This window comes from Pseudonocardia sp. ICBG1293, assembly GCF_020131355.1.
Lineage (GTDB): Bacteria > Actinomycetota > Actinomycetes > Mycobacteriales > Pseudonocardiaceae > Pseudonocardia.
Map to the genome: position 1 here is coordinate 1 of NZ_JAHLEL010000008.1, position 227,322 is coordinate 227,322.

Below are 227,322 nucleotides of genomic sequence, written 5' to 3' on the forward strand. Positions count from 1 at the left end.
ACCTGCCGCACCTGTTCGCCGCGGTGCTCGCCTCGGTCGGCGCCGGGGAGCAGGGCGACGACCTGGCCCTCACCCTGTCGGCGAGCTCGTTCGCCGACGGCACCCGGGTCGCGGGCACCCGGCCCGAGCTGGTGCTCGCGATGTGCGAGGGGAACCGCGGCGCGCTGCTCGCCGCCGTCGACGACGCCCTGGGCCGGCTCGGCGCGATGCGCGGGGCGCTCGCCTCGACCGGGGGGCTGGCCGCGACCGTGCGCTCCGGGCACGAGGCACGGATGCGCTGGGCCTCCACCCGCGAGCCGCTGGAGGTACCGGTCGATCTCGGCGCCCCGGACGTCTTCGCCGAGCTGCGCGAGCTGGGCCGCCGCGGCGACGTCGTCGAGCCGGTGAAGCGCTAGAGCGTCACCCGGGAGGCGATGCCCGGGTAGCCGAGGACGAAGCCGTCGTCGTCGACGGTGATCTCGGCGGTGAACGACCCGGCGGCGAAGCCGACCACGGCGGGCGTCCCGGGGGCACCCGCCGACACCGTCCGGTAGGTCTGCTCGGTGTTCTCGACGGTCAGCGTCGGCAGGTCGACGAACACCATCGGCAGCACGTGCTCGGCGGGCTCGCGGTGCAGCGCGAGGCGGCGGACCGGCAGCGCGTTGAAGACCGGGCTGAAGGCCAGGTCGACGTCGCGGGCGCCGCCGAAGTGGCCGCGGCTGCCGCCGGAGCCGTCGTCGACGAGCCAGACGCCGTCGGTGCTGCGCGACAGCGTGAGCTGCTGCTCCCCCTCGGCGGTGGCGACGTCCACGGCGAGCCGCGACAGCGTCCCGTCACCGGCGACGACGAGCCGGTAGGACGCCGTCAGCACCCCGCCCGCGCCACCGCGGATGATCCGGCCGACGGCGCGGAAGCCACCGCCGTGGGACGTGACGCGCGCCGACTCCATGCCCGCGGCGCCGTCGGTCTCGGGGTCGGACCGCCAGGTCAGCATGACCGCCACGCGCGTCACCTCCGGGTCGTCGATGTCGCGCACACCGAACCACACCGTCACCGGTGCCACCCGAACGGGTGATGATGGCGGGTGGTCAGCCCGGTTCGCGACGCACGTCGTCGGCGTCGACGTCGTCGCGGATGCCGCGGAACACCGGCTGCCGCAGCCGGCCCGCCGCCGTCCACCCGAGGTGGGCGACCTCGACGACGACCGCCGGGGAGCACCAGTGCGCACCCGTGGCGTCCACCCGGGGCAGGACCTGCGCGAACGGGGATCCCGGTGCCGCGGTCAGCCGGGCGGTGAGCAGCTCCTGCACCGCCGTCCCGGCCAGCCCGGACCCGACCCGCCCGGCGAACTCCAGCCCGTCCGGACCGGGGACGCCGAGCAGCAGCGCGCCGATCCGCCCCGCGCCCCCCGGTCCCCCGCCGCGCTCGGGCTTCCACCCGCCGACCACGCAGGACTGGGAGTGCCGGTGGGCGATCTTCACCCAGTCCGGGCTGCGTCGTCCGGGCCGGTACCGCGAGGCCTCCCGCTTGGCGACGACGCCCTCCAGCCCGCGCGACGCCGTCACCTCCAGCAGCGCGGCCCCGTCGGGGTAGCGCGGCGAGGTCTCGACGTGCGCGGTGGTGGCGAGGTCGAGCCGCTCCAGGGTCGCCCGGCGCTCGGAGAGCGGGCGGTCCAGCAGCGGCACCCCGTAGAGCCGCAGCACGTCGAACACCATGAACGTGACCGGGCGGCCGCCCGCGGGCCCGTGGATCCGGTGGGCGAGCGCGGCGAAACTGGGGACGCCGCCGTCGAGCAGCACCACCTCGCCGTCGAGCAGCACGTCCGGGGCCAGGTCCACCAGATCGGACAGTTCCGGGAAGTTCGCGGTGACTTCACGGCCGGAGCGGGTACGCAGTCGCAGTGCCGGCCCGCCGGCGCCCTCGGTGACGTCGGCCAGCACGCGCATGCCGTCCCACTTGACCTCGTAGGACCAGCCGGCACCGGTCGGGAGCGGTCCGGGGGTGGCGAGCATGGGCTGCACACCGTCATGCTGTCACCGCGACTCGCGCGAGGGGGGACCACATGCGGGCGATCTGGAGCGGTGCCGTCTCGTTCGGGCTGGTCAGTGTGCCGATCAAGGTCTACTCGGCCACGTCGAACCACGACGTGCGGTTCCATCAGGTGCACGGCGAGGACGGCGGGCGCATCCGCTACAAGCGGACCTGCGAGGTGTGCGGCGAGGAGGTCACCTACGCCGACATCGTGAAGGGCTTCGAGACCCCCGACGGCGAGCTGATCACCCTCGACGACGGCGACCTCGCGTCGCTGCCGGTGCGGACCGGGCACGAGATCGACGTGATCGAGTTCGTGCCGAACGACCAGATCGACCCGATGCTGTTCGACAAGAGCTACTACCTCGAGCCGGAGACCAAGGCCGCCAAGCCCTACGCCCTGCTGCGCGAGGCGCTGGAGGAGACCGACCGCACCGCGGTGGTGAAGGTGGCGCTGCGTCAGCGTGAGACGCTCGCGCTGCTGCGGGTGCGCGGCAAGGCGATCGTGCTGCAGACCCTCATCTGGCAGGACGAGATCCGCGAACCGGACTTCGACATCCTGGACAACGACGTCGACCTCAAGCCGCAGGAACTGAAGATGGCCTCGTCGCTGGTCGAGAGCATGGGCGCGGACTTCGACCCGTCGGAGTTCCACGACGAGTACCGCGACGCCATGGCCGACCTGATCGAGGCCAAGAAGTCCGACGGCGACGCCCGCCCGGCACCCGCCGCGGAGGCCGCCGACGACGGCGGGGACTCGATGAGCGACCTGCTCTCGGCGCTGCAGGCCAGCGTGGACGCGGCCCGGTCGACGACGTCGGGCTCGGGGGGCGCGTCCGGGTCGTCGCGTTCCCGGTCCTCCCGCTCGTCGTCCGCGAAGTCCGGCTCCGGCTCCGGCTCCGGCTCCGGCTCCGGCTCCGGCTCCGGCGAGAAGAAGACCCCGGCCCGGCGGTCGTCCACCCGCTCGACGACGGCGGAGAAGGACGACGCCGCCACCGGCACCGACGACGCGAAGCCCGCCAAGCCGGCCACCCGTCGCCGGTCGACGAGGAAGAGCGCCTGAGCGGCGCCCCGCTCAGGGTCCGAAACTGGACTCCGGCGGGGCCTGGTCGTTCTGCAGGGCACCGAACAGCGCCTGGGCCCGCGACCGGTCCCAGCGCAGGTTCGACCCGCCCGCGCTGCCACCGATCGGGACGGTCGTCTGCACCCCCTCACCGCCGGAGACGCCCCTCATGCCCCAGGCCAGGCCGGCCAGGTTCCAGATGTGGTCGGAGTCGTCGACGCTGATCGTGCCGGTCACCGCGGACGCCAGCGGGACCATCCGGAACGGGTTGACCAGGGTGAGCGGGCTCGTCGCCTTCCCGAGCAGCGCGGACAGGAACTCGCGCTGCCGCTGGACCCGGTCGAAGTCCGATCCGGGCGTCGCGCGGGTGCGGACGTAGCCGAGCGCGGTCGTCCCGTCGAGCTCCTGGCAGCCGGCCTGGATGTCCAGCCCGGCCTTCGGGTCGTCGATCGCGCGGGGGACGCACATGTCCACCCCGCCGACGGCGTCGACCGCGCCGACGAACCCTCCGAAGCCGACCTCGACGTAGTGGTCGATCCGCAGGCCGGTGGCGCCCTCCACGGTCTGCACGAGCAGCTCCGGACCACCGAACGCGAACGCCGCGTTGACCTTGTTGCTGCCCCGTCCGGGAATCGGGAGGTACGAGTCGCGCGGGATGGAGACCAGCACGCTGCCGGAGCTGCCGGTGTGCAGCAGCATGATCGTGTCGGTGCGCTGGCCCGCCGCGTCGCCGGTGGCGAGGCGCTCCTCGTCCTCCGCGGAGAGCCCGTCGCGGCTGTCCGAGCCCACGATCAGGTAGTTCGTCCCCGACGACGACGCCGAGGAGTCCGCGGGCAGCGCCTGCACCCGGGTCATGTTCTGGTCCAGGTAGACGCCGAACCCGACGAACGCGACCAGCAGCAGAATCAGCACCGCCTTCCAGCGCCCACGGCCTGCCCGGCGGACCCGGCGCCAGTCCGGCATCGACGGGCCGCGGGTGACCCGGCCGTCACGGGGCGCCTGCGACGCGGGATGCACACCGGCCCCGGCCGCACCGGCGCCCGCTCCGGCGGGACGCGGCAGGGCGGACCCGCGCGGCGGCACCGGGGCGACCCGGGTCCGTGGCGGCGGCGCGGCCGCACGGCCGGGCGGCGGCCTGCGCAGCGGTCCGCGCCCGCCGCGCCCCGGCGGGGTGCCCGCCAGCTGCTGCGGCGGTGACGGCGGCGGGAGCGGACGGCCCCCGTGGCCGGGCAGCGGGTCGCGGGGCTGGCGGGTCCAGCCGGGACTGCCGGGCCGCGCGGGCCGGCCGCCGCGCGGCGGCTCGCCCTGCGGCGGACGCCCGCCCGCGGGGGGCGGGCCGCGGAAGTCTCCGGCCATGCCTGTCCCACCCTCCGATCGGCCCGGGGTCAGGGCACCGGTGGCCGACGATACTGGGCGGGGGTGCACCGAGCGGGCCGGACGCCGTGCCGGTCCCCCGCACCGCTGCTCCCGGGGGGCTCCGGAGCGCTCCGCACCTCGACGGTGACCCCGGGAGCAGCCGGAGGGCATGATCGTCGTCGATGGACCTTCCGCTGTACGAGGACGACCTGGACGCCGACGGGGTGATCCGGGCGTCGGCGATCACCCCGCACCGCCCGGACATGCCGACCGCGGCGGTGCTGTGCTGGTTCCCCGAGGTCGTCGAGGACCTCGGGACGCGCTCCACGGCGGTGACCGTGCTGCGCAGCGAGCTCGGCCGCAGCCCGGTGTGGCGCACGACCGGCCCCGGCGGGACACCGGTGGCGGTGCTGCACCCGGGCGTCGGCGCGCCGCTGGCGGCGATGTTCCTGGAGCACCTCGCGGCACTGGGGGTCCGCACCGTGGTCGGCGTCGGCGGCGCCGGGGCGCTGCGGCACGAGCTGACGCTGGGGCACGCGGTCGTCCTGGGCAGCGCGCTGCGCGACGAGGGCACCTCCTTCCACTACCAGCCGCCGTCGCGGACGATCGACGCCGACCCGGACGGGGTCGACGCGCTCGTCCGGGTGCTCGACGACGCCGGGGTGCCGCACGTCGTGGGGCGGTGCTGGACCACCGACGCGGTGTTCCGGGAGACCCCGGCCCGGGTCGCACGGCGCCGCGACGAGGGCTGCGCGGTCGTCGACATGGAGGCCTCCGCGCTCGTCGCGGCGGCCCGGCGGACCGGGGTCGGCTACGGCCAGGTGTTCCTCGCCGCGGACTCCCTCGCCGGGCCGGAGTGGGAGCACCGCGGCTGGACCGACGCCCGCGAGGCCCGGGCGGGCCTGTTCGGCCTGGCCCTGGCCGCCGCCGAGGTCTGGGACGCGGACCGCACGGCCGGGCACGGGCCGACGGGCCGGGCGGGCGGGGGACCCGCCGCGCACCCGGCGGGCGGGGCCGGGACGCCCTAGCGTCTGCGGGCATGCGCGTCCTCGTCACCGGCGGTGCCGGCTTCATCGGGTCCCACGTCGCCGACCGGTTCGTCGCGGACGGCCACGAGGTCGTCCTGCTCGACGCGCTGCTCCCGCAGGCCCACGGCGGCGAGGCCCCGGAGCTCGGCCACGAGCTGATCCGCGGCGACGTCCGCGACGGCGAGACCCTCTCCCGGCTCCTGCCCGGGGTCGACGCCGTCTGCCACCAGGCCGCGATGGTCGGGCACGGCGTCTCCCCCGCCGACGCGCCCGACTACGCCTCCCACAACGACCTCGGCACCGCGGTGCTGCTGGCGCAGATGCACGCGGCGAAGGTCGACCGGCTGGTGCTGGCCGGGTCGATGGTCGTCTACGGGGAGGGCCGCTACGACTGCGCCGACCACGGCGTCGTCCGGCCCGGGCCGCGTGCGCACGACGACATCGACGCGGGCCGCTACGAGCCCCGCTGCCCGGAGTGCGGCAAGGACCTCGAGTCCGGTCTGGTCCCGGAGTCCGCGCCGGTCGACCCGCGCAGCACCTACGCCGCGACCAAGCTCGCCCAGGAGCACCTCGCGAGCGCCTGGGCCCGCCAGACCGGCGGCACCGTGTGGTCGCTGCGCTACCACAACGTCTACGGCCCGCGGATGCCCCGCGACACCCCCTACGCGGGCGTCGCGTCGATCTTCCGGTCCGCGCTGGAACGTGGCGAGGCACCGCGGGTCATGGAGGACGGCCGGCAGCGGCGGGACTTCGTGCACGTCACCGACGTCGCCGCGGCCAACGCCGCCGCGCTCGTCGCCGACCCGGAGCCGACCGGGTTCGGCGCCGCGAACGTCTGCTCGGGCGAGCCGCACACCATCGGCGACCTGGCGGCCGAGCTGGCCCGCGCGATGGACGGCCCCGAGCCGGAGATCGTCGGCGGCGCCCGCCCCGGCGACGTGCGCCACGTCGTCGCCGACCCGGCCTTCGCCGCGGCCCGGCTGGGCTTCCGCGCCCGGACGAGCTTCACCGACGGGGTGACCGCGTTCGCGACCGACCCCCTCCATTCGCCGATCACCACGAACCGCTGAAGGACGCGATCCGAACCCCTGGCGGGACCCTCCCGCATTCGGCGGGCGGAGACCCGGCCGAGAGGTGAAGATCGCGACGTGCACCCGGAGATCGTGCTGCCGTGCCTCGACGAGGCGGAGGCGCTTCCGTATGTCCTGAAGCGGATGCCCGACGACTGGCCGGTGATCGTCGTCGACAACGGGTCGACCGACGACACCGCGGCCGTCGCGCGCGGGCACGGGGCACGGGTCGTCGTCGAGCCGCGGCGCGGCTACGGCGCGGCCGTGCACGCCGGGCTGGAGGCGGCTACCGGGGAGCTCGTGGCGTTCCTGGACGGCGACGGGTCGCTGGACCCCGACGTGCTGCCCGGCATGGCCGAGACCGTCACGTCCGGCCGGGCCGACATCGCCGTCGGACGACGGGTGCCGGACACCGTCGGGGTGTGGCCGTGGCACGCCCGCGCGGCGAACGCGGTGATCGCCGGGATGCTGCGCGGCCGCGGTGTCCCCGTGCACGACATCGCCCCGATCCGGGTCGCGCGCCGGCAGGCGCTGCTGGACCTCGGCGTCGAGGACCGGGCGTTCGGCTACCCGCTGGAGCTGCTGCTGCGGGCGGGCCGCGCGGGCTGGCGGTTCGACGAGATCCCGGTCGCCTACTCCCGGCGTGCCGGCGGGCGGTCCAAGGTCTCCGGCTCGGTGAAGGGCACCGTCCGCGCCGGGCGCGACATGGTCCGGCTGCTGCGATGACCGCCCCCGTCACCACCGTCGTCCTGGCCAAGGCCCCCGTGCCGGGGCGGGTCAAGACCCGGCTGTGCCCGCCCGCGACACCGGAGCTCGCCGCGGCGATCGCCTCGGCGGCGCTGCTCGACACCCTCGACGCGGCCGCCGGGGTGCCCGGCGACACCGTGGTCGCGATGACCGGGGACCGGGCCGCCGCCAGCGGCGCGGCCGAGCTGGACGCCGCGCTGGACGGGCTCGCCGTCGTCGCGCAGTGGGGGGACGGGCTGGCCGCGCGGATCGCCGCCGCGCACGCCGACGCCGCCGCGCTGCATCCCGGCCGGCCGACCCTCCAGGTCGGTATGGACACCCCCCAGGCCTCGGCGGAGCTGCTGTCCCGCTGCGCGGACCGGCTCGCCGAGCCGGGTGTGGACGCCGTCCTCGGTCCCGCCACCGACGGCGGCTGGTGGGTACTCGGTCTGCGCGACCCGCTCGCCGCCGTCGCGCTGCGCGAGGTGCCGATGTCGACCGCCGAGACCGGCGAGCGGACCCTGGACGCCCTGTGGGCCGCCGGGCTGCGGGTGGTCCTCGTCGAACCGCTGACCGACGTGGACACCGCCGCCGAGGCGGTCGCCGTCGCCGCCGGGCTGGCCGGGAGCCGCTTCGCGGGCGCCGACGCCGAGCTGACGCTCCGATGTCCGGAGGTGTCGGTGTGACCGTGACCGCCGCGGGGTTCGACATGCCGCTCTCCGGGGCCCCCTCCCGGCTGCTGTGCGACGACGGCACCGAGATCGCGCTGGACGTCGACCGCTGGGCCGACCCGGCGGGGGGCTGCGACGACTGGCTGCTGCGGCACTGCGCCGGCCCCACCGTCGACCTCGGGTGCGGGCCCGGCCGGCTGCTCGTCGCGCTCGCCGCGCGCGGGATCGCGGCGCTGGGCGTCGACGGCTCCCCGGTCTCGCGGCTGCTCTGCGCCCGCCGCCACGTCGCCATGGTGCAGGCGGACCTGTTCGGCCCGTTGCCCGGTGAGGGCAGCTGGTCCCACGTGCTGCTCGCCGACGGCAACCTCGGCATCGGCGGCGACCCGGCGGCGCTGCTCGCCAGGGCGGCCCGGCTGCTCGCCCGGGGCGGGACGATGCTGGTGGAGGCCGATCCGCGGCCCGAGCACGCCTGGCGCGGCACCGCGCGCGTGCTGTCCGCCGGCGGCGCGGGCGAACCCATCCCGTGGGCCGCGCAGGGTGCGGTCCCCCTCGCGGTCACCGCCGGGTGCGCCGGTCTGCGGGTGACCGACGTGCACCTCGGCGCCCGGGTGTTCCTGGAGCTGACCGGGCCGTGAGACGCGTGGTGCGGTGGCGCAGCCCGATCCGTGGCCCCTGGCTGACCGCGATGTTCGCGCTGCCGCTGCTGGTGAGGCTGCCGGTCGTCGCGTTCACCGGGCTGCTCGACCGGCTCGCCTACGGCCGGGAGCAGGCCATCCCGGCCGCCGACGCCGTCGGCGGGCTCCAGCTGCCGTGGTGGGACTGGCCCGCGTCGCCGGCGTGGCTGTTCCGGCTCACCGAGGGCCTGCACGTCGGTCTCGGCATGGTGCTGGTACCGCTGGTCCTGGCGAAGCTGTGGTCGGTCATCCCGAAGCTGTTCACCGCGCCCGAGCGCAACCCGGTGAAGCTCCTGGAACGGCTCTCGCTGGTGCTGCTGGTCGGCTCGATCCTGTTCCTGATCGTCACCGGCCTGCTGAACGTGCAGTACGACTACGTGTTCGGCTTCTCCTTCTACGACGGCCACTACGCCGCGTCCTGGGTGTTCCTGGCCTCGTTCGCGCTGCACGTGGTCACCAAGCTCCCGACGATGGTCCGCGCGCTGCGCAGCCGGTCGCTGCGCACCGAGGTCACGACGCCGCTCGCCGCCACCCGTCCGGAGCCGGCGCACCCGCTGGTCGCACCGGACCCCGACCCGCCGACGATGTCGCGGCGCGGCGCGATCGCGCTGGTCGGCGGCGGGATGGTGTTCGTCGCGGCGCTGACCGTCGGGCAGTTCACCGACCGGTTCCGGGCGACGGCGCTGCTGCTGCCCCGGGGCCGGACGACGGCGCCCGACAGCACCGAGCGGGGCGGGCCGAACGACTTCCCGGTCAACCGCACGTTCGTCGCGTCCGGGATCGCCGCGGCCGCCGTCGGCGAGGCCTGGACGCTGACCGTGAGCGGGGGCGCGGCTCCGGTGGTGCTGGACCGGGCGGCGCTGGCCGCGCTCCCGCAGCACACCGCGGAGCTGCCGATCGCCTGCGTCGAGGGCTGGTCGACCTCCCAGGTGTGGACGGGTGTACGGCTCACCGACCTGGCCCGCGCCGCGGGGGTGACCGACCCGGAGACCGCCGAGGTGCGGTCGGTCGAGGTGGGGAGCCCGTTCGCCCGGTCGCTGCTGAACCGGGCCCAGACGCTGTCCCCGGACTCGCTGCTCGCGCTGCGGGTCAACGGCGCGGAGCTCTCCCCCGACCACGGGTACCCGGCGCGGCTGATCGTCCCGGCGCTGCCCGGGGTGCACAACACCAAGTGGGTCGCGACGATCGGGTTCTCCCGTGCTGCTCCTCGGTAGCCGTCTGCTCGCCGCCCTCGGCTGCTTCGCGCTCGCCGGGTGGGCGGTGTACGCGATCGTCGGCGGATCCCCCGACCTGGTCACGATGGCCTGGTGGTTCGTCGGGGCGGTCCTGCTGCACGACCTGGTGCTGTTCCCGCTCTACGCCACCGGGGACCGGCTGCTGCTGATCGTGCTGCCCCGCACCCGGGTACCGCTGGTCAACCACGTGCGGATCCCGGCGCTCGGCTCCGGCCTGACCCTGCTGATGTTCCTGCCCGGGATCATCCGGCAGGGCGCGGGGAGCACGCTGAACGCGACCGGGCTCGACCAGGAGCCGTACCGGATGCGGTGGGTGTGGCTGACCGTCGTGCTGTTCGCGGTCTCCGCGGTCGTCTGGACGGTGCGGACGCTGCTCGCCCGCCGGGCAGTATCGGGCCATGGGCGAACCCGTCTTCGACAAGCGTGACCAGCTCGACACGGTGGCCGCGGGCCTGCTGGAGGGCGAGCGGATCATCGCCGTGTACGACGCGATCGGCGTCGGCACCGGGTTCCTCGGCCTCACCGACCTGCGGGTGGTGCTGCAGGACAACTCCTTCGCCGGCAAGCGCACGGCGATCACCTCGATCCCCTACGGCCGGATCTCCTCGGTCTCCTTCGTCGCCGACCGGAACGTGCTGGGCCGGTTCGCGAGCTCCGGCCGGATCGCGGTCACCGTCGGGACGGCCGTGCACGAGGTCGCCTTCCGCGGTGACGACAAGGCCCGCCACGCCCACGACGTCATCCTCCGGTACCTGACCCGGCCGTGACCGGGGGCACGCTCGGCGGCGGCCGCCCGGCCGGGTTGCGACACTGGGGCCATGAGCACCGGCACCGTCCCGCCCGCCAGCACTCCGGAGCCCACCGACGTGCTCGTCGTCGGGGCGGGGCCCGCGGGGTCGGCGGCGGCGGCGTGGGCGGCGCGGCAGGGACTCGACGTCGTGCTCGCCGACTCCGCGACCTTCCCGCGGGACAAGGCCTGCGGCGACGGCCTGACCCCCCGGGCGATCGCCGAGCTGGGTCACCTCGGCCTGGGTGAGTGGGTGGCGGGCCACGGCACCAACCGGGGTCTGCGCGCGCACGGGTTCGGCCAGGTGCTGGAGCTGCCGTGGCCGGGTGGGTCGCTGCCGGCGCACGGCTCGGCGATCCCGCGCACCGAGCTGGACGCGGGCATCCGCCGGGTCGCCCTCGAGGCGGGCGCGGTCCCGATGGAGGGCGCCAAGGCCGTCGACGTGACGTTCTCCGGTGGCCGGGTCGACTCCGTGCTGTTCGACGACGGCCGCACCGTCCGGTGCCGCAGGCTGGTCGTCGCCGACGGGGCCCGCTCCACGCTCGGACGGGTGCTGGGCCGCGAATGGCACCAGGACACGGCCTACGGCGTCGCCGCCCGCGGCTACATCACCTCCGACCGGCACGACGACCCGTGGATCAGCTCGCACCTGGAGCTGCGCGGCGAGGCCGACGAGGTCCTGGCCGGGTACGGCTGGCTGTTCCCGCTGAACGACGGCCGGGTCAACATCGGCGTCGGCACCCTGGCCACCGACCGTCGGCCGGCCAACATCAGGCTGCGCGGCCTGATCGACCACTACGCGAACGCCCGTCGCGGCGAGTGGGGGCTCGGCCGGCGGGTGGAGCTCGTGCGATCGGCACTGCTGCCGATGGGCGGGGCCGTCTCCGGTGTCGCCGGGCCGAACTGGGCGCTGGTCGGCGACGCCGCGGGCTGCGTGAACCCGCTCAACGGGGAGGGCATCGACTACGGCCTGGAGACCGGCCGGCTGGTCGCGGAGCTGCTCGCCTCCGGTGCCGACCTGGACCGGGCCTGGCCCGCGACCCTGCGTTCGCACTACGGCCTGGCGTTCTCGATCGCGCGGCGGCTCGCCGGGCTGATCACGATCCCCCGGCTGCTGCCGCTGGCCGGGCCGATCGGGATGCGCTCGCAGGCGCTGATGACGGTCGCGCTGCGGGTGATGGGCAACCTCGTCACCGACGCCGACCGCGACCTCACCGCCCGCGCCTGGCGGGCCGCCGGGAAGCTGTCGGTCCGCCTGGACGACCGGCCCCCGTTCCCCGCCGCCGACCTGCGCACACCGGCCCCCGTGCGCTGACCCCTCCGGTCGCAGGATCACCGGGTGGTGGCAGCGCGCCGCCCACCGGGGTGACCGGTGCCGGACGGTACGGTCCCCGCCAGGAGTTCCGCCACGGCGGCGGACGGCCGGTGCGCGCGCCCGCGGCCCGGCGGCACCAGCAGACCGGGAGGGCCCGTGACCCGCGGCGACGATCCGGAGCGCACCCGCAGGGACGCGTCCGACCCGTGGCGGACGGGGAACCGCCGGCAGCGGCCGCCCGGCGGCCCCGCGCCCGACCCGACCCGCCGCGTCGGCGGGGCCCGGCCCGCGCCCCGGCGCGCCGACGACGACCCGGCGACCCGCAGCAACGCCCCGGACGCCACCCGCCGCGTCGGCCCGCCCCCCGGTCCCGGACGTCCGGCGCCCGGCGGTCCCGGCCGCCCCGGTCCCGCGGACGGCACCCGCCGCCTCGGACCCGGCGAGGGCCCGACCCACCACCTGGGAGCCCCGCCGACCGCGGCGTACGGCGCGCCCCGACCGCCGCGGCCGGACGCGACCCGGATGATGCCGGCGCCGATCACCGAGCCCGAGCTCCTGGGCGGCCGGTACCGGCTGGAGGGGCTCCTCGGCCAGGGCGGGATGTCCGACGTCCACCGGGCCACCGACACCCGTCTCAACCGGCCGGTCGCGGTGAAGATCTTCGGTGCGGCCGACGACCCGACCGCCGACCAGCGTTTCGAGCAGGAGGCGCAGGTCATGGCGAACCTGCGTCACCCCGGGCTGGTCGCGGTGCACGACTTCGCCGTCGAGGCCGACCGCGCCTACCTGGTGATGGAGCTCGTCGACGGGCCGACGCTCAAGGACGTCATCGCGGCCGAGGACCTGCCGCCCGAGGACATCCGCCGGATCGGCGCCGAGGTCGCCCAGACCCTGGCCTACGTCCACTCCCAGGGCGTCACGCACCGCGACGTCAAACCGTCCAACATCCTGGTCGACTCCGACGGCCGGGCCCGCCTCGCCGACTTCGGCATCGCCGCCCTGCTCGGCGCCGACGGCCACACCGCGGCCGGCGAGATCATCGGGACACCGGCCTACCTGTCGCCGGAGCAGATCCGGGGACACCAGGTCGGGCCGCCGACCGACGTCTACGCACTCGGTCTGGTCCTGCTGGAGGCCTGGACCGGGCGGCAGGAGTACCAGGGCCAGGGGCTCCACGGCGCCGCCGAGCGCGTGAACCGGGCCCCGGTGGTGCCGGCGGACGTGCCGGAGCCGCTGCGGACCGCGATCGCGCAGGCCACCTCCACCGACCCCGCGCGACGCCCGGACGCCCGCCGCGTCGCCGAGATCCTGGCCGAGCCGACCGCGGTCGCGACGCCGGTCGAGCCGGAGCCGGAACCCGGGCCGCGCGATCTCGGTTCGTCGGGGATCGGGAAGTGGATCGCGCTCGGTGCACTGCTCGTCGCGCTGCTGGTGCTGCTGCTCGGGTTCCTGCTGTTCGGCAACGACGACTCCGACACCCAGGCCCCGCCGGCCACCACGTCCGCCGCACCGACCACGACCGAGCAGCCGACGACCGTGCAGCCGACGAGCGAGACCACGACGGGCAGCGACGACGGCGGGTTCAACCTCCCCACGAACATTCCGATCCCGACGAACATCCCCATCCCGACCGAACTACCCACGAACCTGCCGATCCCGACGAACCTGCCCGACCCCGACCAGCTCGGTCAGCAGGCGGAGGGCTTCTGGCAGTCGATCCAGCGCTGGTGGTCGGGCATCACCGGGAACTGACGTGACCCGTCCGACCCGGTGCGGCGCGCGCCGGGCCGGACGGGGACCATCGGGGGTGACACGGGCGCGGTGGGCGCCCGGCGACCACCTGCGGAGGGGTTGTTCTCGGTGAGCGCGAGCACGGAGCAGGCGACGACCGACGCGGCCGGCGGTGCGCAGCCCGCGCCACCTGTGCCCGCTCGGCGCGACCGCCGGGGCCCGCTCACCGCGTCCACGGTGGCCCTGGTACTGCTGTGCGCGGGCGCCGCCGTCGCCCTCTCCGTCGGTGACGACGGCTTCTGGCGGCTGAGCGGGCTCCCGGTGCCCGAGCCGGGGCTCAAGGCCGCGACGGTCGTCGCGAAGGTCCTGGCCGTCGCCGCGACCGCGCTCGCCGCCGGGTCGCTGCTGGTCGGCGGCCTGGTCGCGGCCCCGCAGGGGTCCGGGACGGTCGACGTCCACGGCTACCGCGCGCTGCGCCGCGGCACCCTCGCGGCCACCGTCGCCGGGATGTCGGCGATCGCCGCGGGCTGGCTGTCGGTGGCGGACATGACCGGCAACTCCGCCGGCGTCCTGGCCTCGGCAGGCCCGTTCGGGTGGCTGGGCGCCGCCGCCACGATCGAGGAGCCGCTGGGCTGGGCGCTCGCCGGGGCACTGCTGCTGCTCGTCGCCCTGGGGTCGGCGTTCTCGCTGAGCTGGAAGGCCGCCGCCGCGCTCGGCCTGCTCGCGGCCGTGACGATGGCGCTGCCCGCGGCGGTCCACCCGGCCGCGACCGGTGCCGGACACGACTGGAGCGGCGACGCGAACGTGCTGCGTGCCGTCGCCGGGACGGCGTGGCTGGGCCTGGTCGCCGCGCTGGTCGCCTTCCGGGTGCACGGTGGCGGGCTCGCGGGACGCACCGCGGGCCGGGTCCGCGGGCTGCTCGCCGTCGGCGGGGTCGTCTACCTCGTCGGTGAGATCGTCTTCCAGGCGGTGGTGACCGACGCCGGGCCGCTCGGCGGGTCGGCCTACGTGCGGGTCGCCGTCGTGGTCGCGGTGCTGCTCGCCGCCCTCGTCCCGCTGACCGCGCTGCTGGCCCGCGGGCTCGCCGCACCCGCCGGGCCGCTGCCGGGCCGGCTGCTGCCGGTCGTCGCGGTGCTGGGCGCGGCGGTGGGGACACTCGGCGTCGCGAGCATCCGGCTGGTCCCGCCGCGGTTCGTCGTCGCCGACGACTCGGCCCTGCAGACCCTGATCGGCTGGGACGTCGTCCGGCCGTTCTCCGCGCTCGCGGTGCTGACCGACTGGCGCTGGAACCTGCTGTTCGGCACCGGCGCGCTGGTGCTGGCCGGGCTGTACCTGATGGCGGTACGGCGGCTCGCGTCCCGCGGGGTGGTGTGGCCGGTCGGGCGCACCGTCGCCTGGCTGCTGGGCTGCACGACCCTGCTGCTGGCGACGTCGTCGGGGCTGGGCTTCTACTCCCCGTCCATGTTCAGCGTCCACATGATCAGCCACATGACGCTGAACATGCTCGCGCCGATCCTGCTGAGCCTCGGCGGCGCGGTCACGCTCGCGCTGCGGGTGCTGCGCCCCGCGGGCCGTGGCAACCCGCCCGGCCCGCGCGAGTGGCTGCTCGCGGCGGTGCACTCGCGCGTCGCGAAGGTCATGACCCACCCGGCGTTCGCGGCGGTGCTGTTCGTCGGCTCGTTCTACGTCCTGTACTTCACTCCGCTCTTCGACGGGGCCCTCCGGTTCCACTGGACCCACCAGCTGATGAACCTGCACTTCGTGCTGGTCGGCTACCTGTTCTTCTGGCCGCTGATCGGTGTCGACGCCGCGCCGCACCGGCTGCCGCACCTGGGCAGGCTCGCGGTGATGCTCGCGACGATGCCGTTCCACGCGTTCTTCGGGGTCGCGGTGATGAGCTCCTCGACGGTGCTCGGGGAGAACTTCTACCGGCAGGTCGGGCTGCCGTGGCTGGACCTGCTCGACGACCAGCGCACCGGCGGCGGCATCGCCTGGGCGACCGGCGAGATCCCGATGCTGCTGGTGATGGTCACGCTCGTGGTGCAGTGGTCGCGCGACGACTCCCGGGAGGCGACCCGCAAGGACCGGCAGGCCGACCGGGACGACGACGCCGAGCTGAAGGCGTACAACGCCATGCTGGAACAGATGCGCCGGGGCGGTTGACCCCTCAGCCGGGCAGCGCCGTGCCGTCCGGCTCGGCCGCCCGCACGGTCACACCCTGCTCGCGCAGCCGCGCGGCCGCGCCGGCGGGCAGCCCGGAGTCGGTGACCACCGCGTCGAAGTCCGCGAGCCCGGCCACCCGGAAGGTGCTCACCGCGCCGAACTTGTCGGAGCCGGACACCAGGTAGGAGCGCTCCGCGGACGCCATCGCTGCCTGCTTGACCGGCACCTTCGCCTCGACCGGTGTGGTGCTGCCGCGCACGTCGTCCCACGAGCTCGAGGAGATCAGCGCGACGTCGATGTTCAGCTCGCGCACGGCCCGGGCGGTCCGCTCGCCGACGGTGGACCGGTTGCCGCGGTCGACCCGGCCCCCCAGGTGGTACAGCTCCAGCCCCGGGTGGTCGCTGAGCAGGACGGCCGTCGTCAGGTCGTTGGTCACGACCGTCAGTCTGGTGTGGCCCCACAGCAGGGTCGCGACCTGCCCGATCGTGGTGCCCGCGTCGAGGTAGACGACCTGGTCGTCGCCGATGAGGCGGACCGCCTCGCGGGCGATGGCGCGCTTCTCCTGCGGCCGGACCGACACCTTGGCGCGGTAGGTCGGCTCGCTGTGCAGCCTCTCCACCGACCGGACCCCGCCGGGGACCGACGACACCCGGCCTTCCGCCTCCAGCGTGGCGATGTCCCGGCGCACCGTCATGTGCGACACGCCCAGCAGCTCGACGAGCTCGCGGACGGACAGCACACCCGCTCCGCGCAGCTCGGTCAGCAGCCGTTCGCGACGCTGGTCGGGGATCACCGAGCCGCCTCCGGACACCCTGTGTCGTACTCACCGATGGACCCGCGAACGATAGCGCATGTGCCAGTTCGTGAACATTATTGACTCTGGTGTGAACAGCCGTGCTAGCGTCCGCCGCGCCGGGCGGTCGTCGACAACAACGCCGTGCTGTCGCCACCGGCGTTCGAGGAGGTCGCATGCCCCCGTCCGGAGCACCACCGGTGCGCTACGCGCTCACCGGCGCACGGGGCGGCTTCGGCCGGACCCTGCTCGCCCAGACCCGGCACACCCCGCGGGTCGCCCCGGACGCGCTGTGCGACCTCGACGTCGACGGCACCGTCGCGATGTGCCGCGAGCTCGGCTTCCGCGCCGACGACCTGGCCGTGTGCCGCACCGCCGACGAGGTCGCCGCCCGTCCGGCGGGCACCGTCGCCGTCGTCCCCGACCTGGCCCTGCTGACCGGGGCCGGGCACGACGTGCTGGTCGAGGCCACCGGCAGCCCCGCCGCGGGGTACCGGGCCGCCGTCGACGCGCTGGAGCACGACCGGCACGTGGTGATGGTGTCCAAGGAGGTCGAGACGGTCGTCGGCACCGACCTCGCCCGGCGCGCCGCCGACCGCGGTCTGGGCTACGTCCCCGGTGCCGGGGACCAGCCGGCCAACCTCGTCGGCTGGTACGCCCGCACCCGCGAGCTCGGCCTGGAGGTCGTCGCGGCGGGCAAGTCGGGCGAGTACGACCTGGTGCTCGACCCGGCGACCGGCCGGCTGACCCACCTCGACCAGCAGATCGACGTCGCCGACCCGGAGCGTCTGCTCGCCCCGCCGGAGCCCGGCGGGGTCCGGCGCACGCTGGACGCGCGCGCCGACGCCGTCGCCACGATCCGGCGCAGCGCGGCCGCGGACCTGTGCGAGATGGCCGTCGTCGCCGACGCCACCGGGCTGGTCCCCGACGTCGAGACCCTGCACTACCCGGTGGCCCGCGTCGCCGAGCTCGCCGACGTCTACGCCCGGGCGCAGGACGGCGGGGTGACCGGCCGGACGGGCGTGGTCGACGTGTTCACCGTGCTGCGCCGGCCCGACGAGGCCAGCTTCGCAGGCGGGGTGTTCGTGGTGGTGCGCACGCACGACCCGGTGACCTGGGAGACGCTGTCGGGCAAGGGGCACGTCGTGAGCCGCGACGGGCGCTACGCCTGCCTCTACCTGCCCTACCACCTGATGGGCGTCGAGACCCCGCTGTCGGTGCTCGCGGTCGCCGAGCGCGGTGCCGCGGCGGCGCCCCCGGGCCGCGGACGCCACGTCGTGCTCGCCGGTCGGGCCCGGACCGGTCTCCCGGCGGGCCGCACCCTCGCCATGGGCGGGCACCACCACGACGTCGACGGGGTCGCCCCCGTCCTGTTCGCCGCGGCGCAGGCACCCGACGACGTGGCCCCGCTCTACCTGGCCGCGCACGCCAGGCTGGCCCGGGACGTGCCGGCCGGCGCGCCGGTGCGGATCGGTGACCTCGCCGACCCCGACCCCCACCTGCTCGCGGCCTGGCGCACCGGCGCGACCTGCTGACCCCGCCCCCTTCCCGGATCGGATACATCGTCGTGTCGGACATCTACGTCCTCAGCGCGTTCCTGCTCGCGCTCGTCGTGCTCGTCCTGTTCATCGCCCGCTTCAAGGTCCATCCGGTCGCGACGCTGTTCGTCGTGGTCGTCGCGCTGGGCCTGGCGCTGGGCATGGGCGGGACGGGGACGATCGACCTGGTCACCGAGGGGTTCGGCAGCACCCTCGCCAGCGTCGGCCTGCTGGTGATCTTCGGCTGTGTGCTGGGGAAGATGCTCGAGCTCTCCGGCGTCGCCGAGGCCATCACCGAACGGTGCCTGCGGCTGTTCTCCGAGCGGAAGGTCCCCTGGGCCGTCGCGCTCGCCTCGTCGGTGGTGGGCATCCCACTGATCGCCGACTCCGTGGTCGTCATGCTCATCCCGATCGTCTCGGCGCTGGCCGCCCGCACCGGGATCTCGATGATGAAGCTGGGCCCGATCCTCTACATCGGCGCCTACGTCATGACCTCGGTCGTGCCGCCCGGGCCGGGCCCGCTGGCCTCCGCCGCGCTGCTCGGGGTGCCGACCGGCCAGGCGATCCTGCTCGGCCTCGCCGTCGGCGTGCCGGGCATCCTCGCCGCGACCCTCTACCTCACGACGATCCGCACCCACGTCGACCCGAAGCCCGAGTTCGTCGAGCACCTCGCCACCGGTGGGAGCGGACCCTCCGGCGACACCGCCGTCACCGAGCGGACCGCCGTCCGCGGGCCGTCGCTGATCGCCTGCCTGACCCCGATCGTCGCGCCGATCGTGCTGATCAGCGGCGCCTCCCTGCTCGGGCCGCTGATGACCGAGGGCAACCCGGTGCGCGGGGTCCTGGAGTTCGTCGGCGAGCCGACGATGGCACTCTTCCTGGCCTGCGTGCTGTCCCTGCCGCTGTTCCGCGGGCGCTGGCGGGACAAGGAGACCCTGACCGACCTGTTCGAGAGCGGCCTGCGGATCGCCGCGATGCCGCTCGCGCTGACCGGTGTCGGCGGGGCGCTGGCGGCCACCATCCGGGAGACCGGGGTGGCCGAGAGCGTGGCCGAGGGCGTGCAGCAGATCGGCATCTCGCCGATCGTCATCCCGTTCCTCGTCGCGGCCGCCGTGTGCACCATCACCGGGTCGAACATCCTCGGTGTCATGACCGCCGCCGCGATCATGCAGCCGCTGGTGGACGTGCTCGGCCTCGCCCCGATCGCGATCTACCTGGCCTGCGCCACCGGCGCCCAGATCATGAAGCACGCCAACTCGTCGGGCTGGTGGGTCACCACCACGCTGTCCAACATGACCGTCGGCCAGGGGATCCGCTCGATCGGCGTCGCCTCGGTGATCTCCGGGGTGACCGGCTTCGCCGTGCTCAACGTCCTGATCGCCGTCGGTGCCGTCTGACGCCCCCCGCCCCCACCCCAGGAGGACGACCGTGACCACCATCGGCGCCATCGCCGACGACCTGACCGGCGCGACCGACCTCGCGATCGTGCTGACCACCGCGGGGTTCCGGACCGTGGTCGTCCCCGGCGAGGCGGTGTCCGGCGGGCTGCCGTCCGCCGCGGACGGCACCGACGCGGTGGTCGTCGCGCTGAAGAGCCGGACCGCCCCGCCCGCCGAGGCCGTCGCCGCCTCGCTGGCCGCACTGGCGGCACTGCGGGAGCACGGCTGCGACCGCGTCCTGTTCAAGTACTGCTCGACGTTCGACTCCACCCCCGACGGCAACATCGGACCGGTCGCCGACGCCCTGCTCGACGCGCTCGGCGCACCGTGGACGGTGGTCGCCCCCGCGTTCCCCGCGAACGGCCGGACGGTCTACCGCGGCCATCTGTTCGTCGGGGACGACCCGCTGGACGAGTCCCCGATGCGCGACCACCCGCTGACCCCGATGCGCGACTCCAGCCTGCCCCGGCTGCTCGCCCCACAGGTCCGCGGCGGCGCCGGGGCGGTGGGCCTGGTCGGGCTGCCCGCGGTGACGGCCGGACCGGCCGCCCTGCGCGCCGCGCTGGACGAGCGGGCCGCCGCCGGGGCCCGCCACCTCGTCGTCGACGCCGTCCGCGACGCCGACCTGGTCACCCTGGTGGAGGCCACCGCCGACCTGCCGCTGCTGACCGGGGGCAGCGCGGTCGCCCAGGGACTCACCGGGCCGCACGCGGCCGCGGAGGCCGCCGTCCCCGCCGCCGGTGACGGTCCCCGGGTGGTCCTGTCGGGCAGCGCGTCGCAGGCCACCCGGGCCCAGGTCCGGGCGGGTGCCGCCGCCGGGGCCGGGATCCGGCTCGACCCGGTCGCGCTGCGGCGGGACCCGTCGGGCACCCACCGCGCCGTCGCCGGGCAGGTCCTCGCCCACCCACCCGCGGACGGTCCGGTCGTGGTCTACGCGACCGGCGACGACGGCGACCTGTCCGGCCCCGAGGACGCCCCCCTGTTCGAGGAGGCGCTCGGCGCCGTCGCCCGGCTGCTGGTGGAGCACGGCGTGCGGCGCCTCGTCGTCGCCGGGGGTGAGACCTCCGGAGCCGTCGTCGCGGCGCTCGGGGTCCGCGGGCTGGTCGTCGGTCCGCGGCTCGACCCGGGCGTCGCGTGGGCCAGGGCGGAGCGCGGCGACGGTGAGGAGCCGCTCGGGCTGGTCCTCAAGTCGGGCAACTTCGGTGGTCCGGACCTGTTCGTCCGGGCCTGGGACGCGGCGCCGGACGGAGCGGCGTGAGCGCCGCGCCGCTCCCCCCGCACCTGCTCGCGGCCGCCGAACGGGTCTGTGCGGCCGGTCGGCAGGTCGTCGCGGCCGGGCTGAGTCCCGGCGCGTCGGGGAACCTGTCGGAACGGGTCGGGGACCTGGTCGTCGTCACCCCGACCGGGCTCGGACTCGGGGAGCTGGAGCCCGACCTGCTCGCCGTCGTCGACACCGCCGGGGTGCCGGTGGCCGGGTCGGGGCCGTCCAAGGAGGTCCCGCTGCACCTGGCGCTCTACCGGCGCGAGCCCGAGGTCGCCGCGGTGGTCCACCTGCACTCGCCGTGCGCCGTCGCGGCGTCCTGCCTGCCGCCCTGGTCCCCGGCCTCGGCGCTGCCGCCGGTCACGCCGTACTTCGTCATGCGGGTCGGCCGTACCCCCCTGGCGCCCTACGCCCCGCCGGGCTCGGCGGAGCTCGCCGCGAGCCTCGACGGTCTGCCGGGGCGGTTCACCGCCGCCCTGCTCGGCAACCACGGGTCACTGACGGGTGGGCGTGACCTGGACCGCGCGGTCGACGCCGCCGTGGAGCTGGAGGAGGCCGCGCGGGTGACCGTGCTGCTGGGCGGCCGCGAGGCCCGGTGGCTCGACGACGGGCAGGCCGCCGAGCTGGCCGGGCGGTACGGCACGCACTGGGTGCACGGGGCCTGATCCGGACGCCCGGTCTGTTCCGCCGGACGATCCGATGGGCCGACGAGCGTTCCGTAGCGAAACCTGGGGGCATGACCGACACCCTCGTACCGACGACCCGCCCGGAACGCACCGCGTGGGGCGCGGTCGCCGTGATGGCGATGACGAGCTTCGTGCTCGTGCTCGCCGAGTTCCTGCCGCCCGGCCTGCTCACCCCGATGGCCACGGCGCTGGGGATCTCCGAGGGGCAAGCCGGTCAGGCCGTGTCGGCCACGGCGTTCGTCGGGCTCCTCGTCGCCCCCACGATCGGGGTGCTGCTGCCCCGGCTCGACCGCCGGACCCTGCTGACGGCGCTCGCCGCGGCCGCCGCGGTGTCGAACCTGGCCGTCGCGGTGGCGCCGAACTTCGTCGTGCTGCTGCTGGCACGGCTGCTCCTCGGGGCCGCGATCGGCGGGTTCTGGGCGATGTCGCTGGCCGTCGCGGCGCACCTGTCCACGCCCGGGCGGCTCGGCCGCGCAGTGATGCTGGTGAACACCGGGACGACCGTGGCGACGGTCGCGGGGGTCCCACTGGCCGTGTTGCTCGGCTCGGTCGCGGGCTGGCGGGCGGTGTTCGTGGGCGTCGCCGCGCTGTCCGCGGTCACCGCGGTGGCGATCCGCTCGGCGCTCCCGGCGGTGGCCCCGGACGCCTCCGACGGCGTGCGCCCGCTGCTGGACACCCTGCGGGCGCCGGGCATCGCGCGGGGGCTGACCGGTCACGTGCTCACCGTCCTGGGGCACTTCGCCGCGTTCACCTACGTCCGACCGGCGCTGGGGACCGTCCCGGGACTCGACGCCGGCGGGGTGGCCGTGCTGCTGGCGGTGTTCGGCGCGGGCGGTGTCGTGGGCAACGTCGTCGTCGGGCTGGTGGTCGACCGCCACCTGCGGGTCGTCCGCTACGCGGTCCCGTCGACGCTCGCGCTCGGGGTCGCCGCGGTGGCCGTGTTCCCGACGGTGCTCCCGGTGGTCGTCGCCGGCGTGGCCGTCTGGGGGCTGTCGTTCGGAGCGTGGCTCACCGTCGTGACGACCTGGATCGCCCGGGTCGTCCCGAGCCGCATGGAGGCCGGGGGCGGCCTGCTCGTCGCGGGGTTCCAGCTCGCCATCACGGTCGGGGCCGCTGCCGGCGGGCTGCTCGTGGACGTCCTCGGTGTGACGACCACGCTGGCCGGTGCGGCCGTCGCCGCCGCGGTCGGCGGGCTCGTCTTCGGCTCCGCCCCGCAGGACCCGCCCTACGGCGCCGATGCGGGCGCGGACCGGACCGACGACCGCCAGCAGGAGGGCGACATCCCGGACTCCCGGCGGAACGCCCTGGCGAACCCGAGCTCGGAGCGGTAACCCACCCGGTGGGCGACCTCGGCGACCGTGGCGCTGCCGTCCGCCAGCAGTGCCCGGCCGGCGTCGACCCGGGTGGCGACCAGGTAGCCCGCCGGGGTCCGCCCGACGACCTCGGCGAACCGGGCCGCGAAGACCGCCCGCGACATCGTCGCCTCCCGGGCCATCCCGGCGACCGTCCAGGGTCGGGCCGGGTCGGCGTGGATCGCCCGCAGGGCCCTGGCGATCCGGGGGTCGAGCGCCGAGGCGAGCCAGCGGTCGGTGCCGGTCGGCTGCTGCTCGACCCACATCCGCACCGCGGTCACGGCGATCGTCGTGGTGATCCGGCTGCAGATCACGGTGTCACCGCTGCGGACCCGCCCGCCGACGGTGCTCCACCCGCACTCCATCCCGCGGACGAGCGTCGCCATGCCGGGCTCGGCGGGCCCGAACGCGCGGGCGACGAGCACCGACGGCAGCGCCGGGTCACCGTGGGCGCGCGACGGCGGGGCGGCGAGCACGGCGGCGGTGAGGTCCGCCCCGTCCTCGCCGCGGACCGTCAGGTCGGCCCGGTGCGGGACCAGCACGAGGTCGCCCGCCGCGACCGGGAGCCAGCAGCCCGTCGCCGTCCGGACCGCGGCGCGCCCCTCGTGCAGGAACACGAACCCGGCGGTGTCGTCGAGCACCGTGGCGCTTGCGCCGTCGGTGACCCGGGAGCGGCGGGACCGTTGCAGTGCCCACTCCATGCCGGCCAGCATCCTGTCGAGGCGGGTGTCGATCGCATCGGGCACACCCCGATCAGCCCCACCCCCGACCGCGGTATTCCGCCACCGGCGCCCCGTCCACACCCGCCGGCGGCGGTCCACACCCGCTGCAACGGGTGCGGGGACCGGTCAGGGGGTGTGGACCGTGGGCTCGACGTAGTCGGTGGTCTCCTCCCCGACCGGGGACCGGGTCCCGCCGAGGGTGCCGTCGGCCCAGCTCGCCGCCTTCCGCAGCCGCAGGCTGTTGGTGACCACCAGGAACGACGACAGGGCCATCGCTGCTCCGGCCAGCAGCGGGTTGAGCAGTCCGGCCACGGCGATCGGGATCGCGGCGGTGTTGTAGCCGAACGCCCACCACAGGTTCCCGCGGATGGTGCCCATGGTGGCGCGGGCCAGCTCGACCGTCGCCGGGAGCACCCGCAGGTCGTCGCGCACCAGCACGACGTCGGCGGCCTCCAGGGCGACGTCGGTGCCCGAGCCGACCGCGATGCCGAGGTCGGCCGCGGCGAGCGCGGCGGCGTCGTTCACGCCGTCGCCGACCATCGCGACGGTGCGGCCCTGCGCCTGCAGGGCGCGGACGTGGTCGACCTTGCCGTCGGGCAGCGCCCCGGCGACGACCTCGGTGATCCCGCAGGCCCGGGCGACGGCGTGCGCGGCGGCGGGCCGGTCACCGGTGAGCAGCACCGGGTGCAGCCCCATCGCGACCAGCTCGGCCACCGCGACCGGGGCGGACTCCTTCACCGGGTCGGCCAGCGCGACCAGGCCGGCGAGGGCGTCGTCGACGTGCACGGCGACGACGGTGTGCCCCGCCGCCTCCCACCCGGCGAGCCGCCCGGCGAGCGCGCCGGTGTCCTCGGGGGGCCGCCCGACGGTGACGACGCGGCCGTCCACGGTGCCGTGCGCGCCGAGACCGGGCAGCGCGACGAAGTCGTCCACCGCGGGGACGTCCGGCCGGGCGTGGCTGCGGATCGCGGTGGCGATCGCGTGCTCGGAACCGCTCTCGACGGCCGCGGCCCGCGCGAGCAGCTCGTCCCGGTCGCCGTCGCCCGCCACCGCGACGTCGACGACGGTCATCCGCCCGGTGGTCAGCGTCCCGGTCTTGTCGAGCACGACGGTGTCGGCGGCCCGGGTGGTCTCCAGCGCCCGGTGGCCCTTGACGAAGATCCCCAGCTCGGCGCCGCGGCCGGTGGCGACCATCAGCGCGGTCGGCGTCGCCAGCCCCAGCGCGCACGGACAGGCGATGATCACCACGGCGATGGCGGGTGCCAGCGCACCGGCCCAGCCCGCACCGGCCAGCAGCCAGCCCCCCAGGGTGAGCAGCGCGACCACCAGCACCACCGGGACGAACACCGAGGAGACGCGGTCCACCAGTCGCTGCGTCGCCGACTTCTCGGTCTGCGCCCGCTCGACGGCCGCGATCATCCGCGCGAGGCGGGTGTCCGCGCCGACCTGCTCGGCGACGACGACCAGCCGTCCGCCCGAGGCGATCGTGCCGCCGGTCACGGCGTCACCCGGCCCGACCTCGACCGGCACCGGTTCGCCGGTCATCGCGCTGGTGTCGACCGTGGCCCGCCCGGTCTCGACGACGCCGTCGGCGGCGACCCGCTCGCCCGGCCGCACCAGGAAGCGGTCACCCACCCGCAGCCGTCGCACCGGGACCCGGGACTCCGAGGTGCCGGACAGGACCGTGACCTCGTCGGTCTCCAGGGCGGCCAGCGACCGCATGACACGTCCGGCCGAGCGACGGGCGCGGGCCTCGAAGTACCGCCCGGCCAGCACGAAGGTGGTGACACCGGCCGCGACCTCGAGGTAGAGCGGCCCGGACGGGTGCAGCACCGCGTCCCACCCGGTCAGGGTGGTGCGGGTGTCGAGCAGGGCCATCTCCCCCAGCGACCAGGCCGACGCCGAGACCACGCCGAGGGAGACGAGGGTGTCCATCGACGTCGTCCCGTGGCGCAGGTTGAGCACCGCGGTGCGGTGGAACGGCCATGCCGCCCACCCGACGACGGGCAGCGCCAGCGCGACGACCACCCACTGCCAGTAGGGGAACCGCAGCGACGGGACCAGCGACATCGCCAGCGAGAGGTCGGCCAGCGGGATGAACAGGATCAGCGCCACGGCCATCCGGGTCCGCAGCCTGCGCAGCGCGGTGTCGTCGGAGGTGGCCTCGTCGCCGGTGTCGGTCGGGCGGATCTCGGTGGCGCCGTAGCCGGCCTTGCGGACCGTCTCGACCAGGGTCGTCACCGGGGTCGCCGACGGGTACCGGACCAGCGCGCGCTCGGTGGCCAGGTTGACGGTCGCGTCGACGCCGTCGAGCTTGCCCAGCTTGCGCTCGACCCGTCCGACGCAGGCCGCACAGGTCATCCCGTCGATCTTGAGCTCGACAGTACGGACGTCCGTCTCCCCCGCGGTCCGGTCCACGGCGCTGTCGGTACTCACGACCCCATGGTTCTACACGCGATCGAAGATGCGCCACCCGGGCTCCTGACCTGCGACGGACCGGTGCCCCACCGAACCGTTGCACGGCGACAGGGCGTACAACTGGTCGTCGGGAGAGGGGTCACGCAGACGTCCGAGGAGGAACCCTGATGGCCACCGGGAAGCGGAAGGCGGCGGCGAACCCGCTCACCGCGAGGAAGGGACCGTCGCAGTTCACGGTGATCGCGCTGGTCGTCGTGGTCGCCTTCGCCGCGCTCGTCGGCGCCGGCGTCTACTGGAAGAGTTCCGGTGGTGGCGTCGCCGTCCCGGCGAACGCGACCGCGCAGGGCGTGACCGTCGGCAACGAGGCGGCCCCGAAGACGCTCGACGTCTATCTCGACTTCCAGTGCCCGATCTGCAAGCAGTTCGAGGCGCAGGCCGGACAGACCCTCGACCAGCTCGTGTCCTCCGGCCAGGCGAAGATCGTCTACCACCCGATCGCGATCCTGGACCGGGCCTCGTCGACCCGGTACTCGACCCGTGCGGGGGCCGCGGCCGGGTGCGCGGCCGAGGCCGGGGTGTTCCCGCAGTTCGAGAAGGAGCTCTACGACAACCAGCCCGCCGAGGGCGGCGCCGGGCTGCCGGACGAGCAGCTGGTCGCGCTCGGACAGAAGGCCGGCGCGGGCGGCGACTTCGCCCGGTGCGTCGACGACCAGCGCTACGCGCCGTGGGTCGCCCAGATCACCCAGCAGGCGCTGCGCGACGGGGTGTCCGGTACCCCGACGGTCAAGGTCGACGGCACCCAGGTCGACGCGACCCCGCAGGCCGTCGCGCAGGCGGTCGCCGCGGGCTGAGGCCCCGGTCGGCGGCGCGGTCAGCCGGTCGCGCCGCCGGACCGCCACGCGGCCACGGCCGCGGTCACCTCGTGCCCGCGGGAGTGCGTGAGGTCGCGGTCCCGGTACGTCGAGCGGACCCGGTGGGCGACGACCGCGGCCAGGCCGTCCAGGTAGCCGCGCCCGCCCTCGTCGAGGGCGCGCCGCTCGTCGTCGTCGAGCTCCAGGAGCACCGAGTACCCGACCGGGCCGTGCGAGCAGTTCACGTCCAGGTAGGTCCCGGCGCCGTCGCGCAGCAGGAACCAGGCGCGCGGCTCGTGGTCGACGACCTGCATCACGACACCCTCCTCCGGTCCGGACTCCCGTCGCCGGGCGGTCCACCCGGCCGGGGCGACCCGGCCCGTCCCGCTCCGACGTCCACCTGCGCCGACGACCGGTGGCCTGCCGTCGGGTTCCGCCGACCGGTCAGCCGGGACGCCGGAGCGGGCAGTCCGGCCGGGACAGCTCGTGAGGACCGGTCGGCGCTCCTCCCGGCGGTGCCGGCGTTCACGGGCGACCCGCTTCCACTGGCGTCGCTGGTTCTCGGTGTCCAGCGACATCCCGATGAGCACGGCGAACCAGAGGAGGGCGAGGACTCCGCCGAGGAGGACCAGCGAGGTGGTCATGGTGTGCCACCCCCGCTCCGGTGCGGCGGGGTGGGGATCTCGGAGCCGTGCGTGGTGCCGTCATGGTCGTGCATGGCGCACCCCCTCCAGCGGTGGTGACCGCTGTCCAGGACCTGGGAACCGAGTATGCGGCGCGAACGGCCATGTGCACCAGATGGAAATGCAAGACTTCGTCTGCAATTGCAGAACGACTACGGTGGTCCGGAGCCAGGCTCGACACGCTCGTGATCATGAGGAGGTCGGGGATGACCGTGACACACGGCCCCGTCGTCATCCGCCGCCGTCTGGGCTGGGCCCTCAAACAACTACGGGTGCGACGGAAGAAGCAGCTGGGCGACATCGCGAAGCTCCTGGAGATGTCGGCATCGAAGCTCTCGCGCATCGAGACGGGCCAGGTGGAGCCCAAGTACCGCGATGTCCGGGACCTGCTGGAGATCTACGACGCCTCACCGGAATCCCGGGAACAGCTCCTGGCCTGGGCGACCGACGCGAAATCACCCGGATGGTGGCAACCGTTCAACTCGACCGTCGCCGTCGCCGACCTCGACATGTTCATCTCGCTCGAGTCCGAGTCGGCCACCGAGCTGATGTTCAGTACGCCGATCACGGGCCTGCTCCAGACCGAGGCCTACGCGCGGGACATCCTGTCCGACGCGTTCCCCGCGGCATCGGCGGCCGAGCTCGACAGGCTGGTCGAGATCCGGATCGGCCGGCAGGCAGTGGTGGACCCCGCCCGCCGGGACGCACCACCCCTCACCCTGCACGCCGTCATGGACGAGAGTGCGCTGCACCGAGGGCGCGATCGTGCTGTCCTCCGCGAGCAGGTACGACACGTCCTGGAGCGGTCCGAGCAACCGAACATCGAGGTCCAGATCGTGCCGTTCACCGCCGGGTACACGCGAGCGGTGAGCACTTTCGCGATCTTCGAGCCTCGCGAGACCACATCGGACTGGACCGTGGTCAACGTGGAGAGCACCGGCCACGACGCCTACTTCGACACGCCGGTCGAGGTGGACACGTACCGATCGATCTGGTCGGACGTACTGCGGGGAGCGCTGTCCCCCCGGGCGAGCCGCGACCACCTCGCAGCCATCGCGGGCTGAAACCTCAGGGATGCAGGACCTGCGAGTCGAACTCCCCCGCCTTGACGCCGGCCACGAAGGCATCCCACTCCGCCGGCGTGAAGGCGATCGGCGTGGCGGCGGTGTCCAGCGTGGAGGCGACCTCGACGCGCCCGTCGGCACTCCGCGCCACGGCGACACAGCCGCCGTCGAGGCAGAACGAGCTGGTTCGGAAGCGACTGGGCAGCGACACGACACTCTCGATTCGTCCGGTCCCACGACCCGCCGGGCATCCACACGGGTCGGATTCGCGCCGAGGCTAGTGGGTGGTGCATCGCACGTTCCACGCACCCCGGAGACCCGATCGGGCGGATCCCACGTCCGGTGACGCGACGACGTCGCACCACCCGCTGCGGAGCCCGGACCGATCGCTGCTCCGCCGCGGTCCCGGCAGGTCCCGACACGTGCGGGACCCGCGGACGGCGCTGGCCCGTCAGCGCCGTCCCGTCAGCGCCGTCCCGTCAGCCCTGGGCGGCGATCTCACCCGGCGTCGTCACGACCCGGTTCTCCGCCCGCCGGATCAGCACGATGCCCCCGAGGATCAGCACCCCACCGGCGACCTGGACCAGGGTCGGCACCTGGGCGATCAGCACCCAGGCCGCGAGCACCCCGAACATCACCTCGGACAGCCCCACGAACGACGCGATGCGGGTATCGAGACGCCGGATCGCGATGATCCCCGTGAGGTACGGAAGGGCCGTCGCGAGCACGACGAGCATCCCGAGCAGCACCGGCCAGGGCACGTCGACGCCCGCCAGCCGGCCGCTGGACTCCCCCACCCGCCAGGGCGTGATGCCGAGCAGCCCGGTCACGGTGAGCGTCACGGCGCCGACCAGCATCGCACCGGAGATCATCAGCAACGGCGGGACGCCGCCCTCGTCACCGCCGCCGGGCAGCAGGAAGTAGACGCAGACACAGACCCCCGCACCCAGGCCCCACAGGATTCCCGTCAGGTCGACGGCCCGGCTCCCGAACGGGTCGACGACCAGCACGAGTCCGGCCAGCGAGACCAGGCAGCCGGCGAGCGTCACCGCGGCCGGGGTGCGCCGGGTACGCACCCAGGTCCAGCCGACGAGCAGGACGGGGGCGAGGAACTCCAGCAGCAGGGCGACGCCCACCGACAGGTGCTGCAGCGCCTGGAAGAAGCACAGCTGCACACCGGCGACGGCGGCCAGGCCGTAGAGCAGGACCTTGCGGGCGTTCGGCGCGCTGAGCGGGTACCGGCGGAGCATCACGACCGTCACCGGGAGCAGCAGGACGGCGGCGCCCGCGATCCGCAGCAGGGTCGTCAGCCCGGGTGACCAGCCCGCCTCCAGGAACGCCGCACCGAGCGGTCCGGAGAAGCCGTAGGCGGCGGCCGAGACCAGCGCCCACACCAGCCCGCGGACCATGTGATCCCGTGTCACGACCGAAGCACCCATAGACTGCTGACAGTAGGAACCGACCATGTCAGGGGTCAACATGGAATTCGCCCATGACACCCAGGTGCTGCTCGCGGCGGCCGCGGCGCTGGTGAACACCCGCCGGGCCGAGCCGGACCCGCTCGACGACGTGCCCGGCTTCGCCGGGTGGCTGGCCGGGCAGCCGTACTCCGGGCGCCGGTCCGGCTCCGACGACGAGCGCCGGGCGGTCCGCGCGCTGCGGGAACGGCTGGCCGGGCTCTGGCCCGCCCCCGACGGCGACGGTCCGGACCGCGACGGCACCGTCGCGCTCGTCAACACCCTCCTCGCCGAGACCGACGCCCGTCCGCACCTGGCGCGCCACGACGGCTGGGACTGGCACCTGCACGTCACCCCGCAGGACGCGCCGCTGGCGGACCGGATGGGCGCGGAGATCGCGATGTCGGTCGTCGACCTGGTGCGCGGCGACGACCTGTCCCGGCTGCGCCGCTGCGCTGCCGACGACTGCGACGCCGTGCTCGTCGACCTGTCCCGCAACCGGTCCAAGCGGTTCTGCGACACCGGCAACTGCGCGAACCGGGCGCACGTCGCCGCCTACCGCGCCCGCCGCGCCACCCGCACGTCGTAACGCCCCCGCCCTCGCACGAGCGGGCCGTTCGTACGAAAGGTTCGTACGAACAGCCCGCTCGTGCGACCGGGAGGGGCGAGGGCGAGGGGGGCGAGGAGGGGTGAGGGGGCGGGCGAGTCAGGTCAGGGGCGCCAGGTGCTCGGCGAGCAGGGCGTTCACCTCGTCGGGACGCTCGTAGTTCAGCAGGTGCGCCGAGTCGGGGACCTCGGCGTAGCGGGCACCGGGGATCGCGTCGGCGATCTCGTGCAGCGACGACGGCGGCGTCGCCGGGTCGTCCGCCCCCGCCACGACGAGGGCCGGCACCGACACCGTGCCCAGCTCGGCGCGGATGTCGAAGGCGCCGATGGCGGTGCAGCAGGCCGCGTAGCTCTCGTCGTCGGTGGCGCGCAGCATGTCCAGCAGCCGCTGCTCACCGGCCGGGTCGCGCTGCGCCCAGGTCTCGACGTACCAGGTCCCGGGCCGGGAGCCGACCATCGCGGCCGTGCCGTCGGCCCGCACGGTCGCCGCGCGCTGCGGCCACGAGTCCGGGTTCGGGAAGCGCGCCGCCGTCGCCAGGACCGCGATGCTGCGCACCCGCTCCCCACCGTGCACGCCGAGCCACTGGCCGATCGCCCCGCCGATCGAGACGCCGGCGTAGTGGAAGTCCCCGATCCCGGCGGCGTCGGCGGCGGCGAGCGCGCCTCGGCCGAGCTCGGAGATCGTGAGGTCACCGGTGGCCGGCGCCGAGTCGCCGTGGCCGGGCAGGTCGAACCGGACGCAGCGGAAGCGGTCGGACAGGGCCGCCACCTGGGCGTCGAACAGGTGCAGGTCGGTCCCCAGCGACGGGCCGAACAGCACGGCCGGTGCGTCGGCCGGACCGTCCACGACGTGGTGCAGATCGAGTGCCATGCGCCCATCCTGCACCGGCTGCGGATCGGGGCCGGGATTCGTAGGGTCACCGGGTGGGACGTGCGTCACCGGAGCCGCAGCAGAGAGGACCGTCCATGGCCGAGCTCGAGACCTTCAGGATGCTGATCGGCGGGGAGCCGGTGGACGCGGCGTCCGGCCGGACCTTCGAGACGCAGAACCCGTTCACCGGCCGGGCCTGGGCGACGGTGCCGGACTGCGGCCCCGACGACGTCGACGCCGCCGTCGCCGCCGCCCGCACCGCGCTCGACGGCGAGTGGGGCGCGATGACCCCGTTCGCCCGCGCCGCCTGCCTGCGCCGGCTGGGCGACCTGATCACCGAGAACGCCGAGGCCCTGGCCCGGACCGAGGTCGACGACTCCGGGAAGCTGTACCGGGAGATGATCGGCCAGCTCAACGGGCTCGGCGGCTGGTACCACTACTACGCCGGGATCGCCCCGACCATCGAGGGCCGCCAGATCCCGGCACCGAACCCGAACTACCTGGTCTACACGCGCAAGGAGCCGGTCGGCGTCGTCGCGGCGATCACGCCGTGGAACTCGCCGCTGCTGCTGATGACCTGGAAGGTCGCGCCCGCGCTGGCCGCGGGCTGCACGATCGTCGTGAAGCCGTCGGAGCACTCGCCCGCCTCGACGCTGAAGTGGGCCGAGCTGATCGAGCAGGCCGGGATCCCGGCCGGGGTGGTCAACGTCGTCAGCACGAACGACCGGGACACCGCCGCGCACCTGGCCGGGCACCCGGGCGTCGACAAGGTCGCGTTCACCGGCTCCACCGCGACCGGTCGGTCGATCGCGAAGGCGGCCGCTGCGAACCTGAACAAGGTCACCCTGGAGCTGGGCGGCAAGTCCCCGCAGGTCGTCTTCCCCGACGCCGACCTGGAATCGGCCGCGAACGGGATCATCGCCGGCGTGTTCGCCGCGACCGGCCAGACCTGCATGGCGGGGTCGCGGCTGATCGTGCACGCCGACGTCCACGACGAGCTCGTCCGGCTCATCGCCGAGCGCGCGGCGACGATCACGCTCGGCGACCCGAACGCCGAGGACACCGAGATGGGCCCCGTCGCGAACGGGCCGCAGTACGAGAAGGTCCTCGGCTACCTGGAGACGGCGAAGGCCGAGGGCAACACCGTCGCCCACGGCGGGGCCGCGGAGTCCGGCCTCGGCGGCTACTTCGTGCAGCCCACGGTGATCACCGGGGTGACCCCGGAGTCCACCGTGTACCGGGAGGAGGTGTTCGGCCCGGTGCTCGCGGCGCTGACCTTCACCGACGAGGACGAGGCCGTGACGCTCGCCAACGACACCCCGTACGGCCTGGCCGGTGCGGTGTGGACCAAGGACGTGCACCGCGCACACCGCGTCGCCGGGCGGATCAGGGCGGGCACGGTGTGGATCAACGCCTACCGGGTCGTCGCGCCGAGCGTCCCGTTCGGTGGGTTCGGGCAGTCCGGGCTCGGCCGGGAGAACGGCGTCGCGGCCGTCGAGGAGTACCTGGAGAACAAGTCGGTGTGGGTGGAGCTGTCCGGCGGCACCCGCGACCCGTTCACCCTCGGCTGAGGCGGTCGGGGTCCGGGGTCTCCTCCCAGCCGAGCCGATCGGTCCAGCTCTCGCCCCGCTCCGCGCGCCGTGGGGCGGGGACGCGGGCGGCCGGGGTGTCGGTACGGGTCTCGGACGTGTCCACGGGGGCCTTCCGTCGGCGGTGTGCACCACCGTGCCCGGGGTCGAGGTCCCGGGCACGGCGGTCCTCCGGCACCGCGGCCAGGACGCGCGGGTCCGGCGACGGGGAGCGTCGCCGGATCCGGCGGCATGTCGCGCGGCGCGGAAGTCGGGGGAGCGACCACGGAACCGGTGCGGACCGCACGTTACGGACCGGTGGGCGCCGCTTCTCCCGAGCTGAGACCCCGACCGGTGGACGGACCGGCGAACGCGACGGGCGGGAATGCGTTCGGCCGTCCGGGCCAGCCGGGCCCCTCGTTCGCCCGCGGGGCTCTCAGCGGGCGGCCCGCTCTCCCGGGCGAACGTGCGGGCAGAGCTCCCGACCCCCGGCGAGCACGACACGGTGCGGGTCCGCGGGACCGGCCCCGGTCCCGCGGGGTGCCGGTCAGGCCGGCACGATCCGCCCACCCTCGACCCGCACCGGGCGCGAGGTGAGCGGGGCCGTCGCGGGGCCGTCGAGCGGGGCCCCGTCGGAGACGGCGAACAGGCTGCCGTGGCAGGGACAGGAGATCCCGGCCCGGGAGACCTGGTCGACGAGACAGCCCTGGTGCGGGCAGGTCGCGTCGAACGCCAGGACGGTGTCCGCGTCCGGGCGGGTCACGACGATCCTCTGTTCGGCGAAGACCCGGCCGCCGCCGACCGGGACGTCGTCGACGGCGGCGATGCCGGCCGGCGCCGCGGCGGCGCTGCTGCCCGGGGCGGCCGCCGACGGGGCGGGGGTCGTCGGCGCGGGCGCGGCGGGTGCCGTGTCGCGCGGGGTTCCGTAGGTGGCGCAGCCCGCGGCGCAGCAGGCCACGGCAGCACCGGCGCCGGCGAGGAGCCGGCGGCGCGGGATCGGGGACACGGGGGACCTCCGGGGACGGTGGGGCGGTCGGGGATCAGAACGACAGGCCGTGGCCGGCGAAGAACCACAGCGCCGAGGTCAGCCAGACCCCGGCGAGGACGGCGAGCAGTAGACCGCCCGCGACCGCGAGCAGCCATCCCGGAACGCCGGGGCGGCGCAGGAGCAGCATCTTCGTGACGAACGCGCCGTAGAACAGGCAGCCGAGCGCGGAGTGGAGCAGCGCCGACGTCGTCGCGCCGGACCAGCCGAACGCGTAGAGGCACTGCACGGCGACCGGCACGGTCACCAGCACCGCGGCCCGGCCCGACCAGCGGTGCGCGACCGCGGTGACCGGGTCGGCGTAGCCGCGCACCATCATCCGGCCGGTGACGCCCTGGACGACCGCGAGGACCAGGGCGGCCGAGCCGAGCCACGCCTTGGCCGCGGCGCCGCTGGAGAAGCCGGCGAGGTTGACCGCGACGCCGGTGCCGACGTGCTGGCGGGCCCAGACGCCGAGCGCGACCGCGACCAGCGACCCGACGACGACCGGGATCGCGACGACCCGCCACGACAGGCCCTCCGCCGGGACGGCGGCCTCGGAGCCCCGGTCGGTGTCCGGGCGGCGACGGGCGCGCGCCGGGTGGGGTGCCGTCGCACGGGACCGGCGACGGCCGGGGCCGCGCCGCTCGGGCCTGCGGCCCGGGGCGTCGTCCCCGTCGGCCCGGTCGCGGACGGCGGGGCGTGCGGGGCGCTCCCGGTACGCGGCGGCCGGGTCCTCGGCCGGGGTGCCGGTGCCGACGTCGGCACCGGCGTCGGCGGGGTCGCCCGTCCGGTCGTAGCGGCCGGGTTCGGCGTAGCCGGCCAGCGGTTCGTAGGAGTCGGGGTGACCGGCCGAGCCTGCCGGTCGGCCGTGACGGTCGGCGTCGTCGGACCGGTGCAGCCGGTCCGCACCGGCGCGCCGGGGGCCGCCGGGGGTGCTCCCGGCCCAGGCGGTGTCGTCGGCGCCGGCGGACCATCCGGACGGCGGGACGTCACCGGCGGCCCGGCGCGGGCGGCCGGGACGCGCGGCCCCGGCGTCCCGCGCCGGGCGGCGCGGCGTGGTGACCCCGTGGGCGCCCGAACCGCCGCCCGGGGGCGGGGTGAGCGGGCCGGTCGGGGTGAACAGATCCCTCGCCACGGCGGCACGGCGACGGTCGGCGGTGCCCGCCCACCGGTCCGCGCCGCCGTCGGGGTCGTGGTCGGGTGCCCACGACGGCTCCGGGACGGCGACCCAGCCGCCGCTGTGCTCGGGGCCGCGGGGGGCCGGATGTCCGCGGAGACCGGGGCGAACCCGACCGGGTCGGTGAGGTCGCGGTCCGCGTGCCGCGCGCGGGGGGACATCAGTACCCACCGCCGTAGCCGCTGCCGCCGGTGGACGGAGCCGGCGCCTCGGCGGGTGCGGGGGCCGGTGTCGCGGCCGGGGCCGGGTCGGACGCGTCGGTCCGGGCCGCGGTGAAGTCCCAGACCCTCCCGTCGGCGCGGGCGGTGCCGGTGGCGACGCCGTCGGCGACGGCGTACTCGACCTCCGCGCCGTCCTTCCCGGTCAGGCGGGTGGTGCCGCCGGGGGTTGGCAGGGCCCTTCGTCCAGGACTCGATGCCGCGGTTGTCGCAGACGTAGGCCGTCACGGCGCCGTCGGTGACCCGGATGTCGACGGTGACCTTCCCGTTCGTCGACCGGCCCTTGTAGACGACCGTGCCGGTCGCGGCCGGTGCCGGGGAGGCGGTCGGAGCGGGCGCCGCCGGGAGGGCGAGCGAGCCCGCGGCCTTTTCGACGGCGGCGGGGGCCGCCGCGGGCAGCGGTTGCGGTTCCGCGGTGAGCACGACGTTGGCCGTCGCGGCCCCGGCGGCGACCGCGCCGACGGCGACCATGGTCAGGAGGGGTCCGGAGAGTCGCACGTCAGCCCACCTCGATCCGGACCGAGTCGAACGCGGGCGTCTGGTCGGCCCGCTGCATCATCGGGGTGCGGTGCGACCCGTCGCCCGCCCACGACGAGCACTGCAGCTCCCCGGTCTGCTCGACCCCCGGCACGTCGATGGTGACGCTGTCCGGCCGCGCACCGCCGCCGCCGTCCTCGGTGGCCTCGAAGAACAGCGGGTCGGGCGCGGAGTCCGGGGCCTCGCCCGGATCGGGCAGGATCCGGCAGGCGGTGTGGAAGTGGCCGCGCTGGAGCCCCTCGCCGTCCAGCAGGGAGGCCTCCGCGTAGTAGCCGCCCTCGGCGGCCGGGAGGAACCGGTCGCGGACCAGGTTCCGCGTGCTGACGGTCAGGCGGAACGCCTCACCGGGCCGGACCGACGTCGGGGCCTGGGTGATCAGCAGCGACGGGCTGCGGTCGGCGTCGGCGACCTCGCCGAACGCGGTGGACACGCAACGGGGTGCCTTCTGGAAGCCGTCGTGGGCGGTGAGCCGGCTGCCGGAACAGTCGACGGCCAGGATGTCGAGCGCCGACGGCGCGCCGCCGGAACCCTGCCCGCCGGAACCCTGCCCGCCGGCCCCCTGCCCGCCGGAACCCTTGCCCCCGGAGCCCTGTCCGTCGGAGTCCGTCCCGCCGGGATCCTCCGCCGGAGAGTCGTCGCCGGACCCGGAGCCGCCGGACCCCGAGCCCGACCCCGATCCGGAGCCCGGGTCCGAGCCCGACCCGGAGCCCGAGCCGCCGGATCCCGTGTGCCCGGAGTGGTCGTGTCCCCCGCCCCCGGACGAGAAGGACCCCCCGCTCCCGGAGGACGAGCCGCCCGGGGCGGACTCCCCGGCGGACGCGACGTTCGACGGCCGGCCGCCCCGGTCGGCCGAGGCGGCCCCGGCGGCGTAGGCGGCGGGCCCGGCGACGAGCAGGCCCAGGGCGAGCGCGGTGACCGCGATCGTCCTGCTGCGGCTGGTGGTGGATCTCATCGGTATCGGCTCCTCGGGGCGGTGCGGTGCGCTCCGGTGGTGCGGGAGGGCGGCGCTCCGGTGTCGGTGTCCTGATCGAGGTCGTGGGGTGTGGCGTCGACGGGGTCGGGCTCGGGATCGGGCCGCGGCCGGACGGGTGGCACGTGGGCCAGCTCCTCCCAGGGGTCGGGCGGGCCGACCGGCAGGGCCCGCCGGGCGCCGTCGCCGGGACGACGCGGGGCGGGGACGAGCGCGGCCGCCGGACCGGGGGCGGGGCGGCCGCGCCGGTGCAGCGTCATGAGCAGCCCGCCCGCCGCGAGCAGGGCGACCCCGACCACCAGCGCCGGGACGACGACGTCGGACGCAGTGCGGGTCCCGGCCGGCACCGGGTCGGGCGGGGCGGGCAGCGCCGCGTAGTCGACGAGGCCGGTCGACTCGAGGTAGCCGATGTGCCGGGTGACGTACACCGATGCCTCGTTCGCGAACTGCCGCATGAGCTCGTTGCGGGTGCCGACCTTGACGTCGGTGATCACCGGCAGGACCGAGCCGTGCGCGGCCCGCAGGATCTGCACGAACTGGCGGTCGTAGTCGGTCCCGGTACGGGCGGTCAGGTCGTTCATCCAGCCGATCTGCTGGTCGTTGGGCCTGCTGGGCAGCAGCACACCGAGCTGCTCGGCGGTGGAGCGGACCAGCTCGTCGAGGTCGTGGTGCTCGACGCCGAGCTTGCGGGCGACCTCGCGGACGGCGGGCGCGGTGGCCTGCTGCTCGCCCTGCTGCCCGGTCGGGGCCTCCCACAGTCCGGCGAGGCGCACCTTCTGCAGCAGGTCGCGGTCGGCGGGGCCGAGCGGGCCCCACCGGGTCTGCGTCCACCCCTCCTGCTGGTCGGTGGCGGCCGAGGTGGCCACCCAGTACTGCGCGAGCACGACGGCGACGACGGCGGCCAGCGCGGCGAGCACCGACCAGCGGAGCGGGCCGGGGATCCGGCGGGACATGGGTTCTCCTCCCCTTCTCAGACCTGGGCGAACTGCTCGGTGTGCACCCGGTCGTCCGGGACACCGAGCGCGGTGAGGGTGGCGAGGACGTCGCCGACGAGCTGCGGCCGGCCGCAGACGAAGTAGTCGAGCCGGCGGGCCGGGTCGTCGAGGTCGGTCAGTACGGCGGCGAGCAGTGCGGTGTCGATCGGCCCGGTCGCCCCGGACCAGTCCGCCGACGGACGGCGCAGCACCTCCGTCACCTGCAGGTCGACCAGCGTGCGCAGGTGCGCGAGCTCGGCCCGGAACAGCAGGTCGGCGCGGTCGCGGGCGTGCACCACCAGCCGGTACGGCCGCCGGTCGCCGCGGTCGGCGGCGGTGCGCAGCATGCTCATCATCGGGGTGATGCCGACCCCGCCGGCGATCAGCACGAGACCGGTCGAGGGCACCGAGTCCGGGGTGAACGAGCCGTACGGGCCGTCCACCCAGACCGGGTCGCCGCGGCGCAGCTCGCGCAGCCGTCCGGCGAAGTCGCCGGTGTGCCGGACGGTGAACTCGACCCGGCCGCGGTCGGACGCCGACGAGGCGATCGTGAACGGGTGTTCCTCCACCGACATCCGCTCCAGCCGCAGCCAGGCGAACTGGCCGGGCCGGAACCACGGTCCGGCGTGCCGCCCCGGCCGGGCCAGGACGAGCGTCGACACGGTGGGGCTCTCCGGACGCACGACGTGCACCCGGAACTCGCCGGTCGCGGCGCGGGCGCCCCAGCGGAGCACCAGCACCGCGACCAGGGCCAGACCGAGCCCACCCAGCACCGGCCCCATGACGGCGTCGGTCACCAGGTTGTTCAGCCACAGCACGTGCAGCGACGACGCGCCGACCACGACCGCGGCCAGGCTCAGGTGCAGCCAGCGCCACACCTCGTGCGAGCCGGACCGCACGCCGCGCAGGGCGAGCACCAGCAGCACGACGACCGCGAGGGTCGCGAGGGTCGCCGCCTGCCCACGGGCCGGTGCCGCGAGCGGCACGAGCAGCCCGACGCGTTCCGGGTGGTCGGCCACGACGCAGGCCAGGTGCAGGGCGACGAGCACCCCGGCGAGCACCCCGAGCCTGCGGTGCAGGCCGAGCAGGGTCTCCAGGCCGAGTGCGCCGGAGAGCCCGCGCACCCGGGACGGCAGCACCGCGACGATGACCATCGCCGACAGCGCGAGCAGTCCGGTGAGCACCGAGAGCTGGTGCAGCAGTGGCTGCGGTCCGGAACGGAGCATCCAGATCAGCGACGGGCCGACGAGGACCGCGACCAGCACGGATCCCCACACCGTGCGGGCGCGGCGATGCGCCAGCCAGGCGTCGGCGGGCGGCGGGGAGTCCCGCCGCAGGGGTGCGGTGACCGGATGCGGAACCGGGCGGGTCACCGGTCCCCGGGCACACGCCCGGCCGGTGCAGGTGCCCGCGGTGCACGCGGGTGGGGGGTGTGGGGGCCGCGGACCGCCGCGGACCGGCCTCGGGCCGGTCGCGGGTGCGACGCTACGGTCGGGCGGACGCCGGGGGCGCGTCCGCGCAGGACGGGGCGGGTCATCGGATCACTCCGGTTCGTGGAGCCGGCCGGGCGGGGAGCCCCGGCCACCGCCGCAGCGTCCGAGGGGGAGCGGGCCGCGGTGCGGTGACACGAACATAGGAATCCCACCGGGGCGGGGTTGCGTTCCTGAGAGCGCCCACCGCCGTCCGGTCGTCGCCGTCCGGCGGGCGGGGTCCGGTCGCTCCGGTCGGAGTACGGGCGTGCGACCAACCGGCCCGGCGACTCTCAGGAACACCGCGTGCACCGTGGGCGACCACCGCTGGTCCCGCCCGGTCGTCCTCCGGCGGCGCGGGCGCGCACGCCCGGCGGCCCGGAACCGGTTCCCCCGGGCGCTGTGGACGCCGGCGGTCCCGCTCCGGAGTCCGGGGCGGATCGGCCGGTGGTCGGCCGGGAGCTGCGACCCGGCGGCCGCGGGCCTGCTCGGAGAACCACGACGGCCGCGCCCGCCCACCACGGGACGGACGCGGCCGGTGGAGGAACCGTCAGGCGGAGACGCGCTCCGCCGCCCGGACGCCCTCGGCGAGCTCGCGGGCGAGCGTCTCGACCGCGGACGGCCCGCCGGACTCCAGGGCCTGCACGAACGCGGTCCCGACGATGACGCCGTCGGCGTAGGAGGCGACGTCGGCCGCCTGCTCTGCGGTCCGCACCCCCAGCCCGACGCACACCGGGAGGGTCGCGACCTCCCGGGCACGGGTGACCAGGTCACGGGCCTCGACCCCGACCGAGCGGACGCCGGTGACGCCCATCAGCGACGCGGCGTAGAGGAAGCCGCGGCTCGCGCCGACGGTCATTCGCATCCGCTCGGGGGTGGTGGTCTGGGCGACCAGGAAGACCCGGTCCAGGTCGTGCTTCTCCGACGCGGCGAGCCACTCGTCGCAGTCGTCGGGGAGCAGATCGGGCGTGATCAGACCGGAGCCGCCCGCCGCGGCGAGGTCGGCGGCGAACCGCTCGATGCCGTAGCGGTCGATGAGGTTCCAGTAGGTCATGACCAGCGCCGGGGCACCGGCCTCGACGACCCCGCGGACGGCGGTGAACGCGTCCCGGGAGCGCGCGCCGTTGTCCAGCGCCTGCTGGGTGGCACGCTGGATGACCGGGCCGTCCATCAGCGGGTCGGAGTAGGGCAGTCCCACCTCGACGACGTCGACGCCACCCGCCACCATCGCCCGCATCGCCTCGACCGAGCCCTCGACGGTCGGGTAGCCGACCGGCAGGTACCCGACCAGTGCGGCCCGGCCCTCGGCCCGGACCGCCTCGATCCGCTGCGCCACGCTGGCCATCAGACCGCTCCGTCCGTCACGGCGTTGCCCTCGTCGTCGATCAGCTGGAAGTACTTCGCCGCGGTGTCCACGTCCTTGTCGCCACGACCGGACAGGTTCACCAGCACGACCTTGCCCTCGCCCAGGCGCTTCGCCTCGCGCAGCGCACCGGCCAGCGCGTGCGCGCTCTCGATGGCCGGGATGATGCCCTCGGTGCGGCACAGGAGGCGGAAGGCCTCCATCGCCTCGGCGTCGGTGACCGACTCGTAGCGGGCGCGCCGGAGGTCGTGCAGCCAGGAGTGCTCCGGGCCGACACCCGGGTAGTCCAGACCGGCCGAGATGGAGTGCGAGTCGCGGGTCTGGCCGTCCTCGTCCTGGAGGATGAAGCTGCGCGACCCGTGCAGGACGCCGACGTCGCCGCCGCCGATCGACGACGCGTGCCGCGGGGCGTCGACGCCGTCGCCCCCTGCCTCGAAGCCGACGAGCTCGACGGAGGTGTCGTCCAGGAACGCGTGGAAGATGCCCATCGCGTTCGAGCCCCCGCCGACGCAGGCGCAGACCAGGTCGGGCAGGGCGCCGGTGAGGTCCTGGACCTGCTGCCGGGCCTCGACGCCGATGATCCGCTGGAAGTCGCGCACCATCGCCGGGAACGGGTGCGGACCGGCGACCGAGCCGATGAGGTAGTGCGTGTCGGCCACGTTGGTGACCCAGTCGCGCATGGCCTCGTTCATCGCGTCCTTGAGAGTCCGCGTGCCCGAGGTGACCGGGCGGACCTCGGCGCCGAGCATGCGCATCCGGGCGACGTTGAGCGCCTGGCGCTCGGTGTCGACCTCGCCCATGTAGACGACGCACTCCAGCCCCATCAGGGCCGCGGCCGTGGCCGAGGCGACGCCGTGCTGCCCGGCTCCGGTCTCCGCGATGACCCGGGTCTTGCCCATGCGCTTGGTGAGCAGCGCCTGACCCAGCACATTGTTGATCTTGTGCGAGCCGGTGTGGTTCAGGTCCTCGCGCTTGAGCAGGATGCGCGCGCCGCCGGCGTGCGCGGCGAACCGCGGCGCCTCGGTGACCAGGCTCGGGCGGCCCGAGTAGGTGCGGTGCAGCTCGGCGAGCTCGGCCTGGAAGGCCTCGTCGGTCATCGCTGAGTGGTAGGCCTGCTCGAGCTCGTCCAGCGCGGCGACCAGCGCCTCCGGGACGTAGCGGCCGCCGAAGCGGCCGAAGTACGGGCCGGTCTGGTCGACCAGCCGCGCCGTGTCCCCGGCCGGGGGAAGGGCGGTGTCGGTCACGAGTACTCCCTGACGGATCGAGGACCCCGATCTCGGGCCGCCGCCGGGCGGGGATGCGCCGGGAGATCGGGCGGTCACGACGGTACACCGGGCCCACGGCACCGGACCCGGCACCGGGGGCTCTCATATATCAGCGCCCCGGTGCCGGGGGCGGGCCTCAGACGAAGCGCGGGCGCCCCGCGACCCAGCCCAGCACCATCTCGACGACGATCACCCCGCCGAGCAGCACCAGCGACGGCGTCCAGGAACCGGTGACACCGTGCAGGATCCCGAACAGGAACGGCCCGGCCGCACCGATCAGGTAGCCGAAGCCCTGCGCCATCGCCGACAGGTCGGTGGTCTCGGCGGCCTCCCGGGTGCGCAGCGCGATGACGCCGAGGCCGAGCGGGAACACCGCCATCCCGGTGCCCAGCAGGACCGTCCACAGCCACGGTGCGGCGGCCGGGGCGATCGCGAGCCCGGTGACGGCGACCAGCGAGCAGCAGGCGAGCCCCACGATCCAGCCCGACTGCGAGGGCCGGTTCAGCGCGATCGGCGGGATGACGAAGGCCAGCGGGATCCCGATCAGGTTGATCAGGGCGAGCATCAGGCCGGCGTCGGTGCGGGTGACCCCGACCGACACGAACAGCTCCGAGAGCCAGCCCATCGCGACGTAGGCGACGCAGGCCTGCAGCCCGAAGAACGCGGTCACCGCCCAGGCCAGCGGGCGGCGCACCATCGGACGGCGCTCCCCCGCGTCCGCGGCGCGGACCACCGGCTCCGGCTCACCGTGCCGGGCGCCCGCGACCCACACGACCAGGGCGGCCAGGGAGAGCAGCGCCCACGCCCCGACCGCGCCCCGCCAGCCGCCGAGCAGCGGCTCCAGCGGCGGGGTGAACGCGGCGCCGATCCCGCCGCCCGCGGCCAGCGCGGCGGTGTAGACGCCGGTGACCCGGCCGACGGCGTGCGGGAAGGACTGCTTCACCACGACCGGGATGAGCACGTTGCCGATCGCGATGCCCGCCGTGGCCACGAAGGTGCCGCCGAGCACGACCCAGGGGCCGTCGACGACGCGCAGCACGAGTCCGGCGGTGAGCACCGCCATCGCGAGGCCGATCGCGCGGGCCATGCCCAGACGGCGGGCCAGCAGCGGGGCGGCGATCGCGGCGAGACCGAAGCAGATGGTGGGGGCCGCGGTGAGCACGCTGGCCCAGACCGCCGAGGCGCCGAGACCGTCGCGGACCTCGCCGAGCACCGACGACATCGAGGTCACGGCCGGGCGCAGGTTCGACGCGGCGAGGGCGACACCGACCACGAGCAGTGGCGTCCCGACGAGGGCGCCCCGGCGCGACGGCCCCGTCCCCTCGGCCCGTCCGGTGGCGATGATCTCCTCCGCGCGTGTCTCCTGCTCAGCAATGCTCACGAAACGGTATTGTTACAGACGTAGGATGTTCGGATGGAAGGATGATCCGGTGCCTCTCGTCACAGCGCGCCGCGGTGGCCTGGTCGACCAGGTCATCGACCAGCTCCGTTCCGCCATCACCGGCGGGGAGTGGCCGGTCGGTGGACGGATCCCCCCCGAGTCGGAGCTGGCCGCCTCGCTCGAGGTCGGCCGCAACACCGTCCGCGAGGCCGTCCGCGCCCTCGCCCACGGCGGCCTGCTGGAGGTGCGCCAGGGCGACGGCACCTACGTGCGGGCCACCACCGAGCTGTCCGGTGCACTGCGCACGCTGTGCGGCCCGGAGCTGCGCGAGGTGCTGGAGGTCCGGCGCACCCTGGAGGTCGAGGCGGCCCGGATGGCGGCCGCCCGCCGGACCGACGCCGACGTCGCAGGCCTGCGGGCCGCACTGGCCGAGCGCGACCGGGCGGTCGCCGCCGTCGCCGAGCGCGGCCGGCGCGGGGAGCGGCCCGACGCCGCCGACCTGGAGCGCGCGGCCCGCGCGGACACCGACTTCCACGTCGCCGTCGTCCGGTGTGCGGGCAACAGCCTGCTGGTCGAGCTCTACCGGGGCGTGGTGGAGGCGGTCGCGGACAGCGTGAAGACCACGATGCCCGGCACCGCGGGCACCGAGGACGACATCTCGCACACCGGGATCGTCGAGGCCATCGCCGACGGCGACGTGGACCGCGCCGCCCGTGAGGCCGGGGACTTCCTGGACCGGCTCATCGCCGGTCGCCCGGCCGGGCCCGACCGGGCGACCGGGCCGGGGACCGGGCCCCGTCCCACCGACTGACCCGGCGGCCCCGGCCGTCCGGCCCGGGCCGCCCGTCGTCGGGCGGGGTCCGTCCGGCGAGCCGTGTCCGGCCGTCCGGCCGTCCGCCCGGCGCGACGGTCCCGAGCCGGTTAGCCTCCTGCGCCGGACCCGTCCCCGCCCCCGATCCGACCTCGAGGAGTGCTCCGGCGTGCTGAAGGGCTTCAAGGAATTCCTGCTGCGTGGCAACGTGATCGACCTGGCGGTCGCCGTCGTGATCGGTGCGGCGTTCACCGCCGTGGTCACCGCGTTCACGAAGGCGTTCCTGGAGCCGCTGCTGCGGCTGTTCTCCGGCGGCGAGAACGCCGTGCCCCCGGGCACGATCCCGCTGACCGACGAGGTGCAGCTCGACTACGCGAGCTTCCTCAACGCCGTCATCACCTTCCTGATCACCGCCGCGGTCATCTACTTCCTGGTCGTCTTCCCGATGAAGTGGCTGCAGGAGCGCCGCAAGCGTGACGCCGGGGACCCGGCCCTGGAGACCGACCTCGACCTCCTCAAGGAGATCCGCGACCTGCTCCGCGACCAGGCCGAGCGGGACCGCGAGCGGGCCGCCGCCCCGGCGCCCCGCCGGGCCGCCGACGGCGTACGCGCCGCCGATGCCGCCCGGCCCGCCGCCGGGCCGGCCGACGCCCCCGCCGCAGCCGCCGCCCGGCCCCGTCGAGGACGGCCACCCCGAGCCCTACCCGGACACCCCGCGGCGCTCCCGGCACCGCGGCTGAACGCTCACTCCGGGTCGTTGCGCGGCGGCCCACCGACCCGGTACGGCGTGGTCACCCCCTCGTACATGAGGTGCGCCACGAGCCCCTCGGACGGGTGCGTCAGGTTGTGGCAGTGGTCCATCCAGACCCCGGGGTTGTCGGCGACGAACGCGATCTCGTAGCTGTCGCCGTCGGCGACGTCGAGCGAGTCGACCCACCACGGGCTGCCCGTCGCCGGCACCCCGTTGCGGGACAGCACGACGGCGTGGTGCCCGTGCAGGTGCATCGGGTGGACCTCGCCGCCGGCGTTGGCGATGCGCATCCGGACCACGTCACCGGTGGCCACCATGAACATCGGCACGTCGGGCCACATGTGCCCGTTCACCGTCCACCACAGACCGGGCACGCCGTCGACGAAGCCGGGGCGACGGCCGATGTCGTAGTCGAAGCGGCGGTCCACGGCCACCGGGTCGAACCCGAGCGGCGCGGGCGTGCCGTAGCCGAGCGGGTCGAGCGTCCGGTCCGGGCGCGGTGCCGACGCCGGACCGGGACCGGCACCGAGGACGACCGCCGCGTTCCCGCCGATCTCCACCCGTGCGCCGCCGGGCGGCACCGCCACCTCCAGGTCCAGCCGCTCGCCCGCGGTGAGCAGCACCGACTCGCCCGTCACCGGCGACGGGTCGTGCACCTCGGTCCCGTCGATCGCGACCAGGCGGTACGGCGCCCCGGTCACCCACGCCGAGGTCGGCCCGTTGTCGGTGTTGACCATCCGCACCCGGACCCGGGTACCGGCCGCGACGGGGACCGCCAGCACGGCGCGACGGCCGTCGAGCAGCCGGACCCCGCCGTACAGGTGGGCCGCGGCGATCACGTCGGGACCCGCCGGGGCGGCCCGCGGCTCGACGACCAGCACCCCGTACAGACCGCGCTGCACCTGCTCGTTCGCGACCTGGTGGGAGTGGTACCAGTAGGTCCCGGCGTCGCGGGCGGTGAAGCGGTAGACGAACGCGCCACCCGGCCCGACGGCGTCCTGGGTGACGCCCGCGGTGCCGTCGTCGCCGTTCGGGACGTCGACACCGTGCCAGTGCAGCGTGACGCCGTCCGGTACGTCGGCGTTCACCAGCCGCACCTGCAGCACGTCCCCCTGGCGGATCCGGATCACCGGGCCGGGCGAGGTCCCGTTGAGGGTGTAGCCGTCGAGCGTGCGGCCCGAGGGCAGCCCGATCGCCTGCCTGCGGGCGGTGAGCGTCAGCGACACGGCGGGGGCGGCCGTCGAGGTCTCGCGCAGGGTGTCGACGCCCGCCCCGTGGTGGTCGTGCCTCTCCGGGGCCGGGGCGCCGCCACCGGTGTCGACGTGGCCCATGTCGGTCACCGCGTACGGGGTCGGCAGCAGGCTCCCCCACCACAGCCCGCCGATCGGGGCCAGCAGGGCGAGCGTCGCGAGCACCGCCACCAGCACCCGACGCCGACCGGACCGCGGCGGGGCGGGCGGGCCCGGCGGCGCGGGCGGCCCGTCGGACGGCCCGGGCGGCAGCTCCGCCTGCGGACCGAGCGGCCCACCGGGCTCCGGCGGTGCCGTGGGGGCGGGGCCGGGCGCCGTGGGAGCGGGGTCGGCGGAGATGGCGGCGGTCCCGGGCTCAGGCGACCGGCTCGCCGGCCGTCGCGGCGGCCCGGGACCGCGCACCGGCCCGCTGCCCGGCGACCACCGCGCAGGCGAACAGCGCGAGCGCGCAGAGCCCGTGCACCGCCCCGAGCCCGGTCACCGAGTGCCCGAGCACACCCAGCAGGACCTGGAGCACGACCAGCCCGACGACGGACCCCGCCCACCTCACCCCACCCGGCACGCGGGCGAAGAACGCGACCACCAGCAGCGCCAGCGCGAGCACCGGGACGACGATCTGCCCGTTGACGCCGTGCAGCGCGAGGCCGCCGACCCCGGCGAAGTCGGTCGTCTCGCTCTCCATCCCGGCCTTGTCGAGGACTCCGCCGCCCTCGATCCAGGTGGACAGGCCGAACACGGCGTAGGCGATCGCGGCGGCCTGGACCAGGACCTCCAGGGCGACGAGGAACGCGATCACTCGGTAGGCGGTAGGCACGGCGACCTCCGGCTCGTCCGGCGGACGGATGGACGACGCACAGTGAACGCCGGGTGAGCCCCGTCACACATGCTCAATCGAGATGAAACAGTCCACGCTTTCGACTCGACACGGCACGAACCCCCCAGCAGGCTGAGCCGGTCGCGGGCGGTACGGGCCACCGCGGAGGGGAGCGCACCACGATGGCGGACGCCACGACGTCGACGGCCGAGGACGGGCCCGCGCTGAAGCGGGTCATGGGGCCGAAGCTGCTGCTGCTGTTCATCATCGGCGACATCCTGGGGACGGGCATCTACGCCCTGGTCGGCCAGGTCGCCGAGGAGGTCGGCGGGGCGGCGTGGGTGCCGTTCCTGGTCGCCTTCGCCGTCGCCATGATCACTGCGTTCTCCTACCTGGAGCTGGTCACCAAGTACCCGCAGGCGGCCGGCGCGGCGCTCTACACGCACAAGGCCTTCGGCATCCACTTCCTCACGTTCATGGTCACCTTCGTGGTGATGAGCTCGGGGATCACCTCGGCCTCGACGGCGTCCCGGGCGTTCGCCGCGAACCTGAACGAGGGCTTCGGGCTGGACCTGGGCAACGGTGGGATCGTCCTGATCGCGCTCGGCTTCATGCTGCTGGTCGCGCTGGTCAACTTCCGTGGCGTCGGCGAGAGCGTGAAGCTCAACGTGGTGCTCACCCTGGTCGAGCTGTCCGGGCTCCTGCTGGTGATCCTGATCGGGATCTACGCCATCGCCGGCGGCGACGCCGACTGGTCGCGCGTGGTCGCCTTCGACACCCCCGAGGACAAGGGGGTGTTCCTCGCGGTCACCTCGGCGACCTCGCTGGCCTTCTTCGCGATGGTCGGCTTCGAGGACTCGGTGAACATGGCCGAGGAGTGCCACGAGCCGCGCCGCATCTTCCCCAAGATCATGATCACCGGACTGACCGTCACCGGGATCATCTACGTGCTCGTCGCCATCTGCTCGGTGGCACTGGTCCCGGTCGGCCCGCTGGCGGCGAGCGAGACACCGCTGGTCGAGGTCGTGCGCGCGGGCGCTCCCGGCATCCCGGCGGACCTCGTGCTGCCGTTCATCTCGATGTTCGCCGTCGCCAACTCGGCACTGATCAACATGCTGATGGCCTCGCGGCTGCTCTACGGGATGGCCAACCAGGCCGTGCTGCCCAAGCCGCTGGCCCGGGTGCACCCGTTCCGCCGCACCCCGTGGGTGTCGATCATCTTCACGACGCTGATCTCGTTCGCGCTGATCTCCTACGTGTCGCTGGACTCCGACTCCGACGTCGTCTCCGCGCTCGGCGGCACGACCTCGCTGCTGCTGCTCGCGGTGTTCACGATCGTCAACGTCGCGGTGCTGGTGCTGCGCCGCGACCGGATCCCCGAGGACCACTTCCGGTCGCCGCCGGGGTTGCCGGTCGTCGGCGCCGTCGCCAGCCTGTACCTGGTCCTGCCGTTCTCCGGGCGGGACGCGATCCAGTACGAGCTGGCCGGGCTGCTGCTCGTGCTCGGGCTGGTGCTCTACGCGATCACGCTGCTGCTCAACCGCAGGCTCGGGGTGAAGAGGGCGACGCTGGACCCCTCGAAGCTGGACGGCTGAGCCGCCCGCTCACGGCCGCAGGACGATCTTCCCGACCTGGGAGCCGGACTCCAGGTGCTCGTGCGCGGCGACGACCTGGTCGAGCCCGTCGAAGACCCGGTCCACCTGCGGTGCGAAGTCCCCGCCCCGCATCCCCGCGACGACGAAGGCGGCCGCCCGGCGCAGGCGCTCGGCGTCGCGGGTCATCGCGAACAGGGTGAACGAGCGGACCACGAGGTCGGGCAGCGTCGCCGTCGGGAAGACCGTCGGCTCGCCGGAGAGCCTGCCGTGGATGACGATCGTGCCGTCCGGGCGGACCGCGTCGGCCATGGTCTCGACGGCAGGTCCGGCGACGGCGTCGAACACGACGTCCAGGCCCCGTCCGCCGGTGATCTCCCGGCAGCGGTCGACGAGGTCCTCCTCCCCCGTCGCGACGACGTGCGCGGCGCCGGCGTCGAGCAGTGCCTGCGCCTTGGCACGGCTGCGGCTGGTCGCGATCGGGACGGCGCCGATCCGGTTCGCGGTCGCGATCGCGGCCAGCCCCACGCTCGACGACGCCGCCGTGACCAGGACGTGGTCGCCCGGCTGCAGCACGGCCGGGCGCCGCGCACCCGGCTCGAGCAGCCCCGCGTAGGCGACCAGGAACGGCATCCAGGTCGCCGCCCCGGTGACCGCGTCCACCGGCCGCGGGACGAGTGCGCGCGCCGGGACGAGCGCGTGGTCGCCGTAGACGGTGTGGTCGTTCATCGAGAACGCCGGGACGACGCTCACCGGGTCCCCCACCGACCAGCGGCCGGCACCGGGGCCGACGGCGGCCACGGTGCCCGCGGCCTCGTAGCCCAGACCGGCCGGGAGCCGGGTCGGCTCGATGTACTCGACGCGCCGGAACATCGACTCGGCCCGGTTCAACCCGATCGCCTCGACCGCGACGACGACCTCCCCCGGCCCCGGCTGCGGCACCGGCTCCTCGACGACCGTCAGCACCTCGGGACCGCCGAGCTCGGTGAAGCGAACGACCCTGTTCATGGCCGCCACCCTGCCGCCCGCCGGACACGCGCCGCCCCCTCCGACCGGAGGGGTTGCACTTCCCTACTTTCACTAGTTAACTAGTGAAAGTAGGAATCAGGCGACACCGAGGGGGAGACACGACATGCACGCACGACGCACGATCATCGGGATCCTGGCCGCCGCGATCGCGATGGGCGGCGCCACCGGCACCGCGCTCGCCGACCCGGTCACCATCGACCCGACACCCCTGACGGTCACGTCGGGCCACGGACCGGTGGACGTGACGGTCCTGGGCCCCCACGGGAGCGGGTACTCCTTCACGCTTCCCGCCGGAGGCCGGAGCGACATCCCGACCGAGGGCGGCGGCTACGAGCGGATCGTGGTCAGCGAGAACGGGGTGACCATCGGCGAGCGGACACTGCTCAACCCGGATCTGCGCACCTACTGCGACGTCCGGCCCGCCACCGAGGAGACGCGCCTGAGCTGCGGGATCATCGCCTGAGCCACGGCCTGCGCTCCCCGGGCGGAGGGGATCCGGGGAGCGCAGGCCGTCCGCCGGGCCGGGTGCCGGTGGGGGATCGGCACCCGGCCCGCATGATGTGGCACCACCGTCCGGAGAGGAGGCACCGGTGATCGAGTACCGGATCGACCGGCGCTCCGGGGTGGCTGCGTACGCACAGATCGTCCGGCAGACGCGGGAGGCGCTGCTGCTGGGCACGCTGCGGGCCGGGGACCGGCTGCCGACGGCCCGTGAGGTCGTCGAGGCCACCGCGATCAACCCGAACACCGTGCTCAAGGCCTACCGGGAGCTGGAGCGGGACGGGCTGGTCGAGGCGAAGCGCGGTGTCGGGACCTTCGTCCGCCCCGACGCCACGGCCTCGGGGCCCGCCACGAACTCGCCGCTACGGGCCGAGCTCGAGGACTGGGCGGCCCGCGCCGTCACGACCGGGCTGTCCCGGGAGGAGGCCGACGCGCTGGTGCGTGCAGCCCTCGACCGGCACTACGACCGAGGAGACGCATGACCACCGCCACGACCGATGCGGTGCGCACCTCCGGGCTCGGCCGCCGCTTCGGCGGGACCCCGGCGCTGCGCGACTGCTCGCTCACCGTCGAGCCCGGCTCCGTCGTCGCCCTGACGGGCGCGCCCGGCGCCGGGAAGTCCACGCTGCTCGGCCTGCTGGCCGGGCTCGACCTCCCGACGGAGGGCACCGCCGAGGTGCTCGGTGCACCGGTGCCCACCGGCGGGCCGCACCCGGCGGTCGGCCACCTGGCTCCGTCGAAGCCGCTGCCCGACGACTTCACCGGCGCCGAGACGCTGCGGCTGGGGGCGGCGCTCAACCCCGGCCGCTGGGACGACCGCCGGGTCGCCGACCTCACCGGGCAGCTCCCGGCGGAGCGCCGGACGGCGGCGCTCTCGAGCGGGCAACGGGCGGTGCTCGCGCTCGCCCTCGTCCTGGGCCCCGGGCCGGACCTGCTGCTGCTCGACGAACCACTGGCCGGACTCGACCCGCTGACCCGCCGCCGGGTGCTGGCCGCGGTCACCGCGCACGTCGCCGGCACCGGGACGACCGCGGTGCTCGCCTCGCACGAGGTCGAGGACCTGCAGGACAGCTGCGACCGGCTGCTGTTCCTCGACCGCGGGCGGGTCCTGATCGACGCCGACATCGACGACCTGCTGGCCGAGCACCGGATCCTCGACGGTCCGGCCGGGGACACCGGCTGGCCGGACGACCACACCGTCGTCGAGCAGCGGGTGCACGGTCGTGGGCAGACCGTCCTCGTCCGCGGCCGCAGCCGGCCGGAGCCGCCCGCCGGGTGGCGGGCGCACGCCCCGGGGTTGCTGGAGGTGGTCGTCGGTCACCTCCGCGCGGCCGCCGGGCGGGAGGGGTCCCGATGACGTGGGGCGTCTGGCGCACCCACCGCGGCGCGCTGCTCGTCACCGCCGGGCTGGGGGTCGCACTGTGCCTGGCGCTCGTCGTGCTGGCCGCGGTGGACGCACTCGACACCGTCGCCCGCGACCCGTTCGGGGTGATCGAGAACCGGGTGTCGGACGTCACCGGGTACCTGGTGCTCGCGGCACCGGCCCTGGTGGGGGCGTTCCTCGGGGCTCCCCTGCTGGCCGGTGACCTGGAGCGTGGCACGCACGTGCTGCTGCTGACCCAGTCCGTGTCCCGGCGTCGCTGGGCGGGCTCGGCCCTGCTGGTCGGCGGGGGCGTCGCCGTCACGACCGTGGTCACCGCGGCCGCGGTGTACGCGGGTCTCGCCGCGACCGAGCCCTGGCACGACGCGCGCACCGTCGCCGCGACCGGGCTCGTCCCGCTCGCCCGCACCCTGTCCGCGCTCACGATCGGTGTGCTGACGGGGCTGCTGCTGCGCCGGGTCCTGGCCGCGTCCGTGCTGACGCTCGCGACCGTCGTCGTGACCGAGGTGGCGATCACGGCCCTGCGTGGCCACCTGGTCGCGCCCCGGCTGCGGACCGGCCCGCTCCCGCTGGGGGGTTCCTCGGGCGCCGGGGAACAGCGTCTCGACTCCGGCTACACCCTGACCGGTGGTGGCCTGCGCAGCGGTGCGTCCGGCACCGGCTGCACCCAGGACGACGTCGCCTGCCTGCGGGCCGCGGGCATCGACGGCAACTACGTGCTCGTGCACCCTGCGACCGACCGCTGGCCGCTGCACTGGGCGGAGGTCGCGCTGCACCTGGTCCTGGCGGCCGGCGCCGCCGCATGGCTGTTCGCACGACTGCGCCGGCCACTGGGCCGGTGAGCCGCCTGCGGGTCAGAGCGCGCGCAGCCGGCCCGCCAGCTCACCCTCGAAGAACGCGAAGAACTCCTCGACGTCCGGTCCGGCGCTGATCAGCGCCAGCCGGTCGTAGCCGGCGTCGGCGAAGCCCCGCACCGTCTCGACGTGGGTCTCGACGTCCGGGCCCGCCCCGAACGCCTCGGCCATGTCCTCCGTGCGCACGAAGGCCGTGGCCGCCTCGAAGTTGCGTACGTTCGGCAGCTCGGACTGGATCTTCCAGCCGGTGGGGCCGAACCGGAACAGCCGGTGCGCGGACTCCAGCGCCGCGTCGACGGTGCCGGCGTAGGCCAGCGGGACCTCGGCGTAGCGGGCGCCGGTGCCACCGGCGGCGGTGTAGGCCTCGATCAGGTCGGTGCGCGGCTCGGTGACGAACAGGGCGTCCCCCAGCTCGCCGGCGATCCGCGCCGCCTTCGGCCCGCCCGCGGCGACGGCGATCTCCGGCAGCGTCTCGGGCAGGTCGAACACCCGCGCGTCCTCGATCGACAGGTGCGTGCCGCGGTAGGTCCGGTAGCCGCCGGACCAGAGCAGCCGGATGATCTCCAGCGCCTCGCGGAACATCTCGTGCCGCACGCCGACGACCGGCCACGGGTGCCCGGTGACGTGCTCGGACAGCTGCTCGCCCGAGCCGACGCCGAGGGTGAACCGGCCCTCGGACAGCAGCGCGGTCGTCGCGGCCGCCTGGGCGATGATCGCCGGGTGGTAGCGGATCGTCGGGCAGGTCACGCCGGTGGCCAGGCCGATCCGCTCGGTCCGCATCGCGATCGCGGCGAGGATCGACCAGGCGAAGCCGGAGTGCCCGTGGCTCTCCAGCCACGGGTGGTAGTGGTCGGAGATCTCGACGAAGTCGAAACCGGCCTCCTCGGCCCGGACGGCCTGGCGGACCATCTCCTGCGGCGAGTAGGCCTCGGCGAAGAGCTTGAAGCCGATCTGCACGACGGGTGTCCTCTCCTCGGGTGTGCCCGGTGGGTTCCCCCGGGGTCCCCGATCACTCCTGCGGCAGCAGGACGATCTTCCCGGCGGTGTGCCGCCGCTCCAGCTCGGTGTAGGCGTCACGGACCCCGTCGAGCGGGAACCGGTCGGCGATCGTGACCTCCAGGGCGCCGTCGGCGACGAGCGCGCCGAGCGCGGCGAGGTCGTCGCGCCCCGAGGCGTCGGCGGTGCCCCGGGTGGCCGCACCGTGGGTCCGCGCCCCCTCGACGTCGATGATGGTGTTGATCCGCTCCGGGGCGATGCCGAGCTCGCGGGCGAGCGCGACGTAGCCGCCGCCGTACAGGTCGACGAAGGCGTGCACCCGGTCCGGCACCGCGGCGCGCAGGTTCGCCAGCGTCCGTTCCGGGGTGTCCCCGTAGGCCACCGGCGTCACGGCCATCTCGCGCAGCCGCGCGTGGTTGCGCTCCGAGGCGATCCCGACGACCTCCACGTCGCGCAGTGTCAGCAGCTGCACGGCGATCTGCCCCACCCCACCCGCGGCGCCGGAGACGAGCACCGTCTCGCCCGGCTGCGGGTCCACCGACGCGACCGACGCGACCGCAGCCGTCCCGGCGACGTAGAGCGCGCCTGCCGTCACGGCGTCGAGCCCGGCCGGGCGGCGCAGGACCTGCTCGGCGGGCACGTCGACGTGGGTGGCCTGGGAGGCGCGGTCGTCGGTCCAGCCGAAGACGTCGTCACCCGGCTCGACGTCGGTGACGCCCTCGCCGACCGCGGCGACGACCCCGGCCCAGTCGCTGCCCTGCCCGCTGGGGAACGTGCTGGGCCAGGTGTCGGCGAAGACGCCCTCGCGCACCGCGGTCTCACCCGGGTTGATCCCGGCCGCGTGCACCTCGACCAGGACGCGACCCGGGCGGGGATCGTCGAACCCGACGCCGGTCACGTACAGCTCGTCGACACCGCCGTACCGGTCGAACCGCACGGCCCTGCCCTCGCGTGTGCTCATGTCGGGCAGCGTTCCCGCTGTGCCACCGGCTGCACCGATGAGCCGGGTCACACCGTCGGGTGCAGCTGCGCGGAGCCGCCGGTGACCGTGCGCACGCCGCCCTTGAGCACCCAGCGGACCGGTGCGAGGGACGCGACCGCCGTGCCCGGGTCCGGCGCGTCCAGGCAGACCAGGTCGGCCGGGGCGCCGGCGACGACCCCGGTGGTCCGGGCCGGTGCGCCGAGCACCCGGGCCGCCCGGGGCCCCACCAGGTCCAGGCAGGCCGCCAGCTGCTCGGGCGACGCCTGGTGGGTCAGGTTGGCGTAGAGGTTGGCCATCCGGACCAGCGAACCGGCGCCGTAGGGGGTGAAGGCGTTGCGGACGTTGTTCGTGGCCACCGCAGCCGCCGCGTCGCGTTCGACGAGCCGGTCCAGGACGACGACCCCGCGCGGGGCACCGGCACCGGTCCGCCGCCCGGTGAGGAACAGGTCGGTCGAGGGCAGTGCGACGACGCCGACACCGGTCCCGGCGCAGCGGTCCAGCACCGCGGCCCGCCGGTCCGGCTCCAGGAACGACCAGGCCGTCCCGTGGCCCGCGGTGACCCGTCCGCCGAGCCCCGCGCGTTCGGTCAGCGCGCACAGCGTGCCGATCAGCGCGCCCTCGGCGGTCCCGTCGAACAGGTCCAGGTGCAGGTCGACGTCGGCGTCGTGGTCGGCGGCCAGCCCGAACACGCGGTCCAGCTGACCCGCGGGGTCGTCGTCGGCGTAGGGGGCACCGCCCACGACGGTGCGCCGACCCGCCGCGCGCGCCTCGCCCAGTGCCTCGTCGAGCAGCCGGGCGGTATCCGGTGAGCCGGTCAGGCCGTCCTGGGCGAACACGCAGATCTCGACGTCGACCGCCCAGGCCCAGTCGGCGGCGGCCCGCAGCACCCCCTCCAGCCCACGCCGCCCGACCGTCGGGTCCAGCTCGACGTGGGTCCGGATTCGGGTGGTGCCGTGCGCGACGCAGGACGCCAGGACGGCCCCGGCACGGGTGGCGACGTCGTCGACGGTGAAGTCCGCCTTCATCGCCGCGGTCTCGGCCATCGCGTCCTCGACCGTGCCGCCGGACCAGGAGCAGCGGTCCGCGGTCAGTGCCTTGTCCAGGTGCAGGTGCGCGTCGACGAGGCCGCCCACGACCAGCCGGTCCCCCGCGTCGATCCCGGGCAGCCCGTCCGGCACCACCCCGCCCACCGACCGGATCCGGCCGCCGGCCAGCACGATGTCGACGGCCCCGTCACGGCCGGGGACGCGGGCACGCCGGACGACGGTGACGGCCGGGTCGGGGGTCGCCGGTGCGGCGCAGGTGCTCACCCGGTGAACACTGTCTCCCCCGCCGGGATCCCGCAGGTCGACCGGTGGACAACCGGCCGACGCCCGGTACGGTGATCCCATCATCGACGCGGCCGCACCGTCCCGGGCTCGCGGCCCCGCCCCATCCGGCAGGCGGGGTCGTCGACCCGTCGCGCCCGCGGTCGGCGGGTCGTCGTGACCACGGCCGAGCCCGGGCGCCGGCGTCCGGCGCACGCCGGGAGCTGGCCGGAGCCGCTCTCACGGGTCAGCCTGCGCGAGCACAGCCCGGTGCCCGGGGTCACCGTCCTCGAGGTGATCGGTGACGTCGACCTCGCCGAGGCCGACGCGATCCGGGTCCGGATGTCGGAGATGCTGCACCAGACCCGGCCCGCGAGGGCGTTGCTGGACCTGTCCGGGGTCGGTTTCCTCGGGTCGCACGGCCTGACCGCCGTGGTCCGCTCCTCCCGGGCGGCGGGCGAGGCCGGGGTCCGCCTCGACGGGGTGACCGGGCCGGGCAACCGGGCGGTGATCCGGCCGGTGCGCATGACCGGGCTCGACCAGGTCATCACCTGGTACCCGGACCTCGACACCGCCCTGGGGGCCTGAGCCGGTCGTGCACGGGCGGCACCGATGACCCGGCCGGTCGCCGTCGTGTTCGCCGACGCCTGGACGAGGCCGTCGGCGCAGGACCACACCGACGACACCGAGGCCGTCGCCGACCTGCTGCGCCGCAGCGGACACGGGTTCGACGTCCGGACCGCCGGTCCGGCGGGCGACCGCCCGTTGCGGGAGGCACTGTCCGATCCGGACACGGTGCTGTTCGCCCACCCCGGCGCCTCCGGCGACGACGAGGCGGCGTTCCGCAGGCTGCGAGCCGACAAGGGGGCGATCCGCCGGTTCGTCCGCGGTGGCGGGTGCTACCTCGGGGTGTGCATGGGCGCGTTCCTCGTCGAGCGCGGTTTCCTCAACCTGGTGGACGTCGCGGTCGACGAGTACTGGTCCCGTCCGGGGGCCGATCCGGCCACCCCGGACCCGGCCCTGGTGACGGTGCGGTGGCGCGGGGCGGAACGGCGGATGTACTTCCAGGACGGTGGGGTGATCCGGCCGACACGCAGGGTGCTCGCCGACACCGAGATCCTCGCCACCTACGCCGACGGCACCGTTGCAGCGTGTGTCACCCGTTCCGGCGACGGAGCGGTCGGCATCGTCGGTCCGCACCCGGAGGCCCCGGCGTCGTGGTTCCACGACCACGGGGTCGAACTGCCGGCGGATCACGATCACGACCTGGGCGACGACCTCGTCGACACCCTGGTGAGAGCGGTACGACGGCCGTCGTCACGGTCCTGACGACGAGCTCGTCACCGGTGGCTACGCAGTCCGACCGTTCGGGGTTCACCGGTTTGCGAGTGATGATTGCCACGCTCTACCTGCACTTTTTCCACCCCGACGAGGGGGTAGGCCGGAGACATGTCCGACGTGTCCAACCGATCGGCCCTCACCGGTGGGGCCGGTGGCGGCGACGACCGCGCCACGCAGCCGGGGCAGCCCCAGGTGATCCGCCGGGACCTGCCGTACCGCCCCTCCCCGACCCGACGGCCGGTGCCGAGTCCCCGTCGTCGGGACAGCCGTCCGCTCGACGACCGCGTGCTCGTCCCCGGCGCCTCCCTGGAGGCCTCCCGGGCGCGGCCCGGCGAGCAGCTCGCCGAGGTCTTCGAGGAGGCCGTCGACCACCACCCGGGCTCCGTCGCGGTCGACACCGGCGACGCCGTGCTGACCTTCGCCGAGCTCGACGCCCGCGCCAACCGGCTCGCCCGGCACCTGCACGCGCGTGGCACCGGCCCCGGTGACGTCGTCGGGCTGCTGCTCGACGACCCGGTGGAGAGCTACACCGCGATGCTCGCGGTGCTCAAGGCCGGCGCCACGTTCGTCCCGATGGCCGCGGGATTCCCGGCCGACCGGGTCGCGTTCATCCTCGCCGACTCCGAGGCCGGGCTGCTGCTGGTGACCGACAGCGCGCTGGCGAAGGTCGGCGGGCCCGTGCGGGGCGACGTCGAGATCCTCTCCGTGACCGGAGCCGCGGCCGCCGCCGTCGCCGTCCGCTCCGGCGAGCGCCTGGGCCCGGACACCCGGCGCGCGCCGGAGGGCGACCACCCGGCCTACCTGATCTACACCTCCGGCTCCACCGGCCGCCCCAAGGGCGTCGTGATCGGGCACCCGGCGATCTGCAACTTCGTCCGGGTGGCGGCCGCCGAGTACGGCGTGCGCGCAGACGACCGCATGTACCAGGGGCTGACCCTGGCCTTCGACTTCTCGGTCGAGGAGATCTGGACGTCGTTCCTGACCGGTGCCACGCTCGTCCCGAAACCGGCCGGCGTGTCGCTGGTCGGCGAGGACCTGCACGACTTCCTCGTCGAGCGGCGCGTCACCGCGATGTGCGTGGTGCCGACGCTGCTCGCCACGGTCGAGGCCGACCTCGACGCGATCCGGTTCCTGCTCGTCTCCGGTGAGGCCTGCCCGCAGGACCTGATCCGGCGCTGGTGGACCCCGCAGCGCCGCTTCCTCAACGTCTACGGGCCCACCGAGGCCACCGTCACCGCGACCATGGCGGTGGTGCACCCGGACCGCCCGGTCACGATCGGGACGCCGCTGCCGACCTACGCGGCCCTCGTCCTCGACGCCGCCGACCCCACCCGGGTGCTGCCGTTCGGCGAGACCGGGGAGCTGGCCGTGGCCGGGGTGGGCCTGGCCGACGGCTACCTCAACCGCGACGAGAAGACCGCCGAGGTGTTCGTGCCTGCGCCGGTCGACCTGCCGAACAACCCGTCCGGACTGATCTACCGCACCGGCGACCTCGCACGGATCAACCCCGGCCGCGAGATCGAGTATCGGGGCCGCATCGACCTGCAGGTGAAGGTGCGCGGCTACCGCATCGAGCTGTCCGAGATCGAGGCCGTGCTGCAGGACCACCCGTCGGTCGCGATGGCCGTCGTGGACACGTTCGAGCCGACGTCCGGCACGAAGGAGCTGGTCGGCTACTACAGCCTGGTCCGCGGCGCCGAGCCGCCGACCGATCTGCGGGCCCGTCTGCAGGACCGGCTGCCGTCCTACATAGTGCCCGCCTACCTCGAGCACCTCGCGGTCATCCCGATGACCACCAGCGACAAGGCCGACCGCAAGAACCTGCCCGCCCCGACCGGCAGCCGGGTCGCCGCCACCGGACCGGTGGTGGGCCCGGCGACCGACGTCGAGCGCGGCCTGGTCGCCGAGCTCGCCTCCGCGCTGAGGGTGGAGGCCGCCGAGATCTCGGTCGAGGCCGACTTCTTCGACGAGCTCGGCGCCACCTCCCTGCTGCTGGCCGGATTCGCCGCCGCCGTGCGCCGCCGCGACGACCTGCCGTCGGTGTCCGCCCGCGACGTCTACCGCCACCCCACCGTGCGCCGGCTCTCCGCCGCGCTCGGCGACGTCGCCCCGACGGCGGCGGCGGAGCCGGTCGAGCCGGTGCGCGCCCGTCCGGTGGCGCACGCGCTGACCGGGGTCGCGCAGCTGCTGTCGCTGCTGGCATCGGGGTTCGCCGCCGCCGCGGTGCTCGTCCTCGGCTACCGCTGGGTCTCCGCCGCGCCCGACGCGTGGGCGCTGACCGGACGGGCGGCGATCTGGTCCGGCGGGGTGCTCCTCGGTCTGGTGCTGCTGCCCGTGGTCGCCAAATGGACGCTGGTCGGGCGCTTCCGCGAACGCCGCATCCCGTTGTGGGGTGCCGCCTACCTGCGGTTCTGGGTGGTCTCGACGCTGATCCGCACCAACCCGATGGCGCTCGCCGCCGGTACCCCGCTGTACACCGCGTGGCTGCGGCTGCTCGGAGCGCGCATCGGGCGCGGCAGCGCGCTGTTCGGTGCCGTCCCGGTCGCGACCGACCTGGTGCGCGTCGGGGCCCGCACGATCGTGCACCCCGAGGCGTCGCTGCAGGGCTACCGGGCGGTACCCGGCGCGCTGGAGTTCGGCCCGGTCGGCATCGGCGACGACTGCGTCGTCGGCGAGGCCGCCGTCCTCGACATCCGGACCTGGATGCAGGACGGGTCGCAGCTGGGCCACGCCTCGGCACTGCGTCCCGGCAGCACCGTGCCCGCCGGCCGGGTGTGGCACGGCTCGCCCGCGGTCCGTCCGACTCGGACTACCGCGGGCCCGCGGCCGTCGGGGCGGGACGGCTGCGCCGGGTCGTCTACTCGGCGGTGTTCGCCGGACTCGCCTGGGCCCTCGCCACGGCGGTGTCGGCACTCGTCGTCGCCGCGTTCGCCCGCTTCGCCCCGCGGGTGGCCGGGCTGATCGGGCTGACCGGTACCGAGATGGGCGCGCACTGGTGGTTCTTCCTGGTCGGCGCCGTCGCGGTGGTGGCGCTGGTCGTCCTCGCGCTGCTGGTGGGCGTGCTCGCGGTACTGACGCTGCCGCGGCTGGCCGCGCTGTTCGTGCCGGTCGACCGGACCTTCCCGCTCTACGGCGTGCGTCACGTCGCCCAGCAGATCGTGACCGGCGTGTCCAACGCGCGCTTCCTGGTGCTGCTGCTCGGCGACAGCTCGTTCATCACCGGCTACCTGAAGGGCCTGGGCTACGACCTGGACGACCTGCGCCAGACCGGGTCGAACTTCGGCACCCAGCTCCGTCAGGAGTCGCCGCGGCACGCCCGCGTCGGCACCGGGACGATCGTCTCCGACGGCCTGCGGATGATGAACACCGAGCTGTCGCACGACTCGTTCCGGATCCGCCCGGTGCGGCTGGGCCGGGACAACTTCGTCGGCAACGACGTGCACCTCCCGCCGGACGCCCGGATCGGCGACGACGTGCTGCTCGCGACCAAGGTCATGGTCCCGGTCGACGGTCCGGTGCGGACCGGGGTGGGACTGCTCGGCTCCCCGCCGATGGAGATCCCGCGCACCGGCACGGGACCGCACCCGAACCACCCGGCGACCGACGAGGAGCTGGCCCACCGGCTGCGGTCGAAGAACCGCTACAACGCCTCCACGGTGGTCGTCACGGTGCTGCTGCGCGCGCTCGGCGTCGCGGTCGCGCTGGTCCCGCTCGGTGTCTCGGTGGCGCTGTGGCCGGTGTGGGGCCTGTGGGCCCTCGGCCCGGCCGTGTTCCTCGGACCGCTGCTGCTCATGGTGTGGTCCGCACTGCTAGAGCGCGCCACGCTCGGCTTCCGCGGCCTGCAGCCGCGGACGGCGTCGATCTACGACCGCTACTTCTGGTTCCACGAGCGGCTCTGGAAGCTCTACGTCCGTCCGGTGCTGGCCGGGACCCCGATGCTCGTGTGGCGCAACCGGCTCGCCGGGCTGACCGCCGGCAGGCGGGTGTTCGACGACGGCGCTGCCCTCCCGGAGAAGAGCCTGGTCTGTCTGGGCGACGACGTGGTGCTCAACGCGGGGTCGGTCCTGCAGTGCCACTCGCTGGAGGACGGCCGCTTCGAGTCCGGCCGGATCCGGGTCGGCGACGGCGTGTCCGTCGGCGTGCGGGCGTTCGTGCACTACTCCACCGACCTCGGCGACGGCGCGACGCTGGCCGCCGACTCGTTCCTGATGAAGGGTGAGCAGGTGGGCCCGGGCGAGCGCTGGGGTGGCAACCCGGCCGAGCCGGAGGCCGACGACGCGCCGGTGCCCGACCACCGGTCGGCGGCGGCCGCGGAGCTCCCGGTCCCGGTCTCGGTCGTGCCCGTGCTGACCCAGCCGTTCACCGAGGAGGTGTTCCTGTCGCGGGTGCAGCAGTACCTGGAGCTGCACGACGTCGCCTGGGCCACCAACGCCTCGGTCGCGGTCCTCGACACGCTGGCCCGCAGCCTCGGGTCCGACGCCCGCGACGATCTCGCCCGGCACCTGCCGTCCGGGCTGCGGGCCCAGGTCCCGTCGCTGACCGGGTACGGCTCGCGACCCGGCCAGCACGCCGTCGACGACTGACCCGACGACCCCGGAAACCGGTTGTGCACTATTGACGACACCCCCTCCGCAAGGGACCGTGAACCGGTCCCGACAACGGAGTTGGAGTGACGTCATGCCCGAGCAGACCCTGTACGACCGCCTCGGCGGCATCTACGCGATCGCCGGGGCGGTCGACATCCTGGTCGACCGGCTCTTCGCGAACGCCTCGGTCAACGCGAACGAGGGGGTGCACGCCCACCACGGCGTGCCCGCCAACGCACCCGGCTACAAGTTCCTGGTGACCGCCTGGTCGGTCCAGGCCGCGGGCGGGCCGCCCTGCTACCCCGGCCTGGACATGGTGACGGCGCACGAGAACCTGGCCATCACCGACGAGCAGTTCGACGCCGTGGCCCTGGAGATCTCCTCCACGCTGAACTTCTGCGGGGTGCCCACGGCCGAGCACACCGAGTTCATGGAGATCATCGAGCGCTACCGGCCCGAGGTGGTGCGACAGCAGCCCTCGGCCGCCTGACCGGCCGGTCCCGGGGCGTGCCCGCCGCACCCCCGGGACCGGTCAGCGGCGGGCCGCGAGACGCACCAGGACCAGCGCGGGCCCGGACGGCGCGCGGCCCCGCCGCCACGCGGCGCGCAGGCGTCGCTGCAGGTCGGCGCCGCGCACCGGGACCGTGCGCAGGGTCCCGGCCGCGACCTCGGCCGCGACGGCCAGGCCGCTGATCACCGCGGGCCCGGCACCGCCCGCGACCGCGTTCTTGATCGCCGTCGTCGACCCGAGCTCCAGCACCGGCGGGGCGAGCGCCCCGAGCGCGCGCTCCAGGAACTCCCGGGTCCCCGATCCCGGCTCGCGCGCCACCAGCGGGGTCGTGGCGAGCTGCGCGGCCTCGACCGCGCGCCGGCGGGCCCAGGGGTGGTCCGGCGCGACGACGAGCGCCAGCCGGTCCCGGCCGACGACCTGCCCGTCGAGGTCCGCGGGCAGGTCGGGGCCCTCGACGAACCCCAGGTCGGCGTCGCCGGAGCGGACGTCGTCGACCACCTCGGCGGTGTTGTGCGAGGTCAGCGTGACCGCGGTGCCGGGCAGCTCGGCGCGCAGCGCCACCAGCCAGCGGGGCAGCAGGTACTCCGCGACCGTGAAGCTGGCGGCCACCCGCAGCCGGGCCGCCCGGTCCGTGCGCAGCGCGGCGACGCCCTCGTCGAGGGCGTGCGCGGCGTCCAGCACCGCCCGTGCCCGCTCGACCACGAGCGCGCCGTCCGGGGTGAGCCGGGTGCCGCGCGGCGACCGCTCCAGCAGGGTCAGCCCGAGCGCGGCCTCCAGCGTCCTGACCCGGGCGCTGACCGCGGCCTGGGAGATGCCGTGGGCCGCGGCGGCCCTGCCCATGCTCCCCAGGGTGGCGACCGAGACCAGCAGGTCGTAGGGCACCAGGTCGGCGACGCGCGGGGACAGGGTCACAACCTCCGATTGTGACTCCGCAACCCGGCGCCGGGTACCGGCGGGCCCCCGACCGGCCGACCGTGGAGGCATGACGACCCACCTCCGGCCCCCGGCCGCGGCCGCCCCGCAGGCGCCGCACGCGTTCGCCCGCCTCGGGCTGCTGCGCGAGCTCGACACCCCCGGCGACGCGGTCCGCTCGTTCGGGCCGAACTGGTTCGCCGCGGTGATGGGCACCGGGATCGTCGGCGGGGCGGCCGCGACGCTGCCGGTCCAGTCCCCGCTGCTGACCGCGTGGGCGACCGGGGTGTGGTGCCTGGCCTCGACGCTGCTGGTAGTGCTCGTGGCCGCGACGGTGGCGCACCGGGTGCGGTTCCCCGAGCGGGCCCGCGCGCACGCCGCGGACCCGGTGGCCGTGCAGTCCTACGGCGCGGTCGCCATGGCGCTCATGACGGTCGGCGCCGGCGCGGTCCAGTTCGGCCCGGCCGTGCTCGGCGCCCCGGCCGCCCTCCTGACCAGTGGAGCGCTGTGGCTGACCGGGACGGTGTTCGGGCTGGTCACCGCGGTCGGCGTGCCGTATCTCATGATCACCGGACACCGCATCGGACCGGACGCGGTGTCCCCCGCCTGGCTGCTGCCGGTGGTGCCCCCGATGGTGTCGGCCGCGGACGGTGCGCTGCTCGTCGTCCACCTGGCACCGGGCCCCGGCTGCACCACGCTGCTGCTCGCCTGCGTCGCGCTGTTCGGGATGAGCCTGTTCGCGACACTGGCCCTGCTCCCGCAGATCTGGCACCGGCTCGTCGTGCACGGCCCCGGCCCGGCGGCGGCCGTCCCCACCCTGTGGATCGTGCTCGGCCCGCTGGGCCAGTCGGTCACCGCGGCCGGCCTGCTGGCGGACGCCGCTCCGGGCAGCCTGCCGGAGCCCTACGCGTCCGCGGCCCCGGTGGTCGCGGTGGTCTACGGCGTCCCGGTCTGGGGGTTCGCGATGCTGTGGCTGGCGCTGGCGGCCGCGGTGACGCTGCGGGCCGCCCGTCGGGGCCTGCCGTTCACCCTGGGCTGGTGGAGCTTCACCTTCCCGGTGGGGACCTGTGTGACCGGCACCAACCTGCTGGTGGCACGGCTGGGGACGCCGGCGCTCGCCGTCGTCGCGGTGGGGCTGTACGCGCTGCTGGTGGTCGCCTGGCTCGTCGTCGCGACCCGCACCGTGCACGGCGCGCTCGTCCGCGGGAACCTGCTGGACCCCGCGTGAGGCGTCTCAGCGACGGGGGTCGCTCCGGTCGGGGGACCCGAGCAGGTCGAGCTGGTAGCCGTCGCGGGTGGCGAAGTCGGCCCGCAGCACGAAGCGGTCACCGCGCACCAGCGTGCGTCGCCACTCCACGGCGCGGCCCTTCGCGCTGCCCAGCCGCGACACCGAGAACGCGGCGGTCGACGGGCTCCCGCCCAGCAGCCGGTGCTCGGCCGGGGTGGGCAGGAGCGGCTGGATCGTCTCCTCGCCGCCGGTCGGGACGACGCCGCACAGCTCGGCGTAGCGCTGGTAGAGGGCGACGCCGGTGAAGTCGGCGTGCAGCAGGGGGGCGGCCAGGTCGTGGGGGAGCCACACCCGGTCCAGTGCGAGCGGCTCGCCCCCGGCCAGGCGCAGCCGTTCCAGGTGCACCAGGGGTGTCGACTCCTCCAGCCCGAGCCGCGCCGCGACGACGCCGTCGGCGCGCACGTCCAGGGCCCGCACGACGCTGCGTTGCTCCAGTCCCATCGCCCGCACGGACTCGTGGATGCTGTAGAGCGCACCCAGGCGCTGGGCGGTCTCCACCGGCGCCGCCTGGCGCGAGGGCCGGCCCCGCGTCCCGACCACGCGGCCCTCGTCGCGCAGCACCTTCACCGCCTGGCGGACGGTGTGCCTGCTGACGCCGTACTCCCGGCCCAGGGCGAGCTCTCCGGGGAAGCCGCGGGTGAAGGCGTCGGAGTCCAGCCGGCGACGCAGGTCCTCGAGCAGCTGTTCCCACAACAGCCGCCCCGGTTCGCGGCGGAGCACGGCCGGTCCCGGCCCCGGACCGCGCTCGGCGGCGCCCACCCCGTGACTGTACGGACCGGGCCGTCACCGGGCGGCGGGCGACCGGACCGGGGTCAGGCGACCGACCAGGTGCACGCACCCGTGAAGACGACCGACTCGCCGTCGAGGATCCGAGCGGCGGCCGGACCGTGCAGGACCCCGCGTGACACCTCGGTGCCGTCCGCTCCACTGCGGGTGTAGCCGCACTCCCGGCCCGGGCCGGGCCCGTCGGTGCTCCAGGTGCCCGGGACGAGGTCGAGTCCGGCCCGGTACACGCCCTCGACCGCCACCCGCACCGGGACGGGTGCGGGCCGGTGGACGGCGGTCGCCTCGGCCCGGTCGTCGCCGTGCACGAACGCCGCGGCCGGCACCGCGGGCACGACCAGTGCCAGCAGCACCCACGGCCAGAGCACGGTGCGCCGGCCCGCTGCGGCCCGCTCCGCGTAGTACCGCCCGTACGGTCCCGTGCCGTCCATCCACCCGCCTCACGTCCGACGTCGCTCTGGTGATCGAAGCGGATACCCGGGAGTGTTACGACCCGTCCCGGATCGTGGACGGTCCCACCGTCACCCGCCCGTGCTGGAATGGCCCGATGAGCACCGGCCGGACCTACGCGGGCGCGTCCGCGTACGACCGGGCCGAGGACCGTCGCCGACGGCTCCTCGACGCCGGGCTGCAGGTCCTCGGCACCGACGGCTACCGGGCGGCCACCGTGCGCCGGATCTGCCGGGAGGCACGCGTCGCCGACCGGTACTTCTACGAGTGCTTCGACGGCACCGAGGCGCTGCTGCTCGCCGTCTACGCCGGGTGCACCGCCCGGCTGCGCGACGCGGTGCCCCCCGCACTGGCCGCGGCGCCCGGCACCGACCCGCTCACGCTGGCCCGGGCCGGTCTCGACGCGTTCCTGCGGGTGGTGGAGGACGACCCGCGGCTCGCTCGGGTGGTCTGGTTCGAGGTGCTCGGAGTGAGCCCGGAGGTCGAGCGGATCTCGCTGGAGACCATGTCCGGCTTCGGACGGCTGCTCCTGGCGCTCACCGCGGACCACGGCGCCCCCTCCCCCACCGACGCCACCGACGCCACCGACGCCACCGCCACCCGGCTGCGCGCCGACGCCGTCATCGGCGGGATCAGCCACGTCGTCATGACCTGGACGACGAACGGCTTCGACCCGCCCCGGGAGCGGGTCACCGACGCGCTCGCCCTCTTCCCGGTGGGCGGCACCGGACTCGGATGACGCCCGTCACCCCGCCATGTGGAATCACGTGTCATCGGATTAGGGTCGCCGACCACACCCCGCTCGTGAGGAGCCGACGATGAAGTCCTTCACCGGTCGTACCGCCGCGATCACCGGAGCCGGCTCCGGCATCGGGCGCGCACTGGCCCTGCGCCTGGCGGGCGACGGATGCCACCTCGCCCTGGCCGACCGGGACGCGGCGGGCCTCGCCGGGACCGCCGCGCTGACCGGGCCGCAGGTGCGGGTCACCACCACCGAGCTCGACGTGGCCGACGAGAAGGCCGTGTACGGCTGGGCCGACGCGGTCGTCGCCGACCACGGCGCGGTGCACATGATCGTCAACAACGCCGGCGTCGCGCTGTCGGGCACCACCGGGGCGCTGTCCCTGGAGGACTACCGCTGGATCATGGACATCAACTTCTGGGGCGTGGTGTACGGGACCAAGGCGTTCCTGCCGCACATGGAGGCCGCGGGCACCGGCCACGTGGTCAACCTGTCGAGCATCTTCGGCGTCGCCGCGCAGCCCCTCATGAGCGGCTACAACGCGAGCAAGTACGCGGTGCGCGGGTTCACCGAGTCGTTGCGCCAGGACCTCGAGCTCACCGGGTCGCCGGTGTCCGCGACCTGCGTGCACCCCGGCGGCATCCGCACCAACATCGCGAAGGCCGCCCGGGTCGACGACAGCGTCGCCGCCGCCACCGGCCGCCCGGCCGCCGACGCCACGGCCGAGTTCGAGCGGATGCTCACCACCACCCCGGACCGGGCGGCGAAGACCATCCTGGACGGCGTGCGGCGCAACCAGCGCCGTGTCCTCATCGGACCGGACGCCTGGGCCATCGATTCCATGGTGCGGCTGCTCCCGACCACCTACCAGCGGATCGTCACCGGGGTCGTCCGCTCGCGCCGCGGGAGGGGCTGAGCCGGGGCGGCCGCCCCGATAGGGTCGTGGCGTCGGGTGATCCCCGGCACACGACCCGAGGAGCCCACCCATGAGCCCCGAGCAACCACCCGTCACCGCGTTCGGCCCGGACTTCCCCTTCCCCTACGACGACTGGCTCGCCCACCCGGCCGGTCTCGGCCGGGTCCCGCCGGAACTGCTGGGGAGCGAGGTCGTCGTCGTCGGGGCCGGGATCGCCGGGCTCGTCGCCGCGTACGAGCTGATGCGCATCGGGCTGCGACCGGTCGTGTACGAGTCCTCCCACCTGGGCGGACGGCTGCGCTCGCAACCCTTCGAGGGCGCCGACGGCATCGTGGCCGAGCTGGGCGGGATGCGGTTCCCGCGCTCGTCGACAGCGTTCCACCACTACGTCGACCTGCTCGGGCTGACGACCGCGCCCTTCCCGAACCCGCTGACCGAGGCCGCCGGCAGCACGGTGATCGACCTGCACGGGCGGACGTACTACGGCCGCACCCTGGCCGACCTGCCGCCGTTCTTCACCGAGATCGCCGACGCCTGGGCGAGCGCGCTGGAGGAGGGTGCGGGCTTCACCGACCTGCAGCAGGCGATCCGCGAGCGCGACACCGCGCGGGTCCGGGCGCTGTGGGCCGAGCTGGTCCCGGTGTGGGACGACCGCACGTTCTACGACTTCGTGTCCACCTCCAAGGCGTTCGCTGACCTGTCCTTCGCCCACCGCGAGGCGTTCGGACAGGTCGGCTTCGGGACCGGCGGCTGGGACTCCGACTTCCCGAACTCGATGCTGGAGATCCTGCGGGTGGTGCTAACCGGCTGCGACGACGACCAGCTGCTGGTCGTCGGCGGGGTCGAGCAGGTCCCGCAGGGGCTGTGGACGCGCACCCCCGAGGACCTCGTGCACTGGCCCGCCGGGACCAGCCTGTCGTCGCTGCACGGCGGGGGGACCCGGCCGGGCGTCGCGCGGCTGCACCGGCTCGACCCGGACACGATCCGCGTCACCGACGTCTACGGCGGCACCCGCGACGTGTCCGCCGTGCTCACCACCTGCCAGAGCTGGCTGCTCTCCACCCAGATCGACACCGACGAGTCGCTGTTCGGCCAGGAACTGTGGATGGCCCTGGACCGCACCCGCTACATGCAGTCGACCAAGACGTTCGTGATGGTCGACCGGCCGTTCTGGCGCGACGTCGACCCGGCGACCGGGCGCGAGGTCATGTCCACGACGCTGACCGACCGGCTCACCCGCAGCACCTACCTGTTCGACAACGGTCCGGACCGGCCCGGGGTGATCTGCCTGTCGTACTCGTGGATGAGCGACTCGCTGAAGATGCTGCCGTACCCGGTCGAGAAGCGGGTCGAGCTGGCGCTGGGCGCGCTGCGGAGGATCTATCCCACCGTCGACATCGGAGCACACGTGATCGGCGACCCGATCACGGTGACCTGGGAGTCCGACCCGCACAGTCTCGGCGCGTTCAAGGGCGCCCTGCCCGGTCACTACCGCTACAACCGGCGGATGTACTGCCACTTCGTGCAGGACGACCTGCCCGCCGCCGAACGCGGCATCTTCATGGCGGGCGACGACGTGTCGTGGACCCCGGCCTGGGCGGAGGGGGCGGTGCAGACCGCGCTGAACGCGGTCTGGGGGATCGTCGCGCACCTCGGCGGGTCCACCCCGCCGGAGAATCCCGGCCCCGGGGACCGGTTCGCCGAGCTCGCCCCGCCCGCGCTGCCCGACTGATGCGCGTCGCGCTGCTGCAGACCGCGTCCCGGCCGCGGGACGTGGCCGGGAACCTCGACCGGCTCGCCGAGGCGTGCGCCGGCGTGGACGCCGACCTGCTCGTCACCCCGGAGATGTTCCTGACCGGGTACGACATCGGCGCCGACGCGGTGGCCGAACTCGCCGAACCGGCGGACGGGCCGTCGGCGGCCGCGGTCGCCGAGATCGCCCGGTCCTCGGGGACCGCGGTGCTCTACGGCCACCCACGACGCGACGGCACCCGGGTCAGCAACGCCGTCGCGCTCGTCGGGCCGGACGGTACCCGGCTCGCCGGGTACCGCAAGACCCATCTGTTCGGGGAGCTGGACCGGGCCGGCTTCACCGCCTCGGACACCCCGCCCGCCGTCGTCACCTGGAACGGCTGGGGCCTGGGCCTGCTGATCTGCTACGACGTGGAGTTCCCCGAGACCGTCCGCGCGCTGGCCCTGGCCGGTGCCGACGCCGTGCTGGTGCCGACCGCGAACATGGCCGCCTACGACCACGTCCCCGAGGTGCTCGTACCGGCCCGGGCCCGGGAGAGCCAGGTGTACGTGGCCTACGCGAACTGGTGCGGCTCCGAGGGGTCGCTGACCTACGGCGGGCTGTCCTGCGTCGCCGGACCGGACGGTGCGGTGGTGCGGGCGGGTCGGGCCCCGGAGCTGCTGGTGGCCGAGCTGGACCGGGGGGCGCTCGCGGTGTCCCGGCGGGCGAACCCGTACCTGGCCGACCGACGTCCCGACCTCTACGGCTGAGACGACCCCGGCCGGGGGCCCGCCAGCAGGATCCACTCCAGCCGCCCGCCGGGCCCCGGCGCGAGCACCTCGACCCGGTGGGTGTGCCCGCGCGCCACGTGCACGGCCTCGTCCGCGGCGAGGTCCACCGTGGGCCCGCCGGATGCGACTCCCACCCGGGCCCGACCGGCGAGCACGACGAGCAGCCGGTCGCACGCCCCGGCCGGCGCGTGCCACGGCCCGGCGCCGCCGGCGAGCGCGAAACGTTCCAGCGCCAGGTCACCGTAGCCGTCGTCGCGGTCGACGAGCAGGCGGCGCGACACCGGGTCCGGTTCGGGAGGACGCCCGGGTCCCGGGTGCGTGCCGATCGCCGCGGCCATGCGAGTGCCTCCACTCATCTGAGCGGTCCGAACATCACCGAGTAGACGATCCAACGGCCACGACGTCAACATCAGCGACGGATACACCCGCTACGGTGCTCAGATGAGCGCTGACGACGGATTCGCCTGGGGTCCGGCCCGACGCGTGCTCGCGGCCGAGGTGGCCGAGCAGGTACTGGTGCACGGACGGTCGCGGATCGCGGTCGGCACCGAGCTGGGACTGAGCCGGTTCCAGGTCGCCCGGCTGCTCGACGCGGCCCGCGAGCACGGGCTGGTCCACGTCGCCGTCGACCCGGGACCCGACCTCGACGCCGCCCGGTCGGCCGCCGTCCGCACCGGATACGGGCTGCGGCGGGCCCTGGTCGCCCGCGGCGACGGTAACGACGGCGGGGTGCCCGCACTCGCCGCCGCACTGCTCGCCGAGACCGTCGGCACCGGTGACGTCCTGGGGCTGGCCTGGTCCCGGACGGTCAACGACGTCGTCGGGCTCCTCCCCCGGCTCGCGCGCTGCACCGTCGTGCAGCTGTGCGGGGCGTACTCGTTGCCCTGGCGGCGCGACGGTTCGGCCACCGCGGTGTTCCGGGCCGCCGCACTGTGCGGCGGCGACGCCTACCCGATGTACGCCCCCCTGCTCCTGCCCGACGCCGACACCGCCCGCGCGGTCCGGGCGCAGCCGGGCGTGGCCGACGCGCTGGCCCGCTGCGCCGCGCTGGACACGGCCGTGGTCGCGATCGGCGCGTGGCGGGCCGGGCACTCCACCGTGCACGACGTGCTGACCGCGCCCGAGCGACGACGGCTGGCCGAGGACGGAGCCGTCGGCGAGGTCGTCGGGCTGCTGGTCGACCGGGACGGCCGGGTCCTCGACAACGGTCCGGCGCACCAGCTCGTCGCCGCCGGGGAGGCGGACCTGCGCGCCGCGGACGACATGATCGCGCTGGTCAGGGACCCGGAGCGGGCCGCGGCCGCGGCCGCCGTGCTGCGCTCGGGTCTGGTCGACACCCTGGTGTGCGACGCGGCGACGGCCGACGCCCTGCTCGACGGGGGCACACCGTGATGCCCGTCCGGCGCCGACCGCTCACCAGGCGCCGGGCTCGACCTGCGCGGTCATGTCCCGCCACGCCACCGGCTCACCGCAGTGTGCGCAGCGCAGCCGTGGCTCGGCGGGGTGCCCGCAGCCGCGGTGCACCAGCCGGACCGGCGGGACGTCGACGGCGTACCGGTCGCCCCAGTTCATCAGCGCCACCAGCACCGGGTAGAGGTCGGCACCCTTGGCCGTGAGCCGGTACTCGTGCCGGACCGGACGCTCCTGGTAGGGCACGCGGTCGAGCACGCCCTGTTCCACCAGCACACGCAACCGGTCGTTGAGCACGTTGCTGCCGAGACCGAGCTTGTCGCGGAAGTGGTCGTAGCGGCGCTCGCCGCGGAAGCACTCGCGCAGGATCATCATCGTCCACCGCTCGCCGAGGACCGCCCAGGTGCGGGCCACCGAGCAGTACGCGGCACCGAGCTCGTCGTGCTTCACAGCGCCCGATACTAAGAGGTCATTTCAGAACGAGGTCGACGTGTCTGTTGTAGACGACAAGCGGCTATCTGACCTGCCGTTTGATCTGTCGTCGAGGGGTCAATGGAAACTCGACAAGTCGTTCTGAAACGACCTCTAAGAGCGGGCGGCGATTGATGGTTATCGGAGTCGACGGGTCGTGGGTCGGGTTGTCCAGCGGTAGCGGCTGCGGGCACGGTTGATCAGCCGGCGGATCACGGTGAGCGCGGCGGCGAGGTTGAGGTAGAACTCGACGATGATCTTCCGGCGATCGGTGAACCGGCGCAGCTTGCCGTAGCCGTTCATCCAGGAATGGGTGCGCTCGACCGGCCACCGCATACCGACCTGGATCGGGGCGGGCCGGCCCTTGGTGGCGATCTGTGCGTCGAACCCGAGTCGTTCGAGCAGATCGCGGGTCTTGCCTGAGTCATAGCCCCGGTCCAGGTGCAGGCACGGTCGCTCGGGCAGCGGCCCGATCATGTCGTAGATCCCGATCAGGGTCGGTTTCAGCAACGGCGAGTCGTGGTCATTGGCGCGGGCGCTGATCAGGTGCAGCGGGATCCCCGCACCGTCGCAGACCACGGAGCGTTTGGTGCCCTGTTTGCCCCGGTCGACCGGGTTACAGCCGGCGACCTCGCCACCGCAGGGAGCCTTGGTGATCGCTCCGTCGGCAGACAGATCGTCGAGGTCGAGACCGATCATCTAGTCATAGCCGGCCAGCGCGGCCCGAAGGACCTGCTCCCCGACGCCAGCGGCGGCCCACTGGGCGAGACGGCGGCGGATCGTGCGGTCCGAGCAGCCGGGGGTGGCAATGCGTTCGTAGCCGCTGCCGTGCACCAACGCCGCGAGCACGTGCTCGAACACCAGGCGGTCGGGGATACGGCGGCGGTGACATCCCCACGGATGGGCCGGGTCGAACTCCGGGCGCCGCTCTGCCTCGATCAGGGCAGCGAACTCGACCCAGAGGGGGTCGATCAGCGATTCTGGCAATAGAGGCACGGACTCTCCAGGCGACCATCAGGACATCAGCAATCCCATGATCACTTGCAGGTCCGTGTCTCTACCAACACCGACACACGGCCACCTCTACTGCCGGACGCTCTAAGAGGTCGCGCGGATTGGTTGGTGATCATGGACGTCGTGCAGGTCGGGCGTTCCAGCGGTGTGTGGTCCAGGCCTGCCGAATCAAGCTACGGAGTGTGACGATCGTGTCGGCGAGGTCGAAGAACGCGTCGACGACGATTTCTCGTCGTTCGTAGCAGCGCTGCAGCCGGTTGAAGCTGTTGTGCCAAGCGTTGGTCCGCTCGACGTGCCAGCGGCGGGTGGCCTGGATCGGCGCTTTCTCACCCTTGTGCGCGATCTCGCCGTGCAGGCCTCGTTCGGCCAGCGTGTCGCGGGTCTTGCCGGAGTCATAGCCGGCGTCGAGGTGCACGGTGATGTCGTCGGGCAGCGGGCCGAGAGCATCGAGGCGGTCGAGGGTGGGGCCCAGTAGCGGGGAGTCGTGCCGGTTGGCTCCGGCCAGGACTCGGCCCAGCGGGATGCCGTATCCCTCGACGAGCACCGAACGTTTCATACCCTGTTTGCGCCGGTCCACCGGCGACGGACCGGCGACCTCGCCGCCGCCGGGGGCCTTGGTGATGGCGCCATCGACGGCGATGTCGTGCAGCAGCAGACCGACGATGCGGTCGTAGGCGTCCAGGACGATCCGACGCAGCTGGGCGAAGACCCCGAGCCTGATCCACTCGTCACGACGATCGCGGATGGTGGTCGCCGAGCAGGTGCTGTCAGCGATGCCCTCATACGAGCAGCCGAACCGCAGTACCTGCAGGAGCTTGTCGAACACGATCCGATCCGCGATCCGGCGGCGATGGCAGCCCAGCGGATGGGTGGGATCGAACTCGTCTCGATGAGGCAGCAGCGCGGTGAACTGGTCCCACAACGGCTCGGTCAGCCATGATGGCAGGGTGGGCACGCGGCCTCCAGACGATCACGAAGCGTAGATAACTTCATGATCGGCAGGCCCGTACCCGCCCTCGCCCCCAGACACTCGACCGCGGCCAAGCTGTGACCAATCCGCGCGACCTCTAAGACACTTTTCGAGTCCAACGAGGTTGCAGGGGGCACGAGCGCCCCGTTATCGTCGAACTCGATTCGGGTCCCACCACGGAGGTCGACGATGCCCTACTACCGTTTCACCGTGCCGACCGGGAACGCGACGCTGGCCCGCCGCGCCGAGGTCGCCGCGGCGGTGACGAGGGTCCACAGCGAGGTCACCGGTGCCCCCGCCCGCTACGTGCACTGCACCTTCACCGAGGTCCCGCCCGGCAGCGTCTTCGTGGCCGGGGAGCCGGTGGAGGGCCCGCGGATGGTCGGCCTGATCCGCGAGGGCCGCTCGGCGGAGGTCCGCGCGCAGCTCCTGCACGGCATCGCCGACGCCTGGTGCGCGATCACCGGGGACGCGAAGGGCGACGTCGCGATCTTCCTGCACGAGGTTCCGGGCGCGAACGTCCTGGAGGACGGCGAGATCCTCCCCGAGGCGGCCGACGACCCGGTCGCCGCGCACGCCTGAGCACGCGTACCGGGCCGGTCCCCGCGGCACGGGGACCGGCCCGGCGCGGTCAGGCGCCGGTCGCGAGCCGGTTCTCCGCCGATGCCAGCGGGTCGTAGCTCGGCTCCATCAACATCTCGTGCAGGTGCCGCCGGCGCACGCCCATGTTGCCGCCGTCGTAGACGGGGAAGCACAGGACGTCCTGCATGATCCCGGCGATCGGGGTCTCGGTGGTGTAGGCGTCCACCCCGACCAGGCGCATCGCGTCGTAGACGACGTCGACCGACCGCTCCGAGGCGTAGATCTTCGTGATGTTGGCGAGCTCGCGGTCCTTGCCCCCGGTGCGGTCGAAGTGGTCGGCCGCCTTCCACGACAGGTAGCGGGTCGCCTCGATACGGATCTTGATGTCGGCGAGCATGTAGCCGGCGTTCTGGTACTCGATGACCGGGTGCGGGCCGGAGCGGCTGTCGGTCCTCGCGAACTCGTAGGCGTAGTCGAAGGCCGCCCGCATCCGCCCGACGCAGGCCGCGCCGATCGGCGCGCAGGTCCAGGTGAACGCGGTCTTCACCATCTCCATGCCGTCGCCAGGGCCACCGATCATGTTCGCCAGCGGGACCCGGACGTCGTGGAACTCGACCCGCGGCGAGTTGGTCGCGCGGTGACCGATGGTGTCGAGCATGCCGGTGATCTCCACCCCGGGCGTGCCCCGCTCCACCACGACGATCGCGAGCGACTCCTGCGGCGGCAGTGCGGGGTCGGTACGACAGACCACCGAGATGAGGTCGGCGCCGCGGCCGTCGAAGCCGGAGCCGTTGGTGGTGTAGTGCTTGGCGCCGTTGAGGACGATCTCGTCGCCCTCGATCCGGGCGAAGGTCTGGATACCGACCTTCGGGTCGGGCGAGTCGTAGTTCGCCCCACCGGTGACCTCGGTGTACGCGATCGCGGCGAGCTTGGGCTCGGACCCGCAGAACGCGGGCAGCCACCGCTGCTTCTGCTCCTCGGTACCGAAATGGACGATCGGGTGCAGCCCCAGGCCGGTGCCGAGGATCGCGGAGGCGACGTTGACGTCGACCCGGGCGATCTCCTCGACGGCGAGCACGAACTGCAGCGAGGTGAACTTGCCGCCGCCGTACTCGGCCGGGATGAGCGCCTTCACGAACCCGGCCTCGGCCATCTGCCGGTAGAACGGCTCGATGGCGTAGAACCGGTCCGCGGGCTGCGAATGCGGCGCGATCGCCGGCTCGACGCCGGTCAGGACGGTGTCGGCGAACTGCCGGGCCTGCTCGCGCAGGGCCAGCTGCTCGGCGTCGAGGGAGAAGTCCAGTGTCATCGTCGAATACCTTCCGGTCGGGCCCCGACCCGACCGGGGGTCAGGGACGCGACGCGATGGTGGCCGCCACGGGGCGCCCCGGGATCGAACCGGTGCGCAGGGCGGCCGGTACCGGCGTGCACGGTCCGTCCGGTGCGCGGTCACCGAACTCCGACGGCAGGCAGCCGTGGTGGGCGCGGAAGACCCGGTTGAGGTGGGACAGGTCGGCGAAGCCCCAGCGGGCGGCGAGCGCGGTGAGGGTCCCGCTCCGCGACGGGGCGGTGAGCTCGCGGGTGCACCCCTCGACGCGCAGGGCCATGACGGTGCGGGAGAAGCTGCGGTCGGTGCCCTCGTAGAGCTGGTGCAGCTTGCGGACCGAGATGCCGAAGCGGGCGGCGACCGCGCGGGCGGAGGTGTCGCCGGTCCGCAGGTGCGTCGCGAGATGGCGGTTGACCGCGGCCCGCAGACCCGCGTCGAGGTCCGCGCGTCCGGTGTCGCGCAGCGCCTCGGAGCCGCCGGCCGCGGCGGCGAGCAGCGTGGTGAACGCGGTGTCGGCGGCGTCCGCGCCGGCCGGGTCGAGCGCGTCGAGGCCGTTCCAGGTGGACAGCATGGTGGAGGCGACGATCCGGGCCATGCCGGGCGCGGTGCCGTCGCGGGTCGTCGCGGTGGCGCCGTCGAGGTCGGCCACCAGCGGCAGCAGCCGGGCGCGGGGCACCCGGAACGACACGCAGCGCCACTCCTGGGACCGGTCGTCGGCGACGAACTCCAGCCCGTACTCGCGGGTGGTGTCGAACAGGGCGAAGCCGCCCGGCCCGACGACGCAGCGACGCCCGGCCTGGGTGCCGATGCAGTGGCCGCTGATCTGCAGGTTCACGAACACGTGGTCGGTGGCGGTGCGCCGCACCTCGGCCGGGCCGTGGGTGATGAGCTGGGTCGCCGACGACACCTCGGCACAGTTGGTCGCGGTGAGCCTGCTGGACCGCACCCAGCTGCGGATCTCGTGCGCGTGCGCACGGCCCGTCCGCCGGGCCCCGGGCAGCTCCGCGGCGAGCGGGGTGAACGCCTCGCAGATCACCTCGCGCCAGTAGCTGAACTGCTCGCCGGCCGGGCGGTCCTGCGTCGTTCAGTAGCGCACTCGGGGCCTCCTCGACAGCTCGCATCGGCTCCGTGGGCGTCGTCGCCGTGAGCCGGGACACTATCGCGGTGGCGCCTCGGAACCCAGGTCCCGGCGGGGGTGCGCGGGAGTGACCGAAGCATGACCGCTCCCGGGCACATCGGTGTTTCCGCCGGTGAACTCCGGGTCACGACCCGGCTCGCGGCTCAGCAGGGCCGCGGGCCGGCCGGCCCGACCGGGCCGGTGACCGGGCGCAGATAGGCATCACCGCCGGCCCGCGCGAGCGCCGCGCAGGCGTCGCCACGGTCGGCGAACGGCCCCAGGTAGGAGACGTAGATCGGGTTGCCCGCGTCGGTCCGGGACCGGAAGGGGACGCAGCTGCCGTCGGCGAGCAGGTAGTTCGCGCCGGGGTGGGCGCGCAGGTGCTCGGACACGTCCTCGCGGTGGCGCGCGGGGTCGACCGCCGCGCCGACGACGACCAGGTCCGCGGGCGAGCTGCAGGTGACCGGCGCGATCGGGCGGGCGAGGCGCAGGTCGCCGTCGGGCAGGGCGGTCGTGACCTCCGCCGGCTGCACGGTCCCGGCCGTCTCCGTGCCGGTCGTCCCCGTCCCGCCCCGTCCGGACGGGGCGTCCGCGGCGGCGGTCAGCAGCGCCCACGTCGTCCCGAGCGCGACCGCCGCCCCGGCCAGGCAACCGGCGATCAGGACCGGTAGCCGTCGCCCGCGGCCACGGGGTGCGGCACCGGTCCCGGGGAGGACGGGCGCGGTCGCCCGGAGGGTCGGGTCCGGCACGGGACGGTCCCCGGCGAGGGCGTCGACCGCGGCCGCTAGTGCGCCGGCGGTCGGGAACCGGCCGGCGGGGTCCTTCGCCATCCCGCGGGCGACGACGTCGTCCCAGCCGGGGGCGAGGCCGGGCCGACGCCCGGTCACCCGGGGCGGCGGGGCCATCAGGTGCGCGGTGAGCACGGCGGCCGGGTCCGCCTCCGGGAACGGCGTGCGCCCGGTCAGCATCTCGACGAGCACGCAGGTCAGGGAGTAGACGTCGGCGCGTCCGTCGACCGGCGCGCGCCCCGCGAGCCGCTCCGGGGCGAGGTAGGCGAGCGTGCCGACGGTGGCGCCGGTCTCGGTGAGCGCGGTGTCCGGGTCCGGGCCGACCGCGCGGGCGATGCCGAAGTCGGTGAGCGAGGTGAAGTCGTCCCGGTCCTCGACGACGAGCAGGTTCGCCGGTTTCACGTCCCGGTGCACCAGGCCCGCGGCGTGCGCGGCGTCGAGGGCGTGCGCGGCCTGGCGGACGATCCGGGCGGCCCGGTGCGGCTCCAGTGGCGCGCGCCGGGCGAGGACACGGGCCAGGTCCTCGCCGTCGACCAGGCGCATCGACAGGTAGAGCCGGCCGTCGACCTCACCGAACCCGTGGACCGGCACGACGTGCGGGTCGCGCAGCTCGAACGCCGCGCGGGCCTCCCGCCGGAACCGCTCGACGACGACCGGGTCCCCGGCGAGACGGGCGGGCAGCACCTTCAGTGCGACCTCACCGCCGTGGCGGCGGTCGTGGGCCCGCAGCACGATCCCCATCCCCCCGGCCCCGAGCCGTCCCCAGATCTCGAAGTCACCCAGCACCGCACCGACGGCCAGGTCCTCGTCCATGAGCGCACCCCCTCCCGCGTCGTGGTGACCGTTCTACCGGCCTGCGGGGTCCCGTCGATCCGCAGCGCTACGCAGATCCGGCCTCGGGGCGCACCGTGACCAGCAGCGCGGGGTGGTCGGTGGTCCCGCCGAGGTCGATCACCCGGGTGCGCGCCGCGGCCGCCGCGGGGATGACGACGACGTGCTGGACCCCGTCGTCGGCGGCCGGCGCCGACCCCGGGGGCAGACAGGACCGCAGGTCGGGGTCGTCGGCGGCCCCCAGGTTGAGGTCGGCCCCCACGACGACCGGGCCGGCGTCGGCGCGGGACCGCAATCCCGCGACGACGGTGTCGAACAGGTACCCGCACTGGGCACGGGTGACGGCGCGGTCGGTGTAGGCCAGGTGCGAGGTGCAGACCCCCAGCGGGCCGCCCCCGGTCGTCGTGTCCAGGCAGAGCCAGGCACGCTCCTCGGGGTCCCGCGGGTCCTGCGCCGGGTGGATCCCGGCGCTCGCCACGGTCGACGGGGCACGCGAGACCACGCCGATGCCGTACTCGTCACCGTTCGCGCAGCGGTACGGCGCGCCGGTGTCGCGCTCGCGCGCCGGCTGGAAGGCCGAGGACGTCGACGACCCCGGCGCGGCCCCGGCGAGCGCCCGCTCGATCCGCTCGACCCCCGCGCGGCACACCTCGTTGAGGGTGACCGCGTCCGGCATCTCGGTCCGTACGAGCTCGGCCGCGGCGTCCACGGCCCGCCCGGTGTAGCAACCGGCGATCCCGCTGTCGCACAGGTTCATCTGGACGACCGTCACCTCCGGTGTGTCCGGCGGGCCGGGCGACGCGGGAGCCGCGGCCCCGGGCGCGCAGGCGACCAGGAGCGGGAGCGCCCCGGCGACGACGGCCACCCGGCGACGACGGGCCCGCGCGGAGGGGTGACGGCGACCGGGCACACCCCCATGATCCGCCCGAACCGGACGAACCGCATCCGGGCCCGCCGTTTCCCGCGCCCGCAGCGTGGTACCCGGTCCCACGCCGTGCGCGACACCCCCCCGCGGTGGCGCAGGACAGCGGTGACGAACGAGTCGAGGAGGCACTCATGGGAGCGGACGACAAGGTCGACAACAAGACCGAGGAGCTCGCCGGCAAGGCCAAGGAGACCGTCGGCAAGGTCACCGACGACAAGGAGCTCGAGGCCCAGGGCCAGGGCGACCAGGCGAAGAGCAACCTGAAGCAGGCCGGGGAGAAGGTCAAGGACGCCTTCACGAAGGACTGACCCGGCTCCCGCCGGCGCGACGCCTCGGCCCCGGTCACGACGTGACCGGGGCCGAGGCGCGCTTGCGAGGGGTCGAGTCCGTGCCCGGCCTGCCCGGCCTGCCGGGCCGCGGGCCGCCGACGGTGACCGGTCATCGACGGGCGGTCGAGGTGATCCCGCCGTCGACGGCGATCTCCGCGCCGTGCAGATGACCGGCGGCGTCGGAGAGCACCCAGGTGATCGCCGCCGCGATCTCGTCCGGGGTGCCGGGGCGACCGGCCGGGGTACCGGCGGTCATCGCGGTGAGGACCTCGTCGTCGGCGGCATTGATCGGCGTGCGGGTGGCGCCCGGGGAGACCGTGTTCACCCGGACCCCGCGCGGTCCGAACTCCGCGGACCAGCTGCGGGCGAGCTGGATCTCGGCGGCCTTGGTGGCGGAGTAGAGGCCGACGAACGCATGTCCGATGTGGGCCATCCACGAGCCGACGACCACGATCTCACCACCGCCCCGCTCCGCCATGGCGGGCGCGAGGGCCGCGGTCAGCACGTGCGGGGCGCGGATGTTGACCGCGAGCGTGGCCTCCAGGTCGGCGTCGGACAGCGACGGGGTGTCGACCGGCGGGCAGAGCGCGGCGTTGTGGACGAGTACGTCGACGTGCCCGTCGAGGGCGTCGGTGGCGGCAGCGGCGAAGGCACGCAGCTCCCCGGGGGAGCCGGTGAGGTCGGAGGGCAGGAAGCGCGTCCCCAGCTCGGCAGCCAGGACGTCCCCGCGCTCGCGGTCGCGGCCGGTGACGAGGACGCGCACGCCGGCGACGGCGCGGAAGCCGGCAGGGTGGTGGAGGGCCAGCCGATCCGGGCCCGGGCACGAGAACGGCCCCGACCGTTGGTGCTGGTCGGGGCCGCGTCCGGAGGTGTGCGCCCGAAGGGATTCGAACCCCTAACCTTCTGATCCGTAGTCAGATGCTCTATCCGTTGAGCTACGGGCGCGTTGCTGTCTCCAGCGTAACAATGTTCAGTTGTCGGCCGGCGACCGGTGTCCCCACCGCCGTGCCGGTGCGGAGGCTCCGGGATTTGAACCCGGGATGGGGGGTTACCCCAAACCGCATTAGCAGTGCGGCGCCATAGACCAGACTAGGCGAAGCCTCCCCGGTGCCTGACGGCCACCAGCGAGGACAACATTACACGGGCGTTCCGCCCCTCTCGAACCGGGGTCCCCCGGGCAGCGGGACCCCGGTCCGGCACAGCTCAGGTCCCCGCGAGGGCCACGAACGGGGTCAGCGCGTCCGGGTTCTGGAGGGCACCGGCCGACACCGCCTTCTCCGGTGCGGTCCCGGAGAGGATCTTCTTCACCGGCACCTCGCACTTCTTGCCGTTCAGGGTGCGCGGCACCGCGTCGACGACCACGAACCGGTCCGGCACGTGCCGCGGCGAGAGCTCCTTGCGCAACAGCGAACGCAGGGTCGGCTCGACGTCGTCGAGCACGACGCCGTCGTCGAGCACGAGGAAGCAGAGCAGTGCACCCTCCTCCCGCTCGCCCAGCGCGGTCGTGTCGATCACCAGGGAGTCGGCGACACCGTCGACGTTCTCGACGACGGCGTAGAAGTCCGCGGTCCCCATCCGGACCCCACCGCGGTTGAGCGTGGAGTCCGAGCGGCCGTAGATGACGTAGGAGCCGCGCGGGGTACGACGGACCCAGTCGCCGTGGCGCCAGTTGCCGGGGAAGTCCTCGTAGTAGGACTCGCGCAGCCGGGTGCCGTCCGGGTCGTTCCAGAACCTGACCGGCATCGACGGCGTGGGCGTGGTGATGACGAGCTCGCCGACGTCGTCGAGCAGGTCGGTGCCGTCCTCGGCCCAGGAGCGGACGTCGGCACCGAGCGCCGCGCAGGACAGCTCCCCCAGCCACACCGGCACGGTCGGGGCGCTGGTGAGGAAGGCGGCGCACACGTCGGTGCCGCCGGAGACCGAGCAGATCTGGATGTGCGACCCGGCGGCCTCGCCGATCCAGCGGAAGCCGTCGACCGACAGCGGGGCACCGGTGGAGCCGAGCGCGCGCATCGCGGAGAGGTCGTGGCCGTCGCCGGGGCGCAGACCGGCCTTCATGCAGGACTGCACGTACGGGGCGGAGACGCCGAACAGCGACACCCGGTGCCGCGCCGCGAGCGCCCACAGCGCGCCGAGGTCCGGGTGGCCGGGGCTGCCGTCGAACATCACGACCGTCGCCCCCACCAGCAGGCCGCCGATCAGGAAGTTCCACATCATCCAGCCGGTGGTGGTGAACCAGAAGAACCGCTCCCCGGGGCCGAGCCCGTGCTGCAGGCGCATCGCCTTGAGGTGCTCGACGACGATCCCGCCGTGGCCGTGCACGATGCCCTTGGGCAGGCCGGTGGTGCCGGAGGAGTAGAGCACCCACAGCGGGTGGTCGAACCCGACCGGGGTGAACTCGAGCGGGCCCGCCTCGGCGGTGAACTCGGCCCAGGTCGTCGTCCCGTCGAGGGTGGCGTCGCGATCGAGGTAGGGCACGAGCACGGTCGCCCGCAGCGTCGGCAGCCGGCGCTGCAGGTCGGCGACCTTGTCCCGGACGTCGAAGCCCTTGCCGTTGTAGCGGTAGCCGTCGACGGCGACGAGCACCGCGGGCTCGATCTGGGCGAAGCGGTCGTGCACCGCGCGGGCGCCGAAGTCCGGCGAGCAGGACGACCAGATCGCGCCGAGGCTGGCCGCGGCCAGGAACGCCACCAGGGTCTCGACGGAGTTCGGGGCGAGCGCGACGACCCGGTCGCCGTGGCCCACCCCGGCCCGGACGAGCCCGGCGCGGGCCCGGGCGACCTGGTCGCGCAGCTCGGCGTGGGTGACGGTGCGCTCCAGGCCGTCCTCGCGGGCGAACTCGACGGCGACGTCGTCGTCGGCGCGGCCCGGGCCCGGGGTCAGGGCGTGCTCGGCGTAGTTGAGGGTGGCGCCCGGGAACCACTGCGCACCGGGCATCCCCCAGGAGCCGAGCGTCGCCGTCGGCTCGTCGTGGAACAGCACCCCGGAGTACTCGGCGACAGCCGACCAGAAGCCCTCCAGATCGGTCACCGACCAGGTGTGCAGCTGTGCGTAGTCGGCGACGTCGGACAGCGGGGCGCCCCGCTCGTCGCGCGCCCAGGTCGCGAACCGGACGATCTCGGTGTCCGGCACCTGCTCCGGGTCCGGGCTCCACAGGAGCTCGGGGGTCTCCGGGTCGGTGACGGTCTGCGGCGACGGCACAGGCGACATGACCCGAGCATCCCCGACCGCCCCGCCCCCGCACCAGTGGCCGGACCCCACTGCGGGCCGGCCGGGGAGGGGCCCGGGCACAGGACCGGTCAGGCGGGCAGGCCCGCGAGCGGGGGTGCGAGCCGGGCGAAGCCCTCCTGGCGTTCGTAGGGGAAGTGCGGGTACGGCGCGGGGCGCCGGGACACCGCGTCCAGACGCGCGAGCTGGTCGTCGTCGAGCCGCCATCCGACGGCGCCCAGGTTCTGCTCGAGCTGCTCCAGGTCCCGGGCGCCGAGGATCACCGAGCTGACAGTCGGCCGGGTGGTGAGCCAGTTCAGCGCGATCTGGGGCACCGTCGCACCGGTCTCGGCGGAGATCGCGTCGAGCACGTCGACGACGTCGTGGAGCAGGTCGTCGGGCACCGGCGGACCCGCCTCGGCGGTGGCGTGCAGGCGGCTGCCCGCGGGCAGCGGGGCGCCCCGGCGGATCCGGCCGGTCAGCCGTCCCCAGCCCAGCGGGCTCCAGACCAGCGCTCCGACGCCCTCCTCCTGCCCCAGCGGCATCAGGTCCCACTCGTAGTCGCGTCCGACCAGCGAGTAGTGGACCTGGTGCGCGACGGGCCGCACCCAGCCGTGCCGGTCGGCGAGGTCCAGGGCCCGCACGAGCCGCCGCCCGGGGAAGTTGGAGACGCCGGTGTAGCGCACCTTCCCCGCGCGGACCAGCTCGTCGAGGGTGGAGAACGCCTCCTCGGGCGGGGTGCCTGCGTCGTAGGCGTGCAGCTGGAACAGGTCGATGCGGTCGGTCCGGAGCCGGCGCAGCGCGTCCTCGACGGCCCGGATCAGGCGCGGCCGCGAGGTGCCGGCGTCGTTCGGGCCGGGGCCGGTGGGCAGGCCCGCCTCGGTCGAGATCAGCACGTCGTCGCGGCGGTGCGCCACGGCCGCACCGAGCACCTCCTCCGAGGCTCCCGCGGAGTAGACGTCGGCGGTGTCGAACAGGGTCACCCCGGCGTCGAGGCAGCGGTCGACCATCCGGCGCGCGCCGGCGACGTCGACCGACCCCCACGCCCCGAACAGCTCGCCCCGCCCGCCGAAGGTGCCCGCGCCGAGGCTCAGCACCGGTACCCGCAGCCCGCTGCGCCCCAGCCGTCGGTACTCCATGACCGTCTCCCCTCTAAGAGGTCGCGCGGATTGGTTGGTGATCATGGACGTCGTGCAGGTCGGGCGTTCCAGCGGTGTGTGGTCCAGGCCTGCCGAATCAAGCTACGGAGTGTGACGATCGTGTCGGCGAGGTCGAAGAACGCGTCGACGACGATTTCTCGTCGTTCGTAGCAGCGCTGCAGCCGGTTGAAGCTGTTGTGCCAAGCGTTGGTCCGCTCGACGTGCCAGCGGCGGGTGGCCTGGATCGGCGCTTTCTCACCCTTGTGCGCGATCTCGCCGTGCAGGCCTCGTTCGGCCAGCGTGTCGCGGGTCTTGCCGGAGTCATAGCCGGCGTCGAGGTGCACGGTGATGTCGTCGGGCAGCGGGCCGAGAGCATCGAGGCGGTCGAGGGTGGGGCCCAGTAGCGGGGAGTCGTGCCGGTTGGCTCCGGCCAGGACTCGGCCCAGCGGGATGCCGTATCCCTCGACGAGCACCGAACGTTTCATACCCTGTTTGCGCCGGTCCACCGGCGACGGACCGGCGACCTCGCCGCCGCCGGGGGCCTTGGTGATGGCGCCATCGACGGCGATGTCGTGCAGCAGCAGACCGACGATGCGGTCGTAGGCGTCCAGGACGATCCGACGCAGCTGGGCGAAGACCCCGAGCCTGATCCACTCGTCACGACGATCGCGGATGGTGGTCGCCGAGCAGGTGCTGTCAGCGATGCCCTCATACGAGCAGCCGAACCGCAGTACCTGCAGGAGCTTGTCGAACACGATCCGATCCGCGATCCGGCGGCGATGGCAGCCCAGCGGATGGGTGGGATCGAACTCGTCTCGATGAGGCAGCAGCGCGGTGAACTGGTCCCACAACGGCTCGGTCAGCCATGATGGCAGGGTGGGCACGCGGCCTCCAGACGATCACGAAGCGTAGATAACTTCATGATCGGCAGGCCCGTACCCGCCCTCGCCCCCAGACACTCGACCGCGGCCAAGCTGTGACCAATCCGCGCGACCTCTAAGCGTCCGGCAGTAGAGGTGGCCGTGTGTCGGTGTTGGTAGAGACACGGACCTGCAAGTGATCATGGGATTGCTGATGTCCTGATGGTCGCCTGGAGAGTCCGTGCCTCTACCTGCAACGACACCCCCACGACCTCATTTGCCGGGCGCTCTAAGAGGTCGTTTCAGAACGACTTGTCGAGTTTCCATTGACCCCTCGACGACAGATCAAACGGCAGGTCAGATAGCCGCTTGTCGTCTACAACAGACACGTCGACCTCGTTCTGAAATGACCTATAAGAGCGGGCGGCGATTGATGGTTATCGGAGTCGACGGGTCGTGGGTCGGGTTGTCCAGCGGTAGCGGCTGCGGGCACGGTTGATCAGCCGGCGGATCACGGTGAGCGCGGCGGCGAGGTCGAGGTAGAACTCGACGATGATCTTCCGGCGATCGGTGAACCGGCGCAGCTTGCCGTAGCCGTTCATCCAGGAATGGGTGCGCTCGACCGGCCACCGCTTACCGACCTGGATCGGGGCGGGCCGGCCCTTGGTGGCGATCTGTGCGTCGAACCCGAGTCGTTCGAGCAGATCGCGGGTCTTGCCTGAGTCATAGCCCCGGTCCAGGTGCAGGCACGGTCGCTCGGGCAGCGGCCCGATCATGTCGTAGATCCCGATCAGGGTCGGTTTCAGCAACGGCGAGTCGTGGTCATTGGCGCGGGCGCTGATCAGGTGCAGCGGGATCCCCGCACCGTCGCAGACCACGGAGCGTTTGGTGCCCTGTTTGCCCCGGTCGACCGGGTTACAGCCGGCGACCTCGCCACCGCAGGGAGCCTTGGTGATCGCTCCGTCGGCAGACAGATCGTCGAGGTCGAGACCGATCATCTAGTCATAGCCGGCCAGCGCGGCCCGAAGGACCTGCTCCCCGACGCCAGCGGCGGCCCACTGGGCGAGACGGCGGCGGATCGTGCGGTCCGAGCAGCCGGGGGTGGCAATGCGTTCGTAGCCGCTGCCGTGCACCAACGCCGCGAGCACGTGCTCGAACACCAGGCGGTCGGGGATACGGCGGCGGTGACATCCCCACGGATGGGCCGGGTCGAACTCCGGGCGCCGCTCTGCCTCGATCAGGGCAGCGAACTCGACCCAGAGGGGGTCGATCAGCGATTCTGGCAATAGAGGCACGGACCCTCCAGGCGACCATCAGGACATCAGCAATCCCATGATCACTTGCAGGTCCGTGTCTCTACCAACACCGACACACGGCCACCTCTACTGCCGGACGCTCTAAGAGGTCGTTTCAGAACGACTTGTCGAGTTTCCATTGACCCCTCGACGACAGATCAAACGGCAGGTCAGATAGCCGCTTGTCGTCTACAACAGACACGTCGACCTCGTTCTGAAATGACCTCTAAGAGGTCGCGCGGATTGGTCACAGCTTGGCCGCGGTCGAGTGTCTGGGGGCGAGGGCGGGTACGGGCCTGCCGATCATGAAGTTATCTACGCTTCGTGATCGTCTGGAGGCCGCGTGCCCACCCTGCCATCATGGCTGACCGAGCCGTTGTGGGACCAGTTCACCGCGCTGCTGCCTCATCGAGACGAGTTCGATCCCACCCATCCGCTGGGCTGCCATCGCCGCCGGATCGCGGATCGGATCGTGTTCGACAAGCTCCTGCAGGTACTGCGGTTCGGCTGCTCGTATGAGGGCATCGCTGACAGCACCTGCTCGGCGACCACCATCCGCGATCGTCGTGACGAGTGGATCAGGCTCGGGGTCTTCGCCCAGCTGCGTCGGATCGTCCTGGACGCCTACGACCGCATCGTCGGTCTGCTGCTGCACGACATCGCCGTCGATGGCGCCATCACCAAGGCCCCCGGCGGCGGCGAGGTCGCCGGTCCGTCGCCGGTGGACCGGCGCAAACAGGGTATGAAACGTTCGGTGCTCGTCGAGGGATACGGCATCCCGCTGGGCCGAGTCCTGGCCGGAGCCAACCGGCACGACTCCCCGCTACTGGGCCCCACCCTCGACCGCCTCGATGCTCTCGGCCCGCTGCCCGACGACATCACCGTGCACCTCGACGCCGGCTATGACTCCGGCAAGACCCGCGACACGCTGGCCGAACGAGGCCTGCACGGCGAGATCGCGCACAAGGGTGAGAAAGCGCCGATCCAGGCCACCCGCCGCTGGCACGTCGAGCGGACCAACGCTTGGCACAACAGCTTCAACCGGCTGCAGCGCTGCTACGAACGACGAGAAATCGTCGTCGACGCGTTCTTCGACCTCGCCGACACGATCGTCACACTCCGTAGCTTGATTCGGCAGGCCTGGACCACACACCGCTGGAACGCCCGACCTGCACGACGTCCATGATCACCAACCAATCCGCGCGACCTCTAAGGAACTCTGGTTCCGTTAGAAGCTAGCACGCCAAACGGGACCCCGGTCCCGTCTGTGGCTAGAGTGGGCCCCGTGGCGCCGGAGATGAGCAGGCCGGGGTGCAGGACCGCGCGGGTCCGGTCGGCCGTGCTGGCAGCGGCCGGCGACGCCCTGATCGAGCTCGGCCCGACCGGCCTGGACCTGTCCGAGCTGGCGCGCCGGGCCGGGGTCGGCAAGACCACGGTCTACCGGCGCTGGGGCAGCGTCGCCGCGGTGCTCGAGGACATGGTGTCGGACATGGTCGAGACCTCCGCGCCGCGCGCGGACACCGGCTCGCTCGACGGTGACCTGCTCGCCAACGCCGAGCTCGTCCGCGCCACGCTCGCCGACCCGCGCCAGGGCAGGCTGTTGACCGCGCTGATCTGTGCCGCCGTCGGCGACGCCGGGACCGCGCGGGCGCTGCGCCGCTTCTACGACGCCCGCACCGCCGCCTGGGAGCCGTGCGTCACCGACGCGACGGACCGCGGTGAGCTCCCGGAGGGCACCGACCCGGCGGCGGTGGTGCGGGCGGTCTCCGCCCCGCTCTACCACCTGCTCCTGACCCGCGGCGCACTCCCCGACGCCGACGACGCGCGGCGGGCCGCCGCCGTCGCCGCGGCGGCCGCCCGGTCCGGGGCGTTCGTCAGCGCAGGTGCGCGTCGAACCAGTTGAGGACCCGCTGCCACGCCTCGGCGGCGGAGCCCGGGTCGTCGTCGAAGCGATAGCCGGTGCTCGGGTAGACGACGACGTCGGTCGCCTTCCCCGACGACGCGGCGGCGTCGCGCAGCCGCCCGACGGCGTCGGTGTCCGACGCCTCGGAGTAGATGCCCAGCCAGGGACAGGTCAGCTCCGGCGCGGTCTCCACCAGTGTGGGCAGGCTGGACCACGGCGAGGACTCGATCCCGCTGCCGGCCACGGTGATCGCCGCACCCAGGGTGCGGTTCGCCGCCACGTGCAGCGCGACCGTGCCGCCGAGGTCGAAGCCGAGCACGCCCATCCGGTCGGCCTCGAAGCCCTGGTCGCCGAGCCAGCCGAACGCGGTGTCGCAGTCGTCCATGACCTGGCGCGGGTCCAGGCTCCCGACGTGCTCGGCCACCGCGGCCTCGGAGCCGTCGGCGAGGTCGCCACCGGCGTCCGCGTCGCGGTAGAGGTGCGGCGCGACGGCCAGCCAGCCGTCCGCGGCGAGCCCGGTCACCAGCAGCCGGATCGAGTCGGTGACCCCGCGCGCCTCCTGCAGCACCACGATCCCGCCCCGGACGGCACCGTCGGGTTCGGCCACGGTCAGGCGCAGCTCGCCCCCGTCGGTCAGCGGCACGCCCTCGGTCCGGACAGCGGTGGTCGTCATGGCGTCACTCAACCAGAGCACCGGCCCGCGTTTCGACCCCCGACGGATACCGTTGCCGTCATGACGCTGATCCGCCCCGATCTGGACACCCTGCCCGCGTACGTGCCGGGCCGCACCGTCCCCGGGGCGATCAAGCTCGCGAGCAACGAGGTCGCCGCGCCGCCCGCCCCGGCCGTGCTGGAGGCCATCGCGCGTGCCGCCGCAGGTGGCAACCGGTATCCGGATCTCGGCGTCGTCGAGCTGACCGGTCGCCTCGCCGACCTGTACGCCCTCGACCCCGAACGGGTCGCGGTCGGCTGCGGCTCGGTGACGCTGTGCCAGCAGCTCGTACAGGTCACCTGCCTCGGCCCCGGCGACGAGGTCCTGTTCGCCTGGCGTTCGTTCGAGGCGTACCCGATCGTGACCCGGATCGGGGGGGCCGAGGTGCGCACCGTCGGGCTCGACGCGGACCACCGGCACGACCTGGACGCCATGGCCGCCGCCGTCACCGAGCGGACCCGGCTCGTGTTCGTGTGCAGCCCCAACAACCCGACCGGGCCCGCCGTGCACCGCGACGAGTTCGTCCGTTTCCTCGCGGCCGTGCCGTCGGACGTGCTGGTCGTGCTCGACGAGGCCTACGCCGAGTACGTCACCGACCCGGACGCCGTCAGCGGCCGCGCGCTGCTCGACGAGCACCCCAACCTGGTCGTGCTGCGCACCTTCTCGAAGGCCTACCGGATGGCCGGGCTGCGCGTCGGCTACGCGCTCGCCTCCGTCGAGGTCGCGACCGCGCTGCGCAAGGTCGCGCCGCCGTTCGGGGTCAGCTCGGTCGCCCAGGCCGGCGCGATCGCGGCGCTGGAGCACCGCGAGGAGATCCTGGCCGACTGCGCCGCCGTCGTCTCCGAGCGCGACCGGGTGGCCGCCGGGCTGCGCGGGTCCGGCTTCACCGTGCCGCAGACCCAGGCGAACTTCGTGTGGCTGCCGCTCGGGGACCGCGCCGCCGCGTTCGCGGCACACTGCGGCGAGCGGAAGGTGATCGTGCGCCCGTTCGCCACCGACGGGGTGCGGGTCACCGTGTCCACACCGGAGGAGAACGACCTCCTGCTCGACGTGGCGTCGTCCTTCCGTTCCTGAGAGCCTCGGCCCCCGGCTCAGCCGTCGAGCTGGTAACCCGTCCCTCGGATGGTCCGGATCCGTTCGGGGCCGATCTTGCGCCGTAGGTAGGACACCTAGACCTGGACGAGGTTGGCCGACACCGGTTCGGTCCAGGCCCGGCGGCCCAGGTCGTCGAGCGTGACCGGTGCACCCGCCTGCTCGGCCAGCGCGAGCAGCAGCGCGTACTCGGTCGGCGACAGCGCGACCCGGCGGCCGTCGACGAACACCTGACCGGCGTCGACGTCGACCGACAGGCCGCCGTGCCCCAGCACGGTCGGCGCGGGCAGCCCTGCGGCGGCGCGCAGCCGGAGCCGGATCCGGGAGGCGAGCTCGTCCGGGACGAAGGGCCGGATCAGGAAGTCGTCGCGGTCACCGCGCAGCATGCCGATCACCCCGGCCCGCCGCTCGCGCGGCACGACCGTGATCACCGGGGTCGGCGGCGTCTCGGACTGCACGGCACCGAGCAGCACCGACGGCTCGGGGCCCGGCAGCTCCATGTCGAGCACGAGCAGGTCGGCGCCACGGGAGCGCAGGGTGTCCAGCAGCTCGATCCCGTCGGCCACGACGACGAGGTCCACGCCCTCGGCGGCGAGGTCCTGACGGAGTCCGCGGCCGAGCGAGGCGGTGCCCGCCGACGGCGGCAGCGCGAGCAGCACGCTGAGCGCGCGCATCTCGGTGCGCGGGGCGGGGATCGGGAGGGACGGCGAGACGGGGGGAGCGTGATCGTTCACAGGTCCTGCGGAGGTCGGGGAGCGGGGAGCTCGGAAGATCGTGCGGGGAGCACCGGGGAGGCACCGCCACTGTTCCTCGACCGGCAGCCCGTCACAATCGGCTAACGGTGCGATGTGCCGGGACCGTCTCCCCCATGTGGGTGATTATGAGAGTCCCACTGCTCTGTCCGGCCCAGCGTTAGTACCGAAATGGCGGGATCCTGCTCTTCGGCGCTCTCCGTCGACCTGTCGGCGCGGAGACGCAACCACCCTTCTCAGCGAGGGTGTTCACACTCGGTCACTGTACCTAGAGTCCCTCCTCATGCGACGGAAGAGTTCCGCTGCGGCTGATCAGGTCGACCCCCGCGACCTGATCGCGCGACTCGCCGCCGAGCACAGCTCCCCCTCTGTGCCGTCTCCCCGGGGCAGGCATGCCGTGTCCTCCGCCCCGGCGGAGGACACGGCCCGATCCGCCGTACCCACGGCAACCCTGCTCGAGGACCGGGTGAGCGCCTCCGGGCGGCACCGCGTCCTCGACTCCGAGCACGACGACACCGGTGCCGCCGTCACGGCGCACTCCCCCACCGGTGCCGCGCACGGCCGCACCACGGCCTCCACCGGCGCCGCGACGGCCGACGCCGAGCGGATCTCCTGGGCCGACACCGCCGAACCCGGCGCGTGGGCGCCGGGCAGCCGCACGACCGGCACCGGGGCCCACGCCGTCACCGGGACCGGGGCGCACGCCGTCACCACCTCGGGGGCGCACACCGTCGCGGAGACCGCCACGACCGCCGGGGACACGGCGACCACCGGGACGGGCGCGCACGCCGCGCCCACCGAGCGGACGCCGGGCCGCCGCGCGCGGCGGTCCGCGTCGTCGTCGGCAGCGGGGCTGTCCGGGGCGGAGCTGTTCGGCGGGGCGCCCTCGGCCGGGACGACCCCGCGGTCCGAGGTGCCCGCGCCGCGCGCGGAGATCACCGGCGGGGCCATCGCCGGTCTGCACGAGCCCGACGGCCCGGGACCGGGGACGGGCTCGGTCGTCGCGATCGACCGCTCGCGCCCCGCCCGCTCCCGCGTCCGACGGTTCGCCCCGCTGGGCGTCGGCGCCGCCGCGGTGCTCGCCGCGACGATGGTGCTGACGCTGCTGCAGCCCGGCACCGGGGACCCGTCGCTGTCCGCGGCGCTGGTGAACGACCCGTCGCGCCGGTCGGCGTCGGACACCACGCTGTCGGCCGGGCCGGTACTGGCCAACGGGGGCGGTTCCGCACTCGGCGACGCCGCCCAGGGCGCGTCCGGCCAGATCGGTCAGGCCGTCGCCGCGCAGGAGGCCGCCGAGCGTCGTGCCGAGCAACGCCGCCGCGAGGCCGCCGAGCGGGCCCGCGCCGCCGCGAACTCCGGCGGCGCCGGGGGCTCCGGCGAGTCCGGCGGGTCCCCCGCCGCCGGCCCGATCGGCGGCGCCGTCCAGGTCGCCGGCGACGGCATCCAGGCCGCCCTCAAGATGGGCTGGCAGGCGATCGGCGGCGACGAGTTCCTCGGGTCCACCCTCGGCAGCGACTGGTCCCCCTACAACGGCGAGGGGCACGACGGCCAGGGGCGTCGCACCTCCGACGCGATCTCGGTGGAGAACGGCAACCTGGTCATCCGCGGCGACTCGCAGGGCAACACCGGCGGCATGGCCTGGGGCGCCCCGCAGAAGTACGGCAAGTGGGAGATGCGCGCCCAGTTCCCGAAGGGCGACAAGCAGTACCACCCCGTGCTCCTGCTGTGGCCGAGCGAGGTGTCCTGGCCGGAGGGCGGTGAGATCGACTTCGCCGAGACCACCAGCGCCAGCGACGACGTGTCCTTCTTCCTGCACTACGGCAGCTCGAACTCGCAGAAGGACGCCAAGAAGCAGATCGACATCACCCAGTGGCACAACTACGCCGTGGAGTGGACCCCGAACGCGATCGTGGGCTACATCGACGGCGTCGAGTGGTTCCGGTCCGAGGACCCGAACACGTTCCCCCCGGGGCCGATGCACGCCACGATCCAGCTCGACTACTTCCCCGACGGTGGTTCGCCCGAGCCGTCGGAGATGCGGGTCGCGTGGATGCGCCAGTACCAGTAACCCCCACCGGGTGATCACCACGACCGCCCGCCGCCCGGCGCTCCCCACCGGACGGCGGGCGGTCGTGTGTTCCGCGTCAGCCGGTCAGGCCGCGCCGGGCCAGCAGCGGGGCGATCTCCGGGTCGCGCCCGCGGAACGCGCGGTAGGCCTCCATCGCGTCGACGGCGCCCCCGCGGGAGAGCACCTCGCGACGGAACCGGTCGCCGTTCTCCCGGCGCAGGCCGCCGTGCTCGCCGAACCAGGCGACGGTGTCGGCGTCGAGCACCTCGGCCCAGATGTAGGAGTAGTACGCCGCCGCGTACCCGCTGCCGCCGAACACGTGGTTGAAGTAGGTGCTGCGGTAGCGCGGCGGGACCAGCGGGTGCGCGGCACCGACCGCCTCCAGCGCCTGCTGCTCGAACGCGAGCACGTCGGTGATGCCGGCGGCCTCGGCCGGGGACAGGCGGTGCCACGCCTGGTCCAGCAGCGACGCGGCCAGGTACTCCGTCGTCGCGAAGCCCTCGCCGTACCCGCGTGCGGCCTGCGACGCGGCCAGCAGCTCGGCCGGCAGCGGCTCGCCGGTCACGTGGTGACGGGCGAACGACGTCAGGACCTGAGGATCCTCCAGCCACATCTCGTTGACCTGGCTGGGGAACTCGACGAAGTCGCGCGGCACCGAGGTGCCGGCGAACGTCGGGTACTCCACCTCGGAGAACAACCCGTGCAGGGCGTGCCCGAACTCGTGGAACAGGGTGCGGACCTCGTCGAGGGTGAGCAGGGCCGGCTCCCCCGCCGGGGGCTTGTTCAGGTTCAGCGTGTTCAGCACGACCGGCCGCGTCCCGAGCAGCGACGACTGGTCGACCAGTGAGTTCATCCACGCCCCACCGCGCTTGGACGGCCGCGCCCACAGGTCGGCGCCGAACAGCCCGAGCGGTTCGCCGTCCGCGTCGCGGACCTCCCACCAGCGCACGTCCGGGTGGTAGGCGGGCAGGTCGGTGCGCTCGGTGAAGGTGATCCCGTACAGCCCGGACGCCGCGCGGAACACCCCGTCGGTGACGACCCGGTCGAGCTCCAGGTACGGACGCAGCGCGGCGTCGTCCACCGAGTAGCGCTCCCGGCGGACCCGCTCCGCCTCGAAGGCCCAGTCCCACGGCTCCAGGTCCCCCTCGACCCCGCGCGCCAGCTCGGCGGCCTCGGCGTCGGCGTTCGCCACCGCCGCCGGGACCAGCGACTCCAGCATCGCCGCGGCGGCCGCGGCGGTACCCGCGGTGGAGTCGTCGATGACGTAGGAGGCGTGGTCCGGGTAGCCGAGCAACGCGGACCGCTCCGCGCGCAGCCGCACGATCGCCAGCACGATGTCGCGGGTGTCGTGCTCCCCGGCCTGCCCGCGGGTGGTCGAGGCGTGGAACAGCTCCTCGCGCAGCGACCGGTCGGTGAGCACCGCGAGCGCGGGCTGCGCGGTCGGCAGGATCAGGGTGATCATCCAGCCGTCGGTGTGGCCACGCTCGCGGGCGGCGGAGGCGGCGGCCGAGATCGCGTCCTCGGACAGGCCGTCGAGCCGGGACCGGTCGGTGACGTGCACGGCGGCGGCGTTCGCCCCGGCCATCAGCGCCGCACCGAACCGGGTCGTGAGACCGGACAGCTCGGAGTTGAGCCTCCGCAGCCGCTCCTGCTCCACGGCGCCGAGGCGGGCCCCGGCCCGCACCATGTCCCGGTGGCGGCGCTCCAGCAGCCGCAGCGACTCGGCGTCCAGCCCCAGCTCGTGGCGCCGGGAGTGCAGGGAGTCGATCCGGGCGAACAGGCCCGGGTCCAGCGCGATCGCGTCGGCGTGCGCCGCCAGCATGGGGGCGACCTGCGCCTCGATCTCGCGCACGGCGGGCGAGGAGTCCGCCGACACGCGCGTGAAGAACAGCCGCGCCACCCGGTCCAGGGTGGCACCGGAACGTTCCAGGGCGACGACGGTGTCGTCGAACGTCGGCCCGCCGGTCCCCGCGACGATCGCGGCCACCTCCGCGCGCTGCTCGGCCGTCCCGGCCTCGAACGCGGGCAGGTAGTGCTCGTCGGTGATCCGGGAGGTGTCGGGGAGACCCCACGGCAGCGCGCTCGGGGCGAGGAACGGGTTGCTCATGTGCCGACCCTACGGCCGGGGCCCGTCAGGAACCGGCCAGCTCGCGGCGCATCGCGAGCCGGGGCCACACGTCGAGTCCGCGGGCGGCCTCGTGCTCCCGGATCGCACGCAGCCCCGGGCCCGGCGCGATCAGCTCCCGGAAGCCGAGCCGCACCCAGTGCGGGCCGTTCCAGGGCACGTCCCGGTAGGTGGTCAGGGTGAGCGCGGGCAGGCCGCGGTCGCGGGCCCAGCCGGCGAGGTGCTCGACCAGTCCCTCCCCGATCCGCCGCCCACGCTGTGACGGCAGCACCGACACCTGCTCGACGTGCGCGCAGCCGTCGACGAGATCGGCGAGGAGGTACCCGACCGGCGCGGCGCTCCTCCCGGTGCCCGGGCTCGTTCCGCCTGCGCTCCTCTCGGTGCCCAGGCTCGTTCCGCCTGCGCTCCTCTCGGCCACCCACGCCCGCCCCGCCACGACGTAGGCGGCCAGCACCGCGGCCGGCGGCGGCTCCTCGTCGGCGATCACGTCGAGCCCGATCGCCCGGAACGGCTCGCCCGCCGCGCGCTCGATCTCCCGCAGGGCGGGGATGTCGGCGGCGCGGGCGGGACGGATCACACCGCGGGATCCTCCACCACCGCGCGGATGCGTTCCAGGGTCTTCCGCATCCCCTCGCGGTTGGTGCGCCCACGGGCCCGTCCCAGCAGTGCCCAGTAGACCCGGGTGCCGGTCGAGGGCTCCAGCCGGAAGGACTCGGTCACGTCCGTGCCGTCGCCCGCCGGGACGAAGCGGTAGTGCCAGTGGTTGATCGGGCGGCCGCCCAGCAGCACGACGAAGCCGAACTCCGAGCCGGGCTCGCAGGCGGTGATCCGGCACTCCGACCAGTAGGTCGGGCCACGGCCGTTGCGGACGACCTTGCCGCGGAACCGCACCCCGACGGCCGGGCCGGTCGCACCACCCAGCCACTGCGCGTCGACGGTCTCGGGCGAGAACCGGCCGGTGTTGCGGACGTCGGAGACCAGCTCCCAGATCTCCCGGGCCGGTGCCCGCATGTGCAGGGTGACCTCGTCATGCATCGGGTGTCGCCTCCTCGGTGCCGCACACCAGGTCGGCGGCGCGCTCCCCGATCATGATCGCGGTCGCGGCCGGACCGCGCCGCGGCACGCGGGGCAGCACGGAGGTGTCCGCCACCCGGAGCCCGGTCAGGCCGTGCACCCGCAGGTCCGCACCGACGACGGCGTCCGGCCCGGTGCCCATCGCGGTGCTGCCGGACAGGTGCACCGAGGTCGTCAGACGGTCGCGGATCCAGCCGTCGAGCCGGGTGTCGTTGCCGAGCTCCCACCCGGCGGGGCCGCCGTCGTCCGGGCCGGCGCGGTCCCACCCCGCGGCGCGCAGGATCTCCGCGGCGATCCGCACCGCGGCCCGCATCCGGTGCCGGTCGGACGTGGTGCGCAGGTAGCGGAAGTCCAGCCGGGGCGGATCGTCGTGGTCCGGGGAGGTGATCGCGAGCATGCCGAGGCTGTCCGGGCGCTGGACCGCGCACATCAGGTGCGCGGGCCCCCCGGGCGCGAACGGGTGCGCGAACAGCAGGATCTCCAGGTCGCCGGCCGGGTCGGTGCCGGAGTCGAGATTCAGCGCGGCCTGCGGGGCCACGGCGTCGGCAGGCGGGTCGGGCAGCCCGCTGCGCAGCGGGAGGAACACCGCGGGGTGGTCCGACCAGCCCCGGCCGACCCCGGGCAGCTCGTGCGCGACGGCGACGCCTGCGGTCCGCAGGGTGTCCTCCGGCCCGATCCCGGAGCGCTGCAGCAGCGCCGGGGTGCCGACCGCGCCCGCGGTCACGACGGTCTCGGCCGCGTGCAGGGTCCGCCCGCCGACGCGCACCCCGGTGACCCGGTCGCCGTCGAGCACCAGGGTCTCGACCGGGGTCCCGCCGAACACGGTCAGCGCGTCCTTCCACTCGGCGTCCCCCCACGGCGGCGGCAGGTAGGCGGTGGCGGCGCTGACCCGGCGACCGTCGACGGCGTTGGTCGGGACCGGGCCCGCACCGGGCGGACCGCCGGCGTTCTTGTCCGGCTCCTCGGGGTGCCCGAGGGCGAGGCAGGCCGCCAGGAACGGATCGGTCGTCGCGGCCCGCAGCCGCCCCGACGGCCGGGAGATCCGCAGTGGACCGGAGTCACCGTGCCGGTCGGAGGTGCAGAAGTCGACGTCGCGCTCCAGCCGCCGGTAGTACGGCAGGACGTCGTCGTAGGACCAGCCGGGGACGCCCCAGTCGGCGAAGTCGGCCGGGACGGCCCGCACGAAGTAGCCGCCGTTGATCGCGCCGGACCCGCCCAGCACCCGTCCGCGCGGCACGGTGCTCTCCCGGCCCTGACACAGCGTCGCCCGGTAGGCCCAGTTCAGGACATGGCCGGGGGCCGTCGCGGCGAGCGAGGCGATCGGGGTCGAGTCCGGGGGGACGACGACGTCACCCGCCTCGACCAGGGCCGTGCGCACCCCGCGCTCGGCCAGCCGGCCCGCGAGGGTGCACCCCGCGGACCCCGCGCCCACCACCACCACGTCGAACCCGTCGGTCATTGCTGTCAGGATGCCTCACGTGACCGACGCTGCACGTGACCTCGCCTCGTTCCTCACCGCGAGCCCGTCGCCGTACCACGCGGTGGCCGAGGCCGTCCGGCGGCTGGCCGCGGCGGGGTTCACCGAACAGCGCGAGGACGAGCCGTGGTCCGACGGCCCCGGCGGCCGCTACCTGGTCCGCGACGGCACGATCCTGGCCTGGTGGCAGCCCGCGTCCGGGGCGGGTTCCCCCCTGCGGATCTTCGCCGCGCACACCGACTCGCCTGGGTTCAAGGTCAAGCCCAACCCCGACGTGGGCACCGCCGGGTGGCGTCAGATCGGGGTGGAGGTCTACGGCGGCGCGCTGTGGAACTCCTGGCTCGACCGCGACCTCGGCCTGGCCGGTCGCCTCGCGTTCTACGACGGCCGGGTCGTCCCGGTCCGGGTCGACCGGCCGCTGCTGCGGATCCCGCAGCTGGCGATCCACCTCGACCGCGGCGTCAACCAGGGCCTGACCCTGGACCCGCAGCGACACCTGCTGCCGATCTGGGGGCTCGGCGACCCGGACGGCGGCGACCTCGTCGAGTTCCTCGCCGTGCAGGCCGACGAGGACCCCGAGGACGTCGCGGCGCACGACCTGTTCACCTACGACCTGACCCCGCCGGCCACCCTCGGCCGCGACGACGAGCTGCTCGCCGCCCCGCGGCTGGACAACCTGGCCTCGGTGCACGCCGGGATCAGCGCGCTGCTCACCGCGGTCGAGCGGGGCCCGGGCACCGTCCCGGTGTTCGTCGGGTTCGACCATGAGGAGATCGGCTCGGCCAGCGCGACCGGCGCCGCCGGGCCGTTGCTGGAGACGGTGCTGACCCGGCTCGCCGGGGGGTTCGACGCGCGGCACGCGGTGTTCTCGCGGTCGCGCTGCCTGTCGGTGGACGTCACGCACGCCGCGCACCCCAACCACCTGGACAAGCACGACCCGGACCACCTGTCGGTGCCGAACCGGGGACCGTCGCTGAAGGTCAACGCGGTGCAGCGCTACGCCACCGATGCGCCGGGTGCGGCCGCGTGGAAGCGCGCCTGCCGCACCGCGGACGTATCGAACCAGGTGTTCGTCTCGAAGAACACGGTGCCGTGCGGGTCCACCGTCGGGCCGATCATGGCGACCCGGCTCGGCATCCGGACGGTCGACGTCGGCATCCCGGTGCTGTCGATGCACTCCGCCCGCGAGCTGTGCGGGACACACGACCCGGGCCTGCTGGCGCGGGCGGGCATGGAGTTCCTGACCGACGCGACCTGACGCCCCGGTCAGCGCAGCACGGGCTGCCCCGGCAGATAGGCGTCGCTGTCCACGATCCGCGATCCCAGCGGCAGCAGCGACACCGGGATGAGCTTCAGGTTCGCCCAGGCCAGCGGCAGCCCGATGATGGTGACGGCGAGCGCGAGCGCGGTGACGACGTGGCCGAGCACCAGCCACCAGCCGAACAGCAGGATCCACAGCACGTTGCCGATGGTCGACGCCGCCCCGGCCCGCGGGTCACGCACGACGTCACGTCCGAACGGCCACAACGCGTAGAGCCCGATCCGGAACGACGCGATCCCGAACGGGATGGTCACGACCAGCACGCAGGCGACGACTCCCGCGGCCAGGTAGGCGAGGAACAGCCAGAAGCCGGACAGGACCAGCCAGATCACGTTCAGGACGAGGCGGAGCATGGGATCCAGCATGCCCGAGGTGTCCGTTTCCGCCCTCCGGGATGTTCCGGAGGCCGACCCCGGGTTCGGTGATCGACGTGCGCTCGCGGCCCGCGCGGGGTGTCCTGGACCACATGGTGGATCACGGTCTGTTCGGCCCCCGCTCGGTGACCTGGCGGGTGCATCTCGAACCCGTGATGTGGGTCGCCGGGATGCGTGCGCTGCTGCTCCAGTCACTGGACCCGCGGGTGATGCGCGGGACGTACCAGAACTCCGCGCTGTTCGACCCGAAGAAGTCCTACGCGCGGTTCCGGCGGACCGTCGAGTTCGTCGGGGTCCGCACGTTCGGCCCACTCGCCGACGTCGACCGGGCCGGCGCCCGCGTCCGGCGGCTGCACGCCGGGCTGCGCGGACACGACCCGGACAGCGGGGAGAGCTACCGGATCGACGCCCCGGAGGGCCTGCTCTGGGTGCACGCCGCGGAGATCGAGTCCTACCTCGACGTCGCCCGCCGCGCGGGCCTGCTCGACGACGACACCGCGGACACCTATCTCGCCGAGAGCGTCCGCGCCGCCGAGGTGGTCGGCATCGACCCGGCCACCGTGCCGTCGTCGGTGGCGGAGATGGCCGACTACATGGCCTCGGTGCGTCCCCGGCTGCGGATGACCGACGAGGCCCGGCGCGCGGCCGGGAACCTGTTCGCCCCGCAGGGCGCGGCACCACTGCCGGTGCGGCTCGGCATCGCGGGCCTGTCCACGCTCGCACTGGCCACCCTGCCGCGGTGGGCACGCCGGCTGTACGGGCTGCCCGGTCTGCCGACGACCGACTGGTCCACCACGCTCACGCTGCGCGGGCTGCGGACCGCGAGCGGGGCGCTGCCGGACGTCCCCGGGCCGCCGGAGATCGAGGAGGCACGACGGCTGGTGCGCAGCGCTCGCGCGAGCGCGGCAGCCGGGTGACCGCGAGGGGGACGGCGCCGCGGCCCCGGCCGCGGCTCGTCGTGCCGCATCGTGGTGACGCCGGACGGGCGACGCGCGGCCGGGACGGCTGCGCGTTCCGCGGAACGCGTCCGACCCGGCACGACGACCCCCCGTCCGCCCCCTGCGGCAGCTCCCCCGGCGTCACGTCCGGCCCGTGATCTCCTCGACGACGCTCTCCCCGGTGCCCGGGCGGGACTCCCAGGCCCAGGTCTCGTGGGAACGCAGCCGGCCGTCGTCGAGGACCTCGAGGCGGGCCTCGCAGCGACCCGAGCTCGACCCGCCGTCGGTGGAGACGTGCACGTAGCGGAAGCGCAGGACATCGCCGTCGCGGGTGCCGGCCAGACGGCCCAGCCGGACGGCGCCACCGGCGTACTCGGCCCAGACGAGACCGTCGGCCTCGTGATAGTCGAAGACGGTGCGCTGCCCGACCTCGCCGTCGCCGGAGTTGTGCACGCCGGCGAACCGGCGGCCGTCCACGCTGGGTGCGCTGCTCACCCGGACACCCTGTCACGGAGGATGACGACCGTGGAGTTCCCCGAGACGCGTCGTACGCCGCTGGTCCGGACGTGCACCGACACCGGCGAGGGCCCGTGGAACGAGCTGCTCGGGACCCTGCGGGCGACGGGCACGTCGTTCGACGTCGTCATGGAGGACATGTTCGACGGCTGGTCGGTGGAGCGGGTGGTGACGTTCGCGCTGGAGGACGGCCTGCCCGCGCGGCACCCGCTGTTGCTCGTCGTGGACGAGCGGGCGCTGGCCGACCACGACTGCCCGGTCGTCCTCGCCGACCTACGGGGTGAGCCGGGCCGGACGTTCCGGATCGCCGCCGCGGTGCTCTCGGGCTTCCCCTCGCCCCGCGCCGGGTTCGCCGACCACGCCGACCACGCCGAGCTACAGCCCGACCGGACGTTCCGCGGGTTCTGCTGAGGGCGCGTCCCGCGGGAGGCGGCCGGGCCGGCTCAGACGCCGGTGCTCCCGTCGATCCGCTCCCGGACCAGGTCGGCGTGCCCCACGTGGCGGGCGTACTCGGCGATGACGTGGGTGAGGATCCAGGCCACCGACACCGCGTTCCCGCCGAGGGATCCGGTGCCGTGCGGGCCGGCCGCCCCGACCACCTCGCGGGCCCGGTCGACCTCCTCCTCCCAGGCGGCACGGGCCTCGGCGATGCCCGCGCTGCCGAGCTCGAACCCGCCGTCGTGGCCGGTCCCGGGCTCGCGCGGGTACAGCGGCGGCACGTCCTCCCCACCCAGGACCTGCCGGAACCAGTTCCGCTCCACGGCCGCCAGGTGCTGCACCAGCCCCAGCAACGTCAGCGACGACGGCGGCACCGACGCCGTCCGCAGCTGCTCGTCGGTCAGGTCCGCGCACTTGCCGACCAGGGTGGCCCGGTAGAAGTCGAGCCAGGCGGTGAGCGTGGTGTGGGTGTCGGCCTGCATCGGCGGATGCGTGCGGTCGGTCATGCCCGCGATCGTGGCAGCAGGGCCCGACACTTCCGCTCCCGGACGGACGGTGGTCCACTGCCGTCGTGACCGACACCCCGCCCACCGTGGTCCGCAGCAGCCGGGAGATCGCCGCCGACCCCGCGACCATCTTCGAGCTCATCGCCGACCCCGCCCGTCAGCCCGGGTGGGACGGCAACGACAACCTCGCCGAGGCCGCCGCCGGCCAGCGCGTCCGCGCCGTCGGCGATGTCTTCTCCATGCTCCTGACCCAGGGGAGCACGCGGGAGAACCGGGTCGTCGAGTTCGCGGAGGAGCGGCTGGTGGCCTGGCTGCCCTCCGAGCCCGGCAGCCCACCACCGGGGCACCTGTGGCGGTGGGAGCTGGAGCCGGTCGACGCCGGCAGGACCCGCGTGACCTGCACCTACGACTGGTCCGGCCTCGACCCGGACGACGCGTTCCGCCAGAAGCGGGCCCGGGCCACCACGGCGGACCGGCTCCGGGCCTCGCTCGACCGCCTCGCCGTCGCCGCCGAAAAGATGTGACGTACGACACTTCACCCGGACGAGCGATCATGGAAAGGTGCCCACCTGGCGGCATGGATGCCGAGCAGGTGATCACCGTACTGGCCGAGTTCCCCGACACCCGCATCGTCGAGGGCAACGGGGACGCGTTCGCGATTCACGACCCGGACCACGACTACGCGCAGCGGCCCCGACAGGGCTGGGCGACCGTGGTGCGGTCCGATGTGAACGACACCGCGTCCGATCTCGACCGTCCCGGGGCGTTCCGGCTCAACATCGGGCTGCCCACCGCGCGCTACCGGGAGCTGTTCCCGACCGACCCGGGCATCGACCCGACGAGCCGCGACGTGGTGTTCCCGCACCCCGTCTACGCGGCCTACCACTGGGTGGCGGTGGTGGAGCCGGACACCACCTGGCCGCGGGTGCGGGAACTGCTCGACGTGGCGCACGACTTCGCGGTCCGCAAGCACGGGAACGCGGTGCGGCGGCGGGGGTGACCGGCGCGCCGTGACGGCTCCGTCGACATTCACGGAGCGACGTCCACCGGAAGGCGTCACCACTCGACCTGCCGCACCATGTGGAACAATTTCCGGAGGAGGGCGCCCGTGACCTGGAGTATTCGCGAACTCGCCGCCGCAGCCGGAGTCACCCCACGCGCCGTGCGGCACTACAACGACATCGGACTGTTGAATCAGCCAGGACGGTTACCGAACGGGCACAAGCGCTACGGAACGACCCACCTCGCTCGACTCCGTCAGATCAAACATCTGACCGACCTCGGCTTCGATCTGGCTCGGATCGCGGCCATGAGTCATGCGGACCCCGCGGCACTCGCGAAGACGCTCGATGGCGAGCTGGCAGCCACGATCCGGAGGCTCCAGGAGGCCCGGACCGAACTGGACCGCATGCTGCACGCGGGCCCGACGGTCGACTTCGTCGCGCCGGCCAGCGCGCAGACCCTGACCCGGGCCGATCGGTCCTTCGTCGTCGTCCTGTCCCGGGTACTCGGCCCTCGGCAATGGCGTGCCTACACCGACATGATCTCGAGCCTGCCGCCCGACCCCGCCGGCCGCGAGTTCGAGCGGTTGGCGGCGGACGCCGACGAGCGGACCCGGCGGGATCTCGCCGGGCGGATGGTCGGCTACGTCCGAGAGATCCACCGCCGACACCCCGACCTCATCCATCTGTATGCCGACGCGCCCCGGGGAGGCCGGATCGCACGGCGCGCCGTGGCCGTCGCGGCGAGCGAGCTGTACAACCCTGCACAGCAGGAGGTGATGGCACACCTCAGGGCCGCTTCCACGGACATGTCACCGTGATCTCTCGTGCTCATCGGCGTCCGTCCGGGACGACGGACCACACTGCCGCCGGAACGGCCCGGCCGGTGAGCGCCGCACGGGGACCAGCGCGTCCACGGTGAGCTCAGGGCGGCAGCTGCCTCAGGGCGCCATCCCGGCCACCAGCAGGGCAGCACCTTGTGCGAACACGTTGTTGACCACGTGCACCACGAATCCGGGCCAGACAGATCCGCTTCGTCTGCGCAGCTCTCCGGCGACCACCCCGACGATGAGTCCGGTGACGAGTACGGCGTTGACGCCGTGCACGACAGCGAAGACGACAGCACTACCGACAACCCCGATCAGGGCTCCGTAACGCAGGAGAACAGTGGTGACGACCCCACGAAAGACGAGTTCCTCGCCGAGCGGGGTGAGGACGGCGATGAACAGAAAGGACAGGACGACCGACAGGAGACCCGCACCACCGGCATCCGCGTAGGCCTGTTGGACGTTCTCCGGCTGGATTCCCACAGCATAGAGAACAACTGCCAGCAATCTACTGAGGACGAAGGTGAGTACACCACCGGCGACACCCAGCAGGATCCACCGCATCGAGACGCCGACAACACCGAAATACGCCACCGCGCGCACGCGAAGTGCCACTGCCACCATGAACCCGGCGATGCCGGCCAGTCCGGACAGTGCACTGAGGAGTAGCCCGCGGGCCAGCGGCGGCAGACCGAGTGGCTGGATCGCATAGCCCACGCCGTAGGCGACCAGGGCGAAGACGGCGACCGCAAGGACGAGCTCACGCCATCCGGGGCCGGGTCGGCGGCTGGTCGAAATGACCGTCGGATTCTCCGACATCATGGTTTCCTTCTGTTGTCAGCTGCATCGACGACCGCACGATCGCGATGTCGGGTGCCCTGTGGGTCTGCGCCCGTTCTCCCGGGGACCGCCATGCGGTGGGCAGACCTGGGCTCGGCCCGGGTGGGTCGAGGCGTCGGCCCGCGGTATCTCTTCACTGCGCCGCCGGCGACCTCGCGGTGCACGGCGACATCGACCTGGCGCATGGGCCCTGCGGGGTGACGCCGAGGACGACCCCGAAGCGCCCGGCGCCGAGTCAGCTCCGGCGGACGGCGGCGCCCATGTCGACCGGGATGACGGAACCGGTGGTCCACCGGGCATCGTCGCCCGCCAGGTACACCACGGCCCGGGCGATGTCCTCCGGCTCCAGCCACTGCTCGTTCATCGGTGACACGGCCCGGAAGACCTCGAGGCAGTCATCGACGGTGGGCTCGGCCAGATCCGGGCGGAAGAGTCGGAGCTGACCCGAGTTCTGGGTGACCATCGGCGTGTTGACGATCGACGGGGCGATCACATTCACCCGGATCCGATCGGCCGCCACCTCGTTCGCCACAGAGGCGGCCAGCGCGATGACCGCCCCCTTCGTCGCGACGTAGTCGCTGAGGCCGGGCGCGTTCTTCAACGCCGCCGCCGAGCTGGTGATGATCACCGAACCGCCGCGGCCACCGGCCCGGATGTGTGGGAGTGCCGCCGCGAGGGTGTTGAACGTCCCCGTCAGATTGACGCCCACGACGTCGTCCCACCTGTCGGTCGGAATCTCCCAGACGTTCGCGGCGGGAGGCGAGACACCTGCGTTGGCGACCACCACGTCCAGGCGGCCCAACTCGGCCACCGCGTCCGCGAGCAATGCCTGGAGACCCGGACGGGCCCGGACGTCGAGAGCGGCGAGGATCGCCCGGCGACCCTGTGCCTCGATCTCACCTCGGACCTTGTCCAGGTCCTCCGTCGTCGACATGGGGTAGTCCATCGTCGAGACGGGCGCAGCCCGGTCGACGCCGATGATGTCGACACCTTCCTGCGCGAGAGCCAACGCATGGGCCCTGCCCTGGGCACGTGCGATGCCGGTCACGAAGGCGACCGATCCCCTGAGCGGCATGTGCACTCCTGTTCCGTGGCGTCGGTGAGGGTGCTCGTCCGTCGGACGAGGCGTTCCGTGGCCGTGCCACCGATGACGCAGCGGTGATCGAAGTACTTGACGCAACGGCACAGTCAAGGCCGCAGTGGTCGATGTCGCCCGGAGCACAGCGCGCTCGGCGGACGAGCCGCGACGTGGTGTTCCCGCACCCCGTCTACGCGGCCCACCACTGGGTGGCGGTGGTGGAGCCGGAGGCGACCTGGCCGCTGGCCCGGGAGCTGCTCGACGTGGCGCACGACTTCGCGGTCCGCAAGCACGGGAACGCGGTCCGTCGGCGGACGTGACCGGCGCCCCGACCGGGCCCGATCCGCCCGACCGACGGGGCGCCCCGCGTTCCGGACCGTCCCCACGGGGCCGGCCGCCGCCGGACGGGGTCGTCATCGGCGGCGCCGTAGGGTGGGAGCGGTCGGGGCGCCACACCCCGCGGACACCAGGAGGCGAGGCATGGCCGCGGACGTCGAGGGCATCTCGACACCTCTCGCCCGGTCGGCCTACGTCGCGATCCGCGAGGGGATCATCCACGGCGTCCACCCCCCGGGCAGCCGCCTGCGGGAGCGCACTCTCTCCGAGGACCTGAACGTGTCCCGGGTCCCGATCCGTGAGGCCCTGCGGCAACTCGAGCTCGAGGGATACGTGACGACCTCGCCCCACCGCGGGGCACTGGTCCGGCAGCTGACGCTCCGGGACGTCGCCGAGCTGTTCGACGTCCGCCTGTCGTTGGAGGTCCTCGCCGCCCGCCAGGCCGCCCTGGCGGTCGCCGAGGGCCGAGCCGACGACACCCTGCGCGGCGTGCTCGCCGAGGCGGACCGGGCCACCCGGGCCGGCGACGAGGACGCGATCCGGCAGGCCAACACGAGCTTCCACGCCGAGACCATCGCCATGACCGGCAACTCGCTGCTGATCGCGACCATGACACCCCTCCTGGGTCGGATCCGCTGGCTGTTCGCCCTCACCGCCGACCGCGATCCGCACGTCGAGTACGGCGAGCACGTCGCGCTCTGCGACGCCATCTACAGCGGCAACGCCGACCTCGCGGGCGCCCTCGCCTTCGCCCACATCGAGCACGGACGGGCGCCGTCGCTGCGCGGTCTCGCCGCGGTCCTGCCCGCGGACTGACGCCGCGGTTCGTATACCAAATCTGCCTGCATCGGCGCGAAGTCACGCCTTTGACACGGCGCGACACGTGCTGGAAACTCTTTTCGTATACCAATGAGGTCGTTCGTCGCTCGGCCCCCGCCCTCCTCGATCAGTCGGGAGGACCTGTCCATGCGGAGCTCAGACCCATGAACCCTCTCCAGACCCCTGCACCGTCCTCGTCCGGCACGGTGGCCGCGACGCTCGACCGGGCGGGCTTCACCCGCGCCCAGTTCTGGGTGCTCATGATCATTCTCGCCGGCATGTTCTTCGACACGCTCGAGCAGAACTCCGTCGGCGCGATGGGGACCAGCCTCAAGCTCGCGCTCGGCATCTCCGACGCCCAGCTGACGCTCATCAACACCGCGACCGTGCTGGGTGGCCTGGTCGGCCGGCTGCTCGGCGGATGGCTCGCCGACCGCTACGGCCGCCGCCTGTCCCTGTCGTTCAACCTGCTCGTCTACAGCCTCGGCGGCCTCGTGAGCGCGGTCGCCCTGAACTACGAAATGCTGCTGGCCAGCCGGTTCATCGTCGGCATCGGACTCGGCGGTGAGTTCACGATCGGGATTGCGATGCTCTCGGAGATGGTCGCGACCCGGCGACGGGGCGCCCTCGTCGCGGTGCTGAACATCGGCTCCGGCGGCGTCGGGAACTTCCTGTCCTACGGCCTGTTCTTCCTGCTCCTCGGCCCGCTGGCCCCCGCCCTCGGTGGCGACGGACTCGCCTGGCGCTGGACGTTCGTCCTGCTCGCCGCTCCTGCGCTGCTGGTCGTGGTCTACCGCCGCCGGCTGCCGGAGACCCCGCGGTTCCTGCTCTCCAAGGGCCGCGTCGACGAGGCGAACAGGTCACTGGCGATCCTGACCTCGTCGTCACTGAGCCCGCCGACGACCACCCCGACCGGGCCCCTCACCACCGACGACATCCCCGTGCGCCAGCTGCGGTCGTCCCCGGCCGCCGTGTTCGCCCGCAGTGTCCGGGCCCGCACCGCGGCGATCGGGACGGCGTCCTGGATGGCCTTCGGCGCACAGGTCACCCTCAACTTCCTGATGCCGACCCTGCTCGTGCAGCGCGGCTACTCCATCTCCGAGAGCCTGCTGTTCACCATGATCATGAACAGCGGCTCGCTGCTCGGGGCGTGTGACGCCGCGCTGCTCGCCGGCCGGGTCGGTCGTCGCGTCGCCGTGGGGGGCGCCGGGGTCCTGGGATGCCTCACCGCCGTCGCGTTCGCCGTGTTCGCCGACAGCACTCCGCTCATCCTCGTCCTGGGGGCGCTGTTCCAGTTCTTCACGATGATCACCAACACCACGCTCGCCGGGTGGTCGCCCGAGCTCTATCCGACGGCGATCCGCGGCAGCGGGACCTCCATCGTCAACGGCATCGGCAACATCGCGGGCGCGGTCATGCCGTTCCTCGCCGTCGTGCTGTTCGCCCGGTACGACATGGCCGGGGTCTTCGGCATGGTCGCGGTGATGTACGCCCTGCTCGTCGCGGCCTCCCGGTTCGCACCCGAGACCCGGGGCAGCTCGCTGGAGGAGATCAACGAGAACGTCGCGCCCGCCGCCGACACCGGCACCCCGTCCCGTCGCTGACGACGACGCACGACCAGAAGGAGCACCGATGGACACCCTGACCATCTCCGCGACGGCCAACGGCCTCAACTACCTGCCGGAGTACCTCGCCGACACCACCGGCGTGTTCGCCGATGCGGGGCTGGAGGTCACCGCGGTCGCCTGCGACCCCTGGACCGGGGTGCTGGACGACCTCGAGTCGGGCGCCGCCGACATCGCGCTGGGCGGCTTGTGGGTGCCGGGCATGTACGCGGGCACCCCCCGCGACCTGACCGTCGTCTGCCAGCTCAACCACCAGGCCCCGAAGGCGATCGTGCACCGCGGCGCACCCCGCTCGTTCACCTTCGACGACCTGCGCGGCGAGGTCGTGCTCGCGCCGGGCATCGGCGGGAGCGCACCGTACGCCGTCACCGCCGGGCTGGCCCGCGAGTCCGGAGTGGACCCGTCCGGGATCACGTTCCTGCGCGACCTGTCCACGCCGATGTTCGTCGAGCTCTTCCACGCGGGGCTCGGGGACGCCATCGTCCTCGACCTCGTCACGGCGCTGGAGGTCGAGGCGACCGGCGTCGGGCCCATCGTGTTCCGCAACCTCGACGGCGGCGGGGTCATGCCGAACAGCGTCTACTACGCCCGCACCGACCGCGTCGACGAGCTCCGCGACCGGCTCACCCGGTTCACCGCCTGCATCGACGCCGCGATGACCGCGCTGCCCGGCACGCCCGCCGACGTCGTCGAGTCGATCCTCACGACCCGCTGGCCCAGCCGCGACCTCGCGATCCTGCGCGACGCCGTCGCCGCCATGACCGCGAGTGAGCTGTGGTCCACGGTCGCGATCGACCCCGCGGGCAGCGACCGGTGGATGCGGATGATCGCCGAGGCGTCGATGGTCTCCCGGGCACCGCGCTACGACGAGCTGACCGACGACTCGTTCATGAAGGCCTTCCGGTGACCCTGATCCCCGTGGAAGCGCCCCCGGAGGGCGCGGTCGACCTGGGCGAGCTGATCGACGCCGTCCGGGCCCTGCACGTGGACCTGACACTCGGCGACGCCGAGCAGCCCGTCCCCGCGGTCGTGGAGACCGGCCCGTCGACGGTGCTCCTGCCGATGGTGGCGACGTCGCGTCGTCTCAGCCTCACCGTCGTCAAGGTCCTCACCGACGCGCAGGCCGACGGGCCGCTCCAGCAGTCCACGGTGCTGCTCCTCGACGCCGCGACCGGGACCAGGCTGGCTGTGCTCGCCGGCGGACCGGGCACCAGGATGCGGACGGCGGCGGCCAGCGCCGTCGCCACCGACGCGCTGGCCCGTGCCGACAGCAGCGTCCTCGGGCTGGTCGGCGCCGGGCCCCTGGCCGTCGAGCACGTCGCGGCGATCCGCCGGGTCCGGCCGATCGACCACGTCGTCGTGTGGTCGAGGACCGCACGACGCATCGAGGAGTTCCGGCGCGCCCTGCGGGCCCGGGAGCGGGCCGACGGCAGCCCCCCGGTCGGGGTCACGGTGTCCGCGGACGTCCGTGGCGTCGTCTCCGCGGTCGACGTGCTGTGCACACTGTCCCCCGCCCGGGAGCCGCACGTGCACGGCGCCTGGTTCGGCCCCGGTCTGCACGTCAACGCCGTGGGGGCGCCACCGCGACCCGACCACCGCGAGATCGACGGCGCGGCCCTGGCCCGGGCGCGGGTGGTGGTCGACTCGCGGGAGGTGCAGCTGCGCAAGTCCGGCGAGGTGCTCCTGGCCCTCGACGAGGCCGCCGTCACCCTCGAGGACGTGGGGCTGGAGCTGGGCGAGGTGCTCACCGGCGCGCACGGTCGGCGCCGTCCCGACGAGATCACCCTGTTCGAGTCGGTCGGTCTCGCCCTCCAGGATCTCGCCTACGCCGCGTTGGCCACGGGACGCCCGGTCGTCGCCCGCTGACCCGGGACGGCGGCCGTCCGCTCCCCCCACGTCCGCCACGGTCGTGGTCGGGACCTCGGGAGCCGCGTCATCGCGCGGTCACGTTCCCCACCTGGGTGCCGCCGACGACGATGACGTGCGGGGTACCGCGCGACGCCGACTCGCCCACCCTGTCGTGGACGGTGCCCACCGCGGTGCGCACGTCGGTGAGGTCCACCGTCGCTCCCGCCGGCAGCCGGAGGTCGACGTTCCCGACGACGAGGTCCACGTCGACGACGACCTCCCCGGTGACGAAGCGCGCGCGGCGCATGTCGAGGCGGGCATTGCCGAACCAGGACCGCACGACGACGCGCGGCGGGACCAGCCATTCACCGGTACGACGAAGGTCGCCGGCGGTGTTCGTCAGTTCGAGCACGTCACGTGTGGGCACGGCGTCCAGCGCGCCCGGGAGATCCAGCACCACGCTGTTCAGGTCCGCCCGGGTGACCGCGGCCGACACGGCCGCCAGCCGCTCGGCGAGCTCCGTCCCGTCGAGCCGGCCTTCGAGATGGTGCCGGTTGAGCAGGGCCGAGATGTGGTCCCGCTCGGCGTGGGAGACGCGGAGGTCCTGGGCGGGGACGGGAGCGTCGGGGCTCTCGTGTGCGGTCATGCGATCGACCGTATTGCTCGTCGCCGGCGAGCGGCTCGGGGTTCCTCCGGAGCGCGGGTCAGGGGCTGCCCGGGAACGACCGTCCAGAACTCGCAGGCACCGCCCCGGTCGCCTCGCTACCGTGCGGGCCGTGCAGGTGACGATCGTGCCCTACGCCGTCGACCACCGCCCGGCGGTGCTCGAGCTGTCGATCAGGGCGTGGGAGCCCGTCTTCCCCGGGATCGAACAGGCCGTGCCGCCGTTCGTCTACCGGTCCTTCTACCCCGACGGCTGGCAGGCGCGGCAGCTCGCCGACCTGTCGGCGGTGCTCGACGACGAGCCGGACTCCGTCGACATCGCCGTCGTCGGCGAGCAGGTCGCGGGATGGGTCTGCACCCGGCTGCATCCGGAGGACGACATGGGCGAGATCTACGTCCTGGCCGTCGACCCGCTCCAGCAGCGACGGGGAGTCGGCACCGCTCTCACCGAGCAGGCGTTCGCCCGTGTCCGCGCCGCGGGGCTCCGCATGGTCATGGTCGAGACCGGCGGCGACCCCGGCCACGCGCCGGCACGCGCCGCCTACGAGTCCCTCGGGTTCGTCCAGTGGCCCGTCGCCCGATACTTCCGAGATCTGCGCGGGTGAGGCCGTCCACCGGCTCACTACTCCGAGGGTGGCAGCGTCCGGCCCCTGCTCGACGTGACCGAACGGCGGTCATCGGTGTGACGGGCTGGTCGGACACCGCGATGGCTGCGCGGCCTCAGCACCTCACCCCGGCGGTGCGGAGGGACGTCGTATCACCGGAACTGCAACCGCCGCGGGCAGGGATGGCGGAAGCGGGGGGATTCGAACCCCCGGTCCTTTCGGACGCCCGCTTTCAAGGCGGGTGCATTCGGCCGCTCTGCCACGCTTCCGCAGGGAGGGTAACGGGGCCCGCTCAGCGCTCCGCGCGGTAGTAGGTGACCGGCCCCATCCTCGTGGACCCGGGACCGACCACCGCCGCGTCGATGAACCCCGCAGCGGCGAGCAGCTCCGGAACCGGCGGCGCGTCGTGCCCGTGGCCGTGGCCGTGGCCGTGGCCCCCGTGGTCGCCGTGACCGCCGCGCCGGGAACGGCGGTGGGCGGGATCGAGGCGGGCCAGCAGCGACAGCACCCTGGTGACGCCGTGCATCCGCCCGCCGGTGCGCGGGTCGTGGTCGAGGTCGACCAGGTGCAGGCTCCCGCCCGGTGCCAGGACGCGGTGAGCCTCCCGCAGCGCCGCGGCCCGGGCGTCGGCGGCGACGTGGTGCAGCATCAGCGAGGACGGGACCCGGTCGACGCTGCCGTCGTCGAGGGGCAGGTCCTCGGCCACACCGACGTGCAGCTCCAGCTCGACGCCGGCCTCGGCGGCCTTGCGACGGGCCGTGGAGATCGCCTCCGGGTCGGGGTCGACGCCGCGCACGGTGGCCGTCGGAACGGCCTCCTTCGCGCGCAGCAGGACGTTCCCGGTGCCGCAGCCGATCTCCAGCACGCGGTCCCGCGGACCGATGCCGGCCTGGGCCAGCAGTCGCCAGTACATCGGGACGGCGCCACCGAGCCGGGCCACCGTGTCGTAGCCGGGCAGCAGCCACGAGCTGACGAGCGCGGGCGTGTGGGCGTGCGTGGTCATCGGTTCCCCTCGGACGAACTTCGTGTTCATCATCCACTCTTGCTGGCGTTCCAGCTGCCCACCAGGCACGATCCATGGGCGTGATGGGACGAACTTCGGATGTCCCGCTCGTCGGCTTCGCCCACTCGCCGGTGCCGATCTCGGTACAGCACGTCGACGGGTCGGGAGTGACCCTGCCGCGGGTGCGTGGCGCGCACGCACACGACTTCCTGATGCTCGTCCACATCGTGCGCGGTGCGTGCGAGTACCGGGTCGACGGACGCACCTGGGACCTCCGCGAGGGCGACGCGTTCGTGATCGCGCCCGGTGCGGTGGTCGACCACGCCGCGGAGAGCACGGGGCCGCCCGGGGAGCTGTGGTCGGTCCTGTTCCCCGCGGAGGCGGTCGCGCCCGCGTCCTGGCGGGACCATCCGCTGCTCGCCCCGTTCGTCGGACGCCACCGCGGCGGCGGGCAGCGGATCGCCGTCCCGTCGGCCGACCGGGCGACCTGGCGGAGCCGTTTCGCCGATCTCGACGACGAGCTGTCCCGTCGCCGCGACGGCCACGCCGAGGCCGCCCGCGCCCACCTCACCCTGCTGCTGGTCGCGCTCGGCCGGCTCGTCGACGACGTGCCCGCCGAGTCCGGTGACCCACTGCTGGCGGCGGTGTTCGCCCTCGTCGAGGAGCGGTTCGCCGGGCCGCTGTCGCTGCGCGACGTCGCCGCGGTCGTCGGACTCACCCCCGGGCACCTGACGACCGTCGTGCGGCGCGGGACCGGACGGACCGTGCAGCAGTGGATCACCGAGCGGCGGCTGCGGGAGGCGCGCCGGCTGTTGACGTCCACCGACCTGCCGGTCGCCGACATCGGGGTCCGCGTCGGCTACCCCGATCCCGGCTACTTCGCCCGACGCTTCCGTGCCGCCCACGGCAGCGCCCCCGCGACCTGGCGCGCGGGACCCGCCACCCCCTGACGGGTGGCGGGTGACGTCCGCGCCGGTGCGGTCCGGCGCGATGTGGTGGGATTCCCCCGGTCTCATCTCGGGAGGACGACGTGCGGTTCGACGAGAACGCCCGGCTCGACACGTCCGGCGTGGACGACCTGCGCGGGTCCGGCGGCGGCCGGGGCGGCGGGGTCGGCGGCCGGGTGGCCGGTGCGGGCGGCGGTCTGGGCCTCGTCGGCGTCATCCTCTACCTGCTCCTGTCGAACTTCGCGGGCGTCGACATGTCCGGGATGGGGGCGGGCGGCGGCTACCCCGGACTCGACCAGGTCGGCTCCGGCCAGACCGCGGACAACTCCTCGCTGCAGCAGAACTGCGCCACCGGCGAGTCGGCGAACACCTCGACCGACTGCCGCGTCGTCGCCGTCGTCAACTCCCTCGACGACTTCTGGGCCACCCAGTTCACCTCCGGCTTCACCCCGCCGCGGACGAACTTCTTCTCCGGCGGGGTCAGCACCGACGGCTGCGGCTCGGCGACGTCGGACAGCGGGCCGTTCTACTGCCCCGCCGACTCCGAGATCTACATCGACCTCACCTTCTTCCAGGAGCTGCAGACCCGCTTCGGCGCGCAGGGCGGGCCGTTCTCCCAGGCCTACGTGATGGCCCACGAGTACGGCCACCACATCCAGAACCTGACCGGCACCAACCGCCGGGCGGGCAACGACACCGGCCCCACCTCGGGCTCGGTGCGCCTCGAGCTGCAGGCCGACTGCTACGCGGGCGTGTGGGCGAACCACGCGACGACCACGCCCGGCCCGTCGGGCAGGCCGCTGATCAGCGAGCTGAACCGGTCCGACATCGACGCCGCCCTGGACACCGCGTCCCGGATCGGCGACGACTACATCCAGTCCAACCTGGGCGGCGGCCGCGTCGACGAGTCCCAGTTCTCGCACGGCAGCTCCGCGCAGCGGGAGAAGTGGTTCACCACGGGGCTGCAGAGCGGCAACCCGGACGCCTGCGACACCTTCGCCGCGCGCAGCCTCGACTGAGACCCCGCCCGGGAGCCCGCTAGGGGCGCAGCCGACCCAGCTGGTGGTCCAGCACGGCGAGGGCACCGGCACCGTCGGTACCGCCCAGCAGCACCGACTCCGCGAGACCGCCGGCCAGCGCGAGCAGCACGACGGCCTCGCGGTCCGGGTCGAGCGCGGCGAGCTCGCCGCGGTCACGGGCCGCGGCGAGCCGGTCGGCGACGGCGTCGTGCAGGAGCCGGTCGCCGGCCCGGTAGGTCTCGCGCAGCCGCTCGTCGCCGAGGGACCGGATGAGGAAGGCGGAGCCGACACGGGCGTCGGCGCGGGCCTCGTCGTCGAGCGGGAGCAGCGCGCCCAGCAGGACGCGGACCTCCTCCAGCGGCGAGGACGGCGCCGCCGTCGCCATCCGCGCGCGCACCCGCTCGTCGACCCGCAGCCGCAGCTGCTGTGCCGCGAAGTCCAGCAGCTCGTCGCGGGAGGCGAAGTAGTGCTGCACCCGCCCCTTGGACACCCCGGCCTCCTGCGCGACCCGCGCCAGGCTGACCGCCTCCAGACCCTCCGCGGCCGCGATCCGCCACAGCGCCCGCGCGATCTCGTCGCGCCGCAGGCCGTGGTCGACCACCCTCGGCATCGCCCACCCCGTTCCGATCCGATCGGCTTGCGAAAAACGCCGCCCGCTTTTACAGTCCGATCGTATCGTAAAACAGGGGGACCGATGCGCACCGGACACTTCACCAGCACCGCGGCCCGCGACCGCTTCCGCACGCTGCACCGCACCGTCGTCGCAGGGCTGGGACCGACGACCGGCAGGTACATCGACACGAGCCACGGCTCCGTCCGGGTCCTGACCTGCGAGGGACCGGCCGGGACGCCGCTCGTCCTGCTCCCGGGCGCGGGCTCACCGGGGGTGAGCTGGGAACCGAACGTGCCCGCGTTGCGCCGGCTCGCGACCGTCCACCTCGTGGACCCGCTCGGCGGCCCGGGGGCGAGCGCCCAGGACGTGCCGATCCGGAACCTCGCCGACCAGGTCCGCTGGCTGCGCGACGTGCTGGACGCGCTGGGACCGTGCCACCTCGTCGGGACCTCGCTCGGCGGCCGCCTCGCGTTCGAGGTCGCCCTCCGCGCGCCGGCCGGGATCCGGACGCTGACCCTGCTCGACCCGGCCGTCACGTTCGCCCGCATCCCACCGGGGACCGTGGCCGCCTCGCTCGGAGCGCTCCCCGGCGCGCCGGCGTGGCTGCGCAGGCGGTTCGTCGCCCGCCTGGGCGACGGTGCCGACGTCGGCGACGACCCGGTCGCCCGGTTGATCGAGGCCGGCCTGTCCGGCTACGCCTCGGCGGTGCCGCACCCGTCGCTGCCCTCGGCGCGCGACGTGGCCGCGGTCGATGTCCGCACCCTGGTGCTGCTGGGCGGGCGCAGCACGATGCTCGACCCCGTCCGCGCCCGGGAGCGGGCCGCGTTGCTGCCCCGCGGCACCGTCGAGGTGTGGCCGGACGCAGGCCACGCGCTGCCCGGCGAGTTCCCGGAGCGGGTCGCCGAGCGCCTCTCGTCACTGGTGGCGGCGTGAGCCGCCGGGAGCTCGTGACGACGGTGCTCGCCGACCTCGTCGCGCCGCTGGTGGTGTTCTACGGCCTGCGCGCCGCCGGCGCCGACGCGGTGACCGCGCTGCTCGCCGGGGCCGCGGTCCCGGCGGCGCGGGCGCTGTGGGTGCTGGCGCGTGACCGGCGCGCCGAGTGGTTCGCCCTGCTGGTGCTCGCGCTGTGCCTGGCGAGCGCGGCGACGGCGCTGGTCGGCGGGGACGAACGGGTCCTGCTCGCCCGCGACGCCCTGGTCACCGCCGCCCTCGGCGCGGTCCTGCTGGCGAGCGTCCCGACGGCCCGTCCGGTGCTGTTCACCGTCGGGCGGCTCACCCTCACCGACGCCGGCCACAGTCCCGACGAGTGAGACCGCCGCTGGGCGTCGCCGGCGCGGTTCCGTGGGATCTGGCGGTGGCTGACGGCGGGCTGGGCGGCCGGGCTGTTCGCCGACGCGGCGCTGCGGGTGCTGGCCGCGTACACGTTGCCGGTCGACGTGGTGCCCGCCGTGCACGCCGTGCAGTGGTTCGCCGTGCTGGCCGTGCTGCTCGTCGCCGGGCAGGTGTGGCTGCGGCTGCCCCGGCACCGCGCGCTGGTCTTCAGCTGACCGGGGGCTCCGCGGCGAGGAACCCCGCCAGGTCCGCGGTGTAGCCCTCGACGACCGGCTCCCACCCGGGCCGCACGAACGCATCCCGGTCGAGGCGTACCCGGTACTCGGTGACGCGCTCGTCGTCGTGCACGATCGTGGCGGTGCCGTCGTCGCGGTAGCCGAGCCGGGCCGACACCGCCGCGGACCGCGCGTTGCCCGTCAGGTACTCCGAGCGCGCCACCAGTGCCCCGAGGTGGTCGAAGGCGAACGCCAGCACCGCGGCCCGCATCTCGGTCCCGTACCCGCGGCCCTGCGCGTGGCGCACCAGGTACGAGCCGGTCGAGACCTCGCGGCGCACGCCGAACCGGTCCCCCACCACGTCCTGCAGGCCGACCACCCGGTCCTGTGCCCGTACGACGAACGTCAGCGTCCACCACTCCGGTGACGCCCTCGCCCGGTTCCCCCAGAAGTACTGCACCATGCCGCGCCCCAGGTGGCGCGGGTCAGCCCGGGTCCACGGAATGCGGAACGGCATCTCCGACGACGGGTGGATCCCGCTCGCGTGGACGGCCGCGACCAGCTCGCGCAGCGACACGTCGTCCTCGGTCCGCAGCTCCAGGTGCGGGGTCCGCAGCACCAGCCCGGCCATCGGCCACGGGTCGGGCACCGGGTCGATCGGCGCGGGCAGCACGTCCATCGGGCGATGATCCTCCGATCGCCGACGACGGCGCCACGGAATACCGTCGCGGGCATGTGGGCGATCACCCTGAGCGAGTACGGCGGACCGGAGAACATGACGTGGGCGCAGGTGCCCGACCCCGAGCCCGCACCGGGCGAGGTCGTGCTCGACGTCGTGTCCTCGGCCGTCAACCGGGCCGACCTGCTGCAGGTCCAGGGCAACTACCCGGTCCCGCCGGGCGCCTCGGAGATCCTCGGTCTGGAGTGCGCGGGCCGGATCGCCGCGCTCGGCGAGGGGGTCACCGGCTGGTCGGTCGGTGACGAGGTCTGCGCCCTGCTCGCCGGTGGCGGCTACGCGACGAAGGTCGCCGTCCCGGCCCCGCAGCTGCTGCCCGTCCCCGAGGGCGTCTCCTTGGAGGAAGCCGGCGGCCTGCCGGAGGTCGCGTGCACGGTCTGGTCGAACGTGTTCCTGGAGGGGCGTCTCGCCGAGGGTGAGACCTTCCTGGTCCAGGGCGGCTCGTCGGGCATCGGGACGCACGCGATCCAGGTCGCCAAGGCGTTCGGCGCCCGGGTCGCCGCGACCGCGGGGCACGCCGACCGGCTGCAGTTCTGCCGCGACCTGGGCGCGGACATCGTCATCGACTACCACGACGACATCGCCGAGGCGCTGAAGAAGGCCACCGACGGCCACGGCGCCGACGTCATCCTCGACAACATGGGCGCCAAGGGCCTGACGAACAACCTGTCCGCGCTCGCCCGCGACGGCCGCCTCATGATCATCGGCATGCAGGGCGGGGTGAAGGCGGAGCTGAACATCGGCGCGCTGCTCGCCAAGCGCGGGCACATCTCGGCGATGGGCCTGCGCGGACGACCGGTCGAGGGGCCGCACTCCAAGGCCGAGGTCGGCGCGGGGGTCGCCGGGAACGTGTGGCGGCTGTTCGCCGACGGCCGCGTGCGGCCGGTGGTCTTCGAGCGGTTCGCGATGTCCGACGCGGCCGAGGCGCACCGCAGGCTCGACGCCGGTGGAGTGACCGGCAAGCTCCTCCTCGTGAACTCCTGAGCGGGCGGGTCCAGAATGGCGGGCATGAGCGACGAGCAGGAGACACCCGGGGACCGGGTCGTGGTGGTCGGCGCCGACGGGCGTCCGGTGGGCATGGCGTCGGTCCCGCAGGACGACGAGGCCCAGAGCCCCGCATCGATGGTCGAGCAGCCCGCGAAGGTCATGCGGATCGGCACCATGATCAAGCAGCTGCTCGAGGAGGTGAAGGCCGCGCCGCTGGACGAGGCGTCCCGCGAGCGGCTCAAGGAGATCCACGAGAACTCCGTCAAGGAGCTCGAGGAGGGCCTGGCGCCGGAGCTGCGCGAGGAGCTGCAGCGGCTCAGCCTCCCGTTCACGGCGGACAAGACGCCGTCGGAGGGCGAGCTGCGGATCGCCCAGGCCCAGCTGGTGGGCTGGCTGGAGGGGCTGTTCCACGGCATCCAGACCGCGCTGTTCGCCCAGCAGATGGCCGCCCGCGCGCAGCTGGAGCAGATGCGTCGCGGACTGCCCCCCGGTGTGGGTGGCGCACCCGAGCAGGGCATCCCGGAGGGCATGGGCCGGGGTACGGGGCAGTACCTCTGAGGTCGGTCGCCGCGCGCCGTCGACCTGCGGTTTCGGTCGCGCTCGGCAGGGGGCTCCCCTGCCGGGCCGCGCCGGGGGCCGTGAGTACCCTCGTCGGGTGGCCGTGACCGTGACCGACGAGCCGGGCGACGTCGTCGACCCGTCCGAGGTGTCGAGCCCGCGCAGCTGGAAGCGGGCCTTCGCGGACCTCGCCCAGGGCTGGCGGCAACGGCCGCTGTGGGGCTACCTGGGCTGGCAGGACATCAAGCAGCGCTACCGGCGCTCGGTCCTGGGACCGCTGTGGATCTCGATCAGCATGGGCGTCATCGCGCTCGGCCTGGGGATCCTCTACTCGGCGCTGTTCCAGATCTCTCTGGCGACCTTCCTCCCGCACGTCGCCGTCGGGCTGCTGATCTGGAACTTCGTGTCCGGCTGCATCCTCGAGGGCAGCGAGGTCTTCATCGCCAACGAGGGCCTGATCAAGTTCCTCCCGGCACCGCTGAGCCTGCACATCTACCGGCTCGTGTGGCGGCAGACGCTGTTCTTCCTGCACAACCTGGTCGTCTGGGTCGTGCTGATGATCGTGTTCCCGCACCCGCTGGGGCTGTCGTCCCTGCTGGCGGTCCCGGCGTTCGTGCTGCTGGCGGTGAACGGGGCGTGGGTCGCGATCCTCGCCGGGATCCTCGCGACCCGGTTCCGGGACATCCCGCCGATCATCGCCAGCGTCACCCAGCTGGTCTTCTACCTGACCCCGATCGTCTGGTCGGTGGACATCCTCAGCGACAACCCGGCCGCCCGCGAGCGTGCCCAGCTGGTCGAGCTGAACCCGGTCTTCCACTTCGTCGAGATCGTGCGCCAGCCGCTGCTCGGCCAGGAGATCGTCGGCCGGTACTGGCTGGTGACCGGCGTGATCACGCTGGTCGGTTGGACCGCCGCGCTGATCTGCCTGCGCAACTACCGCTCCCGCGTCGCGTACTGGGTGTGAACCTCTGTGACTGAACCCCGCATCCGGATCGACGCCGCAGGCGTGGACTTCCCGATCTTCGACGCCAAGACGCGCTCGCTGAAGAAGGCCGTCCTCGGCAAGGCGGGCGGCCGGATCGGCACCGACGCCAAGGTGCCGATCATCGAGGCGCTGCGCGACATCACCGTCAGCCTGGACAAGGGCGCGCGCGTCGCGCTGGTCGGGCACAACGGCGCCGGCAAGTCCACGCTGCTGCGGCTGATGGCCGGCATCTACGAGCCCACCCGCGGCCGGTCGCTGGTCCGCGGCAAGGTCGCGCCCGTCTTCGACCTCGCCGTCGGGATGGATCCGGAGATCTCGGGCTACGAGAACATCCTGATCCGCGGCCTGTTCCTGGGCATGACGCGCAAGCAGATGGAGGCGCGGATCGACGACATCGCCGCCTTCACCGAGCTCGGCGACTACCTGGAGATGCCGCTGCGGGCGTACTCCACGGGCATGCGGGTGCGGCTCGCGCTCGGCGTCGTCACCTCGATCGACCCCGAGATCCTGCTGCTCGACGAGGGCATCGGCGCCGTCGACTCGGAGTTCCTGAACAAGGCCCGCGACCGGCTGCACGAGCTCGTCGACCGCTCCGGGATCCTCGTGTTCGCCTCGCACTCCGACGAGTTCCTCGCCGACCTGTGCGACACCGCGCTGTGGATGGAACACGGGACGATCAAGGAGTACGGCCCGCTGCACGAGGTCCTCGACCACTACAAGGGGCGGACCCCGTCGTGACCGGACCGCTGCCGCCCGGCTCGGTCGTCGGCGTCATCGTGACGCGCCACCGCGCCGACCTCCTCGTCGACTCGCTCGCGGCGATGGCGAAGCAGACCCACCCGCTGGCCCACCTGATCGTCGTCGACAACGGGCCGGACCTCCCCGCGCGCGACGCCGTCGAGGCCGTACCGCTGCCGACGACCTGGCTGCCGTCGTGGTCCAACCTCGGCGGCGCCGGCGGCTTCGCCCTCGGGATGCTGCACGCCCTCGCGATGGGCGCCGAGTGGATCTTCCTGGCCGACGACGACGGCCACGCCGCCGACGAGTCCACCCTGGCGACCCTGCTCGACGTCGCGGAGCGGCACGGGCTGGCCGCGGTGTCGCCGGTGGTGGCCGACAAGGCCTCGCCGGACCGGCTCGCGTTCCCGCTGCGCCGCGGCGTCACCTGGCACCGGTCCCGCTCGGCGCTGGGCACCGACGACCTGCTCCCCGGCATCGCCTCGTTCTTCAACGGCGCCCTGTTCCGGGCCTCCACCCTCGAAGTGATCGGGGTGCCGGATCTGCGGCTGTTCGTCCGCGGCGACGAGGTGGAGATGCACCGCCGGATGGTCCGGTCCGGGCTGCCCTTCGGCACCGCGCTGCAGGCCACCTACCTGCACCCCTACGGCTCCGACGAGTTCAAGCCGATGCTCGGTGGGCGGCTGCACGCCCAGGACCCGGGCGACGCGGTGAAGCGTTTCTACACCTATCGCAACCGCGGCTACCTGATGTCCCAGCCCGGGATGCGGAGGATCGGCCTCCTGGAGCTGCCGAGGTTCGCCTGGTACTTCCTGGTCACGAAACGCGACCCACGCGCCTTCCGGGACTGGCTCTCCCTCCTGAGACAAGGCCGCAGGGAACAGTTCCACCGCGCCCCCTGAGCATCCACACCCCGTGACCGTCATCCACACCTGTTGCAGCAGGTGTGGATGACCGAGAACGGGTGTGGACGTGCTGTCCACACCCGGTGGAGTTGTCCACAGGCCGGTGATCCGGGGGCGGTGCTCGCCGGGGTCGGCCAGGGTCGTCGGTATGACGCGCGAGGTGCTCCCGACCGACGCCCACGGGCTGGTGCGGCGGGGCGTGCTGCGTGACCAGGGTTTCTCCGACGACGAGATCGACCGGCTGCGACGCACGGGTGTCCTGACCGGTGTGCGGCGTGGGGTCTACCGGCTCGCCGGTGGGGAGGGGCCGGACTCCGCCGTCGTCGACCACGTCCTGCGGGCCCGTGCCGCCGCGCCGGGGCTGTCGTCGGAGGCGGTGTTCGGCCACGTCACCGCGGGAGCACTGCTCGGCCTGCCGATCTGGGCCATCCCGCTCGACCGGCTGCACGTCGTCCGGTCCCGGCCGACCGGGGCCCGGACCCGCGGGGACCTGGTCGTGCGGAGCGGGACACTCCTCCCCGACGAGATCGTCGACGTCGACGGTCTGCGCGTCACCGGTCCCGCCCGCACGCTCGTCGACCTGGCCCGGTCGGTGCCCGCCGAGGAGGCGCTGGTCGTCGCGGACGGGGCGCTGCAGGCCGGGGTCGTCGCCGGACGCACGGGACGCCGTCACCCCGGCGCGACGACACCCGCGGAGATCACGACGGCGCTGAGCAGGGCCGGGAGGTCGAACGGGGTGGGAGCGGCACGCCGGGGCCCTCGCCCTCGCCGACCCGGCGAGCGAGAGCCCCGGGGAGACCCGCAGCCGGCTCCGCATGCATCTGGCCGGCCTGCCGGTTCCGGTGACGCAGTGGCGCATCCCCGGGACGCGCTATCGCGCCGACTTCGCCTGGCCGGATCGCGGGGTCGTCGGCGAGTTCGACGGCCGGACGAAGTACGGACGCACCCTGCATCCCGGTGGAGACGCCGCCGAGGCGCTCTGGGAGGAGAAGCGCCGGGAGGACCGCATCCGGCGCACCGGGCTCACCGTCGTCCGCTGGACCTGGCAGGAGATCAGCGGCCCCGGCCCGCACGGCATGGTCGCTGCCCTCCACCGGGCGCTCCGGGCCTGACGGACGCACACCCCCTGTCCGGTCCGCACACCCCTTGCAACGGGTGTGGATACGAGGGTCAGTTCTTGAAGATGACCCAGCGGAGCATGACGAAGTTGATCGCGGTGGCGGTGCCCTGTGCGACCAGCCAGGCGAGGCTGGTGTCGTAGGTCAGCGGCGGCAGCAGGTGCAGGACGAGGGAGTTCATCCCGACGTTCACCGCGAAGGTCGTGCCGTACAGGGCCACGAAGCCGGCGAACCTGGCGCGACCCCCGGTGTTCGCGCCGGTGAAGGTGAAGCGCTTGTTGAGCAGGTACGCCGTCGTCGTACCGAGGATGAAGCTGATGCCCTTCGCGAACGGCACCCACAGGCCCGCGTTCAGCAGCAGGTGGTAGACGCCGAAGTCGACGATCGCGGAGAGCACGCCGATCGCGACGAAGCTGCCCAACTGCCGGACGAGGCCGAGGCGCGGAGCCGGGGTGTCGGCCGGGCCGGTGGCCGGGGGCTCGGCCCGGGTGGGCTCGGTGGCGGTCACCCGTCGAGGGTAGCGGCGCGTGCCGCAACGACCGCGTCGACCCACCGGAGCGCAGGTCGTGCCCCGTCCGCCTGCAGATGTGCTGCCGGCCGTGGACAGGGAGACCAGCTTTGCAGTACAAAGTTACTGACAGAGTAAACCAGTTGGCACCGGAGGGCACCGTGCAGGACCGTGCGAGAACCGACGTCGACGACCAGCCGCCGCGCTCACCGGCCGACGCGCTCGCGATCATCGAACGCGAGCAGGCCCGGCAGATCCTCTTCTATCTGATCTGGGGCGCCGCCTGGGCGGTCATCGGGCTGTCCTGGTTCGCGAGCGGGACCGGCGCGGTCACCGCGACCACCGCGGGCGTCCTCACGGGGCTGGCCATCGTCGGTGGGTCGGTGGGCAGCGGCGTGGTCGGCGCCCGGATGGGCCGCGGCGTCACCGGGCCGAGCCGGGTGCACGGCGCCCTCTACGGCTGGGTCTGGCCGGTGGCGATGGTCGGCGTCGTCGCGCTGGTGATCGGCCTCGGCCGGCTCGGGGCGCCGGTCGGCTACGCCATGCCCGCGCTGTTCGTGTTCGTGACCGGTGGGCTGTTCGCGGTCGGGGCGGCGGTCTGGCGCAACGTCCCCGACTACGCCCTCGGACTCGGCCTGCTGGTGCTCGGGGCGGCGCTGCCGTTCGTGCCCGCGCCGTGGCACGCGCTGGTGCTGGCCGTCGTCGGTGGGGGCGCCCTGGTCGCCACCGGGCTGTGGACGCGGGCGCGGGCGGCCCGGTGACCGAGCTCGACCCCGTCATCCACGCCCAGGCACGGCTGCGGGTCACCGCCACCCTCGCCGCCCTCGACGACGGCGACCGCATGACCTTCCCGCGCCTGCAGGAGCTGCTCGGCATGACCGCGGGCAACCTGTCCACCCACCTGCGCAAGCTGGAGGACGCGGGCTACGTCGCGATCACCAAGACCCACCAGCGGCGCACCCCGGTGACCTTCGTCGAGCTGACGAGAACCGGTCGGCGGGCGTTCGAGGACTACACGGCCGCGCTGCGGGCGCTCCTCGACCCGGCCACCGACCCGTCGGAGGTGCCCTCGTGACCGCACCGGTGGAGCTGCGCGGAGTGACCCGCCGCTACGGCGACACCGTCGCCCTCGACGACGTCGACCTCGTCCTGGAGCCCGGCAGCCTCACCGGCCTGCTCGGCCCGAACGGCGCGGGCAAGTCGACACTGGTCAACCTCGTGTCCGGGCTGCGTCGACCGGACACCGGCACGGTGCGGCTGTTCGGCGGGGACCCGCGCGACGCGGCGAACCGGGTCGCGCTGGGCACCACCCCGCAGCAGATCGGGCTGCCGGACACACTGCGCGTCGGGGAGATCGTCCGCTTCGTCGGCGCCCACTTCCCCGACCCGGTCGGGGCCGGGGAGCTGCTGGAGCGCTTCGGCCTCGACGGGCTGGAACGACGCCAGGCGGGCGGGCTGTCCGGTGGGCAGAAGCGCCGCCTCGCGCTGGCACTCGCGTTCATCGGCCGGGCTCGGCTGGTGCTGCTCGACGAGCCGACGACCGGCCTGGACGTCGAGGGCCGACGCGCCTTGTGGGACACCGTGCGCGCGTTCCACGCCGGCGGCGGGACGGTCCTGCTGACCACCCACTACCTGGACGAGATCGAGTCGCTGGCGGAGCGGGTCGTCGTGCTGGCCGGCGGACGGATCCGCGCCGACGGTGACGTCGACACGGTCCGCAGCGCCGTCCGGGGCGGCCGCGTCGCGTTCCGGATCGCGGCGAGGCCCGGCTCGTCGGCGGGGTGCGCCCCGGGCACCGCCGCGGTGCCGGACGACCTGCCCGGCGTGGACCGCGCCGAGGTCGACGGCGACCGCGTCGTGCTGCACACCGCCGACGCCGACGAGCTCGTCCGCGCCCTGGTCCGCCACGACGTCCCGTTCACAGACCTCGCCGTGTCCCGGGCCTCGCTGGAGGACGCGTTCTTGACCCTGACCGGGGGCCCGTCGTGAGCATCGCCGCAGCGCACGCCCGCTACCTGATCCTGGAGCAGCTGCGGATCCCCGTCGCGGTGCTGTCCACCGCGCTGTTCCCGGCCCTGACCCTGTGCTTCTTCGTGTTGCCGTTCGACTGGGGCGACGACCCGGCCACAGCGACCCGCGCCATCGCCCAGCTCGCACTGTTCGGCGTGCTCAGCGGGTTCCTGTTCACCTTCGGCGTGGGCGTGGCCGACGACCGCGAGAAGCCGTGGGACCCGTACCTGCGGACGCTGCCGGCGCCGCCGTCGGCCCGGGTCCTCGGGCGACTCGCGGTCGGGGCGCTGTTCGCGCTGCTCGGGATGCTGCCGGTGGTCGTGCTGGGGGCACTGCTCACGCCGGCGTACGTGGAACCGGCGCGGCTGCCGTTCGCGTTCGTGACGCTCCTGGTGGCCGGGCTGCCGTTCCTGCTCGGCGGGCTCGCGATCGGCTACTCGCTGCCGACCAAGGCCGCGCTGCCGGTGACCCAGCTGGCGTTCTTCCCGATGGCCTTCGGCGGCGGGCTGCTGCTGCCGCCGGAGCTGTTCCCCGGCTGGCTGGCCCGCGCGACCGAGGTGCTGCCCACCCGCGGGGCCCGGGACCTGCTGCTCTGGTCGCTCGGCGGGCCGGTCCCGAGCAGCCTGGCGCTGGGCGCGTTCGCGGTGTGGACGGTCGGGCTGGCGCTGCTGGTGGGCTGGGCGTACCGCCGCGACGAGGGGCGCCGCTTCCGATGAGCCCGGCGCTCAGAAGTGGCGGCCGGCGAAGGTGTAGCGGGTCCGCACCGACACCGACCCCGCTGCCGTGCGGCCGTACACCCGGAAGTGCGGACGGCCGTGGACCGCGCGGCTGGGCAGCTTCGAGCGGACCGAGCCGTACTGGGAGACGAGGCCGTCGACGTCGGCGGTGGCGTTCTCCGGGACGAGCAGCCGGGCCGAGCCGGCGCCGAGCTCCAGCTCGATCTCGACGACGGGCAGGGGCAGCCGCGCGTCGCAGAAGTCCAGCAGCACCGCACCGAGGGAGGTCTGCACCCGCAGCCGGGCCGGGACCACCCAGTCGCCACGGCGCTTGACCCCGCCGACGCCACCGCGCAGCACCGTCGGCGGACCGACGGGGGTGGCGAGGACGTCCGCGGACAGGTTCAGCGGGTCACCGGGCAGGTCGGACAGCACCGGCACGAGGTCGGAGCCGAACCGGGCTCCGTAGACGACCGACAGCCGCTCCTGCAGCTCGTCGACCGAGATGCGGCCCTCGGCCATCGCGCGGTTGAGCCGCTCCGCGACGCGTTCGCGGTCGGCGTCGGAGATCCTGATCTCGTGGCTCCCCGGACCGGTCACCCGTCCAGCCTAGATCGGTCAGCCGACCGGGGCCGTGCCGGGCAATCGGAACAGCCAGACCCCGCCGTCGAACCGGCCGGGGTCGCCGGTGACGCGCCGGGTCCAGGCCAGCGCACGGGCCTCGTCGCCGCCGGCGTACCCGGGGACGACGGCGACCGCGGTGATCCTCAGCTCGCGCAGCTCGCGGTGGGCGGCGGCGGTGTAGTCGTCGCTGGGGTCGTTCTTGCCGTCGGCGACCCACTGCGCGCCGATCTGGTAGCGGTTCCACCGGGACTGGATCGCGACGTCGTCCTCGGGGTCGGAGGCGATGAAGTAGCCGCCCCGGATCCGGAAAGCCGGGCCGGAGGCGGTCTGCCAGCGCAGGCCCTGCGCGCCGTCGTCCCAGGCGGCGGTGATCCGCGGGTAGATCTCGACCACGTCGGACGGTCCCAGCGGCGCCGCGCCGGCGGCGAAGAACTCCGGCACCGGGGCCGGCCGGACCTCCTGGGCGTCGGCCGGCAGCCAGGACACGACCGCCAGCCCGGTCAGCGCGACGGCGCCGACGGCGGACGCCGGGGTGCCGAGCGGCATCCGGTCCACCCAGAGCGCGACCACGACGGCGACGCAGAGCGCCGTCACCACCTGGATGCGGACCGGCTCGACCTCCGACAGCAGCGGGACCTCGGCGAACCCGAGCCAGGGCAGCAGGATCTCCGTGTACTCGCCCAGCAGCACCACGCTCGTGCCGAGCGAGGCGACCCAGGACAGGAGCCCCACCGCGGCGACGACCCGCAGCGTGGTCGACCGGACGACCAGCACGGCGACGACGACCAGCGCCAGCACGGCGAGCCCGACGTAACCACCCTGCTCGCCGATGTGGCCGCCGAGCTCGGTGTCGACGCCGTCGGGCGTCGCCCGGACGGCGGTCAGCCGGGTCGGGACCAGCAGGTTCGCCAGATCCGCCCCGGTGGCGTGCACGTTGCGGATCGCGCCGCGCGGCCGGCTCGGCCCGGCCAGCACCAGGTACAGCGGGTAGGCGCCCAGCACCACGAACACCCCGACGCAGGCGAGACCGGCCCGGACCAGCCCGGGCAGGTGCGCGCGGACCCGGCGCGGGAAGCGCAGCGCGAGCAGCACCGCGGTGACGACCAGGAAGATCACACCGATCGCGAGGGTCTGGGTGTAGAGGACGAGCTGCCCGACCAGCGCGAGCCCGGTCAGCGCCCCCACCCGCCACGGCCGGCGCAGCGGCCCGCGCGCGAACAGATGGTGCGCGAGGAGCAGGAGCAGCGGCGGCAGCACCGACCACGTGAGGTTCAGGTGCCCGGCGATCGCGTGCGCGAGGTGGAACGGGGAGAACGCGTACAGCGCACCGGCGATCCCGCGGGCGGCCCAGCCGCGGCCGGTCCGGCCCACGTACGGGCCGAGCGCGGCGACCAGGACCAGGCCGGAGACGACCGGACCGAGGACCAGGCCGACGTTGAACGCCGTCACCGATCCCGCGACCAGGGTCACCGGGGCGAGCGCGAGCGCCAGCAGCGGCACCGCGGTGTTCCACAGCGCGTTCAGCCCGTACGGCCAGTGCATCCAGTCGGTGACCAGCGGGTTCTCCCCGTGCGCCACGGCGTGCGGGAACCAGTGGATCCACCACGCGAACATGTCGGCGTCGGCGGTGACGTGCCCGATCAGCAGACCGCCCGGGTCGGCGAGCACCCGGCGCTGCAGCCACAGCGAGACCAGCAGGTAGCCGAGCGCGAGCAGCACGTACGGCACCGCCGTCGCACCCCGGCGCCGCGCCGGTGGCAGCGGGAGGCGGGCCTGCCGCTCGTCGAGCACCCGCCCAGGGTCGCACCCGTCGCCGTCGGTGCCCCTCGCTACCCTGGCGACGATGACGGACACGACCGTTCCCAGCAGCACCAGGACCGACGCCCCGGCGCGGCGGACCGCGTCCCTGCACGGCTGGGGACGGACCGCACCGACGACCGCCCAGCTCGTCACCCCGCGCGACGCCGAGGACGTGGCCGAGGCCGTCCGCACGGCGGGCGAGCGCGGCGTGATCGCCCGCGGGCTCGGCCGGTCCTACGGCGACCCGGCGCAGAACGCGGGCGGTGTCGTCCTCGACATGCCTGGTCTGAGCCGGATCCACGCCATCGACCCGGACTCCGGCGTCGCGGACGTGGACGCGGGCGTCAGCCTGGACCAGCTCATGCGCGCCGCGCTGCCGCTCGGGCTGTGGGTCCCGGTGCTGCCGGGCACCCGCCAGGTCACCATCGGCGGCGCGATCGGCGCCGACGTGCACGGCAAGAACCACCACACCAAGGGCAGCTTCGGCAACCACGTCGAGTGGCTGCAGCTGGTGACCGCGGACGGCTCGGTCCGCGAGCTGACCCCGTCCGGACCGGACTCCGCGCTGTTCTGGGCGACCGTCGGCGGGATGGGCCTGACCGGCGTCATCGTGCGGGCGAAGGTCCGCCTGCACCGGACCGAGTCGGCGTACTTCGTGGTCGACACCGACCGCACCGACGACCTCGACGGTCTGCTGGAGCTGCTCACCGACGGCTCCGACGACACCTACGGCTACTCCGCCGCCTGGTTCGACACCACCGCGACCGGGGCCCGGATGGGCCGCTCGGTGCTGACCCGTGGCTCGCTCGCGACCGTCGACCAGCTCCCCGCGAAGCTGCGGTCCGAGCCGCTGAAGTTCGCCGCGCCGCAGCTGCTGACCTTCCCCGACGTCTTCCCGAACGGGCTGGCCAACAAGCTGTCGCTGACCGCGTTCTCCGAGCTGTGGTTCCGTAAGGCCCCGAAGCGCCAGCGCGGCTCGGTGCAGAACATCACCGCCTTCTACCAGGTGCTCGACGTGTTCGGGGACTGGAACCGGGTCTACGGCTCGAAGGGCTTCCTGCAGTACCAGTTCGTCGTCCCGATGGGGGCGGAGACCGAGCTGCGCCGCATCCTCGAGAAGATCGCGGCGTCGCCGCACAAGTCCGGGCTGAACGTGTTCAAGCGCTTCGGCGCGGGCAACGACGCACCGCTGTCGTTCCCGACCAAGGGCTGGACGATCACCGTCGACTTCCCGATCGCGAACGGGCTGTCCCGGTTCTGCACGGAGCTCGACGAGATGGTGCTGGCCGCAGGCGGGCGGCTGTACCTGGCGAAGGAGTCGCGCACGTCGCCGGAGGCCTTCGCCGCCGGCTACCCGCGGTTCGCCGAGTGGAAGGCGATCCGCGACGGTGTCGACCCGGCCGGCGTCTTCGCCTCCGACATGTCCCGCCGCCTCGCACTGACCCTCTGACGTCCGGAGCCAGCACCATCATGATCGACGCAGTCGGCAACCCGCAGAGCATCCTGCTCCTCGGCGGCACCTCCGAGATCGGCCTGGCCACCGTGCGCGCGTTCGCCGCGGACCGCCCGTTGCGGGTCGTGCTCGCGGCCCGCCCCGGCCCCCGGCTCGACGCCGCCCGCGCCGAGCTCGAGGCACTCGGGTGCGGCGTGGAGACCGTCGAGTTCGACGCCACGCGCATCGAGACCCACCCCGAGGTCGTGAAGAAGGCCTTCGCCGGCGGGGACATCGACGTCGCCGTCGTGGCGTTCGGGCTGCTCGGCGACAACGAGAAGGCCTGGACCGACGTCGGCCACGCCGTCGAGCTCGCGCAGGTCAACTACACTGCGACCGTCTCCACCGGGGTCGCGCTGGCCGAGCGCTTCCGCGAGCAGGGCCACGGCGCGCTCGTCGCGATCTCCTCGGTCGCCGGGGAGCGGGCCCGCCGCTCGAACTTCGTCTACGGCTCCACCAAGGCCGGGATGGACGCGTTCTACACCGGGCTCACCGAGGCGCTGCGCGAGTTCGGCGTGACGGTCACGATCGTCCGGCCCGGCTTCGTGCACTCGAAGATGACCGAGGGGCTCGACGCCGCACCGCTCGCCACGACACCGCAGGCCGTCGCCGACGTGATCGTCGACGCGGTGCGGACGGGCAAGGAGCTGGTCTGGGCACCGGCGCCGATGCGCTTCGTGATGAGCGCCCTGCGCCACGTGCCCCGGCCGCTGTTCCGCAGGCTCCCGATCTGATCCGCGAGGCGGCCTACCAGCCGTCGACGTGTAGGACGGTGTCGAGCGGCTGGCGCTTCGCGGGCCTGAACGTGTCACCGGTGTAGTACGCGACCGGCAGCAGGACGCCCTGCAGCACGTCGTCCGGGATGCCCAGGAGCCCGGCGATCTCCTTCTCGTACTGCAGGTGCAGGGTCGTCCAGGCGCTGCCCAGGCCGCGGGCGCGCAGGGCGAGCTGCAGGCTCCACGCCGCCGGCAGCAGCGAGCCCCACATCCCGGCCTGGTTCGCGGCCGGCAGCTCGGCCTTCGCGTTCATCGCGGCGATGATCAGCACCGGGACCTCGCCCATCCGGTCCGCGAGGTACTGCGCGCTGTCGGCCACCCGGAGCTGGGTGGCGTCGCGGTCGGCGTCACCGCTGGAGCGGGTGGTCGGGTACTGCGAGGAGTTCCGGTAGGCGGTGAACGCCGTGCGGTAGTACTCGCCGACCGCCCTGCGCTTCTCGGGGTCGGTGAGCACCAGCCAGTGCCAGCCCTGCTGGTTGGAGCCGCTGGGGGCCTGCAGCGCGACCTCCAGGCTGTCCCGGACCACCTCCAGCGGGACGGGGCGCTCCAGGTCCAGGCGCCTGCGGACCGATCGGGTGGTGGTGAGCAGCTCGTCGGGCCCGAGGGGCAGCACATCGCTCATGCCCCGCACGCTACGGTGCCGGCGGCCTCCTCGCGATGATCACCGCGCGCTCCCCCGATCCGGCCTCGCAGGTGAGCCGCCCCGCGGACCGTTGCGCGCGGGTCGCGGCCAGCCGCGGGTCGGCCCAGGTGGGGATGCCGCCGTAGGGGCCGCGGGTCAGCCCGTCGGAGCCCTCGCGGACGATCTCGAACCCGGCGGCGACGAGGATCTCCCGGATCCGCAGGTGCCCGCGCGGGACCCGGGGCGGCACCCAGCGGGCGCCGGCGAGCTCGCGGCCCCGGCCCTCGGCGTCCGCGGCGACGACGAGCGCGTACCCGCCCGGTTCGAGCGCCCGGAACCAGCCGTCCGGGCCGAGGTCGCCGGCCGGCCTGACGCCCGGGAGCCGGTCGAGCACCTCCACCGCGGTCAGGGACGCGACCGGGCCCGGCAGGGCGTCGATGCTCAGGTGCACCGGGCACCCCGGCGCGCCCAGGCGCATCGCCTCGGCCTCGGCCTCGGCCTCGGAGCCGGCCAGCCCCGAGACGGGGCCGAGCCGGGCCAGGCCGGCGAGCAGGGCCCCACCGGCGCCCGCGACGTCCAGGTAGGGGCCGCCCCCCAGGTGGTGGCGGGCCAGGCGCAGGTACCACTGCAGCGCGGCCCGCTCCGGCGGGACGGCACCGGCGGGCTCGGGAAGGTCGGCGAGGGGCGGGGTCGTGGGGATCATCGGTCCATCACGTCGGTGGGCGGGGCCCGTCCTGGGTCGCGACGGGCGGTCCCCCCATTGTCACCGACGCGGTGCCCGCCCCCCGCGGGCACCGGCGTCGCGGCCGGCCGCGACGCGGTCCGTCGGTCTCCGCGCCCTCCCCCGCGGCGGCAACCCGCCGATGACGGCGGCCGGCGGGGACGACCGTGCCCCCGGACCACGGTCGTGGTCCGGGGGCACGCCCGGTTCCCCGCTCCCCAGCGGTGTCTCAGGCCCCGTGCGCCGGCTTGTTCCGGCGACGACGGGCGGCGGCCGCACCCGAGGCGGCGACGATCGGTGTGGCGGCGCTGGCGTGGGCGTCGTCGCGCCGCCGCCCGGCCCGGCCGCAGTTCTCGGCGCCGGACCGGGTGCCGGGCAGGGCCGACGCGGAGCGGATCGCCCGCGGCGCGGGGACGACACCGCGGTCGTCGGCGAGGTCGCGGGCCGCGAGGTGCAGCGACCGCAGCCGCTCCATCCGGTCGACGCCGGACGTGGCACCGGTCCCCTCCAGGACCGGGGTGAACAGGTCACCGCCGGCACCGTCGCTGCGCGTCCGGGAGACGGCGACGAGGTCGGCCGCCACGTCGCTGCGTCCCGCACCGTCGAAGTCGGCGGCGCGGGCCGCGGCCAGACGCTCCAGCACCCACCGGGCCGAACCGGCCGGGGCCGGGACCGCGGTCTCGGCCGCCGCGGGGATGTCGGCGGGGTCCGCCTCGGGGCGGCGCGGCGACCGGGTGGGTGCCGCGGGCGCCGGCACGACGACCGGGTCGGCCGGGGCGGGCTCGGACGCCGGCGCGGTCGGCTCGGGCTCCGCGACCGGCGCGACCGGGGCCGCGATCGGCACGGCCGGTGCGGGCGGGGCCGCGATCGGTGCGGGCGGGGCCGCGACGGGCCGGACGACCGGCATGGCGGCGGTCCGGGCGTCGTCGGCCGGGGTCTGCTCCGATGCCGTGGTGGGCGTCCAGCCCGAGGTCGTGGCGACGGCGGGGCCCGCAGGCCGCCGGGGCACCACCGGCAGTGACTCGGTCACCGGCAGCACGTCACCGGCAGGCTCGGCGCCGGCCACCGGCCGGGGAGCGGGCCGCGGAGCCGTCCGCCGGGCCGGCACCGCCGGGGCGGGAGCGGCGGCCGGGGCGGGAGCGGCGGCCGGGGCGGCGGACACGACCGGGAGCACCGAGGTCACCGGCTCGTCGGCGACCACCGGCAGGACGGAGGTCTCCGGGTCACGGCGCGCCTCGTCGTTGTCCACGAACCGCCGGGGCGCCGGGACCGGGTCGGGGGTGACGACCGCCTCGACCGCCTCGGGGGCGGGCCGGGTCCGGCCCCGCATCCACCGGCGCGCGGGACGTTCGACGAGCGAGTACAGCAGGTGTGCCACGGGCAGAGTCCCCACGAAGACGGTGAGCGCGATCAGGTGCCCGGTCTCCCCGCCGCGGGGGAGGACACCGGAGTCGCTCAGGAACCAGAAGATCTCGAACATCGGGATGTGGACCAGGTAGAGGGCGTAGGAGATCCGCCCTCCGTGCACCACCGGGCCACGGGTCAGCAGGTGGTGCACCGGTCCGCGGTCGGCGAGCGCGAGGGCCCCGACCAGGACCGGGAAGGTGACGACGGCCAGGCCGTGCAGCCCGCCGCCGGCCACGGACCCCGCCAGCAGCACGAACGGCACCGTGGCGACGGTGAACGTCGCCGTCGCCGAGGCCGCGGAGCGGGTCCGTTCGGTGTCGCGCAGCCGCCGCACGGCCAGCATCGCCAGGACACCGGCGGAGAACCCGCCGAGGATCCGGACCAGCCAGCTGTACGGGTAGTAGGGCGACCCGACCACGAGGAACGCGGCCGCCATCGGCGCGGTGCACAGCAGCGACCCCGCCGCCAGCACCGCGAACGGGAGGTTGCGGAGCCGGAAGAAGCCGAGCGCCAGCAGCGGGAACAGCAGGTAGGCCAGCCACTCGGCGCTGATCGACCATGTCGGCCCGACCCAGGACGCGCCGTCGAGGTACTGCTCGTCCCACATCTGGACGAGCAGCAGCTGCTCCAGCCACGCGCCGACGCCGAACGACGGCTGCACCGCCTGGTAGGCGACGTCGGTCGTCGACCCGAACACCAGCCGCGCCACGAGCCACGCACCGAAGAGGTGGAACACCACCGCGTAGGCGGGCCACATCCGCGCCGCGCGGGCCCGGACGAACCCGCCCGCCTCGCGCAGACGCAGCCGCGGACCGAGCTGATCCAGATAGGTCCAGGCGATGACGAAGCCGCTCAGGACGAAGAACAGGTCGACCCCGAGGGCACCCTGCGTGATCAGTGGCCCGAGCCAGCCGTTCACCGTCTCCACCCCCGCCATCGGGGTGAAGTGGAAGTGGAAGGCCACCACCCAGAGCGCGGCGACGATCCGCAGCCCGGTCAGCGCGAGCACCTCACCGCCGCCGGCGGATCCACATCGGACGGACGCGCCCACCTGTTCGGGGGCGGTGCCGCCGTCGGCGGACGCGACGGCGGCCGGGTCGTCGGCCGTCGTTCGCGAATCGGTGCAGATGCTCACACCGGGGCCAACGAGACGAGATCACCACCGTCACCGGTGACACCCGAACAGTGCCCGAATGTCGCAGCTGGTAACACGCAGTGATCAAAACGCGGAGTGACCGACCTGAAGACCCCGGGCGGGTGCACTACGCCGGACGGGTGGACGGTCCGGGGTCACGGGGGGATCACAGTTGATCACCGGGTGGCGTCTAGCCTCGGTCGTGTGCTGACCGCCGACACGGAGGCCGATCCCCGTCCGGGACCCGGCCCCACCGACCGCCGGTCGCGTCCGACCGACCGCCTCCTCGCCGCCGTGCTGGGCCTGTTGTCGGCGGTGCTGGCGCTGTCGATCCCGTTCCTGCCGGTCGTGCAGAACACCGCGACCGTCACCTGGCCGAACGCCACGACCGGGACCGCGCCGCTGAACGCCCCGCTGGTCGCCTACCGGCCGGAGAGCCTGACCGCGGTGGTCGGCTGCGACGCGATCCGCAGTCTCGACGACCGGTCCCCCGGCCGCGCGACCGTGCTGTCGACGACACCCGCCGGTGCCCCGGACGGCGACACGGTCGGGCTGCGCGTCGCCGTCGCCGACGGGGTGGTCACCCTCGACAACCGTGGCCAGCGGATCGCCACCGCGCCCCTCCCTCCCCCGGGCGCGCCGTGCACGCTCACCTTCACCTCGGACTTCGGTTCCACGACCGCGACGCTGGGCGGGACCACGCTCTACGAGTTCGCCGGCGACGGCCGTCCGCAGCTCACCGGGATCCACTCCGACCTCGACGCGGCACTCGACCCGATGGGCGGCACGAGCGTCCGGTTCGACACCGACAACCGCTACGACACCGACGCCTCGACGCTCAAGCTCGTCGCGGGCGCCGTCGCGATCGTCGCGCTGTTCGGGTCGCTGTTCTTCCTGCGCCGGACCGACGACGCCGACGCCCGGCGCGTCGTGCACGGCCGCCGGCTGGCGCGACGACTGCGCGGGCAGGACGACCTGCGCGACGCCGTGGTCGTCGGCGTGCTGGTCGTCTGGGCCCTGATCGGGTCGATGACCAGCGACGACGGCTACATCCTCGACATCTCCCGGGGCAACGACACCGCCGGCTACATCGGCAACTACCACCGTTGGTTCGACGTGCCCGAGGCGCCGTTCGGCTGGTTCTACCAGCTGTACTCGCTGTGGAGCGGGGTCTCGGAGTCGGTGCTGTGGCTACGGCTGCCGGCGCTGGCGATGGGCGTCGCGTCCTGGTTCCTGATCAGCCGGGCACTGCTGCCGCGCCTGGGCACCCGGGTCCGGCGCAGCCGCTCCGCGGGCTGGGCGGCGGCCGGGGTCTTCCTCTGCTTCTGGCTGCCGTTCAACAACGGGCTGCGCCCGGAGACCGTGGTCGTGATCGCGGCGCTGGTGTCGTTCGTGATGCTGGAGCGCGCGCTGGCCACCCGGCGACTGCTCCCGGTCGCCGGCGCGCTCGCCGCGGGGGCGGTCGCGGCGACGCCCACCGGCCTCATCGCGCTGGCCCCGTTCCTCGCCGCGGCCCGACCGCTGCTGCGGCTGTTCACCGAGCGGGTCCGCAGCACCGGCTGGGCGGCGACCTTCGGACCGCTGCTCGCGGCCGGGCTGATCGTGCTCACCGCCGTCTTCGGGGACCAGACCCTCGCCGCCGTCACCGAGGCCACCCGGGTCCGCCAGGACATCGGCCCGAACCTGCCCTGGTACCAGGAGCTGGCCCGCTACGACCTGCTGTTCAGCGACAGCCGCGACGGCTCGCTGCAGCGTCGCTTCCCGGTCCTGCTGCTGTGGCTGTGCATGATCGTGTCGACGATCGTGCTGCTGCGACGGGGCCGGATCCCGGGCGCCGCCCTCGGGTTCGCCCGGCGGCTGCTCACCAGTACCGCGCTGTCGTTCGCGGTGCTGGCCCTCACCCCGACGAAGTGGACGCACCACTTCGGCGCGTTCGCCGCACTCGCCTCGGGCGTCGCCGCGCTGGCCGCGCTCGCGACGAGCACCGGGGTGCTGCGCTCGCGGCGCAACCAGGCGCTGTTCCTCGCCGCGGTGCTCGCGGTGACCGGACTGGCCTTCCGCGGACCGAACACCTGGTGGTACGTCTCCAACTGGGGCGTCCCCTGGTTCGACAAGCCGGTGTCGGTCGGGGGGATCCAGGCGACCACCGTGCTGCTGGTCCTGGCGTTCGTGTCGCTCGTCGTCGCCGGGGTGGAGCACCTGCGCTCGACCTCCGGGGTGCCGCGCCCGGTGCGACGGACCCTCGGCCGACGGCACGGCCGCATCGGCACCGCCCGGCCGTCCGGCTCGGGTCGGCGCCGATCGCGGTGATCTGCGCGCTCATGGTCGTGTTCCAGGTCGCGTCGCTGGCCAAGGGCATGGAGAAGCAGGCGGGCTCCTACTCCCTGGGCGCCGACGTGCTCACCGACCCCACCGGGTCGCGCTGCGGGCTCGCCGGGCGCATCCAGGTCGAGACCGACCCGGCCGCGAACGTGCTCCCGGCCGCTCCGGAACCGGCCGGCGTCACCGATCCCGGCCCGCTGACCGAGGGATTCACCCCCGACGGCCTGCCCCCGACCGGGCCGGGCTCGCTGCGTGACAACACCGGCGACGGCGACGACCGGCCCGGCGTCACCGGCACCGGCCCGCTGGGCGGGCCGGTCGTGGGCAGCTGGTCGCCGGACCCGGAGAACGTCGGCGACTACCGCTCGGTGTGGCACGCGCTCCCCGCCGCGGCCCGGGACGGCGCCGCCCCGCTGGTGCTCGGCGTCGCCGGGACGATCGGCGGCGGCAACACCGTGACCCTGCAGTTCGCCCGCGACGGCGCGCTCGTCGACGAGATCGAGCCCGGTGGGGCCGTCAGCAGCACCTCGGACTACTCCGGCGGCGCCTCGGGTGGTCAGGCGTGGCGGGACCTGCGCGTCGACCTGGCGGGCCGGCCCGCCGCCGACGCCGACCGGGTGCGGGTGGTCGTGTCCGACCGCAGCATCGGCCCCGGGTCCTGGGTCGCCGTCGCACAGCCGCGGGTGCCGCAGCTGACCCCGCTGACCGCGATCGCCGCGGGCGGCACCGCCTACCTGGACTGGGCCACCTCGTTCGTGCACCCGTGCGTGACCCGCTTCGGCGTGCACCGGGGCATCGCCGACGTGCCGGTGTTCCGGATGCTCGCCGACCCGCAGCAGCGCACCGTCGCTGACGAGTGGGGCCGCAGCCGCTTCGGCGGACCGCAGGGCTGGCTGGTCCGGACCGCCGCCCAGCGCTACGCCCCGACCTACCTGCCCGGCGCGTGGGACTTCGACTGGGGCCAGGTCCGGCTCGTCGAGCCCTACGACCCGCGGGCCGTCCCGGCCCCGGTGCAGGAGGGCGACCGGACCCTGTGGGGATGGCAGCAGGTCGGGCAGGCCGGGGCCCCGGCCCCGGACCCGGCGCCGCTGCCGGGCTGAGCCCCCGGCAGACTCGTCGTGTCCGATCCGAGAAGTGAGGCGAAACGAGAGCCATGCTGGACACCGCCCGGCCCCTCCGCGGGGGCGAGCCCGCGCCCGCCGACGACCCTGCGGGCGGGACCCGCCCCGGACGGCTGGTCGTGCAGCGTGGCCCCTTCACCGGGCCGACGCACCTGGTGCCCGAGGACCTCTACGCCGAGGTCCTGCGTGGCGCCGCCCGCCGCGAACGGGACCTGATCGAGCTGGTCCCGGCCACCCACGTCACCACCAACACCTACTGGGGGCGGCTGCACGCCACCTACTGGCAGCGCTGGACCGCGGTCCCCGAGGTGCGGGTGACCCTGCGGGCCGCGGGCCGTGGGCGGGTGTGGCTGATGGCCTCGGACACGAACAAGGTCGCCCGCGCCGTCGCCACCACCGGCGTCGACGGCAGCGGTGTCCTCGAGCTGACCGGGGCGATCGACCGCTTCGTCGACGGCGGCGGGCTGTGGCTGGAGTTCGCGACCGACACCGGCACGCTGACCGTGTCCGACGTCGAGTGGACGGTCGCGGTGCCCCGCCCGCCGCGCCCCACCTCGATCACGATCTGCACCTACAACCGCGTCGAGGACTGCCTGAACACGCTGCAGGCGCTGCTCGACGACCCGGCCGCGCTGGCCCGCGTCGGATGCGTCCGGGTGGTCGACCAGGGCAGTGACCCGTTGGAGTCGCGCGACCGGTTCGCACCGCTGGCGGCCGCCTTCGGGGACCGGCTCGCCTACCAGCGCCAGCCCAACCTGGGCGGCGCCGGCGGGTTCACCCGCGGCCTGTACGAGGCGACCGCGGGCGATCCGGCCGACGACCACGACGTCCTGCTCATGGACGACGACGTGCTGCTCGACCCGGAGATCGTCGTGCGGCTGACCGGGTTCGCCGCCTGCACCACCGCACCGACGATCGTCGGCGGGCAGATGCTGAACCTGCTGCACCCGGGCCACGTCCACATCACCGCCGAGTACGCCGAGCCCGAGAAGCTGCGGGTCGGCAAGCCGGTGCCGGGCGCCCTGGAGGAGGGCTTCCTCCTCGGCCGCGACGAGCGGCTGCTGCCGATCGTGCAGGAGCAGCGGGTCGACACCGAGTACAACGGCTGGTGGTCCTGCCTGATCCCCGCGCCGGTGGTGCGGGCGATCGGCTACCCGCTGCCGCTGTTCTTCCAGTGGGACGACGTCGAGTTCGGCTACCGCGCCCGCGAGCGCGGCTTCGCCACCGTCTCGCTGCCCGGGGCCGGCGTGTGGCACGCCGACTTCGGCTGGAAGGACTGGGACGAGTGGCACCGCTACTTCAACCAGCGCAACGGCCTGATCACCGCGGCCCTGCGGACCGGCTTCGACCGCCGCACCGTGTCCTCGACCGTCGTCGAGCTGCTGGCCCAGTACCTGGTCGCGATGCAGTACGGGCTGGCGGCGACGCTGCTGACGGCGGTCGAGGACTTCCTGCGCGGCCCGTCGGTCCTCGACGACGGCTCCGCCTCCGCGGCGGCGGAGATCCGCCGGATCCGGGCGGCCTATCCCGAGACCACCGCCGTGCCGCTGGCCCAGGCCGGGCTGGACGTGCGCGAGTCGGTCGTGCACCTCGCCGGGGGCAAGCCGTCGAAGATCGTGCGGACCTGGGTGAAGCGTGCCCTGCTGCAGGCCACGGGCCGGGTGCCGTTCCGCTCCGGGATGGTCCCGGCCGGTGAGGCGCACTGGTGGCACGTGTCGTTGTTCGAGCGCGCGATCGTCACCGACATGGCCGAGAACGGCGTCCGGATCCGGACCCGCGACCACCAGCGGCTGCGCGAGCTCACCACCCGCGGGGTGCAGACGGTGCGCCGGCTCTGGAACGAGGGGCCGCAGGTCGCCCGGGACTGGAACGCCGCGGAGCAGCGGCTCACCTCGCGGGAGACGTGGGCCCGGCTCTACGACGCGGGCTGACCGGCCGCGGGAGCCACACCCCTCCGCGGTCGTCCACACCCGTTGCAACCGGTGTGGACGACCGGGAACGGGTGTGGACGCGCCTCAGCCGAGGAAGTCCCGTCCCGTGTAGTCCTTGTCGGCCAGGGTGGGCAGGCGTTCCCAGCCCCAGCGCCGCTGGCTGCCGACGGTGAGGTCGTAGCCGTCGGTCGGGTGCTCGTAGCGCACCCGCTCGACGTGCGCGGGCGCGAACATCGCGCGCCCGCCGGGCGGGTCGAGCCGCGCGGGCAGCTCGTCGAAGGTCGCGGTCCGGTCGATCCCGGCGAGCGTGCCGCCGTTCGCCGGGAAGAACGCGGTGGTCTCGGTCGCGCCCTCCAGGTCGTCCCCGGTGCGCAGCCGCCAGACCGGGGTCTGCGCGATGCCGTGGCGCACCACGATCTGGTCCTGGCAGGGCCACAGCACCGCCGAGGCCTGGTCGGCGAACACCGGGGCGTCGCCGAGCACCGCGCGGGCGGGCAGGTCGCGGGCGGGCCGCGGCGCACCGACGGCGAGCCAGGTGTCGGGGCCCTCGGTCCGGTCGTCGACGACGAGCCGGACCCGGTCCGCGGGCCCGGGCAGGGCGACGGCGACGTCCCGCCACCGCGCGACCTTCTCCCCCGGCAGCTCCACCTCGGCCGTACCCGCTCCGGTGACGACCTGCACCGTCGCACCGCCGCTCAGATCACCGGTCAGCGGCAGGAGCAGCCGTGTCGTCCCGGCCGGGACGGTGAACCAGCCGGCGTCGAGGGTGCCGGTGCCCGCGTCCTCGGTGTGCCAGACGGGGCCCGGGATCGTCGGGCGGTCCGGGGGCGGGCCCTCCCGCATCGCGCCGGTGAGCCGCGGTGGGTCGCTCGGGGGCACCGGCGGTGCCCCGTCGCCGACGGTGACCGACAGCGCGTCGGCCAGCCCGCAGCCGTCGCCGGTCAGCATGGCCAGGTTCATCGAGGCCACCGACGCACCGGGGGCCTGCTGCACCGGGGCGAGGGCGAACACGGCCAGCATCAGCGCCACCCCGCCCACGGCGGCGGTGCGCAGTACCGCCCGGTCCGGCCGGGGGGTACCGCTCCGCCGCCGGGCCCACCAGAGCGCGGCGGCGACCACGACCAGCCACACCAGCGGGCTGCGCAGGTACAGCGGCCCCAGGTGCGGAGCGAGGACCTGCTGGTGCACGGGGGCGTCGAGGACCGAGTGGTTGCCGAAGGGCTGGCCCCAGTCGGAGAACGGACGCCACAGGTTGGGGCCCGCGTAGACCACGGCGGCGACGACGGCGAGCAGCGCCGTCCCCACCGCGACGAGCCGGGCCGGGGCGCGGCGCGGCAGCGGTCCCCGGGCGAGCGCGATGCCGAGCAGCAGCGTCGCGGGGGCGGCGACGGCACCGAAGTGGTTGACCCACTTGGTCGGGCTGACCGCGACGGCGACCAGCCCCAGAGCGGTCGCCGCGAGTGCGAACCCCAGCGCCGAACCGAGCGGGCCGCCGGTGCCGCGCCGGGTCGCGAGGCGCACCGCGCCCAGCGCGACGACGGCGACGGTCAGCAGGACCGGCAGGCGGCGCCCCCAGGTGCCCTGGTCGTCGGGGCCCAGCAGGTTCGCGTAGTGGACGAACTCCGCGTACCACTGGTACTGGAAGTAGTACCAGCGGTGCACCGCGAACGACTCGCGCACGTCGGCGAGGGTCTGGTCGGCCAGCCCGAGCGGCACGATCACGCTCGCCGCGGCGAGCGCGACGGCGACCGTCGCGAGCCGGGTGGCCCACCGGGCGTGCACGAGGTGCCACCACACCGGTGGCAGCGCGAGCAGCAGCGGCATCGCGGCGACCAGCGCGGTGGGCGCGGTCGTCACGCCCACCACTGCGACGACCACGGCCGGTGCGAGCAGCCCGACCGCCCCGGTACGCCGGGCGGCGGCGACGAGCAGCAGCACCCCCGCGGCGGCCGCGGTCCCGGCGGGCTCCGGGCGCAGCGCGATGCCGTAGGGCAGGAACCAGGCCAGGTGGGCGACGGCGAGCGCGGCGACCACCCCGGGCCGGACGCCGACCCGACCCGCGAGCGCGGCGAGGGTGTACCGCAGCAGCACCCAGGTCAGCAGGCCCAGCACGACCGGCACCACGCGCAGCGGCCCGAGGCCCCAGCCGACCAGCGACCCCCACCACTGCAGCAGGTACTGGCTGGTCGTGAACGGTGCCTCGGTGACGTCGAACTGGTAGATCGCGTTGCCGATCGTCCCGGTCTGCGCACCCTGGCGGGCCATCAGCGCGTACCAGGAGTCGTCGATGTTGAGCGGCCCGAGCACCGCCCAGGCGCAGCTCACGACGAGCACGACGAGGTCGGCGACCCCCGGGCGGACCGGCGCGTCGAACACCCGGCGGGTGCCGGTCCAGGTCCGTACCGCGACGGCGAGGGTGGCGGCCAGGGCGAGCAGGTGCGCGACCAGCAGCGACACCTTCAGCGGCGACGGCGACGACGCGTAGCGCGCATCGGTGTGCAGGGTGACCGCGAGCCCGGCCGCGGCGGGCCCGGTGACGTCGGTGGCGAGCTCGGCGACCTGCGGCGGGGCTACGTCGAGGCGGTCGGCGAGGACCGCCCCGTCGCGGGCGAGGACGGTGCCGCCGTCCGCGGAGGTCACCTCGAAAACACAGCCCGACGCGGCGGGTGCGGTGGCGAGCACCCGGTCGCCGGTGCGCAGCGTGAGCGTCCCGCCGGACACGCTCGCGACGAAGCCCGGCGCGGTCACCGGGTTCTCCTGCGCGGCGGGCATCGTCCGCAGCACATCGCCCTCGCCGAGTGCGGCCGCCGCGGCGCACGGGACGGTCGCGGAGAACTCCAGCGGCCGGTACGGCGCGAGCGGCAGCACCGTGCTCGCCGGTGCCTGGCCGGCCCGGGGCCAGGTGACGACCGGGTCCTCGGCGTCGACCGGGGCGAGCGCGGCGGCGAGGCCGAGCAGGCAGGTGACGACGCCGAGCAGGAGCAGCAGCGGCCCCCGGCGGGCGGGGCTCACTCGAAGATCTGCTTCCAACCGTCCTTGCCGGTCAGCACGGGCGCCGCCGCCCGGTAACGGGCGCCCAGGCCCTCCCAGTCCGCGGCGACGGCGCGGTGCAGCCGGAACGACTCCGCGACCATCTCCTTGAACATCGCCGGGTCACGACGGCGGAAGGTGACCCCGCGGCCGTCCGGTGTGGACACCGTCGCGGAGTCCAGGCCGGCCAGCACGAACCACTGGGCGTTGCGCCACGGCACGTTGCGCTGCGGGCGCTCGCGCAGCGCCGGGTCCGGGGTGCGCAGGTTGCGCAGGACCCCGCGGGCGAGACCGACCGCGGCCTTCGCCCGGCCCACCGGGGGCTTCGGGAACAGCTGCGCGCCGAGCGCGTCGAGGTCGGCGAGCGGCACCTCGGTGGCGGACTCGAGCGGGCGGCCGTCGTCGTACTGCGCCCGCAGGGTCCGGATCTCGTCGAGCACCACGGGCAGCTTCGGGAACAGCGCCTCGGGCCCCGCCAGGAAGTCGGTGAAGCCCTTGATCTGCAGCGCGACCGCCGAGTACTCCATGAGCATCAGGTGACGCAGGGTGCGCTTGAAGGTCTCCTTCAGCATCGCGCGCGGGTCGTCGGGGCCGTGCAGGGCCGCAGCGACGAGCCGGTTGCGGTAGTGGAAGTAGGCCTGCCAGTCCGAGGAGTCGTCCTTCTCGATGAAGGACATGTGCCAGATCGCGACGCCCGGGACGGTCGCGGTGCGGAACCCGGCGGCGCGGGCGCGCAGGCCGTACTCGGCGTCGTCCCACTTGATGAACAGCGGCAACGGCAGGCCCAGCTGCTCCGCGGCGCGGCGCGGGATCAGGCACATCCACCAGGCGTTGTAGTCGACGTCGACGCGCCGGTGCAGCCAGCGGGTCTGGCGCAGGGTGCGGGCGGCGAGGTCGTGGTGGGCCTCGGTCTCCGGGGCGGGGCGCCACAGGAACTGGTTGCGGTCGACGACCTCGCCCATCGTGGACAGCTGCGAGCGCGCCTGCAGCGACAGCATCTGCCCGCCGACGAGCATCGGCTCGCGGGCGAACCGGCTGAACGCGACCGCGCGCAGCACCGACTCGGGCTCCAGCAGGATGTCGTCGTCCATGTAGAGGATCTGCTCGCAGTCGATCCCGCCCGCGTGCGGGCCGGTGCCGTGCAGGACCTCGTACATGATCCGGGCGTAGCCGCCGGAGCCGCCCAGGTTCGGCTGGTCGATGATCCGCAGCCGGTCACCGAGCGCGGCCGCGGCCTGCTCGTAGCCGGCCTCGTCGCGGACCTTGCGGGTGCCCTGGTCGGGCAGGATCACCGCGGTGATCGCGTCGCGGACCTGCGGGTCCTCGCCGAGCGCGGTGAGCGTGGCGACGCAGTCGGCCGGCCGGTTGAACGTCGGCATCCCGACGACGACCGCGGCCCGGCCGGGCGCGTCGTGCGGGGCGTGCCAGCCGCCGCCGTGCAGGGTGAGGTCGGCGTCGTCGGTGGACAGGTCGAACCAGTACCAGCCGCCGTCCTCGAAGGGGCGCAGGTCCAGCTCGAGGGTGACCCGGCGACGGCCCTCGACGACCTCGCCCGCGACGACGATCTGCGACCCGTCGGCCTTGGTCCGGTACACGTCGACGCGGCCCGAGCCCTCCAGGTCCAGCCGCAGCTCGATGCTGGTGAGCGTCGACCAGGCCCGCCAGTAGCCCGCGGCGAAGGCGTTGAAGTAGGCGCCGAAGGAGACCTCGGTGGCCGCGGGGACGGTGACGCCGGTGCGGTCGAGGATGCGGGTGCGACGGCCGCCGATGGTCGACACGGTCAGCGAGAGCGGACGCGCCCGCTCGTCGGCGAGCGGCTCGACCGGGGTGAGCGTGGTGCCGGGGCGCTCGTCGAGGTAGAGCGCGCGGACGGCGGTGGGGTCGGCGGGCCGGGGCAGGACCACCCGCTGCAGCAGCGTCTCGCCGCTGGTCGTGGCCGGGGTGGTGGGGAGGGACACCTGACCTCGCTGGTCCGTCGTGGTCATCGCAGGAGCTGCCTCTGTCGTCGCGGGGGGCGCTGAGGTCCCGGGCGGCGGCGCTGCCGGTCCGCCCGGGTCCGGGTGGAGTCGTGCGCGAGCGTAGCCGCGCACGGTGCGGGAGCCGGGAGGCGGGCGGGCGCGGCGGGTGAGCGGTGTGGAACGCCCGGTTCTCCGACCGTGCCGGACCGGCGACATGGACGAACCGGCCCTGCGCGCGGAGGCCGCAGCCGTGCTGCGCTCCCGCGGTGCGCGGTTCGGGTTCGTCCACGGCAGCCGGGCGGTGGGCGGCCGGGCGCGGGTGGCCCGGCTGCTCCGGTCGGTGGCGGCACGGCTCTGAGTCACCAGGCCGGGGCGAGGATCTCCCGCACGTCGTCCTCGGTCGGAGTCCGGGGCGCATTGGCCGTCACCGGGTCCACGACGGCGGCGGCCGCCAGCACCGGCAGCAGCTCCCGGTCCACGCCGAGATCGTGCAGCGGGCGCCGGACACCGATGCCCTCGACGAGCGCGGCCATCCCGGCCACGGCGTCGCCGGTCCCCAGCGCGGCTCCGGCCCGGGTGTACGCCTGCGCCGCGGCGTCGGCGCTCCAGCGCATGACCTGCTCGTTCACCGACGCGAGCGCGACCCCGTGCGGGGTGCCGGTGTGCGCGGTGACCGCGTGCGCGATGCCGTGGACGAGGCCGAGCCCGGACACGGTCAGCGCCTGGCCCGCCAGGTGCGCGCCGAGCAGCAGCCTGCCCCGTGCCTCCAGGTCGGCGCCGTCGTCGACGGCGACCGGCAGCCACCGGCCGACCAGCGCGACCGCCTGCGTGGCGGCGGCCTCGGAGACCGGGTTCGCGCCGCGGGAGGCCAGCGACTCGACGCCGTGGACGAGCGCGTCGAAGCCGGTCGCGGCGGTCGCGGCGGGCGGCAGGCCGACGGTGAGCTCCGGGTCCAGGACGGCGACGCGCGGCCGCACCGAGGCGTGTCCGAGGTAGATCTTGCGCCGGGCGCAGGTGTCCTCGACGACGCCGAACCCGTTGGTCTCCGCGCCCGTCCCGGCCGTGGTGGGGACCGCGACCAGCGGCAGCCCGGGGGTCGGGGAGGACCAGAGGTCGTCGGTGGCGCGGGCGCCGTGGTGGGTCGCGAGCAGCGCGATGCCCTTGGCCGCGTCGAGCACCGACCCACCACCGATCGCGACGACCACGCAGGAGCCGAACGCGCGCAGCGCCGTCGCGCCGTGCTCGACGGTCGTGGTCGACGGGTTGGGGCCGACGCCGTCGAACACCTCGGTCCACAGCCCGGCCGCGGTGAGGTCGGCGACGACCCGGTCGACGACACCGGTGGCGCGCAGACCGGCGTCGGTGACGACGAACACCGCCGCCCCGCCGAGCCCGTCGACCAGCGCGGGGACCCGCGCGACCGCCCCGGGACCGAACTCCAGGGCGCAGGTCGGCTCGACCGTGAACCCGCTCACCGGACCCGCCATCGTGCGATCGCCTCCTCGTCGAGGGTGCACCCGAGGCCGGGGGCGCCCGGGACCGCCAGCAGACCGTCGTCGCCGACGGTCAGGGGCTCCGCCAGCGGGAAGTCGCGACGCTGCGGCGTCCAGTCCGGCGGGTCGTAGGGGAACTCGAAGTACGGTCCGCCACCGACACCGGCGCTGACGTGCAGGTTCGCGAGCACGCCGATGCCGTTGGTCCAGCTGTGCGGGGTGAAGGCGCGGTGGCGCAGCAGGGCGAGCTCGGCGAGGGTGCGGACCCGGCTCATCCCGGCCGCGAGGACGACGTCGGGCTGGTGGACGTCGAGGACGTCGTCGTCGAGCAGGCGCAGCAGCTCGGGGAAGGAGCGCTGCATCTCCCCCGCCGCGATCCGCAGGCCGGGGTTGTCGGCGCGCAGGGTGCGCATCCCGTCGGCGTCGGCGTAGGGAAGCGGCTCCTCGACCCAGAACACGCCCAGGTCGGCGAGACGGCGCACGAGGCGCCGGGTCGCGGCGAGATCGGTCGCGGGGGCGACGTCGCCGGCCATCCGCCAGGCCTGGTTGAGGTCCACCATGATCGCGAAGTCGTCGCCGAGCGCCTCCCGCACGGCGGCGACCGCGCCGACCCCCTCCTCGACCCGGTCCCGGTCGATCCGGATCTTGACCGCGCGGAAGCCCTCCTCGGCCACCCGGTGCGCCACCTCGGCACGCTCGGCCGGCGGGCGCAGCACGCAGAACGACGCGTAGGCGGGCACCGCGTCGTACGTGCCGCCGAACAGGGTCGCGACGGGCAGGCCGGCGACCTTGCCCGCGAGGTCCCACAGCGCCGCCTCCAGCGGCCAGTAGTGGCCGCCGTGCAGCGCACAGGTCTCGATGACGCGGACGTGGCGGGCGATCGCCAGCGGGTCGGTCCCGACGAACAGGTGCCGGTAGGCGTCGAAGCCGTCCATCGTGTCGCCGGAGCCGATGCCGACGACACCGTCGTCGGTGTGGACGCGGACGATCGTCGCGTCGAACACGGTGCGGGGCTCGGGGTCCCAGGCGGCGCGCAGCGGCGGGTCCAGCGGGAGCCGCACCCGGTCCAGCGTGACGTCGGTGATCTTCATCGGGTCCGGGATCGTATCGGGAGCGTGGGTCCGGCCCGGGGCGCGATCGGGGGCGGTACGCCCCGAGCCGGTTGACCGAGGAATCTAGGAAGTCCCGCCGGCCGCGGCCAGGGGCCGCCGGGAATCGAGATCATGGTTGCGCTCAGGGCAACCGCGGCTAGCGTCACGGTGTGCACAACGGCTACGGGCTCGGCCGCGACGTCGGTCTGCTGGAGGTGCTGGCCTCCGACGGGGCCGTGCGCACCGGCGGGCTGGGGGTCGCCGCCGTCGCCCGGCTGACCGGGCGGGAGAAGAGCCAGGTCTCGCGCGCGCTGCGGGCACTCGCCGACGCCGGGCTGGTCGAGCGGGACGCGGACACGCTCGTCTACCGGCTGGGGTGGCGGCTGTTCGCGCTGGCCGCGCGGGGTACCGACAGCCGGCTGACCGCCGTCGCGGAGCCGGTGCTGCACCGGCTGGCCGCCGAGACCGAGGAGACCGTGCACCTGTGCGTGCTGCGCGACGACGCGCTGCTGACCGCGCGGACGGTGTCCGGGCACTCGTTCCGGACGACCGGCTGGGAGGGCAGGCGCGCGCCGCTGGCGTGCACCTCGGCCGGCCGGGTGCTGCTGTCCGACGCGACGCCCGACGAGCTGTTCGTACGTTTCGGCGCCGTCGAGGACCTGGTCCCGGACTACCCGCACTCGCGGGTGCGGACGGTCCCGCAGCTGTGGCGCGCCGTCCGGGAGGCCGCCGAGCGCGGATGGGCGGAGTCGCACGAGGAGTTCGAGCCGGGGGTGTCGGGGGTGTCGGCCGCCGTGCGCGACTTCCGCGGGCGGGTCGTCGCGTCGCTCAACGTCTCCGCACCCACCGCCCGGCTGGACGGCCGGTTCGACGCGACGGGCCGGGCGACGGCGGCCGCCGCGGCGGCGGTGTCGGCGGAGCTGGGGTGGACGCCGGGGCGTCCCTCGCCGTGATCACCGGTCGTGGAGCGGGCGGCCCGCCTCGCGGAGCTGCGCTCCACGACCGGCGATCACGGACGTGGGGTGATCAGTCCTCGGCCTCGGTGCCCGACAGCGGGCGCCCCTCGGTGAGGTGCGGGACGAGCCGGTTCTCGTACATCGTCAGCGCCGACCCGATGGCCATGTGCATGTCGAGGTACTTGTAGGTCCCGAGCCGCCCGCCGAACAGGACGTTGCGGTTGGCGGTCTCCTTGCGGGCCAGCTCGCGGTAGCGCTCCAGCTTCGCGCGGTCGTCGGGGGTGTTGATCGGGTAGTACGGCTCGTCCCCGGACTCGGCGAAGCGCGAGTACTCGCGCACGATCACCGTCCGGTCCTTCGGGTAGTCCCGCTCGGGGTGCATGTGCCGGAACTCGAGGATCCGGGTGAAGGGGACGTCGGCGTCGTTGTAGTTGATCACCGAGGTGCCCTGGAAGTCGCCGGTCGGCTCGACCGACATCTCGAAGTCCAGGGTGCGCCAGCCGAGCTCGCCCTCGGCGTGGTCGAAGTAGCGGTCCAGCGGGCCGGTGTAGACGACCGGGACCTCGGGCGGCAGCTGGTCGCGGACCGCGAAGAAGTCCGTGTCCAGCACGACGTCGATGTTGTCGTGCGCCGCCATCCGCTCCAGCCACGCGGTGTAGCCGTCGGTCGGCAGCCCCTCGTGGGTGTCGTTGAAGTAGCGGTTGTCGTAGGTGTAGCGGACCGGGAGCCGGGTGATGATCGAGGCGTCCAGCTCGGTGGGGTCGGTCTGCCACTGCTTGGCGGTGTAGCCCTTGACGAAGGCCTCGTAGAGCGGGCGTCCGACCAGCGAGATCGCCTTCTCCTCGAGGTTCGCGGCCTGCCCGGTCTCGACCTCCGCGGACTGCTCCGCGATCAGGGAGCGCGCCTCGTCGGGGGTGTGCGCCTTCCCGAAGAACTGGTTGATCAGCGCGAGGTTCATCGGGAACGCGTAGACCTGCTCGCCCACCCGGGCGAAGACGCGGTGCTGGTAGTTCGTGAAGCTCGTGAACCGGTTGACGTAGGCCCACACCCGCTCGTTCGAGGTGTGGAACAGGTGCGCGCCGTACCGGTGGATCTCGATGCCGGTCTCCGGCTCGGCCTCGGAGTAGGCGTTGCCGCCGATGTGGTCCCGGCGCTCCAGGACCAGGACGCGCTTGCCGAGGCCGTCGGCGACGCGCTCGGCCACGGTGAGTCCGAAGAACCCGGACCCGACGACGATCAGGTCGTAGCTGCTCAGGTCGTAACCGTTCAGGTCGGCACTGTCGACGCTCACGGCCATCGAGGGTAGGGCAGGCGTGATCCGGGGCACCCGGCGGCTTCGGTACCCTCGCAGGCAGGTCGGAGAAGCGGACGTATCCGGCACCGTCGTGGTCCGAGGAGAAGATGGCGTGAGCTGGCTGTCCGCCGTCCCCCTCGTGCTGCTGGCCGCTGCCTGGGTCACGCTGCCGGGGCTCGTCGTGGGCCTCGCCGCCGGGCTGCGCGGCATCGCCGCCTGGGGCGCCGCCCCGATGCTGTCGGTCGGCGTGATCGCCGGGTCCGCGGTCGGCGCGAGCATGCTGGGGGTGCCCTGGAGCGGGGCCGCCCCGGCCACCGCGGCGGTGGCGTTCGCGCTGCTGGTGGTCGGTGTACGACGGCTGGTGCTCCGCCGCCCGCTGCTGCCGCGGCCCGCCGCGGTGCGGGCCACGGCCGGGCGGTCGGCCCGGGCGCTGCTCCACGGCGGGCCCGACCGGCGCTGGACCGGGCTCGCGGCGCTGACCGGGCTGGTGACCGCCGGGGCGCTGGGGTTCAGCGCGGCCGTCCGCGGGATGGACCGGCCCGACGCCCTGTCCCAGACCTTCGACGCGAACTTCCACTACAACGCCGTCGCCCGGATCCTCGCCACCCACGACGCCTCGTCGCTCACTGTCGGCGGCCTGGTGAACTCCCCCGGCTTCTACCCCGCCGCCTGGCACGCCGTCGTCTCGCTGGTGGCGCCGCTGGCCCCCGGGCCGGGCGGGATCGTCGTCGCGTCGAACGCGGTCGCGCTGGTCGCCACGCTGCTGGTGTGGCCGCTGTCGGTGCTGTTCCTGGTCCGCACCCTCGTCGGGCGCTCGGCCGGTGCGGCGCTGGCCGCGCCGGTGCTCGCGCTGGGGTTCGTCGCGTTCCCGTGGACCCTGGTCACCTACGGCGCCCTGTGGCCGAACCTGCTGGGGGTCTCGCTGGTGCCGGCCGCGCTGGCGGCGACCGCACTCGCCGCGCGCCCGGGGCTCGGGCCGGACCCGGTGTCACCCGCCCGGCCCGGCCCGTACCCGCCGGGCCGGGTGGCGCGCTGGTTCCCGGCCGTCGCCGCCGTGGTCGCGCTCGGGTTCGCGCACCCGAACGCGTTGTTCGGGGCCGTGGTCGTCGCGGTGCCGCCGATCCTGTGGGGGCTCGCCGGCGCGGTCCGCCGCGGGCTGCGCGGCGGCGCGTGGCCGACCGCACGGGTGGCCGTCGCGGTGCCGGTCGTGCTCGCCGCGCTCGGGGGCGTCGGCTGGTTCATGTTCGTCTCCCCCGTCCTCGACGGGATCCGCGGCTACTACTGGGAGCCCGAGGTCTCGGTCGCCGACGCCGTGTGGAACGCGGTCCTGCACGACCCGGACGGCGACGCCCCGGCCTGGTCGGTCGCGGTGCTCGTCGTCGCCGGTGCCGTGTGGGCGCTACGACGCACACGCACGTCCTGGCTGGTCCCGGCGCACCTGCTGGTCTGCGCGCTGTACGTCGTCGGCGCGAGCACGTGGTCCTCGGTGTGGACCGGGGTCTGGTACAACGACGCGCCGCGGATCGCCGCGCTCGTCCCGGTGACCGCGGCCCCGCTGGCCGCGCTCGGCCTGGTCGCCCTGTGCTCGCTGGCCCGCACCGTCACCTGCCTGGTCCGTGACCGCCTCACCCGGGCCGCGCCGGCCGTCGCGGGACTCCCCCGGCCGCGGGCCGCGGTGCTCGTCGCGATCGGGGTGATCGCCGTCGTCGTCACCTCGGGTGGTCTCTACCAGCGCTCGCACATCGACTCGCTCGCCGCGATCTACCAGACGCCGGAGGAGGTGCTGGTCGGCCCGGAGCAGGCACGGTTCCTACGCGAGGCGGGTGACCTGCTGCCCTCGGACGCGGTGGTGGCGCAGAACCCCTGGGCCGGCACCGCGATGCTGTGGCCGCTCACCGAACGTCAGGTGCTGTTCCCGCACCTGACCGGGGTGTGGTCACCGGACCAGCGGATCATCGCCGAGCGGCTGCGCGACGCGTCGAACGACCCGGCGGTGTGTGCGGCCGTCGCCGAGACGGGTACCGGGTACGTGGTCACGGCGCCGCCGACGTTCTGGCAGCCGGACCCGCTGGCCCTGCAGTGGCCCGGCCTCGACGACCTCGCCGACGCCGACGGGTTCGAGCTCCTCGCCCGCGACGGCGACAACGCCCTGTGGCGGATCACCGCCTGTGACGCGGGCCGCGTCGTCGGATCCTGATCACCCGGTCGGGCACGGGACCGGCGGGGCCGTCCGACCGCCGGTAGTCTCCGAGTCCGGCCAGCGCCGGGGGATCGGGTCCGGTGGGTCGTCGACGGCTCCGGGTCCGACCCGGTGCCGGGAGAGGAGCCGCGACCTCGATGGCCGGACCCACCTGGCTGTCCGCGCTGCCCACCGCGCTCGTCGCGGTGTTCTGGGTGGTCGGGCCCGGTCTGCTCGTGCTGCGGGCGTCCGGGGTCCGCGGGGTCACCGCGTGGGGTCTGTCCCCGCTGGTGTCGACCGCGGTCGTCTCGTCCTCGGCCGTGCTCGCGCCGCTCGTCGGGGTGCGCTGGGGGCCGTGGGTGCCGCTGGCCGCGGTGGTCGTGCTCGCGCTGCTCGGCGGGCTGTTCCGGGCCTTCGTCGCCCGCCGCCCGGCCGGCAGCGCGCTGCACCGGGGCTGGCGGACGGCGCTGCGGTCGTGGGCCCCGGGACGGCGGCTGCGGGCCTCGCTGGCCCGCCTCCGCGCCCCGAAGGGACAGTTCGCCAAGCGCCCCGAGCCGATGACGACGGCGATGCCCCAGGTGTGGCGGACCTCCGCCCAGCGGGCGGGCACCGACGGGCGCCGGGCCGGGGCGGCGGCCGCGGCGGGCGTCGTGGTCGCGGCCGGGCTGGCGTGGTGGACGGTGGTGCTGGGATTCGGCCCGGTGGACGGCCTGTCCTCCACCTACGACGGCGTCTTCCACTACAACGCCGTCGCGCACATCCTGCAGTCCGGCGACGCGTCGTCGCTGACGCTGGGGTCGCTGACGAACCCGTCCTCGGCGGTCGCGCTGTACCCGGCGGGCTGGCACGACCTCGTGTCGCTGGTCGCGATGCTGTCCGGCAGCGGGGTGCCGGTCGCCACCAACCTGACCGCCTGGGTCGTGGCCGGGGTGGTGTTCCCGTTGTCCGCGGCGGCGCTGAGCCGCCAGGTCATGGGCCCCTCGTCCGGTGCCGCCCTGGTCGCCCCGGTCCTCGCGACCGGGTTCACCGCGCTGCCGTGGGCGCTCATGTCGTTCGGGGTGCTGTGGCCCAACCTGCTGGGGCTCGCGCTGCTGCCCGGGTACCTGACGCTGCTGCTCGCCGTGGTCGGGGTGGCCGAGCGCAGCGTGATCGGCGCGGGCGGCGCGGCGGCCACCCTGGTCCTGACGTTGCCCGCGCTCGGGCTCGCCCATCCGAACGCGCTGTTCAGTCTCGCCGTGCTCGGCCTGTTCCCGGTGCTCTGGGGGATCGGCGTGCTGGCCCGGCGACGGCTGCTCACCCGCCGGTTCTGGCAGCCGCTGCTGGCCGCGACCGGCGTCGCCGGGATCGTCGCCGCGGTCCTGTGGTTCATGACGGCCTCCCCGCTGACCGCCGGGGTGCGCGGCTTCGACTGGCCCGCGTTCACCGACGTCCCGACCGCGATCGGGCAGGTCGTGCTCAACGCGCCGAACGGCCGGCCGGACCTGGTCGTGCTGTCGGTCCTGGTGCTGGTCGGCGCGGTGGCCGCGCTGCGGCACGTCGCCACGTCGTGGCTGGTGCCCGCGCACGTCGCCTCCGGCGCGCTGTACGTGCTGGCCGCCGCGAGCGACGGCGAGCTGTCCGCCGCGCTCACCGGGGCCTGGTACAACGACTCCTACCGGCTGGCGGCGATGGTGCCCGTCACCGGGTCCGCGCTCGCCGTGATCGGGCTGTGCGCCGTCGCGGCGGGCGTGCGACGGCTGCTGCTGTGGGCCCCGCCCACCGCGACCCTCGCCCGTCGCCGGGTGGTGGCGCCCGCCCTCGCGGCGGCGCTGCTCGCGGTCGTCGTCGCCGCGACCGGCGGGATGTCGATCGCGACCCACGCCGACGTGCTGGCCGGGCCGTACCAGCGGCCGGCCGACGCGATCCTCGAACCGGGCCAGCGCGAGTTCCTCGAGGAGGTCGGCCGGATCGTCGGCCCCGACGACGTCGTCGCCGCGGACCCGTTCACCGGCAACTCCCTGCTCTTCCCGCTGACCGGTCGCCGGGTCCTGTTCCCGCACCTGATCGGCAACTGGACCCCGGAGCAGATCCTGCTGGCCACCCGGTTCCGCGACGTCGGGACCGACCCGACCCTCTGCGCCGCGGCCGGCGACCTGGGCGTCGACTGGCTGCTGACGGGCCCGATCACCTTCTGGCCGAACCACGGCGGCGCCCGCTGGTACCCGGGGCTGCACGACATCGCACCGGTGCCCGGGTTCACGCTCGTCGCGGCGGGCGGCGGCCAGGAGCTGTGGCGGCTGACGGCCTGCACACCGGGCGCGCCGGCCGCTCCCGAGGCCCAGGCGTTCGCCCCGCCCGGTCCGGACGCCGTGCGGCCGTCCCCGTACGGTGGGTGACCCCCCGACGCCCTCGACGGAGCCCACGTGACCGAACTCCCCGAGTACGAACGCTCCCTGCGGATGGTCGAGCGCCGCAGGCTCGCGACCGGCTTCGCGAAGCAGATCGCGATCACCACGGAACCCGCGCTCGACGTGCCGTTCCGTGACGCACGGGTGGTCGATCTCGGCTGCGGCTACGGCTACACCGCGCTCGAGCTCGCGGGCCTGTGCCGCGAGGTCGTCGGCATCGAGCCGAACGCCGCGCTGGCCGCCGAGGCGACCCGGCTGGCCCGCGAGGGGGTGCGGACAACTTCACGTTCCGTGTCCAGGGCATCGGCGACTTCGGGCACGGCGACGACGCGGGCACCTTCGACGTGGCCGTGCTCGACAACGTCCTGGAGCACCTCGACGACCAGCCCGACGCGCTGGAGCGGATCGCCTCCTGCCTGCGTCCCGGAGGGGTCGCCTACATCCTGGTGCCGAACCGGTGGTGGCCGATCGAGGCGCACTACTCGCTGCCGTTCCTGGCGTGGCTGCCGTTGCCGCTGGCGACCCGCTACCTGCGCTGGTCCGGGCGCGGCAGCGACTACACCGACGCCAGCTACGCGCCGAGCTACCTGCGGCTGCGCAGGCTGCTCGCGCGGCGCCCCGAGCTCGACGCCCGGTTCACCGTCCCCGGCGACGTGAGCCTCGCCGAGGGCGGCGGCTCGCGCCTGTACTCGCTCGGGGTCTCGGCGCTGCGCCGCTTCCCCCCGTTGTGGGCGATCTCCAAGGCCTTCCTCGTCGTCGCCGTGAAGAAGCGGGACTGACCGTGGCGCGACGGCTCCTCGCCGCGGCCGACCTGGTCGCCGGCCCGGTCGTCGCCGTGGGGGTCGTCGCCGCGGGGCTGCTGCTCGCCGACCGGATCACGGTCCCGGCCGGGTCGAACGTCGGGCTGGCCCTCACCGCGACCGGCGGCGCACTCGTCGCCGTGGTGCTGGCGGCCGCCGCGTGGAGCAGGTCGCCGCTGGTCGCCGCGCCGCTGGCGTGGGTCGGCCTGGCCGCGCTGCCCGCGCTGCCGCTGACCCTGTTCCTGGTGAACACCCCGCACTACCTGTTCGGGGTCGGCGGGGACCAGCAGTTCCGGGTCGCGTTCCTGACCCGTTTCGCCGACTCGGCCCGGCTCGCCGACTTCGCCTACGCGGACGTGCCGCCGTACTACCCGGCCGCGTGGTTCTGGGTCGGCGGGCGCCTGGCGTCGCTGCTGGGCGTGGAGGCGTGGGCGTTCCACAAGCCGTTCTCGATCGCGACGATGGCGGTCGCCTCCGTGCTGACCTACGCGCTGTGGGCGCTGGTCACGACCCGGGCCCGGGCGGTCGGTGCGGCCGTCGCGACCACGCTCGCCGGGTCGGTGACGCTCGCGGCGTACTCCCCCTACTCGTGGCTGACCGCGGCGCTGGTCGCACCGCTGGCGGTGCTCGGGGTGCGGCTGGTGCGCCGGAGCGGGAGCTGGGTCCGCACGGCGCTGCCGGTCGGTCTGGTGCTCGGGCTGGCCGCCGTCACCCACACCCAGATCCTGGTGTTCGCCGGGTTCGTGCTGGCCGTGCTCGCCGTCGACGGGCTGCTCACCCGCGCCGCCCGGCCCGCGCGGCTCGCGGTGACGGTCCTCGTCGTGCTCGCCGCTGCCCTGCCGCTCACGCTGGTGCACTGGCTGCCGTACCTGCTGGCGTCGGTGGGCGAGCCCACCTACAGCGCCGGGCAGCACTTCCTCGCCGAGGCGGGGTCGCGCTGGCCGCTGCCGATGCTGGAGGCGACCCCGGTCGGCGCGCTGTGCCTGGCGGGCACCGTGTGGGTCGTGGCGCGGTTCCGGACCTCCTCGGTCGCCCGCGGGCTCGGCGTCACCGTGGTCTGCGGCTACGCCTGGTACCTGCTGTCGACGGTCGCGCTCGCCGCGGGCACCACCCTGCTCGCCTTCCGGATCCAGCCGATCCTCACGGCTGCGCTGGCCTGCGGGGCGGTCTGGGCCGCGGCCGAGGTCGGCCGGCGGTGGCGGCCCGCCGTCGCCGCGGCGCGGACACGTCGGTCGCCGGTTCCGGTGGCGGCGGTGACGACGATCCTGGCCGCCGCGGTCGTCGTCGGGCAGGTGCAGTCCGTACCGCAGGACTACGCGTGGACCGGTGCCGCCCAGGACTACCGGCCCGACGGCACCCGTCCCGACGGCAGCCGCGACGAGGCCGACGCCGACGCCTGGCTCGGCGAGCTGCGAACGACGATCGACGGCCTCACCGGTCGTGCGCCCCGCGAGGTCGTCGTGGCCGGGGCGAACCGCACGCTGCTGACCTACACGCCGTACTTCTCGTTCCAGGCGTCCCAGCCGCAGTACGCGAACCCGCTCGCGGACTTCCCCGCCCGCACCGACGAGCTGCGCCGCTGGGCCGGCGCGGCCGGGCCGGAGCAGCTGCTCGGGGCGCTGGACCGCAGCCGGTTCCGCGCCCCGTCGGTGTTCGTCCTGGAACGGGCCGCGGACGGGACCCTGCGGCTGCCGCTGGCGCAGGACCGGTTCCCCGACCCGCGCCAGGGCACCGACCCCGCGGTGTTCGCCCCGCAGCTGTTCGACGACCCGGCCTGGCAGCGCCGCGACGTCGGACCGTACGCGGTACTGGTCCGCGCCGGGGTGCCGCCGGTGCCGTGACGGGCAGGCTCAGACCTCGACGACGGTGACCACGTTGCCGTCCGGGTCGCGCAGCATGAACAGCCGCGGCGCGCCGGGGATGTCGTCGGTCGGCAGCGGCTCCAGGTCGGCGACGCCGAGCTCGGTCAGCCGGCCGTGCTCGGCCGCCAGGTCGGAGGTCTCGACGCCGATGGCACTCCCGCCGGGCTCGTCGTACATCGGGGGGTTCAGCGCGAGCCGCGCGGTCGAGCCGGGCGGGGCGACCTCCAGCCAGCGGTGCTCGCCGTGCTCGCCGAACCGGGTGTCGCCGCGGACCTCGAAACCGAGGACCCGGGTGTAGAAGTCCAGGGCGGCATCCTGGTCGGCGACGGTGAACATGACGACGCCGATGTTGTTCAGGGTCGTGGGGCGCTGCGTGGGGGTGCTCATGCCGACTACGACCGCGGCGGGGGCCGGGACTCATCGGTGCGCGAGAATCGCGCGCATGTCGACCGCGACCGACGACCGCGACACCGCGGGCCCCCCGGACGAGGGGTGGCCCACGGGACGCCGGCGCGACCCGGTCGCCCGCACCCGCCGGTGGGTGGCCGACCGGCCGGTGCTGCTGGCCGCGGCGCTGGCCGCGCTCGCGGTCGGGGTGTGGGCCTGCTGGTCGGTGACCGTCGACGACGCCTACATCACCTACCGCTACAGCGCGAACCTCGCGCACGGCTTCGGGCCGACCTGGAACCCCGGCCAGGACCCGGTGGAGGGCTTCACGAACTTCACCTGGATGGTCTGGCACGCGCCGTGGGTGTGGCTGGGCGTGCCGCTGCCGGTGGTGTCCAAGCTGACCGCCGCCGCGTGCGCGGCGGCGATCGTGTGGGTGCTGGTCACCGAGCCGCGCACCCGGGCCGGCGCGGTGCTCGCGGCCGGGTCGTTCGTGCTGTTCCTGCCGACCTGGGTGCACGTCGACTCCGGGCTGGAGACGGCGCCGTTCGCGCTGGTCGTGCTGCGGGCCGCCGTCCTGGCGGCCCGCCTGCTGCGCGACTGGCACGCCACCGTCCGCTCGTGGGAGATCCCGGCGCTGCTCCTGCTCGCGGGGACGCTGCGCCCGGACGGCGTGCTCGGGGTGCTGCCCGCCCTGGCCGTGCTGCTGTGGGTGCGCCGGGCCGACCGTGCGGTGTGGGCGGCGACCACGGCCGCCGCGGTCGCCGGGGGGCTCTATCTGGCCGGGCGGTGGGCGTACTACGGGCACCTGCTGCCTAACACCTTCTACGTGAAGGTCGGCGTCGAGGCGAGCACCGACGGTCGCTGGATCGAGACGACGGCAGCCTCCCTGCTGCCGCTGCTGGCGTTCGCGGTCGCCGCGCTGCTGCGGTCCCGCACCGCAGCCCCGGCCGCGCTGGTACTGGCGAGCTGCACCGCACTCTGGATCATCCCGGCGTTGTCCGCGCCGGCGATGGACTACCTGTCCCGGTTCGCCTGGCACGGGTTCCCGATGCTCTGCCTGGCCGCGGCCTGGGCCCTGGACGGCGTCGAGGCACGGCGGGTCGCGGCGGCCGCCGCCGCGGTGGGCGTGGCGTGGACGACGGCGGCAGGCGTCCTCGCCCCGGACGCCCGGACGCTGGTCAACTACGGCGACGACCTGCGGCGCGCGCACGTCGCGATCGGGCTCGCGCTCGCCGACACCGACCTGCCCGCCGACCGGCGGACGCTCGCCGTCACCGACGCGGGTGCGATGCCGTACTTCTCGGGCTGGACCACGACCGACTACATCGGTCTCAACGACGAGCGGATCGCGCACGGGGCGAACCCGACCGACGTACTGCTCGCCGACGACCCCCAGGTCGTGGTGGTGACCAGCTCGTCGCCGCAGCCGCCGCCCGGGTCGTGGCGGACCGACCTGCCGCGGGTGCTCGCTGGGCGCGAACTCGTCGGCGTGGCGCACATGCGCCCGGAGTACTTCCAGCTCGTGTTCGCCGAGCCGGACGTCGCCCCGCAGGTCCGCGCAGCGCTGGACCGACGCCTCGCCGAGGGCCGCGCGGTCACCGACGACCGGCTCGACCCCGGCTACTCGCGCTGGCTCGGGCGGATCCTCGGGATCAGCTGACCCGGCCGACCAGGTGCGCGGCCAGCGCCCGTAGCGCGGCGGGGTCACGGCGCAGCGCAGCACCGGGCAGCTGCACGGCCGCGTTGAGCCGCGACGACCCGTGCCACCGGGCCGCCCGGGCGGCCCGCGGCATCCCGCGGTCCTCCATCCGGGCCGCCTCGGCGGCGAAGTAGCGGCGCTCCTCCGCGAACCGGTTGCCGGCCGCCGCGCCGGAACCGGAGTCGCTGGAGCGGTGCCTGCGGTAGCGGAAGCAGACGTGGTCGTCGACGACCATCGTCGCGCCGTCGGCGATCACCGCCACCGGCAGCGCGAGGTCGAACACGTCGGCCGACCCCGGCAGTGCGACCCGCTGCACCGCGTCGGTCCGCCAGCACAGCGACGGGTTGTACAGCCAGTTGCCGCGCAGCAGGCTCACCAGCAGGTCCTCGCCGCCGACCGCGCGCGGGCCGCTCCCGGACGGCGCGAGCAGCGCCTTGACCCGGTCCGCGAGCGGGCGGACGGGGCGGTCGTCGGCGTCGATCACCGCGACACCCGGCTGCACCACGGCGGCGTCGGGCCACCGCTCGTGCAACGCCAGGACGGTGTCGAGGTAGTCGGGCTCCATGAGGTCGTCGGCGCCCATCATCACGAAGAAGGGGCGCTCGACCGCCTCGATGCAGTGCCGGTTGTTCGGCTGCGCACCGAGCCGCCGCGCGTTGCGGCGGTAGCGGACACGGTCGTCGCCGAGCGCGGCGAACCAGGGGCCGATCGTGTCGTCGGGGTAGCCGTCGTCGACGACGGTCAGCCGCCAGTCGGTCCGGCGCTGCTCCTGCACGCTGCGGACCGCGCGGCGCAGCAGCCCGGGGTCGCCGTAGAAGGGCAGCATCACGTCGACCGACACGCACCGACGGTAGCGAGCGGCCGCCTGGCTAGGATCACCCGGCCTCACCGGCCACGACACCAGCCACGACCCGGAGCACGGCGATGGACATCCAGAACCACTACTACGGCCACTCCGCCGTCCTCGCCGCCCATGCCGGTCTGCCGAGGCCCCGGCACATCGCCGGGCTGCTGCAGCACGGCTGGACCGCGGTCAGCCCGGTGGCGGCGCACTTCGCGGACTTCCCCAAGGTCGGCACCGACCCCCGGCAGCGACGGCTGCTGGTCTGGTCGCACGCCTGCCGCGGCTGGTCCCCCGCCCACGAGGACCGCGAGACCACCCCGGTCGGCGCCCCGGTCCTCTACCTGGAGCAGCTGCTGCGCGCGCGGGGCTGGCGGCCGACCGAACGGATCGGGCCGGTGTTCGTCCCGTTCCACGGCACCCGGCTGGTCCGGGTGACCGGCGCACACGCCGACCTCGCCCGGCACATCGCGAAGGTCGACGGCCCGTCGACGGTGTGCCTGCACCACGAGGACATGACCGACCCGGAGATCACCACCGCCTGGCGCGAGGCCGGGCACACCCTGGTCACCGCCGGGCGCCGGGACGACCCGCACTTCCTGCTGCGGATCATGCACCTGGTCGGGAACGCGAGCCGGGTGTCGTCGAACCGGCTCTCGACGGCCGTGCTGTACGCGGCGGCCGTCGGCACCCCGGCCGCGGTGTGGGGCGACCCGCTGACGTTCGGGGCGCAGTCGTCGTCCGCGGTGGACGAGCTGCGCGCGACCTGGCCGGAGTTCCACACGGCCGACCCCGCCGACGGTTCCCGCCCCGAGGACGGCGCCGCGGCCGACGCCGCCGCCACCGCGCTCGCCCGCCGCGAGCTGGGCGCGCAGCACCTGCTCGACCCGGCCGGGCTGCGCCGGGTGCTGGGCTGGGGCCGCACCCCGAGCGTCGGACCGGGCCTGCAGTACTACGCGGCGTCGCCGCTGGCGAAGGCGGCGATGGTGCTCGGGCTGACCCGGCGCTCCGCGGCGAGCACGCAGGCCATGTCGGCGGGCAGTGCGAACCCGCTGCTGTGGCTGCGCCACCCGCTGGCCGCGCTGCCGAAGCCGCTGCCGCGTGGCCTGCCCACCCCGGTCGCGACCGAGGAGCCCCTCGACGCCTGACCGTGACCGCGGGGAGAGGCGTGCCGGACGCGCGGGCCACCCGCACGCCGCGCCCCACTCCCGGTGATCAGGACGGGCGGAAGATCCGGCGGACCAGCACGAGCAGCGCGACGCCCAGCGCCGCGGCCAGCACGAAGCGCACCGTCAGCCACAGGACGCCGTCGGCGGGCAGCAGGACCCCGGCCCCGCACACGACGACCCCGGCGGCGAGCGGCCCGGCCAGCACCGCCTCCCGCCAGCGGGTCGGTGACACCCGGCGGCGCAGCAGCGACGTCCCGGCGGCCAGCGCCAGGTAGATCAGCGGGAACCCGGCGGCGACGGCGGTCAGCGAGCCGGTCCCGGCCAGCAGCACCGCCGCGACCAGCCCGAGCACGAGGCTGACCGGGCTCGCGAGCGCCAGCCCACCGCTGCGCCCGGACGCGAAGACCAGGTGCACGTTCGCCAGGTAGACGACGCTCACCACGGCGCCGAGCGTGGCGACCGCGGCCACCGGCACGAGGTCGGCCGGGGCGAACGAGGCCGGGGCGAGGATCCGCAGCAGGAACGGGGCGAGCAGCGCGACACCGCCGGACAGTGCGGCGGCGACGGCGCCGACGTCGCGGGCCGTGCGTTCCAGGGCAGCGCCGCGGGCCTGCGGCGCGGTCCGGTAGATGACCGGCGCCCAGGCGTTGTTCAGCGCGGAGACGATCATCGCCGGGGCCGAGCCGAGGAGCAGCGCGATCTGCATGCGGCCGCCGTCGGCGACGCCGAAGTACCGGTTCACGATCAGGACCAGCGCGTTCTGCACCAGCAGCAGCGCGACCAGGTGCGGGACGGCGGGCAGCCCGATCCGCAGCGCCCGGGCGAAGTCCCCCCGCGCGGAGTGCGGCCACGACCAGCTCTGCGCGCTGCGGGGCCGGCCGCCGCGCAGCGCGAGCACGAGCCCGGTCACGGCGGCGGCGAGGTAGCCGAGCAGCAGGCCGAACAGGTAGTCGTCGGCGTCGCTCGCCCGCCAGGCGACGAGCGCGAGCCCGGCGAGCGGGCCGCCGAGCGTCGCGACCCCGGACATGACGACGAAGGGCACCGGCCGGTCCTGCACCCGCAGGAACGCCTGGGCGTTGAGCACCACCACGAAACCGGCCGCGGCCAGCCCGGCGAAGACCAGCCCGACCCGCCAGGGCACCGACAGCACCGGCATGCTCCACCACGGGCCGGCCAGCACCGCGGCGACCACGACCACCAGCGAGAGCGCGCTGCCCTGCAGCACCAGGGCGCGCGCGCCGTCGGCGCCGGAGCTCTCCAGGATCCCGTGCCGGGTGATCGACGACGCCAGCCCAAACCCGACGACCATCGCGCCGACCTGCACGAGGATCAGCCCGACCGCGACGACGCCGTACTCGGCGTCGCCCAGCAGCCGGGTCACGAACGGGGTGACGACGACGTTCGCCAGGATCGGCGCGACGCTGCCCAGGGTGTAGAGCGAGCCGCGCCCGAGCACCTCCCGGCTGGCGTCCACGCTCACGCCTCCCTCACACCGAGTGCCCGAGGAACTCCCGGACCAGGGCGGCGACCCGGTCCACGTCGGCGTCGGTCAGGTCCGGGAACAGCGGCAGCGAGATCTGCTGGGCGTAGTACGTCTCGGCGTTCGGGCACAGGCCGCGGCGGTACCCGAGATCGGCGAACACCGGGTGCCAGTAGGCGGGGACGTAGTTGACCTGCACCCCGATGCCGTGGTCGCGCAGGTACTCGAACAGCGCACGCCGGCGGCCGTCGAGCACGCGCAGCGGGTACAGGTGCCACGCCGGGTCGGCGCCGTCGCGGCGCGCCGGGGTCCGGACCTCGGGCACGTCGACGAGCGCGGCGTCGTAGCGGGCGTGGATCTCCGCGCGGCGACGGCGGAACGCGTCCAGGCGCCGCAGCTGCGACGACCCGAGTGCGGCGAGCAGGTCGGGCAGCCGGTAGTTCAGCCCGAACGCGTGCACCTCCTGGTGCCACGGACCCTCGTCGGGGAACCGCTGCGCGTCCTTGTCGCGGACGAGACCGTGGTTGCGGAACGAGCGGGCGCCCGCCACGAGCTCCGCGCGCGGGGACACCACCGCGCCGCCCTCGGCGGTGGTCAGGTTCTTGGTCGGGAAGAAGCTCAGTGTGGTCAGGTCGGCCAGGTCCCCGACCGGGCGGCCGTGCCAGGTGCCGCCCACGGAGTGCGCGGCGTCCTCCAGCAGCAGCGCGCCGGCGTCGTGCGCGACCGCGCGCAGCGGGTCGGCGTCGATCGGGTGGCCCGCGTAGTCGACCCCGGCCACGACGGTGGTGTTCGGGGTGAGCGCGGCCTTCGCCGCGTCCGGGTCCAGGTTGCCCGTGTCCTCGCTGACGTCGGCGAACACCACGTCCGCCCCGAGCAGCGCCGCGGCGCTCGCCGTCGCGACGAAGGTCAGCGGGGCGACCACGACGTCCTGGCCCGGGCCGACCCCGGCCGCCGCGTAGGCGACGTGCAGCGCCGCGGTCCCGCTGGTCACGGCCACCGCGGGGTTCCCGCAGACGGCCGCGAGGTCGTCCTCGAACCGGGTCACGGCGGGGCCGGTGGTCAACCAGTCGGTCCCGAGGACCGCCGTGACCGCCTCGACGTCGGACGACGAGATCGACTGCCGGCCGTAGGGGAGCATCAGTCGAGCGCCTCGACCATCGCGCGCAGCTGCTCGGGCGAGAGCCACAGGTCGTTGGTGTCCGACCGGTAGGCCTGCCCGTCCGGGACCGGCTCGCCGTCGGCGGGCGAGGTGTAGCCCCAGCCGGCGATGTAGGGCTCGACGACGTAGCGGTCGGCCAGCTTGAGGGTCCGCCGCGAGTCGTCGGCGGCGATCATCTCCTCGTGCAGCTTCTCCCCCGGCCGGATCCCGATCTCGTGGGTCGCGGCGCCGGGGGCGATGGCCTCGGCGAGGTCGGTCATCCGCATCGACGGGATCCGCGGCACGTAGAGCTCGCCGCCCTGCATCGCGTCGAAGGAGTCGATGACGAACTGCACCGCGTCCGGCAGGGTGATCCAGAACCGGGTCATCCGCTTGTCGGTGATCGGCAGCGACTGCCCGTCCGCGGCGAGCTTCTTGAACAGCGGCACCACCGAGCCGCGGCTGCCGAGCACGTTGCCGTAGCGGACCACGGCGAACCGGGTCTCGTAGGCGGCGGCGTAGTGGTTCGCGCTCACGAACAGCCGGTCGGCGCACAGCTTGGTGGCGCCGTAGAGGTTGATCGGGCTCGACGCCTTGTCCGTCGACAGCGCGACGACCTTCTTCACCCCGGCGTCGATCGCGGCCTCGACGACGTTCTGCGAGCCCTCGACGTTGGTCCGGATGAACTCGAACGGGTTGTACTCGGCGGTGTCCACCTGCTTGAGCGCCGCGGCGTGCACCACGTAGTCGACGCCGTGCATCGCGCGGCGCAGGCGCGGCTGGTCCCGGACGTCACCGAGGAACCAGCGCAGCCGCGGGTCGTTCTCGAACAGCGAGCGGCACTCGTACTGCTTCAGCTCGTCACGCGAGAGGATCACCAGCCGCCGCGGCTCGTAGCGGTCGAGCAGGGTGCGGACGAAGGCCTTCCCGAAGGACCCCGTCCCGCCCGTGACCAGGACCGACGAGCCCTTGAGTACCGACATCACGCCTCCAGATCTGCGGAATTTCTTCCGCCCGGCATGATGGCACGCGCTCAACCGGACGAATCGAAGCAGGTACGGGTGCGGGTCAACGCGGTCATCCAGGCGCGGACGGGGTCGACGCGGCTCCCGGGCAAGGTGCTCACCGATCTCGGCGGCACACCGGTGCTCGACCGGGTGGTCGCGGCCGCCCGGGCCGCCGAGGGCGTCGACCGCGTGGTCGTCGCGACCTCGACCGCCGCGGGCGACGACGCCGTGGCCGAGCGGGCCGCGGCGCTCGGCGCCCCGGTGGTGCGCGGCTCCGAGGACGACGTGCTCGCCCGCTTCGTCCAGGCCGCCGACGAGCACCCCTGCGACGCCGTGGTGCGCCTGACCGCGGACTGCCCGCTGCTCGACCCGGCGCTGGTGTCGCTGGTCGCCGCGACCTGGCGGGACGCCCCGGACCACGACTACGTCGCGACCACCCTGGTGCGCACCCTGCCCCGTGGCCTCGACGTCGAGCTGGCGCGCACCGGTGCGCTGCGCGAGCTGGCCGGCACCGCGACCGGCTACGACCGGATCCACGTGACGTCGGGCCTCTACGGCGCCCCGGAGCGGTTCCGCTGCCTCGGGCTCGTCGTCGCCCCGGCGGCCGACGACCTGCGCGTCACCCTCGACACCGCCGACGACCTGCACGCCCTGCAGGGCCTGGTGGAGGCACTGGGCGGCCGGAGCGACTGGCGGTCGGTGGTGGCGGTGCTGCGGTCGCGACCCGACCTGGTGGAGCGCAACGCGCACGTCCGCCAGAAGCCCCTCGCCGAGGGCTGACCGTGCGTCTGCTGCTGCGTTGCGACGCCGGACCGTCGACGGGGGTGGGGCACGCCGTCCGGTGTGCCGCGGTCGCCGAGGCCGCGGTGCTGTCCGGGCACGAGGTGTCCTGGTCGGGACGACTCGACGGGCTGGACTGGCTGTGGTCCGGGCTGGTCCGGGAGCCCGGACCCGTCCTGCCCCCGGCCGACACCGCAGGCGAACTCGCGGCGCTGGCCCGTGAGCACCGGATCGACGCCGTGCACGTCGATCACTACCTGCTCGGCGACGACCTGCGGCCGGCCCTGCACGACGCCGGGATCGTGCTGTCGACGGTGGAGGACTTCGCGACCGGCCGTCGCCCCGGTGACGTCGTGGTCGACCCCAACATGGGGGCCGGGGACCACCCCCGCCCCGACGACGGCTCACCCGTCCTGCTCCGCGGACCCGGCTACGCGCCGCTGCGGCTGGCGGCCCGCCGCGCCCGCGCCCGCCGGGCCCTGCGTGCCGCCGACACCCCGGACGCCGGGCCGCCCCGGGTGCTCGTCGTGATGGGGGGCACCGACGCCGCCGGGCTGCTGCCCCGGGTGGTCGCCGCCCTCGCCGCCGCGGACGCCCCCGCCGCGGTCGACGTCGTCGTCCCCGGCGGGCGGCCCCTCGACCTGCCCGCAGGCGGGCCCGCCACGTTCCGCGCGGTCCCGCCGCTGTCCGACCTGCCCGCCGCGATGGCCGAGGCCGACCTCGTCGTCAGCGCCGCCGGGACGACGGTGTGGGAGCTGTGCTGCGTGGGCGTCCCGATGGCGCTGGTCCGGGCCGCGGACAACCAGACCGAGGGTTACCGCACCGTCGTCGACGCCGGTGCCGCCGCCGGGCTGGGCGGGACCCGGGACCTCACCGACCCGGCGGGAGCCGCGGCCGTGTTGCGCGCCCTGCTGACCGGCCCGGACACCCGCGCCGCGCTCGCCGGGCGGGCCGCGACCGTCGTCGACGGCGAGGGCGCGGGCCGGGTCGTGGACGCCCTGGCCACCGCGGTGGGCACGTCCTCCGGCCGGGAGGCACGCGTCGCCGCCGAGGAGCGGGTGCTCGCCGGGGTGCTCCGCGCCCGCCGCGCCCGGCCGGACGACGCCGAGCTGCTCCTGGCCTGGCGCAACGACCCCGGCACCCGGCGCTGGTCGCGCAGCCACGACGAGGTCGGCCTCGCCACCCACCGCCGCTGGCTCACCGGCTCGCTGGAGCGCGACGACCGGCTGCTCCTGGTCGTCGACGACGCCCGCGGCCCGGTCGGCACCGTCCGCTGGGACCGCGCGGACACCGCCTGGGAGGTGTCGATCACGGTCGCGCCGGAACGCCGCGGTGCGGGTCTCGCCGGGCCGCTGCTGCGGGCCGGCGAGGACGCGCTGCGCGCCCGCGCCGGCGCCGGGACGGCGGTGACCGCCGTCGTGCACACCGGCAACGACGCGTCGGAGCGGCTGTTCGCCCGGGCCGGTTACGCCGACCCCACCGCTCCCGACGCCGACGGCTTCCGGACGCTCCGCCGCACCCTGTGAGCCCGCGCGCGGTGATCGGCCGGCGCCCGCTCAGCCGCCCACGGTCGCGGCCCGCGGGGTCACCGGCCGGTTCACCGGGTAGGCCGGTTCCCGCCCGGTGAGGACGTCGATGACGTTCTGCGCGGTCTTGGTGCGGATCTCGGCCTCCGAGTCGACCGAGTACCACGCGCAGTGCGGGCTCAGCAGGACCGAGTCGAGTCCCCGCAGCGGGTGGTCGGCGGCCAGCGGCTCGCGGTCGAAGACGTCGAGCCCGGCACCGGCGATCCGGCCGTCGCGCAGCGCCCCGACCAGGGCGGCCTCGTCGACCACCGGCCCCCGCGCGGTGTTGACCAGGTAGGTGGTCGGCTTCATCGCGGCGAACGCCGCCGCGTCCACCATGCCGGTGGTCGCCGCGGTGAGGGGAGCGTGCACGGACACCACGTCCGCCCGGCGGTAGAGCTCCCCGGGCGCCACCAGCTCGACCCCGGCGGACGCGGCGACGGCCGCGTCGGCGTACGGGTCGCTGGCCAGCACACGCATCCCGAACGCCTGCATCTTGGCCGCCAGGCGCTGCGGGATCCGGCCGAACCCGACCAGACCCAGCACCCGGCCGCGCAGCCGGTGGAGCGGTCCCGATGCCGCGTAGTCCCAGCCGCCCTCGCGCATCGACCGGTCCTGGCGGCCCAGACCGCGGGCGAGCCCCAGGATCATCGCCGCGGCGTGGTCGGAGACGTCGTCGAGCGAGCCGTCGGGCACGTTCGCGACCAGGATGCCGGCCTCCGTCGCCGCGTCGACGTCGATCGTGTTCAGCCCGATCCCGTAGCGGGAGATGACCCGGGTCCGGGGCAGCCGGGCGATCACCTCGGCGGTGAGCTGGGCGTACTGGTTGATGATGCCGTCCGCGTCGGCGCAGGCGGCCACGATCTCGTCCGGGGTACGGGTGCGGGCGGCGACGAACCGCAGCCCGGCCTCCTCCACGAGGGTCCGCTCCAGCTCGAGGTCGGGGAACTCGTAGTCGGTGACGACGACGGTGGGCACAGCGGTCACGCTCCGAAGGAGTGGTCGAGGTCCTGGTGGTGGGCGAGGTCGACGACGCGGGAGAACTCGTCGTAGGTGTGCCGGGCCGGACCGCCGGCGAGCGACCCGACCGCGGCGAGGTCGGCGAGCGCGTCGGCGGCGGCGCGGGTGGCGGCGAACAGGGTGGTCACCGCGTAGAGCACCAGGTCGAAGCCCAGCTCCTGCAGGTCCGACGCCGTGAGCCGGGCGGCGTCGGTCCCGTCGACGAGCGAGACGACCTTCGGCCCCGGGACCCCGGCGGCGATCTTCTCGACCTCCGCGACGGTCTTCACACCGTCGACGAAGACGAGATCGACCCCGGCGTCGGCGTAGCGGGCGGCCCGCTGCAGCGCCTCCTCGACGCCGGCCGGCTGCAGCGCGTCGGTGCGACCGATGATCACCAGGTCGTGCTCGCCGCGGGCCCGGACGGCGCAGCGCAGCCGCGCCGCGTTCTCCTGCGCGTCGATCAGCCGGACACCGGCCATCTGGCCGCACCGCTTCGGCGCGACCTGGTCCTCCAGGTGGATGGCGGCCACCCCGGCCTGCAGGTGCTCGTGGACGGTGCGCTCGATGTTGGACGGACCGCCGTAGCCGGTGTCGGCGTCGGCCACCACCGGGATCCCGACGGCCCGGGTCATGTTGCGGGCGTGCTCGGTCATCTCGGTCTGGCCGAGCAGGCCGATGTCGGGGGTGCCCAGGCGGCTGGCGGTCGCGCCGAAGCCGGTCAGGTAGACGGCGGGGAAGCCGGCGGCCTGCACCAGGCGGGCGGTCACCGAGTCCGCCGCACCGGGGGCGAGCACGATGTCCGGCCCGGCGAGCAGGCGGCGCAGCGTGGCGGCGGGGCTGGGAGGCATGGTGGGTCTCCGATCCGGGTGGGGTCAGGCCGCCGTGACGGCGGTGGGCGTCGTCGCGGCCGTGGGGCGCTCGATGCGCCAGGCCAGGACCGCCGAGACGAGGCAGCTGAGCAGGAGGTAGCCGGCGACCAGGTACCAGGAGCCGCCGGTCGAGGCGACCAGCGCCGCGGCGATGAAGGGGGTGAAACCGCCGGCGATCGCGCTGGCGACCTGGTATCCGACCCCAGCGCCGCTGTAGCGGAACTCCGCGCCGAACATCTCGGTGAACAGCGGCTGCTGCACGCTCACCGCCATGTCGTGCGCGATGTTGAAGAGGATCACCGCGAGCAGCGCGACGGCGATCTGCGAACCGCTCTCGATCGCCAGGAAGAACGGCACCGCCGCGAGCACGCCGACGACCGACCCGGTCAGGTAGATGCGGCGTCGGCCGAACCGGTCCGACAGCCAGGCGAAGGTGGGGATGGACACGATCCCCAGGGCACCGACCAGCAGACCGACGTTGAGCATGAAGTCCTTCGAGAACCCGTGCTCGTCGGAGGCGTAGCTGACCGCGAACGTGATCACGATGTAGCCGGAGACCAGCTCGACCAGGCGGAGCCCGAAGATCCGGCCGAAGGCGCCGGGGTGGCTGCGCAGCGCCTCCAGCAGCGGGACCCGGCGGCCACCCGCGACCCGCTCGGCCCGCTCCACGCGCTCGGCGACCTCCTCCGAGTCCTGGACCCGGGCCCGGACGACGAGCCCGACCAGGACGAGCAGGACGCTGGCCACGAACGGCACCCGCCAGCCCCACGCCAGGAACTGCTCGTCGGTGGTGACGGCACGCATGAGCAGGATCAGGCCGGTCGCGATGATCAGACCGACGGAGTAGCCGACCTGCACACCGCTGCTGTAGAGCGCCCGCCGCTTCGGCGGGGCGTTCTCCACGGCCATGAGGGCCGCGCCGCCCCACTCGCCACCCACCGCGAAGCCCTGCACGGCCCGCAGCACGACGAGCAGGAAGGGCGCCCACCAGCCGATCGAGTCGTAGGTCGGCAGCAGACCGATCAGCGTGGTCGCCGAGCCCATCAGGATCATGGTCATGACCAGCATCTGCTTGCGGCCGATCCGGTCACCGAAGTGACCGAAGACCACGCCGCCGAGCGGGCGGAAGAGGAAGCCCACCCCGAAGGTCGCGAACGCGGCCAGGGTGCCGGCCACCGGGCTGATCCCGGGGAAGAACTGGGAGTTGAAGACGAGGGCGGCGACCAGGCCGTACAGGATGAAGTCGTACCAGTCGATCACCGCCCCGGCGAAGCTGCCGAAGGCGGCCCGGCGGGCCCGGCGGTTGTCCTCGGGACTGAAGGTTGCGGCGTCCATGCCCCATCCGTTCTCACAGCCACGCCATCGTCGGCGGGCGGATCGTCGTCGTGCACCCGGGCCCGGTGCTGCTCGACGGCGACACGGACGACGGGATCATCCCGCCGGGCTACTGAGACCCTAGATAGCCACCAACTAGGATGCACGTAGTGATGCGATGATGGGGTCCGGTACCGGCACCCACGGTCACCGCGGTCGAGCAAGGGACACCAGCGATGCCAGCGCGACGCCCCGACGGTTCCGGATCGTTGGCCGCCGACGTCGCCGCCCGGCTCCGCACCGCGATCATGGACGGGGCCTTCGAGCTGGGCGAGGCCCTGTCCGAGGACCTCGTGTCCTCCGCGTTCGGAGTGTCCCGGACCCCGGTCCGCGAGGCCCTGAAGACGCTGCGCACCCAGGGACTCGTCGAGATCGTGCCGAAGTCGGGGACCTACATCTTCCGGCCGAGCGTCGAGCAGCTCCACGAGCTGTGCGAGTGCCGGCTCCGGCTGGAGTGCGCGGCGGCCGAACTCGCCCTGGAGTCCGACGCCGAGCGACTGCGGTCCACGTTGGACGGGCTGCTGGTCCCGATGCGCGAGGCGCTCGACGCCGCCGACTTCCTGCGCTACAACCAGCTCGACGCGCAGTTCCACCTGGCGTTCCTGGACTGCTGCGGCAACCGCTACCTGCGCAGCGCCTACGACCTGATCTACGCACAGATCTCGGCGATCCGGGTGCACCTGTCGGTCCGGACCGCGGGCGCCTTCGACGAGTCGATGCGCGAGCACCACGCCGTGGTGGGGCTGGTCGCCGACCACGACGTCGCCGGCCTCGTCGCCGTGCTGCGACGGCACATCGACCGGGCCAAGCAGGTCTACGCGACCTCGCTGCAGGAGCGGGAGCGCAGCTCCCGGCTCAGCCGCGGGCAGCGGATCCGGCACAAGCTCTCGCTCTGACCCCGGCCGACCCGGCGGTCACCCGGCCCGGGGTGATGCCGCGCGCAACAGCTGCCGGGGGGCGGTACCGGTGGCCTACCCTTCGCGCGTGTCCGGATCCCGTCCCGCGCTCCCCGCCGCGGACCTCGCCCGCGTGGTCGTGTTCGCCGCGTTCATCGCCGTCCTCGGGCTGTTCCCCGGCTTCGCCGGGGTCGCCGGGGTCGCCGGGGTCGCCGGGGTGCCGATCGTCCTGCAGAACGTCGGCCCGATCCTGGCCGGCGTGATCCTCGGGTGGCGGCTCGGCACGGCGTCGGTCGCGCTGCTCCTGGTGCTCACCGCGGTCGGGCTCCCGCTGCTGTCGGGCGGCCGCAACGGCGCCGCGTTCTTCGGGCCCAGCGGCGGGTTCCTCGTCGGCTGGCTGCTGTCCGCGCTGGTCGCGGGCCTGGTCGTGACGCGGTTCCGGTCGCGGTCGCTGCCCGTGCTGCTGCTGGCCTGCGTGGCCGGGCTGCTCGCCGACTACGTGATCGGCATGCCCTGGCTGGGCGTCTACATCGGGGACGTCACCGGCGGGATCGTGCAGTCCCTGGTCTTCGTGCCCGGTGACCTGGTCAAGATCGTGCTGGCCGCGCTGGTCGCGTCGCTGGTGCACCGGGCCCTGCCGGACCTGCGGCCGGTCCGGTCCGCGTCGTCCGAGCCCCGGGTCCGGTGAGCGGGACCGGCATCGACTCCCCCGGCGTCGACCCCCCCGACCACGACGACGGCTCCGCGCCCGTCGTCCCCGCTCCGTGGCTGCCCCGGGGGCTGGCCGACGCCGTCGCCGTCGCCGGGGAACGCCTGGCCCGACTCGGCGTGCGGGCCGGGGAACGCGTCGTGCTCGACACCCCCACCCGGGCCCGGTGGGCGGTCCTGCCCCACCTGCTCGCCGCGGACCGGCTGGGCGCGGCGTCGCTGCTGGCCGACACCGGCTGGACCGTCCGGGAACGCGCCGCGGTGCTGGCCGACGCCGCGCCGCACCACGTCGTCGGTACCGACGGCCGGGCCGCGACCGCCGAGGGGGGACCGCGGACCCCGGGGCTGTTCCTGCTCCCCACGACCTCGGGGAGCACGGGCGTCCCCAGCGTGCTCGGCCGCGACCGGCGCTCCTGGCGGATCGGGTTCGACCTCCTCGGCGGGCTGCCGGGCCCGGTCCTCGTGCCGGGGCCGCCGTCGTCGACGCTGTACCTGTTCGGGGCGCTGCACGCCCTGCACCACGGCCTGGGCCTGGTCACCCGCGGCCGGCTCGACCCGACCGACCTGCCCGACGGCGGTTCGGTCCACCTCGTCCCCGCCCAGCTCAGCGCGCTGCTCGACGAGCGGGAGCGCCGTCCGGGCGGTCCGGTGCCGCGGGTCGTGGTGTGCGGCGGCGCGCACGTCGCGCCCGGGGTCCGGGAGCGGTGCGCCCGGCTGCTGCCCACCACCACGCTGCTGGAGTACTACGGCTCGGCCGAGCACTCGCTGATCGCCACCCGCCGCGACGACGGCCCGCTGCGCCCGGTCGAGGGCGTGCGGCTCGCCGTGCACGACGGCGTGCTGTGGGTGGACAGCCCGCAGTCGGTGCGCGGCCGGTTCACCCGCGGCGTGCTCGAACCGGCCGCCCCCGGACCGACGACCGTCGGGGACCGTGCCGAGCTCACCGCCGACGGCGGTCTGACCGTCCTCGGCCGCGCCGCCACCACCATCTCCTCCGGCGGGACGCTGGTCGCCGCCGAGGAGGTCGAGCAGGTGCTGCGGGGAGTCCCGGGGGTGGACGACGTCGTCGTGGCCGGGACCCCGCACGCGTCCCTGGGCATGGTGGTCACCGCCGTGGTCGAGGCCCGCGACGACGTCCCGGACCGGCGCGCCCTGCGGGCCGCGGCCCGGACCGCCCTGTCCCCCGCGAAGCGCCCGCGTCGCTGGCTGGTCACCCGCGCACTGCCCCGGCTGGGATCGGGCAAGCCCGCCCGCGCCGCCGTCGACGCCGCCCTGCACGACGGCAGCCTGGACGCCGTACCGCTCGGGGACCCGGAGTGAGCGGCCCCGACGACGCCACCCCGGTCGTCGTCGCCGCGCGACGCACCCCGATCGGCACCGCGGGCGGGTCGCTGCGGGCGGTGACCGTCGACGCGCTCGCGGCCCCCGTCCTCGCGGCGCTGGCCGGGACCCTCGGCGGCCACGTCGACGACGTGCTCCTCGGCAACGTCTTCGGCCCCGGCGGCAACCCGGCCCGGGTCGCGGCGCTGGCCGCCGGGCTCGGCGACGACGTGCCCGGCATGACCGTGGACCGGCAGTGCGCGAGCGGGCTGTCCGCGATCCTCGCCGCCGCCGCGGCCGTCCGCGCCGGCGACGGTGTCGGGTACCTGGCGGGCGGTGCCGAGTCCCCGTCGACCGCGCCCACCCGGACCCGGGCCGACGGCACCGTCTACACCCGTGCGCCGTTCGCCCCGGCAGGCGATCCGGATCCGGACATGGGTCCGGCCGCCGACGACGTCGCCGCCCGGGCGGGTCTGTCCCGCGCCCGGCTCGACGCGTTCGCCGCCCGCAGCCACGCCCGCGCCGTCGACGCGCAGCGGGCGGGCCGCTTCGACGACGAGCTCGTCCCGGTCGCGTCCCGCACCGCCGACGAGCGTCCCCGCGAGCGCTTCACCGCCGACCGCATGGCCCGGTTCCGGCCCGCGTTCACCCCCGGCGGCGCCCACACCGCCGCGAACTCCTGCGGGGTGAACGACGGGGCCGCCGCCGTCGCCCTGGTGCCCGAGTGGCGGCGGCGGGAGCTGGGCGTGCCCGGGCTCGCGCTGGTCTCGGCCGCCACCCGCGGCTGCCCGCCCGCCGACCTCGGCCTCGGCGCCGTCCCGGCGCTCGCCGCACTGCGCGACCGACCGGCCGCCCCGGACGCCGTCGAGTTCACCGAGGCCTTCGCCGGACAGGCCCTGGCCTGTCTCGACGCCGCCGGGATCGACGAGCACCGGGCGAGCCCGGACGGGGGCGCGATCGCCCTGGGCCATCCCTGGGGCGCCTCGGGCGCGGTGCTGGTCGTACGGCTGTTCCACCGGCTCGTCGTGCAGGGCCGCGGCGAGACCGGGCTGGCCGCGCTGTCCTCGGGCGGCGGCCTCGGCGTCGCGACGAGCTGGCGGGTGGTCCGGTGATCGGGTTCTCGGGCGTCGGGCACCGCTACGGCGAGCGCACCGTGCTGCGGGAGGTGACCCTCACCCTGCCCGAACGCCGGATCGGGCTGGTCGGCGCGAACGGCTCCGGCAAGTCCACCCTGGCCCGCACCGTCAACGGCCTGGTCACCCCGATCGAGGGCACCGTGACCGTCGACGGCCGCGACCCCGCCCGCGAGGGCGCCGCCGTCCGCCGCCGGGTCGGGTTCGTCTTCTCCGACCCGGACTCCCAGATCGTCATGCCGACCGCGGGCGAGGACGTCGCGTTCTCGCTGCGCCGTACCGTGCGCGACCGCGCCGAACGCGCCCGGCGGGCCGAGGCGACGCTCGCGGAGTTCGGGCTCGGCGACCACGTCGAGCACCCCGCCCACCAGCTCTCCGGCGGCCAGAAGCAGCTGCTCGCGCTGGCCGCGGTGCTGGTGCTCGACCCGGACGTACTGGTCTGCGACGAGCCGACCACCCTGCTCGACCTGCGCAACCAGCGGGCCTTCGCCGACCGCCTCGCCGGGCTGCGCCAGCAGGTCCTGCTCGCCACCCACGACCTGGACCTGCTGACGGGGTTCGACCGCGTCGTCGTCCTCGACGGGGGCCGGGTCGTCGCCGACGACGAGCCGGGCCCGGCCGTGGCGTACTACCGCAGGCTCTGCGGCTCGTGACCCCGCTCGGTCTCTACTCACCGGGCACCAGCCCGCTGCACCGGGCGCCGGCCGGGCCGTCACTGCTCGTGGTGCTGGCGCTCGCGGCCGGGACGGTGCTCACCGGCGACCCGCGGGTGCTCGGCGCGCTGTGCGCCCTCGTCGCCGCCGGGTACCTGCTCGCCCGCATCCCGTGGCACCGGGTCCGGCCGGTGCTGCGCACGCTGGCGCTGCTGGCACTGCTGCTCGGCGCGGTGCAGTGGTGGCTGATCGGCCCGGAACGGACGCTGGTGGTGGTGCTGCGCCTGGTCGCCGCGCTGGGCGCGGCGACCCTGTTCACCCTCACCACCCGGGTGGACGACCTGGTCGGTGCCGTGGAACGCGGTCTCGGGCCGCTGCGCCGGTTCGGGGTGGTGCCGGAGCGCCTCGGTCTTCTCGTCGGACTGACACTCCAGTCGATCGCCACGCTGTCCGGCATCGCCGGGCAGGTCCGGGAGGCGGCGAGGGCCCGTGGGGCGGAGCGGTCGCCGACGGCGTTCGCGGTGCCGTTCCTGGTGCGGACACTGCGGCACGCGGACGCACTCGGAGAGGCCCTGGCGGCGCGCGGGTGGGGCGACGACGAACCCGACGACCGACCCGGATCACGAAAGATGGACTAAGAGGTCGCGCGGATTGGTTGGTGATCATGGACGTCGTGCAGGTCGGGCGTTCCAGCGGTGTGTGGTCCAGGCCTGCCGAATCAAGCTACGGAGTGTGACGATCGTGTCGGCGAGGTCGAAGAACGCGTCGACGACGATTTCTCGTCGTTCGTAGCAGCGCTGCAGCCGGTTGAAGCTGTTGTGCCAAGCGTTGGTCCGCTCGACGTGCCAGCGGCGGGTGGCCTGGATCGGCGCTTTCTCACCCTTGTGCGCGATCTCGCCGTGCAGGCCTCGTTCGGCCAGCGTGTCGCGGGTCTTGCCGGAGTCATAGCCGGCGTCGAGGTGCACGGTGATGTCGTCGGGCAGCGGGCCGAGAGCATCGAGGCGGTCGAGGGTGGGGCCCAGTAGCGGGGAGTCGTGCCGGTTGGCTCCGGCCAGGACTCGGCCCAGCGGGATGCCGTATCCCTCGACGAGCACCGAACGTTTCATACCCTGTTTGCGCCGGTCCACCGGCGACGGACCGGCGACCTCGCCGCCGCCGGGGGCCTTGGTGATGGCGCCATCGACGGCGATGTCGTGCAGCAGCAGACCGACGATGCGGTCGTAGGCGTCCAGGACGATCCGACGCAGCTGGGCGAAGACCCCGAGCCTGATCCACTCGTCACGACGATCGCGGATGGTGGTCGCCGAGCAGGTGCTGTCAGCGATGCCCTCATACGAGCAGCCGAACCGCAGTACCTGCAGGAGCTTGTCGAACACGATCCGATCCGCGATCCGGCGGCGATGGCAGCCCAGCGGATGGGTGGGATCGAACTCGTCTCGATGAGGCAGCAGCGCGGTGAACTGGTCCCACAACGGCTCGGTCAGCCATGATGGCAGGGTGGGCACGCGGCCTCCAGACGATCACGAAGCGTAGATAACTTCATGATCGGCAGGCCCGTACCCGCCCTCGCCCCCAGACACTCGACCGCGGCCAAGCTGTGACCAATCCGCGCGACCTCTAAGAGGTCGCGCGGATTGGTTGGTGATCATGGACGTCGTGCAGGTCGGGCGTTCCAGCGGTGTGTGGTCCAGGCCTGCCGAATCAAGCTACGGAGTGTGACGATCGTGTCGGCGAGGTCGAAGAACGCGTCGACGACGATTTCTCGTCGTTCGTAGCAGCGCTGCAGCCGGTTGAAGCTGTTGTGCCAAGCGTTGGTCCGCTCGACGTGCCAGCGGCGGGTGGCCTGGATCGGCGCTTTCTCACCCTTGTGCGCGATCTCGCCGTGCAGGCCTCGTTCGGCCAGCGTGTCGCGGGTCTTGCCGGAGTCATAGCCGGCGTCGAGGTGCACGGTGATGTCGTCGGGCAGCGGGCCGAGAGCATCGAGGCGGTCGAGGGTGGGGCCCAGTAGCGGGGAGTCGTGCCGGTTGGCTCCGGCCAGGACTCGGCCCAGCGGGATGCCGTATCCCTCGACGAGCACCGAACGTTTCATACCCTGTTTGCGCCGGTCCACCGGCGACGGACCGGCGACCTCGCCGCCGCCGGGGGCCTTGGTGATGGCGCCATCGACGGCGATGTCGTGCAGCAGCAGACCGACGATGCGGTCGTAGGCGTCCAGGACGATCCGACGCAGCTGGGCGAAGACCCCGAGCCTGATCCACTCGTCACGACGATCGCGGATGGTGGTCGCCGAGCAGGTGCTGTCAGCGATGCCCTCATACGAGCAGCCGAACCGCAGTACCTGCAGGAGCTTGTCGAACACGATCCGATCCGCGATCCGGCGGCGATGGCAGCCCAGCGGATGGGTGGGATCGAACTCGTCTCGATGAGGCAGCAGCGCGGTGAACTGGTCCCACAACGGCTCGGTCAGCCATGATGGCAGGGTGGGCACGCGGCCTCCAGACGATCACGAAGCGTAGATAACTTCATGATCGGCAGGCCCGTACCCGCCCTCGCCCCCAGACACTCGACCGCGGCCAAGCTGTGACCAATCCGCGCGACCTCTAAGAGCTCGCGCGGAATGATCACGGGTTGGTGGCTGAGGTGTGTCCGGTGACATGGACGGGCACGGGGCCTCCGATCATGAAGGTGCTTACGCTTCGTGATCGTTTGGAGGCTCTGTGCCCGCCCTGCCATCCTGGCTTATCGAGCCCTTGTGGGACCAGTTCGCCGCGCTGTTGCCTGGCCGGGAGGAATTCGTGCCCACTCATCCGTGGGGGTGTCACCGCCGCCGTATCCCGGATCGGATCGTGTTCGACAAGCTCATCCAGGTTCTGCGGTTCGGCTGCTCCTATGAGGGAATCGCCGACACCACCTGCTCAGCGAGCACTCTGCGGGCCCGCCGCGACGAGTGGATCGGTCTCGGAGTCATCACCCAGCTGGCCCGCATGGCCCGCGACGGCTACGACCGCATCGTCGGGCTGGCCCTGGACGACATCGCCGTCGACGGATGCATCACCAAAGCTCCTGGTGGCGGCGAATCCGCCGGCCCATCACCGGTTGACCGGCGCAAACAAGGCCTGAAACGCTCGATGCTCGTCGAGGACAACGGGATCCCCCTGGGTCGAGTGCTAGCCGGGGCCAACCGGCACGACTCCCCGCTACTCGGTCCGACACTTGACCGACTCAACGAACTCGGCCCGCTGCCCACCGACATCACCGTGCACCTCGACGCCGGCTACGACTCCGGCAAGACCCGCGACCTGCTCGCCGACCGCGGTCTACACGGCGTCATCGCCCACAAAGGCGAGAAAGCGCCGATCCAAGCCACCCGACGCTGGCACGTCGAACGCACCAACGCCTGGCACAACACGTTCAACCGGCTGCAACGCTGCTACGAACGCCGCACCGCGGTGATCAACGCCTTCTTCGACCTGGCCGATGCCATCATCACCGTGCGTCGCCTCATCCGCTGTGCCTGGACCACCCACCGCTGGGACACCCGACCCACCCACCGACCATGATCAACACATCATTCCGCGCGACCTCTTAGAGGTCATTTCAGAACGAGGTCGACGTGTCTGTTGTAGACGACAAGCGGCTATCTGACCTGCCGTTTGATCTGTCGTCGAGGGGTCAATGGAAACTCGACAAGTCGTTCTGAAACGACCTCTTAGAGGTCGCGCGGATTGGTCACAGCTTGGCCGCGGTCGAGTGTCTGGGGGCGAGGGCGGGTACGGGCCTGCCGATCATGAAGTTATCTACGCTTCGTGATCGTCTGGAGGCCGCGTGCCCACCCTGCCATCATGGCTGACCGAGCCGTTGTGGGACCAGTTCACCGCGCTGCTGCCTCATCGAGACGAGTTCGATCCCACCCATCCGCTGGGCTGCCATCGCCGCCGGATCGCGGATCGGATCGTGTTCGACAAGCTCCTGCAGGTACTGCGGTTCGGCTGCTCGTATGAGGGCATCGCTGACAGCACCTGCTCGGCGACCACCATCCGCGATCGTCGTGACGAGTGGATCAGGCTCGGGGTCTTCGCCCAGCTGCGTCGGATCGTCCTGGACGCCTACGACCGCATCGTCGGTCTGCTGCTGCACGACATCGCCGTCGATGGCGCCATCACCAAGGCCCCCGGCGGCGGCGAGGTCGCCGGTCCGTCGCCGGTGGACCGGCGCAAACAGGGTATGAAACGTTCGGTGCTCGTCGAGGGATACGGCATCCCGCTGGGCCGAGTCCTGGCCGGAGCCAACCGGCACGACTCCCCGCTACTGGGCCCCACCCTCGACCGCCTCGATGCTCTCGGCCCGCTGCCCGACGACATCACCGTGCACCTCGACGCCGGCTATGACTCCGGCAAGACCCGCGACACGCTGGCCGAACGAGGCCTGCACGGCGAGATCGCGCACAAGGGTGAGAAAGCGCCGATCCAGGCCACCCGCCGCTGGCACGTCGAGCGGACCAACGCTTGGCACAACAGCTTCAACCGGCTGCAGCGCTGCTACGAACGACGAGAAATCGTCGTCGACGCGTTCTTCGACCTCGCCGACACGATCGTCACACTCCGTAGCTTGATTCGGCAGGCCTGGACCACACACCGCTGGAACGCCCGACCTGCACGACGTCCATGATCACCAACCAATCCGCGCGACCTCTTAGAGGTCGCGCGGATTGGTCACAGCTTGGCCGCGGTCGAGTGTCTGGGGGCGAGGGCGGGTACGGGCCTGCCGATCATGAAGTTATCTACGCTTCGTGATCGTCTGGAGGCCGCGTGCCCACCCTGCCATCATGGCTGACCGAGCCGTTGTGGGACCAGTTCACCGCGCTGCTGCCTCATCGAGACGAGTTCGATCCCACCCATCCGCTGGGCTGCCATCGCCGCCGGATCGCGGATCGGATCGTGTTCGACAAGCTCCTGCAGGTACTGCGGTTCGGCTGCTCGTATGAGGGCATCGCTGACAGCACCTGCTCGGCGACCACCATCCGCGATCGTCGTGACGAGTGGATCAGGCTCGGGGTCTTCGCCCAGCTGCGTCGGATCGTCCTGGACGCCTACGACCGCATCGTCGGTCTGCTGCTGCACGACATCGCCGTCGATGGCGCCATCACCAAGGCCCCCGGCGGCGGCGAGGTCGCCGGTCCGTCGCCGGTGGACCGGCGCAAACAGGGTATGAAACGTTCGGTGCTCGTCGAGGGATACGGCATCCCGCTGGGCCGAGTCCTGGCCGGAGCCAACCGGCACGACTCCCCGCTACTGGGCCCCACCCTCGACCGCCTCGATGCTCTCGGCCCGCTGCCCGACGACATCACCGTGCACCTCGACGCCGGCTATGACTCCGGCAAGACCCGCGACACGCTGGCCGAACGAGGCCTGCACGGCGAGATCGCGCACAAGGGTGAGAAAGCGCCGATCCAGGCCACCCGCCGCTGGCACGTCGAGCGGACCAACGCTTGGCACAACAGCTTCAACCGGCTGCAGCGCTGCTACGAACGACGAGAAATCGTCGTCGACGCGTTCTTCGACCTCGCCGACACGATCGTCACACTCCGTAGCTTGATTCGGCAGGCCTGGACCACACACCGCTGGAACGCCCGACCTGCACGACGTCCATGATCACCAACCAATCCGCGCGACCTCTTATGAGCGGGGTGCGTGGGCCAACCGGATCGGTGAAGACGAGGCCGGGGTCGGCTATCTGTTCGGCGACGGCATCCGTGAACCCCTGCGTGTCCGGGCCGGGTGGGTGTCTGACGGCGCGGTGAAAGACCTGGAGGTCTTCGTCACCCGCACCGTGTCGGGGACCGGGGTGGCGCCGGTGCTGGCCCTGCCCGACCCGACCGTCAACCACCGCGAGATCGGGGATGCAGCATGACCAACGCCGACACCGACAGCGCGACGGGGCGGGAGCCGATCGACCAGGACACGCTCAGCCGCGTCCAGAAGGCGATGCTGGCCCTGTCCGACGACGTCGCGGTCCAACTGGCTGAGGACCACGGGGTGTGTGTGCGTCCGCTGGCGATGCGCCGGATCGACCAGTCCAGTGGTCGGGTCGATGTGGTGCCGGTGCCGTGTGGGTCAACGCGGGAAGACCAGTGCCGCCCGTGCGCGGAGAAGGCCCGACGGCTGCGGATGACCCAGTGCCGCGAAGGCTGGCACCTGTCTACCGAACCCGCCGTCACCCCTGCTGATCCCACTACCGCGCAGAAGGAGTTGATGGCCGCCCGCGCGGACTTCCACGTCGCCTACACCGATTCCCTCGCCGCCGGTGATGATGCTGAGTGCGCCGAGATCCGCGAGATCGTCGAGGACATCGACACCGAGCTACGAGCCCTCGGTGTCCGGGGACGGTTGGCACCGCTCGACCCGCGACCCCAGACTGTCCGCCGTACTACCCGTCGTCGTCAGGACGCCCCGAATCTTCCCCGGCGCCCGGTGGCCGACCGCACGATCGGACGGGTGTTCGGCGGCAAGTACCGGCCCTCGACCTTCCTCACCTTGACCCTGGACACCTACGGCCGTGTCGACGGCCACGGCGCCGCTCTGGACCCCGATACCTACGACTACCGCCGCGCCGCCCGGGATGCGATCCACTTCCCGAGGCTGCTGGACCGGTTCTGGCAGAACACCCGCCGGTGTGTCGGCTGGGACGTGCAGTACTTCGGCACCGTGGAACCCCAGAAACGCGGCGCCCCGCACTTCCACGCCGCGATCCGGGGCACCATCCCCCGCACCGAACTGCGCGCGATCACCGCCGCCACCTACCACCAGGTCTGGTGGCCCACCCACAACGAGATCGTCTACACCGGGGAGAAGCTCCCCCGCTGGGACCACCGACAGAAAGCCTTCGTCGACCCCGACACCCGCGAGCCCCTGCCCACCTGGGACGAGGCCACCGACCCCGACACGCTCACCACGCCCGCCCACACCGTGGTCTTCGGCCCGCAGGTGCATGTGAAGGGCATCCTCGGCGGCACCGAAGAAGCCGGACGCCACATCGGCTACCTCACCAAATATTTGACCAAAAGTGTCGGTCAGGCCGCCGGACTCGACGAGTCCGCGACGTCTCGTCAGCGGGAGCACGCCCGCCGCCTCGCCGCCGAGTTGGCACAGACCCCGTGTTCGCCGCGCTGCCCGATCTGGCTGCTCTACGGCATCCAACCGAAGGGCGCCCGCCCGGAGATGACCCCCGGGCACTGCACCGGCAAAGCACACAAGCCCGAACACCTCGGCATCGCCGGACGCCGCGTCCTGGTCTCCCGCAAATGGTCCAACAAGTCCCTCGGTGATCACCGTGCGGACCGGACAGCTTTTGTTCGGCAACTCCTCGACCAGGCCGGGATCACCCCCGCCTATCCGGTCGATGACGGGCCCTTCGACTGGGAACCGACCAAACCCGGTGACGCCGATGTCCCACCCCGCCCCGTCCTGCTGTTACATGCGATCCACCAACGCCAACGATGGCGCGCCGACTACGACGCCGCACTACTCGCCACCACTGACGGACCACGACCCGACAGCCATTCGGCAACTGATGATCTTGCAGCGTGAGGGGAAGCCGATGACTACCTACCTGACGGTCGTGGAAGCGGCCGAGCATCTGAACACCTCGGTTCGCTTCGTGCGTCGGCTCGTCGCCGACCGCCGGATCGCCTTTCACAAGGTGGGCACGCACGTACGGATCGCGGTCGCTGATCTGGAGGTGTTCGTCCAGGCGAGCCGTGTGGAAGCCATCACATACGAGGGAGTGCGACGTGACGTGAGCGGTGCTGCTTGATGCCGAACACGAAGGGGAGTCGCCGCCGCTTCGGTAGTGTCCGCAAGACGCCGATCGGTGAGTACCAGGTCAGCTACCTCGGCCCCGACCGCCGCCGTCACTTTGCCCCTCACCGGTTCAAACGAGAGCGCGATGCCGACCGCTGGCTCAACAAGGTTGAAGCCCTGATCGTTGCAGGCGACTGGACGAACCCGGAATGTGGGAGAGTCCCGCTCGGGGACTACGCGGAACAGTGGATCAGTCAGCGTCCGGCGCTCCGACCTCGCACCGTGGAGCTGTACCGGTGGTTGCTCCGGCGCTACATCGCTCCAGAGATCGGAGCCGTGCCGATCGCCGGTCTGACGAGCGCGGCTGTTCGGCAATGGCGTTTGGACCTGCTCACCAAGCGCGGCGTGTCCGAGACCAGTGCGGCGAAGGCCTACCGGCTGCTGCGCGCAGTGCTGAACACTGCTGTGGAGGAGGACAAACTACTCACCGCGAACCCGTGTCGCATCCGTGGCGCCGATCGGGAGAATCGGGACGAGCGGCCGGTCCTGACAGTGGCCCAGGTTTTCGCGATCGCGGACGCCATGCCGAACCGCCGGTGGCGAGCAATGATCCTCTTGGCCGCGTTCGCGTCGCTGCGCTGGGGCGAGACCTCGGCCCTGCGTCGTCAGGACATCGCGCCCGACGGCAGCATGCTCCGGATCGCGTTCGCGTACTCCGAGGTCCGAGGCAAAGGACTCGTTCTCGGCCCACCCAAGTCCCGCGCCGGGGTTCGCACGGTCGCCGTGCCCTCCGCGATTCAGAACGATCTTGTCGACCATCTGGCCAAGTTCGTCGATATCGGTCCCGATGCGTTGCTGTTCACCGGGGTACGCGGTCGGGCGCTTCATCGTGGCGCGTGGGGTCAGCGTGTGAAGTGGCCCGAGCTGATGCGCACGCTCGGCATACCCGGTGTCCACTTCCACGACCTGCGGCATGCCGGAAACATCTGGGCATCGAAGGCCGGGATGTCGACCAAGGACTTGATGGCGCGGATGGGGCACGACGACATGCGCGCAGCGCTCATCTACCAGCGCGCGACCAGTGATGCCGACCGGCTCATAGCGGACCGTCTCTCGGCCCTTGTCGACGAGCACCGGCGCAATGGTTGACCTGTGCTTATTGCTGGGCTGTTGCTACAGTTACCGATGATCCCTAAAACGACGAAGGCCCAGCTCCGGTGTGGACACCGTACGAGCTGGGCCTTCGTGTTCTGAGCGGATGACGGGAATCGAACCCGCGTATTCAGCTTGGGAAGACCACGATCGCGCTTGCCGCCCTGGTCAGGCCTGAGTTGCACAGGTTTAGAGGTCGTTTCAGAACGACTTGTCGAGTTTCCATTGACCCCTCGACGACAGATCAAACGGCAGGTCAGATAGCCGCTTGTCGTCTACAACAGACACGTCGACCTCGTTCTGAAATGACCTCTTAGTGCCCCGGCGCGGTGATGGTGGGGAGCCGGTCGAGAATGGCACGCGCGCCGCTGGTGATCTGCGGGGCGGCGGTGATCGGGTGACCGCCGACGTCGACTCGGACGGTTCGTAGTGGGCGCAGGGCTGTGACCAGCTTCTTGATGGTCACGCCTGCCGCGTCCTGGAGGTGTCGGGAGACCGCGAGGGCGGCGAAGACGACGGTGAGGTGGGCTTCGATGGCGTCGCGTTCGCGGTGGAAGATCGGTCGGGCTCGCAGGTCGGACTTGGCCATGCGGAAGCTGGCCTCGACCTGCCACAGGTCGTGGTAGGCGGCCACGACCTTGTGCCCGTCCATGGTGGACTCGGCCAGGTTGGTGACGTAGCCCTTCAACCCGGCGAGCTGGCGGGCGCGTTCGACCAGGCCCCAGTCGACCTCGGTGCCGGTGGAGGCGATGCGGACGAAGCGGTCCTTCTTCAACGGCCGGGTGCCGGCGGCGACCTTCTCCGCGCGGTCGACCATGGCGTTGATCGCCCGGTCATCGTGTTTGTGGCGGGCGAAGCGGTACTGGTAGACGACCCGCCGGCTCCGTTTCGCCTTCCCTGTCCCCATGTCGCGGCGCGACTCCAGGACCTGGCCGTCGTCGAAGGCGTTGCCGTGACGCTCGACGTGCGCGGCCAGATCGTAGGGCGCCTTGCTGATCCTCGACCCCACGATGAAGGAGAACCCGTTGTCCTCCAACGCGTTCAGGTTCGACGCGGACAGCATTCCGGCATCGGCGACGACCACCATGTCCTTCACGTCGTGCCGTTTGCGGAAGTCCTCCAGAACGGGTAGCAGAGTGGTCGTCTCGGCCTTGTTGCCCTCGAAGCAGCGGACCTCGAGCGGGAACCCGGACGGGTCGACGAGCAGCCCGACCTGGATCTGCGGGTCGACCCGGCGTTCCTTGCTCATCCCTACCTTGCGCAGCGTGTCCTCGTGCTCGACCTCGAAATGCAGCGTGGTCACGTCATAGAGCACCAGCGACGCCGCCCCCACCCGCGAGGCCACGGTGCAGGCGGCGGCCAGGACGGCCCGGTAGTCCTTGTCGCTGCAGCGGCGCAGCGCCGCGGTGAAGGTGTTGCGATGCGGCGCGACCACCCCGAGTTCATCGAGGACCCCGACCGCGGCAGAGGTGCTGGTGGGCTCCACGATCCTGGCGAGCACGAGCGCCCGGAACACCTCGTCGGCGAGCTGGTCGAACCCCAACCGGCGGTAGGCATCGCACAGGACGTTCCACAGGACCTCGCTCGCCGACCCGGTCACGACCGCGCCCGCCGCGCCCCCGGTGGCAGGGGCGTCGAGGTCGAGGGCCTGCTGACCTGCATGGATGCGATCCCGCGCTGAGGCGATCAGCACTGCGAGCTCGGCGTCATCATGAGCGGAACCGACGTGGGCGACGATCCGCCGGACCCCGTGGCGCTTCTCCACGATCTGCACCGCCGTCGCCCCGGACGCCGTCTTCACCTTCCGGACGAACACCACCCGAGACTACCGATTAGTGCCCCAGATCCCGACCCCACAGCCCGCTGACCAGCAACGACACCTCACAACCCCCGACTACCTGTGCAACTCAGGTCTGGCGGTCGACGGATCGATCACCAAGGCACCAGGCGGAGGCGAGGTGGCCGGCCGCAGCCCTGTCGGCCGCGGCAAGCAGGGCACGAAACGGTCCGTGGCCTGCGATGACCAGGGCATCCCGCTGCACCTGGTCGCGGCGCGAGCCAACGACCATGACTCGCCCCTGCTGGAACCGACCTTGACCGGCATCGTGACGATGATCGGCCCGCTGCCCCGCCACCGCGACGCCCACGGTGGTGATCTGTTCCCGACCGTGCACCTGGACCGCGGCTATGACTCCGGCAAGACCCGTACTCTGCTGCACACCCTGGGCTTCACCGGCGAGATCGCGACCACGGGGGTCCCAGCTCCGATCCAGGCAGGACGACGGTGGCCCATCGAGCGCACGCACTCCTGGATGAACGGCTACGGCAAGCTGCGCCGGTTCACCGATCGCCGGAAGATCATCGTCGAGTTCTACCTCAACCTCGCCGCCGCGCTCACCGTGATCCGCCGGCTGATCAACCGTGCCCGCAGCCGCTACCGCTGGACAACCCGACCCACGACCCGTCGACTCCAATAACCATCAATCGCCGGACGCTCTTAGAGGTCGTTTCAGAAGTCGGCGTGTCGGTCCTGTGTGGATCGGCGCTGGTAGCTGATCATGTCCGGTCGTGGCGCGGCGATCTTGTGTCGAGCGATTGGTGAGCGACGAGCTGTGGGCGCTGGTGGAGCCGCTGCTGCCCAAGCCGCGCAAGCACAAGCGGGGACGGACAGGCCGTCCGCGGGTGCCGGATCGGGCCGCTCTGGCCGGGATCGTGTTCGTGCTCAAGACCGGGATCAGCTGGAACGCGCTGCCCGCCGAGCTCGGCTGTGGGTCCGGAGTGACCTGCTGGCGGCGGCTACGGCAGTGGCAGCAGGCCGGGGTCTGGGCCCAGCTGCACCGGGTGATGCTCGACCGCCTCGCCCAGCAGGGCCTGCTGGACTGGTCGCGGGCGGCGGTGGACAGCGTGAGCGTGCGGGCCAAGCGCCGCGGCGAGGCCACCGGGCCCTCGCCGACCGATCGCGGGAAGGCGGGCAGCAAGTACCACGTGCTCTGCGACCGAGGCGGGCTCCCGCTGCATGCGCTGGTCACCGGGGCGAACGCCCACGACAGTCGGATGCTCGCCCCGCTGCTGGACACCAACCCCGGCGTCCGCGAACGGGCGGGACAGCCGGGGCGTCCGCGACGTCGGCCGGACAAGGTGCACGCCGACAAGGGCTACGACTATCCCCGCTGCCGCCGCTACCTGAGTGGGCGTGGGATCGGGGTGCGGATCGCCCGGCGCGGGATCGAGGACTCCACCCGGCTCGGGCGGGTCCGCTGGGTCGTCGAGCGCACCATGTCCTGGCTGCTGGACTTCCGCCGCCTCGCGCTGCGCTACGACCGCGCCGAATCCACGATCACCGCGCTGTTATCGCTGGCCTGCGCCCTGATCTGCCACCGCCGCCTCACCAAGCCGAAGCCGAAGTGATGGTCGACCCAGCCCTCGCTGAGGCACTCGCCTACGAGGTCGGGGCCAGCGGCCGCCAGGCCAGCCACTCCAAGGCCCGGTCGGCCTCGTCAGGGTCGAAGCGGTGCGGGTCGAACGGCCCGCCCGCCCACTCCAGGCGCTCGGCGCGGTCGGGATGGTCAGGGTCGGCGAGCACGGCCTGGAAGTCCTCATACCCCCCGATCCCGCCGACGTCCTCGGGCGGGCACGCCCCCTGCCCGGCGACGCATCGCGGATAGCACACTCCCGGCTCGACGGCCGCGACCGCCTCGACGGTGATCTCGTGGGCCCAGTTGTCACCGAAGTCGTAGACGTAACCGAACCGGTCACCAGCCTTGACCAGCCGAAACAGCTTCTCTTTCGTCTCGTCGGCGACATCCTGTCCGGGCCAGTCCGGGTCTGGGATCCCGTAGCGGCGCCCGACGATCTCGAACTCGTGCAGATGAGAGTTCGTCCAGCCCATCACTGACTGCACCACCTCGTGTAACACCGCCAAGTCGACCTCGCCCGGCACCTGCACCCGACGCCGGACCGCCGGCACCACCTCGGTCAGGACGATCTCCAACTCGAAAATCTTCGTCTTCTCAGACACACGAGGCGCGACCATCAGCCGATGCTGCCAGCCCCGCCGTCACCGGCAGAACCGGGCCCACCACTTCTGAAACGACGTCTTAACGCGTTCGGGTGGTCACATCGCGTTGCGGTAGATCAACGCTGCGTAGATGTCGGCAGATCAGGACTCGACCGCGGGACGACGGGCGTGCAGCCCCTCCTCCAGAGCGGTGGCGACCTCGGCCAGGTCGGCGAGCAGGTCCTGCATCCGATCGGCGGAGATCCCGACCGGCGCCGCGGCCAGCACCCAGGCGTCCTCGGCCCACAGCAGCTCGACGTCCTCGCCGACCGCGTCGCTGGCGTCGGCGACCCGCGGGGTCAGCAGCGGGCGGACGGCGTCGGCGTCGCTGACGAAGGCGTAGCGCTCCCCGACCGGCTCGAGCAGGTCCAGGCCGGCGTCGTCGGGCAGCGGCGCCGACGGCAGGCGCAGCTCGACGGCGGCGGGCAGCGACTCGTGCACCTGCACCGCGCACAGCACCGAGCTGATCCGGCCGGCCTGCTCGTGGTCGAAGGCGTAGGCCTTGCGCGGGCCGTCCGGCGTCGGGACGTCGCCCGAGACCAGGTTGCGGGCCACGCCGGGACCGCCCTGGTGGATCGTCCCGTAGCGCCAGCGGCTGGGCAGCACGGGATCGGACTCGAGGTACTCCCACTCCCGCATCGACGCCCAGCGGCGGCGGTCCCGGGTCGCGCCCCCGCGGAACCGGTCGAACAGCAGCAGACCGACGCCGACGACGATCGCGACGAGGGCGATGACGAACCAGACCGACATGCCGGGCAGCGTAGTCCCGGCAGCCCCCGTGCAGTGGTAACGCCACGGCACGGACGTGCACGTTCGGCCCGGTCGGGGAGCTCAGCCGGGGGACTGTCCGTCCCACTCCGCCGCCGTGGCCCGGCGGGCCGCGTCGTTCTTGCCGTGCTCCAGCACGATGTCCTGCCCCCGGGTCACCGTCTCCTCGACGACCTCCCGCGTCGCCGGCGTCGCCATGCCGGGCAGCAGACCGGTCCGCATGGTGTCCTCCAGCCTGCGTGCGACCGCGCTCGCCTTCTCCAGCAGAGCGACGACCTCGTCGACCCGGCGCACGACGGTGCGGGAGAGGTCGACGGCGTCGAGGACGAGGACCGCGATGCCGACCGGAGCGGCGAGCCGGCGGTGACGGCCGCACCCGCGGCCCACGCGAGCAGCTTCGGGACCAGCCACACGACGAACTCGGCGATGAGGTCACGCACGATCGCCCGCTCGGTGCCGACGACGGACGCCGAGGTCAGCACGACGTCGGCGACGCCGTGGGCGGTCTCGGACAGTCGTCGCGCGGCCTCGACCCGGGTACCGGCTGCCCCGTGGAACGCGTCCCCTGCGGTCCCGGTCCAGGCGTCCGGGGCCGCCAGGACGGTCTCGATCTCCGGCAGGAGGGTGGCCAGCTCGCGGGAGATCTGGTGCCAGTCCTGCGCCCGGGCCTCGATCTGGCGGGCGTCACCACAGAGCCGGTCGAGGGGCTCGCGCAGGAAGGCGAAGTGCTCGATCGCCCATCCGACCCCGGCCGTCCCGAGCTCCTGCAACGGGTCGGCGACCATGCCGAGCGCGTCGAGCCCGGCCACGGTGGCGGCGACGCCGACGCCGTCCTGTTCCCCGGCCGCCTTCCCGACGTCCTCGATCGAGGAGAACACGCCCGCCCCGTCGAGGGGGCCCGGCCCCTCGACCTCCACCGGCGCCGTCACCGCGGGCCACCGACCGGGGCCGGGGCGGGAGCGGGGTCGACGTCGAGAAAGGTCGCGGTCGTCCGGAGCTCGGTGTCGAGATAGGCCGCGGCGGCGTCCCGGGCGGCGGCCGCCAGCTCGTGCAGGCTCCCGGAGAGCGCGTCGAGCGCCTCGACACCGGCCCGCATCGCCGCGGTGGCGTCGGCGGCGAAGAACGCCCCGACGACGCCGTAGGCGCCGCTGTCGAGCTCGGCCGCGGAGGGGCGCATCCCGGCGACGGCGGAGCCCGCGTCGTCGAGGACGCCGGCACCGGCCGAGACCGTGTCGGGGACGACGCGGAAGCCCGCGGAGGTCACCGCCCGCCCTCCGCCGTGAGCGGCGCCATGATCCGCTCCACCTGCGCGGCCGCATCGGCCGCGGCCTCCCGGCTCAGCCGCAGGACCGTCTCGGCGAGCCGGGCCCGCGGCATCTCCTCGGCACGCACGCCGAACTGCAGGTCGGACAGGCTGCCGGACGGGTCGACGGTGACCACGACCGCACCGTCGCGGGTGCGTGCGGTCGCGGTCACCGTCGCGACCCGGTCCCGGGCCTGCTCGGCCCGGACCCGGATCGTCTCGATGCGGGTGCGGTACTCGTCCAGCCAGGTCCGCCCTGCGGTCGGCTGCTCGGCGGTGAAGGGCTCCATGGCCGGAGACCATGGCGCGCACCGCCGGGGCCCGTGGGCGAACCGGTGGATCAGTTCGCGATCGCGACCGCCGCGGCGTCGGCGCCCACCGCCTTGCCGACGACCAGGCCGCCGGTGCCGCCGTCGGCCGACGGGTCCAGGTCGACCCGGACCGTGTCGCCCTCGCGGACACCGCCGGACAACAGCTCGCGGGCGAGCTGGTCGCCGATCGCGGACTGCACCAGCCGGCGCAGCGGTCGCGCACCGTAGACCGGGTCGAACCCGTTCATGGCGAGCCACTCGCGGGCCGCGTCGGAGACCTCCAGCGACAGCCGCCGCCTGGCCAGCCGGCGCCCCAGCACCCCGACCTGGATGTCGACGATGTGGGTCAGCTCCTCGGTCGACAGCGCGTGGAACACCACGACGTCGTCGAGCCGGTTGAGGAACTCCGGCTTGAAGTGCGACCGGACGACCGACATGACGGCGTCCGTGCGCCCCTTCTCGTCCAGCGACGGGTCGGCGATCGCCTGGCTGCCCAGGTTGGACGTCAGCACCAGGATCGTGCTGCGGAAGTCCACCGTGCGGCCCTGACCGTCGGTGAGCCGGCCGTCGTCGAGCACCTGCAGGAGCGTGTCGAACACGTCCGGGTGCGCCTTCTCGACCTCGTCGAGCAGCACGACGCTGTAGGGCCGCCGCCGCACCGCCTCGGTGAGCTGACCGCCCTGGTCGTAGCCGACGTAGCCGGGAGGGGCACCGACGAGCCGGGCCACCGAGTGCTTCTCGGAGTACTCGCTCATGTCGATGCGGATCATCGCCCGCTCGTCGTCGAACAGGAACTCGGCCAGTGCCTTGGCCAGCTCGGTCTTGCCGACGCCGGTGGGCCCCAGGAACAGGAACGACCCGGTGGGCCGGTTCTCGTCCGCGACGCCCGCACGGGCGCGGCGCACCGCGTCGGACACGACGCGCACGGCCTCGGCCTGGCCGACCACCCGGTGGCCCAGCTCGTCCTCCATGCGCAAGAGCTTGGCGGTCTCGCCCTCCAGCATCCGGCCGGCGGGCACGCCGGTCCAGGAGCTGACGACGTCGGCGACGTCGTCGGGCCCGACCTCCTCCTTCAGCATCACGTCGTCGGCCCGCTCGACCGTCTCGGTGGCGGCGGCGAGCTCCTTCTCCAGCTGCGGGATGCGCCCGTAGCGCAGCTCCGCGGCCCGGCCCAGGTCGCCGTCGCGCTCGGCCCGCTCGGACTCGCCGCGCAGCTGCTCCAGCTGCTCCTTGAGCTCACGGGTGACGTCGATGGCGCTCTTCTCGTTCTGCCAGCGCGCGGTCAGCGCGGCCAGCTCCTCACGCTTCTCGGCCAGCTCGGCGCGCAGGGCGACGAGGCGGTCCCTCGACGCCGCGTCGACCTCCTTGTCCAGCGCCATCTCCTCGATCTCCAGGCGGCGGACGGCCCGCTCCACGGTGTCGATCTCCACCGGACGCGAGTCGATCTCCATCCGGAGCCGGGAGGCGGCCTCGTCGACGAGGTCGATCGCCTTGTCCGGGAGGAACCGGGCGGTGATGTAGCGGTCGGACAGCGCGGCCGCGGCGACCAGCGCGGCGTCGGTGATGCGGACGCCGTGGTGCACCTCGTAGCGCTCCTTGAGCCCGCGCAGGATGCCGACGGTGTCCTCGACGGACGGCTCGCCGACCAGCACCTGCTGGAAGCGGCGCTCCAGGGCCGGGTCCTTCTCGATGTGCTGGCGGTACTCGTCCAGTGTGGTGGCGCCGACCATCCGCAGCTCACCGCGGGCGAGCATCGGCTTGATCATGTTTCCGGCGTCCATCGCGCCCTCACCGGACGCTCCGGCGCCGACGATCGTGTGCAGCTCGTCGATGAAGGTGACGACCTCGCCCGCGGAGTCGGTGATCTCCTTCAGGACGGCCTTGAGCCGCTCCTCGAACTCGCCGCGGTACTTCGCGCCGGCCACCATCGACCCCAGGTCGAGGGAGACGACCCGCTTGCCGCGCAGCGACTCGGGCACGTCACCGGCCACGATCCGCTGGGCCAGGCCCTCGACGATCGCGGTCTTGCCGACACCCGGCTCGCCGATCAGCACCGGGTTGTTCTTGGTGCGCCGCGACAGCACCTGCACGACGCGGCGGATCTCGGTGTCCCGGCCGATGACCGGGTCGAGCTCGCCCTCGCGGGCGCGGGCGGTGAGGTCCTGGCCGTACTTCTCCAGTGCCTGGTAGCTGCCCTCCGGGTCCGGGCTGGTCACCCGGGCCGAGCCGCGGACCCTGCCGAACGCCTCGCGCAGCGCGTCCGGCGTGGCGCCGTGGCGCGCCAGCAGCTGGGCGACCGGGCCGCCGGAGCGTGCGAGGCCGACGAGCAGGTGCTCTGTGGAGACGTACTCGTCACCCATCTCGGTGGCGAGCTGCTGCGCCGCGGTGATGGCGGCCAGCGCGTCCCGGGACAGCTGCGGCGCGCTCACCGACGATCCCGCCGCCGACGGCAGCCGGTTGCCCAGTGCGGTCAGCTCGGATCGGACGGCGGACGCGTCCGCGCCGACGGCGGCCAGCAGCGGCGCGGCGATGCCGTCGCCCTGGGCCAGCAGGGCACCGAGCAGGTGGGTCGGCCCGACGTCGGGGTTCCCGGCCAGCGTCGCGGCCTGGACGGCTGCGGAGATGGCCTGCTGGGTACGGGTGGTGGGGTTGAAGGAGTCCATGCTCCGCGTTCCTCCCGGTCCTTCTGAGGTAGTGGGTCCGTGGTGGGGGCGGCACCCCGGGCCGCTGCTCCACAGTCTGCCCGGTCGACGCGCCTCTCGACAGGATCAACCGCAGAAAAGTTGAGTCCATTCCGCTCAACACGGAAGTTTTCCCGGGAACGACCGCGGCCCGCCCGGAGGGTTCCGGACGGGCCGAGGAGTGGGGCGGGTGGTGGGGGCGGCGCGGCCCGAGGGGTGCCCGCGGTCGGGCTCAGCGGCCGGACGGGCGGCGCCGCAGCGTCCGCGAGGCCCCCGCGCCGAGATGGGTCGTGCTCGGGAACCGGCGGCGGGCGGGCCGCGGCACCTGCGGCTCGGTCCCCCGGGCGCCGAAGAAGTCGCCACCCTTGCGGGCCGGGTCGTCGGTGCCCCAGGCACGCCGCTGAGTCACCCGCTCCATCCGCGGGATGTGCTTGCGGCAGTGGATGTAGGCCTCCTCGACGTCGACGACCACCCAGCGCTCGGCGCGGCGACCCGCGGCGTGGTCGCGGGCCCCGCCGGGATAGGCGGCCCGGAAGGCGTCGTCGTCCATGACCCGTGCACGGCCGTTGACGTGCAGCCCGATCAGCGACTCGGTGAAGTCCACCATCAGGATCCCGACGTGCGGGTTCTCCACCAGGTTGCCGAGGCTGGCGTACACCCCGTTGCCGCGGTACTCGGGGTAGGCCAGCGTGTACGGGTCCAGGACGTGCAGGAACCCGGGCGGGCCCGCCCGCAGCGAGCTGTCGCACTCGCCGTGCGCGTCGGACGTCGCGACGAACGCCATCTCCATCCGCCCGACGAACTCGATCATCCGGGGCAGCAGCCGGTCGCGGAGCTGGTCGTCGTAGAACCGGTCGGCCCGGTCGGTGCTGCCCACCTCGGCCTGCAGCGCGTGCTCACCGGCCGAGCCGGGCCGGTGCGTCACCTCCGCGCCACCGACCACCTCCGGGACACCGACCGCGCCGGCGGCGGACGTGTCGCGCTCCGGGGCCTCGGGGACGGGGACCGGCGACCCGGCCGGACGGTCCCGTCCGGGGAGGACGACGGCGGGGGTTCGCAACGGCACGCGACAACCGTGCCATCCGGCGCGGCCAGGACCAAACGATCATCGCTCCGACCGGCCGGGGGACACGCCACGTCGGCATTCCGCGCGATGGGCGCTATCCTGACCACGGCGCCACCCACGCCATGACGAGTGACTGCCGTCCCCGAACGGATGATGAGTGACCATGCGTGCCCGCTCACCACACCCTGGTGAGTCGGTCGGCGTACGCCGTTCCGGCGGATGGAGTCGTTCGCGTACCCTAACCGGCGGAACACGGGCGTCGACGCCCGGTGTCACCGCGGCACGGAGCACGACCGAGGAGAGTGTCCGCCAGGCATGACTGCTGACCAGCTGATCGCCGGCGACGTCGCCCCGCCGCGACGCCCCGCCTCGGAGGCGGCCCGCACCGTCGAGCTCATCCGGACCAGCTTCGCCCTCGTCGAGCCGGAAGCCGAGGAGATCGGCAAGCACTTCTACGCCACGCTGTTCAGCGCGGCGCCCGAGACGCGCGACCTGTTCCCCGTGAACATGGAGGTGCAGCGCAGTCGGCTGCTGCGCGCCCTCGTGCACGTGGTGCAGATGGTCGACCAGCCCGACGACCTGGTCCCGTTCCTGCAGCAGCTGGGCCGCGACCACCGCAAGTTCGGCGTGCTGTCCCAGCACTACGACGCGGTCGGCACCGCGCTGCTCTCGGCGATCGCCACGTTCGCGGGCGACAACTGGGCCCCGGAGATAGAGAAGGCCTGGGTGGGCGCCTACGGCATCGTCTCCGACGCGATGCAGCAGGCCGCCGCGGCCGAACGCGGTCCGGCCTCCTGGCTGGGCCGGGTCGTCGAGCACCGCCGGATCGGCTGGGACCTGGCCGTCGTCACCGTCGCCACCGACCAGCCGGTGCCCTACCAGGCCGGGCAGTACGTCTCGGTGGAGACACCGCACCGCCCGCGTCTGTGGCGCTACCTGTCCCCGGCGAACGCCCCGCGCCGCGACGGGACGATCCAGTTCCACGTCCGCGCGGTCGAGGGCGGCTGGGTCAGCCGCGCGATCGTCGCGCACAGCCGGGTCGGCGAGACCTGGCGGATCGGCTCGCCGATGGGCCGCATGGCCGTCCCGCAGAACACCCGGCGGGAGCTGCTGATGGTGGCGGGCGGGACCGGCGTCGCCCCGATGAAGGCACTGCTCGACGAGGTGGGCAGGCGCCCCCAGCCGCCCCGCACCCAGGTGTTCGTCGGCGGTCGCACCTGGGACGACCTGTACGACTTCACCTCGCTGCGCAAGCTGTCCTACAACTACCCGTGGCTCGACGTGATCCCGGTCGTGGAGTACGAGGACGAGCCCTCCGGAGCCGAGACCGGCACCCTCGCCGACGTCGTCACCCGGTTCGGCGCGTGGAGCGACCACGACGTCCTGGTCTGCGGGTCGCCGTCGATGATCCGCTCCACGGTGTCGCGGATGCTGGTCGCGGGTACGCCGCTCGACCGCATCACCTACGACCCGTTCACGATGGACTGAGCGGGCCCGCACGCCACGGCGGCCGTCCTCCCGCACCGGGAGGGCGGCCGCCGTCGTTGCGGGGCGCGGTCAGAACGCCTCGGTGGTGCGCACCGACAGCACGTGCAGCTCACGGCGGCCGGTGAACGCGTCGCGCCCGTGCAGGAAGCGGTAGTTGTCGAGGACCAGCAGGTCCCCGCTCTCCAGCCGGAACCGCGGCGCCGCGTCGAACGCGGTGGCGAGCAGGTCGGCGTAGTCCTCGATGTGGGCGAGGTGGCTGTCCCAGTACGGCTCACGGGGGACCGGCAGTGCGTAGTCGCTCGCCCGGACGGCACGCCGGCCACCACGGGTGTGCTCGACCATGCGGCGCAGCAGCGGGGTCGACGGCACACCGCGCGGCGGGTTCGTCCGGCTGCCGAAGAAGTCCACGTCGCAGCCGGTCAGGAACCCGTGCAGCGACGGGTGCTCGGTCGCGAGCCGGTCGGCCAGCGCGTAGCCGTCGACGAGCACCGAGTCGCCCCCGGACGGCGCCGGGGACGTGCAGTGCATGAACAGGAAGTCCTCGTCGGGGTCGCGCAGCCGTACGGTGCGCCCGTGCACGTCGGCCTCGAGGAACGCGCCGTCGTTGTGCAGGCCGAGGACCGGCGAGTCGGTCCCGCCCTGTGGCCGGATGCCGAACAGCTCGCGCAGCCGCCCGCCGAGCAGGGTGGCCGCGGCGACGACCATCGCCTCCGGGTCGGGGCCCGCGCCGGGGATCCGGACGACGCCGTCGCGGGCCAGCACCTCCCGGGCCTCGCCGAGCGCCGCCGCGCGGGGCACGACCCCGGTCTCGTCCACCAGGCTCTTGAGCTCCGGTCGCGCCTCGCCCCTGCGCCGTCCGTCGGTTCCGGTCATCGCCACGACGTACCTCCTGCCGTTCGTCCGTACTCGCAGCAGTCTGGCACGAACGAAGCGATGTCAGAACTGTCCGGTCGGACCGGTCGTCCACCGGCGTTCCAGCCCGCGGCCCAGCGAGGTGACGAGCAGCGCCGTCCCGACGACGGCCAGCGCCGGCAGCAGGACGAGCTGCGGGGCGTTGAACAGGAACTGCCGCCCGTCGGCGAGCATCGCCCCCCACTCCGGGGTGGGTGGCTGCGGGCCGAGCCCGAGGAACGACAGCCCCGCCACGGTGAGCAGGACGTTCGCGAACCGCAGGCACAGGTGCGACAGCAGAGGCCGGGCGAGGTTTGGCAGGACGTGCCGGAAGGCGATCCGCAGCGGGCCGGCGCCGACGGCGACGGCTCCCTCGACGTACTCGCGGGCGCGTTCGCGGACCACGAGCTGGTAGGTGAGCCGGGCGAACGGCGTCCAGCCCGCGATGACGATCGCGACGAGCAGCGACCACACGCCGGGGGCCCCGCCGGAGGCGGCGACCACGACGAGCCCGATGAGCACGGCCGGGATCGCGACGAGGACGTCGATCGTGCGCTGGAACAGCTGCCCGAGCGCGCGCCCGCACCAGGCGGCGAGCACGCCGAGGACCGTCCCGATCCCTGCGCACAGCGCCAGCGCGACCAGGGTGAACCCGACCGAGAGCCGGGCCCCGACGGCGAGCCGGGCGAGCACGTCCCGGCCCAGCTGGTCGGTGCCGAGCGGGTGCGCGGCCGACGGTCCGGCGAAGCGGTGGGACAGGTCGTTGGCGACCGGGTCGAGCGGCAGCAGGGCGACCACGACCAGCAGCCCGAGCAGGGTCAACGCCCCCACCTGCAGCAGCGCGGCGCGCCGGGCCCCGCGCGCGGGGACGCCCGCCGGGCGGGCCAGGACGGACGCGGTCACCGGACGGCGCTCCGGGCGACCGGGTCCAGCGCGAGCGCGAGCAGCTCGGCGAGGATCCCGGCGACGGCGGCGACCAGGACGATCGCCAGCAGCCCGGCCTGCACGACCGGGAGGTCCTGGCCGAGCACGGCGTCGTAGAGCAGGCGGCCCAGGCCGGGGATCGCGAACAGCACCTCGACCACCACCGAGCCGCCGAGCAGCCCTCCGAGGAACAGCCCGGACAGCGAGGTCACCGAGGTGAGGGCCAGGCGGCCGCCGTGCCGCCACAGCACACGGGTGTCGCTGATCCCCTTGGACCGGGCGACGGTGACGTGCGGGCGGGGCAGGGCGTCGACCGTCTCGGCGCGCACGAGCTGGGCCGCGAGCGCGGCCGGGAACGCCGCGAGGGTGAGCACCGGCAGCACCGCCTGGTCCACCCGGCCCCAGCCGGTGGCGGGCAGGACCGGCACGGTGACGGCGAAGGCCAGCACCAGCGCCGTCCCGAGGACGAACTCGGGGACCGCGACCCCCAGCACCGAACCGGTCGTCAGCACCCGGTCGAGCCGGCCGCCGGGGCGGCGCGCGGCGCGCACCCCCAGGGGTATGCCGACCAGCGCCGCGAGCACCAGCGCGGCGACGGTGAGGGTCAGCGACACCCCGAGCGCCGGCCAGAGCAGCCCCGACACCGGGGTCCGGCTGGTCCAGGAGATCCCGAGGTCGCCGCGGAGCAGCGCGCCCGCCCAGCCGGTGAACTGGTCCCACCAGGAGCCGTCGAGGCCGTACTGCTCCCGCAGTGCGTCCAGCACGACGGGGTCCGGATCGGACTCCCCGGTCCGGCTGCGCAGGATCGCGAGCGCGGTGTCCTGGCCGGACAGCCGCGGGAGCAGGAACACCAGCACGGCCGCGGCCACGGCGACCAGCGGCAGTGCCAGCAGCCTGCGCGCGACGAGTGCGGTCACTCCGTGGTCGCCAGCCCGGGGACGACGAGCGACTTCGCCAGCGGGTCGACGGTGTACCCGGTGACGCGGTGGCCGACGCCCCCGGCGTTGGTGTGCACCAGCGGTACCCCGACGACGTCGGCGTTCAGCCGGGCCGCCGCGTCGGTGAACACCTTCTGCCGCGCCGCCGGGTCGGTCTCGGTGCCCAGCGGGGCGAGCAGGGCGTCGAACTGCGGCGAGCAGTAGTGGTTCAGGTTGTAGGAGCCCTGGCAGGTGTAGTCGCTGGTCAACGTGGCGCCGGCGTCCGGCACGTCGAGCAGGTAGCTGCGCGAGAGCAGGTACATGTCGAAGTCACCGGCGAGCAGCTGCGGCTCGCGGGCGTCGTAGTCACCGATCCGCACGTCCGCCTCGATGCCGACGCCGCGGAGCATCTCCTGGACGGCGGTGGCCAGCGTCGGGAGCTCGGGGCGGGCACCGTAGGCACCCAGCTCGATGCGCAGCGGGTCGTCCGGGCCGCGGCCCGCCTCGGCGAGCAGCTGCCGGGCACGCGCCGGGTCGGCGGGCGGCGGGGCGTCCTGGGAGCCCCACGCCACGGCCGGGCCGAACAGCTCGGAGGCCGGGACCGCCGACCCGGCGAGGGCCTGCTCACCGAGGGCGGTGCGGTCCACGGCGGCCGCGACGGCCTGACGCACCCGGATGTCGGCGAACGGGGCACGGGACTGGTTGAGGATCAACGACGCGGTCCGCGGCGCGGCGACGGTCTGGTTCACGTACTCGTCGCCGGTGAACTCCAGCGCGCTGGCCTCGGGGAGCTCCTGCGCGATGTCGGCGTCGCCGGCCCGCAGGGCCAGGGCCCGGGCGGCCGGGTCCGGCACGAAGTTCGCCGTCACCCCGGCGAGCAACGGGCGCTCGCCCCAGTAGCGGTCGTTGCGGGCCAGGGTGACCGACTGGGTGCCGTTCACCCCGGTGATCGTCATCGGGCCGGTGCCGGTCTCCTGTACCGACGGCGGGGTGGCCCGGTACGCCGACGGGGCCAGGATCGCGGTGTTCGCACTGGACAGGCGCAGCGGCAGGATCGGGTCGGGATTCGTCGTCGTGACCCGCACGGCGCCCGCACCGTCCGCGGCGGCCTGCAGCCCGATCCCCCGCACCGGCCGCGGCGGCGCGGCGACGCCGGCCACCCAGTTCAGGGCGGTCGCAGCGGCCTGCCCGGTGAGCGGCTCGCCGTTCTGGAAGGTCACCCCGGGGCGCAGCTCGAACCGCCAGGTCCGCGGGTCGGCCTGCTGGGCCCACGCGGTGGCCAGGGCGGGGCGCGGCCGGCCGTCCGCCCCGGATGCCACCAGGGACTCGGTCACACCCAGCTGGGAGACCACGAACGCGTCGTCGGTGTCCACCCCGTAGCCGGCCGACGGTCCGAAGGCCATCGCGATGGTGAGCCGGCCGTCCGGCACGACCTGGCCGGTCCCACCGCCGGACCCACCGCAGGCGGTGAGGATCGCGGCGCTCACCGCCAGGGCGGCGGCGACCCACGATCGGGAACGACGGGGTGCTACGACGGCGCGCGCGGCGGGCATTGCGACCTGTCCTCTCCGGCGCCCTCGACCGTGTGTCACCCGGCGCCCGGAAGATCTTCGGTAAGCCTGTACACACGGTCAAGCATCTTCATGCATGCGCATATGTTGTTACTGCCATCGAGTCGCGACTGCCCTGGACGACCTGGTACCACTTCGTGGTGCTCCGCAGCCTGCTCCGCCGCCCCGCCGATCCCGAGTCGGATCCGCGGCCCACGGCACCGCTGCGCGCGGGCCGCTGGGCGGACTTCCGCGCGCTCCCCTCGGTGATGAAGCTGCTGATCAGCACCCAACTCGCCTTCAACGTGGGCTTCTACATGGTGCTGCCGTACCTGGCCACGCACCTGGCCGAGGATCTCGGGCTCGCCGCGGCAGCCGTCGGGCTCGTGCTGGGGCTGCGGACGTTCAGCCAGCAGGGGCTGTTCGTGATCGGCGGGACCCTGACCGATCGGTTCGGTGCGAAGCCGGTCGTCCTCGTCGGGTGCGCGCTGCGCGTGACCGGATTCATCCTCCTCGGGGCCGCCGGCACGCTGCCCGCGGTCATCGGCGGGGCGCTCCTGACCGGGTTCGCGGCCGCCCTGTTCTCGCCGGCCGTCGAGTCGTCGCTCGCGCGCGAGGCCGGGGAGCGGGAACGCGCCGGGGAGGGCCCGCCGCGGACCGAGGTGTTCGCGATGTTCGCCGTCGCCGGACAGGTCGGGACGGTCACCGGGCCGCTGGTCGGCACCGCGCTCATGCTGGTCGACTTCCAGCTCGCCTGCCTGGTCGCCGCCGTCGGATTCGTGCTGGTGGGGCTGGCGCACTGGCGCTGGCTGCCGTGGCGGGAGGCCGAGCAGGCCGGTCGGCCGATGCTCGCGGGCTGGGGTGAGGTGCTGGGCAACCGTCGTTTCATGCTGTTCGCGGCCGGCTACTCGGGCTGGCTGCTGTCCTACAACCAGCTGTACCTGGCCCTTCCCGACGAGCTGGAGCGCATCGGCCGCACGGCGGCACTCGGCTTCCTGTTCGTGCTGATGTCGGTGCTGGTCATCACCCTGCAGATGCGGGTGACGACGTGGGGCCGACGGATCGGTGCGGGCCGCTCGGTGGTGCTCGGGTTCGGTCTGATGGCCGCGTCGTTCACCGTGGTCGCGGTGGCGCGGCTGCTGCCGGACCCGCCGGGCTGGTGGGCCCTGGCCCCCGCGGTGTCGATGGTCGTGCTGCTGACCTTCGGCGAGATGTTCGCCGTGCCCGTCGCGCAGGACCTGGTGCCGCGGCTGGCCGGGGAGCGCAGGCTGGGCGCCCACTTCGGGGTGCTGGCCTCGTTCGGCGGGCTGATGGTGCTCGTCGGCTCGACCGGCGTCGGCGCGCTGCTGGACCCGGCCTTCCCGCCGGTGCTGCCCTTCGCGGTGCTGGCCGCGGTCCCGCTGCTGGGCGCCGTGGTACTCGGGCTGCTGGCCCGCCGCGGGGTCCTGACCGCGGCCTGAGCCCACGGCTCCCCGGGGCGGCCCCGGGGAGCCGTCGCACCCCGGGCACCCGTCGTAGGGGCTGCAGCGGCGCCCTCCGGGCTGCGACAGCGCGCAGCGGGGGCCGCGTGGGACTCAGCCGCCGCGCGTGAGACTCAGCCGTCGTCGGCCGGACGCCACCGCACGACGGCCTGGCGGCGGTCCACCGGCACGAGGTCGCGCCGGTAGGAGCGGTGCACCGCGGCCGTGGCCTGCGCGGCGGCGGCCCGGACGGCATCGAGCTCGGCGGTGACCTCGTCGAGGCGTGCCGAGAGCTCGTCGACCATCTGCTCCAGCTCGATGATCCGCTTGACGCCCGCGAGGTTGACGCCCTCCTCCTGGGAGAGCCGTTGCACCTCGCGCAGCAGGGCGATGTCGCGCTGGGAGTAGCGGCGGCCACCGCCCGCGGACCGGCCCGGGCTGACCAGGCCGATCCGGTCGTAGCTGCGCAGGGTCTGGGCGTGCAGGCCGGACAGCTGTGCCGCCACCGAGATGACGAACACCGGACTGTCGTGTGCCACGTCGACGGTCAGCGGTTCCTCCCCGTCCCGGGGGGTGCGTCGTCCGGCCACCGCCATCACCTCCTGGTGCTACCGAGCAGATCGGCCCGGGGGTCGAACGACGACGTCGCCTCGGCGTAGCCCTCCAGCGCGCTCGTCGCCGCCTCGTCCAGCTTCTGCGGGACCGCCACCTCGACGGTGACCAGCAGATTGCCCTTCTTCCCGTTCCTGCGTTCGACCCCGCGACCCGCCACCCGGAACGTCCGGCCGCTGGCGGTCCCCGGCGGGATCCGCAGCGAGACGGTGCTGTCGAGCGTGGGCACCGTCAGGGTCGCACCCAGGACCAGCTCGGGGAAGGTCACCGGCACGGTGAGGGTGAGATCGTCGGCGTTCTTCGACGACCGACCGAAGATCCGGTGCGGGGTCACGCTGACGGTCACGTACAGGTCCCCGGCCGGGGCGCCACCACGCCCGGGCTCACCCTGTCCGGCGAGCCGGATCTTCTGTCCGTCGTCGACGCCCGCGGGCACCCGGATGGACAGCGACCGGGTCCGGGTGGACACGCCGTCGCCGTGGCACTCGGGGCACGGGTCGTCGATGATGCGGCCGGTCCCGCGGCAGTCGCGGCACGGCTCGGAGAACGAGAACGCGCCCTGGCTGCGGTTCACCAGGCCCTGACCGGAACAGGTCGGGCAGGTGCGCGGGGTGCTGCCGGGCCGGGACCCGGTGCCGCCGCAGCGCTCGCACCGCCCGGGCGAGGACAGCTTGATCGGCACCGTCGCGCCGCGCACGGCGTCGTCGAAGGAGATCGTCAGACTGCTCTCGACGTCCTGGCCGCGGCGGGCTCCGGCCGTGCCGAACCCGCCCGCGCCGCCCGCGTTGTTGCGCGCGGTACGGCCGAAGATGTCGCCGAGGATGTCGCTGAAGTCGCCGCCCCCGGCACCGCCCGAGCGACCGGCCTGGCCGAACAGGTCGTTGATGTCGAAGCCGCCCTGGCCCGCGCCCCCGGGGCGTGCACCGCCGGGGAAGCCCCCGCCGCCGCCGAACCCGCCGAAGCCGCCGCCACCCGCGAACATCGCGCGGGTCTCGTCGTACTCCTTGCGCTTGGACTCGTCACCCAGGACGCCGTAGGCCTCGGAGACCGACTTGAAGCGGGCCTCGGCCTTCTCGTCGCCGGGGTTCGCGTCCGGGTGCAGCTCGCGGGCGAGCTTGCGGTACGCCTTCTTGATCTCGTCCTGGGACGCCGTCGAGGAGACGCCCAGCTCGCGGTAGTAGTCCTTCTCGATCCAGTCGCGCTGGGTCACTCCGCCCCCTTCCCGTTCACACCCGCGGTGCGGCGGGAGACCCGTGGTCTCCCGCCGCACCGCGCGGTCACGTCCCTACCCGGCCCGGTCAGGCCGGGTTCTGCGGCGCGCCGTCGCCGGCGTCCGCACCGCCTTCGGCGGCCTCCGCCCGTGCCTCGGCCGGTACCTCGGCCTCGGGGCGGTCCTGCACCGTCACCATCGCCGGCCGGAGGACCCGGTCGGAGATGCGGTAGCCGCGGCGCAGCACCGCCGACAACACGGTGACCGTCGGGCCGGAGCCCTCGGCCGGCTCGTGCTGCACGGCCTCGTGGAGCTGCGGGTCGAAGGCCTCGCCCTCGGCCCCGAAGGGCTCGAGGCCGATCTTCGTCAGCACCGCGGTGACCTTGTCGGCCGCTGCCTTGAACGGGCCCGTGAGGTCGCCGTGCTGCGCGGCGCGCTCGAAGTCGTCGAGCACGACCAGCAGGTCGCTCGCGAAGGAGACCTTCGCGTCCACCTTGGTCTGCTCGCGGTCCCGGTCGGCCCGACGCCGGTAGTTGGCGTACTCGGCGCTGACCCGCTGCAGGTCCGCGGTGCGCTCGGCGACCTCGGCCCGCAGCTTCTCGACCTCCGGGTCCTCCCCGTCGGCCGGGCCCGCGACCTGCTCGTCGTCCCCGGCCGGGGCCGCCGTGTCGGCGGCCCCGGTCGTGTCGGCGTCGGGACGGACCTCGCCGGTCTCCGGGTCCACCTTGCGGCGGTCCCGGAACGTCACCGGCTCCTCCTGCTTCTGTTCGTCTGCCATGTCGACCGTCCTGTCGTCCCGTGGATGGCCGCCGGCCGTCACTTGTCGCCCTTGGCGTCCTTGTCGTCGTCCACGATCTCGGCGTCGACGACGTCGTCCTGCGGGTCGGAGCCACCGGCCTCACCGGCACCACCCGCGGCACCCGCACCCGCGGCACCCTCGGCACCGGGCTGCGAGTAGAGGGCGGACCCCATCTTCTGGGACTCGGTGGCGAGCTTCTCCATCGAGGACTTGATCGCCTCGTGGTCAGTGCCCTTCAGCGCCTCCTGGGTCTCACCCAGCGCGGCGTTCACCGAGTCCTTGACCTCGGACGGGAGCTTCTCGTCGTTCTCCTTGACGAACTTCTCCGTCTGGTAGACGAGGGTCTCCGCCTGGTTGCGGGTCTCGGCCTCCTCGCGACGCTTGGCGTCCTCCTCGGCGTGCGCCTCGGCCTCCTTGACCATGCGGTCGATGTCGTCCTTGGACAGCGCCGAGCCGCCGGTGATCGTCATCTCCTGGCTCTTGCCGGTGCCCATGTCCTTGGCGGACACGTTGACGATGCCGTTGGCGTCGATGTCGAAGGAGACCTCGATCTGCGGGACGCCGCGCGGGGCCGGCGCGATGCCGGTCAGCTCGAACATGCCGAGCTTCTTGTTGTACGCGGCGATCTCGCGCTCGCCCTGGAAGACCTGGATCTGCACCGACGGCTGGTTGTCGTCCGCGGTGGAGAAGATCTCCGAGCGCTTGGTCGGGATCGTGGTGTTCTTCTCGATCAGCTTGGTCATGACGCCGCCCTTGGTCTCGATGCCCAGGGACAGCGGGGTGACGTCGAGCAGCAGGACGTCCTTGACCTCACCGCGCAGCACACCGGCCTGCAGGGCGGCGCCGGCGGCGACGACCTCGTCCGGGTTGACGCCCTTGTTGGGCTCCTTGCCGCCGGTCAGCTCCTTGACGAGCTCGGTGACGGCGGGCATCCGGGTGGAGCCACCGACGAGCACGACGTGGTCGATCTGGTTCACCGAGATGCCGGCGTCCTTGATGACCTGGTTGAACGGGTTACGGGTGCGGTCCAGGAGGTCCTGGGTGATCCGCTGGAACTCCGCGCGGGACAGCGTCTCGTCGAGGAACAGCGGGTTCTTGTCCGAGTCGACCGTGATGTAGGGCAGGTTGATGCTGGTCGACGACGAGCTCGACAGCTCGATCTTCGCCTTCTCCGCGGCCTCGCGGAGCCGCTGCATCGCCATCTTGTCCTTGGTCAGGTCGATGCCCTGGGAGGACTTGAACTTGTCGACGAGCCAGGTGACGATCCGCTCGTCCCAGTCGTCGCCACCGAGGTGGTTGTCCCCGTTGGTCGCCTTGACCTCGACGACGCCCTCGGCGATCTCCAGCAGGGACACGTCGAACGTGCCGCCACCCAGGTCGAAGACCAGGATGGTCTGCTCCTTGTCGCCCTTGTCGAGCCCGTAGGCCAGCGCGGCCGCGGTCGGCTCGTTGACGATGCGGAGCACGTTCAGACCGGCGATCTGGCCGGCCTCCTTCGTCGCCTGGCGCTGCGCGTCCTCGAAGTACGCGGGCACCGTGATGACGGCGTCGGTGACCTCGTCGCCCAGGTAGGCCTCGGCGTCCCGCTTCAGCTTCTGCAGGACGCGGGCACTGATCTCCTGCGCCGCGAAGGTCTTCCCGTCGATCTCCGGCGTCTTCCAGTCGGTGCCGATGTGGCGCTTGACCGAGCGGAACGTGCGGTCGGAGTTGGTGACGGCCTGGTTCTTCGCCGACTGACCGGTGAGAACCTCGCCGTTGCGCGCGAACGCGACGATCGACGGAGTGGTGCGGGCACCCTCCGAGTTCGCGATCACCGTCGGCTCGCCACCCTCGAGGACGGCGACGACGGAGTTGGTGGTCCCGAGGTCGATACCGACCGTACGAGCCATGGTGACTGCCTCCGAGATGTGTGGGTATGAGTGCTTCCGGCTCAAGTTGTACCAGGCCGGGGAGCGCCGCGTGCATCGCCCTTGAGTGGGTCCTGCTCAACTTGCTCTCATGGGGCTCAACGGGCGACCCGGAAGACTTGTTCCCGGGGGACTCCACTTTTATCCACGACGTCCGCGTGCAGCTCGAACGGCCGTCGACGGGGGTGGGGCGGGCTAGCCTGTGGGCTGCTCGTTCGTCCTCGGAGGATCACCGTGCTCGGACCTGTTTCCCGTCGGGCAGCCGTTGTCGCCGCACTCATCGGCTTCGCACTCCCGCTTGCCGGCTGCGGTTCGCCCCCCGGTTCCGGGTCCCCCACCACCACGGCACTCTTTCCGCCTCGTCCGGTGACAGTCGACGTTTCCGGCCTACACCCGTGCGACCTCGTCGACGGCACACGGCGCGCCGAGTTCGGCCTGGACGCGGGACGGCCCGGCGAGGTGACGATCGACGGCAAACGGTCCCCCACCTGTACGTATCTGGGCCGGACACCGAAGATCGATTCCAGCGTTCAGTTCCTGCCGATTCCTGCAACCGACCTGGCCCGGGCGCCAGGGACCGAACTCGGATCGCTGGGTGGATACGGGGTGGTGCGTTCGCTCGACTCCTCCGTCTCGCTCCCGGGTTGCGACATCATCGTCGACATCGCCGACGACACGTCCTTGCGAACGCAGTCGCAGGCTCTTCCGGCGAACCTGCGTAGCGCAGATTCGAACGACGACGTTCTGTGCGACCGTTCCCGGGATCTGGCGAACGCGGTCCTGGAAGAACTCGCGGACCACTGACGGAGGGCGTCGACCGACGTTCGCTCGCGCGAACCTCCCCCCGGAAAGAGCTGTCACGGAGCGACGACGTCTCTAACGTCCAACCATGTCCATCGGGCCGTCCGAGACCTCGTCGACCGTTGACCCCGCACTGCTGAGCGTTGACCCCGCACTGCTGAGCCAGATCTCCCCCACCACCGTGCTGCAGGTCGGGGAGGCTCTGAACCGTCAGATCGACGACATGCGGTCGGCTCTCATCGGGGCACGTACCCGGCGGGTCGACCGATGCGGGGCCGACCCCATATCCGATCTCGCCACCCCTGCCTTCGATCGCAAGTTCCAACAGATCCTCGAGACACACGCAGCTCACCAGGACGAGCTCGAACAGGTGGTCCGTGCCCTCCGGGCAGTAGCGGAGTCCTATCAGCTGAACGAATCCGACATCGAGAGGACGTTCGGCGCGAAAGAGTCGGGCGAGACCTGATGGCTTTCCACCAGCACGTCAACTTCGCCGCCAGAACCCTGCGGGAGAAGTACGAGTGGGTCGTGGGACAGCCCGGTTCACAGGCCGTCATCGACGCCGCGGCCGCGCTCCGTGCCGCCGACGACGACCTGCGCCGCGCCTCCGACGACGCCCGTCGTCGCATGGCCGAGCTGGGCATCTCCTGGCAGGGCCCCGCCGGGGCCGCCGCCCAACAGTCCCTCGACGGCCTCACCACCTCGATGATGTGCACCGCCCCCCTCACCGCGAACGGCGCGACCCAGCTGGACGCCTACGGACAGTCCTTCGACCGCACCCAGGCCGCCATCGCCGCGCTGGACCCCACTCCGCCCGGTGTCTTCACCAGCGGCGCCCGCAACGCCCACCTGCTGGTCGGCGCACCGTTCGTCGGTCTCGGTGCCGCCGTGACCGACTACGTCAGCTCCCTGGAGCGCGACCAGCGGCACAGCGAGGAGGCCGACCGTGCCCTCCAGGAGCACCTGGACACGGCATCGGCGATCGACGACCGCTTCCTCACCGTCGACCCCGCCTCGGCGCAGACGATGGGCCCGGGCGGCCCGCCGACCGGCGCCGGTGCGGCGGGCGGACTCGCGACCGTCGCGGACCGGGCCGGTGGCGGGGACACCGGCCCCGGCGGGGGAGCGACGGGGACCGGCACGCCACCGCGACCGGGCGGCGGGGCACGGCCCGGCACCGGTGCGCCCGACGGGCCGGGGCCCGGCGGAGCGCCGACCGGCGGACCGGGACCGGGCTCTGCCGACCCCGGCAGCGACCCCGGATCCGGCCGCGACCCCCGTCCCGGCGATGCCCCGGGGCCCGGTGGTCGCCCCGGCGAGGACCCCGGACCCGGCCGCGGCCCCGGTGCGGCCCCCGGCCCCCCGGACACCGGGGCCGTCACCCCGGGCCGGGGCGGGGGCGTCGAGACCTCCGGGCCGGGCGACGTCGTCGCACCCCAGGACCTCGCCCCACCGACCACACCCGTCCCGGACCCCCACCGTCCCGCGGTGCCCCCGCCCCCGGCCCCGGCGATCACGGCGACGGTGCCCGGGCCCGACCCGCTCGCCGCCCGCGCCGACCTCGGACGGCGTTTCGGTGAGCAGGCCCGGGCACAGCCACTCCTCCCACCCTCCGCACGCGGTCCCGGGTACGACGGCGGCCGCGGTCCCGGCGGGACGGGGTCCGGCGGGGCCCGGCCGCACGAGCCGTTCGGCACCGGCCACCGCACCGACGCGGGCACCCGGGGCGCGGAGTCGGCGTGGACCGGCCGCGGTGGGGAGACGGCCACGCGCGGCGCCGGCCCCGGCGGCTTCGGCCCGGTGGCCGGCGGCGCCGGCAGCCGGGACACCCTCGACCACCGCAACCGCTACGTCGTCCCCACCGACGGGGTCTTCGCCATCGAGATCGCCGCGACCGACGCCGTCCTGGCCCCGAGGAGCCCCACCGATGATCGACTGGCACCGCGCCACCGTCCTCACCGCCGCCGAGTTCGACGTCGCCAGGGACCTGCTCGACCTCGGTCGCAACCCCGCCGTCCTGGAGCTGCTCAGCCCCGGGTTCACCGACGTCGAGCGGGCCCGTGTCGTGCGGGAGTGCCTCGACACCCTGGCCTCGCGCGGTCTGTTCACCGGCACCGCGTTCGGGCCGGACCTCGTCGACGACCTGCGCACGGTCGTCGCACCGGAGTTCCAGCACGACCTCGTGGTCGCGCCGCCGTCGTGGCAGCGGGCGCTGGTCGCCCGGCGGGCCGGACGCGCGGTGCTGGCCACCCGGATCGGCGACGACGTCGCGCTGGTCCGTGTCCTCCCCGACGACGCGTCGGCCGTCCTGGTCGAGCTGCTCGGCGAGGTCGTGCCCGGCCCCGGGGCCGGGGTGCGGATCCCCGTCGCGGTGCTGGGCGAGGCCGCCGAGCGCTCCGGCGGCGACGCCGACCGGCTCGTCCACGAGCTCCTGCGGCGGGGCTGCAGCGCGGCCGAGGCCGAGATGCTGCGGCGGATGGGGCAGGTCGCGGGCGTCGCCCAGCTCGGCGCCGGCCGCAGGGGACCCGACCCGTGCCGCGCGCCGGGCGTCCTGCTGGTGCACGCCACCGCGGACGGCTGCTACGCCCAGCGGCGCCCGACCCCGGACGTCGTCGGCGGCCCGCTCCCCGACGACGCCGTCGTGCAGGCCGGTCCGGCCGACCCCGCGTACCTGGTCCGTGAGCTGGACCGGCTCGCCGACGCGGCGCAGCGCCGACGCGCACCGGTCGGGACGCACCGGGCCTGGTGAGGGCAGCCGGGACGTCGCTCACCGGGTGAGCGACGTCCACGGGGGAGGTACCCCTGCCGCGCGTCGAGATGCAGCTCGGCGGGCCGTGCGGACCGACGACTCCCGCTGAGGTGCATCTCGGCGACGCGGGGCGCGGGGCGCAGGACGCGGTCAGCGCAGGACGACGGTCCCCCGCGGCACCTGTCCCGCGGACGCAGGCGGCACCGTGTCCGGCACCTCCACCCGGACCGGCAGCGACCCGGGGACGACCCGGTCGTCGGCATCGCGGTACTCCAGGTCGCCCTCGGGACCCAGCTCGGTGACGTAGCCGTGCACGGCGAGCTGGGCGTCGTCCAGCTCGGTCAGGGGTTCGGCCCGCACCGCGGACACCGCGTACTCGGGCCAGTCGACGCCGGGATAGGCGTCGTGCAGGTCGGCGAGCAGCCCGACGAAGACCTGCTGCCAGCGCAACGGCATCGACTGGGCCAGTGACCGCGGCACGACCAGGTGGTCGGGGCAGGCACCGGGCGCCGCGGAGTCGAGGTAGTCCGAGAGCGGGGAGCGCATGCCGCCCATGATGGGACGTCGCGCGCACTTTCCGGTGTCACGACACCGAAAACCACTCACGAGCGCGACGCGCCTCAGGCGGGGTTGGGCGTGGTCCCCGGCCGGGTGGCGAGCGGGACGAGATCGCCGAACTCCCACGGCACCGGCTGCACCCGGACCGGGAAGTTGCGGTTGGGCGCCTCGACCATCCTGCCGTCGCCCAGGTACATCATCACGTGGTAGATCGTGGTCGGGTCCGACGTGTCGTGGGCGTAGAACAGGAAGTCGCCGGCCTGCATGTCCCGCACCGGCAGGTGCCCGCCGGAGTTGTACTGGTCGCGCGACACGCGCGGGATGGTGACGCCGGCCGCCCGGTACGAGGCCTGCAGCAGGCTGGAGCAGTCCCAGGCGTCGGGTCCGTTGGCGCCCCAGACGTAGGGCTTGCCGAGCTCACCCAGCGCGAAGCCGATCGCGGCGCCGGCGACACCCGGGGGCAGCGCGCCGGTGGTGCCGGGGGCGCAGCCCGTGGGGTTGGCGACGTCGCCGATGTTCTCGACCAGCGACGCGGCCAGGCCCTCCCACTTGGCGTAGGCCTCGGGGAACGCCGAACGCTGCACCGTCTGGGCGGCCTTGGTGACGGGCATCGAGTCCCAGCCCGGCACCTCCATCAGCCGCTCGTAGAAGATCCGGCTGCTGTAGGCGGGGTCGGTGACCTGCGCGGGCGTGCCCCACCCCTGCGAGGGCCGCTGCTGGAACAGCCCCAGCGAGTCCCGGTCCCCGTAGTCGATGTTCCGGAGGGTCGACTCCTGCATCGCGGTGGCCAGCGCGACCAGCCAGGCCTTCGGCGGGAGCTGCATGTCCTTGGCGACCGAGATGATCGCGGCGGCGTTCTGCCGCTGCTCGTCGGAGAGCGTCTCGAAGGTGGCTCCCCCGCCGCCGCGGCCGACCGTCGCGGTGGAGATCCCGGTGTCGCACCAGGCGACGTTCGACCGGCCGCCGCCCAGGTTGGGGCTGAACGCCAGGAAACCCACGGCCAGGAACAGCACCAGCGCCATGCCGATCGCGACGAACGGCAGCAGCAGCCGCAGCGGCCGCAGCGCACGCGTCAGCGGGGTGCTCATGCCCGGTCGTAGCGGGACACCTTCCAGCCCGCCTCGGTGTCGACGACCAGGATCCGCAGGGTCAGCGTGTCGGTCGGCACGGTGACCTCGACGCTCTTCGGCGCGACCCGGGTCGGGGTCGCGGGCCCGGTGACCCGGGAGGCGGGCACGTTCGACGGGTCGACACCGGCGAGCACCCCGAGGAACTCGTCGGTCGTGTACGGCCGCAGCCCGGCGACCCACTGCTGCCCGGTGATGCCCTCGGGGTGGTTCACCCAGGCCGACGCCCACACCCGCGCCGCCTCCAGCGCCGGGCGCGGTGCCTGCGACACCGGGAGCGCCTCGGGCGTCAGCTCGGGCACCGGCGGCAGCAACGTCGGGGTGGGCGTCGCCGAGACGCCCGACGAGCCGCTGTCCCACCGGTTGTCACCGGAGCCGCCCCCGGCGACGAGACCGCCGGACGTCGCCCCGCCCGAGCCCCCGAGCGAGACGAGGCCGAACAGCAGCCCACCCAGGACCACCACGGTCACGGCGAGCCGGGCGGGGGAGCGCAGCGGCCACTGCCACACCGCGCGGTAGGCGCCGGCGCGGCCGCGGGAGGACCTAATCGGCACGGTCGCCGCCGGTGCGGGCCGCCCGCGGGCGGTAGATCTTGTAGACGGGGACGCCGTCGACGAGCTCCGGCGTCACCGGGGCCGGGTCGCCGGGGCGGCGGGGTCCCGAGTCGTCGCGCCGGTAGATGGAGCGGTCGTCGACCTCGCCGGGATCGACGCGGGGGGCGAACCCGGTGTCCGGCCGCCCGGACACCCCGACCGGCAGTGCGCCACGACGCGGCTCGGCGATCCGGGCCGCCTGCGGCGGGGACGCGTCGGGCGCCGCCCGACGACGGACCCGGGCCCCCGGCCCGGCCACGGTCTCGGCCTCCGGGCGCGCCGAACCCGGGTCGCCCGGCCCACCGGAGCCGCCCCGCTCGGACCACCAGCGGGACTGGCGCTCGTCGGCGTCGTTCGGGCCCCGCACCCGGTTCCACACCCGCGAGACCGGACCGCCGTTGATGCCGGGGACGATGCCGCCGAACTGCTCGCGGGTGAGCGTCACCATCGACACCAGCCGTCGGAAGGGGCGCGCGACCGCCCACAGCACGAGCGTGACCACCCCGGTGACCAGCAGCGCGAGCCACAGATCGACCCCGGACCCGGGGGCGAACAGCGACACGACCAGCAGGGCGTGCAGCCCCGCCAGCGCCCCGACGACGAGCGTGTTCACGATCGCCGCCCCGCCGATGCGCAGGATGGCCGGGATGACGTCCGGTTTCAGCAGCGCGACGACGGCGATCGCCGGTGCCGTCACCACCATCAGCCGGATGATCAGCAGCGCGACCAGCACCAGGATCTTGGACAGCAGCTGGAACAGCGCGATGCAGGCGGCCTGGATCAGCGCGAGCGTCCCGGCGCCGATCCGGCTGCCGGAGGCCCCGGTGAAGTACGGGTAGCGGTCGCCCATCCGGTCGGCGATCGCGGCGTACTCGCCCTTCTTGCGCTCGGCCGTCTCGGAGGTGTCCTGGCCCTGGTCGATCTCGTCGATGGTGAACGCCTGGGCCCGCAGCAGGTCCCGGCCCAGCTCCTGGGCCTGCGGGACGTCCGGCGCGCCGAACGTGCCGCGCAGCCAGTTCTGGTAGGCGACCTGGTCGACGAGCACCGTCGGAAGGGTGTCGCGGGTGCCGAGCCCGACCTGCCCGGGGAAGCCCTCCTGCATCTGTGTCACGCCGTCGAGCAGCAGGTTGTCCGCCGCGCGCGACCAGTCGACCGGTGCGAGGTAGGCGGCGGAGCCGATCATCAGCGCGAGGACCGCGATGCCGGTGCGCTGGGCCTGCCGGGCGAGGTCGCCGCGCATCGCCAGCAGCAGCACGATGATCGCGAACCCGAGCAGGCCGAGACCCACCCAGGTGGTGAACACCGTGTCGTACATGGCCCGGGTCGCGGTGGTGATGACCTGGTCGAGCGGCTCGAACAGGGCTCCGCCGTCGGCGATCAGGTAGTGCGCCCAGTTCACCCCGCCGACGGTCAGCTTGGCGAGGTTGAAGACCTGGTTGCCCAGCCAGGTGTCGGTGGTGACCGACGGGTTCAGCACCCCCGACGCCGCGCAGCCCAGGTCGTAGTTGTGCCAGACCAGGCCGGCGTAGCCGACCTCCTCGTAGACGCTGCCCGCCTCGCCGTGCAGCGCCGTGGGCCGGTCCAGCGAGCCGACCAGCCCGGTGCCCGGGCGGTCCGGTTCCGGCGGGGTCTTGCAGTCCAGTGCCTGGGCCATCGCCGGGGAGCCGAGCAGCAGGGTGCCGCCGGCGATCGCGGTGACCACCAGGACCGCCGTCCGGCGGCGACGACGACGGGTGACCACGGGGGTCTGCGGCGTGCGGGCGCGGCGGGTCCTGCGCACCGAGACGACCACGGCGGCGGCCAGCACACCCAGGACGACCCAGATCCCGGCGCCGCCCGAGGGGTCCAGCCCCGCCGTCACCGCCCCGCCCCGTCGTCCGGACCGGGCCCCCCGGCCGGGAACGGGCCGTCCACCTGGGCCGGTCCGTGCCCGTTGCGTGCGGCGGCGGACCCGTTCGGGTGCGGGCCCGCGTCGCCGTCGTGGGCGGGCTCGTCGACCACCCAGTCGTCGTCGAGCTCGTCGAGCAGGTCGAGCTGTTCGTCGTCGTAGAGCTCCGCGCGCCCGACGGCGGCGTCGGTCGCGGCGACCGACACGACCTGCACCCCGCCCGCGCGCGCTCCGCCCGGGGCCAGGACCGGGTCGGCGTCGCCGGGACCGATACGGGTGTCGGTGGTCAGGTCGATCTCGTCGCCGTCGAGGTCGGGCACCGCCACCGGGGCCGGGGTCCGGCGCGCGGGCAGCGGGCTCGGCTCGTCGGGGGCGGTCATCTCGGGGTGCCCGGGCGCGGTGAGGGCGGGGCCGCCGGGCCGGGGCGCGGCGACGCGGGCGGCGTCGGGGTTGGTGTCGAGCGCCTCGCGGACGTGCTCCAGGTGCGGCGCCTCCAGGTCGATGCGGACCTTCTCCACACCGCCGTGGCCGTCGGCGAAGACGAACTGCCGGGGGGCGTCGTCGGGCCGGTCGTCGTGGCGGGGGCGCGGGGACAGCGTCCCGAGCATCTCCTCGTAGCCGACGTCGGTGGGCACACGCAGCAGCCGCAGCGCCTCGGACTGGGCCTCCTCGTCGTCGGTCCGGCCGACGAACACCGCGTTGACCAGCGATGCGAAGCCCGACACCCGCAGCAGGTCACCCGCCAGCTGGGAGGCGAACAGGGCCCGGACGTTGAACTTGCGGGAGTCGCGGGCGAGGCGGTCGATGAGCACCTTGCCGGTCGGTACCTGGGACAGGAAGTGCGTCTCGTCGAGCGCGACGCCCTTGCGCAGGTTGCGGTCGGCGTCGTAGATCGTGCGCTGGGTCAGCCAGGACGCCAGGTTCAGCAGCTCGACGCCGAGCGACTCGTTGTCGGTCCACTCCTCGCGCGGGCTGCCCGGGCGCGGCAGCGACAGGCCCTGCATCGTCAGCACGGTGAGCCGGTAGTCGCGGTCGGCCTGCCAGGGGTCGTCGCGGGTCTCGTCCGGGAACAGCAGGGCGGCCTGGGGCAGCTCGCGCCGCTCGTCGAGGAAGTCCGCGACGACGCCGGCGTGGTCCTCGCCCTCGCCCGCGTGCCGGCGCAGCGCGTCGATGACCATGCCGGGGTGCCGGTCGGGCGAGCCTCCGACCTCGCGCACCGCCCGGAGCAGCACGATCCGGGTGTGCGGCTGACGGGCGATCTCGTACGGCAGCAGACCGGACAGCACGTCGAGCACCAGGCGACGGCGGGTGGCCGCGGCCAGCGACCGCTCCCGCTTCCAGGCGCGCTCGGGGTCGTCGTCGTCGAGGAAGTGGTCCGGGCGCGGCTCGGCCACCACCCGGTAGGGGTTGAGGATGCCGGGGTCGGCGCGGAGCAGGTTGATGTGCCGGGAGAACGGCGCCAGCTCCGGCAGCCGGGTCAGCTCCGCGAGCGGGCCGGACGGGTCGAGCACCGTCCAGCGGGCCCCGGCACGCAGGGTCTTGTAAACGACCAGACCGGTGAGGAACGACTTGCCCGATCCCAGACCACCGACGATCGCGGTCAGGCCGGACGCGCGGCGGACCTCCTGGGCCAGCCACGGGTCCCAGGCCACCGGGCGCCGGGTCGCGGTGCACGTCTCGCCGAGCATGATCCCGCGCCGGTCGCCCACGCTGGCCGTCGCGGCCGGGACCGCGGCCGCCGCCCAGGTGACCGACCCGCGTCGCCGGTAGGCCGTCGCGGCCAGCGGCTCGCCGGGGATGAACTCGCGGGCGTAGCGATACTGCGCCTCGGGGTGCTCGATCTGGACCTTCGGCCGGTACAGGTCCACGACCTGCTGGGCGCGGGTGGTGGCCTCGGCCTCGTCGCGGCCGGAGACGGCGATCCGCCACCAGCCGTAGAGGCGGGTGTTGAGCTGGGTCAGCCCGGTGGTGAGCTCGTCCTCGACCTCGAGGACCCGGTCGGCCTGGCGGGCCAGCGACATCGGCGGGTCGAGGTCGTGGTCGTGGGTGTAGTGCCGGATCTGGCTGCGCACCTTGCCCATCTGGCGCTGCAGCTCGCCGGTGACGTCCTCCGGGCGGCGCACGTAGATCCGCGCGGACCACTCCACCGGGAACGGCAGCCGGTCGGAGTGCTGCATCCACGGGTCGTCGATCTCGGGGATGCGCAGGCCCTCCATCAGCCCGACCGAGAGCACCGCGACGTTGCGGGTGACGGTCTGGCTGCGCATCCGCCCGACGACCTGCACGGTCGGCGCGTAGGGCTCCTGGTGCAGGTCGACGCCCTCGGTGAACGCGGCGAGGTCCTCCGGCTCCCAGGTCGAGACCCCGCGCGGCACCGACGACAGCCCGCGCGGCGCGGGCAGCCCGAGCGCGACCGAACGGTGCATCAGCCAGGCCATGTCCTCCGCACCTGCGGGGACGGCGTCGAGCCCGGACCCGGCGACGAGCACGTCGAGATGGTTGATCTCGGTCTCCAGCGCGGCGAGCTCGGCCTTGACCGCGGACGGCACGAGCCGGTCCAGGACGGGTGCGGCGCGCTCCACCCAGCGGTCGAACAGCCCGCGGCCGGACACCTCGATGCCGAGGAAGACCTCCTTGTCGGCCATCGACAGGCCCATCAGGTGGCGCTGCTCGCCCTCCAGGAAGCCGTCCCAGCCGAGTGCGCCGGGGACGTCGGGCATCCGGCCGATCGCGTTCTGGTCGAACGACTCGGCCCACATGTGCACGGGGTAGGGCCGGGTCGTGACCCGCAGGTGCAGCCAGCGCCCCTGCAGCTCGCCGAGCTGCGCGGCGATCTGGCGGATCAGCACCTCGCGCTGGTTGTCGCTGCGGAAGCTCCACGCCTGCGCCGCGAGCCGGTACCAGGCCATGACCTGGCCGTTGGTGCGGGTGATGTGGCCGTCGATCGAGCGCAGCGCGATCGACGGGGTGTAGTCCGAACCGCCCTCGCCGGCACGGGCCCGGCCGCGCCGCGCCCTCTGCCGGGGGGTCCGCTCAGGTGCGGCCACGGTGGCCACTCCGGCGCCACGGGTCGGGACGGCTGGTGCGCGCGGGGACGCTCGTGCCGCGGCCGCCACCACCGCCGCGGGCCCGGCGGAGACGGCTGCGCCGCGGCGCGCTGCCGGGCTCCGGCAGCGGCGGGACCACCCGGACCGGGGCCGACGCCGAGCCGGGTCCCGGGACGGTGGCGGGTGCCACCTCCACGACGGTGCCGGCCCCGGGACGCGGGGTGGCCCCGGTCCCGTCCAGCGAGCGACGGCGGGGGGCACCGAGGGTGCGGCCCCGGCCGCCCGACGACCGGCTGCCGGGGTGGGCGCGGGTGGTCTGGACGCGCACGTGCGACGCGCGCACCGAGCCGCCCGCCGCCTTCCGTCCGGCCCGCGGACCGGTCACCTCGGCCCAGAACTGGCCGAGGACCTGACCGAGCGGCCGCTCGTAGTCGATCTTCTTACCGAGCAGGCGGGTGATCGCGACGGTGCCGACGAGCGCCCACGCCACGGAGAAGAACTCCAGGCCGATGCCGAGCCGGCGCTGGATGAACATGATCAGCATCATGACGAGCAGACCCACGCCGTAGCTGACGTAGCGGGCCCGCCAGGGGAACGTGGCCCGCGGCGGCCCGAGCCAGACGGCGTCGACGCGGTACACCTCGTCGTCCGTGCGAACGAGCACGGATCAGCCCGGGGTGACGAGCAGGTTGGCCAGTGCCTGTCCGATGGCCGGACCGCTGCCGGTCACGGCGATGCCCAGGGCGATCAGACCCACCAGCAGCCCGATGCTCCGCCGGGCCACGCCCGCGTTGTCACCACGACCACCGATCCACAGCAGGATGACGGCGATCGCGAGCAGAATCAGCGGCACGATGTTGTTCGTGATCCAGTCGCGGAGGTTGACCGTGGTCAGCTGTCCGCCCTGGGCGAGTACCAGCTGGATCGCCTCGTACGAGGTCTTCACAGCTCCTCCTTGCGGCAGTCCACTTGTCCCGGTCGCTCCCGCAGGCGAGTAGACCACGAGACCCGTACGGGATCCTAGGGGCTGAGCCACCCGGCCCACGCGCGCGCCACGCTGCGCGATCGGGTCGACACGGTCGGACCAGCGCCGACGGGCGTGACTCGCATCTCCCCGACATCCCGCCCCTGCCCCGGGATGTCATGGTCGGTCTTGGCTACTGTTCGGTAACACGCGCGGCCGACCCACGGTGAGGTCGGGCAACCCTCGGCCGGGCGCACTACCCTTCGCCCGACCGTCGTCGCGCCCCACCACACCAGCGCGACGACGAGGTCCGAGGAGGCACTGCGATGGAGAGGCCCGCCCCGTCCCGGCGGCACGGTATGCCGTGCGCCCGTGGCCGCGCCCGCTCCGTCGCACCAGCCCCGGTGCCCCACCGGACCGGTTCACCGTTTCCCGTCCCGTTCCGTCACGGCAGCACCACGCTCCGGCAGGGACCGCTGGGTGTTCTACAGGGAGGTTCCTCCAGATGACCTGGGTGCAGTACACGCTCGGCATCGTCACCGTGCTGTCGGCGGTCGTCGCCGTGGCCCTGGTCGCGATGACCGTGACCCGGATGGTGAAGATCATCCGACTCGGTGAGTCCGACCCGACGCGGACCGGTCCGTTCGGGCCGCGGTTCGCGACCATGCTCAAGGAGACCCTGGGCCACACCAGGATGCTCAAGTGGACCAAGGTCGGTGTCGTCCACTGGCTGGTCATGGTCGGCTTCGGCGGCCTGTTCCTGGCCCTGATCGAGGCCGTCGTCGAGGTCTGGAACCCGACGTTCCACCTGCCGTTCATCGGCGAGTGGTCGGTGTACTCGCTGTTCGTCGAGATCCTCGGCATCGGCACCGTGGTCGGCATCGGCGCGCTGATCGTGATCCGGCAGCTGAACAACCCGCGCTTCCAGGGCCGGATGTCGCGGTTCTACGGCTCCAACATGGGGCGCGCCTACTTCGTCGAGGGCATCGTGTTCCTCGAGGGCCTGGGCATCCTGGTCGTGCGCGGCGCGAAGATCTCCCTCGGCGCGTTCGACGTGCCGGTCTGGTCCGCCCCGGTCTCCTACGCCCTGTCGGCGATCCTGCCCGCATCGTTGACCCTGGTCACGGTGTTCGCCGCGGTGAAGGTCCTGTCGGCGACGATCTGGCTGATCGTCATCGCCGCGAAGCCCACGATGGGCGTGGCCTGGCACCGGTTCACCGCGTTCCCGAACATCTACTTCAAGCGCAACGACGACGGCTACAAGGCCCTCGGCGCGACCCGGCCGATGATGAGCCAGGGCAAGCCGCTGGACCTGGAGGAGGCCGACCCCGACACCGACACCTTCGGCGTCGGCAAGGTCGAGGACTTCACCTGGAAGGGTCTGCTCGACTTCACCACCTGCACCGAGTGCGGCCGGTGCCAGTCGCAGTGCCCGGCGTGGAACACCGAGAAGCCGCTGTCGCCGAAGCTGCTGGTCAACGCCCTGCGTGACCACGCCTACGAGAAGGCCCCGTACCTGCTCGCCGGCGGCAGCCGCGACATGGCGGTCGACGAGGTCGGCATCACCGGTGAGGGTGCCGAGGAGCGGCTCAAGGCCATCCCGGTCGACGCCCTCGAGGCCGCGGGCCGCCCGCTGGTCGGCCCGGAGGACATGGGTGGGGTCATCGACCCGGACATCCTGTGGTCCTGCACCACCTGCGGTGCCTGCGTCGAGCAGTGCCCGGTCGACATCGAGCACGTCGACCACATCATCGACATGCGCCGCTACCAGGTCCTCATCGAGACCGAGTTCCCCACCGAGCTCAACTCGCTGTTCAAGAACCTGGAGAACAAGGGCAACCCCTGGGGCCAGAACGCCAAGGACCGTCTCGAGTGGACCAAGGGCCTGGGCTTCGAGGTCCCGGTCGTCGAGAGCGAGCTCGACGCCGACACCGAGTACCTGTTCTGGATCGGCTGCGCCGGCGCGTTCGACGACGGCCAGAAGAAGACCGTCCGGGCCACCGCGGAGCTGCTGCACCGCGCCGGGGTGAACTTCGCCGTCCTCGGCTCGGGCGAGACGTGCACCGGTGACCCGGCGCGCCGCTCGGGCAACGAGTTCGTGTTCCAGATGCTCGCCCAGCAGAACGTGGAGACCCTCAACACGGTCTTCGAGGGCCGCGAGACGGGCACCCGCAAGATCGTGACGACCTGCCCGCACTGCCTCAACACCCTGGGCCGGGAGTACCCGCAGCTCGACGGGCACTACGAGGTCGTCCACCACACCCAGCTGCTCAACAAGCTGGTGCGGGAGAAGAAGCTCGTCCCGGTGTCCGCCCCGGCGGGCGAGGAGACCGGCCCGGTCACCTACCACGACCCCTGCTACCTGGGCCGGCACAACGAGGTCTACGAGGAGCCCCGCGCGCTGATCAACGCGACCGGCGCGTCCGGGACGACCACGCTGACCGAGATGCCGCGGCACGGCGACCGGTCGATGTGCTGCGGCGCCGGTGGTGCCCGGATGTGGATGGAGGAGCGCATCGGCAAGCGCATCAACTTCAGCCGCGCCGAGGAGGCGGCCGAGACCCTGACGAAGGCCGGTGGCGGCTCGGAGCCCTCCGGCACGCTGGCGGTCGGCTGCCCGTTCTGCCGCACGATGATGACCGACGGTGTGAACCAGACCGCCGGCGAGGCCGTGCAGGTCCAGGACGTCTCGCAGATGCTGCTCACCGCGGTCAGGCGGGGCGACCCGGCGCCGGAGCCGGCGGCGGCGGCCGAGACCACCGCCGAGGACGCGCCGACGACCGGGACCCCGGCCGTCGCCACGCCGGAGGCGGAGGTGGCCGCGGAGGCGGCCGAGCAGGACCCGGCAACCCCGGCCGGGTCGGACGGGGCGGCGAGCACCGGTACCCCCGCGTCGTCGGGGAACGGGGCGCCGAGCGGGTCGAGCAACGGGTCGTCGCCCGAGGAGGCGACTCCGGAGCGCTCGAACGAGAACTGACCGATCACCGACGACGGCCGGGTCCCCTCAGGGGCCCGGCCGTCGTCGTGCGCGGGGTCAGCAGGGGGCGAAGGCGCTGACCTGGAACGTCGTCTGGGTGGTGCGGGTCAGGACGACGCTGCCGAGCCCGGGCGCGGCCGCGCCCCAGGCCGAGTCGCAGGCGTCGACGGTGGTGGTGGCGCCGACCGCCACCACCGGGTCCGGACGCCGGTCCGGGACGGTGACCGGCGCCCCGGCGGGCACGCGCCCGTGCAGGACGGCGACGGCGTCCTCGCAGCCGGCCGCGCCGGTGGCGGCCCGGAGCTGGTCGAGCGCCGCCGGCTGGACGAGCCGGCAGACCCGGGCCGGGTTCGGCGAGGAGACCCCGGTGTCCAGCGAGACGAGGGCGAGCTGCGGGCGGGCGACGCCGAGGTCGGTGCGGAACTGCGCACCCGCCTGCGCGTCGACGCGCGCCCGGTCGTCCCGGATCTCCGCCGACCGGAACGAGTAACCGACCCCGGACACGACGAGCAGCACCACACCGGCGGCGAGCACGGTCCACCGCGGCAGGAGCAGCACCCCCGCGACGATCACCCCGACCGACAGGGCCAGCGCCCACGCCCAGGGGTTCTCCCGCGTCCCGTTCACCAGGGCCGCCACCAGCACGACCCCGGCGACGTGCGGGGCCCAGCCCTGCAGCAGCCGGTCCAGCCGCAGCAGGGCGAGCAGGACCAGGGTGGCGAACCCCAGACCGACCGGGACCCACCAGCGGTCCGGCTCGTCGAGGAAGGGCAGCAGCAGGACCGCGGCCCCCGCGAGGCCGAGCGCGGTGGCGCCGCGGACCGTGCGGGGACGCAGGCGCCGCCACGGGGCCCAGGGGTCCCGGTCGTCGGTCCCCCGCTCCGCCGGTGGCGGATCCGCGGGAACGGGCCGGCGGGCGAGGGCACGCGAGCCGGGGTCCGGCGCGGGGGTGCTCTCCTGCCCCGGAGGCCCGGACGGCGACACGACCAGCTCCGTGCCGGGATGCGGTGGGGTGCCGGTCCCGGGGCGCGCCGGGCCCGCGCCGGGTACATCGGCGCAGCTCGCGGTCGCGCCGGGTCCGTCCGCTCCGGGTGAGCCGGGTCCGGCCGTGCCACGCCCGGTCGTGTCGGGTCCGGTCGTGTCGGGTCCGGTCGTGTCGGGTCCGGTCGTGTCGGGTCCGGTCGTGTCGGGTCCGGTCGTGTCGGGTCCGGTCGTGTCGGGTCCGGTCGTGTCGGGTCCGGTCGTGTCGGGTCCGGTCGTGTCGGGTCCGGTCGTGTCGGGTCCGGTCGTGTCGGGTCCGGTCGTGTCGGGTCCGGTCGTGTCGGGTCCGGTCGTGTCGGGTCCGGTCGTGTCGGGTCCGGTCGTGTCGGGTCCGGTCGTGTCGGGTCCGGTCGTGTCGGGTCCGGTCGTGTCGGGTCCGGTCGTGTCGGGTCCGGTCGTGTCGGGTCCGGTCGTGTCGGGTCCGGTCGTGTCGGGTCCGGTCGTGTCGGGTCCGGTCGTGTCGGGTCCGGTCGTGTCGGGTCCGGTCGTGTCGGGTCCGGTCGTGTCGGGTCCGGTCGTGTCGGGTCCGGTCGTGTCGGGTCCGGTCGTGTCGGGTCCGGTCGTGTCGGGTCCGGTCGTGTCGGGTCCGGTCGTGTCGGGTCCGGTCGTGTCGGGTCCGGTCGTGTCGGGTCCGGTCGTGTCGGGTCCGGTCGTGTCGGGTCCGGTCGTGTCGGGTCCGGTCGTGTCGGGTCCGGTCGTGTCGGGTCCGGTCGTGTCGGGTCCGGTCGTGTCGGGTCCGGTCGTGTCGGGTCCGGTCGTGTCGGGTCCGGTCGTGTCGGGTCCGGTCGTGTCGGGTCCGGTCGTGTCGGGTCCGGTCGTGTCGGGTCCGGTCGTGTCGGGTCCGGTCGTGTCGGGTCCGGTCGTGTCGGGTCCGGTCGTGTCGGGTCCGGTCGTGTCGGGTCCGGTCGTGTCGGGTCCGGTCGTGTCGGGTCCGGTCGTGTCGGGTCCGGTCGTGTCGGGTCCGGTCGTGTCGGGTCCGGTCGTGTCGGGTCCGGTCGTGTCGGGTCCGGTCGTGTCGGGTCCGGTCGTGTCGGGTCCGGTCGTGTCGGGTCCGGTCGTGTCGGGTCCGGTCGTGTCGGGTCCGGTCGTGTCGGGTCCGGTCGTGTCGGGTCCGGTCGTGTCGGGTCCGGTCGTGTCGGGTCCGGTCGTGTCGGGTCCGGTCGTGTCGGGTCCGGTCGTGTCGGGTCCGGTCGTGTCGGGTCCGGTCGTGTCGGGTCCGGTCGTGTCGGGTCCCGTCGTGTCGGGTCCCGTCGTGTCGGCACGGACGGCGGCCTCGCCGGGACGGGTCGGGTCCGGACCGGCGTCGTCCGGCCGGGGTGGGGTGGCGCGACGGACGCCGCGGTCGGGGCGTCCGCTCCGGCGACGGCCGGTGGCCCACGGGTCCGGGGAGCTGCGGTCGGCGTCCATCTCCCCCAGGGTAGCGACGCCGTCACCCCCGCGGGGCGACGAGCTCAGTCCCGCCGGGTGTCGGTGCGGTGGAAGTTGCGGAACGCGCGCGACGGCGTCGGACCCCGCTGGCCCTGGTAGCGCGACCCGACACCCTCGGTGCCGTAGGGCCGCTCGGCCGGGCTGGACAGCCGGAACAGGCACAGCTGGCCGATCTTCATCCCCGGCCACAGCGTGATCGGCAGGTTCGCCACGTTGGACAGCTCGAGGGTGATGTGACCGGTGAAGCCCGGGTCGATGAACCCGGCGGTGGAGTGGGTGAGCAGGCCCAGGCGCCCGAGCGAGCTCTTGCCCTCCAACCGTCCGGCCAGGTCGTCGGGCAGCCCGACCCGCTCGAACGTCGACCCCAGCACGAACTCGCCGGGATGCAGCACGAACGACTCGCCGTCCGGTGTCTCCACCGGCGTCGTCAACTCGTCCTGCTGCTGGGCGGGGTCGATGTGGGTGTAGCGGGAGTTCTGGAAGACGCGGAAGAACCGGTCCAGCCGGACGTCGACACTGGACGGCTGGAGCATCTCGACGTCCCACGGGTCGAGAACGAGCCGGCCGGACTCGATGTCCCTGCGCAGGTCACCGTCGGAGAGCAACACGCCGACACCCTATCCAGGGCCGGCGGTCACGCCTCCGTGGACTCCTCGGAGTCCGAGTCCACCTCGCCGGGGCTGTGCCGGCCGCCGCCCACGAGGTCGTCGGGCAGCTGGGGAGAGCGGGTCAGCCCGAACATCCAGGCGATCGCCTGCTCGGCGCGGGCGGCCTCGAAACCGTCCGACGCCGCCGCGCGGCGACCGTGGTCGCCGTCGAGCACCTGGGCGACGGCGCCGGCCGCGTCGTGCGCGGCGATGCTGCGGATCGAGTCCCCGGGCTGCGGCACGTTCGGCCCGTCGACCAGGACCGCCAGGGTGCCGAGGCCGGGAGCGTCGACGACGAGCTCGTGGTCGTCGCTGACCAGGACGGTCGCCGCGGCGAGCACGGCCAGCCGGTCGGGCAACGCGGGCTCGGGCACGACCGTCACCCGGGGGTGGGCGCCGAGCGACTGCGCCGTCTCCGCGGCCGCGAGGGCGCCGAGGAGCACGATCTCGATCCGCGGGTACCGCTCGAGCAGATCCGCGACCCCGCGCAGCACCGGCGACGACGACGCCCGCGCCAGGTCGACGACGATCAGCCTGCGCTGCGCGTCGTGCACCCGCTCCAGCGCACCGACGCAACCCTGGTGCTGCGGCCCCGGCAACGAGTTGATCGTGTCGCCGATGGTCAGCACGTTCGGACCGAGCGGGCTGCCCAGCGCGGAACCGCTGGTGGTGAGGAACAGCGAGGCGAGCTGACCGATGACCCGCCGGTGGGCCTCCTGCGGGAACGGGCACAGCAGGTCGTCGGTGCCCATTCCGGCCTGCATGTGCACGATCGGGATCCGGCGCCAGAACGCGACCGTCGCCGCGACCTGCGCCGCCAGCCCGCCGCCGTGGACCAGCACCGCGGACGGGTCCTGGTCCACGAGCAGCTGGTCGAGCCGGGTGAACAACGCCGCGGCGACGTCGGCCATGCCGGGCCCGGTGTCGAGCGGCAGCAGGATCGTGATGTCGGTGGGGACGCCGAGCGCCTCGAACGCCTCGTGGACGGCCATCGGGTCCGGCCCGGTGGCGACGGTGATCCCGCGGATGCGGTCCGCCGCCGCGACGGCCCCGGCGACCGGGGCGAGCCGCGCGACCTCCGGACAGCTACCGGCGATGAGCAGGACGTCGTGCTCGTGGCCCGGCGGGAACCCGGCCGCGTCGCCCGACATCGGGTCGAACACCGTCATTGCAGTCGCCTTCCGGTCGAGGTCTGACCGATGGTGACGAGTGTGCGCGGGGCGGACCGCCCGGTCGAGATACACGCGCCCGGTGGTCGGTTCGTGCGACGACCGGGCGGGAGAGGTCCGTGACAGGTACGCGGACCGTGGTGCTAGGGTGATCTCACGTCGTGCGGATGTAGTTCAATGGTAGAACATCAGCTTCCCAAGCTGAATACGCGGGTTCGATTCCCGTCATCCGCTCCACACACGAAGGCCCAGGTCAGAGAGTGTCCACGCTGGACCTGGGCCTTCATCGTATTCAGACCCACTTGGCCCTTGGGCCATTGGCGGGCCATTCAGCCGACCGGAACCCGGCTGCCTGGGGGGGCCGTCCTCGTCGTCTTCCTGGTCGTCGCTGTCGATCTCTCGGCCCTCGACGAGCGCACTCAACCGATCCGCGATCCGCTGGTCCGCCTCACTCGTGGCCCGCTGGTAGATCAGGGCCGCGCGCATGTCGTCATGGCCCATCCGCGCCATGAGGTCCCTGGTGCTGGCGCCGGTCTGCGCGGCGAAGAGGTTGCCGGTGTGTCGCAGATCGTGGAAGTGCAGCCCGGGGGCGCCGAGCTTCCGGACCGTCTCGGGCCACTTCGTCAGGTTGTTGAAATGTGCCCGCCGCAGCGCCCCACCCTTCGGACCGGTGAAAACCAGCGCATCCGAAACCGGCCCGACGTAGATCATCAGGTGCTTGACGATCTCAGGCCGGATGACCGGCGGCACAGAGATGGTGCGGACACCGGCCCTTGACTTGGGCGGGCCGACGACGATCCCTCGGCCCACGACCTCCGTGTGCGCGACGGTGACCCGAATCCAACTGCCGTCCGGTGCAATGTCACCGCGCCGGAGAGTGGACACCTCGCCCCAACGCAGGGTGGCGAAGGCCGTCACCAGGATCATCGCGCGGAGTCGACGGTGTCGCATGGCGTCGGCGAGCTTGAAGACCTGCGGAACGGTGAGCACCGGGCGTTCGGCCGGATTCTCCCGGTCAGCGCCGCGGACCCTGCAGGGGTTGCGAGAGATGACCCCGTCTTCCTGGACCGCTGTGTTCAGGACCGCCCGGAGCAGCCGGTACGATTTGGCTGCGACCGACTGTGAGACGCCCGCAGCCAGGAGATCGGAGCGCCACTCCCGAACCAGCGACGTACTGAGGTCGCCGATCATCACCTCGCCGAGGCGCGGAACGACGTGCTTCGTGAGCAGCCACCGGTAGAGTTCCACCGTTCGCGGACGCAGTGACGGCCGCTCGGTGATCCACTTAGAGGTCGCGCGGATTGGTTGGTGATCATGGACGTCGTGCAGGTCGGGCGTTCCAGCGGTGTGTGGTCCAGGCCTGCCGAATCAAGCTACGGAGTGTGACGATCGTGTCGGCGAGGTCGAAGAACGCGTCGACGACGATTTCTCGTCGTTCGTAGCAGCGCTGCAGCCGGTTGAAGCTGTTGTGCCAAGCGTTGGTCCGCTCGACGTGCCAGCGGCGGGTGGCCTGGATCGGCGCTTTCTCACCCTTGTGCGCGATCTCGCCGTGCAGGCCTCGTTCGGCCAGCGTGTCGCGGGTCTTGCCGGAGTCATAGCCGGCGTCGAGGTGCACGGTGATGTCGTCGGGCAGCGGGCCGAGAGCATCGAGGCGGTCGAGGGTGGGGCCCAGTAGCGGGGAGTCGTGCCGGTTGGCTCCGGCCAGGACTCGGCCCAGCGGGATGCCGTATCCCTCGACGAGCACCGAACGTTTCATACCCTGTTTGCGCCGGTCCACCGGCGACGGACCGGCGACCTCGCCGCCGCCGGGGGCCTTGGTGATGGCGCCATCGACGGCGATGTCGTGCAGCAGCAGACCGACGATGCGGTCGTAGGCGTCCAGGACGATCCGACGCAGCTGGGCGAAGACCCCGAGCCTGATCCACTCGTCACGACGATCGCGGATGGTGGTCGCCGAGCAGGTGCTGTCAGCGATGCCCTCATACGAGCAGCCGAACCGCAGTACCTGCAGGAGCTTGTCGAACACGATCCGATCCGCGATCCGGCGGCGATGGCAGCCCAGCGGATGGGTGGGATCGAACTCGTCTCGATGAGGCAGCAGCGCGGTGAACTGGTCCCACAACGGCTCGGTCAGCCATGATGGCAGGGTGGGCACGCGGCCTCCAGACGATCACGAAGCGTAGATAAGAGGTCGCGCGGATTGGTTGGTGATCATGGACGTCGTGCAGGTCGGGCGTTCCAGCGGTGTGTGGTCCAGGCCTGCCGAATCAAGCTACGGAGTGTGACGATCGTGTCGGCGAGGTCGAAGAACGCGTCGACGACGATTTCTCGTCGTTCGTAGCAGCGCTGCAGCCGGTTGAAGCTGTTGTGCCAAGCGTTGGTCCGCTCGACGTGCCAGCGGCGGGTGGCCTGGATCGGCGCTTTCTCACCCTTGTGCGCGATCTCGCCGTGCAGGCCTCGTTCGGCCAGCGTGTCGCGGGTCTTGCCGGAGTCATAGCCGGCGTCGAGGTGCACGGTGATGTCGTCGGGCAGCGGGCCGAGAGCATCGAGGCGGTCGAGGGTGGGGCCCAGTAGCGGGGAGTCGTGCCGGTTGGCTCCGGCCAGGACTCGGCCCAGCGGGATGCCGTATCCCTCGACGAGCACCGAACGTTTCATACCCTGTTTGCGCCGGTCCACCGGCGACGGACCGGCGACCTCGCCGCCGCCGGGGGCCTTGGTGATGGCGCCATCGACGGCGATGTCGTGCAGCAGCAGACCGACGATGCGGTCGTAGGCGTCCAGGACGATCCGACGCAGCTGGGCGAAGACCCCGAGCCTGATCCACTCGTCACGACGATCGCGGATGGTGGTCGCCGAGCAGGTGCTGTCAGCGATGCCCTCATACGAGCAGCCGAACCGCAGTACCTGCAGGAGCTTGTCGAACACGATCCGATCCGCGATCCGGCGGCGATGGCAGCCCAGCGGATGGGTGGGATCGAACT

General features: G+C 73.8%; 212 protein-coding genes, 4 tRNA genes and 5 pseudogenes (1 of these 221 only partly in view). 110 read left to right on the forward strand and 111 right to left on the reverse strand.

From position 1 onward, the window contains the following. A partial coding sequence (locus KPF47_RS04845; RefSeq protein WP_224387314.1) for a prephenate dehydrogenase dimerization domain-containing protein occupies nucleotides 1–395 on the forward strand: 395 nt, incomplete at its 5' end. Here KPF47_RS04845 and KPF47_RS04850 read toward each other — a convergent pair. Both KPF47_RS04850 and ligD read right to left on the reverse strand, forming a co-directional pair. Next, entirely contained in the window at nucleotides 392–1,033 is a 642-nt protein-coding gene (locus KPF47_RS04850; RefSeq protein WP_224387316.1) for a putative glycolipid-binding domain-containing protein, read from the reverse strand. The genes KPF47_RS04845 and KPF47_RS04850 overlap by 4 nt on opposite strands. A 34-nt stretch (nucleotides 1,034–1,067) precedes the next feature. After that, complete coding sequence (gene ligD / locus KPF47_RS04855; RefSeq protein ID WP_224387590.1) at nucleotides 1,068–1,991, reverse strand: non-homologous end-joining DNA ligase; 924 nt, start codon at nucleotides 1,989–1,991, stop codon at nucleotides 1,068–1,070. 50 nt (nucleotides 1,992–2,041) lie between these two features. Here ligD and KPF47_RS04860 point away from each other — a divergent pair, with 50 nt between their 5' ends. Further along, entirely contained in the window at nucleotides 2,042–3,073 is a 1,032-nt protein-coding gene (locus KPF47_RS04860) for a Ku protein (RefSeq protein ID WP_224387318.1), read from the forward strand. A gap of 12 nt (nucleotides 3,074–3,085) precedes the next feature. Here KPF47_RS04860 and KPF47_RS04865 read toward each other — a convergent pair whose 3' ends face one another. After that, nucleotides 3,086–4,429 (reverse strand): LCP family protein, encoded by a 1,344-nt coding sequence (locus KPF47_RS04865; protein WP_224387320.1) that lies wholly within the window; start codon nucleotides 4,427–4,429, stop codon nucleotides 3,086–3,088. 182 nt (nucleotides 4,430–4,611) lie between these two features. On the opposite strand from KPF47_RS04865, the gene KPF47_RS04870 reads away from it, so the two are divergent. From KPF47_RS04870 to KPF47_RS39875, 11 genes are all read left to right on the forward strand, one after another. Continuing rightward, nucleotides 4,612–5,457, forward strand: a complete 846-nt coding sequence (locus KPF47_RS04870; RefSeq protein ID WP_224387322.1) for a nucleoside phosphorylase — start codon at nucleotides 4,612–4,614, stop codon at nucleotides 5,455–5,457. 11 nt (nucleotides 5,458–5,468) lie between these two features. After that, nucleotides 5,469–6,527, forward strand: coding sequence for an NAD-dependent epimerase/dehydratase family protein (locus KPF47_RS04875; protein ID WP_224387324.1), 1,059 nt, complete (start codon nucleotides 5,469–5,471; stop codon nucleotides 6,525–6,527). A gap of 78 nt (nucleotides 6,528–6,605) precedes the next feature. Continuing rightward, nucleotides 6,606–7,253 (forward strand): glycosyltransferase family 2 protein, encoded by a 648-nt coding sequence (locus tag KPF47_RS04880; protein ID WP_224387327.1) that lies wholly within the window; start codon nucleotides 6,606–6,608, stop codon nucleotides 7,251–7,253. Next, a complete protein-coding gene (locus KPF47_RS04885; protein WP_224387329.1) occupies nucleotides 7,250–7,939 on the forward strand; it encodes a DUF2064 domain-containing protein in 690 nt (229 codons plus the stop codon). The genes KPF47_RS04880 and KPF47_RS04885 overlap by 4 nt, the downstream gene beginning before the upstream one ends. Beyond that, nucleotides 7,936–8,559, forward strand: coding sequence for a methyltransferase domain-containing protein (locus tag KPF47_RS04890; protein WP_224387331.1), 624 nt, complete (start codon nucleotides 7,936–7,938; stop codon nucleotides 8,557–8,559). Before KPF47_RS04885 ends, KPF47_RS04890 begins: the two co-directional genes overlap by 4 nt. Then, on the forward strand, nucleotides 8,556–9,812 hold the full coding sequence (locus KPF47_RS04895; protein WP_224387333.1) for a molybdopterin-dependent oxidoreductase: 1,257 nt from the start codon (nucleotides 8,556–8,558) through the stop codon (nucleotides 9,810–9,812). Before KPF47_RS04890 ends, KPF47_RS04895 begins: the two co-directional genes overlap by 4 nt. Beyond that, a complete protein-coding gene (locus tag KPF47_RS04900; RefSeq protein WP_224387335.1) occupies nucleotides 9,796–10,260 on the forward strand; it encodes a hypothetical protein in 465 nt (154 codons plus the stop codon). Before KPF47_RS04895 ends, KPF47_RS04900 begins: the two co-directional genes overlap by 17 nt. Next, nucleotides 10,232–10,600, forward strand: a complete 369-nt coding sequence (locus KPF47_RS04905; protein WP_224387337.1) for a PH domain-containing protein — start codon at nucleotides 10,232–10,234, stop codon at nucleotides 10,598–10,600. The genes KPF47_RS04900 and KPF47_RS04905 overlap by 29 nt, the downstream gene beginning before the upstream one ends. A gap of 51 nt (nucleotides 10,601–10,651) precedes the next feature. Next, nucleotides 10,652–11,935, forward strand: a complete 1,284-nt coding sequence (locus KPF47_RS04910; protein WP_224387339.1) for a geranylgeranyl reductase family protein — start codon at nucleotides 10,652–10,654, stop codon at nucleotides 11,933–11,935. Between the two features lie 156 nt (nucleotides 11,936–12,091). After that, the gene (locus KPF47_RS04915) at nucleotides 12,092–13,687 is read left to right on the forward strand and encodes a serine/threonine-protein kinase (RefSeq protein ID WP_224387341.1); all 1,596 of its coding nucleotides are present in this window, start codon (nucleotides 12,092–12,094) and stop codon (nucleotides 13,685–13,687) included. 108 nt (nucleotides 13,688–13,795) lie between these two features. Beyond that, a complete protein-coding gene (locus tag KPF47_RS39875) occupies nucleotides 13,796–15,829 on the forward strand; it encodes a cytochrome c oxidase assembly protein (protein WP_224387343.1) in 2,034 nt (677 codons plus the stop codon). Nucleotides 15,830–15,833: 4 nt separating this feature from the next. Here the strand turns inward: KPF47_RS39875 and KPF47_RS04925 are convergent, their stop codons facing one another. Then, nucleotides 15,834–16,622, reverse strand: a complete 789-nt coding sequence (locus tag KPF47_RS04925; RefSeq protein WP_224387345.1) for a DeoR/GlpR family DNA-binding transcription regulator — start codon at nucleotides 16,620–16,622, stop codon at nucleotides 15,834–15,836. A 176-nt stretch (nucleotides 16,623–16,798) separates the two neighbouring features. Here KPF47_RS04925 and KPF47_RS04930 point away from each other — a divergent pair, with 176 nt between their 5' ends. The 5 genes from KPF47_RS04930 (at nucleotide 16,799) to KPF47_RS04950 (ending at nucleotide 22,877) form a co-directional block, all read left to right on the forward strand. Continuing rightward, complete coding sequence (locus KPF47_RS04930; RefSeq protein ID WP_224387347.1) at nucleotides 16,799–18,157, forward strand: homoserine dehydrogenase; 1,359 nt, start codon at nucleotides 16,799–16,801, stop codon at nucleotides 18,155–18,157. 32 nt (nucleotides 18,158–18,189) lie between these two features. Further along, nucleotides 18,190–19,557: a GntP family permease gene (locus KPF47_RS04935; protein ID WP_224387349.1), complete on the forward strand. Its 1,368-nt coding sequence runs from the start codon at nucleotides 18,190–18,192 to the stop codon at nucleotides 19,555–19,557. 31 nt (nucleotides 19,558–19,588) lie between these two features. After that, entirely contained in the window at nucleotides 19,589–20,857 is a 1,269-nt protein-coding gene (otnK, locus tag KPF47_RS39880) for a 3-oxo-tetronate kinase (protein ID WP_224387351.1), read from the forward strand. Then, the gene (locus tag KPF47_RS04945; protein ID WP_224387353.1) at nucleotides 20,854–21,525 is read left to right on the forward strand and encodes a class II aldolase/adducin family protein; all 672 of its coding nucleotides are present in this window, start codon (nucleotides 20,854–20,856) and stop codon (nucleotides 21,523–21,525) included. Before otnK ends, KPF47_RS04945 begins: the two co-directional genes overlap by 4 nt. A 71-nt stretch (nucleotides 21,526–21,596) precedes the next feature. Then, a complete protein-coding gene (locus tag KPF47_RS04950) occupies nucleotides 21,597–22,877 on the forward strand; it encodes an MFS transporter (RefSeq protein ID WP_224387355.1) in 1,281 nt (426 codons plus the stop codon). On the opposite strand, the gene KPF47_RS39885 is transcribed toward KPF47_RS04950, so the two are convergent. Continuing rightward, entirely contained in the window at nucleotides 22,772–23,644 is an 873-nt protein-coding gene (locus tag KPF47_RS39885) for an AraC family transcriptional regulator (RefSeq protein ID WP_224387356.1), read from the reverse strand. The two genes, KPF47_RS04950 and KPF47_RS39885, sit on opposite strands and share 106 nt — an antisense overlap. A 102-nt stretch (nucleotides 23,645–23,746) precedes the next feature. Further along, nucleotides 23,747–26,056: a cation-translocating P-type ATPase gene (locus KPF47_RS04960; RefSeq protein WP_224387358.1), complete on the reverse strand. Its 2,310-nt coding sequence runs from the start codon at nucleotides 26,054–26,056 to the stop codon at nucleotides 23,747–23,749. 149 nt (nucleotides 26,057–26,205) lie between these two features. On the opposite strand from KPF47_RS04960, the gene KPF47_RS04965 reads away from it, so the two are divergent. Then, nucleotides 26,206–26,889: a thioredoxin domain-containing protein gene (locus KPF47_RS04965; RefSeq protein WP_224387360.1), complete on the forward strand. Its 684-nt coding sequence runs from the start codon at nucleotides 26,206–26,208 to the stop codon at nucleotides 26,887–26,889. Nucleotides 26,890–26,909: 20 nt separating this feature from the next. On the opposite strand, the gene KPF47_RS04970 is transcribed toward KPF47_RS04965, so the two are convergent. Next, nucleotides 26,910–27,533 carry a hypothetical protein gene (locus KPF47_RS04970; protein WP_224387361.1) on the reverse strand — a complete coding sequence of 208 codons (624 nt, stop codon included), beginning with the start codon at nucleotides 27,531–27,533 and terminating at the stop codon, nucleotides 26,910–26,912. Between the two features lie 47 nt (nucleotides 27,534–27,580). Between KPF47_RS04970 and KPF47_RS04975 the strand changes: the two genes are divergently transcribed. Next, nucleotides 27,581–28,636 carry a helix-turn-helix transcriptional regulator gene (locus KPF47_RS04975; RefSeq protein ID WP_224387362.1) on the forward strand — a complete coding sequence of 352 codons (1,056 nt, stop codon included), beginning with the start codon at nucleotides 27,581–27,583 and terminating at the stop codon, nucleotides 28,634–28,636. 4 nt (nucleotides 28,637–28,640) lie between these two features. Here the strand turns inward: KPF47_RS04975 and KPF47_RS04980 are convergent, their stop codons facing one another. Both KPF47_RS04980 and KPF47_RS04985 read right to left on the reverse strand, forming a co-directional pair. Then, a complete protein-coding gene (locus tag KPF47_RS04980) occupies nucleotides 28,641–28,847 on the reverse strand; it encodes a DUF397 domain-containing protein (RefSeq protein WP_224387363.1) in 207 nt (68 codons plus the stop codon). Between the two features lie 268 nt (nucleotides 28,848–29,115). After that, a complete protein-coding gene (locus tag KPF47_RS04985) occupies nucleotides 29,116–30,060 on the reverse strand; it encodes a DMT family transporter (protein WP_224387364.1) in 945 nt (314 codons plus the stop codon). Nucleotides 30,061–30,115: 55 nt separating this feature from the next. On the opposite strand from KPF47_RS04985, the gene KPF47_RS04990 reads away from it, so the two are divergent. Next, on the forward strand, nucleotides 30,116–30,682 hold the full coding sequence (locus tag KPF47_RS04990) for a CGNR zinc finger domain-containing protein (protein ID WP_224387365.1): 567 nt from the start codon (nucleotides 30,116–30,118) through the stop codon (nucleotides 30,680–30,682). A gap of 117 nt (nucleotides 30,683–30,799) precedes the next feature. On the opposite strand, the gene pcaD is transcribed toward KPF47_RS04990, so the two are convergent. Beyond that, nucleotides 30,800–31,570 (reverse strand): 3-oxoadipate enol-lactonase, encoded by a 771-nt coding sequence (gene pcaD / locus KPF47_RS04995; protein ID WP_224387366.1) that lies wholly within the window; start codon nucleotides 31,568–31,570, stop codon nucleotides 30,800–30,802. 95 nt (nucleotides 31,571–31,665) lie between these two features. Here pcaD and KPF47_RS05000 point away from each other — a divergent pair, with 95 nt between their 5' ends. Further along, nucleotides 31,666–33,141, forward strand: a complete 1,476-nt coding sequence (locus KPF47_RS05000; RefSeq protein ID WP_224387367.1) for an aldehyde dehydrogenase — start codon at nucleotides 31,666–31,668, stop codon at nucleotides 33,139–33,141. Here KPF47_RS05000 and KPF47_RS05005 read toward each other — a convergent pair. The 9 genes from KPF47_RS05005 to KPF47_RS05045 all read right to left on the reverse strand — a co-directional run bounded on the left by KPF47_RS05005 (nucleotide 33,128) and on the right by KPF47_RS05045 (nucleotide 43,519). Continuing rightward, on the reverse strand, nucleotides 33,128–33,265 hold the full coding sequence (locus KPF47_RS05005) for a hypothetical protein (protein WP_224387368.1): 138 nt from the start codon (nucleotides 33,263–33,265) through the stop codon (nucleotides 33,128–33,130). The two genes, KPF47_RS05000 and KPF47_RS05005, sit on opposite strands and share 14 nt — an antisense overlap. 420 nt (nucleotides 33,266–33,685) lie before the next feature. Beyond that, a complete protein-coding gene (locus KPF47_RS39890; RefSeq protein WP_224387369.1) occupies nucleotides 33,686–34,144 on the reverse strand; it encodes a Rieske (2Fe-2S) protein in 459 nt (152 codons plus the stop codon). A gap of 34 nt (nucleotides 34,145–34,178) precedes the next feature. Next, on the reverse strand, nucleotides 34,179–35,300 hold the full coding sequence (locus KPF47_RS39895; protein ID WP_224387370.1) for a DUF6529 family protein: 1,122 nt from the start codon (nucleotides 35,298–35,300) through the stop codon (nucleotides 34,179–34,181). A gap of 759 nt (nucleotides 35,301–36,059) precedes the next feature. Continuing rightward, nucleotides 36,060–37,049: a hypothetical protein gene (locus KPF47_RS05020; RefSeq protein WP_224387371.1), complete on the reverse strand. Its 990-nt coding sequence runs from the start codon at nucleotides 37,047–37,049 to the stop codon at nucleotides 36,060–36,062. Beyond that, on the reverse strand, nucleotides 37,046–38,020 hold the full coding sequence (locus KPF47_RS05025; protein WP_224387372.1) for a DUF4142 domain-containing protein: 975 nt from the start codon (nucleotides 38,018–38,020) through the stop codon (nucleotides 37,046–37,048). Before KPF47_RS05025 ends, KPF47_RS05020 begins: the two co-directional genes overlap by 4 nt. Nucleotides 38,021–38,037: 17 nt before the next feature. Continuing rightward, entirely contained in the window at nucleotides 38,038–39,414 is a 1,377-nt protein-coding gene (locus tag KPF47_RS05030; RefSeq protein WP_224387373.1) for a ferric reductase-like transmembrane domain-containing protein, read from the reverse strand. Between the two features lie 646 nt (nucleotides 39,415–40,060). Beyond that, nucleotides 40,061–40,855, reverse strand: coding sequence for a tryptophan synthase subunit alpha (gene trpA, locus KPF47_RS05035; protein WP_224387374.1), 795 nt, complete (start codon nucleotides 40,853–40,855; stop codon nucleotides 40,061–40,063). After that, on the reverse strand, nucleotides 40,855–42,117 hold the full coding sequence (gene trpB, locus KPF47_RS05040) for a tryptophan synthase subunit beta (protein WP_224387375.1): 1,263 nt from the start codon (nucleotides 42,115–42,117) through the stop codon (nucleotides 40,855–40,857). The genes trpA and trpB overlap by 1 nt, the downstream gene beginning before the upstream one ends. A gap of 157 nt (nucleotides 42,118–42,274) precedes the next feature. After that, nucleotides 42,275–43,519, reverse strand: a complete 1,245-nt coding sequence (locus KPF47_RS05045) for an MFS transporter (protein ID WP_308015325.1) — start codon at nucleotides 43,517–43,519, stop codon at nucleotides 42,275–42,277. Nucleotides 43,520–43,568: 49 nt separating this feature from the next. Here KPF47_RS05045 and KPF47_RS05050 point away from each other — a divergent pair, with 49 nt between their 5' ends. After that, a complete protein-coding gene (locus tag KPF47_RS05050; RefSeq protein WP_224387376.1) occupies nucleotides 43,569–44,330 on the forward strand; it encodes a FadR/GntR family transcriptional regulator in 762 nt (253 codons plus the stop codon). A 169-nt stretch (nucleotides 44,331–44,499) separates the two neighbouring features. Beyond that, nucleotides 44,500–44,871: pseudogene (gene mscL / locus KPF47_RS05055) on the forward strand (large conductance mechanosensitive channel protein MscL); the annotation flags it as partial. A gap of 203 nt (nucleotides 44,872–45,074) precedes the next feature. On the opposite strand, the gene KPF47_RS05060 reads toward mscL, so the two are convergent. Both KPF47_RS05060 and KPF47_RS05065 read right to left on the reverse strand, forming a co-directional pair. Beyond that, entirely contained in the window at nucleotides 45,075–46,733 is a 1,659-nt protein-coding gene (locus KPF47_RS05060) for a multicopper oxidase family protein (protein ID WP_224387377.1), read from the reverse strand. Beyond that, nucleotides 46,687–47,145 (reverse strand): DUF6220 domain-containing protein, encoded by a 459-nt coding sequence (locus KPF47_RS05065; RefSeq protein ID WP_224387378.1) that lies wholly within the window; start codon nucleotides 47,143–47,145, stop codon nucleotides 46,687–46,689. The genes KPF47_RS05060 and KPF47_RS05065 overlap by 47 nt, the downstream gene beginning before the upstream one ends. Nucleotides 47,146–47,327: 182 nt before the next feature. On the opposite strand from KPF47_RS05065, the gene KPF47_RS05070 reads away from it, so the two are divergent. Beyond that, nucleotides 47,328–48,740, forward strand: a complete 1,413-nt coding sequence (locus KPF47_RS05070) for an APC family permease (RefSeq protein ID WP_224387379.1) — start codon at nucleotides 47,328–47,330, stop codon at nucleotides 48,738–48,740. Between the two features lie 9 nt (nucleotides 48,741–48,749). Here the strand turns inward: KPF47_RS05070 and KPF47_RS05075 are convergent, their stop codons facing one another. Then, a complete protein-coding gene (locus KPF47_RS05075; RefSeq protein ID WP_224387380.1) occupies nucleotides 48,750–49,745 on the reverse strand; it encodes a zinc-dependent alcohol dehydrogenase family protein in 996 nt (331 codons plus the stop codon). Between the two features lie 124 nt (nucleotides 49,746–49,869). On the opposite strand from KPF47_RS05075, the gene KPF47_RS05080 reads away from it, so the two are divergent. The 4 genes from KPF47_RS05080 to KPF47_RS05095 all read left to right on the forward strand — a co-directional run bounded on the left by KPF47_RS05080 (nucleotide 49,870) and on the right by KPF47_RS05095 (nucleotide 52,490). Beyond that, nucleotides 49,870–50,229, forward strand: a complete 360-nt coding sequence (locus KPF47_RS05080) for a hypothetical protein (RefSeq protein WP_224387381.1) — start codon at nucleotides 49,870–49,872, stop codon at nucleotides 50,227–50,229. 127 nt (nucleotides 50,230–50,356) lie between these two features. Continuing rightward, nucleotides 50,357–50,749: a GntR family transcriptional regulator gene (locus KPF47_RS05085; RefSeq protein ID WP_100879270.1), complete on the forward strand. Its 393-nt coding sequence runs from the start codon at nucleotides 50,357–50,359 to the stop codon at nucleotides 50,747–50,749. Next, complete coding sequence (locus tag KPF47_RS05090) at nucleotides 50,746–51,624, forward strand: ATP-binding cassette domain-containing protein (RefSeq protein ID WP_224387382.1); 879 nt, start codon at nucleotides 50,746–50,748, stop codon at nucleotides 51,622–51,624. The genes KPF47_RS05085 and KPF47_RS05090 overlap by 4 nt, the downstream gene beginning before the upstream one ends. Beyond that, a complete protein-coding gene (locus KPF47_RS05095; RefSeq protein WP_224387383.1) occupies nucleotides 51,621–52,490 on the forward strand; it encodes a hypothetical protein in 870 nt (289 codons plus the stop codon). The genes KPF47_RS05090 and KPF47_RS05095 overlap by 4 nt, the downstream gene beginning before the upstream one ends. 12 nt (nucleotides 52,491–52,502) lie before the next feature. Here KPF47_RS05095 and KPF47_RS05100 read toward each other — a convergent pair whose 3' ends face one another. The 3 genes from KPF47_RS05100 to KPF47_RS05110 are packed head-to-tail and all read right to left on the reverse strand — an operon-like array spanning nucleotide 52,503 to nucleotide 55,790. Then, nucleotides 52,503–53,459, reverse strand: coding sequence for a TIGR03557 family F420-dependent LLM class oxidoreductase (locus KPF47_RS05100; protein ID WP_224387384.1), 957 nt, complete (start codon nucleotides 53,457–53,459; stop codon nucleotides 52,503–52,505). Between the two features lie 52 nt (nucleotides 53,460–53,511). Continuing rightward, nucleotides 53,512–54,459: an NADP-dependent oxidoreductase gene (locus KPF47_RS05105; protein ID WP_224387385.1), complete on the reverse strand. Its 948-nt coding sequence runs from the start codon at nucleotides 54,457–54,459 to the stop codon at nucleotides 53,512–53,514. Nucleotides 54,460–54,506: 47 nt separating this feature from the next. Further along, nucleotides 54,507–55,790 carry an amidohydrolase family protein gene (locus KPF47_RS05110; protein WP_224387386.1) on the reverse strand — a complete coding sequence of 428 codons (1,284 nt, stop codon included), beginning with the start codon at nucleotides 55,788–55,790 and terminating at the stop codon, nucleotides 54,507–54,509. Nucleotides 55,791–55,964: 174 nt separating this feature from the next. Between KPF47_RS05110 and KPF47_RS05115 the strand changes: the two genes are divergently transcribed. The 5 genes from KPF47_RS05115 (at nucleotide 55,965) to KPF47_RS05135 (ending at nucleotide 62,204) form a co-directional block, all read left to right on the forward strand. After that, on the forward strand, nucleotides 55,965–56,375 hold the full coding sequence (locus KPF47_RS05115) for an STAS domain-containing protein (RefSeq protein WP_224387387.1): 411 nt from the start codon (nucleotides 55,965–55,967) through the stop codon (nucleotides 56,373–56,375). A gap of 24 nt (nucleotides 56,376–56,399) precedes the next feature. Then, complete coding sequence (locus KPF47_RS05120) at nucleotides 56,400–57,116, forward strand: hypothetical protein (RefSeq protein ID WP_224387388.1); 717 nt, start codon at nucleotides 56,400–56,402, stop codon at nucleotides 57,114–57,116. Between the two features lie 129 nt (nucleotides 57,117–57,245). Further along, the gene (locus tag KPF47_RS05125) at nucleotides 57,246–60,089 is read left to right on the forward strand and encodes a non-ribosomal peptide synthetase (RefSeq protein ID WP_224387389.1); all 2,844 of its coding nucleotides are present in this window, start codon (nucleotides 57,246–57,248) and stop codon (nucleotides 60,087–60,089) included. Then, nucleotides 59,996–61,711, forward strand: coding sequence for a hypothetical protein (locus KPF47_RS05130; protein WP_224387390.1), 1,716 nt, complete (start codon nucleotides 59,996–59,998; stop codon nucleotides 61,709–61,711). The genes KPF47_RS05125 and KPF47_RS05130 overlap by 94 nt, the downstream gene beginning before the upstream one ends. A 94-nt stretch (nucleotides 61,712–61,805) precedes the next feature. Next, nucleotides 61,806–62,204, forward strand: coding sequence for a group 1 truncated hemoglobin (locus tag KPF47_RS05135; protein ID WP_224387391.1), 399 nt, complete (start codon nucleotides 61,806–61,808; stop codon nucleotides 62,202–62,204). Nucleotides 62,205–62,246: 42 nt separating this feature from the next. Here the strand turns inward: KPF47_RS05135 and KPF47_RS05140 are convergent, their stop codons facing one another. Continuing rightward, nucleotides 62,247–63,137 carry a LysR family transcriptional regulator gene (locus KPF47_RS05140; protein ID WP_374108797.1) on the reverse strand — a complete coding sequence of 297 codons (891 nt, stop codon included), beginning with the start codon at nucleotides 63,135–63,137 and terminating at the stop codon, nucleotides 62,247–62,249. Nucleotides 63,138–63,207: 70 nt separating this feature from the next. On the opposite strand from KPF47_RS05140, the gene KPF47_RS05145 reads away from it, so the two are divergent. Next, complete coding sequence (locus KPF47_RS05145) at nucleotides 63,208–64,365, forward strand: TDT family transporter (protein ID WP_224387392.1); 1,158 nt, start codon at nucleotides 63,208–63,210, stop codon at nucleotides 64,363–64,365. Nucleotides 64,366–64,371: 6 nt separating this feature from the next. Here the strand turns inward: KPF47_RS05145 and KPF47_RS05150 are convergent, their stop codons facing one another. Then, nucleotides 64,372–65,184, reverse strand: coding sequence for a GntR family transcriptional regulator (locus KPF47_RS05150; protein ID WP_224387393.1), 813 nt, complete (start codon nucleotides 65,182–65,184; stop codon nucleotides 64,372–64,374). A 53-nt stretch (nucleotides 65,185–65,237) separates the two neighbouring features. After that, nucleotides 65,238–65,639: a hypothetical protein gene (locus KPF47_RS05155; protein ID WP_224387394.1), complete on the reverse strand. Its 402-nt coding sequence runs from the start codon at nucleotides 65,637–65,639 to the stop codon at nucleotides 65,238–65,240. Between the two features lie 116 nt (nucleotides 65,640–65,755). Between KPF47_RS05155 and KPF47_RS05160 the strand changes: the two genes are divergently transcribed. The 4 genes from KPF47_RS05160 (at nucleotide 65,756) to KPF47_RS05175 (ending at nucleotide 69,818) form a co-directional block, all read left to right on the forward strand. After that, nucleotides 65,756–66,397 (forward strand): TetR/AcrR family transcriptional regulator, encoded by a 642-nt coding sequence (locus KPF47_RS05160; protein ID WP_224387395.1) that lies wholly within the window; start codon nucleotides 65,756–65,758, stop codon nucleotides 66,395–66,397. Between the two features lie 79 nt (nucleotides 66,398–66,476). Then, on the forward strand, nucleotides 66,477–67,316 hold the full coding sequence (locus KPF47_RS05165; RefSeq protein WP_224387396.1) for an SDR family oxidoreductase: 840 nt from the start codon (nucleotides 66,477–66,479) through the stop codon (nucleotides 67,314–67,316). Nucleotides 67,317–67,386: 70 nt separating this feature from the next. Further along, a complete protein-coding gene (locus KPF47_RS05170; protein ID WP_224387397.1) occupies nucleotides 67,387–69,048 on the forward strand; it encodes an NAD(P)/FAD-dependent oxidoreductase in 1,662 nt (553 codons plus the stop codon). Further along, nucleotides 69,048–69,818 (forward strand): carbon-nitrogen hydrolase family protein, encoded by a 771-nt coding sequence (locus tag KPF47_RS05175; protein WP_224387398.1) that lies wholly within the window; start codon nucleotides 69,048–69,050, stop codon nucleotides 69,816–69,818. Before KPF47_RS05170 ends, KPF47_RS05175 begins: the two co-directional genes overlap by 1 nt. On the opposite strand, the gene KPF47_RS05180 is transcribed toward KPF47_RS05175, so the two are convergent. Beyond that, nucleotides 69,809–70,177: a hypothetical protein gene (locus tag KPF47_RS05180; protein WP_224387399.1), complete on the reverse strand. Its 369-nt coding sequence runs from the start codon at nucleotides 70,175–70,177 to the stop codon at nucleotides 69,809–69,811. The two genes, KPF47_RS05175 and KPF47_RS05180, sit on opposite strands and share 10 nt — an antisense overlap. Before the next feature lie 103 nt (nucleotides 70,178–70,280). On the opposite strand from KPF47_RS05180, the gene KPF47_RS05185 reads away from it, so the two are divergent. Continuing rightward, entirely contained in the window at nucleotides 70,281–71,231 is a 951-nt protein-coding gene (locus KPF47_RS05185) for a sugar-binding transcriptional regulator (protein ID WP_224387400.1), read from the forward strand. A 21-nt stretch (nucleotides 71,232–71,252) separates the two neighbouring features. Here the strand turns inward: KPF47_RS05185 and KPF47_RS05190 are convergent, their stop codons facing one another. The 3 genes and pseudogenes from KPF47_RS05190 to KPF47_RS05200 all read right to left on the reverse strand — a co-directional run bounded on the left by KPF47_RS05190 (nucleotide 71,253) and on the right by KPF47_RS05200 (nucleotide 73,689). Beyond that, nucleotides 71,253–71,699: a helix-turn-helix domain-containing protein gene (locus KPF47_RS05190; protein ID WP_224387401.1), complete on the reverse strand. Its 447-nt coding sequence runs from the start codon at nucleotides 71,697–71,699 to the stop codon at nucleotides 71,253–71,255. Nucleotides 71,700–71,858: 159 nt separating this feature from the next. Then, nucleotides 71,859–72,716, reverse strand: a pseudogene (locus KPF47_RS05195) (IS5 family transposase). A 130-nt stretch (nucleotides 72,717–72,846) separates the two neighbouring features. After that, nucleotides 72,847–73,689, reverse strand: a complete 843-nt coding sequence (locus KPF47_RS05200) for an IS5 family transposase (protein ID WP_224386276.1) — start codon at nucleotides 73,687–73,689, stop codon at nucleotides 72,847–72,849. Between the two features lie 204 nt (nucleotides 73,690–73,893). Between KPF47_RS05200 and KPF47_RS05205 the strand changes: the two genes are divergently transcribed. Continuing rightward, nucleotides 73,894–74,286 carry a tautomerase family protein gene (locus KPF47_RS05205; RefSeq protein ID WP_224387402.1) on the forward strand — a complete coding sequence of 131 codons (393 nt, stop codon included), beginning with the start codon at nucleotides 73,894–73,896 and terminating at the stop codon, nucleotides 74,284–74,286. A gap of 49 nt (nucleotides 74,287–74,335) precedes the next feature. Here KPF47_RS05205 and KPF47_RS05210 read toward each other — a convergent pair whose 3' ends face one another. The 4 genes from KPF47_RS05210 to KPF47_RS05225 all read right to left on the reverse strand — a co-directional run bounded on the left by KPF47_RS05210 (nucleotide 74,336) and on the right by KPF47_RS05225 (nucleotide 79,259). Then, nucleotides 74,336–75,595, reverse strand: coding sequence for an acyl-CoA dehydrogenase family protein (locus tag KPF47_RS05210; protein WP_224387403.1), 1,260 nt, complete (start codon nucleotides 75,593–75,595; stop codon nucleotides 74,336–74,338). Nucleotides 75,596–75,635: 40 nt separating this feature from the next. Next, a complete protein-coding gene (locus KPF47_RS39900; RefSeq protein ID WP_224387404.1) occupies nucleotides 75,636–76,649 on the reverse strand; it encodes a helix-turn-helix domain-containing protein in 1,014 nt (337 codons plus the stop codon). A gap of 245 nt (nucleotides 76,650–76,894) precedes the next feature. Then, nucleotides 76,895–78,331 (reverse strand): serine/threonine-protein kinase, encoded by a 1,437-nt coding sequence (locus KPF47_RS05220; protein WP_224387405.1) that lies wholly within the window; start codon nucleotides 78,329–78,331, stop codon nucleotides 76,895–76,897. Between the two features lie 67 nt (nucleotides 78,332–78,398). Further along, a complete protein-coding gene (locus KPF47_RS05225) occupies nucleotides 78,399–79,259 on the reverse strand; it encodes an endonuclease/exonuclease/phosphatase family protein (protein WP_224387406.1) in 861 nt (286 codons plus the stop codon). Between the two features lie 146 nt (nucleotides 79,260–79,405). Here KPF47_RS05225 and KPF47_RS05230 point away from each other — a divergent pair, with 146 nt between their 5' ends. Beyond that, nucleotides 79,406–79,582, forward strand: coding sequence for a CsbD family protein (locus KPF47_RS05230; RefSeq protein ID WP_062404020.1), 177 nt, complete (start codon nucleotides 79,406–79,408; stop codon nucleotides 79,580–79,582). A gap of 130 nt (nucleotides 79,583–79,712) precedes the next feature. On the opposite strand, the gene KPF47_RS05235 is transcribed toward KPF47_RS05230, so the two are convergent. The 7 genes and pseudogenes from KPF47_RS05235 to KPF47_RS05265 form a co-directional block, all read right to left on the reverse strand. Continuing rightward, nucleotides 79,713–80,366, reverse strand: a complete 654-nt coding sequence (locus KPF47_RS05235) for an SDR family NAD(P)-dependent oxidoreductase (protein WP_224387407.1) — start codon at nucleotides 80,364–80,366, stop codon at nucleotides 79,713–79,715. Nucleotides 80,367–80,475: 109 nt separating this feature from the next. Next, nucleotides 80,476–80,548, reverse strand: a tRNA-Arg gene (locus tag KPF47_RS05240). Between the two features lie 69 nt (nucleotides 80,549–80,617). Continuing rightward, nucleotides 80,618–80,707 (reverse strand) — tRNA-Ser (locus KPF47_RS05245). A gap of 99 nt (nucleotides 80,708–80,806) precedes the next feature. Next, on the reverse strand, nucleotides 80,807–82,813 hold the full coding sequence (locus tag KPF47_RS05250) for an acetoacetate--CoA ligase (protein ID WP_224387408.1): 2,007 nt from the start codon (nucleotides 82,811–82,813) through the stop codon (nucleotides 80,807–80,809). 89 nt (nucleotides 82,814–82,902) lie between these two features. Beyond that, nucleotides 82,903–83,949, reverse strand: coding sequence for an aldo/keto reductase (locus KPF47_RS05255; RefSeq protein WP_224387409.1), 1,047 nt, complete (start codon nucleotides 83,947–83,949; stop codon nucleotides 82,903–82,905). Between the two features lie 41 nt (nucleotides 83,950–83,990). Next, complete coding sequence (locus KPF47_RS05260; protein ID WP_224386276.1) at nucleotides 83,991–84,833, reverse strand: IS5 family transposase; 843 nt, start codon at nucleotides 84,831–84,833, stop codon at nucleotides 83,991–83,993. A 413-nt stretch (nucleotides 84,834–85,246) separates the two neighbouring features. Continuing rightward, nucleotides 85,247–86,104 (reverse strand): annotated as a pseudogene (locus KPF47_RS05265) (IS5 family transposase). A 343-nt stretch (nucleotides 86,105–86,447) separates the two neighbouring features. Here KPF47_RS05265 and KPF47_RS05270 point away from each other — a divergent pair. After that, a complete protein-coding gene (locus tag KPF47_RS05270) occupies nucleotides 86,448–87,290 on the forward strand; it encodes an IS5 family transposase (protein ID WP_224386276.1) in 843 nt (280 codons plus the stop codon). Nucleotides 87,291–87,389: 99 nt separating this feature from the next. Next, nucleotides 87,390–88,007 (forward strand): TetR/AcrR family transcriptional regulator, encoded by a 618-nt coding sequence (locus tag KPF47_RS05275; RefSeq protein WP_224387410.1) that lies wholly within the window; start codon nucleotides 87,390–87,392, stop codon nucleotides 88,005–88,007. Here KPF47_RS05275 and KPF47_RS05280 read toward each other — a convergent pair. Further along, complete coding sequence (locus tag KPF47_RS05280) at nucleotides 87,979–88,680, reverse strand: dienelactone hydrolase family protein (RefSeq protein ID WP_224387411.1); 702 nt, start codon at nucleotides 88,678–88,680, stop codon at nucleotides 87,979–87,981. The two genes, KPF47_RS05275 and KPF47_RS05280, sit on opposite strands and share 29 nt — an antisense overlap. A 60-nt stretch (nucleotides 88,681–88,740) precedes the next feature. On the opposite strand from KPF47_RS05280, the gene hisC reads away from it, so the two are divergent. Continuing rightward, nucleotides 88,741–89,793 carry a histidinol-phosphate transaminase gene (gene hisC / locus KPF47_RS05285; protein WP_224387412.1) on the forward strand — a complete coding sequence of 351 codons (1,053 nt, stop codon included), beginning with the start codon at nucleotides 88,741–88,743 and terminating at the stop codon, nucleotides 89,791–89,793. Nucleotides 89,794–89,888: 95 nt separating this feature from the next. Here hisC and KPF47_RS05290 read toward each other — a convergent pair whose 3' ends face one another. Beyond that, entirely contained in the window at nucleotides 89,889–90,545 is a 657-nt protein-coding gene (locus tag KPF47_RS05290) for a response regulator transcription factor (protein ID WP_224387413.1), read from the reverse strand. Nucleotides 90,546–91,029: 484 nt separating this feature from the next. Between KPF47_RS05290 and KPF47_RS39905 the strand changes: the two genes are divergently transcribed. After that, the gene (locus tag KPF47_RS39905) at nucleotides 91,030–92,631 is read left to right on the forward strand and encodes a glycoside hydrolase family 16 protein (protein WP_224387414.1); all 1,602 of its coding nucleotides are present in this window, start codon (nucleotides 91,030–91,032) and stop codon (nucleotides 92,629–92,631) included. Between the two features lie 76 nt (nucleotides 92,632–92,707). On the opposite strand, the gene KPF47_RS05300 is transcribed toward KPF47_RS39905, so the two are convergent. The 4 genes from KPF47_RS05300 to KPF47_RS05315 are packed head-to-tail and all read right to left on the reverse strand — an operon-like array spanning nucleotide 92,708 to nucleotide 97,289. Next, complete coding sequence (locus KPF47_RS05300; protein ID WP_224387415.1) at nucleotides 92,708–94,738, reverse strand: M3 family metallopeptidase; 2,031 nt, start codon at nucleotides 94,736–94,738, stop codon at nucleotides 92,708–92,710. A 25-nt stretch (nucleotides 94,739–94,763) separates the two neighbouring features. Then, complete coding sequence (locus tag KPF47_RS05305) at nucleotides 94,764–95,333, reverse strand: GNAT family N-acetyltransferase (RefSeq protein ID WP_224387416.1); 570 nt, start codon at nucleotides 95,331–95,333, stop codon at nucleotides 94,764–94,766. After that, the gene (locus KPF47_RS05310) at nucleotides 95,330–95,791 is read right to left on the reverse strand and encodes an SRPBCC family protein (protein WP_224387417.1); all 462 of its coding nucleotides are present in this window, start codon (nucleotides 95,789–95,791) and stop codon (nucleotides 95,330–95,332) included. Before KPF47_RS05310 ends, KPF47_RS05305 begins: the two co-directional genes overlap by 4 nt. After that, nucleotides 95,784–97,289: a GMC family oxidoreductase gene (locus KPF47_RS05315; RefSeq protein WP_224387418.1), complete on the reverse strand. Its 1,506-nt coding sequence runs from the start codon at nucleotides 97,287–97,289 to the stop codon at nucleotides 95,784–95,786. The genes KPF47_RS05310 and KPF47_RS05315 overlap by 8 nt, the downstream gene beginning before the upstream one ends. Nucleotides 97,290–97,308: 19 nt before the next feature. Here KPF47_RS05315 and KPF47_RS05320 point away from each other — a divergent pair, with 19 nt between their 5' ends. Continuing rightward, on the forward strand, nucleotides 97,309–98,565 hold the full coding sequence (locus KPF47_RS05320) for a M18 family aminopeptidase (protein ID WP_224387419.1): 1,257 nt from the start codon (nucleotides 97,309–97,311) through the stop codon (nucleotides 98,563–98,565). An 8-nt stretch (nucleotides 98,566–98,573) separates the two neighbouring features. Here the strand turns inward: KPF47_RS05320 and KPF47_RS05325 are convergent, their stop codons facing one another. After that, entirely contained in the window at nucleotides 98,574–98,981 is a 408-nt protein-coding gene (locus tag KPF47_RS05325) for a YccF domain-containing protein (RefSeq protein ID WP_224387420.1), read from the reverse strand. 113 nt (nucleotides 98,982–99,094) lie between these two features. Here KPF47_RS05325 and KPF47_RS05330 point away from each other — a divergent pair, with 113 nt between their 5' ends. Then, nucleotides 99,095–99,919, forward strand: coding sequence for an oxygenase MpaB family protein (locus KPF47_RS05330; protein ID WP_224387421.1), 825 nt, complete (start codon nucleotides 99,095–99,097; stop codon nucleotides 99,917–99,919). 162 nt (nucleotides 99,920–100,081) lie between these two features. On the opposite strand, the gene KPF47_RS05335 is transcribed toward KPF47_RS05330, so the two are convergent. Then, the gene (locus KPF47_RS05335; protein WP_224387422.1) at nucleotides 100,082–100,435 is read right to left on the reverse strand and encodes a hypothetical protein; all 354 of its coding nucleotides are present in this window, start codon (nucleotides 100,433–100,435) and stop codon (nucleotides 100,082–100,084) included. Nucleotides 100,436–100,465: 30 nt separating this feature from the next. On the opposite strand from KPF47_RS05335, the gene KPF47_RS05340 reads away from it, so the two are divergent. Beyond that, nucleotides 100,466–100,867: a hypothetical protein gene (locus KPF47_RS05340; RefSeq protein WP_224387423.1), complete on the forward strand. Its 402-nt coding sequence runs from the start codon at nucleotides 100,466–100,468 to the stop codon at nucleotides 100,865–100,867. Between the two features lie 32 nt (nucleotides 100,868–100,899). On the opposite strand, the gene KPF47_RS05345 is transcribed toward KPF47_RS05340, so the two are convergent. Next, on the reverse strand, nucleotides 100,900–101,400 hold the full coding sequence (locus KPF47_RS05345; RefSeq protein ID WP_224387424.1) for a DinB family protein: 501 nt from the start codon (nucleotides 101,398–101,400) through the stop codon (nucleotides 100,900–100,902). Nucleotides 101,401–101,465: 65 nt separating this feature from the next. On the opposite strand from KPF47_RS05345, the gene KPF47_RS05350 reads away from it, so the two are divergent. From KPF47_RS05350 to KPF47_RS05360, 3 genes are all read left to right on the forward strand, one after another. Beyond that, nucleotides 101,466–101,924 (forward strand): SRPBCC family protein, encoded by a 459-nt coding sequence (locus KPF47_RS05350; protein WP_224387425.1) that lies wholly within the window; start codon nucleotides 101,466–101,468, stop codon nucleotides 101,922–101,924. Nucleotides 101,925–101,977: 53 nt separating this feature from the next. Further along, entirely contained in the window at nucleotides 101,978–102,400 is a 423-nt protein-coding gene (locus tag KPF47_RS05355) for a DUF6194 family protein (protein ID WP_224387426.1), read from the forward strand. Between the two features lie 108 nt (nucleotides 102,401–102,508). Further along, nucleotides 102,509–103,222, forward strand: coding sequence for a MerR family transcriptional regulator (locus KPF47_RS05360; protein ID WP_224387427.1), 714 nt, complete (start codon nucleotides 102,509–102,511; stop codon nucleotides 103,220–103,222). Between the two features lie 120 nt (nucleotides 103,223–103,342). Here KPF47_RS05360 and KPF47_RS05365 read toward each other — a convergent pair whose 3' ends face one another. Both KPF47_RS05365 and KPF47_RS05370 read right to left on the reverse strand, forming a co-directional pair. Next, nucleotides 103,343–104,050 (reverse strand): CPBP family intramembrane glutamic endopeptidase, encoded by a 708-nt coding sequence (locus KPF47_RS05365; protein ID WP_224387428.1) that lies wholly within the window; start codon nucleotides 104,048–104,050, stop codon nucleotides 103,343–103,345. 253 nt (nucleotides 104,051–104,303) lie between these two features. Beyond that, a complete protein-coding gene (locus tag KPF47_RS05370) occupies nucleotides 104,304–105,143 on the reverse strand; it encodes a mycofactocin-coupled SDR family oxidoreductase (RefSeq protein ID WP_224387429.1) in 840 nt (279 codons plus the stop codon). 131 nt (nucleotides 105,144–105,274) lie between these two features. On the opposite strand from KPF47_RS05370, the gene KPF47_RS05375 reads away from it, so the two are divergent. The 5 genes from KPF47_RS05375 to KPF47_RS05395 all read left to right on the forward strand — a co-directional run bounded on the left by KPF47_RS05375 (nucleotide 105,275) and on the right by KPF47_RS05395 (nucleotide 109,792). After that, on the forward strand, nucleotides 105,275–105,466 hold the full coding sequence (locus tag KPF47_RS05375; RefSeq protein ID WP_224387430.1) for a DUF6194 family protein: 192 nt from the start codon (nucleotides 105,275–105,277) through the stop codon (nucleotides 105,464–105,466). Nucleotides 105,467–105,626: 160 nt separating this feature from the next. Continuing rightward, complete coding sequence (locus KPF47_RS05380) at nucleotides 105,627–106,298, forward strand: GntR family transcriptional regulator (RefSeq protein WP_224387431.1); 672 nt, start codon at nucleotides 105,627–105,629, stop codon at nucleotides 106,296–106,298. 167 nt (nucleotides 106,299–106,465) lie between these two features. Then, a complete protein-coding gene (locus KPF47_RS05385) occupies nucleotides 106,466–107,905 on the forward strand; it encodes an MFS transporter (RefSeq protein WP_224387432.1) in 1,440 nt (479 codons plus the stop codon). Between the two features lie 28 nt (nucleotides 107,906–107,933). Then, nucleotides 107,934–108,833 carry an ABC transporter substrate-binding protein gene (locus KPF47_RS05390; protein ID WP_224387433.1) on the forward strand — a complete coding sequence of 300 codons (900 nt, stop codon included), beginning with the start codon at nucleotides 107,934–107,936 and terminating at the stop codon, nucleotides 108,831–108,833. After that, nucleotides 108,830–109,792, forward strand: a complete 963-nt coding sequence (locus tag KPF47_RS05395; protein WP_224387434.1) for an ornithine cyclodeaminase family protein — start codon at nucleotides 108,830–108,832, stop codon at nucleotides 109,790–109,792. The genes KPF47_RS05390 and KPF47_RS05395 overlap by 4 nt, the downstream gene beginning before the upstream one ends. Nucleotides 109,793–109,859: 67 nt before the next feature. On the opposite strand, the gene KPF47_RS05400 is transcribed toward KPF47_RS05395, so the two are convergent. After that, on the reverse strand, nucleotides 109,860–110,420 hold the full coding sequence (locus KPF47_RS05400) for a DUF1707 domain-containing protein (protein WP_224387435.1): 561 nt from the start codon (nucleotides 110,418–110,420) through the stop codon (nucleotides 109,860–109,862). 130 nt (nucleotides 110,421–110,550) lie between these two features. Here KPF47_RS05400 and KPF47_RS05405 point away from each other — a divergent pair, with 130 nt between their 5' ends. Further along, nucleotides 110,551–111,042: a GNAT family N-acetyltransferase gene (locus tag KPF47_RS05405; RefSeq protein WP_224387436.1), complete on the forward strand. Its 492-nt coding sequence runs from the start codon at nucleotides 110,551–110,553 to the stop codon at nucleotides 111,040–111,042. Between the two features lie 183 nt (nucleotides 111,043–111,225). Here the strand turns inward: KPF47_RS05405 and KPF47_RS05410 are convergent. Both KPF47_RS05410 and KPF47_RS05415 read right to left on the reverse strand, forming a co-directional pair. Further along, nucleotides 111,226–111,311, reverse strand: a tRNA-Ser gene (locus tag KPF47_RS05410). Between the two features lie 23 nt (nucleotides 111,312–111,334). Then, nucleotides 111,335–112,045: a class I SAM-dependent methyltransferase gene (locus KPF47_RS05415; protein WP_224387437.1), complete on the reverse strand. Its 711-nt coding sequence runs from the start codon at nucleotides 112,043–112,045 to the stop codon at nucleotides 111,335–111,337. Nucleotides 112,046–112,128: 83 nt separating this feature from the next. On the opposite strand from KPF47_RS05415, the gene KPF47_RS05420 reads away from it, so the two are divergent. Together KPF47_RS05420 and KPF47_RS05425 are read left to right on the forward strand one after the other, a co-directional pair. Continuing rightward, nucleotides 112,129–112,995 carry an AraC family transcriptional regulator gene (locus KPF47_RS05420; RefSeq protein ID WP_224387438.1) on the forward strand — a complete coding sequence of 289 codons (867 nt, stop codon included), beginning with the start codon at nucleotides 112,129–112,131 and terminating at the stop codon, nucleotides 112,993–112,995. Nucleotides 112,996–113,075: 80 nt separating this feature from the next. Then, nucleotides 113,076–114,011, forward strand: coding sequence for a neutral zinc metallopeptidase (locus KPF47_RS05425; RefSeq protein ID WP_224387439.1), 936 nt, complete (start codon nucleotides 113,076–113,078; stop codon nucleotides 114,009–114,011). Nucleotides 114,012–114,030: 19 nt separating this feature from the next. Here the strand turns inward: KPF47_RS05425 and KPF47_RS05430 are convergent, their stop codons facing one another. After that, the gene (locus KPF47_RS05430) at nucleotides 114,031–114,621 is read right to left on the reverse strand and encodes a TetR/AcrR family transcriptional regulator (RefSeq protein ID WP_224387440.1); all 591 of its coding nucleotides are present in this window, start codon (nucleotides 114,619–114,621) and stop codon (nucleotides 114,031–114,033) included. Between the two features lie 84 nt (nucleotides 114,622–114,705). On the opposite strand from KPF47_RS05430, the gene KPF47_RS05435 reads away from it, so the two are divergent. The 3 genes from KPF47_RS05435 to KPF47_RS05445 all read left to right on the forward strand — a co-directional run bounded on the left by KPF47_RS05435 (nucleotide 114,706) and on the right by KPF47_RS05445 (nucleotide 116,171). Further along, nucleotides 114,706–115,557, forward strand: coding sequence for an alpha/beta fold hydrolase (locus tag KPF47_RS05435; RefSeq protein WP_224387441.1), 852 nt, complete (start codon nucleotides 114,706–114,708; stop codon nucleotides 115,555–115,557). After that, the gene (locus KPF47_RS05440; protein WP_224387442.1) at nucleotides 115,554–115,934 is read left to right on the forward strand and encodes a VC0807 family protein; all 381 of its coding nucleotides are present in this window, start codon (nucleotides 115,554–115,556) and stop codon (nucleotides 115,932–115,934) included. Before KPF47_RS05435 ends, KPF47_RS05440 begins: the two co-directional genes overlap by 4 nt. 96 nt (nucleotides 115,935–116,030) lie before the next feature. Next, nucleotides 116,031–116,171: a hypothetical protein gene (locus tag KPF47_RS05445; protein ID WP_224387443.1), complete on the forward strand. Its 141-nt coding sequence runs from the start codon at nucleotides 116,031–116,033 to the stop codon at nucleotides 116,169–116,171. Here the strand turns inward: KPF47_RS05445 and KPF47_RS05450 are convergent. Then, entirely contained in the window at nucleotides 116,164–116,850 is a 687-nt protein-coding gene (locus KPF47_RS05450; RefSeq protein WP_224387444.1) for a GNAT family N-acetyltransferase, read from the reverse strand. The genes KPF47_RS05445 and KPF47_RS05450 overlap by 8 nt on opposite strands. 54 nt (nucleotides 116,851–116,904) lie before the next feature. On the opposite strand from KPF47_RS05450, the gene KPF47_RS05455 reads away from it, so the two are divergent. From KPF47_RS05455 to KPF47_RS05480, 6 genes are all read left to right on the forward strand, one after another. Further along, on the forward strand, nucleotides 116,905–117,891 hold the full coding sequence (locus KPF47_RS05455; protein WP_224387445.1) for an NAD(P)H-quinone oxidoreductase: 987 nt from the start codon (nucleotides 116,905–116,907) through the stop codon (nucleotides 117,889–117,891). 15 nt (nucleotides 117,892–117,906) lie between these two features. Next, the gene (locus KPF47_RS05460; RefSeq protein ID WP_305080405.1) at nucleotides 117,907–118,452 is read left to right on the forward strand and encodes a bacterial proteasome activator family protein; all 546 of its coding nucleotides are present in this window, start codon (nucleotides 117,907–117,909) and stop codon (nucleotides 118,450–118,452) included. A gap of 97 nt (nucleotides 118,453–118,549) precedes the next feature. After that, nucleotides 118,550–119,416, forward strand: coding sequence for an ABC transporter permease (locus KPF47_RS05465; protein WP_082375643.1), 867 nt, complete (start codon nucleotides 118,550–118,552; stop codon nucleotides 119,414–119,416). A 6-nt stretch (nucleotides 119,417–119,422) separates the two neighbouring features. After that, entirely contained in the window at nucleotides 119,423–120,175 is a 753-nt protein-coding gene (locus KPF47_RS05470) for an ABC transporter ATP-binding protein (protein WP_224387446.1), read from the forward strand. Further along, on the forward strand, nucleotides 120,172–121,077 hold the full coding sequence (locus KPF47_RS05475; RefSeq protein WP_224387447.1) for a glycosyltransferase family 2 protein: 906 nt from the start codon (nucleotides 120,172–120,174) through the stop codon (nucleotides 121,075–121,077). Before KPF47_RS05470 ends, KPF47_RS05475 begins: the two co-directional genes overlap by 4 nt. A gap of 818 nt (nucleotides 121,078–121,895) precedes the next feature. Continuing rightward, nucleotides 121,896–122,192 carry a hypothetical protein gene (locus KPF47_RS05480; protein ID WP_224387448.1) on the forward strand — a complete coding sequence of 99 codons (297 nt, stop codon included), beginning with the start codon at nucleotides 121,896–121,898 and terminating at the stop codon, nucleotides 122,190–122,192. A gap of 58 nt (nucleotides 122,193–122,250) precedes the next feature. On the opposite strand, the gene KPF47_RS05485 is transcribed toward KPF47_RS05480, so the two are convergent. Continuing rightward, entirely contained in the window at nucleotides 122,251–122,706 is a 456-nt protein-coding gene (locus KPF47_RS05485) for a GtrA family protein (protein ID WP_308015328.1), read from the reverse strand. Nucleotides 122,707–122,867: 161 nt separating this feature from the next. Here KPF47_RS05485 and KPF47_RS05490 point away from each other — a divergent pair, with 161 nt between their 5' ends. From KPF47_RS05490 to KPF47_RS05505, 4 genes are read left to right on the forward strand one after another with little or no spacing between them, the layout of a single operon-like run. Continuing rightward, nucleotides 122,868–123,467, forward strand: a complete 600-nt coding sequence (locus KPF47_RS05490; protein ID WP_224387449.1) for a hypothetical protein — start codon at nucleotides 122,868–122,870, stop codon at nucleotides 123,465–123,467. Next, entirely contained in the window at nucleotides 123,464–123,781 is a 318-nt protein-coding gene (locus KPF47_RS05495; RefSeq protein WP_224387450.1) for a transcriptional regulator, read from the forward strand. Before KPF47_RS05490 ends, KPF47_RS05495 begins: the two co-directional genes overlap by 4 nt. Continuing rightward, nucleotides 123,778–124,695: an ABC transporter ATP-binding protein gene (locus KPF47_RS05500; RefSeq protein ID WP_224387451.1), complete on the forward strand. Its 918-nt coding sequence runs from the start codon at nucleotides 123,778–123,780 to the stop codon at nucleotides 124,693–124,695. The genes KPF47_RS05495 and KPF47_RS05500 overlap by 4 nt, the downstream gene beginning before the upstream one ends. Beyond that, entirely contained in the window at nucleotides 124,692–125,432 is a 741-nt protein-coding gene (locus KPF47_RS05505; RefSeq protein WP_224387452.1) for an ABC transporter permease, read from the forward strand. Before KPF47_RS05500 ends, KPF47_RS05505 begins: the two co-directional genes overlap by 4 nt. A 9-nt stretch (nucleotides 125,433–125,441) precedes the next feature. Here the strand turns inward: KPF47_RS05505 and KPF47_RS05510 are convergent, their stop codons facing one another. After that, the gene (locus KPF47_RS05510; RefSeq protein ID WP_224387453.1) at nucleotides 125,442–126,032 is read right to left on the reverse strand and encodes a DUF1707 domain-containing protein; all 591 of its coding nucleotides are present in this window, start codon (nucleotides 126,030–126,032) and stop codon (nucleotides 125,442–125,444) included. A gap of 18 nt (nucleotides 126,033–126,050) precedes the next feature. Next, nucleotides 126,051–127,847: a hypothetical protein gene (locus KPF47_RS05515; protein WP_224387454.1), complete on the reverse strand. Its 1,797-nt coding sequence runs from the start codon at nucleotides 127,845–127,847 to the stop codon at nucleotides 126,051–126,053. A 52-nt stretch (nucleotides 127,848–127,899) separates the two neighbouring features. Between KPF47_RS05515 and KPF47_RS05520 the strand changes: the two genes are divergently transcribed. Next, the gene (locus KPF47_RS05520) at nucleotides 127,900–129,306 is read left to right on the forward strand and encodes an FAD-binding oxidoreductase (RefSeq protein WP_224387455.1); all 1,407 of its coding nucleotides are present in this window, start codon (nucleotides 127,900–127,902) and stop codon (nucleotides 129,304–129,306) included. 20 nt (nucleotides 129,307–129,326) lie between these two features. After that, nucleotides 129,327–130,082 carry a decaprenylphospho-beta-D-erythro-pentofuranosid-2-ulose 2-reductase gene (locus KPF47_RS05525; protein ID WP_224387456.1) on the forward strand — a complete coding sequence of 252 codons (756 nt, stop codon included), beginning with the start codon at nucleotides 129,327–129,329 and terminating at the stop codon, nucleotides 130,080–130,082. A gap of 13 nt (nucleotides 130,083–130,095) precedes the next feature. Here KPF47_RS05525 and KPF47_RS05530 read toward each other — a convergent pair whose 3' ends face one another. The 3 genes from KPF47_RS05530 to KPF47_RS05540 all read right to left on the reverse strand — a co-directional run bounded on the left by KPF47_RS05530 (nucleotide 130,096) and on the right by KPF47_RS05540 (nucleotide 133,883). Beyond that, on the reverse strand, nucleotides 130,096–130,746 hold the full coding sequence (locus KPF47_RS05530; RefSeq protein WP_224387457.1) for a nitroreductase family protein: 651 nt from the start codon (nucleotides 130,744–130,746) through the stop codon (nucleotides 130,096–130,098). Nucleotides 130,747–130,756: 10 nt separating this feature from the next. Continuing rightward, nucleotides 130,757–131,449, reverse strand: a complete 693-nt coding sequence (locus KPF47_RS05535; RefSeq protein ID WP_224387458.1) for a hypothetical protein — start codon at nucleotides 131,447–131,449, stop codon at nucleotides 130,757–130,759. A 247-nt stretch (nucleotides 131,450–131,696) separates the two neighbouring features. Then, the gene (locus tag KPF47_RS05540) at nucleotides 131,697–133,883 is read right to left on the reverse strand and encodes an acyltransferase (protein ID WP_224387459.1); all 2,187 of its coding nucleotides are present in this window, start codon (nucleotides 133,881–133,883) and stop codon (nucleotides 131,697–131,699) included. 330 nt (nucleotides 133,884–134,213) lie between these two features. On the opposite strand from KPF47_RS05540, the gene KPF47_RS05545 reads away from it, so the two are divergent. From KPF47_RS05545 to KPF47_RS05555, 3 genes are read left to right on the forward strand one after another with little or no spacing between them, the layout of a single operon-like run. Then, nucleotides 134,214–136,319, forward strand: coding sequence for an arabinosyltransferase domain-containing protein (locus tag KPF47_RS05545; protein ID WP_224387460.1), 2,106 nt, complete (start codon nucleotides 134,214–134,216; stop codon nucleotides 136,317–136,319). Nucleotides 136,320–136,330: 11 nt separating this feature from the next. Beyond that, a complete protein-coding gene (locus KPF47_RS05550; protein ID WP_224387461.1) occupies nucleotides 136,331–137,431 on the forward strand; it encodes an arabinosyltransferase C-terminal domain-containing protein in 1,101 nt (366 codons plus the stop codon). 53 nt (nucleotides 137,432–137,484) lie between these two features. Continuing rightward, nucleotides 137,485–139,383 (forward strand): glycosyltransferase, encoded by a 1,899-nt coding sequence (locus tag KPF47_RS05555; RefSeq protein ID WP_224387462.1) that lies wholly within the window; start codon nucleotides 137,485–137,487, stop codon nucleotides 139,381–139,383. Between the two features lie 84 nt (nucleotides 139,384–139,467). Here KPF47_RS05555 and KPF47_RS05560 read toward each other — a convergent pair whose 3' ends face one another. Beyond that, on the reverse strand, nucleotides 139,468–142,395 hold the full coding sequence (locus KPF47_RS05560; protein ID WP_224387463.1) for an arabinosyltransferase domain-containing protein: 2,928 nt from the start codon (nucleotides 142,393–142,395) through the stop codon (nucleotides 139,468–139,470). Next, nucleotides 142,392–144,398: a glycosyltransferase gene (locus KPF47_RS05565; RefSeq protein ID WP_224387464.1), complete on the reverse strand. Its 2,007-nt coding sequence runs from the start codon at nucleotides 144,396–144,398 to the stop codon at nucleotides 142,392–142,394. Before KPF47_RS05565 ends, KPF47_RS05560 begins: the two co-directional genes overlap by 4 nt. A gap of 187 nt (nucleotides 144,399–144,585) precedes the next feature. Between KPF47_RS05565 and KPF47_RS05570 the strand changes: the two genes are divergently transcribed. Then, nucleotides 144,586–144,729 carry a hypothetical protein gene (locus KPF47_RS05570; protein WP_020623732.1) on the forward strand — a complete coding sequence of 48 codons (144 nt, stop codon included), beginning with the start codon at nucleotides 144,586–144,588 and terminating at the stop codon, nucleotides 144,727–144,729. 1 nt (nucleotide 144,730) lies between these two features. Here KPF47_RS05570 and KPF47_RS05575 read toward each other — a convergent pair whose 3' ends face one another. Continuing rightward, nucleotides 144,731–145,858, reverse strand: a complete 1,128-nt coding sequence (locus KPF47_RS05575; RefSeq protein WP_224387465.1) for an iron-containing alcohol dehydrogenase family protein — start codon at nucleotides 145,856–145,858, stop codon at nucleotides 144,731–144,733. Further along, nucleotides 145,843–146,955 (reverse strand): mandelate racemase/muconate lactonizing enzyme family protein, encoded by a 1,113-nt coding sequence (locus KPF47_RS05580; RefSeq protein ID WP_224387466.1) that lies wholly within the window; start codon nucleotides 146,953–146,955, stop codon nucleotides 145,843–145,845. Before KPF47_RS05580 ends, KPF47_RS05575 begins: the two co-directional genes overlap by 16 nt. A gap of 170 nt (nucleotides 146,956–147,125) precedes the next feature. Here KPF47_RS05580 and KPF47_RS05585 point away from each other — a divergent pair, with 170 nt between their 5' ends. Continuing rightward, nucleotides 147,126–147,908 carry an IclR family transcriptional regulator gene (locus tag KPF47_RS05585; RefSeq protein WP_224387467.1) on the forward strand — a complete coding sequence of 261 codons (783 nt, stop codon included), beginning with the start codon at nucleotides 147,126–147,128 and terminating at the stop codon, nucleotides 147,906–147,908. A gap of 73 nt (nucleotides 147,909–147,981) precedes the next feature. On the opposite strand, the gene glf is transcribed toward KPF47_RS05585, so the two are convergent. Next, nucleotides 147,982–149,208, reverse strand: a complete 1,227-nt coding sequence (gene glf / locus KPF47_RS05590) for a UDP-galactopyranose mutase (RefSeq protein ID WP_224387468.1) — start codon at nucleotides 149,206–149,208, stop codon at nucleotides 147,982–147,984. A gap of 109 nt (nucleotides 149,209–149,317) precedes the next feature. Between glf and KPF47_RS05595 the strand changes: the two genes are divergently transcribed. The 4 genes from KPF47_RS05595 to KPF47_RS05610 all read left to right on the forward strand — a co-directional run bounded on the left by KPF47_RS05595 (nucleotide 149,318) and on the right by KPF47_RS05610 (nucleotide 156,412). Further along, nucleotides 149,318–151,402, forward strand: coding sequence for a DUF6541 family protein (locus KPF47_RS05595; protein WP_224387469.1), 2,085 nt, complete (start codon nucleotides 149,318–149,320; stop codon nucleotides 151,400–151,402). Nucleotides 151,403–151,542: 140 nt separating this feature from the next. After that, nucleotides 151,543–153,759 carry a DUF6541 family protein gene (locus tag KPF47_RS05600; protein WP_224387470.1) on the forward strand — a complete coding sequence of 739 codons (2,217 nt, stop codon included), beginning with the start codon at nucleotides 151,543–151,545 and terminating at the stop codon, nucleotides 153,757–153,759. A 209-nt stretch (nucleotides 153,760–153,968) separates the two neighbouring features. Then, nucleotides 153,969–154,550 carry a methyltransferase domain-containing protein gene (locus tag KPF47_RS05605; RefSeq protein WP_224387471.1) on the forward strand — a complete coding sequence of 194 codons (582 nt, stop codon included), beginning with the start codon at nucleotides 153,969–153,971 and terminating at the stop codon, nucleotides 154,548–154,550. Between the two features lie 2 nt (nucleotides 154,551–154,552). Continuing rightward, nucleotides 154,553–156,412, forward strand: coding sequence for an arabinofuranosyltransferase (locus KPF47_RS05610; RefSeq protein ID WP_224387472.1), 1,860 nt, complete (start codon nucleotides 154,553–154,555; stop codon nucleotides 156,410–156,412). A gap of 9 nt (nucleotides 156,413–156,421) precedes the next feature. Here KPF47_RS05610 and KPF47_RS05615 read toward each other — a convergent pair whose 3' ends face one another. Then, nucleotides 156,422–156,820 carry a VOC family protein gene (locus KPF47_RS05615; protein WP_224387473.1) on the reverse strand — a complete coding sequence of 133 codons (399 nt, stop codon included), beginning with the start codon at nucleotides 156,818–156,820 and terminating at the stop codon, nucleotides 156,422–156,424. A gap of 55 nt (nucleotides 156,821–156,875) precedes the next feature. Between KPF47_RS05615 and KPF47_RS05620 the strand changes: the two genes are divergently transcribed. Next, on the forward strand, nucleotides 156,876–158,483 hold the full coding sequence (locus tag KPF47_RS05620; protein ID WP_224387474.1) for a hypothetical protein: 1,608 nt from the start codon (nucleotides 156,876–156,878) through the stop codon (nucleotides 158,481–158,483). Here KPF47_RS05620 and KPF47_RS05625 read toward each other — a convergent pair. Further along, nucleotides 158,476–159,363, reverse strand: a complete 888-nt coding sequence (locus KPF47_RS05625) for a glycosyltransferase family A protein (protein ID WP_224387475.1) — start codon at nucleotides 159,361–159,363, stop codon at nucleotides 158,476–158,478. The two genes, KPF47_RS05620 and KPF47_RS05625, sit on opposite strands and share 8 nt — an antisense overlap. An 83-nt stretch (nucleotides 159,364–159,446) precedes the next feature. On the opposite strand from KPF47_RS05625, the gene KPF47_RS05630 reads away from it, so the two are divergent. Continuing rightward, nucleotides 159,447–160,511 (forward strand): hypothetical protein, encoded by a 1,065-nt coding sequence (locus KPF47_RS05630; RefSeq protein ID WP_224387476.1) that lies wholly within the window; start codon nucleotides 159,447–159,449, stop codon nucleotides 160,509–160,511. Nucleotides 160,512–160,578: 67 nt separating this feature from the next. On the opposite strand, the gene KPF47_RS05635 is transcribed toward KPF47_RS05630, so the two are convergent. From KPF47_RS05635 to pseB, 3 genes are read right to left on the reverse strand one after another with little or no spacing between them, the layout of a single operon-like run. Next, on the reverse strand, nucleotides 160,579–162,006 hold the full coding sequence (locus KPF47_RS05635; RefSeq protein ID WP_224387477.1) for a lipopolysaccharide biosynthesis protein: 1,428 nt from the start codon (nucleotides 162,004–162,006) through the stop codon (nucleotides 160,579–160,581). A gap of 13 nt (nucleotides 162,007–162,019) precedes the next feature. After that, entirely contained in the window at nucleotides 162,020–163,150 is a 1,131-nt protein-coding gene (locus tag KPF47_RS05640; protein ID WP_224387478.1) for a DegT/DnrJ/EryC1/StrS aminotransferase family protein, read from the reverse strand. Next, nucleotides 163,150–164,133: a UDP-N-acetylglucosamine 4,6-dehydratase (inverting) gene (gene pseB, locus KPF47_RS05645; protein WP_062399211.1), complete on the reverse strand. Its 984-nt coding sequence runs from the start codon at nucleotides 164,131–164,133 to the stop codon at nucleotides 163,150–163,152. The genes KPF47_RS05640 and pseB overlap by 1 nt, the downstream gene beginning before the upstream one ends. A gap of 39 nt (nucleotides 164,134–164,172) precedes the next feature. Between pseB and KPF47_RS05650 the strand changes: the two genes are divergently transcribed. Together KPF47_RS05650 and KPF47_RS05655 are read left to right on the forward strand one after the other, a co-directional pair. Further along, on the forward strand, nucleotides 164,173–164,937 hold the full coding sequence (locus KPF47_RS05650; protein WP_224387479.1) for a cytidylyltransferase domain-containing protein: 765 nt from the start codon (nucleotides 164,173–164,175) through the stop codon (nucleotides 164,935–164,937). Between the two features lie 2 nt (nucleotides 164,938–164,939). Continuing rightward, complete coding sequence (locus tag KPF47_RS05655) at nucleotides 164,940–166,463, forward strand: bifunctional UDP-2,4-diacetamido-2,4,6-trideoxy-beta-L-altropyranose hydrolase/GNAT family N-acetyltransferase (protein WP_224387480.1); 1,524 nt, start codon at nucleotides 164,940–164,942, stop codon at nucleotides 166,461–166,463. A gap of 30 nt (nucleotides 166,464–166,493) precedes the next feature. Here KPF47_RS05655 and KPF47_RS05660 read toward each other — a convergent pair whose 3' ends face one another. From KPF47_RS05660 to shiA, 3 genes are read right to left on the reverse strand one after another with little or no spacing between them, the layout of a single operon-like run. Next, a complete protein-coding gene (locus KPF47_RS05660; RefSeq protein ID WP_224387481.1) occupies nucleotides 166,494–167,480 on the reverse strand; it encodes a C-terminal binding protein in 987 nt (328 codons plus the stop codon). Nucleotides 167,481–167,485: 5 nt separating this feature from the next. After that, the gene (locus KPF47_RS05665; RefSeq protein ID WP_224387482.1) at nucleotides 167,486–168,352 is read right to left on the reverse strand and encodes an oxaloacetate decarboxylase; all 867 of its coding nucleotides are present in this window, start codon (nucleotides 168,350–168,352) and stop codon (nucleotides 167,486–167,488) included. Between the two features lie 24 nt (nucleotides 168,353–168,376). Next, complete coding sequence (gene shiA, locus KPF47_RS05670; protein WP_224387483.1) at nucleotides 168,377–169,708, reverse strand: shikimate transporter; 1,332 nt, start codon at nucleotides 169,706–169,708, stop codon at nucleotides 168,377–168,379. Between the two features lie 215 nt (nucleotides 169,709–169,923). Here shiA and KPF47_RS05675 point away from each other — a divergent pair, with 215 nt between their 5' ends. From KPF47_RS05675 to KPF47_RS05700, 6 genes are all read left to right on the forward strand, one after another. Beyond that, nucleotides 169,924–170,643 carry a GntR family transcriptional regulator gene (locus KPF47_RS05675; RefSeq protein ID WP_224387484.1) on the forward strand — a complete coding sequence of 240 codons (720 nt, stop codon included), beginning with the start codon at nucleotides 169,924–169,926 and terminating at the stop codon, nucleotides 170,641–170,643. Nucleotides 170,644–170,731: 88 nt separating this feature from the next. After that, on the forward strand, nucleotides 170,732–171,331 hold the full coding sequence (locus tag KPF47_RS05680) for a biotin transporter BioY (protein WP_224387485.1): 600 nt from the start codon (nucleotides 170,732–170,734) through the stop codon (nucleotides 171,329–171,331). Beyond that, complete coding sequence (locus tag KPF47_RS05685) at nucleotides 171,328–172,671, forward strand: class I adenylate-forming enzyme family protein (RefSeq protein ID WP_224387486.1); 1,344 nt, start codon at nucleotides 171,328–171,330, stop codon at nucleotides 172,669–172,671. Before KPF47_RS05680 ends, KPF47_RS05685 begins: the two co-directional genes overlap by 4 nt. Continuing rightward, entirely contained in the window at nucleotides 172,668–173,783 is a 1,116-nt protein-coding gene (locus KPF47_RS05690; protein WP_075309163.1) for a thiolase family protein, read from the forward strand. Before KPF47_RS05685 ends, KPF47_RS05690 begins: the two co-directional genes overlap by 4 nt. After that, nucleotides 173,780–174,457 (forward strand): energy-coupling factor ABC transporter ATP-binding protein, encoded by a 678-nt coding sequence (locus tag KPF47_RS05695; RefSeq protein ID WP_224387487.1) that lies wholly within the window; start codon nucleotides 173,780–173,782, stop codon nucleotides 174,455–174,457. The genes KPF47_RS05690 and KPF47_RS05695 overlap by 4 nt, the downstream gene beginning before the upstream one ends. After that, nucleotides 174,454–175,095 carry an energy-coupling factor transporter transmembrane protein EcfT gene (locus KPF47_RS05700; RefSeq protein ID WP_224387488.1) on the forward strand — a complete coding sequence of 214 codons (642 nt, stop codon included), beginning with the start codon at nucleotides 174,454–174,456 and terminating at the stop codon, nucleotides 175,093–175,095. Before KPF47_RS05695 ends, KPF47_RS05700 begins: the two co-directional genes overlap by 4 nt. A gap of 24 nt (nucleotides 175,096–175,119) precedes the next feature. On the opposite strand, the gene KPF47_RS05705 is transcribed toward KPF47_RS05700, so the two are convergent. Both KPF47_RS05705 and KPF47_RS05710 read right to left on the reverse strand, forming a co-directional pair. Continuing rightward, nucleotides 175,120–175,962 carry an IS5 family transposase gene (locus tag KPF47_RS05705; protein WP_224386276.1) on the reverse strand — a complete coding sequence of 281 codons (843 nt, stop codon included), beginning with the start codon at nucleotides 175,960–175,962 and terminating at the stop codon, nucleotides 175,120–175,122. Nucleotides 175,963–176,102: 140 nt separating this feature from the next. Continuing rightward, complete coding sequence (locus tag KPF47_RS05710) at nucleotides 176,103–176,945, reverse strand: IS5 family transposase (RefSeq protein WP_224386276.1); 843 nt, start codon at nucleotides 176,943–176,945, stop codon at nucleotides 176,103–176,105. Between the two features lie 229 nt (nucleotides 176,946–177,174). Here KPF47_RS05710 and KPF47_RS05715 point away from each other — a divergent pair, with 229 nt between their 5' ends. From KPF47_RS05715 to KPF47_RS05745, 7 genes and pseudogenes are all read left to right on the forward strand, one after another. Continuing rightward, nucleotides 177,175–178,017, forward strand: a complete 843-nt coding sequence (locus tag KPF47_RS05715) for an IS5 family transposase (protein WP_224387489.1) — start codon at nucleotides 177,175–177,177, stop codon at nucleotides 178,015–178,017. 265 nt (nucleotides 178,018–178,282) lie between these two features. Beyond that, nucleotides 178,283–179,125, forward strand: coding sequence for an IS5 family transposase (locus tag KPF47_RS05720; RefSeq protein WP_224386276.1), 843 nt, complete (start codon nucleotides 178,283–178,285; stop codon nucleotides 179,123–179,125). Between the two features lie 140 nt (nucleotides 179,126–179,265). Further along, nucleotides 179,266–180,108, forward strand: a complete 843-nt coding sequence (locus tag KPF47_RS05725; protein ID WP_224386276.1) for an IS5 family transposase — start codon at nucleotides 179,266–179,268, stop codon at nucleotides 180,106–180,108. Between the two features lie 22 nt (nucleotides 180,109–180,130). Beyond that, nucleotides 180,131–180,367, forward strand: a pseudogene (locus tag KPF47_RS05730) (cell division protein FtsK); the annotation flags it as partial. Beyond that, on the forward strand, nucleotides 180,364–182,043 hold the full coding sequence (locus KPF47_RS05735) for a replication initiator (RefSeq protein WP_374108798.1): 1,680 nt from the start codon (nucleotides 180,364–180,366) through the stop codon (nucleotides 182,041–182,043). The pseudogene KPF47_RS05730 and the gene KPF47_RS05735, both read left to right, overlap by 4 nt. A 10-nt stretch (nucleotides 182,044–182,053) precedes the next feature. Further along, nucleotides 182,054–182,269 carry a helix-turn-helix domain-containing protein gene (locus KPF47_RS05740; RefSeq protein WP_224387490.1) on the forward strand — a complete coding sequence of 72 codons (216 nt, stop codon included), beginning with the start codon at nucleotides 182,054–182,056 and terminating at the stop codon, nucleotides 182,267–182,269. Further along, nucleotides 182,269–183,405: a tyrosine-type recombinase/integrase gene (locus KPF47_RS05745; RefSeq protein WP_224387491.1), complete on the forward strand. Its 1,137-nt coding sequence runs from the start codon at nucleotides 182,269–182,271 to the stop codon at nucleotides 183,403–183,405. Before KPF47_RS05740 ends, KPF47_RS05745 begins: the two co-directional genes overlap by 1 nt. Before the next feature lie 204 nt (nucleotides 183,406–183,609). On the opposite strand, the gene KPF47_RS05750 is transcribed toward KPF47_RS05745, so the two are convergent. Next, nucleotides 183,610–183,768 carry a hypothetical protein gene (locus tag KPF47_RS05750; RefSeq protein WP_224387492.1) on the reverse strand — a complete coding sequence of 53 codons (159 nt, stop codon included), beginning with the start codon at nucleotides 183,766–183,768 and terminating at the stop codon, nucleotides 183,610–183,612. Further along, a complete protein-coding gene (locus KPF47_RS05755) occupies nucleotides 183,722–185,227 on the reverse strand; it encodes an IS1634 family transposase (protein ID WP_374108799.1) in 1,506 nt (501 codons plus the stop codon). Before KPF47_RS05755 ends, KPF47_RS05750 begins: the two co-directional genes overlap by 47 nt. Before the next feature lie 94 nt (nucleotides 185,228–185,321). Here KPF47_RS05755 and KPF47_RS05760 point away from each other — a divergent pair. Further along, a pseudogene (locus KPF47_RS05760) lies at nucleotides 185,322–185,885 on the forward strand (transposase); the annotation flags it as partial. Between the two features lie 91 nt (nucleotides 185,886–185,976). Next, nucleotides 185,977–186,816: an IS5 family transposase gene (locus KPF47_RS05765; protein WP_224387494.1), complete on the forward strand. Its 840-nt coding sequence runs from the start codon at nucleotides 185,977–185,979 to the stop codon at nucleotides 186,814–186,816. Nucleotides 186,817–186,847: 31 nt separating this feature from the next. Here KPF47_RS05765 and KPF47_RS05770 read toward each other — a convergent pair whose 3' ends face one another. The 7 genes from KPF47_RS05770 to KPF47_RS05800 form a co-directional block, all read right to left on the reverse strand. After that, nucleotides 186,848–187,441 (reverse strand): plasmid pRiA4b ORF-3 family protein, encoded by a 594-nt coding sequence (locus tag KPF47_RS05770; protein WP_224386178.1) that lies wholly within the window; start codon nucleotides 187,439–187,441, stop codon nucleotides 186,848–186,850. A 126-nt stretch (nucleotides 187,442–187,567) separates the two neighbouring features. Then, nucleotides 187,568–188,215: a hypothetical protein gene (locus KPF47_RS05775; RefSeq protein WP_224387495.1), complete on the reverse strand. Its 648-nt coding sequence runs from the start codon at nucleotides 188,213–188,215 to the stop codon at nucleotides 187,568–187,570. 173 nt (nucleotides 188,216–188,388) lie between these two features. Next, nucleotides 188,389–189,162: a WXG100 family type VII secretion target gene (locus KPF47_RS05780; RefSeq protein ID WP_224387496.1), complete on the reverse strand. Its 774-nt coding sequence runs from the start codon at nucleotides 189,160–189,162 to the stop codon at nucleotides 188,389–188,391. Further along, entirely contained in the window at nucleotides 189,159–189,497 is a 339-nt protein-coding gene (locus KPF47_RS05785) for a type VII secretion target (protein ID WP_224387497.1), read from the reverse strand. Before KPF47_RS05785 ends, KPF47_RS05780 begins: the two co-directional genes overlap by 4 nt. Next, the gene (locus KPF47_RS05790) at nucleotides 189,494–189,826 is read right to left on the reverse strand and encodes a YbaB/EbfC family nucleoid-associated protein (RefSeq protein WP_224387498.1); all 333 of its coding nucleotides are present in this window, start codon (nucleotides 189,824–189,826) and stop codon (nucleotides 189,494–189,496) included. Before KPF47_RS05790 ends, KPF47_RS05785 begins: the two co-directional genes overlap by 4 nt. A gap of 50 nt (nucleotides 189,827–189,876) precedes the next feature. Beyond that, the gene (clpB, locus tag KPF47_RS05795; RefSeq protein ID WP_224387499.1) at nucleotides 189,877–192,510 is read right to left on the reverse strand and encodes an ATP-dependent chaperone ClpB; all 2,634 of its coding nucleotides are present in this window, start codon (nucleotides 192,508–192,510) and stop codon (nucleotides 189,877–189,879) included. A gap of 250 nt (nucleotides 192,511–192,760) precedes the next feature. After that, nucleotides 192,761–193,594: a pyridoxamine 5'-phosphate oxidase family protein gene (locus KPF47_RS05800; RefSeq protein ID WP_224387500.1), complete on the reverse strand. Its 834-nt coding sequence runs from the start codon at nucleotides 193,592–193,594 to the stop codon at nucleotides 192,761–192,763. A gap of 315 nt (nucleotides 193,595–193,909) precedes the next feature. Between KPF47_RS05800 and KPF47_RS05805 the strand changes: the two genes are divergently transcribed. After that, nucleotides 193,910–195,082 (forward strand): globin domain-containing protein, encoded by a 1,173-nt coding sequence (locus tag KPF47_RS05805; protein ID WP_224387501.1) that lies wholly within the window; start codon nucleotides 193,910–193,912, stop codon nucleotides 195,080–195,082. 69 nt (nucleotides 195,083–195,151) lie between these two features. Here the strand turns inward: KPF47_RS05805 and KPF47_RS05810 are convergent, their stop codons facing one another. The 4 genes from KPF47_RS05810 to KPF47_RS05825 all read right to left on the reverse strand — a co-directional run bounded on the left by KPF47_RS05810 (nucleotide 195,152) and on the right by KPF47_RS05825 (nucleotide 199,367). After that, a complete protein-coding gene (locus KPF47_RS05810) occupies nucleotides 195,152–195,955 on the reverse strand; it encodes a TauD/TfdA family dioxygenase (RefSeq protein ID WP_224387502.1) in 804 nt (267 codons plus the stop codon). Between the two features lie 63 nt (nucleotides 195,956–196,018). Then, entirely contained in the window at nucleotides 196,019–196,876 is an 858-nt protein-coding gene (locus KPF47_RS05815; RefSeq protein WP_224387503.1) for an ABC transporter permease, read from the reverse strand. Continuing rightward, the gene (locus KPF47_RS05820; protein WP_224387504.1) at nucleotides 196,873–197,814 is read right to left on the reverse strand and encodes an ABC transporter permease; all 942 of its coding nucleotides are present in this window, start codon (nucleotides 197,812–197,814) and stop codon (nucleotides 196,873–196,875) included. Before KPF47_RS05820 ends, KPF47_RS05815 begins: the two co-directional genes overlap by 4 nt. Further along, on the reverse strand, nucleotides 197,811–199,367 hold the full coding sequence (locus tag KPF47_RS05825; RefSeq protein WP_224387505.1) for an ABC transporter substrate-binding protein: 1,557 nt from the start codon (nucleotides 199,365–199,367) through the stop codon (nucleotides 197,811–197,813). The genes KPF47_RS05820 and KPF47_RS05825 overlap by 4 nt, the downstream gene beginning before the upstream one ends. A 155-nt stretch (nucleotides 199,368–199,522) precedes the next feature. Here KPF47_RS05825 and KPF47_RS05830 point away from each other — a divergent pair, with 155 nt between their 5' ends. Then, a complete protein-coding gene (locus KPF47_RS05830) occupies nucleotides 199,523–200,824 on the forward strand; it encodes an MFS transporter (protein ID WP_224387506.1) in 1,302 nt (433 codons plus the stop codon). Between the two features lie 134 nt (nucleotides 200,825–200,958). Here KPF47_RS05830 and KPF47_RS05835 read toward each other — a convergent pair whose 3' ends face one another. From KPF47_RS05835 to dnaK, 4 genes are all read right to left on the reverse strand, one after another. Beyond that, nucleotides 200,959–201,414 carry a heat shock protein transcriptional repressor HspR gene (locus tag KPF47_RS05835; protein ID WP_308015332.1) on the reverse strand — a complete coding sequence of 152 codons (456 nt, stop codon included), beginning with the start codon at nucleotides 201,412–201,414 and terminating at the stop codon, nucleotides 200,959–200,961. A 5-nt stretch (nucleotides 201,415–201,419) separates the two neighbouring features. After that, nucleotides 201,420–202,646: a molecular chaperone DnaJ gene (gene dnaJ, locus KPF47_RS05840; protein WP_224387507.1), complete on the reverse strand. Its 1,227-nt coding sequence runs from the start codon at nucleotides 202,644–202,646 to the stop codon at nucleotides 201,420–201,422. An 88-nt stretch (nucleotides 202,647–202,734) separates the two neighbouring features. Beyond that, nucleotides 202,735–203,424 (reverse strand): nucleotide exchange factor GrpE, encoded by a 690-nt coding sequence (gene grpE, locus KPF47_RS05845; RefSeq protein WP_224387508.1) that lies wholly within the window; start codon nucleotides 203,422–203,424, stop codon nucleotides 202,735–202,737. A gap of 38 nt (nucleotides 203,425–203,462) precedes the next feature. Then, nucleotides 203,463–205,334 carry a molecular chaperone DnaK gene (gene dnaK, locus KPF47_RS05850; RefSeq protein ID WP_224387509.1) on the reverse strand — a complete coding sequence of 624 codons (1,872 nt, stop codon included), beginning with the start codon at nucleotides 205,332–205,334 and terminating at the stop codon, nucleotides 203,463–203,465. A 252-nt stretch (nucleotides 205,335–205,586) separates the two neighbouring features. Between dnaK and KPF47_RS05855 the strand changes: the two genes are divergently transcribed. Then, the gene (locus KPF47_RS05855) at nucleotides 205,587–206,156 is read left to right on the forward strand and encodes a DUF3558 family protein (protein ID WP_224387510.1); all 570 of its coding nucleotides are present in this window, start codon (nucleotides 205,587–205,589) and stop codon (nucleotides 206,154–206,156) included. Nucleotides 206,157–206,241: 85 nt separating this feature from the next. After that, nucleotides 206,242–206,619: a PE domain-containing protein gene (locus tag KPF47_RS05860; protein ID WP_224387511.1), complete on the forward strand. Its 378-nt coding sequence runs from the start codon at nucleotides 206,242–206,244 to the stop codon at nucleotides 206,617–206,619. 77 nt (nucleotides 206,620–206,696) lie between these two features. Here KPF47_RS05860 and KPF47_RS05865 read toward each other — a convergent pair whose 3' ends face one another. Further along, nucleotides 206,697–207,116 carry a hypothetical protein gene (locus KPF47_RS05865; RefSeq protein WP_224387512.1) on the reverse strand — a complete coding sequence of 140 codons (420 nt, stop codon included), beginning with the start codon at nucleotides 207,114–207,116 and terminating at the stop codon, nucleotides 206,697–206,699. A gap of 964 nt (nucleotides 207,117–208,080) precedes the next feature. Here KPF47_RS05865 and KPF47_RS05875 point away from each other — a divergent pair. Next, the gene (locus KPF47_RS05875) at nucleotides 208,081–208,902 is read left to right on the forward strand and encodes an ESX secretion-associated protein EspG (protein ID WP_224387513.1); all 822 of its coding nucleotides are present in this window, start codon (nucleotides 208,081–208,083) and stop codon (nucleotides 208,900–208,902) included. Nucleotides 208,903–209,052: 150 nt separating this feature from the next. On the opposite strand, the gene KPF47_RS05880 is transcribed toward KPF47_RS05875, so the two are convergent. The 7 genes from KPF47_RS05880 to KPF47_RS05910 form a co-directional block, all read right to left on the reverse strand. Then, nucleotides 209,053–209,448 carry a hypothetical protein gene (locus KPF47_RS05880; protein ID WP_224387514.1) on the reverse strand — a complete coding sequence of 132 codons (396 nt, stop codon included), beginning with the start codon at nucleotides 209,446–209,448 and terminating at the stop codon, nucleotides 209,053–209,055. A 74-nt stretch (nucleotides 209,449–209,522) separates the two neighbouring features. After that, the gene (locus KPF47_RS05885) at nucleotides 209,523–210,548 is read right to left on the reverse strand and encodes a C40 family peptidase (protein WP_224387515.1); all 1,026 of its coding nucleotides are present in this window, start codon (nucleotides 210,546–210,548) and stop codon (nucleotides 209,523–209,525) included. After that, a complete protein-coding gene (locus KPF47_RS05890; RefSeq protein ID WP_224387516.1) occupies nucleotides 210,545–211,141 on the reverse strand; it encodes a hypothetical protein in 597 nt (198 codons plus the stop codon). The genes KPF47_RS05885 and KPF47_RS05890 overlap by 4 nt, the downstream gene beginning before the upstream one ends. After that, nucleotides 211,131–213,041, reverse strand: a complete 1,911-nt coding sequence (locus tag KPF47_RS05895) for a hypothetical protein (RefSeq protein ID WP_224387517.1) — start codon at nucleotides 213,039–213,041, stop codon at nucleotides 211,131–211,133. Before KPF47_RS05895 ends, KPF47_RS05890 begins: the two co-directional genes overlap by 11 nt. Further along, nucleotides 213,038–215,977, reverse strand: coding sequence for an ATP-binding protein (locus KPF47_RS05900; protein ID WP_224387598.1), 2,940 nt, complete (start codon nucleotides 215,975–215,977; stop codon nucleotides 213,038–213,040). Before KPF47_RS05900 ends, KPF47_RS05895 begins: the two co-directional genes overlap by 4 nt. Before the next feature lie 124 nt (nucleotides 215,978–216,101). Further along, nucleotides 216,102–216,779 carry a hypothetical protein gene (locus tag KPF47_RS05905; RefSeq protein ID WP_224387518.1) on the reverse strand — a complete coding sequence of 226 codons (678 nt, stop codon included), beginning with the start codon at nucleotides 216,777–216,779 and terminating at the stop codon, nucleotides 216,102–216,104. A gap of 3 nt (nucleotides 216,780–216,782) precedes the next feature. Next, nucleotides 216,783–217,061: a hypothetical protein gene (locus KPF47_RS05910; RefSeq protein ID WP_020622502.1), complete on the reverse strand. Its 279-nt coding sequence runs from the start codon at nucleotides 217,059–217,061 to the stop codon at nucleotides 216,783–216,785. Nucleotides 217,062–217,584: 523 nt separating this feature from the next. Between KPF47_RS05910 and KPF47_RS05915 the strand changes: the two genes are divergently transcribed. After that, entirely contained in the window at nucleotides 217,585–220,056 is a 2,472-nt protein-coding gene (locus KPF47_RS05915; protein ID WP_224387519.1) for a (Fe-S)-binding protein, read from the forward strand. A 57-nt stretch (nucleotides 220,057–220,113) separates the two neighbouring features. Here KPF47_RS05915 and KPF47_RS05920 read toward each other — a convergent pair whose 3' ends face one another. The 3 genes from KPF47_RS05920 to KPF47_RS05930 form a co-directional block, all read right to left on the reverse strand. Continuing rightward, nucleotides 220,114–221,040: a hypothetical protein gene (locus tag KPF47_RS05920; RefSeq protein WP_224387520.1), complete on the reverse strand. Its 927-nt coding sequence runs from the start codon at nucleotides 221,038–221,040 to the stop codon at nucleotides 220,114–220,116. 1,508 nt (nucleotides 221,041–222,548) lie between these two features. Continuing rightward, on the reverse strand, nucleotides 222,549–223,133 hold the full coding sequence (gene dcd, locus KPF47_RS05925) for a dCTP deaminase (RefSeq protein ID WP_224387521.1): 585 nt from the start codon (nucleotides 223,131–223,133) through the stop codon (nucleotides 222,549–222,551). Between the two features lie 26 nt (nucleotides 223,134–223,159). Next, a complete protein-coding gene (locus tag KPF47_RS05930; RefSeq protein WP_224387522.1) occupies nucleotides 223,160–224,341 on the reverse strand; it encodes a UDP-N-acetylglucosamine 2-epimerase in 1,182 nt (393 codons plus the stop codon). Nucleotides 224,342–224,504: 163 nt separating this feature from the next. Here KPF47_RS05930 and KPF47_RS05935 point away from each other — a divergent pair. Continuing rightward, nucleotides 224,505–224,578: transfer RNA gene (locus tag KPF47_RS05935), tRNA-Gly, on the forward strand. Here the strand turns inward: KPF47_RS05935 and KPF47_RS05940 are convergent. The 3 genes from KPF47_RS05940 to KPF47_RS05950 form a co-directional block, all read right to left on the reverse strand. Then, on the reverse strand, nucleotides 224,567–225,589 hold the full coding sequence (locus KPF47_RS05940) for a site-specific integrase (protein ID WP_224387523.1): 1,023 nt from the start codon (nucleotides 225,587–225,589) through the stop codon (nucleotides 224,567–224,569). The genes KPF47_RS05935 and KPF47_RS05940 overlap by 12 nt on opposite strands. 64 nt (nucleotides 225,590–225,653) lie before the next feature. Continuing rightward, nucleotides 225,654–226,496: an IS5 family transposase gene (locus tag KPF47_RS05945; protein ID WP_224386276.1), complete on the reverse strand. Its 843-nt coding sequence runs from the start codon at nucleotides 226,494–226,496 to the stop codon at nucleotides 225,654–225,656. 56 nt (nucleotides 226,497–226,552) lie between these two features. Next, nucleotides 226,553–227,322, reverse strand: the 3' portion of a protein-coding gene (locus KPF47_RS05950) for an IS5 family transposase (protein ID WP_224386276.1). It continues 73 nt past the right edge of the window; only the last 770 of its 843 coding nucleotides appear in the window; the start codon falls outside the window, past its right edge — the gene reads right to left on this strand; it ends in the stop codon at nucleotides 226,553–226,555.

Coding starts and splice junctions, on each gene's coding strand:
- ligD (WP_224387590.1), bottom strand. CDS start 1,991: ATGCTCGCCACCCCCGGACCGCTCCCGACCGGTGCCGGCTGGTCCTAC.
- KPF47_RS04860 (WP_224387318.1), top strand. CDS start 2,042: ATGCGGGCGATCTGGAGCGGTGCCGTCTCGTTCGGGCTGGTCAGTGTG.
- KPF47_RS04865 (WP_224387320.1), bottom strand. CDS start 4,429: ATGGCCGGAGACTTCCGCGGCCCGCCCCCCGCGGGCGGGCGTCCGCCG.
- KPF47_RS04870 (WP_224387322.1), top strand. CDS start 4,612: ATGGACCTTCCGCTGTACGAGGACGACCTGGACGCCGACGGGGTGATC.
- KPF47_RS04875 (WP_224387324.1), top strand. CDS start 5,469: ATGCGCGTCCTCGTCACCGGCGGTGCCGGCTTCATCGGGTCCCACGTC.
- KPF47_RS04885 (WP_224387329.1), top strand. CDS start 7,250: ATGACCGCCCCCGTCACCACCGTCGTCCTGGCCAAGGCCCCCGTGCCG.
- KPF47_RS04905 (WP_224387337.1), top strand. CDS start 10,232: ATGGGCGAACCCGTCTTCGACAAGCGTGACCAGCTCGACACGGTGGCC.
- KPF47_RS04910 (WP_224387339.1), top strand. CDS start 10,652: ATGAGCACCGGCACCGTCCCGCCCGCCAGCACTCCGGAGCCCACCGAC.
- KPF47_RS04930 (WP_224387347.1), top strand. CDS start 16,799: ATGCCCCCGTCCGGAGCACCACCGGTGCGCTACGCGCTCACCGGCGCA.
- KPF47_RS04950 (WP_224387355.1), top strand. CDS start 21,597: ATGACCGACACCCTCGTACCGACGACCCGCCCGGAACGCACCGCGTGG.
- KPF47_RS04965 (WP_224387360.1), top strand. CDS start 26,206: ATGGCCACCGGGAAGCGGAAGGCGGCGGCGAACCCGCTCACCGCGAGG.
- KPF47_RS04970 (WP_224387361.1), bottom strand. CDS start 27,533: ATGACCACCTCGCTGGTCCTCCTCGGCGGAGTCCTCGCCCTCCTCTGG.
- KPF47_RS04990 (WP_224387365.1), top strand. CDS start 30,116: ATGGAATTCGCCCATGACACCCAGGTGCTGCTCGCGGCGGCCGCGGCG.
- pcaD (WP_224387366.1), bottom strand. CDS start 31,570: ATGGCACTCGATCTGCACCACGTCGTGGACGGTCCGGCCGACGCACCG.
- KPF47_RS05000 (WP_224387367.1), top strand. CDS start 31,666: ATGGCCGAGCTCGAGACCTTCAGGATGCTGATCGGCGGGGAGCCGGTG.
- KPF47_RS05020 (WP_224387371.1), bottom strand. CDS start 37,049: ATGAGATCCACCACCAGCCGCAGCAGGACGATCGCGGTCACCGCGCTC.
- KPF47_RS05025 (WP_224387372.1), bottom strand. CDS start 38,020: ATGTCCCGCCGGATCCCCGGCCCGCTCCGCTGGTCGGTGCTCGCCGCG.
- trpA (WP_224387374.1), bottom strand. CDS start 40,855: ATGGCCAGCGTGGCGCAGCGGATCGAGGCGGTCCGGGCCGAGGGCCGG.
- KPF47_RS05070 (WP_224387379.1), top strand. CDS start 47,328: ATGGCGGACGCCACGACGTCGACGGCCGAGGACGGGCCCGCGCTGAAG.
- KPF47_RS05075 (WP_224387380.1), bottom strand. CDS start 49,745: ATGAACAGGGTCGTTCGCTTCACCGAGCTCGGCGGTCCCGAGGTGCTG.
- KPF47_RS05080 (WP_224387381.1), top strand. CDS start 49,870: ATGCACGCACGACGCACGATCATCGGGATCCTGGCCGCCGCGATCGCG.
- KPF47_RS05090 (WP_224387382.1), top strand. CDS start 50,746: ATGACCACCGCCACGACCGATGCGGTGCGCACCTCCGGGCTCGGCCGC.
- KPF47_RS05095 (WP_224387383.1), top strand. CDS start 51,621: ATGACGTGGGGCGTCTGGCGCACCCACCGCGGCGCGCTGCTCGTCACC.
- KPF47_RS05105 (WP_224387385.1), bottom strand. CDS start 54,459: ATGAGCACACGCGAGGGCAGGGCCGTGCGGTTCGACCGGTACGGCGGT.
- KPF47_RS05120 (WP_224387388.1), top strand. CDS start 56,400: ATGACCCGGCCGGTCGCCGTCGTGTTCGCCGACGCCTGGACGAGGCCG.
- KPF47_RS05135 (WP_224387391.1), top strand. CDS start 61,806: ATGCCCGAGCAGACCCTGTACGACCGCCTCGGCGGCATCTACGCGATC.
- KPF47_RS05145 (WP_224387392.1), top strand. CDS start 63,208: ATGACGACCCACCTCCGGCCCCCGGCCGCGGCCGCCCCGCAGGCGCCG.
- KPF47_RS05155 (WP_224387394.1), bottom strand. CDS start 65,639: ATGGACGGCACGGGACCGTACGGGCGGTACTACGCGGAGCGGGCCGCA.
- KPF47_RS05160 (WP_224387395.1), top strand. CDS start 65,756: ATGAGCACCGGCCGGACCTACGCGGGCGCGTCCGCGTACGACCGGGCC.
- KPF47_RS05165 (WP_224387396.1), top strand. CDS start 66,477: ATGAAGTCCTTCACCGGTCGTACCGCCGCGATCACCGGAGCCGGCTCC.
- KPF47_RS05170 (WP_224387397.1), top strand. CDS start 67,387: ATGAGCCCCGAGCAACCACCCGTCACCGCGTTCGGCCCGGACTTCCCC.
- KPF47_RS05175 (WP_224387398.1), top strand. CDS start 69,048: ATGCGCGTCGCGCTGCTGCAGACCGCGTCCCGGCCGCGGGACGTGGCC.
- KPF47_RS05180 (WP_224387399.1), bottom strand. CDS start 70,177: ATGGCCGCGGCGATCGGCACGCACCCGGGACCCGGGCGTCCTCCCGAA.
- KPF47_RS05185 (WP_224387400.1), top strand. CDS start 70,281: ATGAGCGCTGACGACGGATTCGCCTGGGGTCCGGCCCGACGCGTGCTC.
- KPF47_RS05205 (WP_224387402.1), top strand. CDS start 73,894: ATGCCCTACTACCGTTTCACCGTGCCGACCGGGAACGCGACGCTGGCC.
- KPF47_RS05210 (WP_224387403.1), bottom strand. CDS start 75,595: ATGACACTGGACTTCTCCCTCGACGCCGAGCAGCTGGCCCTGCGCGAG.
- KPF47_RS05220 (WP_224387405.1), bottom strand. CDS start 78,331: ATGGACGAGGACCTGGCCGTCGGTGCGGTGCTGGGTGACTTCGAGATC.
- KPF47_RS05230 (WP_062404020.1), top strand. CDS start 79,406: ATGGGAGCGGACGACAAGGTCGACAACAAGACCGAGGAGCTCGCCGGC.
- KPF47_RS05250 (WP_224387408.1), bottom strand. CDS start 82,813: ATGTCGCCTGTGCCGTCGCCGCAGACCGTCACCGACCCGGAGACCCCC.
- KPF47_RS05255 (WP_224387409.1), bottom strand. CDS start 83,949: ATGGAGTACCGACGGCTGGGGCGCAGCGGGCTGCGGGTACCGGTGCTG.
- KPF47_RS05280 (WP_224387411.1), bottom strand. CDS start 88,680: ATGACGACCACCGCTGTCCGGACCGAGGGCGTGCCGCTGACCGACGGG.
- hisC (WP_224387412.1), top strand. CDS start 88,741: ATGACGCTGATCCGCCCCGATCTGGACACCCTGCCCGCGTACGTGCCG.
- KPF47_RS05300 (WP_224387415.1), bottom strand. CDS start 94,738: ATGAGCAACCCGTTCCTCGCCCCGAGCGCGCTGCCGTGGGGTCTCCCC.
- KPF47_RS05310 (WP_224387417.1), bottom strand. CDS start 95,791: ATGCATGACGAGGTCACCCTGCACATGCGGGCACCGGCCCGGGAGATC.
- KPF47_RS05315 (WP_224387418.1), bottom strand. CDS start 97,289: ATGACCGACGGGTTCGACGTGGTGGTGGTGGGCGCGGGGTCCGCGGGG.
- KPF47_RS05325 (WP_224387420.1), bottom strand. CDS start 98,981: ATGCTCCGCCTCGTCCTGAACGTGATCTGGCTGGTCCTGTCCGGCTTC.
- KPF47_RS05330 (WP_224387421.1), top strand. CDS start 99,095: ATGGTGGATCACGGTCTGTTCGGCCCCCGCTCGGTGACCTGGCGGGTG.
- KPF47_RS05345 (WP_224387424.1), bottom strand. CDS start 101,400: ATGACCGACCGCACGCATCCGCCGATGCAGGCCGACACCCACACCACG.
- KPF47_RS05355 (WP_224387426.1), top strand. CDS start 101,978: ATGGATGCCGAGCAGGTGATCACCGTACTGGCCGAGTTCCCCGACACC.
- KPF47_RS05365 (WP_224387428.1), bottom strand. CDS start 104,050: ATGATGTCGGAGAATCCGACGGTCATTTCGACCAGCCGCCGACCCGGC.
- KPF47_RS05370 (WP_224387429.1), bottom strand. CDS start 105,143: ATGCCGCTCAGGGGATCGGTCGCCTTCGTGACCGGCATCGCACGTGCC.
- KPF47_RS05375 (WP_224387430.1), top strand. CDS start 105,275: ATGTCGCCCGGAGCACAGCGCGCTCGGCGGACGAGCCGCGACGTGGTG.
- KPF47_RS05380 (WP_224387431.1), top strand. CDS start 105,627: ATGGCCGCGGACGTCGAGGGCATCTCGACACCTCTCGCCCGGTCGGCC.
- KPF47_RS05385 (WP_224387432.1), top strand. CDS start 106,466: ATGAACCCTCTCCAGACCCCTGCACCGTCCTCGTCCGGCACGGTGGCC.
- KPF47_RS05390 (WP_224387433.1), top strand. CDS start 107,934: ATGGACACCCTGACCATCTCCGCGACGGCCAACGGCCTCAACTACCTG.
- KPF47_RS05400 (WP_224387435.1), bottom strand. CDS start 110,420: ATGACCGCACACGAGAGCCCCGACGCTCCCGTCCCCGCCCAGGACCTC.
- KPF47_RS05415 (WP_224387437.1), bottom strand. CDS start 112,045: ATGACCACGCACGCCCACACGCCCGCGCTCGTCAGCTCGTGGCTGCTG.
- KPF47_RS05420 (WP_224387438.1), top strand. CDS start 112,129: ATGGGACGAACTTCGGATGTCCCGCTCGTCGGCTTCGCCCACTCGCCG.
- KPF47_RS05430 (WP_224387440.1), bottom strand. CDS start 114,621: ATGCCGAGGGTGGTCGACCACGGCCTGCGGCGCGACGAGATCGCGCGG.
- KPF47_RS05435 (WP_224387441.1), top strand. CDS start 114,706: ATGCGCACCGGACACTTCACCAGCACCGCGGCCCGCGACCGCTTCCGC.
- KPF47_RS05450 (WP_224387444.1), bottom strand. CDS start 116,850: ATGGACGTGCTGCCCGCGCCGATCGACCCGGTGCCCGACCCGTGGCCG.
- KPF47_RS05455 (WP_224387445.1), top strand. CDS start 116,905: ATGTGGGCGATCACCCTGAGCGAGTACGGCGGACCGGAGAACATGACG.
- KPF47_RS05460 (WP_305080405.1), top strand. CDS start 117,907: ATGGCGGGCATGAGCGACGAGCAGGAGACACCCGGGGACCGGGTCGTG.
- KPF47_RS05480 (WP_224387448.1), top strand. CDS start 121,896: ATGCATCTGGCCGGCCTGCCGGTTCCGGTGACGCAGTGGCGCATCCCC.
- KPF47_RS05520 (WP_224387455.1), top strand. CDS start 127,900: ATGACGGACACGACCGTTCCCAGCAGCACCAGGACCGACGCCCCGGCG.
- KPF47_RS05525 (WP_224387456.1), top strand. CDS start 129,327: ATGATCGACGCAGTCGGCAACCCGCAGAGCATCCTGCTCCTCGGCGGC.
- KPF47_RS05530 (WP_224387457.1), bottom strand. CDS start 130,746: ATGAGCGATGTGCTGCCCCTCGGGCCCGACGAGCTGCTCACCACCACC.
- KPF47_RS05535 (WP_224387458.1), bottom strand. CDS start 131,449: ATGATCCCCACGACCCCGCCCCTCGCCGACCTTCCCGAGCCCGCCGGT.
- KPF47_RS05550 (WP_224387461.1), top strand. CDS start 136,331: ATGGTCGTGTTCCAGGTCGCGTCGCTGGCCAAGGGCATGGAGAAGCAG.
- KPF47_RS05555 (WP_224387462.1), top strand. CDS start 137,485: ATGCTGGACACCGCCCGGCCCCTCCGCGGGGGCGAGCCCGCGCCCGCC.
- KPF47_RS05565 (WP_224387464.1), bottom strand. CDS start 144,398: ATGACCACGACGGACCAGCGAGGTCAGGTGTCCCTCCCCACCACCCCG.
- KPF47_RS05570 (WP_020623732.1), top strand. CDS start 144,586: ATGGACGAACCGGCCCTGCGCGCGGAGGCCGCAGCCGTGCTGCGCTCC.
- KPF47_RS05575 (WP_224387465.1), bottom strand. CDS start 145,858: ATGGCGGGTCCGGTGAGCGGGTTCACGGTCGAGCCGACCTGCGCCCTG.
- KPF47_RS05580 (WP_224387466.1), bottom strand. CDS start 146,955: ATGAAGATCACCGACGTCACGCTGGACCGGGTGCGGCTCCCGCTGGAC.
- glf (WP_224387468.1), bottom strand. CDS start 149,208: ATGGCCGTGAGCGTCGACAGTGCCGACCTGAACGGTTACGACCTGAGC.
- KPF47_RS05600 (WP_224387470.1), top strand. CDS start 151,543: ATGGCCGGACCCACCTGGCTGTCCGCGCTGCCCACCGCGCTCGTCGCG.
- KPF47_RS05615 (WP_224387473.1), bottom strand. CDS start 156,820: ATGAGCACCCCCACGCAGCGCCCCACGACCCTGAACAACATCGGCGTC.
- KPF47_RS05620 (WP_224387474.1), top strand. CDS start 156,876: ATGTCGACCGCGACCGACGACCGCGACACCGCGGGCCCCCCGGACGAG.
- KPF47_RS05630 (WP_224387476.1), top strand. CDS start 159,447: ATGGACATCCAGAACCACTACTACGGCCACTCCGCCGTCCTCGCCGCC.
- KPF47_RS05640 (WP_224387478.1), bottom strand. CDS start 163,150: ATGCTCCCCTACGGCCGGCAGTCGATCTCGTCGTCCGACGTCGAGGCG.
- pseB (WP_062399211.1), bottom strand. CDS start 164,133: ATGTCGGTACTCAAGGGCTCGTCGGTCCTGGTCACGGGCGGGACGGGG.
- KPF47_RS05650 (WP_224387479.1), top strand. CDS start 164,173: ATGGCACGCGCTCAACCGGACGAATCGAAGCAGGTACGGGTGCGGGTC.
- KPF47_RS05665 (WP_224387482.1), bottom strand. CDS start 168,352: ATGCCTCCCAGCCCCGCCGCCACGCTGCGCCGCCTGCTCGCCGGGCCG.
- shiA (WP_224387483.1), bottom strand. CDS start 169,708: ATGGACGCCGCAACCTTCAGTCCCGAGGACAACCGCCGGGCCCGCCGG.
- KPF47_RS05675 (WP_224387484.1), top strand. CDS start 169,924: ATGCCAGCGCGACGCCCCGACGGTTCCGGATCGTTGGCCGCCGACGTC.
- KPF47_RS05735 (WP_374108798.1), top strand. CDS start 180,364: ATGACCAACGCCGACACCGACAGCGCGACGGGGCGGGAGCCGATCGAC.
- KPF47_RS05740 (WP_224387490.1), top strand. CDS start 182,054: ATGACTACCTACCTGACGGTCGTGGAAGCGGCCGAGCATCTGAACACC.
- KPF47_RS05745 (WP_224387491.1), top strand. CDS start 182,269: ATGCCGAACACGAAGGGGAGTCGCCGCCGCTTCGGTAGTGTCCGCAAG.
- KPF47_RS05770 (WP_224386178.1), bottom strand. CDS start 187,441: ATGGTCGCGCCTCGTGTGTCTGAGAAGACGAAGATTTTCGAGTTGGAG.
- KPF47_RS05775 (WP_224387495.1), bottom strand. CDS start 188,215: ATGTCGGTCTGGTTCGTCATCGCCCTCGTCGCGATCGTCGTCGGCGTC.
- KPF47_RS05790 (WP_224387498.1), bottom strand. CDS start 189,826: ATGGAGCCCTTCACCGCCGAGCAGCCGACCGCAGGGCGGACCTGGCTG.
- clpB (WP_224387499.1), bottom strand. CDS start 192,510: ATGGACTCCTTCAACCCCACCACCCGTACCCAGCAGGCCATCTCCGCA.
- KPF47_RS05805 (WP_224387501.1), top strand. CDS start 193,910: ATGACTGCTGACCAGCTGATCGCCGGCGACGTCGCCCCGCCGCGACGC.
- KPF47_RS05810 (WP_224387502.1), bottom strand. CDS start 195,955: ATGACCGGAACCGACGGACGGCGCAGGGGCGAGGCGCGACCGGAGCTC.
- KPF47_RS05825 (WP_224387505.1), bottom strand. CDS start 199,367: ATGCCCGCCGCGCGCGCCGTCGTAGCACCCCGTCGTTCCCGATCGTGG.
- grpE (WP_224387508.1), bottom strand. CDS start 203,424: ATGGCAGACGAACAGAAGCAGGAGGAGCCGGTGACGTTCCGGGACCGC.
- dnaK (WP_224387509.1), bottom strand. CDS start 205,334: ATGGCTCGTACGGTCGGTATCGACCTCGGGACCACCAACTCCGTCGTC.
- KPF47_RS05860 (WP_224387511.1), top strand. CDS start 206,242: ATGTCCATCGGGCCGTCCGAGACCTCGTCGACCGTTGACCCCGCACTG.
- KPF47_RS05875 (WP_224387513.1), top strand. CDS start 208,081: ATGATCGACTGGCACCGCGCCACCGTCCTCACCGCCGCCGAGTTCGAC.
- KPF47_RS05880 (WP_224387514.1), bottom strand. CDS start 209,448: ATGCGCTCCCCGCTCTCGGACTACCTCGACTCCGCGGCGCCCGGTGCC.
- KPF47_RS05885 (WP_224387515.1), bottom strand. CDS start 210,548: ATGAGCACCCCGCTGACGCGTGCGCTGCGGCCGCTGCGGCTGCTGCTG.
- KPF47_RS05900 (WP_224387598.1), bottom strand. CDS start 215,977: ATGGCCTGGTACCGGCTCGCGGCGCAGGCGTGGAGCTTCCGCAGCGAC.
- KPF47_RS05915 (WP_224387519.1), top strand. CDS start 217,585: ATGACCTGGGTGCAGTACACGCTCGGCATCGTCACCGTGCTGTCGGCG.
- KPF47_RS05930 (WP_224387522.1), bottom strand. CDS start 224,341: ATGACGGTGTTCGACCCGATGTCGGGCGACGCGGCCGGGTTCCCGCCG.